General features: G+C 42.4%; 148 protein-coding genes and 1 tRNA gene (1 of these 149 only partly in view). 112 read left to right on the top strand and 37 right to left on the bottom strand.

Translation table 11 applies throughout. The annotated features are described in order from the left end of the window. Both ACFGVS_RS30130 and ACFGVS_RS30135 read left to right on the top strand, forming a co-directional pair. Window positions 1-1,343 carry the final stretch of an MBG domain-containing protein gene (locus tag ACFGVS_RS30130; protein ID WP_439696794.1) on the top strand. 1,390 nt of this gene lie to the left of the window's left edge, so the window shows 1,343 of its 2,733 coding nt (coding positions 1,391-2,733); its start codon lies off the left edge, out of view; it ends in the stop codon at window positions 1,341-1,343. Beyond that, window positions 1,340-2,023: a hypothetical protein gene (locus ACFGVS_RS30135; protein ID WP_439696796.1), complete on the top strand. Its 684-nt coding sequence runs from the start codon at window positions 1,340-1,342 to the stop codon at window positions 2,021-2,023. Before ACFGVS_RS30130 ends, ACFGVS_RS30135 begins: the two co-directional genes overlap by 4 nt. Before the next feature lie 80 nt (window positions 2,024-2,103). On the opposite strand, the gene ACFGVS_RS30140 is transcribed toward ACFGVS_RS30135, so the two are convergent. Then, the gene (locus ACFGVS_RS30140) at window positions 2,104-3,579 is read right to left on the bottom strand and encodes an OmpP1/FadL family transporter (RefSeq protein ID WP_439696797.1); all 1,476 of its coding nucleotides are present in this window, start codon (window positions 3,577-3,579) and stop codon (window positions 2,104-2,106) included. A gap of 18 nt (window positions 3,580-3,597) precedes the next feature. Next, entirely contained in the window at window positions 3,598-4,512 is a 915-nt protein-coding gene (locus ACFGVS_RS30145) for a hypothetical protein (RefSeq protein ID WP_439696799.1), read from the bottom strand. Window positions 4,513-4,612: 100 nt separating this feature from the next. On the opposite strand from ACFGVS_RS30145, the gene proS reads away from it, so the two are divergent. The 3 genes from proS to ACFGVS_RS30160 all read left to right on the top strand — a co-directional run bounded on the left by proS (window position 4,613) and on the right by ACFGVS_RS30160 (window position 8,257). Beyond that, window positions 4,613-6,085 carry a proline--tRNA ligase gene (gene proS, locus ACFGVS_RS30150; protein WP_439696801.1) on the top strand — a complete coding sequence of 491 codons (1,473 nt, stop codon included), beginning with the start codon at window positions 4,613-4,615 and terminating at the stop codon, window positions 6,083-6,085. Between the two features lie 103 nt (window positions 6,086-6,188). Next, complete coding sequence (locus tag ACFGVS_RS30155) at window positions 6,189-7,340, top strand: cystathionine gamma-synthase (protein ID WP_439696802.1); 1,152 nt, start codon at window positions 6,189-6,191, stop codon at window positions 7,338-7,340. Between the two features lie 20 nt (window positions 7,341-7,360). Further along, entirely contained in the window at window positions 7,361-8,257 is an 897-nt protein-coding gene (locus ACFGVS_RS30160) for a TIGR02757 family protein (protein ID WP_439696803.1), read from the top strand. Window positions 8,258-8,325: 68 nt separating this feature from the next. Here ACFGVS_RS30160 and ACFGVS_RS30165 read toward each other — a convergent pair whose 3' ends face one another. Next, window positions 8,326-8,616, bottom strand: coding sequence for a hypothetical protein (locus tag ACFGVS_RS30165; RefSeq protein WP_439696804.1), 291 nt, complete (start codon window positions 8,614-8,616; stop codon window positions 8,326-8,328). Between the two features lie 471 nt (window positions 8,617-9,087). On the opposite strand from ACFGVS_RS30165, the gene ACFGVS_RS30170 reads away from it, so the two are divergent. Further along, entirely contained in the window at window positions 9,088-11,055 is a 1,968-nt protein-coding gene (locus ACFGVS_RS30170; RefSeq protein WP_439696806.1) for a KUP/HAK/KT family potassium transporter, read from the top strand. 114 nt (window positions 11,056-11,169) lie between these two features. Here ACFGVS_RS30170 and ACFGVS_RS30175 read toward each other — a convergent pair whose 3' ends face one another. After that, window positions 11,170-12,228: a nucleoid-associated protein gene (locus ACFGVS_RS30175; RefSeq protein WP_439696807.1), complete on the bottom strand. Its 1,059-nt coding sequence runs from the start codon at window positions 12,226-12,228 to the stop codon at window positions 11,170-11,172. Between the two features lie 157 nt (window positions 12,229-12,385). On the opposite strand from ACFGVS_RS30175, the gene mnmE reads away from it, so the two are divergent. Beyond that, on the top strand, window positions 12,386-13,777 hold the full coding sequence (mnmE, locus tag ACFGVS_RS30180) for a tRNA uridine-5-carboxymethylaminomethyl(34) synthesis GTPase MnmE (RefSeq protein ID WP_439696809.1): 1,392 nt from the start codon (window positions 12,386-12,388) through the stop codon (window positions 13,775-13,777). Between the two features lie 1,052 nt (window positions 13,778-14,829). On the opposite strand, the gene ACFGVS_RS30185 is transcribed toward mnmE, so the two are convergent. Continuing rightward, a complete protein-coding gene (locus ACFGVS_RS30185; protein WP_439696810.1) occupies window positions 14,830-16,527 on the bottom strand; it encodes a cellulase family glycosylhydrolase in 1,698 nt (565 codons plus the stop codon). A 1,110-nt stretch (window positions 16,528-17,637) separates the two neighbouring features. Between ACFGVS_RS30185 and ACFGVS_RS30190 the strand changes: the two genes are divergently transcribed. The 6 genes from ACFGVS_RS30190 to ACFGVS_RS30215 all read left to right on the top strand — a co-directional run bounded on the left by ACFGVS_RS30190 (window position 17,638) and on the right by ACFGVS_RS30215 (window position 32,573). Continuing rightward, complete coding sequence (locus ACFGVS_RS30190; protein WP_439696812.1) at window positions 17,638-21,807, top strand: hybrid sensor histidine kinase/response regulator transcription factor; 4,170 nt, start codon at window positions 17,638-17,640, stop codon at window positions 21,805-21,807. 604 nt (window positions 21,808-22,411) lie between these two features. After that, window positions 22,412-25,573: a SusC/RagA family TonB-linked outer membrane protein gene (locus tag ACFGVS_RS30195; protein ID WP_439696813.1), complete on the top strand. Its 3,162-nt coding sequence runs from the start codon at window positions 22,412-22,414 to the stop codon at window positions 25,571-25,573. A gap of 8 nt (window positions 25,574-25,581) precedes the next feature. Then, window positions 25,582-27,153: a RagB/SusD family nutrient uptake outer membrane protein gene (locus tag ACFGVS_RS30200; protein WP_439696814.1), complete on the top strand. Its 1,572-nt coding sequence runs from the start codon at window positions 25,582-25,584 to the stop codon at window positions 27,151-27,153. A 34-nt stretch (window positions 27,154-27,187) separates the two neighbouring features. After that, window positions 27,188-28,408, top strand: a complete 1,221-nt coding sequence (locus ACFGVS_RS30205; protein ID WP_439696816.1) for a glycan-binding surface protein — start codon at window positions 27,188-27,190, stop codon at window positions 28,406-28,408. Window positions 28,409-28,593: 185 nt separating this feature from the next. Then, a complete protein-coding gene (locus ACFGVS_RS30210) occupies window positions 28,594-30,054 on the top strand; it encodes a cellulase family glycosylhydrolase (protein ID WP_439696818.1) in 1,461 nt (486 codons plus the stop codon). A 362-nt stretch (window positions 30,055-30,416) separates the two neighbouring features. Further along, window positions 30,417-32,573: a glycoside hydrolase family 3 C-terminal domain-containing protein gene (locus ACFGVS_RS30215; protein WP_439696819.1), complete on the top strand. Its 2,157-nt coding sequence runs from the start codon at window positions 30,417-30,419 to the stop codon at window positions 32,571-32,573. A 159-nt stretch (window positions 32,574-32,732) separates the two neighbouring features. Here ACFGVS_RS30215 and ACFGVS_RS30220 read toward each other — a convergent pair whose 3' ends face one another. The 5 genes from ACFGVS_RS30220 to ACFGVS_RS30240 form a co-directional block, all read right to left on the bottom strand. After that, the gene (locus tag ACFGVS_RS30220) at window positions 32,733-33,614 is read right to left on the bottom strand and encodes an alpha/beta hydrolase (RefSeq protein WP_439696821.1); all 882 of its coding nucleotides are present in this window, start codon (window positions 33,612-33,614) and stop codon (window positions 32,733-32,735) included. A gap of 61 nt (window positions 33,615-33,675) precedes the next feature. After that, a complete protein-coding gene (locus tag ACFGVS_RS30225; RefSeq protein ID WP_439696823.1) occupies window positions 33,676-34,806 on the bottom strand; it encodes an alpha/beta hydrolase-fold protein in 1,131 nt (376 codons plus the stop codon). Window positions 34,807-34,843: 37 nt separating this feature from the next. After that, the gene (locus ACFGVS_RS30230; RefSeq protein ID WP_439695308.1) at window positions 34,844-36,004 is read right to left on the bottom strand and encodes an IS4 family transposase; all 1,161 of its coding nucleotides are present in this window, start codon (window positions 36,002-36,004) and stop codon (window positions 34,844-34,846) included. Between the two features lie 190 nt (window positions 36,005-36,194). Then, window positions 36,195-37,757, bottom strand: a complete 1,563-nt coding sequence (locus tag ACFGVS_RS30235) for a glycoside hydrolase family 43 protein (protein WP_439696824.1) — start codon at window positions 37,755-37,757, stop codon at window positions 36,195-36,197. A gap of 254 nt (window positions 37,758-38,011) precedes the next feature. Continuing rightward, entirely contained in the window at window positions 38,012-38,158 is a 147-nt protein-coding gene (locus tag ACFGVS_RS30240) for a hypothetical protein (RefSeq protein WP_439696826.1), read from the bottom strand. 339 nt (window positions 38,159-38,497) lie between these two features. Between ACFGVS_RS30240 and ACFGVS_RS30245 the strand changes: the two genes are divergently transcribed. Beyond that, window positions 38,498-41,560 (top strand): SusC/RagA family TonB-linked outer membrane protein, encoded by a 3,063-nt coding sequence (locus tag ACFGVS_RS30245; RefSeq protein ID WP_439696828.1) that lies wholly within the window; start codon window positions 38,498-38,500, stop codon window positions 41,558-41,560. Between the two features lie 10 nt (window positions 41,561-41,570). Further along, a complete protein-coding gene (locus ACFGVS_RS30250) occupies window positions 41,571-43,493 on the top strand; it encodes a RagB/SusD family nutrient uptake outer membrane protein (RefSeq protein WP_439696829.1) in 1,923 nt (640 codons plus the stop codon). Between the two features lie 252 nt (window positions 43,494-43,745). Here ACFGVS_RS30250 and ACFGVS_RS30255 read toward each other — a convergent pair whose 3' ends face one another. After that, entirely contained in the window at window positions 43,746-47,915 is a 4,170-nt protein-coding gene (locus ACFGVS_RS30255) for a two-component regulator propeller domain-containing protein (RefSeq protein ID WP_439696830.1), read from the bottom strand. Window positions 47,916-48,472: 557 nt separating this feature from the next. Here ACFGVS_RS30255 and ACFGVS_RS30260 point away from each other — a divergent pair. The 4 genes from ACFGVS_RS30260 (at window position 48,473) to ACFGVS_RS30275 (ending at window position 58,189) form a co-directional block, all read left to right on the top strand. Then, window positions 48,473-50,431, top strand: coding sequence for a family 43 glycosylhydrolase (locus ACFGVS_RS30260; protein WP_439696831.1), 1,959 nt, complete (start codon window positions 48,473-48,475; stop codon window positions 50,429-50,431). A gap of 1,038 nt (window positions 50,432-51,469) precedes the next feature. Continuing rightward, window positions 51,470-53,785, top strand: coding sequence for a histidine kinase dimerization/phosphoacceptor domain -containing protein (locus ACFGVS_RS30265; RefSeq protein ID WP_439696832.1), 2,316 nt, complete (start codon window positions 51,470-51,472; stop codon window positions 53,783-53,785). A 233-nt stretch (window positions 53,786-54,018) separates the two neighbouring features. After that, entirely contained in the window at window positions 54,019-56,247 is a 2,229-nt protein-coding gene (locus ACFGVS_RS30270) for a histidine kinase dimerization/phosphoacceptor domain -containing protein (protein ID WP_439696833.1), read from the top strand. Next, window positions 56,240-58,189 carry a sigma 54-interacting transcriptional regulator gene (locus ACFGVS_RS30275; protein WP_439696834.1) on the top strand — a complete coding sequence of 650 codons (1,950 nt, stop codon included), beginning with the start codon at window positions 56,240-56,242 and terminating at the stop codon, window positions 58,187-58,189. The genes ACFGVS_RS30270 and ACFGVS_RS30275 overlap by 8 nt, the downstream gene beginning before the upstream one ends. Window positions 58,190-58,201: 12 nt before the next feature. Here ACFGVS_RS30275 and ACFGVS_RS30280 read toward each other — a convergent pair whose 3' ends face one another. Next, the gene (locus ACFGVS_RS30280) at window positions 58,202-58,882 is read right to left on the bottom strand and encodes a YoaK family protein (RefSeq protein WP_439696835.1); all 681 of its coding nucleotides are present in this window, start codon (window positions 58,880-58,882) and stop codon (window positions 58,202-58,204) included. Between the two features lie 18 nt (window positions 58,883-58,900). Then, a complete protein-coding gene (locus tag ACFGVS_RS30285; RefSeq protein ID WP_439696836.1) occupies window positions 58,901-60,256 on the bottom strand; it encodes an alginate export family protein in 1,356 nt (451 codons plus the stop codon). Between the two features lie 383 nt (window positions 60,257-60,639). Here ACFGVS_RS30285 and ACFGVS_RS30290 point away from each other — a divergent pair, with 383 nt between their 5' ends. From ACFGVS_RS30290 to ACFGVS_RS30350, 13 genes are all read left to right on the top strand, one after another. Beyond that, a complete protein-coding gene (locus tag ACFGVS_RS30290; RefSeq protein ID WP_439696837.1) occupies window positions 60,640-60,921 on the top strand; it encodes a hypothetical protein in 282 nt (93 codons plus the stop codon). Between the two features lie 192 nt (window positions 60,922-61,113). Continuing rightward, complete coding sequence (locus ACFGVS_RS30295; RefSeq protein ID WP_274208879.1) at window positions 61,114-61,380, top strand: SDR family NAD(P)-dependent oxidoreductase; 267 nt, start codon at window positions 61,114-61,116, stop codon at window positions 61,378-61,380. Between the two features lie 13 nt (window positions 61,381-61,393). Further along, window positions 61,394-62,173 carry an alpha/beta hydrolase gene (locus tag ACFGVS_RS30300; RefSeq protein WP_439696838.1) on the top strand — a complete coding sequence of 260 codons (780 nt, stop codon included), beginning with the start codon at window positions 61,394-61,396 and terminating at the stop codon, window positions 62,171-62,173. A 7-nt stretch (window positions 62,174-62,180) separates the two neighbouring features. Next, window positions 62,181-63,944, top strand: coding sequence for an amidohydrolase (locus tag ACFGVS_RS30305; protein WP_439696839.1), 1,764 nt, complete (start codon window positions 62,181-62,183; stop codon window positions 63,942-63,944). A 19-nt stretch (window positions 63,945-63,963) separates the two neighbouring features. Continuing rightward, window positions 63,964-64,959, top strand: a complete 996-nt coding sequence (locus ACFGVS_RS30310) for a hypothetical protein (RefSeq protein ID WP_439696840.1) — start codon at window positions 63,964-63,966, stop codon at window positions 64,957-64,959. Window positions 64,960-64,989: 30 nt separating this feature from the next. Beyond that, window positions 64,990-65,919, top strand: a complete 930-nt coding sequence (locus tag ACFGVS_RS30315) for an alpha/beta fold hydrolase (protein WP_439696841.1) — start codon at window positions 64,990-64,992, stop codon at window positions 65,917-65,919. Window positions 65,920-66,121: 202 nt separating this feature from the next. Then, on the top strand, window positions 66,122-66,916 hold the full coding sequence (locus tag ACFGVS_RS30320; RefSeq protein ID WP_439696842.1) for an SDR family NAD(P)-dependent oxidoreductase: 795 nt from the start codon (window positions 66,122-66,124) through the stop codon (window positions 66,914-66,916). A 630-nt stretch (window positions 66,917-67,546) separates the two neighbouring features. Then, window positions 67,547-68,215 (top strand): BON domain-containing protein, encoded by a 669-nt coding sequence (locus tag ACFGVS_RS30325; protein ID WP_439696843.1) that lies wholly within the window; start codon window positions 67,547-67,549, stop codon window positions 68,213-68,215. A 21-nt stretch (window positions 68,216-68,236) separates the two neighbouring features. Further along, window positions 68,237-68,746, top strand: coding sequence for a nicotinate-nucleotide adenylyltransferase (locus tag ACFGVS_RS30330; RefSeq protein ID WP_090645954.1), 510 nt, complete (start codon window positions 68,237-68,239; stop codon window positions 68,744-68,746). 76 nt (window positions 68,747-68,822) lie between these two features. Further along, window positions 68,823-69,665 (top strand): hypothetical protein, encoded by an 843-nt coding sequence (locus ACFGVS_RS30335; RefSeq protein WP_439696844.1) that lies wholly within the window; start codon window positions 68,823-68,825, stop codon window positions 69,663-69,665. Between the two features lie 39 nt (window positions 69,666-69,704). After that, entirely contained in the window at window positions 69,705-70,541 is an 837-nt protein-coding gene (locus tag ACFGVS_RS30340) for a universal stress protein (RefSeq protein WP_439696845.1), read from the top strand. 12 nt (window positions 70,542-70,553) lie between these two features. Then, on the top strand, window positions 70,554-71,399 hold the full coding sequence (locus ACFGVS_RS30345) for a universal stress protein (RefSeq protein ID WP_090645965.1): 846 nt from the start codon (window positions 70,554-70,556) through the stop codon (window positions 71,397-71,399). Next, window positions 71,396-74,047: a cation-translocating P-type ATPase gene (locus ACFGVS_RS30350; RefSeq protein WP_439696846.1), complete on the top strand. Its 2,652-nt coding sequence runs from the start codon at window positions 71,396-71,398 to the stop codon at window positions 74,045-74,047. The genes ACFGVS_RS30345 and ACFGVS_RS30350 overlap by 4 nt, the downstream gene beginning before the upstream one ends. On the opposite strand, the gene ACFGVS_RS30355 is transcribed toward ACFGVS_RS30350, so the two are convergent. Further along, a complete protein-coding gene (locus tag ACFGVS_RS30355) occupies window positions 74,044-75,114 on the bottom strand; it encodes an AI-2E family transporter (protein ID WP_439696847.1) in 1,071 nt (356 codons plus the stop codon). The genes ACFGVS_RS30350 and ACFGVS_RS30355 overlap by 4 nt on opposite strands. Before the next feature lie 433 nt (window positions 75,115-75,547). On the opposite strand from ACFGVS_RS30355, the gene ACFGVS_RS30360 reads away from it, so the two are divergent. Continuing rightward, window positions 75,548-77,041 (top strand): glycosyl hydrolase family 28 protein, encoded by a 1,494-nt coding sequence (locus tag ACFGVS_RS30360; RefSeq protein WP_439696848.1) that lies wholly within the window; start codon window positions 75,548-75,550, stop codon window positions 77,039-77,041. A 129-nt stretch (window positions 77,042-77,170) separates the two neighbouring features. Here ACFGVS_RS30360 and ACFGVS_RS30365 read toward each other — a convergent pair whose 3' ends face one another. The 3 genes from ACFGVS_RS30365 to ACFGVS_RS30375 form a co-directional block, all read right to left on the bottom strand. Beyond that, window positions 77,171-77,830, bottom strand: coding sequence for a YdeI/OmpD-associated family protein (locus ACFGVS_RS30365; protein WP_439696849.1), 660 nt, complete (start codon window positions 77,828-77,830; stop codon window positions 77,171-77,173). 82 nt (window positions 77,831-77,912) lie between these two features. Then, window positions 77,913-78,449 carry an RNA methyltransferase gene (locus ACFGVS_RS30370; protein ID WP_439699275.1) on the bottom strand — a complete coding sequence of 179 codons (537 nt, stop codon included), beginning with the start codon at window positions 78,447-78,449 and terminating at the stop codon, window positions 77,913-77,915. Between the two features lie 104 nt (window positions 78,450-78,553). Next, the gene (locus ACFGVS_RS30375) at window positions 78,554-79,720 is read right to left on the bottom strand and encodes a galactokinase (RefSeq protein WP_439696850.1); all 1,167 of its coding nucleotides are present in this window, start codon (window positions 79,718-79,720) and stop codon (window positions 78,554-78,556) included. Window positions 79,721-79,923: 203 nt separating this feature from the next. Between ACFGVS_RS30375 and ACFGVS_RS30380 the strand changes: the two genes are divergently transcribed. Next, complete coding sequence (locus ACFGVS_RS30380) at window positions 79,924-80,214, top strand: YciI family protein (protein ID WP_090645992.1); 291 nt, start codon at window positions 79,924-79,926, stop codon at window positions 80,212-80,214. Window positions 80,215-80,317: 103 nt separating this feature from the next. Here the strand turns inward: ACFGVS_RS30380 and ACFGVS_RS30385 are convergent, their stop codons facing one another. Together ACFGVS_RS30385 and ACFGVS_RS30390 are read right to left on the bottom strand one after the other, a co-directional pair. Beyond that, a complete protein-coding gene (locus tag ACFGVS_RS30385) occupies window positions 80,318-80,743 on the bottom strand; it encodes a hypothetical protein (RefSeq protein ID WP_274208863.1) in 426 nt (141 codons plus the stop codon). An 86-nt stretch (window positions 80,744-80,829) separates the two neighbouring features. Continuing rightward, window positions 80,830-81,693, bottom strand: coding sequence for an aldo/keto reductase (locus tag ACFGVS_RS30390; RefSeq protein WP_274208862.1), 864 nt, complete (start codon window positions 81,691-81,693; stop codon window positions 80,830-80,832). A gap of 189 nt (window positions 81,694-81,882) precedes the next feature. On the opposite strand from ACFGVS_RS30390, the gene ACFGVS_RS30395 reads away from it, so the two are divergent. Further along, window positions 81,883-82,314, top strand: coding sequence for a DUF6526 family protein (locus tag ACFGVS_RS30395; RefSeq protein WP_274208861.1), 432 nt, complete (start codon window positions 81,883-81,885; stop codon window positions 82,312-82,314). A gap of 12 nt (window positions 82,315-82,326) precedes the next feature. Here the strand turns inward: ACFGVS_RS30395 and ACFGVS_RS30400 are convergent, their stop codons facing one another. From ACFGVS_RS30400 to ACFGVS_RS30420, 5 genes are all read right to left on the bottom strand, one after another. Beyond that, complete coding sequence (locus ACFGVS_RS30400) at window positions 82,327-82,731, bottom strand: DUF1761 domain-containing protein (RefSeq protein ID WP_274208860.1); 405 nt, start codon at window positions 82,729-82,731, stop codon at window positions 82,327-82,329. Window positions 82,732-83,219: 488 nt separating this feature from the next. Further along, entirely contained in the window at window positions 83,220-85,946 is a 2,727-nt protein-coding gene (locus ACFGVS_RS30405; RefSeq protein WP_439696851.1) for a carboxypeptidase regulatory-like domain-containing protein, read from the bottom strand. A 233-nt stretch (window positions 85,947-86,179) separates the two neighbouring features. Next, entirely contained in the window at window positions 86,180-87,139 is a 960-nt protein-coding gene (locus ACFGVS_RS30410) for a hypothetical protein (RefSeq protein WP_274208858.1), read from the bottom strand. Window positions 87,140-87,285: 146 nt separating this feature from the next. Beyond that, window positions 87,286-89,754 (bottom strand): ABC transporter permease, encoded by a 2,469-nt coding sequence (locus tag ACFGVS_RS30415; RefSeq protein ID WP_439696852.1) that lies wholly within the window; start codon window positions 89,752-89,754, stop codon window positions 87,286-87,288. Window positions 89,755-89,819: 65 nt separating this feature from the next. Further along, complete coding sequence (locus ACFGVS_RS30420) at window positions 89,820-90,761, bottom strand: hypothetical protein (RefSeq protein ID WP_439696853.1); 942 nt, start codon at window positions 90,759-90,761, stop codon at window positions 89,820-89,822. Between the two features lie 117 nt (window positions 90,762-90,878). Between ACFGVS_RS30420 and ACFGVS_RS30425 the strand changes: the two genes are divergently transcribed. Then, complete coding sequence (locus tag ACFGVS_RS30425) at window positions 90,879-91,346, top strand: CYTH domain-containing protein (RefSeq protein ID WP_439696854.1); 468 nt, start codon at window positions 90,879-90,881, stop codon at window positions 91,344-91,346. Between the two features lie 5 nt (window positions 91,347-91,351). Here the strand turns inward: ACFGVS_RS30425 and ACFGVS_RS30430 are convergent, their stop codons facing one another. Then, window positions 91,352-91,645: a DUF3892 domain-containing protein gene (locus tag ACFGVS_RS30430; RefSeq protein WP_090649422.1), complete on the bottom strand. Its 294-nt coding sequence runs from the start codon at window positions 91,643-91,645 to the stop codon at window positions 91,352-91,354. A gap of 624 nt (window positions 91,646-92,269) precedes the next feature. Further along, window positions 92,270-92,488 carry a hypothetical protein gene (locus ACFGVS_RS30435; protein WP_090649425.1) on the bottom strand — a complete coding sequence of 73 codons (219 nt, stop codon included), beginning with the start codon at window positions 92,486-92,488 and terminating at the stop codon, window positions 92,270-92,272. Between the two features lie 406 nt (window positions 92,489-92,894). On the opposite strand from ACFGVS_RS30435, the gene ACFGVS_RS30440 reads away from it, so the two are divergent. The 5 genes from ACFGVS_RS30440 to ACFGVS_RS30460 all read left to right on the top strand — a co-directional run bounded on the left by ACFGVS_RS30440 (window position 92,895) and on the right by ACFGVS_RS30460 (window position 98,245). Continuing rightward, a complete protein-coding gene (locus tag ACFGVS_RS30440) occupies window positions 92,895-93,791 on the top strand; it encodes an NUDIX domain-containing protein (RefSeq protein WP_274208855.1) in 897 nt (298 codons plus the stop codon). Window positions 93,792-93,795: 4 nt separating this feature from the next. Further along, window positions 93,796-95,220, top strand: coding sequence for a nicotinate phosphoribosyltransferase (locus tag ACFGVS_RS30445; RefSeq protein WP_439696855.1), 1,425 nt, complete (start codon window positions 93,796-93,798; stop codon window positions 95,218-95,220). 193 nt (window positions 95,221-95,413) lie between these two features. Continuing rightward, window positions 95,414-96,322 (top strand): ribose-phosphate diphosphokinase, encoded by a 909-nt coding sequence (locus ACFGVS_RS30450; protein ID WP_439696856.1) that lies wholly within the window; start codon window positions 95,414-95,416, stop codon window positions 96,320-96,322. A gap of 206 nt (window positions 96,323-96,528) precedes the next feature. Next, window positions 96,529-97,188, top strand: a complete 660-nt coding sequence (locus ACFGVS_RS30455) for a tRNA1(Val) (adenine(37)-N6)-methyltransferase (protein WP_439696857.1) — start codon at window positions 96,529-96,531, stop codon at window positions 97,186-97,188. A 562-nt stretch (window positions 97,189-97,750) separates the two neighbouring features. After that, window positions 97,751-98,245: a metallophosphoesterase family protein gene (locus tag ACFGVS_RS30460; RefSeq protein WP_439696858.1), complete on the top strand. Its 495-nt coding sequence runs from the start codon at window positions 97,751-97,753 to the stop codon at window positions 98,243-98,245. Window positions 98,246-98,596: 351 nt separating this feature from the next. On the opposite strand, the gene rnhA is transcribed toward ACFGVS_RS30460, so the two are convergent. Together rnhA and ACFGVS_RS30470 are read right to left on the bottom strand one after the other, a co-directional pair. Then, window positions 98,597-99,055: a ribonuclease HI gene (gene rnhA / locus ACFGVS_RS30465; RefSeq protein ID WP_439696859.1), complete on the bottom strand. Its 459-nt coding sequence runs from the start codon at window positions 99,053-99,055 to the stop codon at window positions 98,597-98,599. Window positions 99,056-99,161: 106 nt separating this feature from the next. Then, window positions 99,162-101,255 (bottom strand): heavy metal translocating P-type ATPase, encoded by a 2,094-nt coding sequence (locus ACFGVS_RS30470; protein ID WP_439696860.1) that lies wholly within the window; start codon window positions 101,253-101,255, stop codon window positions 99,162-99,164. A gap of 116 nt (window positions 101,256-101,371) precedes the next feature. On the opposite strand from ACFGVS_RS30470, the gene ACFGVS_RS30475 reads away from it, so the two are divergent. After that, window positions 101,372-101,445, top strand: a tRNA-His gene (locus ACFGVS_RS30475). Between the two features lie 149 nt (window positions 101,446-101,594). Here ACFGVS_RS30475 and ACFGVS_RS30480 read toward each other — a convergent pair. Beyond that, a complete protein-coding gene (locus ACFGVS_RS30480) occupies window positions 101,595-102,083 on the bottom strand; it encodes a hypothetical protein (RefSeq protein ID WP_439696861.1) in 489 nt (162 codons plus the stop codon). Window positions 102,084-102,972: 889 nt separating this feature from the next. Between ACFGVS_RS30480 and ACFGVS_RS30485 the strand changes: the two genes are divergently transcribed. From ACFGVS_RS30485 to ACFGVS_RS30565, 17 genes are all read left to right on the top strand, one after another. Further along, the gene (locus ACFGVS_RS30485; protein ID WP_439696862.1) at window positions 102,973-104,400 is read left to right on the top strand and encodes an alpha-L-fucosidase; all 1,428 of its coding nucleotides are present in this window, start codon (window positions 102,973-102,975) and stop codon (window positions 104,398-104,400) included. A 35-nt stretch (window positions 104,401-104,435) separates the two neighbouring features. Next, on the top strand, window positions 104,436-105,326 hold the full coding sequence (locus ACFGVS_RS30490) for an AraC family transcriptional regulator (RefSeq protein ID WP_090652528.1): 891 nt from the start codon (window positions 104,436-104,438) through the stop codon (window positions 105,324-105,326). Then, complete coding sequence (locus ACFGVS_RS30495) at window positions 105,319-107,487, top strand: alpha-galactosidase (protein WP_439696863.1); 2,169 nt, start codon at window positions 105,319-105,321, stop codon at window positions 107,485-107,487. The genes ACFGVS_RS30490 and ACFGVS_RS30495 overlap by 8 nt, the downstream gene beginning before the upstream one ends. Before the next feature lie 26 nt (window positions 107,488-107,513). Next, window positions 107,514-108,314 (top strand): DUF4350 domain-containing protein, encoded by an 801-nt coding sequence (locus tag ACFGVS_RS30500; RefSeq protein ID WP_439696864.1) that lies wholly within the window; start codon window positions 107,514-107,516, stop codon window positions 108,312-108,314. A 378-nt stretch (window positions 108,315-108,692) separates the two neighbouring features. Then, entirely contained in the window at window positions 108,693-109,256 is a 564-nt protein-coding gene (locus ACFGVS_RS30505; RefSeq protein WP_274208841.1) for an RNA polymerase sigma factor, read from the top strand. A 97-nt stretch (window positions 109,257-109,353) separates the two neighbouring features. Beyond that, the gene (locus ACFGVS_RS30510; RefSeq protein WP_439696865.1) at window positions 109,354-110,241 is read left to right on the top strand and encodes a FecR family protein; all 888 of its coding nucleotides are present in this window, start codon (window positions 109,354-109,356) and stop codon (window positions 110,239-110,241) included. Window positions 110,242-110,406: 165 nt separating this feature from the next. Continuing rightward, window positions 110,407-113,772 carry a SusC/RagA family TonB-linked outer membrane protein gene (locus tag ACFGVS_RS30515; RefSeq protein WP_439696866.1) on the top strand — a complete coding sequence of 1,122 codons (3,366 nt, stop codon included), beginning with the start codon at window positions 110,407-110,409 and terminating at the stop codon, window positions 113,770-113,772. 11 nt (window positions 113,773-113,783) lie between these two features. Further along, window positions 113,784-115,493 carry a RagB/SusD family nutrient uptake outer membrane protein gene (locus ACFGVS_RS30520; protein WP_274208838.1) on the top strand — a complete coding sequence of 570 codons (1,710 nt, stop codon included), beginning with the start codon at window positions 113,784-113,786 and terminating at the stop codon, window positions 115,491-115,493. Between the two features lie 174 nt (window positions 115,494-115,667). After that, window positions 115,668-117,224 (top strand): rhamnogalacturonidase, encoded by a 1,557-nt coding sequence (locus ACFGVS_RS30525; protein ID WP_439696867.1) that lies wholly within the window; start codon window positions 115,668-115,670, stop codon window positions 117,222-117,224. 16 nt (window positions 117,225-117,240) lie between these two features. Beyond that, window positions 117,241-118,524: a PQQ-dependent sugar dehydrogenase gene (locus ACFGVS_RS30530; protein ID WP_439696868.1), complete on the top strand. Its 1,284-nt coding sequence runs from the start codon at window positions 117,241-117,243 to the stop codon at window positions 118,522-118,524. Between the two features lie 8 nt (window positions 118,525-118,532). Continuing rightward, window positions 118,533-118,976 carry a c-type cytochrome gene (locus ACFGVS_RS30535; RefSeq protein WP_439696869.1) on the top strand — a complete coding sequence of 148 codons (444 nt, stop codon included), beginning with the start codon at window positions 118,533-118,535 and terminating at the stop codon, window positions 118,974-118,976. 26 nt (window positions 118,977-119,002) lie between these two features. Continuing rightward, a complete protein-coding gene (locus tag ACFGVS_RS30540; protein WP_439696870.1) occupies window positions 119,003-120,226 on the top strand; it encodes a glycoside hydrolase family 88/105 protein in 1,224 nt (407 codons plus the stop codon). Window positions 120,227-120,228: 2 nt separating this feature from the next. Beyond that, complete coding sequence (locus tag ACFGVS_RS30545; RefSeq protein ID WP_439696871.1) at window positions 120,229-121,830, top strand: glycoside hydrolase family 28 protein; 1,602 nt, start codon at window positions 120,229-120,231, stop codon at window positions 121,828-121,830. A 26-nt stretch (window positions 121,831-121,856) separates the two neighbouring features. After that, window positions 121,857-123,911, top strand: a complete 2,055-nt coding sequence (locus tag ACFGVS_RS30550) for a hypothetical protein (protein WP_439696872.1) — start codon at window positions 121,857-121,859, stop codon at window positions 123,909-123,911. A gap of 28 nt (window positions 123,912-123,939) precedes the next feature. Further along, window positions 123,940-124,785, top strand: a complete 846-nt coding sequence (locus ACFGVS_RS30555; RefSeq protein WP_439696873.1) for an SMP-30/gluconolactonase/LRE family protein — start codon at window positions 123,940-123,942, stop codon at window positions 124,783-124,785. Between the two features lies 1 nt (window position 124,786). Then, window positions 124,787-127,366 (top strand): glycoside hydrolase family 95 protein, encoded by a 2,580-nt coding sequence (locus tag ACFGVS_RS30560; RefSeq protein ID WP_439696874.1) that lies wholly within the window; start codon window positions 124,787-124,789, stop codon window positions 127,364-127,366. Between the two features lies 1 nt (window position 127,367). Continuing rightward, entirely contained in the window at window positions 127,368-129,521 is a 2,154-nt protein-coding gene (locus ACFGVS_RS30565) for a glycoside hydrolase family 31 protein (protein WP_439696875.1), read from the top strand. 287 nt (window positions 129,522-129,808) lie between these two features. On the opposite strand, the gene ACFGVS_RS30570 is transcribed toward ACFGVS_RS30565, so the two are convergent. From ACFGVS_RS30570 to ACFGVS_RS30580, 3 genes are all read right to left on the bottom strand, one after another. Next, window positions 129,809-130,612: a phytanoyl-CoA dioxygenase family protein gene (locus ACFGVS_RS30570; RefSeq protein WP_439696876.1), complete on the bottom strand. Its 804-nt coding sequence runs from the start codon at window positions 130,610-130,612 to the stop codon at window positions 129,809-129,811. A 21-nt stretch (window positions 130,613-130,633) separates the two neighbouring features. After that, entirely contained in the window at window positions 130,634-131,710 is a 1,077-nt protein-coding gene (locus ACFGVS_RS30575) for a GNAT family N-acetyltransferase (RefSeq protein WP_274208827.1), read from the bottom strand. A gap of 627 nt (window positions 131,711-132,337) precedes the next feature. Beyond that, complete coding sequence (locus ACFGVS_RS30580) at window positions 132,338-133,195, bottom strand: glycosyltransferase family 2 protein (RefSeq protein ID WP_439696877.1); 858 nt, start codon at window positions 133,193-133,195, stop codon at window positions 132,338-132,340. A 678-nt stretch (window positions 133,196-133,873) separates the two neighbouring features. Between ACFGVS_RS30580 and glmS the strand changes: the two genes are divergently transcribed. From glmS to ACFGVS_RS30740, 32 genes are all read left to right on the top strand, one after another. Then, complete coding sequence (gene glmS, locus ACFGVS_RS30585) at window positions 133,874-135,712, top strand: glutamine--fructose-6-phosphate transaminase (isomerizing) (protein ID WP_274208826.1); 1,839 nt, start codon at window positions 133,874-133,876, stop codon at window positions 135,710-135,712. A gap of 484 nt (window positions 135,713-136,196) precedes the next feature. After that, window positions 136,197-136,943 (top strand): polysaccharide biosynthesis/export family protein, encoded by a 747-nt coding sequence (locus tag ACFGVS_RS30590; protein ID WP_255369918.1) that lies wholly within the window; start codon window positions 136,197-136,199, stop codon window positions 136,941-136,943. A gap of 18 nt (window positions 136,944-136,961) precedes the next feature. Further along, window positions 136,962-139,289 carry a GumC family protein gene (locus ACFGVS_RS30595; RefSeq protein ID WP_439696878.1) on the top strand — a complete coding sequence of 776 codons (2,328 nt, stop codon included), beginning with the start codon at window positions 136,962-136,964 and terminating at the stop codon, window positions 139,287-139,289. A 285-nt stretch (window positions 139,290-139,574) separates the two neighbouring features. Then, the gene (locus tag ACFGVS_RS30600) at window positions 139,575-140,138 is read left to right on the top strand and encodes a UpxY family transcription antiterminator (protein WP_090652509.1); all 564 of its coding nucleotides are present in this window, start codon (window positions 139,575-139,577) and stop codon (window positions 140,136-140,138) included. Beyond that, on the top strand, window positions 140,128-141,426 hold the full coding sequence (locus ACFGVS_RS30605; RefSeq protein WP_090652508.1) for a nucleotide sugar dehydrogenase: 1,299 nt from the start codon (window positions 140,128-140,130) through the stop codon (window positions 141,424-141,426). Before ACFGVS_RS30600 ends, ACFGVS_RS30605 begins: the two co-directional genes overlap by 11 nt. Window positions 141,427-141,436: 10 nt before the next feature. Further along, window positions 141,437-142,876 (top strand): lipopolysaccharide biosynthesis protein, encoded by a 1,440-nt coding sequence (locus ACFGVS_RS30610; RefSeq protein ID WP_439696879.1) that lies wholly within the window; start codon window positions 141,437-141,439, stop codon window positions 142,874-142,876. Continuing rightward, the gene (locus ACFGVS_RS30615) at window positions 142,873-144,042 is read left to right on the top strand and encodes a DegT/DnrJ/EryC1/StrS family aminotransferase (RefSeq protein WP_274208822.1); all 1,170 of its coding nucleotides are present in this window, start codon (window positions 142,873-142,875) and stop codon (window positions 144,040-144,042) included. Before ACFGVS_RS30610 ends, ACFGVS_RS30615 begins: the two co-directional genes overlap by 4 nt. Continuing rightward, window positions 144,039-144,896 carry a glycosyltransferase family 2 protein gene (locus tag ACFGVS_RS30620; protein ID WP_274208820.1) on the top strand — a complete coding sequence of 286 codons (858 nt, stop codon included), beginning with the start codon at window positions 144,039-144,041 and terminating at the stop codon, window positions 144,894-144,896. The genes ACFGVS_RS30615 and ACFGVS_RS30620 overlap by 4 nt, the downstream gene beginning before the upstream one ends. A gap of 24 nt (window positions 144,897-144,920) precedes the next feature. Beyond that, window positions 144,921-146,063, top strand: coding sequence for a glycosyltransferase (locus ACFGVS_RS30625; protein ID WP_439696880.1), 1,143 nt, complete (start codon window positions 144,921-144,923; stop codon window positions 146,061-146,063). Between the two features lie 51 nt (window positions 146,064-146,114). Beyond that, on the top strand, window positions 146,115-146,876 hold the full coding sequence (locus tag ACFGVS_RS30630; protein WP_439696881.1) for a DUF2334 domain-containing protein: 762 nt from the start codon (window positions 146,115-146,117) through the stop codon (window positions 146,874-146,876). A 67-nt stretch (window positions 146,877-146,943) separates the two neighbouring features. Further along, the gene (locus tag ACFGVS_RS30635) at window positions 146,944-148,188 is read left to right on the top strand and encodes a DegT/DnrJ/EryC1/StrS family aminotransferase (RefSeq protein WP_439696882.1); all 1,245 of its coding nucleotides are present in this window, start codon (window positions 146,944-146,946) and stop codon (window positions 148,186-148,188) included. A 1-nt stretch (window position 148,189) separates the two neighbouring features. After that, a complete protein-coding gene (locus ACFGVS_RS30640; RefSeq protein ID WP_439696883.1) occupies window positions 148,190-148,783 on the top strand; it encodes a sugar transferase in 594 nt (197 codons plus the stop codon). Between the two features lie 13 nt (window positions 148,784-148,796). After that, the gene (locus ACFGVS_RS30645) at window positions 148,797-150,008 is read left to right on the top strand and encodes an O-antigen ligase family protein (RefSeq protein WP_439696884.1); all 1,212 of its coding nucleotides are present in this window, start codon (window positions 148,797-148,799) and stop codon (window positions 150,006-150,008) included. A 35-nt stretch (window positions 150,009-150,043) separates the two neighbouring features. Continuing rightward, entirely contained in the window at window positions 150,044-151,105 is a 1,062-nt protein-coding gene (locus ACFGVS_RS30650; protein ID WP_090652499.1) for a glycosyltransferase, read from the top strand. 32 nt (window positions 151,106-151,137) lie between these two features. Beyond that, a complete protein-coding gene (gene asnB, locus ACFGVS_RS30655; protein ID WP_439696885.1) occupies window positions 151,138-152,979 on the top strand; it encodes an asparagine synthase (glutamine-hydrolyzing) in 1,842 nt (613 codons plus the stop codon). Between the two features lie 15 nt (window positions 152,980-152,994). Beyond that, entirely contained in the window at window positions 152,995-153,726 is a 732-nt protein-coding gene (locus ACFGVS_RS30660) for a hypothetical protein (protein WP_090652497.1), read from the top strand. Then, the gene (locus tag ACFGVS_RS30665) at window positions 153,723-154,631 is read left to right on the top strand and encodes a glucosamine inositolphosphorylceramide transferase family protein (protein ID WP_439696886.1); all 909 of its coding nucleotides are present in this window, start codon (window positions 153,723-153,725) and stop codon (window positions 154,629-154,631) included. The genes ACFGVS_RS30660 and ACFGVS_RS30665 overlap by 4 nt, the downstream gene beginning before the upstream one ends. A gap of 2 nt (window positions 154,632-154,633) precedes the next feature. Next, window positions 154,634-155,707: a glycosyltransferase gene (locus ACFGVS_RS30670; RefSeq protein WP_090652495.1), complete on the top strand. Its 1,074-nt coding sequence runs from the start codon at window positions 154,634-154,636 to the stop codon at window positions 155,705-155,707. A gap of 41 nt (window positions 155,708-155,748) precedes the next feature. Further along, window positions 155,749-156,225, top strand: coding sequence for a hypothetical protein (locus ACFGVS_RS30675; RefSeq protein WP_439696887.1), 477 nt, complete (start codon window positions 155,749-155,751; stop codon window positions 156,223-156,225). 233 nt (window positions 156,226-156,458) lie between these two features. Further along, window positions 156,459-157,541, top strand: a complete 1,083-nt coding sequence (locus tag ACFGVS_RS30680; protein ID WP_439696888.1) for an NAD-dependent epimerase — start codon at window positions 156,459-156,461, stop codon at window positions 157,539-157,541. A gap of 205 nt (window positions 157,542-157,746) precedes the next feature. Then, on the top strand, window positions 157,747-159,180 hold the full coding sequence (locus ACFGVS_RS30685) for a pectate lyase family protein (RefSeq protein ID WP_439696889.1): 1,434 nt from the start codon (window positions 157,747-157,749) through the stop codon (window positions 159,178-159,180). 179 nt (window positions 159,181-159,359) lie between these two features. After that, window positions 159,360-160,514: a glycosyltransferase family 4 protein gene (locus tag ACFGVS_RS30690; protein ID WP_439696890.1), complete on the top strand. Its 1,155-nt coding sequence runs from the start codon at window positions 159,360-159,362 to the stop codon at window positions 160,512-160,514. Between the two features lie 16 nt (window positions 160,515-160,530). Continuing rightward, entirely contained in the window at window positions 160,531-161,334 is an 804-nt protein-coding gene (locus tag ACFGVS_RS30695) for a phytanoyl-CoA dioxygenase family protein (RefSeq protein ID WP_439696891.1), read from the top strand. A 31-nt stretch (window positions 161,335-161,365) separates the two neighbouring features. Continuing rightward, window positions 161,366-162,337, top strand: a complete 972-nt coding sequence (locus tag ACFGVS_RS30700; protein WP_090652489.1) for a hypothetical protein — start codon at window positions 161,366-161,368, stop codon at window positions 162,335-162,337. Beyond that, the gene (locus ACFGVS_RS30705; RefSeq protein ID WP_439696892.1) at window positions 162,334-162,840 is read left to right on the top strand and encodes a GNAT family N-acetyltransferase; all 507 of its coding nucleotides are present in this window, start codon (window positions 162,334-162,336) and stop codon (window positions 162,838-162,840) included. The genes ACFGVS_RS30700 and ACFGVS_RS30705 overlap by 4 nt, the downstream gene beginning before the upstream one ends. A 26-nt stretch (window positions 162,841-162,866) precedes the next feature. Beyond that, complete coding sequence (locus ACFGVS_RS30710; RefSeq protein ID WP_439696893.1) at window positions 162,867-163,904, top strand: GNAT family N-acetyltransferase; 1,038 nt, start codon at window positions 162,867-162,869, stop codon at window positions 163,902-163,904. Between the two features lie 26 nt (window positions 163,905-163,930). Continuing rightward, window positions 163,931-165,886, top strand: a complete 1,956-nt coding sequence (locus ACFGVS_RS30715; RefSeq protein ID WP_439696894.1) for a polysaccharide biosynthesis protein — start codon at window positions 163,931-163,933, stop codon at window positions 165,884-165,886. 151 nt (window positions 165,887-166,037) lie between these two features. Continuing rightward, window positions 166,038-167,513, top strand: coding sequence for a PAS domain-containing protein (locus ACFGVS_RS30720; protein ID WP_090652485.1), 1,476 nt, complete (start codon window positions 166,038-166,040; stop codon window positions 167,511-167,513). Between the two features lie 64 nt (window positions 167,514-167,577). Further along, complete coding sequence (locus ACFGVS_RS30725) at window positions 167,578-167,958, top strand: response regulator (protein ID WP_439696895.1); 381 nt, start codon at window positions 167,578-167,580, stop codon at window positions 167,956-167,958. A 316-nt stretch (window positions 167,959-168,274) separates the two neighbouring features. Continuing rightward, window positions 168,275-168,703, top strand: a complete 429-nt coding sequence (locus ACFGVS_RS30730) for a helix-turn-helix domain-containing protein (protein ID WP_177183913.1) — start codon at window positions 168,275-168,277, stop codon at window positions 168,701-168,703. A gap of 641 nt (window positions 168,704-169,344) precedes the next feature. Then, window positions 169,345-170,565, top strand: a complete 1,221-nt coding sequence (locus ACFGVS_RS30735) for an MBOAT family O-acyltransferase (RefSeq protein ID WP_439696896.1) — start codon at window positions 169,345-169,347, stop codon at window positions 170,563-170,565. Between the two features lie 3 nt (window positions 170,566-170,568). Then, window positions 170,569-171,528: a hypothetical protein gene (locus ACFGVS_RS30740; protein WP_439696897.1), complete on the top strand. Its 960-nt coding sequence runs from the start codon at window positions 170,569-170,571 to the stop codon at window positions 171,526-171,528. Between the two features lie 355 nt (window positions 171,529-171,883). On the opposite strand, the gene ACFGVS_RS30745 is transcribed toward ACFGVS_RS30740, so the two are convergent. Next, entirely contained in the window at window positions 171,884-174,559 is a 2,676-nt protein-coding gene (locus ACFGVS_RS30745; RefSeq protein ID WP_439696898.1) for a DUF7133 domain-containing protein, read from the bottom strand. A gap of 172 nt (window positions 174,560-174,731) precedes the next feature. Here ACFGVS_RS30745 and ACFGVS_RS30750 point away from each other — a divergent pair, with 172 nt between their 5' ends. Together ACFGVS_RS30750 and ACFGVS_RS30755 are read left to right on the top strand one after the other, a co-directional pair. Further along, a complete protein-coding gene (locus ACFGVS_RS30750; protein WP_274208805.1) occupies window positions 174,732-175,112 on the top strand; it encodes an RNA recognition motif domain-containing protein in 381 nt (126 codons plus the stop codon). Between the two features lie 217 nt (window positions 175,113-175,329). Beyond that, window positions 175,330-176,139: a patatin-like phospholipase family protein gene (locus tag ACFGVS_RS30755; protein ID WP_439696899.1), complete on the top strand. Its 810-nt coding sequence runs from the start codon at window positions 175,330-175,332 to the stop codon at window positions 176,137-176,139. A 138-nt stretch (window positions 176,140-176,277) separates the two neighbouring features. Here ACFGVS_RS30755 and ACFGVS_RS30760 read toward each other — a convergent pair whose 3' ends face one another. Both ACFGVS_RS30760 and ACFGVS_RS30765 read right to left on the bottom strand, forming a co-directional pair. After that, window positions 176,278-177,597: an SGNH/GDSL hydrolase family protein gene (locus tag ACFGVS_RS30760; RefSeq protein WP_439696900.1), complete on the bottom strand. Its 1,320-nt coding sequence runs from the start codon at window positions 177,595-177,597 to the stop codon at window positions 176,278-176,280. A 19-nt stretch (window positions 177,598-177,616) separates the two neighbouring features. Then, on the bottom strand, window positions 177,617-178,840 hold the full coding sequence (locus tag ACFGVS_RS30765; RefSeq protein WP_274208802.1) for an OmpP1/FadL family transporter: 1,224 nt from the start codon (window positions 178,838-178,840) through the stop codon (window positions 177,617-177,619). Between the two features lie 234 nt (window positions 178,841-179,074). Between ACFGVS_RS30765 and ACFGVS_RS30770 the strand changes: the two genes are divergently transcribed. From ACFGVS_RS30770 to ACFGVS_RS30845, 16 genes are all read left to right on the top strand, one after another. Beyond that, window positions 179,075-179,962 carry a helix-turn-helix domain-containing protein gene (locus tag ACFGVS_RS30770; RefSeq protein ID WP_090652476.1) on the top strand — a complete coding sequence of 296 codons (888 nt, stop codon included), beginning with the start codon at window positions 179,075-179,077 and terminating at the stop codon, window positions 179,960-179,962. Between the two features lie 411 nt (window positions 179,963-180,373). Further along, on the top strand, window positions 180,374-182,170 hold the full coding sequence (locus ACFGVS_RS30775) for an acyl-CoA dehydrogenase family protein (protein ID WP_090652475.1): 1,797 nt from the start codon (window positions 180,374-180,376) through the stop codon (window positions 182,168-182,170). 326 nt (window positions 182,171-182,496) lie between these two features. Next, window positions 182,497-183,234: an electron transfer flavoprotein subunit beta/FixA family protein gene (locus ACFGVS_RS30780; protein ID WP_439696901.1), complete on the top strand. Its 738-nt coding sequence runs from the start codon at window positions 182,497-182,499 to the stop codon at window positions 183,232-183,234. A 61-nt stretch (window positions 183,235-183,295) separates the two neighbouring features. Then, a complete protein-coding gene (locus ACFGVS_RS30785) occupies window positions 183,296-184,273 on the top strand; it encodes an electron transfer flavoprotein subunit alpha/FixB family protein (protein ID WP_439696902.1) in 978 nt (325 codons plus the stop codon). A gap of 12 nt (window positions 184,274-184,285) precedes the next feature. Continuing rightward, window positions 184,286-184,735, top strand: a complete 450-nt coding sequence (locus tag ACFGVS_RS30790; protein WP_439696903.1) for an acyl-CoA thioesterase — start codon at window positions 184,286-184,288, stop codon at window positions 184,733-184,735. 387 nt (window positions 184,736-185,122) lie between these two features. Next, window positions 185,123-185,392: an acyl-CoA-binding protein gene (locus ACFGVS_RS30795; protein WP_439696904.1), complete on the top strand. Its 270-nt coding sequence runs from the start codon at window positions 185,123-185,125 to the stop codon at window positions 185,390-185,392. 357 nt (window positions 185,393-185,749) lie between these two features. After that, window positions 185,750-186,202, top strand: a complete 453-nt coding sequence (locus ACFGVS_RS30800; RefSeq protein ID WP_439696905.1) for a DUF2147 domain-containing protein — start codon at window positions 185,750-185,752, stop codon at window positions 186,200-186,202. 29 nt (window positions 186,203-186,231) lie between these two features. Beyond that, entirely contained in the window at window positions 186,232-188,613 is a 2,382-nt protein-coding gene (locus tag ACFGVS_RS30805) for a 3-hydroxyacyl-CoA dehydrogenase NAD-binding domain-containing protein (protein WP_439696906.1), read from the top strand. A 28-nt stretch (window positions 188,614-188,641) separates the two neighbouring features. After that, window positions 188,642-189,817, top strand: a complete 1,176-nt coding sequence (locus ACFGVS_RS30810; RefSeq protein WP_439696907.1) for an acetyl-CoA C-acyltransferase — start codon at window positions 188,642-188,644, stop codon at window positions 189,815-189,817. Window positions 189,818-189,848: 31 nt separating this feature from the next. Next, complete coding sequence (locus ACFGVS_RS30815) at window positions 189,849-191,663, top strand: AMP-dependent synthetase/ligase (RefSeq protein WP_439696908.1); 1,815 nt, start codon at window positions 189,849-189,851, stop codon at window positions 191,661-191,663. Window positions 191,664-191,671: 8 nt separating this feature from the next. Then, the gene (locus tag ACFGVS_RS30820; RefSeq protein ID WP_274208792.1) at window positions 191,672-192,448 is read left to right on the top strand and encodes an enoyl-CoA hydratase/isomerase family protein; all 777 of its coding nucleotides are present in this window, start codon (window positions 191,672-191,674) and stop codon (window positions 192,446-192,448) included. A 6-nt stretch (window positions 192,449-192,454) separates the two neighbouring features. After that, window positions 192,455-193,366 carry an SDR family oxidoreductase gene (locus ACFGVS_RS30825; protein ID WP_439699276.1) on the top strand — a complete coding sequence of 304 codons (912 nt, stop codon included), beginning with the start codon at window positions 192,455-192,457 and terminating at the stop codon, window positions 193,364-193,366. 479 nt (window positions 193,367-193,845) lie between these two features. Further along, entirely contained in the window at window positions 193,846-195,051 is a 1,206-nt protein-coding gene (locus ACFGVS_RS30830) for an alginate lyase family protein (protein ID WP_439696909.1), read from the top strand. A 119-nt stretch (window positions 195,052-195,170) separates the two neighbouring features. Then, window positions 195,171-195,296 (top strand): hypothetical protein, encoded by a 126-nt coding sequence (locus ACFGVS_RS30835; RefSeq protein ID WP_439696910.1) that lies wholly within the window; start codon window positions 195,171-195,173, stop codon window positions 195,294-195,296. 114 nt (window positions 195,297-195,410) lie between these two features. Then, window positions 195,411-197,843: a glycoside hydrolase family 2 TIM barrel-domain containing protein gene (locus tag ACFGVS_RS30840; RefSeq protein WP_439696911.1), complete on the top strand. Its 2,433-nt coding sequence runs from the start codon at window positions 195,411-195,413 to the stop codon at window positions 197,841-197,843. A gap of 216 nt (window positions 197,844-198,059) precedes the next feature. Then, window positions 198,060-198,422 (top strand): cupin domain-containing protein, encoded by a 363-nt coding sequence (locus ACFGVS_RS30845; protein WP_439696912.1) that lies wholly within the window; start codon window positions 198,060-198,062, stop codon window positions 198,420-198,422. A 67-nt stretch (window positions 198,423-198,489) separates the two neighbouring features. On the opposite strand, the gene fbp is transcribed toward ACFGVS_RS30845, so the two are convergent. Together fbp and ppsA are read right to left on the bottom strand one after the other, a co-directional pair. Next, entirely contained in the window at window positions 198,490-199,536 is a 1,047-nt protein-coding gene (fbp, locus tag ACFGVS_RS30850) for a class 1 fructose-bisphosphatase (protein WP_439696913.1), read from the bottom strand. Between the two features lie 30 nt (window positions 199,537-199,566). Beyond that, on the bottom strand, window positions 199,567-202,059 hold the full coding sequence (ppsA, locus tag ACFGVS_RS30855) for a phosphoenolpyruvate synthase (RefSeq protein ID WP_439696914.1): 2,493 nt from the start codon (window positions 202,057-202,059) through the stop codon (window positions 199,567-199,569). Window positions 202,060-202,183: 124 nt separating this feature from the next. Between ppsA and ACFGVS_RS30860 the strand changes: the two genes are divergently transcribed. The 3 genes from ACFGVS_RS30860 to ACFGVS_RS30870 all read left to right on the top strand — a co-directional run bounded on the left by ACFGVS_RS30860 (window position 202,184) and on the right by ACFGVS_RS30870 (window position 205,584). After that, window positions 202,184-203,095, top strand: coding sequence for an AraC family transcriptional regulator (locus tag ACFGVS_RS30860; protein WP_439696915.1), 912 nt, complete (start codon window positions 202,184-202,186; stop codon window positions 203,093-203,095). Window positions 203,096-203,295: 200 nt separating this feature from the next. Beyond that, the gene (locus tag ACFGVS_RS30865) at window positions 203,296-204,492 is read left to right on the top strand and encodes a glycoside hydrolase family 88 protein (RefSeq protein ID WP_439699277.1); all 1,197 of its coding nucleotides are present in this window, start codon (window positions 203,296-203,298) and stop codon (window positions 204,490-204,492) included. Window positions 204,493-204,984: 492 nt separating this feature from the next. Continuing rightward, the gene (locus ACFGVS_RS30870; RefSeq protein WP_439696916.1) at window positions 204,985-205,584 is read left to right on the top strand and encodes a porin family protein; all 600 of its coding nucleotides are present in this window, start codon (window positions 204,985-204,987) and stop codon (window positions 205,582-205,584) included. The last annotated feature ends 538 nt before the right edge of the window (window positions 205,585-206,122 follow it).

The raw sequence follows: 206,122 nt of genomic DNA on the forward strand, positions 1-206,122 counted from the left end.
GTTACAGCAGCAGTGATACCGCTGTGGCAACCATTGTTAAAGACAAAATACATATTAAGGGCGCGGGTACAACCACCATAACGGCCAACCAGGATGGGAATGCCAATTATAAGGCCGCCTTGCCTGTTAGCCAGCCCTTAACAGTTAATAAAGCGGTTTTAACGGTTACTGCAGATGATAAAATAAAAACCATACTGAAAGACAATCCGCCTTTAACAGTTAGCTATAAAGGGTTTGTTTATGGGCAGGATACAACTGTACTTGTTACCAGGCCTTCAATCAGTACCACTGCAACCACAAATTCGGCAGCGGGTTCTTACCCTATAACGGCAAAAGGGGCCACTGCAAAAAATTACACATTTAATTACGTGGCCGGCAAGCTGATTGTGGCACCTGTGCCTGTAATTACAGCTACAGGGTCAACAACTATCGTTAAGGGTGGCAGTGTTACGCTGTCGGCTTCCCCATCAACCGGCTATACCTATCAATGGGCGGTTGACGGGAAGGAAATAACCGGAGCCACAACTAATTCCTATATAGCTACCAAAACAGGGGCTTATACAGTTGCCATCACCGCAAATAATTACACTACTTATTCATTATATATCAGCGTTTTATCGCAGCTGCAACTGCCGCCCAATAATTTCAATATCAGCGTTGTAAGTGCAACCTGTAAGGGAAGTAACAATGGGCTCATCCATATAGCGGCATTGCAAAAACTTAAATATACTGCGGCATTAACAGGAAACGGGCTGAGCAAATCTTATCCCTTTACCGATTCATTAACGGTGAACAACCTGTCGCCAGGCGAGTACAGTATTTGTTTTTCGGTTGACGGCGAAATTTTCAGCCAGTGCTTCCAGCTAAAAGTTACCGAACCGAAGGACTTGTCGGTTTACTCCACTGTTGATCCAAAGCTTAATAATTTGAATTTACAGCTGGATGGCGGTACATCGTTCCAAATAGTATTGAATAGCGTAACGTATAATACTACACAAAAGGAAATTAGTCTTCCGCTGTCTGCCGGTTACAATAAACTCAGCATAACAACAGATAACCTATGCCAGGGCGTAATTGAAAAAGTTATTATAGTTGCCGATAAGGTTGTACCATTTCCCAATCCGTTTCAAAATGTGCTTAATGTTAATATTGGTAACCAAACTATTAATAACGTGGGTGTAAACGTGATTAATACCATGAGCGGCAAAACTGTTTTGAATAATAAATACACCAATCAATCGGGCGTAATACAGCTTGATATGTCGGCCCTTCCGAATGGGGTGTATTATCTTAATTTAAACCTGGATAACAATAAATCCGGCTATAAAATTGTAAAAAAATGATGAAGCGTATTTTAAGTGTAGTAGCAATATTGGTTATCCTATCTTGCGGAAAAAAAGCGCCAGCGCCCGCGCCGGGTATAGCAACTTTATCCGCGCCGCTAAAAGATCAGCCCTGCCTTACAGGTACAGTACTATCAGCCACAGAAAGTTCGGTGTCTTTTTCATGGAACGCGTCTTCGAACACAAACCAGTACGATTTAACGATTACAAACCTGCTAACCAAAGCAGCAACAACGCAAACCACATCTGCAACCAGTGCAACGGTAAAACTGCTCCGCAACACTCCTTATTCCTGGTACATCGGTTCCAAATCGAATAAATCTTCGGTTATAACCAAAAGTGATACCTGGAAATTTTACAACGCCGGGCCGGGAGTTGTAACTTATGCACCCTTCCCTGCCGAAATTACAGCACCTGCATTTGGCGCCGTTTTAAGTGCCGGTACAACCAAAGTAAACCTTACGTGGAAAGGAAGCTCGGTAAGTTCAAATATTGTAGCTTACGACGTGTATTTTGGCCCATCGGGTAATCCTGATTTGTTCAGGAACCACATTACGGATACTTTTGTTAATGATGTAACGGTAGGAGCAAATACTACTTATTACTGGCGTGTAGTTACAATAGATGCCAACGGTAATATCTCCGATTCAGGGACATACAATTTCTTTGTTCAGAAATAATATACCGGTTAAAATTTCTGAAAATGCAAACGCCGCCTCATTATAAAAATGAAGGCGGTGTTTGCTATATATTACATTTCTTAAAACGCGTATCCCAATGTCAGGAATGCGTTATTGTTGGTCTTCTTCAAATTGGCTCCGGGGCTGCCTGTACCTATTTCATAGGGGTAAACTGTTTGGTTGTCGCTTAAATGCGCATAAGTGGCATCAACATAATAGCTACCAAAGCGTACACCAATACCACCAGTTACGGTTTTAATATCGCTGCCGTTGGTTTTTAGCGGGCTACCTTGTATGCCATAACCGCCGCGCAGGTAAAACATGCTGTTCAGGCGTGCCTCGGCGCCTATATGCGCGTTTACAGTTGAGCGGTACAGTGCTTTTATGTTGCTGTTATCAAAATCGGCGCTATAGCTGTCGTTGCTGCTGATGTGGGTAGTAGTGTAATCAATATAATCCACATCGCCCGATATGAAGCCGTATTTACCTATAAAAATGGCTGCGCCTCCTGTTAATTTTAAAGGGGTACGCATGTTATAGGATAATGGATACTCCACGGGGCCGTTTTTAAAGCTGCTGTTATTGGCAAAGTTGGTGTTCAGGCCTTCGGAGTACGAGTCGTCAATGGTATAATAGGTAGGTGATGTAAAGGTAAAGCCCAAACGTAAGGCGTTAACAGGTTTATAAATTACCCCCAGCTTAACATTAGCGCCAGAGCCCTTGGTAACCTGGTCTTGTACAAAATTAGAATTAAAGCCAACATTTGTGCCTATATTGTTAACCAGAATATTTGCTGTACCTGTTTCGTTGAACACGTTATAGGAATTGTAACGGATGTCGGAAAAAGATACTCCTAATCCAAAATATAGCTTGTTGCTGTAGTTTGCGCCAAATGCCAGGTTAACTTCCGATTGTCCGCCTGTGCGGATGGTGTTATTTAATTGATTTACAGTTCCAAACGCGTTTCTGCGATATTCGCTGCCGCCGGTGGTGGCATAGCTATCTATCAGGTTTTGTTGATAGGCCCAGTCATCTAATCCGCCTGAGCTCACCTGGCCATTTGAATTGGCAATTCCCGCGTAATAGTCGCCTATGGAGTTGCTGGCGTTTTTACCGCCGTAGGTAATGTTTTCATAAAAATTATTGGTACGGCTGTATGCTGCGCCGTAGTTGATACTTAGCCATCCTTTTGTTTTGTCGCGGCCTTTTGGCGTGCTCAGCCGCTGGTAAATTACAATCGAACCATTGCTGAAATTCAGGTTGCTTTTGCTATCGGTATTAAACTGGCCAAGGTAGGTTGAATTTACTTTCGACCCATCAAACTCCGGCGTAATGCTTGCCTCAGAGTGGGTAAAAAAGCCCAAACCTGCAGGGTTACCGCTGATAGAGCTCAAATCGCCGCCAATAGCGGTACCCGCGTTCCCTATTCCTTTGATGCGCGATGTTGAACCTGTTTGAAAGGTGCTGAAGCGAATAGCATCCTGCGAATATTGCGCAAAACTATCTTTAGTAATTGCTACTATAGCAATCACACTAAGTAAATATTTAATCTTCATAGATTTAAGCTGATAAAATTATGGTCTAACTGGTCTGCCGCCACCACCACCGCCGCCGCTGTTACCGCCGCCGCCCGAGCTTGAAGATGATGGCGATGGGGCTGGAGATGGTGAAGAGCGCTCAACACTTTGGGTTTGTGGCCTGGTATCTTGTTGCCTTACAGGGCGCGAATCGCGCGAGTAACTGGTATTGCTGTTGTTTGAATTGCCGCGGGTAATAGTACCATCGGTTGTTCTGTTTGCGCGTCCGCCTGGTATATAACCAATACCGGTACGCGTAGGCGAGCCTGCACCTACCGGGCGGGCAGTACGGGTAAATGAACTTGGCGTGTAACCACGGCCGCTAAACGGACTGCCGGTACCGCGCACAGGGCGCGGCGTACCTGATGAAGCATAACCCCCACGGCCATAACCGCCGCCGTATCCATAACCGCCGCCATAAAGGCCACCGTATCCATAACCGCCACCGAAACCGCCGTATCCATAACCGTACGGGTAGCCATAGCCTAAACCAAGGCCCCAGCCGCCACCATAACCAAGTCCCCAGCCGCCGTACGCGTACGGCGAGTAGCCATAACCATAAGGACCATAATTAAAGCCTAAGCTAAAACCGCCGTTGTAATAGGGGTTGCTGTAGCCGTAATATAAATTATCATAATAACTAAACGGAGAGTAATAACTGAAACGGTTTATACGCGACGAATAATCATCATAGTAAAAATAATCGTCGTCATCTTCCTGCTGCACCTGTTGGTTATCAGCATCAGTTTGATTGTAAACAGGCTGAACGGCATAAATAGGCTCATCTCCTGCCTTCGCATTCGAAAAGTATACATCGTCGTTACTGGCAGTGGTGGCGAGTTTTTGAGTGGAGCAGGAACTCAGTGCCAGGGCGCTGATGAGAAAAATTCCTATTGCAATATTCCGTTTCATATGCAGGTTTGTAAAAGTTCGGGTTCGAATAAGTTTTAAATTTATAAATTTGGGCGCAATATACAATAATTGCAAAGTCAAAAATTCTATTCCAATCAATATGAGCAAAGGTGTTATCAGTAAAGACGAAGATTATTCGCAATGGTTTAACGACTTAGTAATTAAATCTGACATGGCCGAATATTCGCCGGTTAGGGGCTGCATGATCATTAAACCGTACGGCTATTCTATATGGGAAAAAATACAGGCCGTGCTTGACGGCATGTTTAAAGATACCGGGCATAGCAATGCCTATTTCCCGCTGTTAATACCCAAATCGTTTTTCAGCAAAGAAGCCAGCCACGTTGATGGTTTTGCCAAAGAATGTGCTGTTGTTACCCACTACCGCCTTAAAAACGATGGTAATGGCAATATTATAGTTGATGAGGATGCCAAACTGGAAGAAGAGCTGATCATTCGCCCTACATCAGAAACCATTATCTGGAATACCTATAAAGGCTGGATCCAATCATACCGCGATTTGCCTATTTTGGTTAACCAATGGGCCAACGTAATGCGTTGGGAAATGCGTACCCGTTTGTTTTTACGTACCAGCGAGTTTTTATGGCAGGAGGGTCACACCGCCCATGCTACAGCCGACGAAGCCATAGCCGAAACCGAGCAAATGCTGAATGTATACGCCGATTTTGCCGAAAACTGGATGGCACTGCCCGTTGTAAAAGGTCGTAAAACAGCTAACGAGCGTTTTGCAGGGGCTTTAGATACTTATTGTATTGAGGCTTTAATGCAGGATGGTAAAGCTTTACAGGCAGGTACATCGCACTTTTTAGGGCAGAATTTTGCTAAGGCCTTTGACGTAAAGTTCACCAATAAAGAAAATAAGATAGAACACGTTTGGGCAACCTCATGGGGGGTATCAACCCGCTTGATAGGTGCATTAATTATGGCCCATAGCGACGATGCCGGGCTTGTATTGCCGCCAAAACTGGCGCCTATACAAGTTGTAGTTGTGCCTATTTACAAGCACCAGGAAGAGTTGGATAATATATCGGCTTATGTAGATTCGTTAAAGAAAGAACTGAAGGCCAAAGGTATTTCTGTGAAGTTTGATAACCGCGATACCCACCGCCCGGGGGCAAAATTTGCAGAGTACGAGTTGAAAGGCGTTCCTTTGCGCGTTGCCATTGGCAGCCGCGATATGACAAACGGAACAGTTGAACTGGCCCGCCGCGATACCAAAACCAAGAATACCGTTAACCAGGAAGGATTGGCCCAGCATATTGAGGCCTTGTTAGAAGAAATTCAGAACAATATCTATAAAAAAGCCTTCGATTTCCGCGCCGAAAACATGACCGAGGTTGATACCTACGACGAGTTTAAACGCATGCTGGATGAACAACCAGGCTTTTTAAGCGCCCACTGGGACGGAACACCGGAGACCGAGCAAAAAATAAAAGAGGAAACTAAAGCGACAATCCGTTGCATACCTTTGGATAATAAACAGGAAGAGGGGAAGTGTATCCTTACCGGTAAGCCCTCTACGCAACGAGTTTTGTTTGCCCGGGCATATTAGAAGAGTCCATAGTCGATGGTCGATAGTCCATAGCTATGAAATAATTTAATTTTTACTATGGTCCATAGACTATCGACTATGGACTGTGCTTACAGCACACACCATGAAATTCGCAACTAAAGCAATACACGCAGGGCAGGAGCCCGATCCAACCACCGGTGCTATCATGACGCCGATATACCAGACATCTACCTATTGGCAAAAATCGCCGGGGGATAATAAGGGATATGAATACTCGCGTGGTACCAACCCAACCCGTAAAGCGCTTGAGGGCTGTTTGGCCGCATTGGAAAATGCCGAATTTGGCCTTGCTTTTTCAAGCGGAATGGGCGCCACAGACGCCGTGATGAAATTATTACAGCCCGGCGACGAGGTGATTACCGGGAATGACCTGTATGGAGGCTCGTACCGGATTTTTACAAAAATTTATGCTCACTATGGCATTAAGTTTCATTTTTTGGATCTGTCTGATCCCGAAATTGTTGCTGAGTACACCAACTCATACACCAAACTGGTTTGGATAGAAACGCCTACCAACCCAACTATGCAAATTGTGGATATTGAGGCTATAGGCAAAATAACCAAAGAGAAAAATTTGCTGTTTGTGGTAGATAATACCTTTGCCTCGCCATACCTGCAAAACCCTATCGACCTTGGGGCCGACCTGGTAATGCACTCTGTAACCAAATATATTGGCGGCCACAGCGATGTGGTAATGGGCGCCCTGATGACGAACGACGAGGACCTGTACAAAAGGCTTTGGTTTATTTACAACGCCTGTGGTGCCACACCCGGCCCAATGGACAGTTTCCTGGTGCTCAGGGGGATTAAAACCCTGCACCTGCGCATGAAGGCACATTGTGAAAATGGTCGCCTGGTGGCCGAGTTTCTGAAAACACACCCCAAAGTCGGGAAAATTTATTGGCCGGGCTTTACCGACCATCCAAATCATGAAGTTGCCAAAAAGCAGATGCGCGATTTTGGCGGCATGATATCTATCGTATTGAAAGATGCCGACCTGCAGGAAACTTTCCGTATTGCTTCATCATTTAAAGTATTTGCCCTTGCCGAATCATTAGGCGGTGTAGAGTCCCTGATTAACCACCCTGTAAGCATGACGCACGGTTCTATCCCCAAAGCCGAACGTGAAAAAGCCGGCGTGGTTGATAACCTGCTGCGTTTAAGCGTAGGGGTTGAGGATATTGAAGATTTACTGGAAGACATAAAGCAGGCGCTTAGCCCCCTAACCCCCTAAAGGGGGAACGATAGTTCAGTATGTTAGATCAATTAAAAGCATCCCCTTTAGGGGACGGGAGGGGCTTGGAGGCTTTGCAATCCTTCCTCGACGCTAAAGTTGCCCAGTACAACCGCCCCGAATTTATTGAGAACGACCCTATAGTTATCCCGCATATGTTCAGCAAAAAGCAGGATATCGAGATCATGGGTTTTTGGGCAGCTACCTTGGCCTGGGGGCAGCGGGTTACCATCATCAAAAAGTGTCGGGAACTAATAACCTTGATGGATGGGGCACCCTATGATTTTATCATCAACCACGAAGAGCCCGATCTTAAAAAGCTGCTGAGCTTTAAGCACCGCACTTTTAACGATATCGATACGCTGTATTTCATCAGCTTTTTTAGATATCATTATGAAAATTTTGATTCGCTGGAGGATGCATTTATGCCGAAGCCCCCTAACCCCCTGAAGGGGGAACAAGCGGCTAAATTTCCTAATCAAGGAACTCCCCCTGCAGGGGGCTGGGGGGCCGAAGATCATCTCAATCACTTCCGTTCCTATTTCTTTTCGCTGCCCGATTATCCGCATCGCACAAAAAAGCATGTATCCTCGCCTTCGCAAAAATCAACCTGTAAAAGGCTCAATATGTTTTTGCGCTGGATGGTTCGTAAAGACGACAACGGTGTGGATTTCGGCATCTGGAACCGCATCAAACCTGCCGACCTGATTTGCCCCCTCGATCTGCATGTAGACAGGGTTTCCCGCAAGCTATTACTCATTACCCGAAAACAAACCGAGTGGCAAACCGCGCTTGAACTAACAGAACGCCTTAAACAATTTGATCCGCTTGACCCGGTAAAGTACGATTTCGCCCTGTTTGGGCTGGGCATTGAAGAACGTTGGGGAATAGAGGGCGTACTTCCAAACTTTAGCTAAGTTCTAAGTCTGAAGTCTTAAGCCCTAAGTCCGGATTGTAATTTTGACTTAAGACTTCGGACTTCAGACTAACTTTTCGCCTTTTCAACAACCACTACTGTGGGCTTGGGCTCTTCAACCCGTTCCATACGTACCAGGCGTCCGTCTTTAAAATAATAGTACATGTTTGCTACCACTCTTTGGGCATCAGCTTCAACTACCCGCTTGTAAACAGATCGTCCTTGTGTTGCTTCAAAAAGGCTTAAATTATATTTCTGCGATGCGGTAAATTCTGTTTCGCTCATGCCAATGGTATACTGTTTAACCGCGCAGCTTACTAAAATAACAGACAGGAATAAAATAGCGAATGACTTTTTCATAAGGTAAATGTGACAAGTTTTTGAAATACATTTTGTTTGTAAAAGTATGAGTTATCCTCGCCGAAAAGGTTTACTTAATAAAGCTAAAAGCGTGTTTATTTATTGATAACAAATGTTGTATTCAATACTGCCAGGGTCCTGAAATGGTTTCTTGAGGTCGTATTATATATGAAAAAAATGGCAGATTTGTTATTTGTAAATGGCTATCGTTTTGATAAAACCTATCAAAATGATAGGTTTTTCGATATTTATAAATTCATATATTTTACAGTTAATTATCTGTAATACAGATTTTTAGTTTTTATAATCGCCCTGTAGGCATATGTTTTGAATACGAGGTTTCGTTATTAAAAACAGTTTATGGTGATAGTATTTCTTTGTTGCGGCGGTCGACATTCCATGTGGCTGCAAAAAAAATCCCTGGCAACAGTATTGTCACCTTTTCAATCCCCTAATTTTTTTATTTATTAAATGAACTCACACGTTAAGCACCTCACATTTGCGGGCATGATTGTTACGCTCGGTATCATTTTTGGCGATATCGGTACCTCCCCGCTATATGTATTTCAAACCCTGCTGGTTGAAGGCGGGAAAGTAAATCCGGCCCTGGTTTTAGGCTCCATTTCTTGCATCTTTTGGACGCTTACCTTGCAAACCACCTTTAAATACATTGTGATAACCCTACAGGCCGACAATAAGGGCGAGGGTGGCATTTTCTCTTTGTATGCCCTGGTAAGGCGCTACGGCAAGTGGCTGGCTATCCCGGCTATTATAGGCGCAGGCACCTTGCTTGCTGACGGTATAATTACGCCACCAATATCTGTAACTTCAGCTATTGAAGGATTGAACCTGGTACCTTATTTTTCGGATGTTATCATTCCTGGTAATAACCTTATTTTGATTATAGTAATTGCGATAATTATACTGCTTTTCTTTTTCCAACAGTTTGGCACCAAAGTGGTTGGTTCGGCTTTTGGTCCTATTATGCTAATGTGGTTTTTGATGCTTGGCATTTTAGGCAGCATCCAGGTGATGCATTCTCCTGGTATATTCAAAGCGTTGAATCCTTACTATGGTGCGCGCTTACTAATGGGTCATCCCAAAGGGTTTTGGTTATTGGGCGCGGTGTTTTTGTGTACCACTGGTGCCGAAGCTTTATACTCCGATTTGGGCCATTGTGGTCGCAAAAATATCCAGGTAAGCTGGATATTTGTTAAAACCACGCTGGTTATTAACTACCTTGGTCAGGGTGCATGGGTATTGGCGCAGGCCCCAACCAAGAATTTTACAGGTGTAAATCCTTTCTTCGAGATAGTGCCTCACCAATTCCTGATCCCGAGTATTGCATTGGCAACCATGGCTACTATTATTGCCAGCCAGGCTTTAATCAGCGGGTCGTTTACACTAATCAGCGAGGCGGTGAGCATGAACTTCTGGCCGCGCATTACTATCAAATATCCATCTAACATTCGCGGACAGATTTATATCCCCAGCATCAACTGGATACTTTGTGTGGGTTGTATCCTGGTATCGTTGTATTTTAAAACATCAAGTGCCATGACCGCTGCTTACGGCTTTAGTATCACCATTGCAATGCTAAGTACTACCGTTTTAATGTACTATTTCATGCGCTATGTTAAACACTGGCCGGTGTGGTTGGTCACAATTATTTTGTGCCTGTTTTTAACCGTTGAGTTCTCGTTTTTTGTAGCCAATGCGGTTAAAATAGTTAAAAGGTTATTCTTTGTAGGCTTTGAAGTTGGGTTGATATTTACCATGTATGTTTGGTTCAGGGCGAGGAAGATCAATAACCGTTTCCTGCATTTTGTAGATATTAAAGAAAAATTACCCCTGTTAAATGCACTTAGTGCCGATACTACCGTCAACAAATACGCTACACATCTGATTTATCTAACCAAAGCCAATAACAGCAAACAGATAGAAGAAAAGATTATTTACTCTATCATGAGCCGCCGCCCTAAACGTGCCGATATTTATTGGTTTGTGCACATTGAGCGTACAGATGAGCCCTACACCATGGAGTACAGCGTTGACCATATTGAGCCCGGTAAGGTTATCCGCATTGAGTACCGCTTAGGCTTTAGGATTCAGCCGAGGGTTAACGTGCTGTTCCGCAACGTGGTTGAGGATATGGTGAAACGCAAAGAAATTGATATTACCAGTAAATACCCTTCCCTTAAGGAGTATAATATCCCTGCCGATTTCAGGTTTGTAATTATGGAAAAATTCCTGAGTTATAATAACCTGTTCAGCGTGAGCGAAGGATTTATCCTTAACAGTTACTTCGCCATTAAAAAACTGGCCCAGTCAGAAGCCAAAGCCTTTGGTTTGGATACCAGCGAAACCCGCATTGAAAAAATACCGCTGGTGGTTAAGCCGGTGAGTAATTTGCATTTGAAGAGGGTAGAGGCGGTATAGGTTTTTTGGTGGAGTGGTTGATTGAGTTGATTAGGTGAGTGGTTGATTAAGTTTAAAATGCTGATAATCTGTCAACCACTTAACCCAATCAACCACTCACTTAATCAACCAACCCTACGCCTCTTCCTTAAAATAAACCTTATAAAAGTTCATCGCTTTGTCATCATCAAAGCCTTTTTCGATGAGTTGTTTATCGCCATGGATATAGATGTGGAAGTTTTTATCCAGCTTTAAAACGCTTTTATAGTCGCGGGCTTGTTTTTTTACGGCATTGCCGGATATTTCGAAGGTGTTGCCAATGGGGCTGTCAAACTCCTGTTCGTACTGGTTTTTGAATGTTTTGAACGATTCGATGGCTTCAGGGTTACCTATTACCTCGTTGCCAAATTCGTCCATATCAAAGGTTTCCTTTTCTTTAAAATACTTCATCGACCGGTTGAGCAGGTCAATCTTATCGGCCTTACTCATTTCAAACTGATCGTCGAGTTTTTGGGTAACAAAGTTTTTGTAAATGCCCAGGGTATTGTTGGTTTGGTTAAAACTATCGTTACGGATCTTGAGCTGTAAAAAATCGTCTTTCCAGTATACGGCCGCATCCTGGCCGCCGTTGGTTTTATCAACCACCACTACTTTATAACCGTTTTCTTTCTCGATGTTAAAGATAAGCACCCCTTTATCCAACTTGTTAATGTTGATGGCGTCCTGCTCATAATCAACCTGGAAACCGCCTTTATCGGGGTAAACCTTCAGGTAGGTTTCTTTATTCTCCGATTTAAAAATGCCGATGGTATCCAGTGGGTTACCTTCAATTTGTACGTTGTTAAAGTAAACAACATACAACTCGCCACCTTTAATATTGGGATGGGTGGTAACCTTAAAAAGATGCTTGGCAATTTTTTCTGATGCTTCGTGAAATTTTTCCTGATCCTCAAACACCTGGGTGGCAAAGTTATGCAACTCGTTAAGCGCCAGGTCGCCGCTGCTGTGTGTCAGGTGATAAACTTCGTTAACCTTTTCAAAGGGCTTTAAAAAGTACTGCATCAGCAGGTTGGGGATAATCTCATCCTTCAATTCCAGCGGACTATCCGACAAGGCGTATAACTCATCCTGCAAAGGATTACCAACATGATGTACCGAAATAGTATCGAGCGAAGCTTCAAAAAAAGTTACCATAGTGGCGGCAAAGGTAGTTTTTTTAGTCCATAGACCATGGACGATGGTCCATAGTTAGGTTACAAAATGATGATAGGAAGATTGATCTTAAATTGCGACTTTTGTACTTTGGTCCTTTTACCATGGGCTATTGACCATCGACTATTGACCACCGACTATGAACACTCACCACTCACCACTCACCACTCACCACGAAGATACCATCGTTGCCCTTGCTACCCCAAACGGGATTGGCGCTATTGCGGTTATCCGCCTTTCGGGGCTGGATGCTATTGCCATAGCCAACAGCGTTTGGAAGGGTAAAGATTTAACCAAACAGGCTTCGCATACCATCCACTTTGGCCATATTGTTGACGGCGATTTGGTGCTTGACGAAGTATTGGCATCGTTGTTTGTTGCCCCGCGATCATATACGCGCGAGAATGTTGTCGAGATTAGTTGCCATGCCTCGGGGTATATCATCGAATCAATCATAAAGCTATTCATCAAAAAGGGAGCAAGATCGGCCAAGCCGGGCGAGTTTACCCTCAGGGCATTCCTGAACGGACAACTCGATTTATCGCAGGCCGAGGCGGTTGCCGATTTGATAGCCTCCAACTCCAAAGCATCACAGCAGGTAGCTTTACAGCAATTGCGTGGCGGTTTTAGTACTCAGCTGCAAGCGCTGCGCGAGCAGCTGGTAAATTTTGCATCGCTGATTGAACTGGAACTTGATTTTGCCGAAGAGGATGTTGAGTTTGCCAACCGCGACCAGCTGAAAAACCTCATTCATGAAATAACCAAAATAGTAGGCAGGTTAATCCAGTCATTCGAACTGGGTAATGCCATCAAGAACGGTGTAAATACAGTTATAGCCGGCCGGCCCAACGCGGGTAAGTCGACGCTGCTGAATGCGCTCCTGAACGAGGAAAGGGCCATTGTAAGCCATATTCCTGGTACCACCCGTGATACTATTGAAGAGGTACTGAATATCCAGGGCATCAATTTCCGGTTGATAGATACCGCCGGCATCCGCGAGGCCACTGATGCTATTGAGCAGATAGGGGTACAGCGTACAATGGAAAAAATAAGCCAGTCGGCATTGTTGGTTTACGTGTTTGATGCCGCTGAAATTACTACCGAAGAATTGAACAACGACATTGAAAGCCTGCAAAAGCCAGGAATTTCCATGCTGCTGGTAGCCAATAAAGCCGATTTGCTTACCGATGCCCAGCTAACAGCCCTACCGCATGGCGATAAGCTGACCATCATATCAGCTAAAGAAAAACAACATATCGATGAGTTGAAACAACGCATCTATTCCTCATCCATTAAAGACCAGCTAAGCGGCGATGAAACCATGGTAACCAACATTCGCCACCTGGAGGCACTACAAAAAACCGAGGAGGCCCTTGTACGGGTGCTTGGTGGGATAGACGGGAGTATAACATCCGATTTCCTGTCGATGGATATTAAACAAGCGCTTCATTACCTTGGCGAGATTACCGGTGTAGTTACTACGGATGATCTGCTGGAAAATATATTTAGTAAGTTCTGTATCGGTAAGTAGTCTTTATAACTAATTGTAAATCAGTTAGTTGTAAATTTTTAATAAAAAAGTAGAAATCCTTATTTTATTTTATTAAATACCATATTGTCAGCAGGTTATAAATAAGACCAATCGGTATATTTTTGCGTTTTGTTACCATTAGAAAGTAATTTCGTTGCTTTTTTGGTTCCCAAATCATCTTTTGTTCCTCATTTTTCAGTGTCATGTAAATCGTTGTAACAATCGATAACTAATTAGCATTAAATGACACTAAATGTTATAAAATGCTACAATTTTAGGGAGATACAACGATCGATATTGTAGCGATGAATTGTTGGGGCGGGCAGTACTGTGGTTAATTAAATTGTGGAAATTTAAAATACATGAGTTCAAATTTCACGATCCAAAGAAAACCTGTGCATTGTAAACAACATTCAATGCCAAGACCACTGTCACTCGATTTTGTGGCAAGCTGTGTAATAAACGGTTTAACGCTACAAAACAGAGAAATGAAAAGACTGAAGCGGAAAGTCTGGCCCTTTCTGTTTCAACTGTTGCCCAACAACTACAGTTTAGCGATCAGCTTTCTTTAGTAAATTTTTCAAAACACACACGGGCGTTAATCCAAGCAAGTATAAAGGCGCAATAAAATAAACCAGGATGCTCAATAATTCGGTTCTATCGGTAACGCTATGGTTTGCATCGTGTTGCGTGCTAGCCGGGTTTTGTTATATCTGCCGTTATTAGTTCGCGGTAATTCACGATTATTATTAAAAATTAAAACGTTTAAAGATTTTTATGCAAATTATAGCTGAGTTTTTGATGTTCCTATTATCGCGGAAACGATGGTGGCTTTGGTCTTTATTTGTTTTTGTTTATCCTGAACCTGTTTTTGTTTCTGGCCCAGGTATCGGTGCACTGTTTCAATCCTTATTTCAGACCATTTTGGGGTCAACCGAATTAAGCCGTCAGCATCTAACATTAAAAAAATCTCTAATACCTCATTTAAAACAGAGGCATTAGAGATTTTTGGCGATTGGTAAAATAACTTAATTGATCGCTTTGTATTTATCTTATATTTTCACAAATCCCCATTGTTGATTACGGCCTCCGGAATAGGTCCATTGGTCAAGCGCGCCGCCGTTATTGAGCGAAGATGCTGCAACATCCAATGCCTTTCCGCTATTTGCGTTGATAATTTTATAATATCCGTTGTCGGTTATCTGAATTGACCATTTTTGGTTTGCACCGGCGTTGTAGTCCCATAAATCCACCTGCCCACCATTGCTGGTATTCCAGCCATACATTTCCAAGCATTTTCCGGTGGCATGCATCGGGGTTAACCGATAGTAACCTCCTCCGGCATCTTCTATTTTAAATTGCTGGTTTGCACCGGGTAAATAATCCCATTGGTCGGCCAGTGTTTGATTTGCAGTACCCCAGCCGGCAAACTCCAAAGCTTTAAAACTGTTCCTGTTATAAATCTGGTAAACCTGTCCAACCTGGATGGTTGAGGATGTACCGTTTTGCGCGCCTTGTACTGCAGCGGCTAAACCTTGCTGATCGGCAACTCCGTTAGTTTGCCTGTTAATAATTCTGAATGCATTATTCCCCGTCGAGCCATCATCAAAATAAAATGGGCGCAAGCCGTATTGCAAAGCCTGGTGTGTTATATAATTAATATAGTAAGCCCTGCCGGCCTCATGTAATGTTAATGCATCTCCCGAAAGCGTTTGCAGCCTGCGGATAGCTCCATATTCTCCCAATATAACCGGAATGCCCTTGTCAATGAACTTTGTTTTCATCTTCGGAAACTCTGCAGTGGCATCCGACTCCTCGCCCCAGGTGGCATTTCGTGAAGCATCGGTTGTAGAGTGGTATCCATTACCCCAATAATAAAACATATTACCCCAGTTTGCATCCGCGCTTAAACCGGCAAAATTAAAGGGAGTGTAATAGTGCACTTCAACCATCAGGCGATTGGAGGCCGGATCGGTGGGAAGGGTATTCATTAAAGTATTTGAGTAGTCGATACTTGTAGATGGCCCCTGGATAAGCAGCACCCGGTAGCTATTGTGCCCGCCTGTCGATCTTACTGCGTTTACAAACGTTTGATGATAAGAAAGCAGCACTCCCATCCCTGTAGCATCTGATACGGCGGGTTCGTTGGCGCTCGCAAAAATAACATGTTCGTCAAAACCACGCATTTGAGTAGCAATCTGCTCCCAAAAAGCCTTTTGTTTGGCGTTAACGGCGGCCTGTGCGCTGGTAGTGCAATTGTTCTCCAGCCATCCGCCGTCCCAGTGTATATTTAATATTACGTACAAACCGTCGTTAACGCAGTACTGAACAACCTGCTTCACCCTGTCAAGCCATGTTTGCTGAATTTGAGCCGTGGTTGCGTTAGCAAACTGGTCCCAACTGCAAGGGATACGCACCGCGGTGAAACCACTTCTTTTAACCTGATCAATAAGCGCCTGGGTTACTGTAGGATTGCCCCATGCGGTTTCGCCGCCTGTTGCCTCCAGTGTGTTGCCAATATTCCAACCTAACTGGAACTTTGCAGCAAGCTGAGTTGCCGTACTTGCAACACCGGTTTGATCGGGGGGAAGCGGCGAAATATTATAACTGGGATAGCTGGTGGCGGTCAGCTTTTTGGTGCTCGTTTTAACGAGCGGCATAACATCAGGAGAAACGTTTTTTTGCTTCGTACACCTTGTAAATGCCGGAATTGCGAGAATGCATAAAAAATAACTTAAAGTGTTCTTCATAAAAAAATGGTTAAACTGGGCGGCATATAAATTTGCCGCTATTAATAAATTGGTTAATTGCATCTGAAAGTGTTAAACAGCCAGGTAAAGCAAGGATATATATCGTTTTGCCTTTACGGTTTATATGGATAGTGTTATAAATAGTTGTATTTATAAATACCTTCAGCCAGTAGGGTATTAAAAAAGCTAATAATAAAGCAGTTGACATTCCGCATAAGGCAGAGTTTAACAGTAGTTTCATTTTTCGATAGGATAAAACGGGTCCGAACCGGTTTATTTGTTTAATTGGTTAAATCTTGTTTTTCCGAAGCAGGTAGATAATTAATGAAAACAATACAATCAAAGTCAACAAAACACAGCCGTTGGAATAACAGGTATATTTTATTTAGCAATATTTGAATTGTTAACAGGTTTATTAATTGAGTAGTAAAACTACAGAAGAAATAAATGAATGATGGGGGCACAAAAGTTAGAAAATAGGGCGCTCAATGTTAATTTGTCAAAAAGAATATGGAGTCTGTAAGGATTTTGGCTAAATAGCCACCTTAGCTGAAAGAAAAATGATAAAACGGTATCGAAAATGAGTGTCTATCGTCTTTCGATAACCATATTAGGAAGCCTAATAATACTTAAAGTGAATATTCCTTGAGGCTGAAGATCAGGGTAACTACAACATATTGTTCATTTTTAAAGTGATGGTTAGCAACTGAGACTTTTATCTCCAGGGCAAACACATGTAATTGGGTTAACACAACTTAACACATTTTAGGTAAAATATCTATAAATATTTGATAATTAATGCTTTGTGTTTCAATATGGTTAACACTAAACTGATAGCACAATTTAGGCGCATCCTGATGCTTGTGCCTGTTTTTGGCCAATATAAGTCCCTTCGGCAGTTGGATCATTAACCACAATCAGCCGATAAAAAAAGGTGTCGTTTGATGTTTAATCGTACCGACGACATAAACTCATTCCATTAGCTATTTTGATGCGTTTGCCCTGCTTTTATCTCTTTAAATACGAATTTATCTTACTTTTATACTACCTTAGTATACCGGCTTGTTTAAGGGCCAGGTTCCCGATTTCGAAGATTTCAACTAATTTTTAATGCGCGTAAAACTTTATATTGTCGTTTCAGCATTGTTTTTTGCTTACACCAACAATTTTGCACAAAACAGCCAATACCAGTTTTCGCGGCTCAATATAAGTAACGGACTATCTCACAACCAGGTTAATTGCATATTTAAAGACCCCAAGGGCTTCATGTGGTTCGGTACGGCTTCGGGCCTTAACCGTTATGACGGTTATACTTTTAAAGTATTTAAGCACGATGTAAATAACAAATACTCCATTAATGATGATTATGTAACTAATATTTGTGAAGGGCCTGGCAAAAAATTATGGATAACAACCCGGGCCGGATATTCCTTTTATGACCCCGAAACGGAGCAGTTTAACAATGATGTATGGTCAGTAGTCTATCCTTTCAAACTTCCGGGGTATCCAATAGTTTCCAAAACACTTCATAATGGGAATGGCGACTTCTGGTTTTTATGCCCCGATTCGGGCCTTTACAGGTATAATGAGCTGAAAAAAACTGCCACGCGTTATTATCATCACCAAAATTCCAGCCCATCATTATATTCAAGTTTTGTTACAGACATTGCGCAGGATGCAAGCGACAATATATGGCTTGCTTATGACGACGGCGTAGTAGAGCTATTTGACGTAAAACGTAATGCAATTACGTACCATACCGATATTTTTAAAAAAGCAGCTAATAATAAGGGTAGAAATTACTCAATAACTATTGACAGTGACGGCGATCTTTGGGTATTTAACCCAAATATAGACTCCCGCGCCTATTATTACAGCCCCCGGACGGGACGGTTCCGGCAGATTGCAAAAGAATCGTCAGAGACACCACTTACATCGAACATCATTACAAATATTATCCAGGCCGACGACGGACTCATGTGGATCTCCACTGATCATGGCGGGATAAACATATTGGATAAAAAAAGTGGCAAAATCACTTATTTACTGAACAGGGAAGATGATGCAAAATCATTGGCACAAAATACAGCATCTGTTTACAAGGACAATACAGGCATTATGTGGGCCCGTACGCTTAGGGAAGGAGTAAGTTATTATCATAAAAATATTATCAGGTTCCCGTTATACAGACACTTTGCCTCAGATTCCCGGAGTGTTACTTTTGAAGATGTTAACAAATTTGTTGAGGATAAAAACGGTAACTTATGGATTGGTACCAATGGAGGCGGTTTAATTTATTTTGATCGCAAAACAGGCAAGTTTATCCAGTATAAGCACGATCGGGGAAACCCGAACAGCCTCAGCAGCGATATTATTGTAAGCTTATGTATCGACCACGACCAGCAACTATGGATAGGTACGTATTTTGGCGGGCTGGACCATTTTGACGGAAAAAAATTTATTCACTACAAACATAATGACAAGGTTCCCACAAGCATTGCCGATGACCGGGTGTGGAATATCCTGGAAGATTCATCAAACCGATTATGGATTGGCACTTTTGATAACGGTTTGGAAATTTTTGACCGCTCGAAAAATATATTTTATCATCCGTTCGGCCAAACCGAAATCAGGTGCCCGTATACAGCCGCTTTGTTTGAGGATAAGCGGGGAGACATTTGGGTGGCGGGATATTTTGGGATAGATAAAATATTAAAAAATGGACGTGGTGTTATACATTATAATAAAAAGAACAACGACCCTAACAGTTTGATTGGCGATAACATCAATAGTATCACTCAGGATAGCCGCGGCCTGATGTGGATAGCAACAAGGGACGGACTGAGCATATTGAACCCTGAAACCAACCGTTTTATTTCGCTGACGAAAAAGGAAGGGTTGCCCGACAACCAGGTTTTGAATGTATTGGAGGATAACAGGGGGGCCATGTGGCTAAGTACATCAAAGGGGCTTGGCCGGATAACACTGCAACCTGGCAATGGAACCTATAAGTTTGAATTTGAAAACTTTGATGAAACAGATGGCCTGCAGGGCAGAGAGTTTAGCATAAATGCAGCCTTAAAAACCAATAAAGGGGAATTGGTATTTGGCGGCTCGCATGGCTTTAATATTTTCGACCCACTGAGTATACATCCGAATATAGATGAGCCTAAATTAATTTTCACCGGTTTTCAGCTATTCAACAAAAGTATAGCAGCCAATGAAATAGTTGATGGCCATATCATATTATCTAAAGCCATCTCGGCCACACAAGAGATAACACTGAATCACAGCGAAAATGTGTTTACGATTGAATTTGCCGCCTTAAATTTCTTTAACCCCAATAAAATAATGCACCAGTATATGATGGAAGGTTTTGATAAAGGGTGGCTTACCGCAGACAATGCTACCCGGAAAGCTACCTATACCAACCTTGATGCGGGCAATTATACTTTTAATGTAAGGGCTATTGGCCAGGAGGGAAAATGGAAACCCATACATATAAAATTAAAAATTAAGGTATTGCCCCCGTTCTGGAAATCTACTTTAGCTTACGTCATTTACCTGTTCCTGATAGCCGGAACGCTTCTTTTTATACGCCGGCGCGGAATACAAAAAATAAGAAGGGAATTTATAGCCGAAAAAGAAAAACAGGAAGCAAAGCTGTTAATTGAACAGGAACGGCAGGAGGTTAAGCGTATGCTGGAGCTTGATCAGTTGAAAACTAAATTTTTAACAAATGTAAGCCATGAGTTCAGGACTCCATTATCATTAATTATGGCACCTGTTGATAAAATGCTTATTGATGCCGATAAAGAGCGGGGCGAGCAATTGAATATGATAAGGCGAAACGCTAAAAGGTTGTTAAACCTTGTAAACCAACTGCTTGATTTTCGGAAGATGGAAGTGCAGGAACTGAGGTTACATGCCCGGAGCGGCGATATCGTTAGCTTTATTAAGGAAATGTCTTATTCCTTTTCAGATATTGCCGAAAAAAAACATATCGGGTTTGTATTCGACTCGGAAATTGAAAACCTGGTGATCAATTTTGACCACGATAAAATAGAACGTATCATATTTAACCTGCTTTCCAATGCATTTAAATTTACACCGGAGGGCGGGCACGTGAGCGTATTATTATCAACCAAACAAACACCCGGGCAGCAAATGCTCGAAATAAAGGTTATTGATACAGGTATAGGAATTCCAGCGGATAAAAGGGATAAAATTTTTGAACGTTTTTTTCAAAACGATATTCCCGGATCTATGGTTAACCAGGGTAGCGGTATTGGCCTGTCAATAACAAAGGAATTTGTAAAGCTGCATAATGGTGAAATATATGTAGAAAGCGAACCCGGGCAGGGAAGTTATTTTACCATTTTACTGCCTGTGCACCTAACGGCCGAGGCAGAAGGACAATGGCCCGATGACGGGTTTAACCTGGCAGAACTTTCAGGGACCGACGAACAAGCCTTGCAACAACCCGGGGCTGTTGCTGCTGCTAAAAACCCAACTGTTTTACTGGTTGAAGATAATGAGGACTTCCGGTTTTATTTAAAAGACAACTTAAACGATTTTTTTCATATTGTTGAGGCCGCAAACGGCAAGGAAGGCTGGCAAAAAACGCTGGCCCTGCACCCCAACCTGGTAGTTAGCGATATAAGTATGCCCGAAATGAATGGGATAGACCTTTGCCGCAAAATACGTAACGACAAACGGACATCGCACATACCGGTTGTTTTACTTACCGCTATAACCGGCGAAGAGCAACAGTTAAAGGGCCTCGAAACTGGCGCCAATGATTACCTCACCAAACCTTTCAACTTCGAGATTCTGCTATCTAAACTGAAAAATATACTTGCCATACAGCAAGACATGCGCAAAACCTATCAAAAGCAGCTTGACGCCAAGCCAACAGACGTGGTGCCCGAGTCGTTCGATGAGGCTTTTATTAAAAAAGCCTTATTGATTATCGAAAAAAATATTGATAATGCCGATTTCTCCGTAGAAGAACTCAGTAGCGAATTATGTGTGAGTCGTGTTACACTATATAAAAGGGCGCTCACCTTAACCGGAAAGTCTCCGGTTGAATTGGTCAGGTCTATCCGTTTAAAGCGTGCCGCGCAGTTGCTTGAGAACTCGCAGTTAACCATATCCCAGATATCATACAAGGTAGGCTTTAAAAGCCAGAAGTATTTTGTGCGATCCTTTAAAGCTGAATTCAATTGTCTTCCGTCGGCGTATCAGCAAAAAAGTAGGCAACAGGCTGATAAAGCCTGATAATTGCGGCGCATAGCCCTCAATTTCTCCTCTCTTTTGGCCCATTTTGTTAATCTTCCTGCCGGTATTTTTCTTATTTTTTACCATTAAATCAATATTTTTTATATTAACTACCTGAAAATAAGTTAGTTAAAATGATTTAACATTTGTGCCCCTATTTTTAAACAATCGATTGCGCCACCCCTTGTAGTTTTAACCTATACAAAGCGGCATAAATTCAACATAGCTGCTGCAGGCCTGTCATTATATAATGATGCAGGCACATAACCAATTTTAATAATAACCTGATTAAACTAAGCATTATGCCAAAACGTGTACTTATTAGCGCCTGTTATTTGCCTGCCGGGCAGTTACCAAAAATAGTTCGGGAGCCATCATTAATACCCCACATACATCGGGCAGCGTAGGCTGTTGCAACAATAACGGGCTTTTTACATGAATTATCTTATTTGATCTGAGTGTTAGCAGTGTGCCATTCGGCCATTGCACGCAGGTAATAAATTCAATTTAACAATAAATACGATGGGAGGAAAACAATGCAGGGAAGCTAACCAATAACCAAATAAACAAACCAATTATCAATTAATTATGAACCCCAATTAACATGGAAAAAAATTTACGAAAAAGATTAAGACATGGTGCATTGCTGCTAATGGCGATGCTGTTGCTAAGCCTCACGGGCTATGCGCAAACCATAAAAATTACAGGTAAAATTACCAGCGCCGATAATACCGGACCATTGCCCGGTGTAACCGTTAAAGTAAAGAATGCAGCAACCGGCACTTTATCTGGTGTTGATGGCAGCTATGCCATTAATGCAAAACCCGGCGATGTGCTGGTATTTAGTTTTTTAAGCTTTACTACCCAGCAAATATTTGTAGGCTCATCTTCGGTTATTAACGTAGTGCTTAAACCATCAACCAACGATTTGAACGAGGTTGTGGTAATTGGCTATGGCACCAAAAGGCGAAGCGACCTTACCGGATCTATATCGTCAATTACAGCGGCCGATCTTCTTAAAACCCAGCCAACAACCTTTGATCAGGCCATGCAGGGCAAGGTTGCAGGTGTTGTAATACAGCAGGTATCTGGCCAGCCGGGTGGTGATGTAAACGTGCAGATCCGCGGTTTGGGCGGGTTCTTAGGCGCGCCGCCATTATACGTTATTGATGGTGTGCAAATACCGCCCAACGGCCAGTCGGCTATACCGGGCAACGGTACCAATCCGCTATCCAGCATAAACCCTTCGGATATCGCCTCTATCGATGTGTTAAAAGATGCTTCGGCCACAGCTATTTATGGTTCACAGGCATCCAATGGTGTTATTATTATTACCACAAAAAAGGGAGCCTCCGGGCCGCCGCTTATCAGCTATGATGGTTACCAGGGCTGGCAAAAATTACCCAAGTATTATGATGCAATGGATTTGCGGCAATACGCCACTTTCATGAATGAAAAGAGTGCCATCATCGGTTACGACAAACGGCCGCAATTTGCCAATCCGCAATACCTGGGTGTGGGCACCAATTGGCAAAAAGCCTTGTACCGTACCGCGCCAATGCTAAACCATAATATAGCTATCAGCGGCGGCGATGACAGGACAAAATACTATTTATCGGGCACCTATTTCTCACAGCAAGGGATTGCGCTGGGCTCTGATTTTAAAAGAACTTCGATAAAAGCAAACATCGATAACAAAACCACCAACTGGTTAAAGGTTGGCGTAAACCTGAATATGGCACACGTGGCCGAAAATGTGGCTACTTCCAATACCGGGGTAATTTTGCAGGCCCTTAACCAAACCCCGGATGTAAATGTAGTAAACCCCGATGGCACATGGGGCGGTAATGATCCTAACATTTATGGCGCAACTGGTACCAACCCGTTCGCTATAGCCACTATTGTAAAGGATTTTAAAAGCCGTTACCAATTAATGGGCAACGCCTATGCCGAAATACAATTTACACGCGAACTTACCCTGCGTAATGAAGTCGCCGGAAACTTTGACTTTGCCACCGAGGATTATTTCAATCCATCGTATGTTATGGGTGCTTATTCAAAAACCACCAACAGCGGTACGACAACAAATGCGCAAAATTTTTACAATTCAATCTCCAATTATTTAACCTACCAGTATACGTTTGCAAAAAAATACTATGTTAACGTAGTAGCCGGGCACGAAGCTCAATTGCTTAAAAGCAGCGGTTCTTCTGCTACCCGCACCAATTTTGCAAGTAATAACGTGCAAACCATAAGTAGCGGTGATGCAACAACCGCTACCAATACCGGTGTAAAAGGGCAGGGATCTTTAGAAGCCTATTTTGGCCGGGCCAACTTTACCTATGATGACCGGTATTTGTTAACCGCTACGGTACGTCATGACGGCTCATCAAAATTTGCCAAAGCACACCGGTGGAATACCACTTACTCGGGCGCGCTGGCGTGGAAGATAAACCACGAAAGCTTTCTTAAAGGCGTGAGGGCTATCAATGATCTTAAACTTAGAGTTGGTTATGGCCTGGTAAACAATCAAAATATAGCCGAATATGCCTACGGTTCAACATTAAGCACAATACCCACCGGCTTGTCGGGCAACTCGCAGATAACCAGCACAACGGGTAATCCCGATATCAAGTGGGAAACTACAAGATCATATAATGTTGGCTTGGATGCCTCTGTGTTAAGCGGGCGGATCGGATTTTCTGTCGATGCGTATTACCGTAAAACAAATAACCTGTTGCTAAGCCTTACCATGCCTTATTACTCAGGTACATTCGCTTCGGGCGGATATTCGCCGGGGGCGGTGCAGGCGCCTTATGTAAATATTGGTGCGGTGGGCAACCGGGGATTTGAGTTTACATTGTCGACCCAAAATGTGAAATCGAAAGACTTTAACTGGAACACCAATATTAACTTTTCCAGGAATGTGAACAAAGTACTCGCTTTGGTTGATGGCACCCCCGCAATAAACGGCTCAGTAACCAAAACTGTAGTTGGCCGGTCAATAGGTGAGTTTTACGGTTACCAGGTATTGGGCATTTACAAAAATGCTGCCGACTTTACTAAATATCCTGCGTTATCCCAAAACGGAGGAGGCTCGATACCTATAACTCCCGGATCAGGCGGTGTTTGGGTAGGTGATGTTATTTTTAAGGATATTAATGGCGACGGGATAATTGATGCCCGTGACCAAACCTTTTTAGGATCACCTTTACCTAAATTCCAGTACGGGATCAATAACAGCATTAACTATAAAAATTTCGACCTGAATGTTTTCATGGTTGGTAATTACGGCAATAAAGTTTATAACCAGATAAAGGTAAACGGCGAGAATCCTAATCAAAACTTTGGCTATTTCCCTTCTGTGCTCAACTATGCCAAGATCGGGCTGATTGACCCGACCGGCTCTGCATCGGATATTAACAACGTATATATCACAAACCCATCTACCAATATTATGCGGATAAGCCAGAGCAGTGGTAACGACAATCAGCGTTTTTCTGACAAATACATCGAAAATGGGGCGTTTTTAAAATGTAAAAGTATCGCCTTGGGGTACAGCTTTTCAAACAACATTTTAAATAAGATCAAACTACGGTCATTACGGGTGTATGTTAACGTTACCAACGTTTTCACGGTTACCAAATATACCGGCTATGATCCTGAAATTGGTTCGTGGAACCCATTGGCAGCGGGTATTGATAACGGATATTATGCTCAGCCGCGTGTTTACACAGTTGGTCTTAACGTATCGCTAAATAACTAAAATTTAAGATGATGAAACTCATAAAAATAAATATGGTACTGCTGTTTGTCGTTATGATAAGCAGCTGCAAAAAGGATTACCTTAACCGGCCACCCTTAACCGGTATAACCAAAGATAACTTTTATAAAAGTGGTTCGGATTTAAGACTGGCTACCGCGGCACTTTATGCCCAGCCATGGTCTAACTGGAACAATTTTCCGCTGCTTGGTGTTGGCGATATCATGAGCGGTAATATGCTGCAGCCTTATAACGCCGATCTGGTTCAGTTTACTACCTTTTCTATAACAAGCCAAAACTCCTATATTACCCAGTCGTGGCAGTCTTTTTACGATATAGTTGCCCATTGCAACATTAACATAAAAGCCATTAACACCAGCCTTCCGGATAGTGTGGCTGTAAGCAGTAAAAAAGGTGCGCTTGGCGAATTGAAGTTTATACGCGCCACATCTTATTTCTTTATCGCGCAACTGTGGGGCGCCGCGCCAATTATTGAAGATAATGATAAACTGATAGCAAATCCGCTGGTGCCCCGTCATAAGCTTACCGACGTTTATAAATTCATTATAAATGATTTAAGATATGCTGCAGCTAATTTGCCAAGAGCAGATCAGCCAGGACGCGTAACTACATGGTCGGCACAGGGCTTGTTGGCAAAGGTATATTTAACCAGGGCAGGCTTAGGCCAAAACGGCACCCGCAAACAATCTGACCTTGATAGTGCCGCGTATTATGCCGGCAATGTTTGCAACACCAGTGGCTTAACGTTGTTACCAAGCTATTACAACCTTTTCAGGACCCAGTATAATGATAACCCCGAATCATTATTTGCTTTTCAATGGGCGCCAGGTGTAGGCTATGGGCAAGGTAACGCTATACAGGCTCAATTTGCCCCCAGCGGCAGCCTGGTTACCGGCGGCGGTGGCTGGGGCGGCGCCATTGGCCCAACCCTTGATTTGGCTAACGAGTACAGCATGGATGACTCCGTGCGCCGCAAAGCCACATATATGCTTACCGGCGATAAATATCCTGAGCTTAACGCCGCAAATGGCGGGTATACCGCTACGGGTGTAAATGTTAAAAAACACATTGTTGGTACTGCTGCAGATAATAATTCGCCTACTATGGACCTATGGTCGTCCATCGAGCATAACACCGTTTTACGCCTGGCCGATGTATACCTGGTATATGCCGAAGCCTTGTTAGGCAACAACGGTTCTACTGCTAACCCGCAGGCGCTACAATATTTTAATGCTGTACGCAGCAGGGCCGGGGTAAGCACGGTTACGAGTATTACGCCAGATATGATCTGGAAAGAACGGCGGATTGAACTGGCATTTGAAGGCCAGTACTGGTTTGATTTGGTGCGCCTTTCTTACTATAAACCGCAGGCGGCCATTAATTCTCTTAACGGTCAAAAAAGGCAACAGTTTACCTACAGTCAAGCTACAGGCGTAAAAACGCCGTCGCCTAACGGATTGATCATCACCCCGGCCACAGTTGCAACATTTACGCTGCCTATACCGGCAAATGATCAAACCGCCGATCCCAAGCTGCTGGAGGAACCTGTAGCTTATTATTAACAGTATTCTTGATCATTGATATAATTTAAACATCATGAAAAAATTAATTTATCATATTAAAGGCTGCCTGGTGCTTGCCTTGCTTGCCGCGGTGGTTGTTATGCAGCCGGGCTGTAAAAAGGATGCTTCACCATCAAAAGGCACCCCGGTAATTACCGCTATACGCAATTATGTAGCCCATCCCGGTGATTCGCTTTTAAGCAGCGTAGGCACGGGCCAGTGGGTTGTAATTTCAGGTAAAAATTTAAAAGGTGCGCTCGCTATTAATTTTGACGGGGTAAAAGGCTCTTTTAACGATGCCTGGTTTTCAGATACCAGTGCAATCGTCTTAATCCCGGCGGTTATCGCGTTCCCTTCGGTACCTTCAGATAAGCTGAATACTATTCAGTACGTTACCAACCATGGGCAAACTACGTTTTCGTTCCCTATTGTTGCACCAGCGCCTACAATTACCGGCGTTTCTAATGAAGATGCCAACCCTGGCGACTCGGTTAAAATCAACGGACTAAGCTTTTTCTTTATAAAAAGCGTTACCTATGCCGGGATTAATATTACCAGTTATAAATCATCAAATGATGGTACCAGCATCAGCCTGGCGGTACCTGCAGGTGTTACGCAAACCGGTGGCATTGTAAGTGTTACAACAAAATCAGGTTCGGCTACCTCCGTTTATAAGGTACATGACTTTGTAACAGGCGTGTTGAATAATTATGATAATGTAAATAACTTTTCATGGGGATCGGGCACATCTAACAGCTCAGCCGCGTATCCGGGTAATAATGGCTATTATGGGCTATTGCAATCAACTAATATCAGCGCCGGAGACGGATCCTGGTGGAATGGCGGGCGGTCTATCAATACGAATGGGGCGCAGTGGGTACCTAAAACCAGCTTAAAGGATACAGTGGACCATTATGCTTTAAAGTTTGAAGTATCTGTAACAACGCCATGGTCGGCCGGTGCTATCCAGATTGTTAAAGATTATTCCTGGACATATTCGGCCATTTATCGCCCCTGGAAGAATGCCAACGGTTCAACAATGCAGTTTACTACAAAGGGCTGGCAAACAGTAACCATACCACTATCAGAGTTCAGAACAAATAATGGTACGGGAAACCCACCTGGCAGCCTAACGGATTTACTTGGGGCCGAAGGGGCAGGTGCCATCAATGTTACATTTATTAATGATGGTACAACTACCATCAAAACTTCTGAGATAGCTGTTGACAATATCAGGGTAGTAAGAATAAAATAAGAAGAGAGTTTTAGTTGAATATAAGTGGATGCCTGGGGCCTTTACCGAGAGGTCCCGGCATTTTTTTAGGCCTCATTGGCTCAGCACTTTCTCAGACGGGTGTCGTCCTTATTTGTTTGGTCATAAATAGTCTGAAAAGTGCGCAAAATGTGTGGTTCTGCTAAAAGGGCTTAAATATTATAAAAATGAAAACATTGAATTTTTTAAGAGTATTATTTTTTGTTGCGATTGCTTCTTTTTTTTCCTGTAAAAAGGCGAATAATCCAGCCGCAGAATTAACAGTTAATCAGTCCGTAATTACATTTACGCCCGAAGGCGGAACGCAGGACTTTTCTGTTGCAAGCAATGCCACATGGAACATCAGCAATCCGGGTTCTTCGTGGCTGCAATTGAATACAACATCTGGTAACAGCGGCAGTACTGTCATTCATGTAACAACGCTGTCGCAAAATACCACAGGGCTAACACGCTCCATCGTTTTAGAAGTTAGTTCGTCTAATGGCCAGTCAAGAAGGGTAACGGTGTCGCAGGCAACCACTATCTATCCAACTTATAATACCTCGCCAAAAGCAGCTGACGCAACGGGAATGAGCAGTAATGCTGTTCAGTTGGCCGCTAAAATAAAATTAGGATGGAATATCGGTAATACCCTGGAAGCTTCTGGTGGCGAAACAGGCTGGGGCAATCCGCTTATCACCGAAGATTATGTAAAATTTGTAAAACAGCAGGGCTTTAACGCTATACGCCTTCCATGTGCCTGGAACATGGGCCATCTAAGTAACCAGGCAACTGCACAAATAGACGGCAACTGGCTTAACAGGGTGAAAGAAGTGGTGGGGTATTGCGTAAAAAATGATATGTATGTCTTACTCAATATACATTGGGATGGCGGCTGGCTTGAAAATAACGTTACCAAGGTAAAGCAAGATTCTGTTAACGCTAAACAAAAGGCGCTATGGGAACAAATTGCAACGGCCATGCGCGATTTTGACGAACACCTGATGTTTGCCAGCGCCAATGAGCCGGCTGCAGATGATGCCGCGACAACAGCAATACTTTCTACCTATCATCAAACCTTTATTAACGCAGTCAGATCAACCGGTGGTAAAAACGCCTATCGGGTATTGGTGCTTCAGGGCCCTTCTACCAACATGGAAAAAACAAGTGATTATATGACATCCCTTCCGCAGGACCAGGCGGCAGCCCGGTTGATGGTTGAGGTGCATTATTACTCGCCGTTTCAATTCTGCTGCCTGCTGGACAATGATGCCAGCTGGGGTAAAATGTTTTATTATTGGGGTGCTGGGCACCATTCAACTATCGAGCCTGAACGAAATGCCACCTGGGGCGAAGAAAGTGATGTTGATGCCTCTTTCAATAGAATGAAGACAAAATTTGTCGACAAGGGAATTCCCGTCCTTTTAGGGGAGTATGGCGCCTACAGGCGTGACAATAGTGCACATGTTCCTTTAGATCTGCCAACGCACGAGGGCGCAGTAGATTATTGGAATACCTATGTTACGAAACAAGCGAAATCCAACGGCATGCTGCCATTTTTTTGGGATACAGGCGGCGCTTTAGACAGACGAAATTATACAGTAAAAGATCAGCGTACTATTGTTGCCATCAAGGCAGGCGCCAATTAAATGAATGCCTGTGGCTTTTACCAAAAGGCCCGGGCATTTTTTACACCACACCGGTTTTATTTATCAGCATAACCAATGCAGGCTGGTAGTTTACAATAGAAAGTTTAAGGGAAATTGATAAGAAAAAAATTCCCGACGGTGCAGGGTGGAGCCATCAAATTATTCAAAGCTTACTGCCGGTTCGGGATGGAAAAAATAATCACATGTTAATATAGCAGCAACAGCGCTCTTGGTAATTATCTCCACATTATCTGTAGCAACAATATTCATGGTAAAGCAATATCGCGGGGGTTAAAAGCATCTGCTGTCGAATCACAGCTGCAGATAAATAGCACCGACAAGAAGAAAAGAAATAACATTTTATGAAATATACCATTGCCTGTTTTATGGCATTTTTCGTGGCCGGCGGAGTTTCGGCACAAAACAAAAGCGAGGTTGCACTTAAAGGGAAGATCAACAGCATCGTCAGTAAAATGACACTGAAAGAAAAAATAGACATGCTTCACGGCAACGCGTTATTTTCTTCGGCAGGCGTAAGCCGTTTAGGTATTCCGGAGCTTACCTGCGATGACGGCCCCCTGGGTGTACGTGAAGAAATAAAACGCTTTGACTGGGCATCGGCTAACTGGACAACCGATTCTGCCACGTTTTTACCAAATGGTTCGGCAATTGCAGCCACCTGGAACCCCATAATGGCCAACCGGTACGGTGTGGTTATAGGCGAGGAAGCCAATGCCCGTAAAAAGATTGTAATGCTTGCACCTGCATTCAATATTTGCAGAATGCCCCTATGCGGCCGCACCTATGAATATTATTCGGAAGATCCTTATTTAAACAGCCAATTGGCTGTTCAATCAGTAAAAGGGATTCAAAGCCAGCATGTAGCAGCCTGTATAAAACATTTTGCTGCCAATAACCAGGAACTTAACCGCGATAGCGTAAACACCATAGTTGATGAAAGGGCTTTACGCGAAATTTATTTCCCGGCATTTAAAGCAGCCGTACAGCAGGGTAATGCCTACACCATTATGTCGGCCTACAATAAGCTGAACGGCTATTGGTGTTCCGAGAATGATTTTTTATTAAATAAAGTGCTAAAAAACGAATGGGGCTTTAAAGGATTGGTCATGTCAGATTGGTCCGGGACGCACCATACCGTTGCAGCGGCCAACAATGGGCTGGATATTGAGATGGGATCAAGCGGACCGTATGATCAGTGGTATTTTGCCCAACCCTTATTAAAAGCTGTTAAGGAAGGCAAGGTTTCGTTAAAAACAATTGACGATAAAGTGCGCAGGATTTTGTGGGTAATGTACCATACATCCATGAGTGCCAATCATCCCAAAGGATCTATTGCTACACCGGCGCATGCCAAAGCAGCCTATGATATTGCCTCAGAATCGATCGTTTTGCTAAAAAACGACAAGCATTTATTGCCTTTAAAAGCGGGTAATGTTAAAAGCATTGCTGTCATTGGCGATAATGCCATCCGTACATTTGCTTTGGGCGGGTATGGCGCCGGTGTAAAAGCTAAATATGAGGTTACCGCGTTAGCGGGTATGAAATCAAGGTTCGGCAAAACAGCCAGTATCAGCTTTGCCCAGGGCTATAAAGCAAACTACCTGGCCAGTAATACTGATGAGCAGAATAGTGGCTACGACCAACCCGATCAAAAGCTGATTGATGAGGCGGTAGCACTTGCTAAAAACAGCGATGTTGCCATTTTATGTATCGGCTCCAATCGGGAATATGAAAGTGAAGCCCATGACCGTAAAAGCCTGGAACTGCCTTTTGGGGAACAGGCATTGGTTAACGCGGTTACCGCAGCCAACCCCAATACCATTATTGTAATCATGGCCGGCGCCCCGTATAATATGAATGAAATCAAAAAAAACAACCATGCGGTTGTTTGGTCGTGGTTTAACGGTTCAGAAGCCGGTAATGCACTGGCCGACGTATTAAAAGGTGTTGTAAACCCATCAGGCAAATTGCCATTTACTTTTCCTGTATCGTTAAAAGATTCTCCTGCTTTCGCTTTAAATACTTATCCGGGTAAAGGCGCTACGGCTGATTATAAAGAGGGCATACTGGTTGGATACCGCTGGTACGACACGAAGAAAATTCAACCTGAATTTCCATTTGGCTATGGGCTTTCCTATACTGAATTTTCTGTCAGCAAACTTTCTACAGATAAATCAAGCTATAAAAAGCGTGAAACCATCCACGCAAAATTCACTATCAAAAATACAGGAAGCAGATCCGGGGCCGAAGTTGTGCAGTTATATGTAAGCGATCCGGTTTGTTCTGTTTTACGTCCTGAAAAAGAGCTTAAAGGTTTTAAAAAGATATTTTTAAAGCCCGGTGAAACAAAAACCGTCGAACTGGATGTAAAGGTTGGCGATCTGGCTTTTTATGACGAAACAAAAAAAGGATGGAATGCAGAAGCTGGTGAATACATACTTCAATTAGGTAATTCGTCGCGTAATATCTCAAAAACAGTAAAAATCTTGGTTAAATAAATATTGAATAGGTAAAATCGTTTCTGTTTATTTTGAATGTATTTATATGAACTCCGAAGTATTTGTTAACGGAAAATCGCTTGGTGTTCGCCCGTAGGGTTATTCGTCATTCAGTATGATCTTTCGCTTTTATGTATGCCCGTTTTGATAAGGGTTAGCCTATTTGCTACCGCCCGTAACATCGTTGTTGAATTTTGCTACATCGACTGGTTTGAACAATAGTTGCGAAAACATATACAAATCGTTCTTCCATACCCTAAAATCATGTACACCGGGCTCAATGTAGAAGATATGGGGGACATTGTTTTTAACAAAGTAGTCGTGGGTACGCTGGCTAAATGATATCAAATTGTCATGATCGCCGCATGAAATCCAAAGTAGTTTCAATTTACGTTTGGCCAGTTCGGGGTTAGGAAGCAGTTCTTCGGGCTTACGGGTATTGGGAGCGGAAGAAAACCCGCCGACCCAGGCAAAAATGTCAGGATTTCCCAATCCAAAATTAAGCGACTGCCCACCGCCCATAGACAAACCGGCCAATGCCCGATGCTCCCGATCTTTATAAACGGGGTATTTCTCCTGAATAAAAGGTACCAGATCGTTGAGTAAATCTTTTTCAAAATCAGCGAAAGCCTGTACTTTGTCGGGGGCCATAATATTGCCGGTGGCACGGTCTTCTTTCATTGCCCGGCCATTGGGCAGCACTACAATCATTGGCTCAAGTTTACCATCGGCGTACAGGTTGTCCAGAATTATCTCGGGATGTCCGTTGTTGAGCCATTCAAATTCGTCGCCTCCGATACCGTGTAAAAGGTATAATACAGGGTATTTCTTATTTTTTGTAAAGCCCGGAGGCAGGTAAACTGTAGCCCTGCGCGTTACGCGGACTGTTTTTGAATCATAACTGATGGTATCGATGACACCATGCGATATTCCGGAACGAAACGTGTCGAAGCCGGCGGGCGCCTGTTTAACAGTTGTTTGGGCTTTTGCAATACCTGTGATAAGCAGCAATAAAAAAATAAAGCATTTGTTTTTTTGCATAGCATTTAGGGCTGAAAATAATTATTGATGAGTAAGAATAAAGGCTTGATTTGAGTTTTTGTCAATTAATGTTGAACAGCATCGGCGCCATTTCATGAAGGCTGCGCCGCCATGTCAGAAATTCATGCGCTGTATTTTCAGAAACAAATGATACCGAGTTCATGCCGGCACTTTTTAGCTCGGCTGATGCATTTTTTACGCCATCCGGCTTTTCGCGGCTGCCACAGCTCATAAATATTAGTTTTACCTTTGACTTATCTTTGATTTCGGCCGACGTATAGGTACCACCACTTAGAAGACCGTAATAGGCAAAAAGATCAGGGTTGTTGAGCGTGATCATATGGGTTTCCATACCCCCCATTGATAAGCCCGCCATAGCGCGATGAGCCCCGTCGGCAAAGGTTCGGAAATTGGCATCGATGTAAGGGATTAACTCGTGGGTTAAAACTGTCTGGAATGGTTCAATCTTAAAACTTTTTAAGCTACCGCGGCCAATCTTAACATCATTGGTCATTCCATATGTCATTACAATAATAAAGGGTTTTGTCTTGCCTTCTGCTATAAGGTTGTCCATAATCAGGTTGGCGTGTCCCTGGTTGCACCAGGCCGTTTCATCCTCGCCCCAGCCGTGTTGTAAATACAATACCGGATACCGGCCACTTTTGTTCTTATCGTACCCGGGAGGGGTATAAACAAAAGCCCTGCGTGAGGTGCCTGTACTTGATGAGGGGAACAGAACCTGCTGTACATTACCATGCGGCACATTTTTAAGCGCATAAAAATCCTGATCCTGTGCAGGTATCTCTATTCCGCTTTCCCACCTGGTTGACCCATAGAAGTTCAAAGTGCCGGGGTCATTAAAAACCCCGCCATCTACGGTCAGATGATAATAATGGAACCCTTCATCCATCGGGCCTTCAGTGGTGCCGGTAAAAAATCCGTCGGCATCTTTCAATAGTTTAGTGCCGCCCCGGCCACCCAGACCCAGGCTTACCTTAATACTATCGGCCTGCGGAGCTTTAATACGGAACCGGGCATAACCCTGTGAATTCACCTGGGGGTAATCCTGTCCCGGTTGGTTAAAAAACGAAGGTTTAAAGTCGTCCTTTAAACCCGGCAGCGTGCTTTGTGCGTCACAAATGCCGGCAGTAATCATAATTGCTGCAGCAATAGATAGCGTTTTCAGATTCATATTTTGATATTAGTACTGATGCGTTAAGTTTTTAATGTTAAAATAAGTCATATTGTTCTTTGACATTTTGAATGATTTGATCTTCTGTTAATAACTCTTTCAAAGGAGTTTTATCAAAAGCAGATATCCCCAGAACTTGCATGATCTCGTAAATAGAAAGGGTGCTTTTCAGAGTATGCTTCACACTGGCTACGATTAGGTAAGTACAAATAGCAACCCAAACGTGAATATTCACTGCGTTTTCTGATTGCCCCCACAGAGATTTAATGGTCAGGTTCTGTTTTATCCACTTGAAAAAAGTCTCTATTTGCCACCTGTTACGGTACAGCCTTGCAATTTCCAGGGCGGATACTTCGAAGTTGTTAGTTAGGAACACCAGTTCGGTATCTTTCTCACCATCGTAATATTCCACCAACCTTAGCTGTTCTGGATAAAGTTTTTTAGACTTTGGCCCGTTCAGCACGACAGTTTTGTCCCCTGTGAGCCCTGAGTTCGGATCAATGTTGAAATTTCGCTCAACAATCGCGCAATCCATGACGCTCTTTGCCCTTGTGATAAAGGATGCACCGCAGTTGTGGATATTGTACAAAGCCTTAAAGTCAACATACGCTTTGTCCATTATATATATTGCCCCTGGAACTGGAGTTATTGTATCAAGCGCGTTGCTGTCGTGGTATTTACCATCGGTGATCAGGATAAAAGCAGGTATGTTCCCTCTTAAGTCCAGTAGTGTATGTATCTTGATAGCGCCACGCGAGTACTTGCCAGGAGCCCAAACGAATAGCTTCAGACTCAAAGAAACCGTTGTGGAGTCAAGGGCAAACACTTCATTGCCAATATCCACATTGGCAATTGGTTCATTGGAATACATCGGCCTTACCTTTTCAATCAGGTATTTGCCGAAGTCTTCGAATATCCGGCAATCCCGGTTTTCGTTTGCGCGCGATAACGTGGATTGGTTCACATAATCCCTAATTCCGAGGTGGTACAGTTTGTTCTTGTGCGCTTTTAGGCAAACACAGATATCACGGAGCGAGTTTCGGGAGGTCAATTGACCGAAAAACAGTTGGATGAACTGGTTCCAACAATTGAAATTCCTTGTCCGGAAATCCCCATTATACTTAGAAACGCATTTCTCAAACTCATACCTATCAACCAAATGCAAAAGTTGAGCAAAAACATACTTCCCTGAATTCATAGCCTTTAAAAAAGGCCTAAACTAAAGGTCAAATCAAATCAAAAAATCAAATAACAACTATATTATATTTATATTCAGCTATTTACAACGGTTTATAAAAACTTAACGCATCACCAATATTTTGTAATTAATGGTTTGTTTATGTTGATTACTCCGGCGAAACTTTGGAGCCGCACTTTATTCGAAAGTTTTATTCTTCATTTATCCTGAAAAAGTCAAAATCGACGTATCCTCCGGGTACTTTGGTAGCAAAGTTGAACAGACCAAACCGATATCCCATAAAATGAGGTATCGTATAGGCCATTTGCAGGGTCGACCCAATGGTATTCCACAGTTTACCGTCAATACTGTATGAAAAATTGCCCTTATCCGTTTTTTCCCTGAAGTCGCACATGGCCTTTAGATAGACTACCCGACGGCTTAGTGGTATCCTTGCTACCCGGACTGGCGAATCTGTTTGAGCATTGACCATCACAATAAATTTATTCCCGTCGATTACTTTCACGCCAACCCACCCGTACCTGCGTTGTAGCAAAACAATACCGGCACAATCACCATCTTTCATATGAGAAACATCGATTGCGGTGATGCCGGTGCAGGTGGGGCCGAAAGTGCGCTGTGTAAGCGTATTGCGAGCCAATAGCAAGCTGGTATCAACCCGCCCAGTCGTCAACCGCAGATAGCCCCGACGTTTAGTAAGAGACCACAGTGAATTGACCGGATTGTGATTCCATTGCCAAACCAGCGGCAAAGGCCGATCAGCCGGGGCCCGCGTAAATTCATCAGATGCCACAATGCCGGGTATCGGGTTTTTGGCGGGCGGTAGTTTAACCGTATCGGAGACTTTACCATTTTCGCCTAATACAGGCCATCCGTTCTCCCATTTAACCGGGACGAGATAAGGCACGCGGCCAACGGATCCGTAATCCCTAAACAAGTAGCTATACCAGTCGCCATCAGGCGTGTCAACCAAACCGCCCTGGGCAACGCCCTTATCCTGTAATGCAACTCTGCCTTCATACGGGCCTGTAAGATTATCGGCACGGTGGACTATAACAGTGCGCATGTTTCCCTTTGGCCAGGTGATATTGAATAAATAATATTTTCCGTTGATTTTAAACATTTGCGATCCTTCTGCGCCAAGCCCGGCGCTACCAGAAACTGCGGTAGCATTTTCAATAAGTACCCTGGGGGCAGTGCCCTGTTTGATCCCGCTCAGATCATCACTTAGCTCGGCAAGCATAATCCTGCCGCTGCCGTAAATCATGTAGGCTTTTCCGCTGTCATCAAAAAATAAAGAATGATCATGCAGCGCCGGTTTAAACGATACTACCGTCCATGGGCCTTTTTCAATATCCCTGGTCGAGAAAATATAAGTTTTGCCGGTAGTTTGTGCAAAGGTGCTCACATAAAATATACCGTTGTGATAACGCAGGCTGCTGGCCCATGAGCCCCGGCCGTAAGTGCTTTTGCCATTTGCCAGATTGAGCTCATCAACATCATCCAATATGTTATAGGCGTAGTTTATGATTTTCCAATTGACCAGATCGTTAGATTTCATAATTGGTAATCCCGGGCTCATGTGCATTGTTGTACTGCTCATGTAGTAATTATGCCCCACGCGGATGATTGATTGGTCCGGTACATCTGCAAATACAGTAGGATTTTGCGCAGTTTGCGCCTGGGTGTTTAATAACACCATTGTTAGCATCCATAATAATAATGAGCAGATTCTGGTTAGTCTTTCTTTCATATATTGTATGTCTTTGTTCTATAATTATCAAATTGATCTCAATATAGGAGTGCATTTAAAAAAAGTGTAGTCATCCAAACGATCAGGCTTGGCAACTGAGAGAACCATACAAAGTTCCCGATTCAAAAATTTACTGCATCTCACAAATCACGAAGTTTATATAACAAATGTTCAAAACCGAAGCGAGTTGTATCATATTGCGATTTAAGCAAAATGGAAGATTCGCTGGCACGGCGTTATCCCCATCTGTATGCTTATTGACTATCCCGTTCCTGCAGATCGGCAATAACATCAAATTCATCAGTCACTTTTGTTATCAAACTTTCAAATATCGGGCATATAAATGATGGTTTTCGGCATTGGGTAAACAGGTTTGGTGTATGGTCGCCGTTTTCAGGCATTTGAACAAAAGTATCATGAATTTGACGATTTGTGATACTTGAAAAAACGGAAAGCACTGAACTTCGGCAGCAGCTATGACAACACTCTTGTCGCCATAGACAATTATATAAACCAAAAAAGCATTTTGAATTTTTGATAACGGCGGGGCTTTGCCCGGTATATGTTATTTCTGGTTTCGCAATCGATTGTATCGACCGAATTAAAATCAATGTTATAACCTTTTGATAAATAATATAAATGAAAAATGTGATAAGAGGCCCAGACAAGATCCAGGGCAAATGCTAACCGGGACTAACCAAACCATCGAAGAAAAAATACAAATCTTTTTAACCTGAATTATGAAAAAATCATTACAACATTTCAAAAAAAAGCCACTGCTGTTGCTGCTTCTGATTTTGCTTTCCGGCCTTACAACATTCGGACAGGGCAAAAAAATAAGCGGAACAGTGACTGATGAAAAAAGTCTGCCCTTACCGGGTGCCACTATAAGGGCTAAAGTCGGCAAAGCAACAGCGGTTACAGATGCGGCCGGCAATTTCATCATAACAGTAGCCCCGACTGAGAAAACCCTCATTGTCACTTTTATTGGCTATGCCGACCAGGAAATTCAAATCAACGGCCAATCTCATCTTTCTATCCATCTTACTCAAAGCAATAACAGCCTGAACGACGTGGTAGTTATAGGCTATGGAAACCAGCGGAGGGAAGCAGTTACCGGTTCAGTTGCTTCCATCAGCGGCGAGAAGATACGTGATATTCCCGCACCTAACATTAGCCAGGCTATACAGGGCAGATTACCCGGCGTAGAGGTGTCACAAACGTCTACTAAGCCGGGGGCTACAATGCAAATCCTGATTCGCGGCCAACGATCACTGACTGCCAGCAATGATCCTTTGATCGTCCTTGATGGAATTCCATTTACCGGCTCTATCGGCGATATCAATCCGAGTGATGTTAAAAGCGTAGATATACTTAAAGATGCTTCGGCTACGGCAATTTACGGTTCCAGGGGCGCCAATGGAGTTATCATTGTAACTACAAACAGGGGGCAGATGGGAGGAGCCGCCAAAATAACCTATAACGCGTATTACGGCGAGCAAACTCTTTTCGCCAGATATCCCATGATGACAGGCCCTCAATTTTCAACCTTCCGTAAAGCGGCCGGGTTATATACCAATGCAGTAGATGAAGCTGATAATGTCAATACCGATTGGCAAAAATTATTCTACAGAAAAGGAATGGTTTTCAGCAACGACGTTGGTGTTTCCGGGGGCAGCCAGACAGGAACTTACAATTTCGGGGGAGGCTATTATAAGAACCAGGGCCTTATTCCTACGCAACAATATACCCGTTATTCTATGAGAGGCTCAGTTGACCAGAATGTTGGCAGATATTTCAAAGTAGGTTTCACTACCAATAATAACTATAATATATCCGAAGGAAACCAGGTTAGTGTCGGCACCGTTTTGGGGCTTTCTCCGCTTGCTAATCCTTACAATGCGGATGGCAGTTTAAAAAGAACGGTAAAAACGCCATTGAGCGAAAGTTTCGTTTTGACAAAAGATGTGATCAATAACCTCCATGACAAATGGCTGAATGAAACCAGGAATTATGCTACTTACAACTCTATTTATGGAGAAGTGAAAATTCCATGGGTAGAAGGCCTGAAATACCGGGTTAACATGGGTTTGGATTATGTGCAAAGCAACAATGGAAATTACACCGGAGTGGGTATCGGAAGCGCTACCCCGACAACATCGTCAACGGCCGGCGTAAGTAACTCAGCACAATATCATTGGGCGGTTGAAAATTTATTGACTTATGACCATACGTTTGCTAAAAAGCATAATATAAACGCGGTAGCCTTGTATTCTACAGAGCAAACCAGGTACAATTACTCTACCATGTCGGCCAAAGATATTCCGGCAGACGCCTTCCAGTTTTATAACCTGGGTGCAGCTACAGGCGAAATCACCATTGGCAATGGCAACTACAGCCAAAGCGGCCTGATGTCATACATGGGGCGCGTGATGTATTCTTATGATGACCGATTCCTGCTATCGGCTACCGTTCGTTCAGACGCCTCTTCGCGTTTGGCCCCGGGTCACAAATGGCATACTTATCCAGCCGTTTCAGCCGGTTGGAATATCATGAATGAGTCTTTCAAGAAAAACATTTCGGTTATAGACAATTTGAAACTGCGTGTAGGTTTTGGGCAAACTTCAAATCAAGCGGTAAACGCATACCAGACACTTGGTACCCTGGGCACCCGTCAGTATAATTTTGGCGATACGAATTATGCCACCGGTTATTATGTAACCCAGCTGCCCAGCCCGACATTAGGCTGGGAATATTCAAAAACCTGGAACTACGGATTGGATTTCTCTCTTTTTAAACATCGTTTGTCAGGTACAGTCGAGTATTACGTTACCAACACCAACGACATATTGCTGAGTGTTGGCTTGCCGCCTACTGCCGGGGTTGGCAGTTATACAGCAAACGTTGGGCGTACGCAAAATAAGGGTATTGAATTGAGTTTGAACGGCACAATCATTAACCAAAACGGATTTACCTGGGATATCGGCGTCAACGTATATAGAAACCGGAATAAACTTATAGCGCTTGCATCAGGTCAAACCAGGGATGAAGGAAATGCCTGGTTTGTTGGCCACAATATCAATTCCATTTACGATTATAAGAAAATAGGATTGTGGCAGGCCGGAGATCCTTATCTGAGTACCCTGGAACCAGGCGGTAATGTAGGGATGATCAAGGTATTATATACCGGTACTTATGATGCCAATGGTCAGCCAACACGGGCTATCGGAGCTGCCGATCGCCAGATTATAGACGTTGATCCAAAGTTCGAAGGCGGATTTAATACGCGCGTGGCTTACAAAGGTTTTGATTTCAGTGTAGTTGGCGCCTTTAAAGACGGCGGGATCGTCATCAGTAGCCTTTATGGTTCAGGCGGTTATCTAAACCTGATGACAGGCCGTAACAATAACGTTCAGGTTGATTACTGGACACCGGATAACACGGGAGCGAGATATCCGAAGCCAGGTGGTATCCTTAGCGGCGATAATCCAAAATATGGCAGTACACTGGGTTACTTTGACGCCTCCTATTTAAAAATCCGTGCGATGACCCTTGGCTATGATTTCAGCAAACTGTTATCCAGGAGTGGCCATATGAAATTGCGTACGTATTTCACGGTGCAAAATCCTTTTGTATTCTTTTCGCCTTATCACAAAGAATCGGGGATGGATCCTGAACCTAATTCGTACGGTAACGAAAATGCAGCGGTGCCGCTATCAAATGCACAAAGGCGTTTCCTGACTGTCGGAAGTAACGCGCCTTCGACCACGAATTATGTGCTTGGATTGAATTTGACATTTTAACACTATTAACATGAAAACTTTGAAGATAAAAAGCATCATAAAATCCACGCTGTTGTTGGTCATTTTATCAACAGGATGCAAAAAAGTGCTTAATGAACAACCTCGTTCTTCATTTACACCAGAATATTTTAAAACGGAGCAGGGTGTAAACGGGGGATTGACAGCAATGTATGCCCACTTACGTAACATTTACGGTCAGGCCTATTATTACAATTCAGGCGTTACCGGTACCGACGAAGCCACCTGGGGCCAGAGCGCCGACGGGAACTTTAAAGATATGGATTGTTCGGGCGTAGGTGTCATATCCTCAACCAGTTATCCAACCAGTATTATATGGGGTGAATCCTTCACTGATATTAATACCGCAAGCGGAGTAATCGAAAACGCGAGCACGGTGGGTATTTCCAACGCACTGATTGCCGAGGCTCGTTTTTTTAGAGCCTTTGATTATTTTTTGTTGGTGCAATCCTACGGTGGTGTACCACTGGACCTGGGTTCGGGTATTTTGAAATTTAATATATCCCCATCGAGAACATCTGTACGTAATACGGTGCCTGACGTATATACCAAGGCGATATTCCCCGACTTGCTGCAAGCCATCAATGACCTGCCGGAAACCGGCCGGGTAACCGGCGGATTGACCAAAACAGCGGCCCGGCTTTTCTTGTCGAAAGCATATTTAACTTATGCGTGGTGGCTTCAAAACCCTAACGGCATTCCAACATATCCCGCAAGCACCCGGACAGACCCCGACAAGCATGATGCTGCATGGTATTTTCAAAACGCTTATGATATCGCAACTACCGCTATCGATAACCCCGGGGCTTTTAAACTACAACCAACTTTCTATGATGTGAATGTTGGATCAAACGACCGGAACGGCGAAATGGTGCTATATGCCGACCATACGCAAAGCAGCGAGAAATATAACGGCTCAAGTTTGACTTATGGCAGCGGTGGTGCCCCGGATAACTTTGCCGGCTGGATGATGACCTGGAACTATCCAAACATCATCAGTGGCGGGGTAAATTCCGTTCTGCGTGAAGCAGAGCAACATCTGGGCCGCCCATGGGTACGTATGGCGCCTACTGTTGAAGTGTTTAAAAATACTTTTGCTGACAAAGTAAATGATTCCCGATATGACGGAACGTTTACTACTGTATACCGCGGTAACTGGCAAAAGGGAGGTAATACTGCTCAAACGTTAACCAATGCAAACGGTTTGCCCGTTGCACAGGGTGGCGCTATCCTTACTTTTCTTGATAGCGATGATTCAAACGTCACTTATGCTAAATCGAATGGGAATGTTGGAGCCGGGCTACTGCCGGGAAGATCAGATTGGGTTATCAACCTTGGTGATATAAGCCGGATAATCTACCCGGGGCTGTGGAAACTGGGGCCGTACCGCACAGACAATGGTACAGGTTTAGGCCAGCCCAACGCGGGCAGTACCCGCCCTTACCCAATTGCTAAGTTTTCTGAACTATACCTGATAGCAGCTGAAGCAGCAGTAAAGGGCGCCACTGTTAAGTCAGGAAAGTCGGCCAGAGAACTTATAAACGTATTACGCGCAAGGGCAGGGAAGTGGCGTTACAGTAACAACGGAAACGTGGCGAAGATTGAAGACGATAGCCAGGCCATGACTGCCGCAACGCCAGCCAGCATCGATATTAATTATGTTTTAGCAGAGCGTTCCCGGGAATTCTACGCTGAAGGCGGCCGCTGGTTTGACCTGGTGCGGACTCAAAAATGGGCAGAACTTGCCGCTTCGTATACAATAGCGGGAACAACTTTCGGAGATCACACTCCGGTTAAAGTCACGCGCTCTATTGATGCACATCTTTATCTGCGTCCTATCCCACAGGGGCAAATTGATGCATTGGTTATGAGCGATGCCGATAAGGCTGCATACCAAAATCCGGGCTACAACTAAGTTGCCGAATTGATATTTGACAGAAGAGGCTGTATCATAAATGATGATCAGTCTCTTTTTTATCTGATTTATTCGGGTACCTGATGGAGGCAATTTTCATACAGGCGATTCTCAAACGGTCATTTTGATTTATGATACAACTTCTTCCTCCGATGGTTTATTACGTAAGAAGATGACGTTTCTAAGCAACTGTGCTCAACACGATAGAAACAATATCGCTAATCTCTTTCGCCAGAATTCGAATGCTTAAATTTAGTCCGCGATTTCTGTCAGGAGATTTTTTGAACGTTTTGCCCTGCGCCCGGTTAAAAACTCAGAAGGTGATAAACCATATTTTTTCTTGAAATTCTTGGAAAAGTAGCTGGGCGTTCCAAAACCTGTCATGTAAGCAATTTGCGCCACGTTAAAATCACTGGCTTCCAACAGCGCCCTGGCTTTATCCAACCTGATAGTCCTGATGTATTCTACAGGGCTTAGTCCGGTAATTTCCAGTAGCTTGTAATATAATGATCCCCGGCTCATCCCGACATGACGGCTTAACTCCTCTACCGATAGTTCGGAATCGCTGAGTTGGTCTTCCACCCATTTCATAATGGTGTTCAATAATTTAACATCGGCCGACTCGCAGGCGATCTCTGTGCCTGTGAGCTGAATTTGTTTGGAATAAGTGGCTTTTAATTTTTTGTTCAAAAGCAGTAGGTTGCTGATTTTTGTCTGCAGGATTTGAAAATTGAAGGGTTTGGACATGTAATCATTCGCGCCGGTTTGTAGTCCCTTTAACTGATCTTCCTCACCGGTCATTGCAGTGAGGAGGATGACTGGAATATGCGAAGTCCGTTTGTCACCTTTTATTTTTTTACATAGCTCAATACCATTCATCTCCGGCATGCTGATATCACTCACCACCAGTTCGGGGTGCGTACTAAGGGCTTTTTGCCAGCCCTCCCTGCCATTTACCGATTCTACTATACGATAATGTTGTTTCAAGTGTCCGGCCAGATAAAAACGGAATTCATCGTTATCCTCTACCAGCAGCACAGTTGGCAATTTGTTTGTGTTGGAATCCTCATCAATATGGAATGAATTCGGTATTAAATCCATTGCTACGCTGGTAGCCGGCAAAGCTGCAGGTTCGTTTTGGCTGGCCGGCTCCGGTAATTGCATCACTGGTAAGGTGATAAAAAAAACAGAGCCACCGGTAGGTTTGCCCGATGCGTGAATATGACCGTGATGGAGTTCTACAAATTCCTTAGCAATTGCCAGGCCGATGCCGGTGCCCTGGTTTAAAATCTTACCATTCGGGTCAGCTTGATAAAAACGTTCAAATATTTTATCCAGTTCATTTTCGGCTATACCTACACCTGAATCCGCTACCCGTATCTCTAAAACAGCAGATGCTCCGGTTGGTTCGCTTATGTCCAGGTATAAATCTACCGATCCGCCGCGGGGGGTGAACTTGAAAGCATTAGACAATAAATTAAAAATCACTTTTTCAAGCTTGTCATGATCAAAGAGGGTTTGCCAGTGCTGCTGCTTGGTTGTTACATGGAAGATAATCTGTTTTCTGTCGGCAACATCCACAAAAGATTCGGTGGCCTCCAGTATAAATTGAATAATGTCGTCGGGCATCAGGTTCAATTTCAATTCGTGTTCTTCCATTTTTCGAAAATCCAGTAACTGATTAACCAGGTTTAACAGCCTTTTAACATTTCTGGATACCATTTTTAGGTGAGTCGCATCATCCTCTTTAAAAGAACGTTCGAGCAGCTTTTCAACCGGTGCCAATATCAATGAAATCGGCGTTCTGAATTCATGGCTTAAGTCAGTCAAAAATTTAATTTTTGACTGATCCAACTGATGTAGCCGCTCGGCCTGCAGACGTTCCTGCTCAATTAATTGTTCGGCTTTTAATTTTTCCTGGGTGATTTGAAATTGGCGTTGCAGTTTTCGGATTCCCCGCCGCCGGATAAGCAATAAGACAGAACCTCCTAAAATCACATAAGCCACATAAGCATAAATTGTACGCCAGAAAGGTGGCTGCACCGTCACTTTTATTTCCGATATAGCATTACTCCAGTCCCGTTCATTTTTGGTAGCCATTACCTGGAACACATAGGTGCCCGGGTCAAGGTTGGTGTAATTAGCAACCCTGGCTTTACGCACGTAATTCCATTCCTTTTCAAATCCAAGCAGCCGGTAAGCATACAAATCTTGTTTAGGCGAGGTATAGTCGGTAGCAACGTAGCCGATTGAGAAATTTTGTCCATAACGTAAACGTATCTCGCTGGCAGTAGTGATCTGTTCCGTTATTGGCGCATCCGAACCCGGCGTTACAGGCACATTGCCGATCTTTAATTCGTTGAATAGGACCGGGCCTGGCACCTGCGGAGGTGGGAGTTTTGCGGGGTTGAGATAATTAAATCCGTCCTGCCCACCGAAGAAAAGATCGCCGTCGGGGGTTTTTAAGCCCGACCCGTTGAGGAATGAGCTTGACTGTACGCCGTTTTCGCTTGTGAAGTTTCTGAAGGTTTTTTTCTTTCGGTCAAAAGCACTTATCCCGCGGTCGGTACTCAGCCAAAGTAATCCATGATCATCCTCCTGGATATTCTTAACGAAATTATTTCCGAGTCCATCGTGTTCAGTATAAGAATTAAAGCGCTTGGTTTTCGGGTCAAAGCAACTGATACCCTGGTTGGTCCCTGCCCACAGTGTTCCGTCTCTGGCTACCAGCAAATCAATAACCACATCGTCTGCCAAACCGCTGTTGGCTTTGTTGTAATGCGTAATACTGCCATTACCGGCGTGACAGACAGCAATACCGGTTCCTGACGAAGCAATCCAGATATCACCATCAGGCTGTATGGCCAGCGCATTGATATAACCGTTTAAGGGCAACACCTGGCGAAAGCCGGCGGCAGAATATTTGTCGAAGTTTGTAAAAAGCTGCGTTTTAGGATCATATATGCTAATTCCGTGACCGATAGTGCCCATCCATAACCTCCCATTTGGATCTTCAGTAAAGGTGGTGATGCTATTGTATCCTGGGCCGCGCGCACTGCCGTCAAAAATAAATTGTTTAAATGTCCCGGAAACCGGATCGATCCGGAATAAACCATGATAATGCGTGCCGGCCCACAATTGCCCGCTGATATCTAAATGAAGCGCAGCTATTGTCAGCTCCTGCGACCTGTCTAATTTGCTGCTGATTGGATAAGTTTTAAAAAGACCGCTCACTTTATCAAACAATTGCAGCCCGCCGCCGTCTGTACCGATGAAAATTTTGTCGTTTCGGTAAGCTGCAAATGAGGTAACAAAAGGCGATTTCAACCCGGCAGGATCGAAAGCGTCACTGCGTTTAAGATCAAAGAGCGAAAGTTGCTGATTGTACTTGCTAACACCGCCTCCTAAAGTCCCCACCCAAAAAATGCCTTTGGGGTCATAAAAAAAGCTACGGATATACCTGCTTTTGAGACTAAAGATATCCCTGGGATTTGGACCAACTTTATGAAAATCAGCGGTTGCCTGGTTCAGTATATTGACTCCATCTTCAGTACCCACCCATAGCTTCCCTTCGCGATCCAGCGCCAACGTACACACGGCATTATTGCTGAGAGACCGGCTTCGGCGGGGATCGTGGCGGTAAATCATGAACCGGCCATTTCCCAGCCATTTACTCAAACCATCCAGGGTTGCAAACCATAGATTTCCCTGTTTGTCTTCCATAATTGCTTTAACAGCATTATCGCTAAGGCTGGATGGGACATCGGCCTGATGCTCAAATTTGTGAAATTTACCCTTTGCAGGCTCGTAAAGGAAGAGGCCGCTGTTGGTGCCTGCCCATATCCGGTGCTCCCTGTCTTCATATAAACAAAGAATCACAAAAGTTTCCATATTACTTAGCAGCGGCTTAGGCAGCACAGGCTCCCCAACCTTGCCTGTTTTCAGGTCGAACTTCCGGAGGTCGCCATAGGTTCCAACCCAAAGCTGACCCTTGTGATCTTCTAAAATCGCGCGCGCGGAGATACCCGACAATTCTTTCCAGCTGCCATCTCCCTTGTAGTTTACGAAACGGTCATATTTTTGATCATAATAACATAGCCCCCCACCGCTGGTGCCTATCCATATCCTTCCCTGGCGGCCTTCAAACAGCGTAAGTACTTCATTGGAGGGTAGGCTGTACTGATCGGCAGGTTCGTGCCGGTAGGTGGTAAAAGCACTTCCGTCAAATTTGCCCAGGCCGTTGGTTGTTGCAAACCACATCAGCCCGTTTCTATCTTTGATTATTGCATTGACAGTATTAGATGACAGACCTTCCTGAACGGTGATAGTGGTAAATTTAATTGCATCCTGGGCAGCCGCGCTAAATTGAACTGTAACGGTAAATAACAACACAAAAAAGCAACATTTAATCCATTTCCACATAGGTTCGTTTAATTTATCCCCCTATCAGATGGTTGTGCAATCGATTGTGGGTTAGTATTGATTTTTATAATTTATAAGAATAATTGGCCGCTCTCTAACAAATATAGGGCTCAAATATTTAATTTACCAAGTCAGGGATACATAAATAATGTTATTTCAAGGAATTTAGGGATGTATCGGAAATATTGCGTGCAATCGATTGTAATGTACTATTAATTTTTTTGTGTTATTCGTTATCAAACCTAATAACGATCTCCAATCCCGGTAACAAAAGGCCGCTTTAATCCTTGGATTGGTATTTTACCGGTTACCAATAATATTTACCTTCAATAGCACGGCCGTTAAACATTTGTGGTAGCAATTTAAACATCAGCGACAGGGGGAGACAAGCCCTTTATCCTACATTAGCCGACCGCAATTGTAAACAGAACCGGTAAACTATTAAAAAAATGACGGGCGCTTTTCAACAATGCTCGTCCGTTGGCTGATACCCGGTTGGATGGAGAAGTGACAACATCGCGGAGCAATCAATAAGAATAGGATTTTTAATTAACGATATGATCAATCATTTATACCGCCTGCAGCAATGCCTTGCATTGCTGTTATTTTGTACATCAGCGGCCCACTCACAATCAAAGTCGGTTGCCGACTCGTCCTCCTTTTATCAAACTGTAAGAACCTACGTTAATCCCGTACTGCCCGGTGACCACCCGGACCCTACCTTATTGAAGGTTGGGGATGACTTTTATCATTGCGGTTCTACGTTTCATTTCAATCCCTATCTGCCCATCTACCATTCTAAGGATCTGGTACACTGGCGGGTGATCAGTCGCGTTTTACCGTCTGCTAAAGCGGCCTGGGTAACAGATCGCCCCTCGGCGGGTATCTGGCAGGGGGCGATAACTTATTTCTATGGCTCTTACTGGATCTACTTTTCTGCAAACGGTCAATGGTTTAGTAAGGCGAGCTCGCCTGCAGGTCCCTGGACAGAGCCAGTACAAGTGAAATCAAATGCGGTGACCGGGAACCTGGGTTATGATAATTCTATTTTTGTTGATGACGACGGCAAGCCTTACATGGTAATCAAGAACGGGCAGCGGGTGAACCGCCTGCAGGAATTAGGGCGCGATGGCCAGTTAACCGGCACTGTGATCAATATGGATTGGGTTAATGCTAATCTGCAGTATAGTTGGGCAGAAGGGCCGGTAATGTGCAAGCGCAATGGATTTTACTACTATTTCCCTGCCGGGGATGTGTCCGGTGGCCAGTATGTGTTGAGGGGAACTGCTTTGACCTCCGACTCGACCAGGTGGGAGCGGCTGGGCGATTTCTTCAAATCGGTTACGGATCCTAAAGTCGGGTTTCGCAGGCCAAATCATATTTCGGCTCCTTTTCAATTAGCCGATGGCACCTGGTGGACAATAGGGCAGAGTTACGAAAAATATGAAGGGGATGACTGGTCTGGATTGGGCCGGCAAACAGCCTTGTACCCGGTAACCTGGGAAGGCGACCGGCCCTGGGGGATGGCGCCTACCATCAAGCCTATTATCAAACCTAATCTTCCGCAAGCAGGCATTCCCTGGCGCGCCGTTAAAACCGATTATTTTGACAGCGGTATGCTCAATCTTAACTGGCATTTCTTAACCAGGAAAGCCAGTAACCGTTATTCGCTCAGTGAGCGCAAAGGCTGGCTCCGGTTGAAGCCAGATACCGGCCGTACACACGTGGTGCAAAAGGAAACAGACCATTATTATACAGCAGTAACTCAGGTGGAACTTAGTGCCACAACAGCAACAAGCCAGGCCGGAATTTACCTGACCAACGGTAGCGAAAAAGTGGTTGCCAAATTATTTACGGGTTATGAGCAAGGTAAAAAGATCACTTTCGAGTTAGACACCGCCAGGCGCATCATTTCGAACAGCTTTGGAAATAGGGTATGGCTTAAACTGGAAAGGAATCAGCATTTACTGCGTGCCTGGTGCAGCGGTGATGGTAAAGCCTGGACGCCTGTTGGTATGCCTGTTGATGCCGCCGGCCTGGATAAAACACAGCCCAATTACAATTTCTGGGTAGGGACAAGCGTAGGGTTGTTTGCGGAAGGCCAGCCAGCCGATTTTAATTGTTTTATTTGTAAGGATGGCACATCGGCGATGCCAGCCGTTGGGTACAGCAACTATTACGGTATCATGACCGTGAACTACGCATCTGGTAAAAGTGTAACCAATACTTCGGACTACGGCGGCTGGTTCATGCTTTCGGGTGTCGAACTCGGTAACAGGTCGCCGTCAGCTGTTAGCGTATTGGCTAATGCCAAGGTGAAAGGGAAATTGGAAATTTGGCTTGACGATTTGCAGCACGGAAAGCTGATTGCTAAAATACCCCTCAATAGCAAATTCGGCTGGAGGCACTACCGCAGCGGGCTAAAAGGGCTTACCGGTCAGCACGACGTTTTTGTCAAATTTCCGGTTAAGGTGGCAAGGGGATTGGTAATCAAAAGCATACAATTCTTGAATTAATTGCGGAAGATCGCAATGGTGGAAAGGGGTCCGGTATAACCTGGTACTTAAAACATTTTTTGGCAAGAAAAGAAAAATATTATCGTTAATTATCCTGGCGTTGCCCGCGGGGGATGTTTCTGGTCGGCTATAAACCGAATATATCATCCTTAAAAACTAAAACTGATGAAAGTAGCAATAAGCTTTTTTTAATGGCTTTACTGCTATTGGTCTCCCAAAGCAGTTTTGCGCAGGAGGTAATGAAGAATACCCATAATCGGGCTGCTGCTTGCCGCAAACGAATGTCGTCATCCGAATTGAGTTATCGAATCGTGCTAATGCGATAGCTGCATGTATTTTCTTTGCAACCGCATGAAGGTCTTAGCGGCTTACAGCGCAAATACCTCAATTTCTGGTTTAGCTAATAAATTACTCTTGAGCTTTATAAATTTTTGAAAAACCGCATATTTCATTCAATTCATATACAAAACGGTGTGGGTTTTGCACTGTTACCCACCAATAGGCGAAGCAATATAGGTTATATTTCTGTTTCCATACCACGACCTTAAGTAATATAGGCCGCAAATTTTTTTGGAAGTACAAGCTGTATTTTGTTTTTTATATAAAACTTTTTCCACAATTCTTAAAATGTAAATCACCCTAAAAAAGGTCAAAATTTGTTACTGATTTGTAATTTCCTGATAATTACATTTTAACTACTTTCTGTATCGGCAAGTAAGCCATCAAAAAATAAATTCTATCTGCTTTTAGGTTTCTTAATTACAGTAAATTACCTGGTTTTTGCCGGCTTCTCATTTTGCAAGGATGATTGGATTTTTTCGAAATCATCATTAAGAATATGTTTTTAATTTTTTGTTAATCAATAAGGTATATGAATATGCTGGTATTGATTATCGGTATGCTGTAAATCGATTTTTTAAATCACGAGATATATTTCTTATGACGCCCGGAAACAAAAATGTTTATATTGGTATGTTATTTGGGTAAGCAGGTTCGCCACCAACTCATTAACGACTTAACTTTCAAAAAATAAATTCGATGGGGCATCAGTTACCAGGCCTTGCCAAACAAGAAGGCAGAGAGGCGAATATCCCCAAAAACTGCTGGCTTGTTGTGGCTGTCGATAGCAAATATGTTAAACTCCTGATAGCAATTTTATTGCTTATTGTACCAGAGTTTTGCCCCGCCCAAGAGGTAAAGGAGCAATTGTACACGCAGCCAGCTCACCACCAGGTTGACACATCGCGTATTAAGGCTTTATATCAATTAGGCCTTTACTATTTATCGCATTATAATCAAAAAAATCATTTAGATAGTGCGCAGTTTTATTTGAACAAAGCACTCGTGATGGCTAAAGTAGCATACCGAAGCACAGATGCAAGCAGATATAATTTGCAATTGGGTAATGTGTACCTGGCACGCAATAATATGCCTGTTGCAGAAAAATATTACGCCCTGGTCGCACAGGCACATGAAGCAAAGCTGGAAACTACTAAGCAGGCCCAAACCTGGGTAAAATTCGGTGCAAATGTGTTAAATAAAATGACAGATACAGGTAAAAGAAATTCTGAATCAGCAGCCGAAACTGCCGAATTATATTTTAATCGCGGTATAAAGATACTGCAATCCGTGAGAGATACTGCGGCTCTTATTAAGATGGAGATTTATATAACTATGTCTTATCATGACGGAGGCTATCGTCAGCGTTATAGGAAAAGATTTATAGATATCATTAAAAAATTTGAAAACTCCCGTTTTGCTGAAGTTAATATACTGTATGCAAATTTATCGGTGGTTTACAGGAATGAAGGTAATAATAATATGTCGCTTTTTTATTTGCTGAAAGCGATGAACCGCATGGAACGGTTACGCGATACAGTTAATAAAGATGTGCTATATGGCGAACTGGCACTGATTTATGACGAACTGGGCCAAACAGATCAAAGCATACAATGGTATAAAAAAACATTAGCGTTACGTGAAAATATACCTAACACATCACCGGCGGGTTTATATCGTACGGTTGGTTTTTTGGTGCTTAACCTCAACAAACAGGGGCGCAGTTCCGAAGGGCTCAGCTACATTATAGATCTGGAAAAAAGGCATCCGCCTAAAGATGATAATGTAAAGGGTATGGCCGCCCAGGTAAAAGCCTATTGTTATGATGGGCTTATGCAATATAAGTTAGCCGAGAAATACTTCCTCCTAATGATGGCTTATTACAGAAACTCCGATGTTCCTTACCTTCCGGCCTATGGCATGTACGATATTGCCAATTTTTATGTACAACAAAAAAAATACAGCAAGGCGGCTTATTACCTGAAAGATTTGCACGAGGGGAATTTTAATTTATCCCGAGAAAGGGATATCAATTTGATGCGTTTTAAAATTGATTCTGCTGCTGGGAAAACCTGGTCTGCTATTAAATATTTTCAACAGTATAAACGGTTGAACGATTCGATTTTTAATGCCACAAAAAGCGGGCAAATAGAAGAATTGCAAATAAAATATGCCACCGAGCAGAAAGAGCGCGACCTCGCATTTGTTACCAAAGACCGGCAATTACAGTATGAAAAGGCGAACCACGCCACCAACGCACGCAATATTACATTGATAGGCATAGGTTTGCTTTTAATAGTTATTGGCTTACTTTATAATAGTTATCGCATCAACCAAAAAAAAACTATTGAGATAGATCGTAAGAATAAAGAACTGAACCAATTGGTGAGTGAAAAAGATAGTTTATTGGAAGAAAAAGAATGGCTGATAAAAGAGGTTCACCACCGGGTGAAAAACAACCTGCAAATAGTAATGAGCCTGCTTCAGCGGCAATCGTCGTTTATCAATAATAAAGAGGCGCTGGCAGCTATTCGCAACAGTGAACACCGCATGAATTCTATCGCGCTCATCCACCAAAAGCTTTATCAGTCCAATAGTTATATGCTGATAAAAATGATCGATTATGTTAACGAGTTAGTTACATACTTGCAGGAAAGCTTCGATCTGGGAAGCCGCATAATATTTGAGAAACAAATTGACGATGTTGACTTTGAAGTGAGTATGGCAATTCCTATAGGGCTGATTTTGAATGAGGCTATCACGAATGCAATTAAATATGCTTGTGAGAGTCATCGGCTTTGTTCTGTAAGGATCATGCTTAAACAGACTGACCAAAATGATTATCTGTTGGAAATTGCTGATAATGGAGCGGGCCTGCCGGCACATTTCAATTTAGATGAAATCAATTCTATGGGATTTAATTTAATGCGTGGTTTAACTAAACAGCTCGGAGGAAAGCTGTCAGTAATGAACCAGGATGGTTTGGTGATCAGATCAGTAATTCATAAAATGTAAACGGTTAAAACACAAAACCTGACAACGATATATCGTTGGAGCAACTATATATCGTTGCCCAAAGATGAAAATTTGGGGGTTTTACGCGCTGATAATACCAAATTTGATGCATAAACATAAATATCTTAGCTGATTACTTAAACAACTTCAGCCGAAGTATTGTGGCAGGGTTTCTGAACTTGAAACAGCTAAGATTTAAACTTTATGCAGTTAAATACTATTAAACAACGTAGATGGCCAAGCTTCTGATTTCTTATCTTTTATTAATTCTGACTTGTGCTTTTGCTGAAGCTCAACCGCCAATTTCAAAAAATGCTAACTCCCTGTATCAATTATTGTCAAAAAGTAAACCGGATACGAGTAGGGTCAACTTGCTGATTAAGATTGGACGATTTGACAACGCTCATTCGGCACAACAACCTGCCTTGCCAGATAGTGCTCTTGCGGTTGCCGGTCGCGCCAACACACTTTCAGAAAAGCTTGGGTACACTGAAGGCGTAGGGTTAAGTTACCAAATTATGGCTCAGGCATTTTGCAATAAAAAGAATTTCAAGAAAAGCGATGATTTGATCGCCAAGGCAATCGGTGTGTTTTTAACTCATGAACTTTTTCGTGATGCAGCCGAAGCATATCTTAATAAAGAGGAGTTTTATTTGTCGGCCGGAGGGCATGATTACAAGGTGATGATCCGATATTATGAGCAGGCGCAAACCTTGTTTCATAAAGCAAATGCACTTGAGCGGGAGGGGGCCACCCTTGAGCGGCTGGGCGACTTTTATCAGGTTATCGATGATTTAGACAAATCTTTGGTAAATTTAAATCAGGCATTGATTGTATTCAAACAAGTTAAATACCCTTGTCTCCAATATACGTATGATCTGCTCAATTCAGTAAACATGCGAAAGAGCCGGTATCGGGAAGCGTTAAAATATGGGTTGCTCGCAGAGAGGATAGCACACGCAGTAAATGATACAAGTTTATTATTGTGTACCATTTATACCAGAATAGGAACTACGTATTTTGTAATCAACAAAAGCTATCAATCTGAAATTTACTTTAAGAATGCGCTAAAAATAGCCAGGAAGTATGGTGACCGGCCATCTATCCGGATCGTATTACAAAGCCTGATAGCGGCTTATGCCGCGGAGCACAAATACAAACAGGCACTTGAATTGATAAAACAAATCCGCAAACAATATTTTTCTGCAAACAACGAAGAGATAATACTTGACTATGCCGACTTTATATTGATATATACCGGCTTAACGGACTATCATTTGGCCCAGGTTTATTCCGATAAATTACTTAAGTCAAATTTTCTCTCGTTGGGGAGTTCAACAACGGTATATGCCTTGAATTCCCTAACCGGTTACTTAGTACAAAGTGGTCAATATGAGCGTGCAGCTGAGTATGTTCCGATATTTAGACGTTTAGCAATTCGTCTTGCTATGAAAAGAAAGGAGTATCAAGCTTATTTGATGGGCTTTAAGACAGACTCGGCGAAAGGAAATTATCTGTCGGCGATAAACAATTATCGCCGGTACTTTTTTTTGAAGGATTCTTTGTATGATATCACCAAAACAGGACAACTGGAAGAGTTGAAGATTCAGTATGAGACAGAGCAGAAAGAACAAAGCATTACTATTTTGAAACGAAATACGGTTTTGCAGAAAGATAACCTGGAACGGGCCGATATCATCCGGAACATCACCATCGCTGCATCGATCATCCTTGTCGTTTTTATCTTGTTATTGTATAAAAGCTATCGAGTAAATAAACAGAATAGCGTAGCTATTGATAAAAAGAACCAGACACTTAGCGAACTGTTGACCGAAAAAGAATGGTTGCTCAAAGAGATACACCATCGGGTAAAAAATAACTTGCAGATTGTGACCGGGCTTTTGCAACGGCAATCTGCTTACATTAATAACCATGAGGCATTGGAAGCAATTCAGAATAGCGAAAACAGGATGCATGCGATTGCGCTGATTCATCAAAAACTTTACCAATCGGAAAGTCTTGACCTGATCAGCATGCCAGAATATATCGAGGAAATGATTAGCTATTTAAAAGACAGTTGCTCGCTTCATAACCGCATTGTTTTCGAGAAGCATTTAGAGGCGATCAGTCTCGACGTGGCGCAAGCCGTTCCCCTGGGTCTTATTCTGAATGAAGCCGTCACCAATGCCATCAAATACGCTTATAAAGACAATGAAAGCGGTACCATTTATATTACGCTGGTTAAAAGTGAAGATGATACGAACCAATTGACTATTGCGGATAACGGGCCTGGGTTCCCGGAAAGTTTTGATTACAACGAAGTTGATTCCCTGGGGCTTAACCTGATGCGTGGGCTGTGCAAGCAGTTGGGGGCGACTCTTGAATTTATTAATGAACAGGGCTGTACAATAAATATTATCTTTAAAACTCAATTTTTTAGTAAAACTGCAGATCGTGGATAGAAAGAGTATACTTATCGTCGAGGACGAGTTTATTATTGCGGATGTTTTAGCCAATATTTTAAAACCGGCGGGCTACAAGGTTTGCGGCATCGCAAACAGTGTAAAAGAAGCGCTGGAATTGATTGAGGAGTTCAAGCCGGAATTTGTATTGCTGGATATTTATTTGAAAGGGAAGTTGACAGGTATCGACCTTGCCCATAAGTTAATGGAATTGAACATACCGTTCATTTATATTTCGGCAAATTCTAACCAACAGGTACTTGACTCCGCTAAGATGACCAATCCCTACGGTTTTGTTATCAAACCATTCAGGGATAAAGATGTACTCACGGCGTTGGACATTGCCGTGTACCGTCACGATAATCAGCTGGAGAACGGGTCACGACAAACTGCCCATTTACAAAAAAAAGCCGCAGAAATACTTTCATCGTCACAATCATGGGAATTGAAGATGCTTCAGATGGGCAAATCGGTACAGCCTTATATCCCTTTTGAATTTTTATCATTTGGCCTGGAGCAGAAGGAAAAGGAAGAATTTTATGAGTTAGGCTTTTCCCGGATCGGTTATGATGAATATCAATTGATAGGAGCCAATGAGCTGATGATGATAACCAGTAAAAAACTACATGAGTTAGCGCGGCTGAAAGCCAATGACCTGGTTGTACAAATGGCTACCTGGTACGACGAAATTGAACTGGAGGCGCTGTTCCAAGTACCGTCGCTCAAAAAGCTTTATATGGACAAATATAAACTACGCTCTCACCTGGCGCTACCGGTGGAATTGGGCCACGGGCAAACAGCTCACTATAATTTTTACAGCCGTCGTCCTGATGCTTATCAGGCTGACCATTTGTTATTATGTAGCCGCCTGCTGCCTGTTATCGAAAATTTTACAGCGAAGATGTTGCGCAAGCTGGATAGCCCACTCATATCCGGCAGTGAGAGTTATTCGACTAAACACCCTGCTGCTGTTTCGGCGCAGCCTAATCCTTTTACCGGTATAATTGGGAACAGTCACCTGCTTTTAACTGTTTTCGACCATGTAAGCCAGGTTGCTAAGGCAGATGCTTCCGTACTCATATTAGGTGAAAGCGGTACGGGTAAGGAGAAAATAGCCGAACGAATACACGCTTTGTCTTTGCGAAAAGATAAGCCGTTCATCAGGATCAATTGCGCCGCATTGCCCACGTCACTCATAGATTCGGAGCTATTCGGCCATGAAAAGGGGGCCTTCACCGGAGCCCATGAGCGGAAAATTGGCAGGTTTGAACAGGCTCATACCGGCACCATTTTTTTGGACGAGATTGGCGAGTTGCCTCTGGAATCGCAATCCAAACTCCTACGAGTATTACAGGAAAAGGAGATAGAGCGTATCGGGGGCCGCACGACCATCAAAACGGATGTACGTATCATCGCCGCTACTAATCGGGACCTGACTAAAGAAGTGGCGGAGGGACGTTTTAGGTTGGATCTGTTTTACCGCATCAATGTGTTCCCTATAGTCATGCCTCCACTGCGGGAACGGAAAGAGGATATCGCAGACCTTGCCAATCATTTTTTAGCAATTTATTCCCGAAAGATTGGCAAGACCATTCGTGGCATAGCTCCGCAGGTTATGGATAATATGAAACGGTATCACTGGCCCGGAAACATCCGTGAACTGGAAAACCTGATTGAAAGGAATGTTCTGCTTACCCGGGATGATATGATTACGAGCATGGTGCTACCTAACCTATTGGAGCAGCAACCGCAACCGGTCGTCATTGAGACTGGAGTGTCTACCATGAGCGACGGAGAGCGCGCGCATATCATGGCGGCGCTGAAGAAATGTAACGGGAAGATCTGGGGCGAAGGAGGAGCGGCCAGCTTGCTGAACTTGCCACCCACGACGCTTAACTCAAAAATGAAGAAGTTAGGAATCCGAAAAGATTTTGGAGCTTAGCAGGTTCACGTTTCAGGCTTTAGGTTGTTTCAATAGCTTACTTGCAGCTAACCACATGACCATCAGTAGACCCGGAACCAGTACGGAAACCAGTCCGAACTGTTTGGCCATTACCGCTCCTGACAAACAGCCGACCAAAAAACCGACAATCAGGACGAGCTGCTTTCTGAAGCTGACCCATATTTCATTGTCTGCAGGATTAATAGTCAGACCTCTTATTAAGTCAAGCGAAGCCTGTGTAACGTTTCCGGTCATAACCGTGGTTAAGCCATAGGTAGCTTTATTATACAATTTTCCAAAGGTATTCTGAAAAGCCATGGCTATGACGATAAGTACGACGATAATTTGCACCTGCCAGCCGCCTTCCTGCCCTTGATCTAATAGCGTGGCCGATAATAGCCCGCTGATAATCAGTAGCAGGCTTTCCAGGATGAGCAACAGATACATATTGGCTGATTTTTTGCCTATACGGCCGCCCAGCATTACGGCCAGCACAAAAACAGGAAAGGTGAGCAGCTTTTGCCAGTCATGCGGGTTATTATGCTTAATAAGGTCGTAAGCAAACACAATAAAGTTGCCTGTAACATGGGCCGAAAATAATTCGCCTGCGGCAACAAAAGTAAGCGTATCACAAAACCCGGCTGCAAAGCATAGTAGCAGCGTTGTATTCCTAACCAATTTTTCAGTTTCCATCTTATTAATATTACCGGCTCAAAATTTCAGCGTAATGGTGCTGCCCGCCATTAAAATATCTTTACCGGGCCCGGCTTCTTTCAGGAAGTCGCCGGCGCTAAACCATGTTATTTCCTGCCGTAAATACAGGTACTTGTTTATGGTATATTCCAGCGCGCCCCCAAGCTGGCGGCCTATCTGCTTTGAACTACCTGCTTTACCGCTATAGATGACCTTACCATTTACCGCATAAAGCCCGTCATTACGGTTCATGCGCCAAAATAAATCGTAATCTGCCGAAAATACCAATTTTTTGGTCAGGTTAAACTGAAAGTAGGGGTGAGCATCCAGTAAGTTATAGGGCCCAATCAATGCTGCAAGACCAAAATAAGCGCCTTTGGGAAATAATGGATTGAACGTATTTAACCTGCCGTCGCCATAATTTTTATCCCCGCTGATAGCTTCCGTTTTTAATCCTATTTGTGGCTTTAGCTTGGTTTGATAAAATGTGTGCGAAATATTTGCTGATAGGGTCCAGGCCGAAATAGCGCCAGTTGCAAAATTACCAAACTGATAAAGGCCTTCCAGGTCATATTGCCAGTAAGGTGTAGTTCTCCATATTCGTGTACCTATGGAGTGGCGGGTTTCGGCACCTTTGCCGTCATCAAACGTAGCCGCCTTTTTATGGATGCCGAGGTAATAAATGTCGAAATTTTTGACTACAGGTATTTGGGTAAAGGCCCCGTAAGCGCCCCAAAACTGCGTTCCGTTGTTAAAGCCATCATCAAATATATTTGGTTTGGCAGGCACATAGTACGAGTAAAATACATCGAGTTTGAGATTTTTGCTGCCATACATCAGTTTAGCTGCATCAAATGCCTGCCTGTTATTTGGCGCTTCGCGTACCGCTACCAGGCGCTGCGATCCGTAGGATAATTCCTGCCTGCCAAGTCTAAGCGTTAAGTCTTTAGTCATCACGTCAACAAAGGCCTGGTGCAGGTCAAGCAGGTTTTGATCTACCGGCGACGGTTTTTCTGCCTCGCCGCTGGCCAAACTGCTTTGTAGCTGCACAAACGTACGAAAGTGCTTGCCGGCATGAAAATCCACATGCCCAAGGTACCGGGTTAAAATAAAGCCGTCTTTATCCGCTGGTGCGGCTCCCCAGTCCTGGTTGTCAAAATGAAAATATTGGTAGCGTACCTCGCCACCGAAACTGAGGTAAGCAGCTTTATCTTGAGACACAGACTGAAATTTTAACCGGTTGTACCAATTGGCTGATGTGTCTTTTGCGAGATACGTGTAATTTTCGTCGTATCGCAATTGTTTAAAGGAAGTTTCCTGCGCCAGGCAGGTGCAGGAAACTATACTGAAAAATAGGGCAGCAATGGCTTTCATAGGTGTAAGGATATAGAGCGGTTTGAGCGATGAGTTTAGAAATAGCTAATTTTTGTTATTCATTGTTCGCTAAAGAATCAATAGTGGTGCCTTATTGGTAATTATTTAAAAATCAATTGTTTGTGTTTTGACGCTGTGGAGGTTATCGCTTTATTTCGGAGTCTGTCCGGTTTTTCTACGAAATAGCGTTGTTGCCCAAGGCAATATTGAGTTAGCAGATAACCATTAGATTATCAGGTAATTTAACTACATATCGTTAATAGGGGGCGGAAATTGCGACATGTCGTTTTTTTATTGGCAGTCGTAATGCTACAAGTATTTGATTTTTAGTTATTTACATAGATGGAATAGCGCTTGTCATTGATAAAGGAAATAATTATGACATGAAAAAGCACTCTCTTAAAAAATTGAACTCATCCCTAACCAACTGGGTGATCCGCCTCCATCAAATTGGATACACCGACGATTTTTTACCATTAAAAAGCGGCGAGGTACAATGCGCCCAAAACGGTGAGAACTTTGCCATCAAGGACCTGCGCGTCAGTTTGATTGATTGTAGTTATGACATGCTTACCGGTTCCTATCAATATATCCATACCATTGATACCCAGGTTGGCTATCGTGGGTTGTTAATTACCAACAGAATATTAGGACTAACCAATTAACATATGATGATAGCCGGCAAACCTACTAACGGCAAAATGGATTGTGTTACCTTATTTCGTTGCAAAACTTGGCCATTTTAACGACATACCGCCAATGAGATATATCGGTAGAAAATAAGTTATTGATTTTTAGAGTGTTAGATAAGTGGCTTTTGGATTGCACCAGGTGGTTCATAACAAATATCATAAATTATGAACACGTTAAACCAAAAAATAGCCATCGTCGCCGGCGCGGACAGCGGCATGGGTTATGCTACGGCAAAACTATTTAAAGCAAAAGATGCAACCGTTTTAGTTACCGGCAGAAATTCGTCGACGATTAACAAGGTAGCATCAGCGTTAGCGGTAACCGGTTACAAATCACGCCACCGAGATCTAAACTCCCGTAAATCTTCTTTTATCACCGGTACAAAAATCCCCATCAACGATGGTTTTTTTGTCAACCCGGTAGTGCAATAAATCTGAACCAGTTATGAAAAAAATTAATTCAAAAACCGTGGTATTTATTACCGGCGCCTTTGTAAGTAGTGATTGCTGGGCCGAATGGAAAAGCTATTTTGAAGAACGAGGCTATGAAACATTTGCACCGGCCTGGCCATACAAAGATGCCCCCGCCTGCACATTGCGCCAGCTACACCCTGATGCCGATGTTGCCAGCCAGCGCCTGGATAAGCTGACCTCTTATTTCAGGGACTTTGTGAAGGCACTGCCGGAAAAACCCATCTTGATTGGCCACTCTATGGGCGGCCTTATCACCCAGTTATTGGTGCAAAACGGGCTGGCAGCAGCGGGTATCACCATTCATTCGCTTCAGCCGCAGGGTATATTTACTTTCAGGTTCTCCTTTTATAAAGCCGGCTGGCCCGCGCTGGGTTTTTTTACCGATACCCGCAAAACCTACCTGATGTCTTTCCCCGAATGGCAATATGCTTTCACAAATGGTATGCCTTACGAAGTACAAAAGGATGCTTATTACAAACTATTGGTGCCGGAGTCGAAGCTGCTGGTGCGCGATGCCACAACGGCTGCTGCCAAGGTGGATTTTGCGAAGCCGCATGCACCGCTCCTTTTTCTCTCTGGTAGCCAAGACAATTTCATCCCGGCCTCGCTCAACTATACAAACTATAAAAAATACAGCCATGCCCAGTCTGTGGCCGATTACAAGGAATTCCCCGGGCGAAACCATTTTGTGTTGGGCCAGCCGGGCTGGCAGGAGATAGCAGAATATATTTTAAACTGGTTAACAAAATAATAAGACCATGAAAAAATTACTAACCTTATTGTTCCTGGTAACGTTGCTAACAGCCGCAGCTCAGCAAAAAGCCGACCTGATAGTTTACAACGGAAAAATAGCGACGATGGCCCGTCCGGGCGAATTTAAACAAGCGATTGCTGTGAAAAATGGCTTAATCCTGGCGACAGGCAGCACCCAGGCTATCTTTAAAACCTATAAAAGTAATTCAACTAAGCTGGTTAATGCTGCCGGCAAAACCGTTATTCCGGGACTGAATGACAGTCATATGCATGCAATCAGGGAAGGCCTGAACTTTAATATGGAGCTGCGATGGGATGGCGTTAAAACGCTTAAACGCGCTATGGAAATGCTGAAAGAGCAGGCCGCCAGGACACCGCCCGGGGCCTGGGTGAAAGTGGTTGGCGGCTGGAATGAATTTCAGTTTGCCGAAAAAAGACAGCCTACTATAGACGAGATCAATGCGGCGGTGCCGGATAAGCCCGTATTTATCACTTACTTGTATGGCAAAGCTTTTTTAAATAAAAAAGGCATTGAAGTGTTGGGTTATGATAAAAACACCAGCTATCCCGGCAGTATAGTTGAACTGGACAAGGATGGCAACCCTACGGGGCTTTTGTATGCCAAAGAAACCCCGATGGCTATTTACCGCACGCTGGCACTCACCGGCAAACTTACGCCCGAAGAACGAGTTAACAGTTCTGAACATTTTTACCGCGAGATTAACAGCTTCGGTATCACCAGTGTTGTAGACGCCGCCGGCGGATCACAAAATTATGATGCCGATTACCATGCCTCATTAGCGCTGGCCAAGGCTGGGAAGCTAACTGTACGCACCGCCTATTATTTATTTGCGCAACAAAAAGGTAAGGAATTAGCCGATTACGAAAAATGGATAGGGCAAACTTATCCAAATAAGAATGAACATATCCTTATGGCCAATGGCTATGCGATGGAAGGAGCCGGTGAAAACCTCATCGCCTCGGGTGCCGACTTTGAGAACTTTCTGGAACCGCGCATAATACTGGCCCCGGAAATGGAAAGCGACCTGGAGCCGGTTATCCGGTTATTGGTTAAAAACCGCTGGCCGTTTCGCCTGCATGCCACCTACGGCGAATCCATTGACCGCATGCTGAACGTGTTTGAAAAAGTGAATAAAGACACGCCTTTTAATGGCCTGCGCTGGTTCTTTGACCATGCCGAAACCATCACTGATACTGAACTGGCCCGTGTAAAAGCGTTGGGCGGGGGGATAGCCGTACAGTTCCGCATGTATTATCAGGGCGAACTATATAACAAAATGTACGGACAGCCTAAAACCCAGTTGCCACCCATCAAAAAAATGCTGGCCATGGGCATTCCTGTGGGTATGGGCACCGACGCGCCTCGTATTTCAACCTATAACCCATGGATGGCCTTGCATTGGTTGCTAACCGGTAAAACCATTGGAGGTATGCAATTTTGGCCAAAAGACGAGGTGCTGGATAAGTTCACTGCCCTAAAACTTTATACCTCAGGCAGCGCATGGTGCTCGGGTGAGCAGGACGTTAAAGGCAAACTTGTGAAAGGTATGTATGCCGATATGGTCATTCTTTCTGACGATTATTTTAGCGCAGCTCCAGAAAAGGTAAAGCATATTTCGTCGCTGATAACCATTGTTAACGGCAACATAGTATACGCTGCTGGTAAATATGCCGCGCGATGCCCACCAATACCGCGCGCAATTCCAGATTGGTCGCCAATTAATTATTACGGAGCTTACCAAAGATAAAAACCAAGTTCAAATCAATATGAAAACAACATTTATCAGATTGTTAACGGCCTGCCTGGTGCTCAGCAGCAGCGTTTTTGCCCAAATGCCGCCGGTGGTGCCTATCTGGGACGCCAATAAAGTCACCCTCGGCCTGCACAAAGTGGCAACGGATATTTACGCTATCATCCCGACTACTGCAGAAACAGAAACAACTAAAGGTATTCCTCAGGCTACTACAGGTGGTTTTATCGTCGGAGATAAAGGGGTGCTGCTGATCGAGGTGATGATGACTAAGCGGCTTTACGACCAGGAAGTGAAACTCATCCGATTGGTGACGGATAAGCCCATTATCTATGCGGTTAACACCAGCGATCATGGCGATCATTGTTTCAGTAATTACTTACTTCCTCCTTCTACCCGCATCATTCAAAATGAATTTGCCAGGAATAACCTTTCAAAAAACTATGATGGCATTAAAACATTTATGGTCGGGCTTTTCGGCACCGGCAGGGAAATTGAAAATACTATTTTCCGGACGGCGGATATCGTGATCCCGAAGAACAGTGATCTTAAGGTAGATATGGGCGGTGGCAAGATTGTTGAACTTCTGAACATTAGCCCTGCGCAGTCTCAGGCCGATTTGTTTGTGTGGATGCCCAATCAAAAGATATTCTGGGCCGGTAACCCCTTCATCGCTGAAAGTCCTGCTATCCCCTGGTTATTCGATGGTGTCTTTTTGGAGCCTGTCGTTAACCTCAAAAAAGTATACGACTTTTTACCTGACGATGCCACTATTATTCCCGGCCATGGCCGCATTACCAATAAAGCCGGTATTAAATATACGATTGATTACGTCGAAAAATTAAAAATCGAAGTAGAAGCGGCGGTTGACAAAGGCTTGAGCCTGGAACAAACCAAAACGGCGGTGCCGATGAAAGAGTTCGATAAAGGTTATGTGTTGTTCAATTGGCTGCACTACAATTTCAACCTCCCTAATGCCTATAAAGACATTAGCAATAACAAGAATAAATAATCATAATTCCATATCAAAAACAATAAAACTATGAAAATCAGAACAACAATGAAACAGCTATTGGTTACCCTGCTGTTCTCGGCTTTAATTGCCAATGTTTTCGCGGCGGTTACTCCGGCTAACCCTCCGTCAAATTTTAAGCATCAGTATGCGACCGTAAACAATGTGAAGATCCATTACGTGATTGGCGGAAAGGGTGAGCCTTTGCTGCTGATACACGGCTTTGGCCAAAACTGGTATATATGGAACAGGCTGCTGCCCGAGCTGTCCAAACACTTTACTGTTATCGCACCCGATATGCGCGGCGTTGGTGAATCGGGTAAGCCAGCCGGTGGTTACGATAAAAAGAATATGGCAGTGGATATGCATGAACTGATGAAAAAATTGGGCTATCAGCGTATTAACCTCGCCGGTCATGACATCGGATTGATGGTGGCTTATGCTTATGCAGCCCAGTATCCAGGTGATGTAAAAAAACTGGTTTTGATGGATGCATTGTTACCCGGCATTGAGCCTGTTTGGAGCCAGGTTAAAGCCCAGGCCTGGTGGTTTGGTTTTTTTGCACAGCCGCATGCGGGAGAATTGGTTTCCGGTAAAGTCGGCGTATTTTTTACCGACTTCTGGCCTGTTGTAGGTTTTCAAAAAAACGCTTTTACCAAGGGAGAGACTGCTGAATTTATCAGGGCTTATTCTGTACCCGGCGCTACCACCGGTGCATTCCATTGGTTTGGGTATTTTAACCAGGACGCCAAAGACAATGTTGAATTTGCCAAGAAAAAACTGCCGATGCCTGTGCTGGCTATGGGTTCAGATCATTTTGCCGGAGCATTCCTGGCAACACACATCAGCTTGGTGGCTACTAACGTGCAGGAATCTGTCATCAAAGATTCGGGACACTGGGTTGTGCAGGAAAACACACCGCAGGTTCAAAAAGACCTGCTAGCATTTTTAATGAAGTAATTATTAAGTCCGGGCATCAACAATTGGCCTTATGTAGCTGTTAAACAGGGAGCAGTTATCACAATACGGGCGTATAATAAGAAGGTTCAACCCAATTCAACGATGTTGAGCATGGTAAGGAGCATAGGCCGGGTACATCTGGCTTATGTTTTCTCAAGTAAATAACAATATTAGTTTTATATCGCATTAATTTTTAAATATTATGGATCTGCAGTTACAAAACAAAAAAGCGCTGGTCACTGGCTCTACCGCCGGTATAGGCTATGCCATTGCTCTTCAATTAGCTAAGGAAGGCGCCGAAGTTATTGTCAATGGTCGCACTACAGAACGGGTGGATAAAGCAGTAGCACAAATTAAAACCGAAAGCGCCAATGATAAGGTAAGCGGCATAACTGCTGATTTTAAGAGCCTCGAATCTATTAACAATTTGATTAGTCAATTACCACAGGTAGACATCCTGATTAATAATGTGGCCATCTTTGAACCGAAAGCATTTGTTGACATTACCGACGAAGACTGGCTGCGCTTTTATGAGATTAATGTCATGAGCGGCATCCGTTTATCCCGTGCCTATTTTCCTAAAATGTTAGCTGTCGGCTGGGGAAGGATCATCTTTATTTCAAGCGAATCAGCTGTACAGATCCCGGAAGAAATGATCCATTACGGTATGACCAAAACCGCCCAGTTGGCTATAGCCCGCGGTCTGGCTGAATTGACCAAAGGCACCGAGGTTACAGTTAACTCTGTGTTACCCGGCCCCACCATGTCAGAAGGAGTAGGTGGCTTTATTGAAAACCTGGCGAAGGATCAAAACAAGACCATGGCTGAGGTGGAAGCCGATTTCTTCAAAACGGTACGGCCTACATCTATCATTCAACGGTTTCTTAATACCAGCGAAGTAGCAAACATGGTTACCTACCTGGCCAGTCCGCTGGCCTCGGCAACCAATGGCGCTGCTGTAAGAGCCGAAGGTGGATTGCTAAAGGGCATAGTGTAAGAAAAATCCCGCATTTTTTTCGATCATTTACTAAAGCCGTGGAATAGTTCCATGGCTTTTTTGTCATTCCAACGAGGCGGGTTAGTGTATTAGATATTAAATTTTCAATTTGTTAATTGCTTTGGCTATTCCTCCGGTTGTGCTGCCCGAAAGTTTTAGTCGACTGGTATCAATGCCAGAGGTTTTCCCCTATACGCCTTATACATCACAGATTTATGCAGAGGATTGCACCGGATGTAATCTTTTTGCAGAAGTGTGCCTGGTTATCGTTAATACTGATAACGACAGGAAAACCATTAACCTCGACAAGAAACACAATCTCACTGAAACAAGGGATAATATCAGCCTTTTGGGCAAATCCCGGTAAATGAGTGCTCCTCTGTAAATTTTTCGTCGGTGCGACGAGGACAATTTATCGAATCATTGTTTGAATTTTCTAGAGCAAAGTTCCTGGTGTAGGAAACTGTCCCCGGTTATTCCGGTTCCTGATCAGCCTCGGCAAGTAGGTTCGGTTTTAAAGCACCAACGTGACCAGGATCATACCCGATACTGACCGTCATCATGTTATTTACCACTGGTTTAGTCGTTATTTGACTTTATGATTTACATCTTTTATTAATTATTGAAGTTATGAAAACAGATATTCAAATTCAAAAAGACGTGATGGATGAACTGAAATGGCAGCCATTTTTAAATTCATCAGAAATTGGCGTTGCCGTTAAGAACGGCATAGTGACCCTGTCAGGGAACCTGGATTCCTACGCCAAAAAGTTAGATGCCGAAAGAGCGGCAAAAAAAGTAGCCGGTGTTAAGGCGATAGCCGAAGATATCCGGATTGGCGTATCGCCCGGCGCCGGTAAAACAGATGCGGAGATTGCCGAGGCGGTTTTTAACACCCTTAAATGGCATTCTGCCGTGCCGGAAGAAAAAATTAAAATAAAGGTAGAAGATGGCATCGTAACGCTGGAAGGTGAGCTGGAGTGGGAATATCAGCGGGTGAATGCAAAAACGGCCATTCAATCCCTTTCTGGCGTGCGTTCGGTAATTAACCTGATCACGATTAAACCGAAGTTAAACGCATTTGACATGGAACAAAAAATCATGGCTGCCTTTCGCAGAAACGCCACTGTTGATGCCAGCAAAGTAAACGTTAGCACAATTGGCAACAAGGTTGTTTTGACAGGTAAAGTGCGCTCATTTGCCGAAAGCGAAGATGCGGAAGACGTAGCCTGGGCGGCACCCGGCGTTTATCACGTTGAAAACAAACTGACCGTTGAAGAGCCTGAATATGCATTTTAATTCACCATTAAATTAAAGATCATGAAACGATTTAAAATAGCACTTATACTGGCAACGCTCTTAACCGGCGCTGCCGTGCGGTCATTCGCGCAAGTTATCCTCCCCGAAGTGAAGATCATCGCATCAACTTATAAATACCTGAATGCAACTGATAACCGCGAAATGGCGCAACCTGTGAGGATGCTGGAGTTTAAAGCGGCGGCTTACGATGTAAAAAAGTCGGAATTTTACGACGATGATTATGACGGATATTATATATCTTTTTTTATCCCCGATGGAAAGATTCTGGCTGCCTACGATAAAAATGGCAAGCTGCTTCGTACCGCGGAAAAATTCAAGAACACCAAGCTGCCCGCTGCAGTAAAGGACGCCGTTACCCAACGGTTCCCTAATTGGCATATTTCGGAGGACGTTTACCAGGTTCATTATTTTGACCAGAAAGAGAAAGCAGATAAAACCTTTAAGCTGCTGCTGCAAAACGGCGATAAGCGCATGAAAGTAAAATTGAATGGAGAAGGAAAATTCATTTAACCCTTAACGGAAACCAAACAATCAAACAGCTTTCGTGAACAAAGTTCGCGAAAGCTGCCTCTTAAATATAGAAGATATGAAAAAGATCATGATCGCACTCGGCGCAGAAAAAACAGAGCAGCAAAGTACCGCCTTTGCATGTTACCTGGCACGGCTAACCGGCTCCCGGCTAACAGGAGTTTTTTTGGAAGATTTACCCACAGAAAATGTTCCAGGGGTGAAATTTGCCTACGGCAGCGTGTTTGTGGAAACCATTGACACGGGCAACGTACCTGAAACAGAATTCAAGGGTCGGGCTGTTGCCGAAAATATTAGCGCATTTAAAAGGTACTGCGAAGAACAGGGTGTTGACTGCCAGATACACTGCGATCAGGGTGTTCCTGATGCGGAATTGATAGGCGAGAGCCGATATGCAGACATTATTATTACCCCGCCTGGATTGTTTGCATCCTCGCCGCTTGAGGTGCCTGCCGGTTTAGTAAAGGAGTTGCTGGCGAAGTCTGAATGCCCGGTTATGATCGCTCCGCACCATGCCGAACCGGTCAATAAGATCCTGTTCGCCTATGACGGAAATGCGTCATCGGTATTTGCGATTAAGCAATTCACTTATTTATTCCCCGAATTAAAAGACGCCGAAATCACCGTATTGCAAGCGAACAAGGATGCCGTATTCAGCGAGGATCAGAAAGAAAAACTGTACGAATACCTGAAAGAACATTATCACCGTATCGATTTTAAAGACCTTCGCGGTAAACCAGAAGATGAGCTGTTTGATTATACACTGCGGCAGAGTAGTGCCTGCCTGGTCATGGGTGCCTTTGGCCGCAATTGGTTATCAAGGTTGTTTAAAGCCAGTACGGCCGACCTGCTGATCAAAATCAACAACCTGCCGGTTTTTATTGCCCATCCTGTGGTTTAATAAAATTAAGTAACACACATCTGCATTAATTCCAAAATCATGAAAAAAATAAGCGCAGTATTTGATGGATTAAAATTCGCGGATAGTACGCTGGCTTACGCTATAAAACTGGCCGAAAGCAGCAGGGCGCTTCTCTCCGGGGTATTCCTGGAGTCATTGCTGTATAACAGTTACCGGCTGGATGACCTCATCGGGAGCAGCGGGCTGTCTGAAGTGAAAATTAAACATCTTTTGGAAAAGGATAAAGCTACCCGGGATAAATCGGTCGGAATCTTTGAACAGGCCTGCAAAAAAGCACATATCAGCTATGCCATACATCGCGATCAAGGTTTTTCTTTACAGGAAGTACTTAAAGAAAGTATTTATAGCGACCTGCTGCTAATTAACGTAGAAGAAACGTTCAGCCATGTGCGTGTCCAGCCTCCTACACATTTTATCCGGGAGCTGCTTGCAGCAACGCAATGCCCGGTCTTTATTACACCCCGGGATTACCAGGAGATTGAAAAAGTAGTGCTGCTTTATGATGGCAAGCCGCCGGCTGTATATGCAATAAAGATGTTCAACTATATGATGCCCTGGCTGCGCGGTAAACCAATTGAAGTGGTTTCGGTAGCCGATGACGGCGATGTGGCCGAACTCCCTGATGAAGCTTTGGTTAAGGAATTTATTGCCTGTCATTATCCGGCGGCAAGCTATGCCTTGTTGAACGGTAACCCTGAGGAAGAGCTGACCACCTTTCTTAAAAGCCGTAATAAACATACCCTTGTTGTGTTAGGGGCCTATCAGCGCGGAGGTGTTTCCCGCTGGTTTAAATCCAGTATGGCCGACAAACTTATAAAAGAAATAGAAGCGCCCTTGTTTATAGCTCACCACTAACCCCCAAAACTCATGGAAAAGATACTCGTGACTACCGACCAATCCGCTAATTCAAAAGCGGCAATTCGCTTTGCTATTAAGTTGGCCAAACAACGCCAGGCTGAATTAGTTATTCTGCATGTTTACCATCTTTTAAAACCTTTCAAATGGACAGCGGAAGCCTTTGATCAATATATTGTGCAATTCAGAGAAAAAACGATTGAAGAACTATCCTCATTTATTGCCGAAATTTATAAGGCGATAGAAGAGCCCGAAATCACTTACCAATTGGCCCTGGTATCCAACGTTGATGTGGTGGATGGGATCAGGGATTATGCCAGTAAGCACAGTTGTGACTATGTATGCATCAGTACCCGCGGCGCAGGCACGCTAACTAAAATATTCGGTACACATACCGCCAAACTGATTAGCAGTTCTGCAGTACCCGTTTTGTGCATACCAAGTTCTTATCATTTAAAAGAATTAAAACACATTCTTTATGCATCGGATATGACCGATTACGAAAACGAATTGAAAAAGGTAGTTGATTTTGCGAAGCCCCTTGGGGCCAGCGTAGCCATGATGCATATTTCATACCCCTATGAATTTGCGTTTGATAAGGAACTTGCGGAAGCCACGCTACAAAAAAAAGCATCCTATCCAGTGAGTTTGTTAACCCCCAAAAGAGACATCAACCATGCTTTGCTGGAAGATATGGACCAGGCCATCAAGGCCAGCAAACCATCACTCCTTGTATTATTTACCCATCAGTCAAGGTCAATGTTTGAGAAATTATTCTTTCCATCCAATGCTGAAGAATATTCTTTTTACGGCAAAATTCCCTTACTTACTTTTAATAAAAGCGAAGAAAGTAAATGAAATACCCAATAGATCATCCCTTTTCTTTAACGGCAACGGAGGTGGTCGGGTTGGCTCAAACAAATAGCAATACAGGGATTTCTGAACATGAGGCCACGAAACGCCGTAAAGCCTATGGCCCCAATGCTTACCAAACGCAAAAACTAAAAAGCCGATGGTTGATATTACTGGCCCAATTCAGGAGCCCCATTGTTTATCTTCTGGTTTTTGGCGCAGCCGTTTCGCTGTACTTTAAAGACCGGTTAGAAACCATGTCTATCCTGGCGGTTATCATCATTAATGCCATGATTGGTTTTTTTATGGAAATGCAGGCACGCAGTTCAATGAACGCCCTGAAAAAAATGGAAGTGATACGGGCCAAAGTGATTCGCAACGGCGAAGCCAGGCCGATTCCGGCTGATGAGCTGGTGCCCGGCGACCTGGTTTTGCTTGAGGCTGGAGATATGATCCCTGCAGATGGACGCCTGGTTGCTGTAAGCAGGCTACAATGCGATGAATCCCCGCTAACCGGTGAATCACTTCCGTCTGATAAAACAACAGAACGGCTAAAGGAAGATAGCAGAATTGGTGACCAGCGAAACATGGTTTTTAAGGGCACTTCTGTAATGAACGGAAACGGGAAAATGGTGATTACTGGGATAGGTGCAAATACACAGTTAGGTGTCATTACCGCTTTGGTTGAAAGTTCGGCCGAAACGATTACTCCGCTGGATAAAAAGCTGAACAAGTTAAGCCGGAAACTAATCTGGATTACCCTGACCATGACCGTTATTTTTGCGGTAACAGGGTTTATACAAGGCAAAGCTTTCCTGACTATTATAGAAACCTCCATTGCGCTGGCTGTTGCTGCGATACCTGAGGGCTTGCCAATTGTAGCGACTGTTGCCTTGGCATACGGCATGTTGCTGATGGCCAGGCGAAATGCCATTGTAAAGAAAATATCCGCCGTAGAAACGCTGGGCAGTACCGGGGTGATCCTGACGGACAAGACCGGCACCCTGACCGAAAACAAGATACATGTGGATACGTTTGCGTTTCCGGAGGAAAGTGTTAAAGTTCATATCGAAAATAACCTCCTGAAATTTCCGGGTGGTACTATTAAAGCGAGCGCCGAAAACTTGGATAAACTCTTATTAGCTGGGATTCTGTGCAATAACGCTGATGAAACGACAGGGGATCCCGTGGAAGTGGCATTAATGCAGATAGCTATGGCTACGGGGTTAGATACCGGTGAATTAATTAAACAATACGTACGGATTGGCGAGGTGCCATTTAACTCGGAAATTATGATGATGTGCACCCTGCACCAAACGCCGTCCGGATATTTTGCCGCGGCTAAAGGTTCGGTTGAACGGCTGTTAGAAAAATGCAGCCAAGTACAATCGGGAGCATTTTTCAAGGCTCTTGACAACGAATCCCGTAATGCCATACTTTTAAAATCTGAAAAGATGGCTGCCAGCGGCCTGCGGGTGTTGGCATTTGCCTACCGGCTGGACGATGCACTTACCAGGCATAACTACTTGAATGATCTGATTTATATTGGTATGGCTGGTTTTATTGACCCGCCCCGGATAGACATCAAAGGAGCAATCCTGGCTTGTAGAAATGCAGGCATTAAAGTGGTGATGATTACAGGCGACCATCCGCAAACCGCATTAAACATTGCCCGTAAGGTAGGTTTGATTGATGGTAACAGCAAAGACGTAATCACCGGAAAAGAACTGCCTGAAAATGCTTCCCTGACTAAAGCATGGATACAGCGGGTATTGGGCACTGCTGTTTTTGCACGCACTTCCCCCAGGCAAAAATTGGAAATAGCGGAGGTTTTCCAACAGGCCGGATTTGTAGTTGCCATGACAGGTGATGGTGTAAACGATGCGCCAGCGTTAAAAAAAGCAGATGTAAGTATTGCCATGGGCCAGCGGGGAACACAGGTTGCTAAAGAAACAGCCAGTATCATATTGAAAGACGATTCGTTCACTTCCATCGCCCGGGCAGTGGCACATGGCCGCGAGATATTTCAAAACATACAAAAGTTTGTGGTATACCTGGTGTCCTGTAACCTGAGCGAGATATTTATAGTTACTATTTTAGGTGTTATCACTCCCGCAGCTACCTTATTGCCGCTACAGATCCTTTTCTTAAATATGGTGACCGACATCTTCCCTGCACTTGCACTGGGTTTGGGTACGGGCGATACTACCGTAATGCTGCGGCCCCCGCGCGATCCCCAAAAAGATATCATTACCAACAAAAAATGGCGGGTTATAGCGCTATACGCAGTTGTTGTTGCCTCTACGGTCATCCTTGCGGTTGTTTATGCCAGTAAAGTGCTGCACAGCGATGATAGTACCTGCAATAATGTAGCGTTTATTACTCTTACCTTCGCCCAGTTATTTCATGTGTTCAACATGTCATCGAAAGGTTCCGGCTTTTTGAATAATGAGATCACGAGGAACAAATGGGTATGGATTGCTATTTTGCTCTGCAGCGGCCTTATCCTGATGGTTTATGCTGTGCCTGGCCTGCGGTTGGTTTTAGGGCTTTCTGTACTTCCTTTTAAAGTGTGGCTGACCGCTATATGTGTTAGCCTGTTGCCGTTAGCTATTTTTCAGGTTCATAAAGCTATCCAAAAAATGGTACACTAAATTTGCAGCTCGCTTTTTACCGGCCGTTCGTCGCCCAGTAGTACACCCCATTGCTTATAATTTTCAGTACGGTCAAACATGATTTTTAAAATAGAAAGCACCGGCATTGCCAGGAACATCCCCGACAAGCCCGCCATAACACCGCCAACGATAATACCAACGATAGAAACAAGCGGGTTGATTTTTACCTGCGAACCCACAATACGCGGCATAAGGATATTATTGTCCAGAAATTGTACTGCTGTAATGGCTCCTAATACGATCAGCACATCCAAAAGGCTCTCTGATGAAGCCAGGGTAAGGAGTACGCTCAAAATATTGCCAATTAATGCACCAAGGTAGGGTATAAGGTTTAGAAAAGCGAAAATGATGCCAATGAGTAAGGCGTTGCGGATACCGAAAAGCCACAATGTGCCCCCTAAAAGAACAATGATGTAGGTAATCTGTATCAACAACCCAACCAGGTAGCTTTTAATCATTTTTTCGGTTTGTCGTACAATCTCTTCTACATTTTGGTATTCATCTTTTTTAAACCACATCAGCATGAACTTTAAAAAAAGGTTCCGGTACAGGATGATAAAGTAGATATAAATAGGCAGTAAGCCTATAAATATAATGATGCCCGATAAAGATCCGGCTGCACCACTCAATACGCCGCCCAACGAACTGAATAGTTTTTTGCTCTGCTCATTAATGAATTTAACTTGCTCTGCCGGGGAATAGCCAAATGAACGGCTTATCCAGATACTCAGGTCATCCAGGTGCTTGGCTACGGTACGTTGGATCTGCGGAAAATCATCCAACAAGGCCCCCAGTTGACTTGAGAACAGCCAAATGATTAACACCACTACGATGGTTAATAATAAAATTGGTAAAAAAACAGCTACCACTTCAGGTACCCTTATTTTTTTAAAAAACCGGAATACAGGCAAAAGTACCAAACTGAAAAAAAAAGCCATTAATAAGGGCATGATGATGGTATTCCCAACAACAACGATCGTTCCTAAAACAAACAGACCAATGAGCTCTATGGCCCGTTTCACGGATTCCGGCATTACTTTTACCATGGGGTGCAGTTTTTGCGCTCTTGCGGGGATTAGCCGGTTTACGAGCTTTTCGACTTAATATTTTCTTACCAAATGTCATCATTTGCAGGTGCTATTTTGCCAACTGGCATCAGGTGAAATAATGATCATAATCATTATTTACGGCAAAACCAGCTGGACAGGGCAAATTGGCAACGGGGGCAAATAGATTGGCGTTTTCAAGCTAATAATTGTCATTCAGGCTATTTTATATCGAAACGCATGCAGATAAAGCATTTTTTTCGTTTGGGATAAACATTTATTAAATATACCCCCTGTATTTGACCCCATAACCGCCTTTCTCTCCGTTTTTTTCGGGCGACTTTTATGGCTTCTTCAAAGGCAATAATTATTGACGTAATGGAGGGCTGCCCCGGTGTCAGGTACACGCCGCAAGTTTTAACTTTTATATTTAATGAAAAAAAGAATTATTAAACTGTTTTTATTGTTGCTTTGTATTGTAAGCCATGTAAATGCCCAACTTATTACTTACAAAGCTCCTGTTGGCGCTGCCTTAACTACCGATTTTATAGTAAAAGTAAGGCAAAAGGGAGGTGAATGGAAAACACTGCCTACATATAAGGCTACAGTTACCAATATAGTTAACACCAAAAGTGAACATCAAGCTACCTCTTTTGCATATTTTGATTTTTCGGGTACTGTAGAGGTTGCTGTTACTTACAATAAAGGTGCCGTTGAACAAGCCAGGGTGAGACCATTGGGCTTTGGTATAGTCCCCAGGATACAATTTAACACACTCTCCTTTTTTCTGGATAAGCCCCGTAATCTTTCAGTTGAAATAAATGGGGATATACTTCATAACCTCCAGTTATTCGCAAACCCGGTTGAAACTTTCCATCCGTCACCGGCCGACACCAATATAACCTATTTTGGCCCTGGGATACACCAGGTAGGTGTTCTTAAGGCGCGGTCAAACCAAACCATCTACCTGGCAGGCGGTGCTATTGTACAGGGGCAAATACTTATCAGTAAAGCCGAGAACGTTCGTATTTTGGGACGTGGGATTTTAACTCAGCTGCCCGTGTTTCAGAAGCAAAATGCCGGCAAAGCCGAGCCTTCGGCCGTACAGGGCTCCCGTAACGACCAGTTGACTGTAGCGTTTTCAAAAAACGTTGAAGTGGATGGCATCATCGTTTTGCCACATAAGTATAGTATACTTATCGGCCAGTCGGCAGGTGTGAAGATCAGTAATTTTAAGTCAATCAGCTTTGAAGGCAATGCCGATGGTATTGATGTTTTTTGCAGCTCGGACGTTGCCATCAGCGATATTTTTATGAGAAACTCAGACGATTGCATAGCTATTTACGGTCATAGGTGGAATTATTATGGCAATACCAAAAATATCTCAGTTTCCAATGCTACACTTTGGGCAGATGTTGCCCACCCCATACTGATTGGCACTCATGGCGATACCGACAAGCCGGACACACTTGAAAATATGACTTTTAAGAATATTGACGTCCTGGAACAGCACGAGCACCAGATAGATTACCAGGGTTGTATTGCGCTGAATGCCGGAGACAGTAACCTGTTAAACCAATTGCGATTCGAAAATATAAGGGTCGAAGATTTCAGAGAAGGGCAACTTGTTAATATCAGGGTAATGTTTAATCACTATTACAATACTTCGCCGGGCAGAGGAATACAAAATGTATATTTTAAAAATGTTGATTTCAATGGACATCACTCCAATATTTCGGTCATCGCGGGCTACGATAATGAACGCCGGATAAAAAATGTTGTATTTGAAAATTTAAAGATCAACGGGGTAAGCATAGCAGATGATATGCCAGGGAAGCCAGGTTATTATAAAACAGGGGATATGGCGAATATCCTTATCGGGGAACATACCGATGGCATTCGCTTTATTGCGACTAAGGACAAATAGTTAAATTAAGCCGATATTATCAGACATTCTGCTGCCCGTTCATAGGAAGCTCGGGCAGTAGGTTGGTACATTCAAAAAATGTCAACATAAAAGTTAGTGATGCCCGGAAAATCGAATTAAACAAAAGACCTATTTATCCGCCGGGTTTTTCTTTTTATTTGCCAACATGTCCATCATTTTTAATAAACGTTCGTTCCTGGTTTTTTCCTGTTTGGCGGTCAGTATCCAAAGCACGTACTCTTTTTTATTGCTGTACGATAGCTGTTGGTACCAGGCCATAGCCGCGGGTTGTTGTTCAAGGGTGGTTTTTATATAGTGCGGAAGGGTAATAACTTTGTTGTTAACGTCAATATAAGCGTTATGCTCATTATTACGGATGCCGTCGTTTCTTCCTTCGGATACTTTTACCTTATCGTGGGGGCGGAAACGTAACGCAGTCCAGGTTTCATTTACGGCGGCAGATGCAACCGGGCGCAGACCATAAACGGCAGGTTCGGTCCAGCTGCTCATCATCTCCAGATCGGTGGCGATTTTAGAAGTTTTTTTTGGGTAGATGATCCAGAAAACAGCATCGTCATTTAATACCGGGATAATTACTTTCAGCTCTGATGCCAATTCCTGGCTGTTGATGATAAATAAAAGTATCCCGTTAAAACTGCCGACGGTATTAAAAACAATTTCGGCATCATCGGGTAGCGGCAATAAGCTATCCAGAAAATTAGCAGGTGCGTTATGCAACAACCAGCGTGAATTGGGTTTTATCTGGAGTTTTTTTGTTAAGGCGCTCATTTTTGGTATCAAGTAGTTAGTATCAAGTATCAAGATAAAAGAACTATAGATACAAACTTAAAAGAAAACCATGAACCATCTACTATGAACCAGCTACCAGCTTGGCAAAAAAGTCCCACAGTACAATGCCGGCGGATACTACAATATTAAAAGAGTGTTTAGTGCCAAACTGGGGAATTTCGATACAGGCGTCTATGGATTGCATAACCTCGTCGCTTACGCCGTTTACCTCGTTGCCAAATATGAGGGCGTACTTTTGGGCAGGATCGGGAACGAATTCATTGAGCATGGTGCTGTTTTCGGCTTGCTCAACGGCAATAATCTGGTAGCCCTCGCCGCGCAATTGTTCAACAGCCTGTAACGGTGTTTCGTAATAGGTCCAGTTTACAGACAGGGTGGCGCCGAGTGCGGTTTTTTCAATTTCGCGGTGTGGCGGCTGGGCGGTGATTCCGCAAAGGCAAATTTGTTCAACCGCAAAACCATCTGAAGTACGAAAAATGGAACCGATATTGTGCATGCTACGCACATTATCCAACACTACGGCAACCGGTAACTTAGCCTGTTCCTTAAACTCATCAACCGATGCCCGGTTCAGCTCATCTAACTTTAGTTTACGAATCTCCATAGTGGTTCATTAGTTCATTGGTTCATTAGTTCATTGGTCTTTTATGACGGGCTATTGAACTAATGAACCAGTGGAGCGCAAAAGTATCGATTAATAGCTTAAATAGCCACTTCGTTTAACAAGCCTACTCCATTGCCTATTAATGAGCTGTATACCGATGGCGCGTAACCTATTTTACTGGTGTAGTATTCGGTAACACCTCTGGCGTATTCTTCAAACGCATCGCCTTTTACCAAAGCTATGGCGCAGCCGCCAAAACCTGCCCCTGTCATGCGGGCACCGGCTACGTTGGGGTTGGTTTTACTGTATTCGGCAACGGTATCAAGTTCAATGCCGCTTACCTCGTATAAATCGCGCAATGAATCATGCGAAGCGTACATCAGCCTGCCAAATTCATCAAGGTTATTGCCGGCCAGTGCTTTGGCAGCAAGTTTTACCCGGTCGTTCTCTTCAATAACGTGTTTGGCGCGTTTAAGTACTGTAGGATTGGTAATCAGGTGCTGGTATTTGCCGAAGGTTTCGGCATCAATATCGCATAAGTAATTGATATCCAATTCCTGCTGTAATGCTTTCAAAGCGGTTTGGCATTCTTCTACACGTTCATTGTATTTTGATTCGGCCAGTTTGCGGGGCTTGTTGGTATTGATAATGGCCAGCACATATTCGCCCAGGTTGCTGTCAACTGCTTCGTAATCAAGTGTGTCGCAGTTTAGCATCAGGGCTTTGTTTTTTTCGCCAAAGGCAACTGCAAACTGGTCCATAATGCCGCAGTTTACACCAATAAAGTTATTCTCCACTGACTTAGATAACTTAACCAAATCAAGTTTGCTGTAACCACTATTGAAAATATCATTTAGCGCAAAAGAAGTTACCACCTCGATAGAGGCCGACGATGACAAGCCCGAACCGATGGGTATATCTCCGTAGAAAAGCATGTCGAGGCCTTGTAAATCATGGCCTTCCTGTATAAAGCTGTTGATTACACCGATTGGGAAATTAAACCAGGTTTCGCCAACTTTTTCATATGATGCCTGTAAAGGGGTATCTTGCTGCTCATTGAAATTTAAGCTCCTGAAACGGAAAACACCATCCTCATTAGGCGATGTTAACAGGTAAGTGCCAAAAGTGATGGCGCAGGGCATAACCAGCCCCCCGTTATAATCGATATGTTCGCCGATAAGGTTTACGCGTCCTGGTGAGAAGTAGGCGTTGTCGGCTTCTTTATTAAAGATGTTGATAAATTCCTTGTGCAGATTATTCTTCATTATTCGGTTTATATTACAATTGGAAAACAAATATTGTAAAAATTGTCAAGTTTACATTTATAAAATTAAATTAATTTCAAAAAACATCAAATTTTAGGTAAGAAAATAGAAGTTTCGCCTGGATTTTTAATTTTATAGCTTTACATCTATCAAAAACATAAATTAACCCTATAAGTTAAATTACGACAATCAAATTTTAAACTATGAAACAATACCTGGTTACCGGCTACGATTATACCGACGAAGGTGCCCTTGAACGCCGTATGAATACACGTGCACATCATCTTGATGGGGTGAAAGCGCTTAAAGCCAATGGCAATTTTATTGCTGCCGCGGCCTTTTTAAACGAAGAAGGTAATATGATAGGTTCGGTAATGATGCTGCAATTTGAATCGGAAGAAGAATTAAATGCCTGGAAACTGGCCGAGCCCTATGTTACCCAAAGCGTTTGGGAATCTGTAGATGTGAAACCTATTAAAGTGGCGGTTATTTAGGTAGTATCAAGTAGTAAGTATCAAGTAGTAAGACTGCTGCAACGCGCAGCTAATTTAAATAGCTTCATCTGAACGTGAAAATCTTGATACTTACTACTAAGAACTATTCCCTTCCAACTCTCCAACGGACCATTTGCCAATAGCCTTCGGCATCTTTGGTGTAAAATGCGGTATAGCCAATGCCCATCATATTAAAATCAAAGGCAAACTCGGTTACGGTGGGGTCATCAGGTAAAAAATTAGGAAGTACGCTATCGGCAACTAAAGCTATTTGTTCGCTTAATTCGTCTTTATCGTTTTTAACAACTTTAATTTCGGTGCTTTTTATATAATCTTCCAGGTTTTTAAACTGGTAATTGGGCGTTGGGGCAAATTCATCCTTAAGCTTGCGGGCGGCATTGAATGCGTCTGCAAGGCTTTGCTGTTTATAAGCTTCCATGGCTTTTAGTAAATCGGGAGCTGATATTTCGGACACGCCATCGGCGCCGGTGGTGTAAAAGCTGTTTAGTATTTCTTCTTTAGTTTTCATGTGCAGGGTATCACTTTAATACAAAACAAAAGGATGCGGTAAAATTAACCACATCCTGTCGCTTTTAGCCTTAAATAGCAAATTAATTACAATTGGCCAAGACTGTTCAGCACGTCCATATCGTCTTCTGATAGTTGAATATCGGCTGTTTTCATATTTTCTTCCAGGTGTTTAACGCTCGAGGTACCCGGTATCAGCAGTATATTTGGCGAATGGTGCAGCAACCAGCTTAAGGCAATTTGATGGATGGTGGCACCATGTTTACCGGCCACGCGTTTTAGTACCTCTTCGCCTTTTACGTTACCGCCGCCAAGCGGGAACCAGGGGATAAATGCAATGTTATGCTCGCGGGTATATTCGAGTTCCGCTTCCCATTTGCGGTTATCAACGCTGTACATATTTTGTACCGATACAACTTCGAAAAACTGTTGTGCCAGTTTTATATCCTGCACACTCACTTCAGATAAGCCGATATGTTTAATTTTGCCATCCTGTTGTGCCTTTTGCAATACCTCAAATGATTTTTCGGCCGGCACTTTCGGGTCAATGCGATGCAATTGGTACAGGTCAATCCTTTGCAGTTTAAGGCGTTTAAGGCTTCCTTCAAGGGCCTGGTTTAAATGCGCGGGCGACGAATCAATTGGCCATTCGTTTGGGCCGGTACGTAACAAGCCCCCTTTTGTTCCAATAACCAGGTCGGCGGGGTAGGGTACAAGCGCTTCGGCAATCAACTCCTCTGACACAAAAGGGCCATAGCTATCGGCAGTATCAATAAAATTTACGCCCAGTTCAACAGCGCGTTTCAACACACGAATGCACTCTTTTTTATCGTTGGGCGGCCCCCAAATACCCTGGCCGGTAATGCGCATGGCGCCATATCCCAGGCGGTTTATTTTGAAATCGCCGCCTAAAATGAAAGTTTTTTCAAATGAACTTGTTGTTGTAGCCATATTGTTAATATTGATTATAAGTTGAACTCAAATACTGCGGTATTGTTTGGTTTAGTATCAAGTAGCGAGTATCAAGTATCAAGATTTTGATTGTAGATTTGTTTATGCTTATTTAGCAGATGAGGTCTTGATACTTGATACTAATTTCTTGCTACTAAAAAGCTATCTTTCCATAAAAAATCAACCTTCATGACCGATCAGAATTTTACCAATCACAGGCGTTTGGCGCCAGGTTATCATTATGTATTGACCCTTTTACTTTTAGTCGGAATTATATCAGCCATGGTAAATGTAGTATTGCAATGGGGCACCAGCGGACTAATGACCTCGCTACTGATATTGCTGCTGTTTATCTGTTTGCTTTTTGTTTTTATTATGATGCGCACTTTTCCGTTAAAAGCGCAAGATAGGGCCATACGTGCCGAAGAAAGCCTGCGTTACTTTATACTTACGCGCCAGCCATTAAGCAGAAACCTTAGTATAGGCCAGATAGCCGCGCTGCGTTTTGCAGCCGATGAGGAAATGGTGCCGCTTGTTGAAAAAACACTGGCAGATAACCTTAAACCCGACGAGATTAAAAAAGCCATCCAAACCTGGCGGGCCGATCATCATAGGGTATAGAGTTTTCTCCCCTTATCTCCAGGCCCCCAGAATAGCGCCCATCAGCGTTAGGGATACCAAACTGTATCCGCCATTAATAAATATCAGGCGCCAGCTTTTAAGTTCAAAAAGGCTCATGGTGGCAATGGCGCTAAATGTCCAGATGCCGGCAAGTGCGCCAGCTGTTGTACCCCAGGCCAGGTCGGTTTTTGCATCGGCTAAAAAGGCAGCAAGGTTTGCCGCCATAATAAGCGAAAAAATGGCGGTCATTCCGAATATTTTGAGCTTATTGCCGGCTTTTAAGTCGGCCTCATCAAGTTTGTTATCGGCCACCCAGGCTTTGGCAAACAGTACAGGCGAATACCAGATACCGCCTACTAAAAATGAGGAGAGAGCGGCCACCACAACGGCAGCCCAGTTGATTAATTTAGGATCCATGATGATAAGTTTATGTGTAATTAAAGTTATCTGTTTTTGGATCAAAGAACAAAGTATTTTTGTGGAATAAAAAGGATTAATCAGGCGTGTGGGGGAAACAAAATTGGGCGTCCAGTTTGTCAGTCCTGATATCTATGGGCATTGTTGAAGCACGTTATCTACATCGTGTTGTGAAATCCAGACTTAGTTTTAAAAACTTCAAGTCTTTCGCCGTCATATCAATCCTCGTTCACAGCTTCGGGATTTTACTACTACCCATGAGGTGTTCCGTTTTACATAACCATCGGCTTTGAATGCTGGCTAAGACTCACCCGGCCGATGCTGCGCTGGGCCACCCTCTCTCCGGCTGACGCCGCAAAGAGGGTTAACTCCAATTTTCTATTTCGCCCCTCTCTCCGGCTGACGCTGCAAAGAGGGTTAACTCCAATTTTCTATTGCAACAGACGCAGCCTCGTCGGGGTGAGTCCACTCGCTGCCTTGCAAAAAAGCTACTTCACATTAAAATGTATTACCTGCCTGCCTAAATTGCCATCACCATCAAGACCTTCAATAATGGCCCGATACGAGCCGCGAGCATCACTGTTGTAAAAGTTAAAGGTGGCAACGCCGTTTTTATCGGTAATTACTTTAGGGTTCCAGTAAATGGTGTTCCTGAGATCGAGCCCTATTACGCTGCTTTTGCCAACTTCGTATTTAGGTACGTAAAAATCTTTGGCCTTACTATAACCTTGTACGGCAAACGTAATTACGTTTTGTTTGGGTATCAAAGCCATTAATTGCGACAGGGAAATTTTTTGAGTTTTGATCACCTTTTTGTGGATGATCATCACCCCTTTTGTTCCGTTTATACGGTTTATGCCGCTCAAGCCATCGTTCAAAAATATCTCTACAGATTCTACATCGTCGCCACTCATTGATGCAAGGTTGGTAACATCAATCTGGGCGCTGTTAATATAAATTTGTACCGGTGTTGTTTTTTTTCCCTGGTTGTAATCGCGGGTTACATAAAAGTTATTATCGGCATAAGTTAAGCCAAGCGCCATGGTGCTTAAGCAATTGATCAAAATAGGGCAGCCTTTCAGTTGCTCCGGCTTTATTTCATGATCGGCTTGCGGGCTTAAGCCGGAAAATGTGCCATAATCATTATGGCTGGCTTTTTTAACAACGGTTTTGGCCTTAATTACTACCTCTTTAAGTATTCTTGAGTTTTGGTATTGTTTGTGGCTGTTTTCCAGGTACGGGCGTATAACGCTATCGATATTCACAATTTCATCGGCTACATTGGGGTTTTTATTTACCTTTTGATATAGCTCTCCGTTAACGTTTATTACCATGTTGCGGCCGTTGGGGTTGTTGCGGGCACTCAGGGTAATTTTTGAGGTATCCCTCACCATTACGTCCGAAAACTTGAAGTTGCCCGCCATATCGGTAAGGGTTTCGGCCGAAAAATTATTATCGGGTACAATCAGGCGGATGCTGCCCTTACTAACCGGCAGCCCGGTATTGGTGCGTAATATACCCGATACTTCGATTCCCTGCTCGGGCGCAGTGTATATGGGCGGGTTTTTATCGGCCAGTATATCCTCATAATTAAAGCGGGTATAACCCTGGGTAAGCATCAGTATATCAAGATTATCTGACTTTTCCTGGTCGGGTTTATTAAAGTAATAGTTAGGCTTTTCGATATATCCCTTAAGGTCGGATGTAAGCAGAATATAGCTTAAAATGGTTTGCTCGTTATTTTCGTTAGATGGGATGGTGGCATCGTCTAAAACAGCCACCGAAAAACTGCCCACAACCGGGGTTGTTTTGTTAACTGCCGTTACCGACATTTTTACGTTTTGACGTACCGTATACGATGGCTTATCAGTTTTCAAATTTAGGCTCAGCTGATCGTTATGTTGAATAAACACCAATCGCTGGCACAACGCGTAGCCGCCCGACGAAAATAACGTGATTTGCAATATACCAGTTGGGAATTTTGATTTTGGAATAGCTGCCGAGTAGCTTTGATCTTTTAACACAGTAGATGCCGCGTAATATATCACGCCGCCGCTTTGTGCTACCAGGTAAAAGCTTTTGTTTTGTTTGCGTTGCAAAAATACATCGTTGGCTGCAATTTTTATATTAAGGTTATCGGGGTCGCTATTATTTACCATAAGGCCTATGCCCATATTTTGCACCCGGGGCAGTTTATAGGTAGCCGAAGAGCCATTGGGAAAAGTTACGTTGGCTGTGTATGTTTTGCCGCTTTCGGGCGTCATGCCAAATATGCCCATGCCCAGGTGGGCCGATGTAAATGTGGCTACTTCGGCTCCGGCATCGTCGGTTATTGTACCCTTAATATCGACGCCTAACCCTTTGGCGTTAATGGCTTTAAACGCCACCTTGGTACGTACGCCGTTGGTAAGCTGGCCGCTCTCGGGAAAAAACTGTACGTCAAAACTAGTTATCGATCCTGTTAGCGGGAAGGTGTTGGTTACAAAATTGCGGTCGCCCATGTCAATAGCAGTTACCAACGACCCAGATGTAAGCGTTGGGGCGTCGTTTTCTGGCAGTTCAACCAATAAGTTGCCTTTGGCATCGGTAGTGCCTTTGCCTTTGGCTATAGGATCGCCGTTGCGCACCAATTGCCAGCTTACTTTTTTATCGGCATAAGGCGCACTTGTAGGGTCTTTATAAACAATATTGGCGTTTAGCTTAATCATACCGCCCTTTTTGCCCGAGCTTTTGTAACTGATAAAGGTATTTACCTTGTTATCAAGCGCATTGCCGATGTTAATGGTGCGGTCGTAAAAATAATCGGCGTCAAAATTACGCATCCAGTTGGTGTATGCCCTTATTCGGTAGGCGCCTTGTTTAATGGTTTCGCCATCCAGTGTAATGTTGCCGTTGGCAAAGCCGCTTTTTAGGGGTAGCCTGAGGCCTGCAATTACCGAATCCTGGCTGTTTAGCAAATCAACATAAACAATGCCGCTTAAGGCCGAAGGCTGGTGTTTCTCCACCGTTACATAGGCTTTAAGCCATATGGTATCGCCGGCGGCGTAATAAGGCTTATCCAGGTGCAGGTAAACTTTTTCTATCGGAAAAGCCGTAGCGTACTTGGCGGTTTTTTCAATAACGGTATTAATAGGGATGCTATCCTGCTGGGCCATTGCGGCTAAACTAAAACATAAGAACAGCGATGCTACGAGTAAAAATTTTCTTGATATCATTAATATAAAGCGGCTAACGGGGCTAATATAAACATTTAGGGCTGTTGCATACGGGGTGCATACGGCATTTAACATTTTTTTACAAACTGGCAGGATTTGAACTATGTTTTACAATGAACGCTTAAAAATACGCTGCATTGTTTCGCGCTGCGAAAGTTAAAGCCATTTGATAGCATAGCACAGAAAATAACATGATTGTTACTTTTTTAATAAAAAATGGCAGCAGAGCAACCCTAATTTGCAGGTGCCGTTTTGCCTTCAACATGTACAGATACCATGCTGGAATGTATAATACCCAGGGTTGAGCCCGGTTTTATATTAAGATAAAACTTAAAATAACTATCCATAATACCATTGGCCATCCTGTTATAGGCCGCGGTAAATTCGGGCCCGCTGATATCAAGGTCGATAAGGGGCTTGCCGTAATGCATGCCGCCCTTATCATCAATATACATGGTAAATGAATAGTAAAAATCTTTGTAAGCCTTGTTGATCACGATATCGTAAGTAGGGTCGAGGTAATCGTCGGACGGGTCGAAATTGTTTTCGATGGTGGGTTTTGTAGTGCGTCGGCTAACCGTTACCTGCGGGCTTTTGCTGGTAATTAGGGCCGGTTGCCTTGCCGAAAACTGTTTTTTATAATCGGCATTTGCTTTTACCGCTAATGAGCGGATAAACAAAGTATCCTGCCGGCTGGGGTGCCTTAGTGTGGATGTATCGGTATGCAATACGTTTTTTACATAATTATCGGCATAAAAGGTCATGTACACTTTAGTGCCCTTAATGTCAAGCGAATCGCCTTTTTGTTTGATAATTTCAAGGATAAGGCTGTCTTTGGTCATTTTTTGCACCTTTAGCCAGGAGCGGGCAGCATTGAAAATAGAATCGTACCCGCGCGTTAGGGGAAAGTTGATAAAAGCTTTTTTGGTAGGGCTATAAATACTTACCGAATCGTCTGATACAAACTTAAGCTTCCATTGCGGCTCCAGCTGGTAGCCATATTCGTTAAAAGACAGTCCGTTTTTCTGCCTGCGTTTTACTTCAGAATAGTTGATGCCGTTATAAGGCTTAAAATCTATTAATTCTTTTTTTTTATTACCGGGGCCGCCACTGCAGCCGGTTTGTATAATGGAGATGATAGTAAGCAGTATAAAACCAGCCAGTTTTATTGTTTTTATATTGATAGATAGCATACGCCTTAAAGATATATATAATTCAATAAACTGCTAAAAGGGACTTTTAGATTTTGAAACTTTGGGATTTCGGATGAAATAGTTCTTCCCATCTATCTCAAAATGGTTTACCAATGAATGAATTCATTCCTGAACTGACGAATTAACTACTCGCTTTTAAGACTTTTTATGGGATTGGCTATTGCTGCTTTAACGGTTTGAAAACTTGATGTTATGATGGCTACAACAAGCATCCCGCCGCCACTCGCGGCAAATATCCACCAGCTAATGGGAGTACGGTCGGCAAAGCTTTGCATCCATTTATTCATGGCCAGCCAGGCTATTGGTGTTACCACAACAAATGCAACCAATATCAGCAGCGCCAACTCCCTCGATAGCAAAACTACCATCTGGCTAACCGAAGCGCCTATAACCTTGCGGATACCAATTTCTTTGGTGCGCTGGTTTGTGGTATAAATGGTGAGGCCCAAAAGGCCAAGGCAGCTAATGATGATAGATAATGCGGTTGCCCAGCTAAGTAGTGTAGAGGTGCGTTGCTCGCTTTCATAAAATCCGGCTATATTTTCATCAAAAAAATGGTAGTCAAAATCCTGTTCGGGGTAGCTTTGTTTCCATAAGCTGTTCATGGCTGCTATAGCTTTTTCCCAGTCACCGGGTGCGGTTTGTGGGTTTAGGGCAATGTGAAAAATGCGGTTAAAATACTGTCCGGGTTGTATAAGCAATATAACCGGTTTGATGGCATCGTGTAGTGATGATTGATGGAAATCAGAAAGTACGCCAACTACCTGACGGTGCTTGCCATGAAAGGATATAGCTTTTCCAATTGCATCTGCCGGGTTTTTAAAGCCAATGGCTTTGGCATAAGTTTCATTGATGAGCATGCCGCTCAATGTATCCCGTTGTTCCAGTATTCGGCCTTTTAATAGTTTTAAGTGATATATTTTGGTGTAGTTTTCATCTCCAAACTTAGGTAATACATCGGTTTTAATTTCTTTTTTACCATCGTTGTAGGTGGCCTGCTCCATATCTGTATAGTTGGATGCAGGTGCATCTATACCCATGCTTAGCTGTTTAACCTGTGGAATTGCCATTAATTTATTCCTGAAAAAGTACTGAACCTGCATCGACCTGTTTTGCCATGGTGTTTCAATAATCAGGATAGCATCTTTTTTGTACCCCAGGTTTTTATTTAGCGCATAGTACACCTGTTTGCTCACCAACACTGTTGACATTACAAAAAACTGGGCTATAACAAACTGGGTAACGGTTAGTGTCTTACGTAAAACAGAGTTCCGGTTTTGCGAGTTATCGTTACCCGATTGATTTTTAAGTACCTGTAGCGTTTTGTATCCAGACAGTACTTTGGCCGGGTAAAAGCCTGCAAGCAAGCTTACTATTATAGTTAGCCCCAGCAAAAACAAGGTAATGCCCGGATTGGCAAAATTAGCCTTAAGGCCCGGCGGTGTAAAGGCAGCGAATGCCTTTAACAAAACCGGGGTAAGCGCGGCTGATATTATAACCGCCATTAGTGTGATGCAAAAGGTTTCTAACATAAACTGGCATACCAGTTGTTTACGGCTGCTACCCAATGTTTTGCGGATGCCTATTTCTTTGGCCCTTTGGGTAGCTTGCGCTGTTGTCAGGTTGATGAAATTGATGCAACCCAACAGTAGTAACATGATGGCGATTACTATTAAACCATATAAAGCTGGCTTATTGGCTGTTGGCCGGTTGTAAAATATACCGTACCGGCTGTCAAAATGCATATCGGCAAGTGGCTGTAAGTGTAACTGGTAAGATGAACGATTGAATTGCTGATCGGTAGCAGTATGTGCTTTTAATATGGAATTTAGTTGTTTTTCAACCGATATAGGATCTGCATCAACTGTCGTTTTTATAAAATATTGGTCCCAGGCTAAATTTGTATTGGGGTACCAATCGGTAAATTTATATTGCAGGGTTTTGACTGCCTTAAAGGTGTTATAAGAAATAAAATCATGAAAGGCAAGATCGGTGTTGCCGAGAGGTTGCTCAACAATGCCGGTAACCACAGAAGTTTGCTGGTCATAGTGCCTGTCGTAAATAATTGTTTTACCCACCACGTCGGCAGGCGAAAGGTTGGGAAAATATAGTTTGGCCCGGGCCGCGGTTAATACCACCTGGTTAATACCGGTTAAAGCCGTTTTGGCCGAGCCTGCAAGCCAGTGATAGTTGAACATGTTAAAATAACGTTCATCGGCATAAATCATATCGTCCTGCTCTTTGTAACGTGTGCCAGCGGTTTGGCTGTTGGGGATTACCACATCAAGGTGCGCTATGGTTTCAAAGGGGGCCGCGGTTTCTACCCCGTTTGCTTCTTTTTTTGCAGCATCGGCCAACGGTATAGGCGATGCGCTGCTGTACGATAAATTACCATTCAATGTATAACTGGTTACAACGCGATAAATGCGGTTGCCATCATGATGGAATTTATCAAAAGTAAAATCAAAATGTACTACAAGGTAAATAACCAGCGCCGCGCTAATACCTACAGATAAGCCAACGATATTAATAAGCGTAAAAAGTTTATGACGCCAGAAATTCCGGATAGCTGATTTGAGGTAAGTTTTTATCATGGCTGTTAACTGATTATAGGTTTGATGGTTAACGCTAAATTAAAGGGTTTATTGGACGTCTGTCATTAAATTCCCGTTATTCCCTGCACATGAATGTTAATTTCGCTGGCATGCAGCATGTTCAATGTTTTGCCTGGTGTAACTTTCAGGTAATGTTTTAAATAGCTGTTCATGACGGCGGTAGACTGCCGTATATAGTTGTCTTTTAAGGATTGGCCAAGAAAGGGGATGAGCGGTTGATTATAATGCATTTGCCCATCCGAATCAATATACACGCTGAATGAATAGTAAAAATCAGCATGAGCCTTACTTATCGCGACATCAAAGGTTGGGTGCATATAGTCATCAGACGTATCAAAGTGATTAAGCAGATCGCCCTCGGCAACCCATTTTTTCACCTTAACCCGAGGGCTTGTACTGCTTAAAAAAGCAGGCTGCCGGGCTGCAAATGCTTTGGTGTAGTCTTTATTAGCCGCATCGGATAACGCCCTGATGAAGACCGAATCCTTGCGGTTTGGTCTTTTTAACACCGCGGTATCGGTGTGCAAGGTGTTTTTAATGTAATCATCGGCATAAAAGGTCATGTACAATTTTTCCCCGCGAGTATCAACGGTATCGCCATACGAGTTAATCATTTCCAGTTTCAGGCTATCCCGGTTCATTGCTTTTACTTTAAGCCAGGTACGGGCGGTATTAAAAATGGAGTCGTAGCCACGTGTTAACGGAAAGTTGATGAATTTTCCCTTAGTAGGGCTATAGATGCTTGCCGAATCGTTGGATACAAAGTTGATACGCCATTGAGGCTCCATCTGGTAACCATAGTCTGTAAACGAAAGGCCGTTTGCTGTAAGTCGCGAAATTTCTGAATAAGCCACTCCCCATACCGGTTTAAACGATATCAGGTCTTTTTCGCCGTTATGTTTAACAACAGGAGGGTGTTTACAGGCAAGGTTAAAGAATATTAAAAGTGTCAGGAGTAATACAGGTAGCTTCGTTTGGGTTATCATCAGGTAAAGGATTTTAGTTAAATATAGGTTATTGATTTAATAAAACAATATTTGCATAGCCGGTAATTTTAAAACTAACCATCAGCCGGGCCGTTAAATAGTAAAAGCAAGAAACAAATGGGAGTTGAAATAGAGCGAAAATTTTTAGTTGATCATGATCAATGGTTACAAATGCCAAAGCCAATAGGCACGTACTTTAGGCAAGGTTATCTTTTAAGCGAGCCTGGTAAAACTATCAGGGTGCGCGTAACGCCCGATGAAGGCTTTATTACTATAAAAGGCGGTACTACCGGCTTAAGCAGGTTAGAGTACGAGTATGCAATCCCTGCCATAGATGGGGAAGAGCTGTTGGATAATTTTGCAATATCCGAACTGAAAAAACGCAGATATAGGATTGATGTTGCCGGCAAGGTGTGGGAAGTTGACGAATTTTTGGGCGATAACAAAGGCTTGCTGGTTGCCGAAATTGAACTGGAAAGCGAAGACGAAAAGTTTATATTGCCGCCCTGGGTTACCACCGAAGTTACCGGCGACGCCAGGTATTACAATTCGAATTTATCGGTAATGCCATTTTGCAGGTGGTAGCAAAATCAGGCCGATTCGGGCAGGCCCAGTAAAATATCCGTTTCAGATTCGTCGCTAACGGTTTTTACATATTTATTGCCTTTGGGGCAAAGTGCCGGTATTAGGCAGGTTTTATTGCCGCGTTCGTCAATAATATAAGCTTCACCGTCCTCGTTCTTTATCCAATCGTAAAGTTTTGCCCGTTCGGTTATCCCTTTAACATTTATCCGTTCGTTAATCCACTCCAGCGAATCTATTGCCACGTATGGGTTTTCATGTGGCGTTACATCAGTTTTAATACAAAGAATACGTACAGCCATAGCTAAAATGCTTTAAATAATCAGGTGCGATAAAATTAAAGCAAAAATAAAAGCGATGAAATAGGTGTTTTCACCCATTTGGGCGTACGTAGTTTTACTTATGGGTAATGTCTGCCAGGCACCATTACAGGCGCTAAGTTCAGGGTATTGGGAACAAAAAAAGCAGGGGACCGTGCGATTTGTTCCTTGGGGAAGGGCAATGCCATTAATTTAAGAGGTTTTTCGCGCAAAGATCGCTAAGGCGCAAAGTAATTTGCTTATTTTATTTTTAGCGTCCTGGCAGAACGCCTATGACATCCTGAATAGCAAAATCCGCAGATTCTGAAGTGGGAATTACGTTTATCGCATGGCGGCGATTCGACTCACCCCGACGAGGCTACGCCCGTCTGCCCCTCTCTCCGCTTCGCGCATAGAGGGGCAAAAAAATAAAAAATGAGCTTCACCCTCTTTGCGGCACAGCCGGAGAGAGGGTCGGCCAGCGTAGCGTAGCCGGGGTGAGTTGTAGCCAGCGTTTAAGCCAATGTTTGTGTAAGCCCAACGCGTCATGGGTAACAAAATATCCTTAAAATACAAAAGCCCTGGTTAAGTATAACTTAAGCAGGGCTTTTGCGGTTAATAAAAATATTAAGCCCAGCCAGTACCTTTTTTAGCGTTACCATTGGCAATATGCTCTTCGGCAGTGGCTTTGCCCATGATTGCAGCCATTTTGTTACCTGCACCATCTGTACCGGTAGCAATATACCTTCCAGATTTAATGTCGATCACCGGATCAACCATTGGTACATTCTTAGTTTTGGTTTTCACTGAATACGCGGTAATACCGCTTCCTTTTTCTGTTGCCATGATAAGTTCTTTTTGTTTAATTTAAGTTAACCCGATTAACGCCGAATTGTTTTCGGCATACTCACAATTGGTTTTACAGTGTAAACATGCATTAAAATTTTTTAATTCAAAATATTTGACATAAATAATTTGTTAACACATTTAGGGCATTGTTAATAAAAAAATGTAAAGGGGCGCGTTAACGACGTTAAGTTGAGGATATTTGCCGGTTAAGCGCCTCCCGTACCTTCCCAAGTAGGGTAGGGCTTTAAAAAATAGTATAGTATAATACCTCCAACCGGGGGAAACCTTACCGGGCTGCCAGATAACTTGCAGGGCCTGATTACATAAAATATATAAAAAAAGCCAAAATAATTTGCGTATTTGAAACACATATTTATATTTGCGTATAATTAACGCAAATAAGATGAAAATAGCCGTAATTATTGCCCGCTTCCAAACGCCGTACCTGCACGATGGACATAAAAACCTGGTAGATACCGTAAGTAAGGATTATGCTAAATTGATTATCCTGCTTGGGGTAAGCCCGGTAATGGGCAGCCGGAAAAACCCGTATGATTACCATACCCGCGAAAAAATGATTAAAAGGGAATACCCTGATGTGATTGTACTGCCGGTGAGCGATCATCCGAGCGACAAGGTGTGGTCTGATAATCTTGATAACTTGCTCAAAAGTGTTTTCCCTAATGGTAATTTCACGCTGTTTGGCAGCCGGGATAGCTTTATCCCTTACTACCAGGGCCATTTTGAAACCGTGGAACTACCCGCTCACGGCGATTACAATGCTACCGAATTGCGTAAACAATACGCCGATAAGGTTTTCGACTCCAATGATTTTCGCGCGGGCATCCTGTACGCTTACTATAACCAATACACCAAAGTATACCCAACGGTTGATGTGGCCATGTTTAGGAACAATAAAACCGAACTGTTATTAGGGAAAAAGGCCAACAGCCCTAAATGGCGCTTTATAGGCGGCTTTGCCGACCCGGAAGACGATAGCTACGAAGCCGCCGCCAAACGCGAACTCACCGAAGAATGTGGAAAAGTGGAGGTGGGCAACATGACCTACGAAACCAGCCACCGTGTAAACGACTGGCGCTACCGCAACGAAGCCGATAAAATTATTACCTTGTTGTTTAGTTGTGACCATATATCAGGCGAGCCGGTAGCTAACGACGATATTGTAGATGTAGCCTGGTTTAAAATTGAAAACCTTACACCAATGATAAGCAACGGCCTGATTAATGATGAGCATGCCAAAATGTTAAAATTGATCATCACTAAATACCTTAACAATTAACACCATGAAACGCGAAAACTTAGTACTGCTGGCCGATGGCTACAAGTACGCCCACCATAAATTATATTATCCTGGCACCACCCAAATTTACAGCTACCTGGAAAGCAGGGGAGGGATGTTTAATGAAACCATTTTTTTCGGCCTGCAATATTTTTTGAAAGAATACCTGCAAGGCCCTGCATTTACCCAACATGATTTGGACGAAGCCGATGGCTTTTTAAAACAGGTGTTTGGCAGGGACGATGTGTTTGATAAAAGCAAGTTCCAGTACATACTGGATAAATACAACGGCAGATTGCCCGTAAAGATAAAAGCTGTAGCCGAAGGGACCGCAGTACCTACCGGCAACGTACTGATGACCATTGAAAATACCGACCCGGAATGTTACTGGCTCACCAATTTTTTAGAAACCCTGCTGATGCAGGTTTGGTACCCATGTACCGTAGCTACATTAAGCAACCAGATAAAAAGGGTAGTGGTTAGATATTACCAGGAGACCGCCACACCCGGCGCAGAGGCCGGTATAGACTTTGTGCTGAACGATTTTGGTTTCCGCGGCGTAAGCAGTGTGGAGAGTGCTAAGATTGGCGGAGCCGCCCATTTGCTTAATTTTAGAGGCAGCGATAACCTGGCCGGTTCTGTAATGGCCATTAATTATTATAATGCCCAAAATGTTTATGGCTTAAGCATCCCTGCTACCGAACATAGCATTTGTACATTATTGGGCAGGGAAGGAGAGCTGGAGGTTTTCAGGCACGTATTAAAAACTTTCCCCACCGGGATTATTGCCTGCGTATCTGACAGTTACAATATATTTAAGGCCTGTAGCGAATACTGGGGGACGGAGCTGCGCGACGAGATATTGAACCGTGATGGCACCCTGGTGATCCGCCCGGATAGCGGCGACCCGGTGATGACCTTGTTAGAGATTTTCAATATCCTGTTTGATAAATTTGGCTTTACCATCAATGCCAAAGGTTACAAAGTACTGCCCTCACAGGTAAGGGTAATACAAGGTGATGGCGTAAACTATACCGAAATAGGTAATATTTATAAAGCTTTAAAAGAAAACGGCATCAGCGCCGAGAACCTGGTACTGGGCATGGGAGGCGCTTTGCTTCAAAAAGTTGACCGCGATACCCAGAAATTCGCCCTGAAATGCAGCTGCGCCATTGTAAACGGGCAGGAAGTTAGGGTGGAGAAAAGCCCGACCGAAATGGATGCCGATGGCAACATTACCTCCAGCTTTAAAAAGAGTAAAGCTGGCAGGTTAAAGCTGATTAAGGTAGACGGAACATTTAAAACAGTTAATGAAGATGACCTGCCCGCAGCAGAAGACCTGTTGCAAACCGTTTTTAAGAACGGGGAATTGATAAATACTGTTAGTTTTGAGCAGGTAAAGGCAAATGTAAATGCCAACAAGGGTTAGAAAGTTCGGTTTAAGGGAGCAAGGGGGCGTGCGATTCCTTCCTTGGGGAAGGGAAGGTAGGGGTTTCTCCAACCATAAGGCAAGAGTAAAAGCATAAAGTAGAAACCCCTCCCTCCACCCTCCCATGGGAGGGAATCGCACTGGGCCATCACTTTTTGACCTTACAGAATACCTGTGCCATTAAAATATTAACATGAAAAAGCTACTGTTCGCGATAAAAGATTATGAATACCTGGCCCAAAAGGTAATGGCCTGCGGAACATTTGAAAAGGGACAAATTGAGGTAAGCACCTTTACCGATGGCGAACGTTACCAGCGCATCCTGTCGCCAATTGAAAACCGCGATATTATCCTTATAGGCGGTACGGTAACCGACGAAGCAACGCTTGAATTGTATGATCTGGCATCGTCACTGGTGAGCTACGGGGCCAATTCATTAACCTTAGTAATCCCATATTTTGGCTACTCCACCATGGAACGTGCCGTACTAAGCGGCGAGATTGTAACCGCCAAAACCCGCGCACGGCTCATCTCTGCCATTCCCAAATCAAACAGGGGCAACAAAGTGGTGTTGTTTGATCTGCATTCCGAAGGGATCCAGTATTATTTTGAACATGATCTGTACCCGGTACACGTTTACTGTAAAGACCTGGTGATAAAAGCAGCCCTGAAATACGGAGGCGATAATTTTGTAATGGCCAGTACCGATGCCGGCCGCGCCAAATGGGTAGAATCGTTAGCTAACGACATGGGCGTAAACGCTGCCTTCATACTTAAACGTCGCCTAAAAGGCGACCATACCGAAGTAAGCGCCATCAACGCCGATGTTGCCGGCAAAACTGTAATTATTTATGACGACATGATCCGCTCCGGGGGCAGCATCATCAACGCCGCCCAAACCTATAAAAATGCCGGTGCAGGCGATATTTACGTAATAACCACCCATGGTTTATTTATCAACAACGGCATAGAAAAATTAAAAAACAGCGGCCTCATCAAAAAACTCATCAGCTCAGATTCGCACATGAATATGCAGGCCATCAGCAATGATGATTTTGTGGAGGTAAACAGTTTGGCGGAGTTGATTTGTTCGGTGATTTGAGATAAGAATGTATAGTCCTCTCATCCTGAACGCAGTGAAGGATCTATTTGCCACCATGTATCGTCAATTGCAAAGTTCGCGAAAGATGCTTCGTATCTCAGCATGACAGAGCGGCAAGACGAATTGTCTCTTCATCCATATTATATCATAAATTCGCACCAATGTTCCACTTCAAACAATTCAGCGTCGACCAAACTGGTTGCGCCATGAAGATTAATACTGATGGTGTTTTGCTTGGCGCGTTGGCAGCCGCCGATGACCCGATGTCGATATTAGATATCGGTAGCGGAACAGGCGTTATAGCCCTGATGCTGGCCCAGCGCTTTGCCACCGCGCAAATTGATGCTGTTGAGATTGATGAAAGCGCGGCGAAGACTGCCGAAAGTAATTTTAAAAACTCCCCTTTTGCGGATAGGCTCAGGATTTATGCTTCGGGGTTTAAATTTTTTTTTGAGGAACATCCCGGCAGGAAATATGACCTGATTGTTTCCAATCCGCCCTTTTACATCAATTCCCTGTTATCGCCCGGCGCGAAAAAGAACCAGGCCAAACATGCTGGCGAAGGATTTTTTGAGGAATTGATTCAAACTGTTTCTAAACAGCTTAACGGAAATGGGGTTTGTTGGTTGGTGTTACCACAGGATACGGCAGATATAGTAAAGGCCCTGGCCACAAAATACGGATTGTACTTGCAAAAAGATATCAAAATCAGGTCTTTTGAAAATGATGAGCCTCACCGTGAAATTGTGGTGCTGGGTTTCCAGGAAATTTCGACAGAAATAGCTACTTTAACCATTTATAATGATGTAAACGTTTATTCTGAAGAATATAAACTTATACTACAACCTTATTTTTTAGCCTTTTAGCATGAGAAACCTATCAATAATCTTAACAATTTTGTTAATTGTACCATTTTTAGGCTGCTTATTTATAGCTTACCAAAGCTATTCCATGACAACGAGGCTTTCGTTCTCTCATCAAAGTGATAAAAGACTTTTGATACAGTTGGTCTGGCCTGCATTTACTTATGTGTTTTTTGGGGTTGTGGCAATCATATTGCACAAAATGGAAAAGTATCTTGAGAATAGTGTTATGTGTACCACTTTGATTGCTTCTTTTATTGTATCGTACGCAATGAGTATGATTATCAACTTGGTGTTTTTATGGTCAAAATAAACCTGACATCTTCCGCTGCGTTAGCATAGCGTAATTTCAGGGTAATGCTTGCAGAAGCCTTTGACTTCGGTGCAGCTGAAAGCTGCCGCGAGTTTAGCGCAGCGTAACTCGTGGTTAGTCATTATGTAAGCTTCCAGCTCACGGAATTTAGCTGAAAGCTGAAATTATGATACACACGGGCTTGCAGCCCGTGTGAGCTATTATTTTTAATCTTAACTCTTGATTCTTGACTCTTGCATCTATCTTTACCCCATGACCCGAATTGGCCTGATATCCGACACCCACAGCTACCTTGATGAAGCAGTTTTTAAACATTTTGAAAACTGTGACGAGATTTGGCATGCCGGCGATTTTGGTACCATCGAATTGGCCGATCAGTTGGCGGCTTTTAAGCCCTTAAAAGGCGTTTATGGTAATATAGATGGCAAGGATGTAAGAATAGTTTACCCCGAACACCTGCGTTTTAACTGCGAGGAGGTGGATGTATGGATGACGCATATAGGTGGTTACCCGGGCAGGTATAGCCAGCATATTAAGGCCGAAATTTATACTAACCCGCCCAAACTATTCATCACCGGCCATTCGCACATTTTAAAAGTGATACCCGACAAAAAGCTACACCTGCTGCACCTTAACCCCGGCGCGGCCGGTAAACAAGGCTGGCACAAAGTACGCACCCTGATGCGTTTTAATATCGATGGCGAAAAGATTCAGGATTTGCAGGTGATAGAGCTGGCGGGAAGGTAGGGGGGCGTTGATAGTTCATGGTTCATAGCTTTTCGTGTTAAAGTAAAACAATCATCTCAACCCGAAATTGCTACTAATGACTAATGACTAATGACTAATGACTAATGACTAATGACTAATTATATATTAATTGATTTAACATACATTACAGTTTACCACCCCGTACCAGGGCGTACCACCCCGTACCATGGCGTACCACCCCGTACCAGGGTGTACCACCCCGTACCAGGTCGTACCATCCCATACCGGTACACACACTTTATTGGCTATACACAGTACCTAAAAACGGGAAAATTACCTGTTTTCAATCGTAAAAGGCTGTTAACTCTATGTGTACGCTTTATACAGAAACTACTTCGCGTTTTCCACCTCAAAAACAGAGTCGATAAGAAGCGGGGCACGCTTACCGGCAGCGACAGCCAGTTGGTCGCAACGCTCATTTTCGGGGTGCCCGTTATGGCCGCGTACCCAGGTAAATTTTACCTGGTGCAGTTTGCTTACATCAAGATAGCGCATCCACAGGTCTTTGTTTTTTTTGCCGGCAAAACCCTTGGCAACCCAACCATTAACCCAGCGTTTTTCGATAGAGTCGATCACATATTTGGAGTCGGAAAAGATCATAACCTGTTGATTAGGTGTTTTTAACGCCTCCAGGCCTTTAATAACGGCCATTAGCTCCATCCGGTTATTGGTAGTTTTACGAAAACCTTCGGATAGCTCCTTATAATGTTGCCCCGAGCGCAATATCACCCCATATCCTCCTGGTCCCGGGTTACCACTTGATGCACCGTCTGTAAAAATCTCGATCATGATGTTGGTCCATGGACGATAGTAAATGGTCCATGGGCAAAAATAGCAAAGTTTGATGTTTAGATGAACTAAATAGGAAAATGAGAATGCTATGGACTATGGTCTATCAGCCATCGACGTTCTTCACCTTCAGTCTCAACGAATTACCAATTACCACCACGTCAGAAAAAGCCATGGCAAAGGCGCCAACCATGGGGTTTAAAAAACCGAATGCCGCCACCGGTATGGCTATAATGTTATAGGCAAAAGCCCAAAAGAGGTTTTGTTTAATGGTAAGCAGGGTGTGCTTACTAATCTGCAAAAATTTAACAACTGAATGTAAATCAGTATTTAACAGCACCACACTTGCCGATTGGATAGCTACCTGGCTGGCATCGTTCATTGATACGCCCACATCAGCCCGGGTGAGGGCAGGGGCGTCATTGATGCCATCGCCAATCATTATGGTTTTACCCTTTTGTTTGTATATGTCAATTACCTTCAGCTTTTCATCGGGAAGTCTTTCGGAGTGAACTTCAGTAATACCTATCTGGCTGGCAACTTTCAAACAGCGGTTTTTTTTATCTCCGCTTAAAAGTACAGGTACAATTCCCATTTTTTTAAGTTTCGTTATCAGTAGGGCTGTTTCGGGCTTAATCTCGTCGTCTATGGCAACCTGGGCCAGTAATTGCTGGTTTTTATAAAGCGAAAGGTTAAAATGATCTTCGGTGTTTTGTTTGGCAGTGCCTAAAAAGTAATGATTACCCTGTACATCTTCGGCACGCATTCCTAACCCCTTTTCTTCCTGAACAGATTTTAAGATCACTTTTTGCTGCGGTAGTTTTTTTAAACCGTCGACCAATGATTTGGCAATAGGGTGGTTTGAACGTTCTTCAATAGCGGTGATTATGCCCCGGATTAATTCCAGGTCCGTACCGGCTCCTGCTTTGATCTCGTTAATGCTGAATTTCCCTGTGGTCAGTGTGCCTGTTTTATCAAAAACTACGTATTTGGTATTTGCAACAGCTTCAACCGTATCGCCCCCTTTAATCAGGATGCCATTTTTTGCAGCCCGCCCCAGGCCAACCATAACAGCTGTGGGGGTAGCCAAACCCATAGCACATGGGCATGAAATAACCAGTACGGCAATGGCATTCATTAATGATTTTTGCAAGCCAGCGTCGCCTACAAAATAGGTTAACGTAAATGTGATCAATGATATTAATATAACTGCAGGTACAAATATTGATGCTGCCTTATCGCCCAATTTCTGAACAGGGGGCTTGGCCGCCTGTGCTTTTTTCATCAGGTCGATAATCTGCGACAGGACGGTATTGGATCCAACTTTGGTGGCCAGCATATGGAAGTTCCCATTAACTACTATAGTGCCGCCAATTACTTTATCATATTTATCTTTTTCAACCGGTATGCTTTCGCCGGTAAGCATGGCTTCGTCAACAGAGGCGTTGCCTGAAAGAATCTCGCCATCAACGGGCACCTTGTCGCCCTGGTTTACCACCAGGGTATCCCCCGGGCGAACATCTTTGGCGCTAATTATTTCAATAGCTCCATTCACCATCCTGTTGGCATTTACCTGCTGAAATTTTATCAGATCTTTTACTGCCGACGTAGTTTGCGTAACCGAACGTTTTTCTAAAACGTTACCCAATAACACCAATGTGATGATTGTAGCGCAGGTTTCATAAAACTGGTATCGCCCGCCTAAAGCCTGAATAGTACCAGCAAGGCTATAAACAAATGCCGATGTGGAACCAATAAATATAAGTACATCCATATTAGGCACACCAGCTTTAACCGAGTTCCAGGCACTTTTTCCAAAATGCAGGCAGCCCACAATAAAAACAGGCAGGCATAAAAGTAGCTGTACCATGGGCCGATGTAGAAAATGCCATGGCAGCAGCATATGCAATAAAAGTGGCGCTGTAAAGATGGCGCAGAAGATAAATTTGTTCTCTACCAGTTCATAAAACGGCGGCGAATGCTGGTTGAGATCGTCAATTACTTTAAATCCTAAATTTTCTATGCCTTTTATTACATCGGGCAGTTTGGAATCGTCATCGGTTGAAAATTTTACTTCCTCGCCGGCAAAGTCAACCAATATATTATGTAACCCTTTTTTTTCAAGGAGTTTATGAATAGACATGGCGCAATTATTACAATGCATCCCGGTCACATTCAGTTCAATTAATTGCTCAGCCATAATGACAAATTTAGCCATTAATTAAAATTGTTCTAAATAAATGCGGTAAGCTGAATGTAATTTTAAAAAGAGTTTGCAAATAGGCCGAAGATTTCTATTTTTGCACTCTCCAAACGGTAGATGTAGCTCAGTTGGTTAGAGCATCGGTTTGTGGTACCGAGGGTCGTGGGTTCGAGCCCCATCATTTACCCGAAAGCCTCTCATGAAAATGGGAGGCTTTTTTTGTACCATTATCTATGCTTTTTTATCTATGTTTCGGTAATAGGACATACATCATACTGAAGACATAAGGGGACTGTCAATCTTATAAAACAATAAGTTCGTTGCCTTCGGCGCCTGTTAAAGGTACTTTCTCCCTATAAGTGTGCATTTTTTCGTAACATTCCAAAAAGCAAATCCGGGTCTTCCGGATGGGATCGACCAGTATACAATTTTACGACTTTGGGTTGCCAAGCCGAACTCGGCAACATATCCGTCTGTCTTGATTCCTTTTTCCGCTCCTTTTATCTCTATCGAATTAAAGCCATAATGCCCGTCAAAGTCTGCATAAAAAACGGACTCAAGATCAGATTCGCCGATCCTTATGAATCTACGAGTCGTATTCAATACGAATACGGCATTGCCACAATCAAGCAGGAATACAGGTTTTTCAAGCTCATCTAAACTTGCTTGCCGAAGAAGTGCCTGTTGGAGCCCTTCAGGTATAAGATCAAAAAAAGTAAAAGTTTCAGACCCGGTAAAGAAGTTCCTATCCTTACCATGATAGGAAAGGAACCAATGCTGCATCAAAGCAGATATTTGATCAGGTGTTTTAAAAAACTTATCCATGTGGATTTCCGAGATGGGCTAACGGTCTCAAAAATAAAAAAAGCAGCCCAATTTTCGTAAAGCTGCTTCATAGCCCGCTGGGGAAAAGATAGGGCGGTAAGCTGGCGGGCACGGAGGTAGCGACTTCTGCTCAAGGCAATTCCGACTCGCTTACCACCGATGCCCCGAATAGCGACACGATCGGAACAATCCAAACCTGCGCCTCGAAAATAATTCATCGCCTTACAGCTTTGATGAGATCTAAATCAGAGTTAGATTTATTGGCTTTAAATAATTTTGGAAAAATCTCCAATTTCAACCAAATTCACAAAATGGTTCGAATTATGAACCGTTATCCACCCTTCACGGGTTAAGAGATTTTTAGAGGTCTTTTGTCTCTTTTTTCGTAATAGCTTGTTTTTCATGGTATCAACGAGAAACGGCATGAGCGCCCGTCGAGACAGGTGTCACAATCCGCCCCCAACTGGTTTTATCAACAGGATGAGGATGTACGTGCTAAAAGCGTAATCGCGTTATGGGTACTTTATTTCTGGAACATTGGCTCAGGTCTTATTAAGCAATTGGTGCGCTGGATAGTAATTCTCTTTTATCAGATCAGATGCAAATCTCCGTTGCGGTTGTCTTTATGCTTGTCGCGCTGCCACCTACTGTCACCTACCCATCCCGTTAAAAAAAGGAGTATAAGCACTTGGTTTAATCTTTTATTTCCCGCTGCGCAAGGTCTGGCGTTACTACAACGTTTGCGTAGATTATTATATGTCAATATAGTACCAGTCATTATTACGATTGTATGGTAACATAAGAGCAGTGCAACACATGCTTATTAACCATTCAGCATAATCGCAATCATTATAAACCAAGGCGGTTAATCCGTCAAAAATTAACCAATATGAAAAAACCTTTTATAGCCTGTTTGCTATTACTATTTTTTACGCACGCTGTTTTTGCCCAGAAAGAGCTTACCCGCGACGAACGTATGAAATGGTGGCGTGAAGCCCGTTTCGGAATGTTTATTCATTGGGGCGATTATGCTGGATTGGCGGGTATGTATAAGGGGCATGAAGTAGGGCGTGGCGGAGAATGGATTATGAACAGGGCCAAAATTCCGGTAGCCGAATACCAACAGTTTGCCCAAAAGTTTAATCCCGTAAAATATAACCCCGAAGCCTGGGTGAAGCTGGCCAAAGAAGCCGGAATGAAATATATTGTAATAACGGCAAAACATCATGATGGTTTTGCAATGTTTAAATCAAACGCCAGTAAATGGAATATTGCCGATGCTACACCTTATGGTAAAGATGTTTTAAAACCATTGGCTGCAGCTTGCCGCAAATATGGTATTAAACTGGGCTTTTATTATTCACAGGCCCAGGACTGGAATAATCCCGGCGGTGCAGCGGCACGTAAAGTAAGCAGCGAAGGCTGGGCTAATCCCGATTCGGCAAAGATTGATGCCTATACTAAAGAAAACAGCGGCCATTGGGATCCTGTTCAAACCTCGAGCACCATGGCGCAATATATTGATAAAGTAGCCGTACCGCAGGTAAAAGAGCTGCTTACCAACTATGGCGATGTTGCGGTAATTTGGTGGGATACACCAACAGCCATGACCGACGAGTTTGCGCAAAAACTTCAGGACGTATTAAAGTTACAACCCAATATCATAACCAACGACCGGCTTAAACGCCCCAATTTTGCCGGCGATTATAAAACCCCAGAACAAAAAATTCCAAACCTTAGCGAACTTGATGGAAAGGATTGGGAAACCTGCATGACCATGAACGGTACCTGGGGTTATAAAAGTTATGATCATAAATGGAAAACGCCCGAAACACTAATCCATAACCTGATTGACATAGCCTCAAAAGGAGGGAATTACCTGTTAAATGTTGGCCCTACTGCCGAAGGTGAGTTTCCGCAGGAAAGTATCACTACTTTAAAAAAGATGGGAGAATGGATGAAGGTAAACGGCGAAGCTATTTACGCTACCAAGGCAAGCCCTTTACAACCACTGAGCTGGGGGCGCTGCACATCGAAGCCTGAAGGTAAAAATACTATCCTGTATTTTTCTGTATTTAACTGGCCTGCCGATGGGAAACTAACCATTCCCGGGTTAAAAAATGAAATTATTGGCGCCAAAATGCTTGACGGCGGCAGCACTTTAAAAACAGGTTTAAGTAACGACGGCATAACTATAAATGTAGCCGATAGAGCCACAGATAACATTGCCACAGTAATTAAGGTGGAAGTAAAAGGACCTATAGATACACAGGCAGCCAGGCCGGCTGAAAAAATGAAAACAGGTGCGCTGGATTAATAAACCGAACTATCGTTAACAGTAAATCAACATAAATGAGACCACAATTGCTAAAAGTATCATCCGGTCCTGCGCGGTCCTTCAGTGTACGACAGGACCTGGTTCCTTCTATTAATAGTAAATGGCACTACCATCCCGAAGTAGAGTTGATCCACTTTGAAAAAGGTAGTGGAACTCAGTTTATAGGCGATAACATACGGCAGTTTAACACCGGCGATATTGTTTTGGTAGGATCGTACCTGCCGCACTACTGGCGTTTTGATGATATCTATTTTTCACGGGATGAAAAAGCCGAGGTTGATATAAGGGTGGCCCATTTTTGCGAAAATTTTTGGGGGAATGATTTTTTGCAACTGCCGGAGAACAAAAACATAAAAACCGTGCTTGAAAAAGCCAGGCGTGGAATACAAATTACCGGTAAAGTAAAAAAACAGGTTGCCGAAATTATGCAGAAGCTGCTGGCTGCCGAAGGTGCAAAACGAATACTGTTATTGATAGAGGTATTGAATACAATTGCCGAAGGCGACCACACCGATTGTTTATCGTCAATTGGTTTTAGCCCGAATGTGGAGGAATCTCGTAATGATGGCATTAATATAATTTATGAGTATTCGCTGGCAAATTTCAAAAACAAAATACACATGGATGAGCTTGCCGAACTGGCCGGGGTTAGTCCTAACTCATTTTGTCGTTATTTTAAAGCGCGCACACAAAAAACATATTCTAAGTTTTTGCTGGAGATTAAAGTTGGGCATGCCTGTAAGTTACTGATAGAAAATAGGTTGCCATTAAAGCAATTATGTTATGAAAGCGGATTCAACAATTTTGCAAACTTCCATAAATACTTTAAGCAAATTACCGGCAAAAGCCCTTTAAACTATCAAAGAGAGTTTATCCAGGTAAAATCAAAAGTTTCATATGAGTAAATTAGTACTGTTTATTTACCTGGCTTTTTTTTGCGGGGGTACTGTTTTAAAAGCACAAAGCAACAAGCAAATAATTATTGCCACAAAAAATGTAAATTTGGTATTTACGGTCGGGGCCAATAACAGGGTATACCAGGCATGCCTGGGGAAACGGTTTTTAAATCAGGCAGATAATAGCTTAATTCCTAATAATAAACATGAGGCTTATATTGCCGGTGGGATGGAAGACCTGCTACAACCCGCCATCCGCTTAATTCACAGCGATGGTAACCCATCGCTCGAACTAAGGTATGTAAGCCACACAACAAAAAATTCAGACGAAAATATTTCAGAAACCAACATATTACTGCAGGATCCCAAATATTCGGTGCAGGTAATACTGCACTACCAGGCTTTTAGTAGCGAGGATATCATAAAATCATGGACTGAAATTAAAAATGATGAAAAAGGCGAAATAAACGTAGAAAACTATGCCTCATCTATGCTGCATTTTGAGGCTAAAGATTATTGGCTTACACAATTTCATGGCGATTGGGCTTCTGAAATGAAAATGCAGGAAAGCAAGCTTACAAGCGGCGTAAAAGAGATTGACAGTAAATTAGGCACCCGTGCCGATATGTATCAAACCCCGGTGTTTTTCCTCGCGCTAAATAAACCGGCAGATGAAACAACAGGGGAGCTACTTGCAGGCACATTAGCCTGGACAGGCAATTTTCAATTCCATTTTGAAATAGACGAACGTAACGCCTTACAGGTAATATCGGGCATTAACCCTTATGCATCAGCCTATAAGCTAAAAAAGGGCGAAACCTTTACAACCCCGGCATTTATTTTCACCTATTCAACTACAGGAAAGGGGCAGGCGAGCCGGAATTTACATCAATGGGCACGTAATTATGGTGTACTGGATGGTAATAAACCGCGCCTCACCTTATTAAATAACTGGGAGGCCACACATGTTAATTTTAATGAAAAAGAACTGGTGGGCTTGTTTGATGATGCCACAAAACTGGGTGTCGACCTGTTTTTGCTTGATGATGGATGGTTCGGAAATAAATACCCACGTGATAACGACAAAGCGGGATTAGGAGATTGGCAGGAGAACAAGGCAAAACTACCAAACGGGATAGGCTATTTGGTTAAACAAGCTGAAGCTAAAGGGTTAAAATTTGGCATCTGGCTTGAGCCGGAAATGGTAAATCCTAAAAGCGAATTATATGAGCAGCATCCGGATTGGATTTTAAAATTACCCAACCGAGATGAAAATTATCAACGTAACCAGTTGGTGTTAGATCTTACAAACCCTAAAGTAGCCGATTATGTATACCATACGGTGGTTGATATGCTAACAAAAAATCCCGGCCTGGCTTATATTAAATGGGATTGTAACCGGAGTATGAGTAATACCTGGTCGCCGTATTTAAAGGATAGGCAGTCGGCATTGTTTGTCGACTATACTTTAAGCCTTTATAAAATCTTAGATCGTATAAGGCAAAAATATCCGCATTTACCTATTATGCTTTGTTCGGGAGGCGGGGGCCGTACCGACTATGGGGCTTTAAAATACTTCACCGAGTTTTGGCCAAGTGATGATACCGATCCTTTAGAGCGCGTGTATATACAATGGGGATATAGTAATTTTTTCCCGGCCTTAACTATCTCAAGTCATGTTACATCCTGGGGAAAACAATCTATCAAATTCCGTACGGATGTTGCTATGATGGGTAAACTTGGCTATGATATTAAGGTGAGTAAAATGACAGATGATGAATTGCAGTTTAGTAAACAGGCGGATAAAAACTATAACCGCTTAAGTAATACCATTTGGTTTGGCGATCTATACCGTATTATTTCTCCCTACGATGAAAACCGAATGGTGGCCATGTATGTAAATGCAGAAAAATCAAAGGCGGTTTTGTTTAATTACAACCTTAACACCAGGTATAAAGAAGTATTTAACAGGGTACGATTACAGGGCCTGGATAGTCAAAAAAAATATAAAGTGGAAGAAACAAACCTTATGCCCGGTGCCAAATCAAATCTTGCGGAAAACGGACGTGTTTTTAGCGGCGATTATTTGATGACCATGGGGCTTAATTTAACCCCGGGGAAATTAATACCGTTAACCAGTATGGTAATAGAGATAAATGCAGAGAATTAATAAAAGACAATTAATATAAACTATTGATGGAATTTAAACAATACACAATAATAGCATTGCTTGCAGGATTAATTATACCTGCAGCAAAGGCTCAAACTAAAGCGGTTACCCTTGATTGTTTTTTTAATAATGAATATCGTAAAAATGCATCGGGTACAATGGAGCGTTTTCATTATACCTGGGAGGATACCAAAAGTTCGGGATATTCAATATGGGGGAATATTTTTAAACAAAATGGTGCAAGCCTGAAAAGCCTTATGGCCGAACCAACTGCAGAAAGTTTAAAAGGCACTGATATTTATATTATTGTTGACCCTGATACGAAGAAAGAAACGGCCAATCCTAATTATATTGAATCGAGGCATATTAAAGTGATAACTGATTGGGTCAAAAAAGGCGGTGTGCTGGTAATGCTTGCAAATGACAGTGCTAATGCCGAACTACCTCATTTAAACAACCTGGCAGGAAAATTCGGGATCCATTTTAACGATGATTTATACAAGCACGTTATTGACAAGCAATTTGAAATGGGAGCAATAGCTATTTCGCCGGGTAACCCTATATTTAAAACAGCCCGCAAGGTTTATTTAAAAGATATAGCAACCATAAAACTATCATTAAATGCCCAACCTGCGCTTACAGATAGCGGTAAAGTAATTGTGGCCACAGAGCGGTATGGCAAGGGGATAGTGTTTGCAGTTGGCGACCCATGGATATATAATGAATACACTAACGGAAGACTGACATCTTCGATGGGGTTCGAAAATGATAAGGCGGCCGAGGATATAACTCAATGGCTTTTGTCGCAAATACCCAAAAAGGAATAACTCATTACATTAAAACTTTCGTTTATAGAACGGTAAAGCGCACTAAGTAAATGTTTTAACGATGGTGTTAATGAAAATTTTCAATTGATTTTGATCGAATATTTTGCGCTGATTTAATTTTTATATACTTTTAGATGACGGCCTGCCGATGCGTCGAAAAAATTATAAACCAGTTAAATTTATTTCAATAATTTACATACTAAAGCCTGCAAATTAACTTTAGTGTAATCAACCGGATAGCAATATAGATGAATAAATTGCTAAATTAATTGCATAAACAAGCCGTAATTATAATTTAATTGCAGTACCAATTATAAAAACCAATTATTAATAATACAAAGTTGCCAAAAGCAGACTGTATTATTTGATACATAAGAAATGCTGTCTGAAGTAGAATTAATAACATTAATTAAGCAGGGAGATATCCGGGCCTTTGACGAGTTTTATAAAAGAAACTGGCGGGGCTTATACCAGGCTGCTTATCGTTCAACGGGTTCATCTGATGATGCCAAGGACCTTGTTCAAACGGTTTTTATCAGTTTATGGAAATGCAGGTTTACCCTTTGCCCCGAGCAATATAATTCATCGTATCTCTTAAGGGCCTTAAAGAATAATATCATTAATTTTCACAAAAAGGATGCGATCAGAAAGAGGGGAGTGGATGAACTAATGCAATTAAGTGGCGGCAACGAATTTACCAACGAAGACGATTTAATTGCCAAAGAACTCTCCAATACAATTGAAGGCCGCATTAAAGAGCTACCTGGTAAAATGCAACAGGTGTTTGTGTTGTCCCGTCAGCAAAACTTATCCATCAGCGAAATATCTGAGATGCTTGATATAGCCCCGCGTACTGTAAAAAACCAGATATCTAACGCGCTTAAAATATTACGCACAGGATTGGATGTGTTCCTTGTGATAACTTTTCTTTTTATAAAATAAATCTGGTACCAAAACCAGTTGCGCTTGTATTATAAGTGCCAATGCATAAACTGCCTTGTAAGCAGATATTTAAAAAACCAAATACACTTTTACAATAATGATAAAATGGCTGAAGCCTGGTCATAAGCCTATTGGCGGTGAAGCACATCTGCATGATGAGGCAACTATGCAGGCGATAGAAAAGCAGATGTTAAATGCTATTCATAAAGAAATTTATGGTAAGTGGTATTTTATAAAAACAACGTCGGGTAAATATGCCGTTGCAGCATCGTTTGTACTTTTATGCTGCTCGATAGCATTGGGCCTTAAACTCTCCTTAAAAAATAAAATCAATTTTGTTACGGTTGCTGCGGCAAATGGGCATATCAATATTGTTGACTTACCCGACGGGTCAAAGGTGTGGTTAAACTCGGGCTCCACTATCCGTTATCCCGACAAGTTTGACAAAACCCGCGAAATTCAGTTGATTAACGGCGAAGCTTTTTTCGACATAAAACACGACGAACATAGTCCTTTTATTGTTCATTATGGCAGTTTGCATGCGCGTGTTTTAGGAACGGCCTTTAATATCAAATACTTTAAAAAACTTAGTGATGTAAGGGTAACCGTAACAAGGGGACTCGTAGAGGTTGGAAAAAATCGTGAAAGTTTTGGCGTGCTTGCTCGTGATAATGAAGTTTCCTATGATCAGCTAAGCAATCAGCACATCATTCGCAAAGTTGATTCACGGAAGATAGCCGCCTGGACAACAAACGAGGTTAATTTATATGATGTTTCTTTTGCCGAACTGATGCTCAGGCTCGAAAATGTCTATAACATTCACATCGCCTACGATCATGCAAAACTGAACGCACTACCAACAACCATTCATTTTTCAAATAATGATAACCTGCAACAGGTGCTCGAAATTATTAAAACAATACATCGCGTAAACTATACGATAAAGGGAAAGGAGGTTTCTTTAGAAAAAATACCTAACAAATAGTAAATAAAAAATGCCAATGTCTATGAGCAAAGCTTAGCAGACATTGGCACTGAGTTAATGTAAGTTATTGGCAGGTTCCAAGCTAAACCAATGATTTACATAGTTTTTTAAGACAAAAACTTTGTAAATATGATAAAAAAATTGACTAAATTTTTTACTTTTTTCATGAAAGTATCAATAACTGTAATAGTATGCTCGCTGGTGTGTTGCCAGTTACTGCTTGCTAAGACAGCAAAGAGCCAGATTTCGGCCACGCTTGTCAAAATTTCTTTTGGCAAGGAAAGTCTGCAGAGCTCCATCAGTAAGCTCGAAAAACAAACGGGCATCAAATTTTCCTACAACCCCGAAGATTTGAAGGGTTATTCGGTTAAACCTAATAAGTTCAAAGAGGAAAAACTGAGCAATATCCTTAACTATCTGTTTTCTAAAACACAGCTTACGTTTAAAGAAATTAGTGACGGTATTGTAATTTACGACAAAACAGCAACACTAAAAACGAGCTTGTTTACCGATAAATCTTCAGGACCGGATATAAAAACCGAATCGGCCGATATTACGGTTACGGGCACGGTGTCAGATTTAAACGGCCCCCTACCGGGTGTATCAGTTGTGATTGAAGGCAGTACCAAAGGTGTTATCACCAATACCAACGGAGCTTATTCGCTAAGAGCTGCTCCGGAGGCAGCGTTGATATTTTCTTCTATCGGTTATAAAACACAAAAAATCAATATTAACAACCAAACCGTTATTAATGTAACTATGGTAAGCGATTTGAGGTCGTTGAGCGATGTTATAGTGGTTGGTTATGGTGTTCAGAAAAAGTCGGACATAACAGGTTCAATAGTCTCTGTTAATGAACAGGCGCTTCGCGATATTCCGGCCGCAAATATAGGCCAGGCGTTACAGGGGCAGGCCGCAGGTGTTGATATTCAAAAAAGCGCCGGTAACAGCCATCCGGGAGCTACGCCATCAATCTTAATCAGGGGCACCAGGTCAATAAACGCCTCAAATTCACCACTGATTGTAGTTGATGGCCTTCCTTTTAACGGAAGCCTTAATGATATTAATCCGGATGATATAGTATCGTTAGAGGTATTGAAGGATGCTTCCTCCACCGCTATTTATGGTTCAAGGGGTGCTAACGGTGTTTTATTGGTTTCTACCCGCCGGGGTAAAAAAGGCGGTACTTCAATAACCTACAGTGGTTACGCCGGTTTTAACAAGCCAATGGGGCATTATAATGTAATGAATGGCACTCAATTTGAAGACCTTAAAAAATGGGGCCTCATCAACGGGAACCCCGGCAAATATTCGGGCTTGGATGATCCGGCCTTTTTAACCGATGGCTCTTTTGCCCCGCAGGAAGTAGCCTCAATTAAAAGCGGACGCAGTACAGATTGGCAAGACCTGATTTATAAAACCGGTTTTGTTACCGACCACCAGTTAGGCGTTTCCGGTGGTAACGATTTAACACAATATGCTATATCTGGCGGGTATTATAACGAAACCGGTATATATTTTGGCCAGTCATTCGTGCGGTACTCTATCAAATTAAGCATTGATCAGCAATTGGGTAAAAACGTTAAAATAGGCTTAAGCAGTTTAAACACCTTAAGCTATACCAATGGCGAAAATGCTAACCCACTTGGCCAGGCGCTCAGGGCAAGCCCGCTTTCTACCCCATATGATGATGCTACCGGTAAATTAGTAGGGTTTACAGCAGGCAGCGCCAACCAGGTTTGGAACCCGCTTGCTAACTTTGTTCCAGGTGCTGTTGCCGAAACACGCAAACGGTTTGGAACATTTACCACTGCTTATGCCGAGATTAACCTGGCGCCGGGCTTAAAATACAGGTTTAACGGTGGTGCCGAAATACGGCCCGATATATACGGAAATTACTACGCCAGCGCAACCACCAATAACCTGGGCGGTGCATCTACAGCAAATAACCAAAGTACTTACAGCTACAACTATACGCTTGAAAATATTTTAACTTACGACAAAACAATTGCTCAAAAGCACCATATCAATTTTACTGGTCTGTACAGTTTGCAGGAAAGTCAATCGCAATCTAACTCATTCAGTTATAATAATATTCTGTCAGATGGTATTCAGTATTTTAACCCGCAGTATGGCGCTAATTTGAGCGGATCCGGCTCGTACTCAAAATGGGATATTATATCCTACATGGCAAGGGTAAATTATGGCTTTGCCAATAAATACCTGCTTACATTAACCATGCGTTCAGATGGTTCATCGCGCCTGGCGCCTGGTAACAAGTATCATGTGTTCCCATCGGCCGCTGCCGCGTGGAATATTACTCAGGAGCCTATGTTTAAAGATTCGCATGTGTTATCAAATCTTAAATTGCGGGTAAGCTATGGTACGGTTGGTAATACAGCAATTAACCCATACCAAACATTGGGTGCGCTAACGTCGGTTAACTATAACTTTGGCTCTACCAACCTCACCGGGGCCTATCCAACAAACGTACCAAATCCCAATCTTACCTGGGAGTATACATCTACATTAAACGCCGGTGTTGATTTCGGTTTTCTTGACGGACGGATAACAGGTGCCGTTGATGCTTATCATCAATATACCAGGTCGTTGTTGCTTCCCTTGTCTTTACCGCCAACATCCGGTATCCCCAACAGCATTTTAACCAATGTTGGCCAAACGCAAAACAAGGGTATCGAAATAAGCGTAAGCAGTGTTAATATACAGGGTAACGGCAGAAACAGCTTTAGCTGGACTACCAGTGCCAACATTACCTTCAACCGCGGAACAGTAACCAAATTAGCAAGCGGTGTTACGCAGGACATAGCGAACAACCTTTTCGTAGGTCAGTCTATTAATGCCATCTTCGACTATAAAAAAGTGGGAATCTGGCAAAATACGGCCGCCGATACGGCGCAGGCAAAAAGCCTTGGGCTTACCACAACAGGTACCGGTTCTGTTATAGGCACCATTAGGGTAGAAGATGTAAATAAGGATGGAAAGATTAGTGCAAGCGACAGGATAGTGCTTGGATCAGATCAGCCAAAATACACAGGTGGATTTACCAACCGTATAGCCTACAAGGGTTTTGATTTTACCGTAGTTGGAGTTTACAGGGTAGGCGGTTTAATAACCTCCCGGTTATTTCAAAGCGGCGGTTTTGTTAATACCTTTCAGGGCAATTATAATAACCTGAATGAAGATTACTGGACCCCAACCAATCATCAAAATTTTTATCCAAAACCAAACTCTGCATCAACCAATACACCTTACTCATCGTTACTGAGCTACTTTGATGGTACTTTCCTTAAAATAAGGAGCGCTACACTGGGTTATTATATGCCCGAATCAATAACAAAGCGTATTAAGGCAAAGTCATTAAGAATATATGCAACGGCGCAAAATCCATTTATACTTTTTTCGCCGTATCGCAATACTTTTCACGGTCTTGACCCCGAAACGGCTGGAAGCTTAGCCATTGATACTCCTCCCACAAAGTCATTTATATTCGGTATTAACATGACACTTTAAATTAAAATAAGATGAAAAGGATATCTATATATTTATACAGCTGTTTATTTTTAGGTCTGATTGTTACCTCGTGTAAAAAAACATTGGTAGAAGCTCCTAAATCAACCTTAACCCCAGCTTTTTTTACAACAACACAGGGTTTCATGTCGGGGCTTACGGCAGCCTATGCCGGTTTTAGGACCATTTGGGGACCTGATACCTATTTTGAAATGACCGTGCCCGGTACCGACGAATTTATTGCCGGTAACGATGGCAATAACGGCCTGGTTAAATACAACAGTAACTTCAATACCGCCGATGGAATAGTAGCCGGCATCTGGAAAAACTGTTACACCTATATCAATACCTGTAACGGGCTAATTGATAATGCTCCGGCCGGGCTGGATGATGCAACAAAAGCAAGTTTAATTGGCGAGGCTAAGTTTCTGCGCGCCAACTATTACTTTATATTAGTTCAGTTTTGGGGCGATGTTACTTTAAACAAAAGTTTTCAGGCAACCCCAACAACTTCTGCCACGCGCGCGCCGATGGCCGATGTATATGCTTTTATAATTCAGGATCTTAAAGATGCCATAGCTGCTTTGCCTGTGGGGCCGTTAACCAATGGCGTACAGCCGGGCAGGGCTACCAAAGCAGCTGCAGAGCATATGCTTGCAAAAGTTTACTTAACAAGGGCGGGCTCATCGGTCAAACAAGCTGATGATTATAAAAACGCCTATACCAACGCTATTGATTTAATTACCAATATTGCTCCTGGTGCCGGCATTAAGCTGCAACAGGATTTTGGAAAAGTATTTGCCGAAGGCAATGAAAGCAACAGCGAAATATTATGGACAGTACAGCACACTACAACACTGGCCTACAATGGTTCGCCAACTCAAAATAATAGCGGCCCCGATAATTTACTGTGCCATTTATTTGCGCCAAAATATGAAGTGCAGCCAGGTATGCAGCGCAGCACCCTTTATGGCCGCCCTTATATACGTGCTGTACCTACCCATTGGCTTACCGATACTGTGTTTAAAGAAAGGATAAACGACCAGCGGTATAATAAAACATTTCAAACCATGTGGTTGTGTAACAATGCTGCATCTATACCAAACTGGCCCAATCCTTTACCGGCAGGCGCTCCGGCAGGCGCACAACCGGGTGCACCTAAATTTACTGTAGGCGATACAGCTATATGGATGCCAGGCTACGCCATGACCTCCAGTCAAATTGCAGGTTACCGTTACCAGGTTATTCCGCCCAGCAAATACAGTATTGCCCTGTCGCCGGCCATGATCAAATATTTTGATACCAAACGGCCCGATCAAAATTCACCATCCAGCAGGCCTATCATCATATACAGGCTGGCCGAAACCTATTTAATTGCCGCCGAGGCGTTATATATGGATGGCCGGGCGGCTGATGCGGTACCGTATATCAATGCGGTGCGCGAAAGAGCTGCTTACCCATCGGGCAATGCGGCTGCAATGGATATCACTGCTGATAAAATCACACTGGATTTTATTTTGGATGAGCGCTCAAGAGAGCTATGCGGCGAACTGGTACGCTGGCTTGACCTGGCCCGCACAGGTAAGTTACTGGAAAGGGTAAAGCTGCATAACACCGATGGTAAAAGTAACATTAAGCCATTTCACGTGCTGCGCCCAATTCCGCAAACACAAATTGATGCCACTATTACCGGCACCCCTTATCCTCAAAACCCTGGTTGGTAAGTTAGTGTCTTGTCATACTTAAATTGTCGGTTAGTCTTAAGTCGAAAGTCTTAAGTTCTGAGTAAGAAACAAGCAAAATACGACTTGAGACTACCGACTAAAAACTGGTGACTTAATACAGGGTTCACTTAACATCTATTTATAACAAACAGAACGCAATAATTAAAACTATATATGAAAAAGCATAACCCGGCTCCTGGTATTCTTTTTACTTTTCTTTTGTTTTTTTATGGCCTTACAGCTTTTGCCGGCGTTTATCCGGCACCCGAAACATCACCCTATAACGTAAAACTCTACGGGGTAAAAGGGGATGGTAAAACCATTGATACCAAAGGGATTAATAAAGCAATAGATGCAGCGGCAACAGCTGGTGGGGGCACTGTTTACTTTCCGGCAGGCAATTACTTATGCGGATCTATCCATCTTCAAAGCAATATCTCTTTATATATTGATCAGGGGGCCACTATCATTGCGGCCCCCATTACCGATGAATCCGGTTATGATTTACCCGAGGATAAGATCGACAACAAATACCAGGATTTTGGGCACAGGCATTGGCATAACAGTTTGATATGGGGCGAAAACCTGCATGATATTTCCATATTAGGTCCTGGCACCCTTTGGGGAAAAGACCTGGTACGGAGTAATAAAGGAGAGGACGACAAGCGCCCGAACAAAACAATCAGCCTTTATTTATGCCGCAATGTAATCATTAAAGACATATCCATATTGCATGGCGGCTGGTTTGGCATCCTGGCTACCGGGATAGATAACTTTACTATTGATAATGTGAAGATGGATACCAACCGCGACGGGATGGATATTGACTGTTGCCGTAATGTGCGTATTTCTAACTGCAGCGTTAACTCTCCCTATGATGATGGTATATGTTTGAAAAGCACCTTTGGCCTTGGCTTTGCCCGCGCTACAGAAAACGTTACCATTACCAACTGCCAGGTAAGCGGTTATGATGAAGGTTCGTTTTTAGACGGCACTTTTAAACGGAACGAAAAGAAATACTCCGATGGTAATCCTACAGGCCGTATAAAAATGGGCACCGAATCAAATGGCGGATTTAAGAATGTCACTATTTCAAATTGCGTATTTGATTATTGCCGTGGCTTGGCTCTTGAAACTGTTGATGGCGCGCTTTTAGAAGATGTTACCATTACTAACATTACTATGCGCGATATTGTAAACGCACCCATTTTTGTTCGCCTTGGGGCACGTATGCGCGGACCCGAAGGTACACCTGTTGGCGCACTCAGACGGGTTATCATCAGTAATGTGGTATGTTATAATGCTGATAATAAGCATGGCGCAATCATAAGCGGAATCCCCGGCCATGATATTGAAGACTTACGGTTAAGCAATATCCGGATCTATTATAAAGGCGGCGGTACTAAAGAGCAATCAACACGTGAAGTGCCCGGTTTAGAAAAAGAATATCCCGAACCATACCGTTTTGGTACAATGCCATCCTATGGTTTCTTTATCCGCAATGTTAAAGATCTGAAAATGAACGATGTGGAGGTAAGTTATATTGATGAGGATCTTCGCCCGGCATTTATACTTGACCATGTAACCGGTGCCGATTTTCAGCATATTAAAGCGCAGAAAGCGGCCAATTCACCAGCATTTGTTTTAAATGAAGTAAAAGATTTTAACATATACAACAGCCTGCCGGTAGCAAACACCAGGATGGCGGATGTGAATAAAAAGGAACTTTAATAAAATAAATAATTGCATGAAAAGTAAACTATCCAGGTCAATAATAATACTTACGGCGCTTGTAGTAAGCGTAACACTTTATGCCCAAAAACCGGCAGCCGATGTAATACCCGATGCCGATAATGCCGGTTTAAAATTGCCCGCCGGATTTGGCGCCTTAAAAGTTGCCGAGACCGGTGCCAAGGCAAGGCATTTGGTGGTTACGCCACAAGGCGATATTTATGTAAAGCTTGCAAAGGTTAACAAAGAAGGTAAAGGTATTTTAGTATTTCATGAAGCTGTAAATGGCAAGGCCGAACTCAAATCGGGCTTTGGTACTTACGGTGGTACCGAAGTTTATTTAAAAAACGGTTACCTGTATGCTTCATCCAATACCGAGGTATTCAGGTATAAGGTGAATGATAAAAATGAAGTTATTAACCCCGATCAGCCCGAAAAAATAATTACCGGTTTAAAGGCGGGCCGCCAGCACGAAACCAAATCGTTTGCATTGGATAACGATGACAACATTTATGTAAACATAGGCGCCTGGTTTAATTCATGCCAGGAAAAAGACCGCGGGTTACATTCACCCGGTATACCGGGCTGCCCTATTTTGGATTCGATGGGAGGGGTGTGGCAGTTTAAAGCCGACAAATTAAACCAAACCTATGGAGATGGTGTGCGATATGCAACCGGGCTAAGAAATATGGTTGGTATGGACTGGAACCAGCAGGACAACCAGCTTTTTGTAATGCAGCATGGCAGGGATAACCTCAACAGCTCGTGGCCCGAACTATATACCACCAAACAATCTGCCGAGCTACCGGCCGAATGTTTATATGCCCTTAAAAAGGGTGATAATGCAGGCTGGCCGTTTATGTACTATGACCAGATTCAGCATAAAAAAATACTAGCCCCTGAGTATGGCGGCGATGGAAAAAAAGAAGCCGATGCTAAATTTCTTGATCCGGCTGCCGCCTATCCTGGCCATATGGCGCCCAATGGTTTGCTGTTTTATACCGGCAATCAATTTCCGGCGAAGTATAAAAACGGCGCTTTTATAGCATTTCATGGCTCATGGAACAGGGCTCCCGAACCACAGGCCGGATACTTCGTAGTTTTTCAGCCATTTAAAAATGGAAAGCCCGACGGCGATTGGGAAGTATTTGCAGATGGTTTTTCGGGTTCACCCGAAAAAACCGCCGCTGGTCGTGCCGATCATCGCCCCTGCGGGCTTGCCCAGGGTGCCGATGGTTCTTTGTATGTTACTGATGATTCAAAAGGTACCATATACCGCATTATCTACACTAAAAAGTAATTGCTGCAATGAGAAAATATTTAATGATTATCATCTTCATTTTTAGCTGCTATCAGTTAATGGCCCAGGTTAAAACTCCGGCGAAAGCCAGGGTTAGGCCCCGGCCGAGCTTCGCTAATCCGGTGGTTGACGGCAAAAGTGTATATGTAAAATATTGTTTGACCTGCCACCAGGCCGATGGGGGCGGGGTACCCAACATGAATCCGCCGTTAACTAAAACATCTTATGTGCTGGGCGATAAAACCCGCCTGATTAAGGTTGTGCTTAACGGATTTTCAGAAAACGTTGATATTGATGGTGAATCATACTCCAACGTAATGCCGGCACATGATTTTTTGAAAGACCAGGAAATTGCTGCCGTGTTAACCTATGTCAGGAAAAATTTTACCAATAAAGCGGGTGCAATAAGTACGGCACAGGTAAAAGCTGTAAGAGCCGCTAATAAAAAATAAATCCTTTTTAAAACAGATACCTCAATATGATGAAATCATTTTTATACTTATTACTAATGGTTTGCCCGGCGATAGCATTTGGGCAGGATACCAACACCGAAGCAGTTGTTCGCAAGGTTGCCGACAATATAGTTCAGAACACCTCATTTAAATTTATCAATTCCAGTACCAAAGAAAAATACGATTCTACAAAAGGATTGGCATCATCGGCTGACATTAAAGCGGATAGCAAATACAATAAGTGGGCTTATGTAAACGGTGTTTTAGCCATTGGCATGGTGCAAACTGCCGATGTGCTTAAGGATAAAAAGTACTCGGAATATTCGCAGCACAACTTTGAATTCATTTTTGATAACCTTAACTATTTTGAAGCCCTTTACAAAGCTAAAACAACCCCGAGGGTAGAATATGGTTCGGTATTCAATATCACCAACCTCGACGCTTGTGGAGCAATGTCTGCCGGGTTGTTTGATGTAAATGCGCTGGCACAAAGAAAAGATTACCAGGCCTATTTAGAAAGGTCCGCAGCTTATATTTTAACTAAACAGATGCGTTTGTCTGATGGCACGCTTGCCCGCCCGCAGCCTCGTTTTGGTACCCTTTGGGCCGATGATATGTTTATGAGCATCCCGTTTTTAGCACGTATGGGCAAGCTTACAGGCGACAGCAAATATTTTGATGACGCGATAAAACAGGTAGAGAATTTTAATAAATATCTTTATGATTCTGCTACCGGCCTTTTCTTTCATAATTATTATTCTGACGATCAAACCAATGGCGTAGGTCACTGGGGCCGCAGCAATGGCTGGATAGCCATGGCACAGGTTGAGTTGTTAAACAATTTGCCGGCAAACCATCCCAAACGCCCCGAGCTGATCAAATTGCTGTTGAGGCAAATTGTAGGTTACTCCCGCTACCAGGATCAAACCGGTTTATGGCACCAGTTATTGGATAAACCCGATTCATACCTGGAAACATCAGTTACAGCTATGTATACATATGCCGTAGCACGTGCAGTAAACCAGGGCTGGATCAATGAAAAATATTTAGCAATAGCCCGCGAAGGATGGGATGGGTTAAAAACCAAAATTACGGCCGCCGGAGAATTGCAGGATGTTTGTATCGGTACCAACATGGATACCGATATTAAATTTTACTACACCAGGCCAACCGAGCTAAACGATACACATGGTTTAGGAGCCTTATTATTGGCCGGAACCGAAATGCTTAAAGCAGAAAGGAAAAAATAACCATGTACAAGCTAACCAGGCTATTGTTGGGTATTATCCTTACAGCAGCATGTAATTTAAGTTTGTTTGCGGCCAATGTGGATATCTCTGCTTACGGTGCTGTAGGCGATGGTACAACATTAAATACCGCGGCTATTCAAAAAGCAATTGACGCTTGTTATAAAAGCGGTGGTGGTAAAGTTATTATTCCTTCGGGAGTGTTTTTAACAGGCACAATCGCACTGAATGATAATATTACCCTGCAGCTAAACAAAGGCGCTGTTTTATTAGGCAGCACCGATGTTAACGATTATAAAAATCTTGATCCGTTTGTGGATGGGCTTGGCATAAGTGTTGGTTGGGCGCTGGTTGTAGCAGTTGATAAAAAAAATATAGGCATAGCGGGCGAGGGTACCATTGATGGCCAGGGATCAAAACTCAAAGCGCAGCAAATATTAACTGATACACGCGCCGAGTCGCAACGCTGGGGCAGGCGTCCATTTTTATTGCGTATTGTGCGCTGCCAAAACGTTGCTTTAAATGGTGTTACCCTAAATTACGCCGCAGCCTGGACATCTCATTACTTTCAATGCAAACAGGTAAGCATTAAAAATGTAAAAATTGTAAGCAGGGGCGTAGCGCACAATGATGGCATGGATATAGATGGCTGCCAGGATGTTACTATTAAAAATTGTGATGTGGAAAGCGGCGATGACGCTTTGTGTTTTAAAACAACATCAAGCAAAATGGCCTGTAAAGACATTGTTGTTTCGGGCCTGCGGTTAAAAAGCGGCCAGGGAGCTATCAAGATCGGAACTGAATCCATGGCGGCATTTGAGAACATCAACATATCGCAATGTTATATTTACGATACAGCCAATGGCGGTATAAAGCTACTTTCGGTTGATGGTGCAAATATCAGGAACATTCAAATCAGCGATATTACCATGGTTGAGGTAAAAACGCCAATACTCATTCGTTTAGGTGCCAGGTTAAGTGTATTCCGTAAAGATCAGGATAGTCAGCAACCTATAGGGACGCTCGAAAACGTAACCATCAAAAATGTAAAAGCAAAAGCGGCAGATAACACACAGCTGATGCCGCCATCGGGTATCCTTATAACGGGTATCCCAGGGCATAACATTAAAAACCTGGTATTAGAAAACATAGAGATAAACCTTGCAGGCGGCGGAAGTAACGAAAATGCCCGGCAGGTTGTGCCCGAGGCCATTGATAAATATCCCGAAGTAAAAACATTTGGTCCACTGGTACCGGCCTACGGTGTTTGGGCCAGGCATGTAGATGGACTAAAGGTAAGCAATGTAAAATTTACGCTAAGCCATAATGATCTTCGGCCAGCCATTATCTGTGAAGATGGGGAAAACATAGCGCTTAATTCCTGCATCATTCCCGAAACTACCGGAGGCCAGGCTATAATAAGGTTAGAGAATGTTGCCGGGGCGCGCATAAATAATACCACGGTAGCCGGGTCTGCAGATTCATTTGTACGTGTTGAAGGCAATGCAAGCCGTGATATACATATCCTGGAAAATAAAATCCCCGGCATACAAAAAAAGGTTGAGCTATCTGCCGATCTGAAAGCCGGAACAGTTGTTTTGGATTAGAATAACACATTGATGATCAATATAAAATGAAGGCAAATATTTGCAAAGTGTTTTTAGGCTTAGTTTTTCTACTGCCCTGCAGGCTTTATGCCCAGCAGAGCGCTTTACCAAAACAAACCGACCGTTGGGCCATACAACCAGATGGAAGTATCAAATGGACCATTAACGGCAGGTTACCGCATACAGATCATATAGAAATGTCGGGAGAGAAAGTATCTGTTTGGGTTCAGTATGGGTTAGATAGCGCTGGCAGATCGTCTATTTTGCGAACGGTGGTGTTCCCAACATTCAGGATGCTGCCCGATGGCACCCGTACCCATATTGATTATACTTTCCCGGATAGCGGGCTGCCCCGGTTTTACATTAATAACCGGCAGTTAAAAACTGATTTGGCCAGCGGGAAAAAATCGGGCGATCTTTCCTATAATATCAAAAGCATCAGCCACAAAGGCATTATGCGGATTGAGGCGACAACGAGCAATCCGGCGCTGGTAAAAATTGAACGGAGTATTTTCCCCTCGGTAGATAAACCTATGGCTATTGAAAAGTTTGTGTTTACTAATATTACCGATAAACCGGTCACCATTTCCATGGAGTATTTGCGGCATGAGGTCAGGACGGATAGTCTTAAAAGTAAAGTAAGGCCCCATTCCATTATAATGGGATCTGCGAATAGTGGCAGCCGTATAGTGCAAGCCGGTGAGCATACAACTTTCGCGGTTTATTATTTGGCAACAGATTTTCCTGGTCAGCCTATTACGGTTAACGCAGATGCGGAAGAAAAAGCCCGTGAAAACCGTGTAAATACAATTTTATCACCGCTGCAATTAAAAACACCCGATACTTTATTAAATACTGCGTTCTCCTTTGCCAAAATCAGGGGGACAGAGAGTATTTACAAAACCAAAGCAGGCTACCTGCATGGGCCGGGCGGGCTGGCATACTATGCTGCGATCTGGGCAAATGACCAGGCCGAGTATATTAGTCCCTTCTTCGCGTTTTCGGGAGATAGTATCGGCAACCTGTCGGCCATGACTTGCTACCGCTTATTTGCCAGGTATATGAACCCGGAGTACAAACCCATACCCAGCTCCATAGTTGCCGAAGGCGACGCCGTATGGAAAGGCGCGGGTGACCGTGGCGACCAGTCTATGATTGCCTATGGCGCTTCGCGGTATGCATTAACCTATGGCCGCCCAGATTCTGCAAAAGTATTGTGGCCGCTCATTACCTGGTGCCTGGAATATAGTCACCGGAAACTAAACGACCGGGGCGTGGTTACTTCAGATCATGATGAGTTGGAAGGTCGCTTTCCATCTGGTAAAGCCAACCTGTCAACCAATAGCCTTTATTATGATGCGTTGATATCGGCGGCTTACCTTGGCAAACAATTGCGTCAGCCAAAAGCACAAACAGACGAATATTTAAAACAAGCGGCAACGCTTAAAAGTAATATCGAAAAATACTTCGGGACAACCATAGAAGGCTTTAAAACCTACAAATACTACGAAACCAATGATGTACTGCGTGCCTGGATCTGCCTGCCCCTTACCATGGGTATTTTAGATAGGAGCGAAGGAACCATCCAAGCCCTGTTTTCGCCCCGCTTATGGACGGCTGATGGATTGGCTACCGAGGCAGGCAAAGAAACTTTTTGGGACCGCTCAACCCTGTATGCACTTCGCGGTGTATTGCAGGCTGGTAAAACAGAAAAAGCAATGGAATACCTGCGCTATTATTCGCGCAGGCGACTATTGGGAGAGCATGTGCCCTACCCGGTAGAAGCCTATCCCGAAGGAAACCAAAGACATTTATCTGCCGAGAGCGGACTTTATTGCAGAATATTCACCGAAGGCTTATTTGGTATGCGGCCAACAGGCTTTAATAGCTTCAATTGCACACCAAGGCTGCCAAATGGCTGGAATGAAATGGCATTGAATAACATCCATTCCTTCGGGCACGTGTTCAACCTTAAAATATCGAGGTTGAATAAGGAGAAGTTAAATATTACCATAACCGAGGGTAGCAAAACCATCAAATACAAAGTAAATGACGGGGGTACACAAGCGGTCACTTTATAAGTATCAATACCAAACAAATAATATAACTATGAAGAGCAAACTTTTTAAATACATATTGCCTGTTTTAATGGTAGTTACTGTTTATGACAGTAATGCCCAAACACATCAACTGAAAAAGCTTTGGGAAACGGATACAGTTATAAGGGTTCCCGAATCAGTTTTGCCGGATTTAAAAAAAGGTATATTATATGTGTCAGAGATAGATGGAAACCCTAACGCGGTTGATGGTAAAGGAGGTGTAGCCAAAATTACGGTTGATGGAAAAGTTACTAATCTTGATTTTACAACCGGTTTAAATGCACCTAAAGGATTGGGGCGGTTTGGTAATGAGTTGTACGCCGCAGATCTGTCGGAGGTGGTAGTTATTGATATTAATACGGGTAAGGTTAAAAATAAGATTGCTATTGATAGTGCCAAAGCTTTAAATGATATTACTGTTAATGATAAAGGCGTTGTTTATGTATCAGATAGTAAAACAAAAAAAATACACCGTATTGAAAACGGTCATGCAAGCACGTTTTTAACAAACGTAAGCGGTGTAAACGGGCTTAAAGCTATCGGTACCGATCTTTATATATTGGGTGGCCAAAAATTTATGAAAGCAGATAGCCAGGGTAATTTAACACAAATAACCATGCTAAGCTGCGGAGGCGATGGCCTTGAACCTGTTGGTAACGGCGATTTCCTGATCACCTGCTGGTCGGGACATATATTTTATGTAACTGCCGATGGTAAAATAGAAACCCTGCTTGATACACAGGAGCAAAAGATAAATACTGCCGACCTGGCTTACGATACAGTGAAACACATTTTGTATGTGCCTACCTTTTGGGCTAAAAAGGTAATAGCCTTTAAGTTAACAACAGTTAAATAATATGAGGTTTTGTAAAATACGTTTTCCAAAAATATATTTGGTTGTTGCAGGTTTGGTAAGTACTCAACTTGCAACGGCGCAAACACACAACACCGATGCCTATTTAAAACTGTGGTATACCAAACCGGCTGTTGCCTGGGAAGAGGCCTTGCCCCTGGGTAATGCCACCACCGGAGCTATGGTGTTTGGCGGTGTTAACCACGAGCATTACCAGCTTAACGACCATAACCTGTGGTCGGGCTACCCCGAAGCCGGGAACAATCCTCAGGCATCAGCGCATTTGCCCGAAGTACGAAAGGCTGTGTTTGATAACGATTTTGAAAAAGCGGCAGAGATATGGAAAAAGTATTTACAAGGGCCATACACAGCCAGGTATCTGCCCCTGGGCGATCTGCTGCTTAACTTTAACCTGAAAGACAGTATACATTACTACCGCGACCTGAACTTAAATAACGCGGTTTCGAACTTGCGGTTTGAGGCTGACGGCGTGCATTATCAACGGGAAACATTTATAAGCTACCCGGATAAAGTAATGGTGGTACGCATCACCGCGGATAAAAAAGGCGCTATTAATTTCACAGCCAATTTGCAAAGCAAGCTGCACTTCGGCATCGAAATGGATGGTAGCAATAAGCTGATTTTAAAGGGTAAAGCCCCGAGTTATGTGGCCAACCGGGAATCCGAACCACGGCAGATAATTTATGACGAGCCTAAAGGGGAGGGCATGAGTTTCCAGATCAACCTCAAAATAAAAAATAATGGCGGGCGGGTGATAGCCGATAGCAACGCATTACAGGTTACAGGCGCCAACCAGGTTATACTTTATTTAACCGAGGCAACCAGCTTTAACGGTTTTAATAAATCGCCGGGGCTGCAGGGTAAAGACCCGGCCATTGAGGCCAATGCCAGCATGTTTGCCGCATTGCAAAAAACGTACGAACAGCTCAAACAAAGGCACATTGCGGATTATCAACGCCTTTTTAAACGGGTCGACTTTAATTTGGGTACAGATGCCGGTATGGTAAAGCAACCTACGGACGAACGGCTCAGAAGTTTCAGTGTAGCTAATCCCGATAAGCAATTACAAACCCTGTATTACCAGTTTGGGCGTTATTTGCTGATTGCCAGCTCAAGACCCGGCAGTGCGCCCGCCAACCTCCAGGGCATCTGGAACGACCAGGTGATACCGCCATGGGGCAGTAATTATACTACCAACATCAATACCGAAATGAATTACTGGCTGGCCGAAAACACCAACCTTTCGGAGTGCCACCAACCCTTATTTGATTTTCTGAAAGAGCTTGCCGTGAACGGCGCAATTACAGCCAAAGTAAATTATAACATTAATGAAGGCTGGGTACAGCATCATAACAGCGATATCTGGGCTAAAACATCAACCGTTGGTAATTTTGACCACGACCCCAGGAGCGCGGTGCGCTGGACAGCCTGGCCAATGGGCGGCGCCTGGATGAGTCTTCATTTATATGATCATTACCTTTTTACCGGCAACAAGCTTTTTTTGAGCAAAACCGCATACCCTATTATTAAAGGCGCTGCACAGTTTATGTTGCACTGGCTGGTAACCGATCCTAAAACAGGTTACCTGGTAACAAATCCTTCTACCTCGCCCGAAAATACCATTAAAATCAGTGGTAAGGAATACCAGGTAAGTATGGCTTCTACTATGGATATGTCTATCATCCGCGAGTTGTTCCAGGATTGTATAAGCAGCGCGGAGATATTGGGTACCGATAAAATGTTTGCAGCTCAGGTAAAAGCCGCTTATGATAAGCTTTATCCATTTCATATAGGTAAACATGGCCAGATACAGGAGTGGTTCCAGGATTGGGACGATACCACGGATACACACCGGCATATATCGCATTTGTTTAGTTTGTTTCCAGGCAGGCAGATCTCTGTGTTTAATACGCCCCAGTTGGCTGCCGCGGCAAAACAATCAATGATTTACAGGGGCGATGTAAGCACAGGCTGGTCAATGGCCTGGAAAGTGAACTGGTGGTCGAGGATGCATGATGGCAACCATGCCTATAAAATATTGGGCGCAGCATTTAACTATATGGACCCATTGCAAAAAAAAGGACAAATGAGCGGCGGTGGCACTTATCCCAATTTGTTTGACGCCCATCCGCCCTTCCAGATCGACGGAAATTTTGGAGGTACGGCCGGTATGACCGAAATGCTGTTGCAAAGCCAGGATGGTGAAATAGAATTGTTACCCGCCCTGCCCGATGCCTGGGCCGATGGCAGCATTAAAGGCATCAAAGCCCGCGGAAACTTTGAGGTAGCGATTGACTGGAAAAAGGGAAAGTTGAGTAAAGCGCTGATCAAGTCAATTGTTGGGGGCAATTGCCGCTTACGAACCCCGATACCTGTAAAAGTGGTTGAGGTAGGCAGCAAAGCGGCTACAGGTATCAACAAAAATATTTTAGATACGCCGCCGGTAACACCGGTTTACCAGCAGGCAGATGACGCCAAACTGCCGGATGTATCCTTTAATAAAGGTTATATAATTGATTTTGCTACAGAAAAAGGTAAAACCTATACCATTATACCTAACTAACATGATAAAAAATTTGAAATGCTTTTTGCTGATTTGTTTGTTTGGGAGTTTCGCGGCAGAGCTTCATGCGCAATCCATTGCCTGGACGGAAATAGAACCCGGAATATGGAAAGGCATTATAGGTAAGCCCGAAGAATTTGACTTACTGAAAGTGGCCGGGGTACAACCTTATCATGCCGGTTTAGCGCAAATGCCAAGGGCCGCCTTCCCCTTACCGCAGCAGGAAATTACAGGTAGTGTACAGGGTGGTAAAACTTACCTGCGCTTTCCGTTGGAAAAAAAAGAGCAGTTGTTTGGTTTCGGTTTAAATTTCCAAACTGTATTTCAGCGCGGCAAAGTGCTTACGCTGCATGTTGACAATTATGCAGGTAAGGATAATGGGCGCACCCATGCACCCACACCTTTTTATGTATCATCAAATGGTTATGGTGTGTTTATCAACTCGGCCAGGTATATCGACGTATATGCCGGTACAGCAGTAAGGCGCGACAGTAAAGTACCTCCCGAAGTAAAAGACAGGAATCTTGATAAAACATGGAGCTCGCATCCATATTCAGATGGTGTGGAAATGCTGGTGCCCGCTTCCGGGGTAGAGATATATGTATTTGCTGGTCCAACTACTTTAGATGCCGTACGGCGTTATAATTTGCTAAACGGCGGCGGTTGTTTACCACCACGCTGGGGCCTGGGCTTTACACAGCGTATGCAGCGTTTAACCGATGCGCAGGGTGTTGCAGCCGAAGCAAAGGCATTTGAGGAAAAGGGCTATCCGCTTGATTTTATCGGGCTTGAGCCAGGCTGGCAAAGTAAATCATACCCCTGTACTTTTGAGTGGGATGCAAGCCGGTTTCCTGATCCTAAAGGTTTTATACAGGATATGCTGAAAAAGAATATAAGGCTCAATTTATGGACTAATCCTTATGTATCGCCAGAGGCACCTGTTTATAAAAGTATTTTACCTTACAGTGGTTCGCATACGGTTTGGAACGGCATAGTACCCGATATAAGTATGCCCGAAGCACGTAAGATCTTTTTTGGCGAACTGGAAAAAGGCAAAATAGATATTGGCATCAGCGGCTATAAAATGGATGAGGTTGATGGCGGGGATAATTATTTATGGCCCGACGTAGCAACTTTCCCGTCAGGCCACGATGCCGAACAAATGCGCCAGACGTATGGCTTGATGATGCAACGCTACACCAGCCAAATTTACCATGAACGTAATCAACGTACATTTGGCCTGGTTCGTGCCTCAAATGGCGGTGGTTCATCGTTCCCTTATGTTATCTATAACGACTATTACGATCACCGCGATTTTATAACCGCATTGGTAAACAGTGGTTTTGCAGGTGTGTTATGGACGCCCGAGGTACGTTCTTCCAAAACCGGCGAGGAATGGTTGCGCCGGTTTCAGTCGAATGTTTTTTCGCCTATGGCGATGATTAATGCCTGGGCCAGCGGTACCAAGCCATGGTCGTTCCCGGAGGTTGCGGAGCAGGTAAAAACAATGGCCAACCTGCGCATGCAGATGATGCCTTACTGGTATAGCGAATTTGCCAAATATCACTTTGAAGGCATCCCGCCTTTCCGGGCCATGTACCTGGAAGATGGCTTTGTTGGAGGGGAAGCTAAAAATGAAAACAAAAAAGTAAACCTGGAGGAAAATCCTTATGAAGAGGCCATAACCAAAGAGGTTAAAGACCAGTATATGGCCGGCGAATATTTGCTGGTAGCACCAATATTTGCCGGGCAAACCAGCAGAAAAGTGATCTTGCCAAAGGGTAAATGGTACGATTTTTACACAGGGAAGTACGCAGGTGACGGAGAAGTCATCAATGTTACACCGGGCCTGGATAAAATACCGGTTTATGTAAAGGACGGCGGTATTATCCCCATGATGCCCGTAATGCTGCACGCGCCCAAAGTAGGGCAGAAGGTTGACCTGGAGCTGAGGTATTATGGCAGCAAACCGGGTACTTATTCTTTATATGACGATGACGGAGAAACGTATGATTATGAAAAGGGTAATTACACCTTCCGGAAGATCATGGTGAGTAAAGTAAACGGGAAATTAAAAGGCACAATTACCCCGGCATTAAACGGGAAACCAGATAATGTTGGTAAGGTAACTTTCAAAGCAATGACGGAGCTATAGCTTTGGTATCAAGCCCCCATTTTTTATAAAGGTTATTGGTAACTGTTTCTTTTAGAAAATATCGACCGCAACTATATTTCGCATTTCATCACCGGATTGTGATTTCATTAGCACATTATAGGAAATACATATTCAGCTATAATTCTTGTTCAGGATTGACAATTACAACGACATCTTAAATAGTGGAGTGTAATTTTCTATGAATCCATTTTTTATAACATTGTGCTTCAAACGCCCATCCGATTATATTGGTTTTGAAGTTGGGTTACTTATAAGAAAACTATCAATTAACCCTGACCTGGTTGGTACATTCTCTTTTCTACAGGTTGATAATATTCATCCAGGTTTTCTGGTGTTCGTGCGTTATAACCTAAAACCTGTCGCAAACTTTCATTTAATCCTTCACCAAATGTGTAGCCTAATGCCCGGGGGTAATCCAATTGCTGTTTAAAAAATGGCCGCGTAAAAGCCATGGTAAGCGTACGCCTTTGTCCATTGGTATGGTTTTTTCCGCTGGCGTGCCACAGGTTGGAGTCAAATAAAATAATACTTCCTTTTTTTACAATCGCACGGTCAGAGTTTTTGTAAAAAAAGTCGGCTTCGGGTTTTTCTTTAGAATGGTGCGAGCCCGAAAGAAAATGAGTTGCTCCGTTTTCGAGGGTAAAATCATCCAGGATAACCATCATCTGAATCATTAGCTTAAAATTGCCGGTATAACTTCGAATATCCCGATGAATGTTTTGAACATAGGGGTTGTCGCCTTTTAAATTAATTACTGCGCCCAGGGAATTGAGGATATAGTTGCCGTCTAAAAAATGCCTTATTTGGCTGTCACAATATTTTTGATCCAGAAATTTTAGGGAGAATGCATCTTTTTCAACAAGATGATGTAATGTGCCGTTCATGACTGCCGCAATACCATTTTTTACCTGGATTTTTCTTCGCTCATCATAAGCATTAACTAACGAATTGGCAATCTCATCAACAAAATCCACATCCAACGCGTCTTCGTAAACAATCCAGCCGCAGTCAGCCATAATGGTGTCAAAAGTTGTCAGATCGGCTTCAGAATAATTAAATTTATTTTTCATAATATTTATTTTATCGAGGAATTAAATAATGGTTGTATTGATAATTGGGACTACTGTCTCTGCTTTAGGAGCCGGGCGGCGATACAACGGAAAATATGCCGACCCTGAACCGGCTTCCGACGAATTTTTTGCTACAAGGGCGTTATATGCTTCATGGTCGTTAACATAACACCATATCCGGTCGGTTATTTGTAAATCCGAAAAATACCTTTTGAATTCAAATAACGAATCTTCTTTTCCGCCTACTCCGCCACCCAGGTGAAAGATTTTTTTGCCAAGCCTGCGCCCAATCATACTTATCTCGTCGGTAAGTAATTTACTTGGCGATTCTTTTAAATAATCGGGCGACGTGGCTGAAAGATGATTTCTGATGATGTTTTCTGAAAGCAATAAAACCGCGCCGCAAATGAGTTCTGTGCCGTCATATATCAGGATAAGCTTGTTTTCATAGCCTTCCATGTTAATAATGTCAGAAAAGTATTTTTCGTCGAAGTAATAATTTGGCGAGGCATTTACCCGATCCATATTTTTATAGTACATATCTATAAAATATTTCACATCGTCGGGGCTGTTATTATCTTTTATGATATAGCCTTTTTCGCGCATTTTTCTTATTTGCCGGGAAAGTCTTTTTTCGTATTTATTTCTCTGATCCTCAATGGATATCGACAGATCGATGTATAAGGTTGTACCATTGCTTTTTAAGCCGCCAATGCTGTCAAGTACGTAATCCTGATTCAGGAAAGGATGAAGTCGGGTGAATATGCAAATCGCATTTTCACGTCTCATAAAATCAGTAAAAGCCTGCTTGAAAGCCGGGATTATGCTCGCCGGTACGGTGCGCAAATCGACATTTGACACCGGCCCGCCATAACCATAAACAGAAGTCATATCAAAAAAAAGAGAATTTTCTATCTTCCTTTTTATTACCGGGAGAGCAATAAAAAGATGGCCCTGTTCATAAACAAAAAGAAGTTGCTCGCCTTCTTTGTTTAAAGAGTGGTAGTGCCAGCTATGGAAAACATCGTGAGTATATGCGCGATGTATATAGGCATCCCAGCCATCTTTATCCCGGATGGTAAATTGTTTGTAACCCATAATGATTTTAGTTAGAAAAAAAGAATTAATAGAAATGTAGTGCAGGTAAACTCAACTAAATAGTTAACGGCGATAAGCTGTTATTTAATAATAGCCCACGGAATAAGCTTATGGCGTGGGGAAGATATGAGCATAAAGGGATACCTTGTTTTATTGCCTGATCCTGGTTAAATGATGGAGTTACTCAAGTGACTTGTATTGGCCAACACCAGGCACAAATATTTGGAGGCGCTTAAATTGCGCAATCGGCTTAGTGTTAACCATGATAAAATATAAAACATTGATTATTAAATACTTGTAAATGTTTTATTTGAAATGTGTTAAGTTATGTTAACCCAATTAGATGCGTTTGCCCTGAAATGTAGGGTGTCGAGAAGGGGATTCTTCACCTTTAGTATATTTTTTGTGATTTAGCAACCCTCTGGTACCCGGGCCAATATAGGCTTGATTGAAAAATGTTAAATTCAGTTGACCTGTTGTTATTAAGGCAATAGGCCCCGGGTAATGCTTAAAGCCGGGCCTGTGGCATTAATTGTACTTAACTCTGTGAAGCAGTACGGATAAGGTGTATAGGCTTTTGGTAATTGGGATTTACCATTCCTATTAAGCCAATAGTGTATTTGTGGATTAAATAAGAAATTTTACTGTATTGTATATTTTTTGAAAACGGTGTCTCTTCAATTCAAATAACAGATACCTGTTAATATACAACAACAACAACTTTGCCCGTTGAATGCCATTATAGCTAAAATGTTTTATAATCAGGTTAAAATCGCTGATTACCATTTCCATCCTTGCCTCTGTTTTAATCATGCTCCAAATACCGCCAACATGATTACGGTAGCAACTCATTACCTCGGGCATTACATATATTTTACCGCCTGTAACAGAAGTTGAAAATATTTTAAAGAATTTGTCGGCTGCAAAACAACTAAAATACCAGGGTTGATGAAACAACTGGTTAATTTTTTTTAAGTTACGGTAAACCACAGTTGCAGTTTTTGTTTCAACCTGCTTGCCTGTGAGTAAATCATGATAGGTGTGTATTAGTGGTACCGGTTTTGGCGCAACGTATAAAGTATTTCCGTCGGTGTCAATTACGCGCGTGTAATGGCAGCAAATAATATATTCGGGGTTTTGCTCTAAAAAATCCACTTGTTTTTGTAGTTTCAGTGGGTTTGTCCAGTAGTCATCACCATCACAAAGGGCAATGTATTTTCCGGTACAAGCATCCAGCGTATCAATCATGTTTTGATGAGCACCAACATTTTTAATTGCAGTAACTATCTTTATTTTGCCAGGATATTTTTTTTTAAACGATTGCAATATGGCCGCGGTGTTATCAGTAGAGCAATCATTGCCCACTACAATCTCAAACGGGAAATTTGTCTGCTGCATTAAAAAGCTTTCAATTGTTTGAGTAATAAATTTATCCTGATTGTAAGTTGTGCAGGCGACACTTAGCATGAAATTCTCTTTAATCATTTTTGTATTTTTTAATCGGTATTGAAATAGGCCCAGGTACGTGTTGTTTTTGTTTTAAAATTGTATCAGAACAGAATTATAATAGTGGGAGTAAGGTTCTTTTACAATAAACATCATGATAAATTAATGCTGGCAATAGCATTCGCAATGCCGGTTACATGAGCCGGATATTATAAAGAAACCATCATTGAGAAACTGAGCGGTATATGTTTGTTATAATCGTTTTTGCATCTGAACAACAAACACGCGCTCATTTTGGGTTTTGATTTAACAAATGTATTCAATAGATTTTCAATTTTTTATGCGCGTGTTTATTTGAAAATAAATTGTAAAGGATAGTCAACTCTTTCACACAAATGGTGAAATTATTTCCATTTGTGTAAAAGGGTATTAGTTAGGTTGACGCTTAAATAGTTATGACAAAGTTTTATGCTGTCGTCATCGGTATTGGCACTGCTTATCTATTAAATCCGGTAGTTGCCATGGCTTTCTAATTAACGCAAACTGCATAGGTAATGTAAATTTTAACGATAAAGTATTTTACACCTTTTGTGTAATTTTTCATATAATTTACAATCGGTGTTCAATTCTTTTGTTTTGTAATATGCTGTTATACAATTAAATAAATTTGAGTTTGTAAATAATTACTTAAGGGATATAAAAATAAAACTCAAAATTATGTGTGGAATAGTAGCTTATATAGGATTTCGTGACGCCTGGCCAATTGTAATAAATGGCCTTAAAAGATTGGAATATCGTGGGTATGATAGCACCGGTATCGCCATTATAAATCAGGTAGGTTTTAGTATTTATAAAAAGATTGGCAAAGTGTCGTCGCTTGAAGCTTTTACTGAAGCTGAAGATAAAAGCGGACACGTAGCCATTGGCCACACCCGCTGGGCTACCCATGGTGCGCCGTCTGATGTTAACTCTCATCCCCACACGTCGAATGATAACAGGTTGCACATTATTCATAATGGTATCATCGAAAATTATGCCACGCTCAAAGAAGAGCTGATTAACCGCGGGCATCATTTTAAAAGTGAAACGGATACTGAGGTGCTGATTCACCTGATTGAAGAAATTCAAAATATTGAACAAACTGATCTGATGGAGGCTGTTCGTTTGGCTTTGAATACCGTAATAGGTGCTTATGCCATTGTGATTTTGGACCGGGAAAATCCCGGGCAATTAGTTGCCGCGCGAAAGGGTAGCCCCCTGGTTATTGGGGTTGGCAAAGGCGAATATTTTATCGCGTCGGACGCAACACCGATTATTGCATATACAAAAAACGTTATCTATTTAAAAGATAATGAAATAGCGCTCATAAAGCGTGACGAACTATTGGTTAAGCAACTTGATAATGTTGTCCAGACACCATTGATACAAGAGCTTGAAATGAAGTTGGAGTCTCTTGAAAAAGGGGGCTTTGAACATTTTATGTTAAAGGAAATATTTGAGCAGCCACGCTCTGTAACAGATTGTATGCGGGGACGCATATTTCCGAAAATTGGCAGAGTGGAGTTGGGAGGCCTAAAAGAATATGCTGATAAGCTGAAAAATATTGACCGGATAATTATTGTTGCCTGCGGTACTTCCTGGCATGCAGGTTTGGCGGGGGAGTACCTGATTGAAGAATATGGGCGTGTTTCTGTTGAGGTAGAATATGCTTCGGAATTTAGATACCGAAACCCGATAATAACTGAAAGGGACGTTGTATTGGCAATCTCTCAATCCGGTGAAACTGCAGATACTATGGCAGCGATAGAAATTGCGAAAGAAAAAGGTGCCACAATTTTAGGTATCTGCAATGTTGTTGGCGCTTCTATACCCCGAATTACCCACGCCGGAGTTTATACGCACGCGGGGCCCGAAATTGGAGTAGCCTCAACAAAAGCTTTTACGGCGCAAGTTACCGTACTTACAATATTGGCTTTGTATATAGCTCAACAAAAAGGTACTATCTCGTCGTCAAAACTTATTTATTTGTTATCTGAACTTGAAACAATTCCCGACAAAATTCAAACGCTTCTTCAGGATAATGATTTGATAAAAAATATAGCGTTGAAAATTAAAGATGCATCTAATTGCCTGTTCCTTGGCCGTGGCAGCGGCTTCCCGGTGGCGTTGGAGGGAGCATTAAAGCTCAAGGAGATCTCCTATATCCACGCCGAGGGATACCCGGCGGCAGAGATGAAACATGGCCCTATAGCGTTGATTGACGAAGCTATGCCAGTGGTATTCATCGCTACTCAAAACTCATCATATGACAAGGTTATAAGTAATATCCAGGAGGTTAAAGCCCGAAAAGGGATTGTAATTGCTATTGTTACCCAGGGCGATGTGACGGTGAAAAACATGGCAGATTATTGTATAGAGATACCTGGCGCAGATGAAGCGTTTTTGCCACTATTGGCAACTATACCCTTGCAACTGCTGGCATACCATACCGCCGTGCTCAGGGGCTGTAATGTTGACCAGCCACGTAACCTTGCCAAATCAGTTACAGTAGAGTAAGATTATGATGAGCTGATATCAATGCTATTTTAAGACGATAGCATAGGTTCACAACCCAATATACTAAGATAAACATAGCAGGTGTAAGCCTGCTTTTTTTATGTGATACTGTTACTGCGAACAATACTCTTCATACGCCTTAAAACGCAAATTTGATAACGACAGCGTTTTTAGCGATCGGTTATTTAACAAACTGGTAAAAAAAAGACGAATTATTATAAAATCAGCAGCGGTTAGCATCTGAAACTATATAGCGCAGCGGTAATAAATAGCTCAAAAATGATAATTTTTTACAACGGGTTTACACGGCCTGCACATGACCACGACTTTTGTTTTACATGTTTTGTAAACTAAACCGGCCAGGTTTACAATTTATTTTCAATCATTAAAAATGCTATGTTGTTGAACCTCAATCGGGTAATTTTAGTTTATCAAACAGGAACAAATCATAAGCCTTTTGATAAACTAAAAGATGATAAGAATAATGATAATTAGCTGTATTGTGTCATTGATGATGTTATCTGGCTGTGCAGCCCGCCGTGATCTGGTTTACTTTAGTAATATGGCCGAGACTGCTACAGTAAATAAATCGCAGGATCAACAGGTGTTGATTAAAAGGGGCGATGTTGTAAATATTACGCTTAACAGCCTAAGCCCGGAATCGAATAATCTGTTTTATGGTAATAAAAATATGGGAACAAACCCCAGGCCAGGCTCCGAAGGCTACAAAGTAGATAAAAATGGCAATATTCAACTTCCGTTGATTGGTGAGATTAAAATTGGAGGCCTTAGCGTTGAAGATGCCCAAACAGCAATAGCGACGCAGTTAATGCAACATGTGAAATCGCCGGTTGTGGATTTAAGGTTGAGTAATTTCAAAATTACAGTTATCGGCGAAGTTAACAAACCAGCAACCTTCATTATTAACGACGAACAGGTAAATGTACTTGAAGCACTGGGCCTTGCCGGCGACATGACCGTTTATGGGAGGCGCGAAAACGTTTTGATCATCAGAAATGAAGACGGAAATAAAACCATGACAAGGTTGAACCTGAACAAACTCGAGTCGATGAAGTCGCCGTATTTCAACCTGAAGCAAAATGATATAGTTTATATAGAGCCCGACCGGTCAAAAGCAGTTGAGTATAGTCAAAATACACGCCTGATGCCCCTGATAATCGCTTCTATATCTGCTGTAGCAGTATTAGCAGCTGTACTTTTAAAAAGATAATTGATACCCCTTTTCATAATGTTAAAAAAAGCCGACATGGACATTAACGCTAAACCAAAACAAACCTTGCCAGGAGGTGACTTCAAGACTAAAGCAATGCCATACTTAAAAAATTGGTACGCTTTTCTGGCAGGCCTGTTTGTTTGTTTGATGGTTGCCTGGGGGTATCTTCATTATGTTACACCCAGGTATAAAATAACAAGTACGTTACTTATTCCCGACGATAAAAAAGGAGACGGCATACTCAAGGCAACAGCGTTTAGTGATTTGAACATGTTTCAGGAAGCAAAAACAGTAGATAATGAAATTGAAGTTTTGCGCTCAAAAGATTTGATTTATAATGTTTTTGAACGACTGAATCTTGAAGTTTCTTATTTTGATGAAGCTGCTTTTAAAACCAAAGAATATTATGGTGATGACCGCCCTTTTATTGTAACGGTAGTTAAATTGAGTAATGGGGCGTATTTGAAAAAACTTCACCTTCAAAATTACTCCGGAGATAAGTTTTTATTAACCGTCGAAAAGAAGAGTTGGTTATATCGTTACGGACAAGTTGTGAATCATAAGGATTATGCATTCAAAGTTGAAAAAGGGCCTGGTTTTGCTACTACAGATAAACAGGTTACCATCAGGTTTAATAATTTAAAAACCCTGGCTGCCTTGTACAGTGCCGGATTATTGCAGGTAAACCCGGTAATTAAAGAATCTAACACGCTATTATTGAGCATTAATGATGCCGTGCCAGAGCGCGGAGTGGCAATTCTTAACAATATTATTAGTACTTATAATGATGAAACTGTTAAGAAAAAGAATATAACAGCACTTAATACCATTTTATTTATCGATAAACGGCTCAAGACAATGGAGGATGATCTGTCAGCTGCCGAAAAAGACATCGAAACCTATAAACAACAAAGCGGAGCATCTGAAATTAATGCCGGTAATCAGGTCAATCTGACAAAGTCGGCAGAATATAACCAGTTACTTGAAGAATCTAATGTTCAACTTGGCATTGTAAAATCGATGGAATTTTATCTAAACCAATCCGGTAATCAATTTAACGCGGTTCCAAGCACTATGGGATTGAAAGACCCGGTTTTGAATTCACTTGTAAGCAGATTCAACGACCTTCAGTTGGAAAGGAACCGGATGTTAAACACCGCCAACCTCAGCAATCCGTTGGTGCAGGATTTGAGCCGCCAGATAGCAAGTTTGCGTACCAACATAAAGGAGAATTTAACAAATATTAAAAAAGGGTTTATGATAGGGCATACGCTTCTTAAGCAAAACTCGGCCCAATATGATTCGCGGATCCAGTCGGTACCCGCCATTGAAAGAGGGTTATTGCAGCGCAGTCGCGAGCAAGGCGTAAAAACAAACCTATATCAATATTTATTGCAAAAGCGCGAGGAAACGGCCTTATCTCTTTCGGCAACTATTCCGTCATCACAAATTGTCGACAGACCGGCGTATGATCCTGTTCCTGAATTTCCAAAGGAGCAATTAACATATTTGCTTGGCGGAGTAATTGGCTTGTTAATTCCCGGGTTTTCAATTTTTTTCAGGCAAAAATTTAATGCAAAAGTTACAACTACAGCCAATTTATTAGAAATACCAGGAGTTAGGGTACTTGGCGAACTAAGCCATAATCAAGAACTTGCGGGCGCAATTGCTGTACATAAAGGGCGTACAACCGTCATTTCTGAATTGTTCAGATACATCCGTAGTAATATAGGTATTTTAAACCAGGGCCTGCCGCAAAAAACAATATTGGTTACATCTACCATGAAGGGCGAGGGCAAAACGTTCTTCAGCGTTAACCTTGGAATTACGCTCGCTTTATTAAGTAAACGAGTACTCATCATTGAATTTGATTTGCGAAGACCAGATCTCCTGAAAAGCCTGAACCTGGCGCAAACAAAGGGGGTGGCCGATTATATAGAAGGTGATATAGATTCTTTGTATGAATACATTCAGCCTGTTGGCGAATCGGATAACCTGTTTGTTTTGGGTTGCGGTACATTGTCTGAAAGGCCATCGGAGTTATTGATGGACGCACGGGTTGAGCAGTTGTTCGACTGGTGCAAAGCCCAATTTGATTATATAATTGTTGATACTTCGCCGGTGGGCGCAGTTTCAGATGCGCTAAGTCTGGCCAGCTTTGCCGACTTAAGTATTTACCTGGTGCGTTATAACTATACCAGCACCCAACAATTAGACATACTGAAGGATATTTATGATAACGGGAAATTGAAAAATATTATGGTTGTCTTAAACGATGCAAAAAAGCAAAATCGTAATGCCTATGCGTACGGGGGCTATGGTTACGTTCCGTACGGCGTATAGTAATTATTCTTTACGTAATAATCTGTCCGCTAATAATCTTTTGTAGCATAATTTAAAAAATAGGCCCTGTAAGTGGATTGGCGAAGCTATATAAAGTAGTGAGCCAGCCAGGAACAGTGTTTTTCAAAAGCAACCCCAAGCTAAATAGGGCTGCATTTTCAGTTTGCTTGCTTTAAGCCCTTTGCTTAAACGCACATATCAAAAAACAAATAGCCGCATCATGTAAGTGAGATGGCGAAGCCGTAGCCAATCCTTAAATACTGCCTTTTACAAATAAATACCAACATGCAATCTTCATTAAATACCTCGAAAGTGTCGATATCAAATTTGCGCGAAAAAAAATGGCTTGTAATTTATACCAGGCCCCGCTGGGAAAAAAAGGTTGACAAATTGTTAAAGCAGCAAGGCGTCGAATCATATTGCCCTGTCAGGGAAGTTGTTAACCAATGGGCTGATAGGAAAAAAGAGGTAAGCCTGCCCTTGTTTAGTTCGTACGTGTTTGTAAGGGTTGATCTTTTTGAACAGGCCAAAGTACTGTACGTTTTAGGCGTAATGGGCTATGTGTATTATATGGGCAGACCAGCTGTGGTGAGAGATAATATTATCGACCAAATAAAGTACAACCTTGACAATTACAAAGACTTAGAGATGATAAGCCTGGAAGGATTAGCGATAGGCGATGTTGTGAAAATAAAGGCCGGTGTGCTTACCAATCAAACAGGCAAAGTGGTTGAAATTAAAGGCAAGCACGTATTAATGGTGTTTGACAGTATTAACTGTGCTTTGGTAACCCGTGTTCTTATGCAAAATTTAACTATACAAAATTCAAATCAAAACCATGAAAATTGAACAGTACCAACCAAAAATTGGAATTATAGGCCTTGGGTATGTGGGCTTGCCCCTGGCCGTTGAGTTCGCAAAAAAGTATAAAGTATTTGGTTTCGATATAAATTTAGCCAGAATTAACCAGCTGAAAACCGGTATCGATCATACTTTAGAAATTAGCGAAGATGAATTGAATGCAGTGATAACGCCGGTGTGTACAACACAAACAGGGTTGTTTTTTACAGACGATATCGAAAAATTACGACCATGTACAAGATACATTGTAACAGTGCCAACACCCGTTGATAAGAACAATCGCCCCGATCTGACACCTTTAATAAACGCCAGCATGTTGATTGGGAAAGTACTTAAAAAAGGTGATATTGTGATTTATGAGTCGACGGTTTACCCAGGTGTTACCGAAGACGAATGCATGCCCATATTAGAGAAAGTATCTGGATTACGTTATAATGTCGATTTTTTTGCAGGCTACTCCCCCGAGCGAATTAATCCGGGAGATAAGTATCACACGGTAGCAAATATCCGGAAGATCACTTCTGGCTCAACGGCCGAAACTGCAGACATCGTAGATAAACTTTACAATTCGGTTATTACAGCTGGTACCTTTAAGGCCGATTCGATAAAAGTGGCCGAGGCCGCAAAGGTAATTGAAAATGCCCAGCGCGACATCAACATAGCTTTCGTAAATGAGCTTGCCATGATTTTTAATAAACTTGGGATTGATACAAATAAGGTATTAGAGGCCGCCAGTACAAAATGGAATTTTTTAAATTTCAGACCAGGTTTGGTTGGCGGGCATTGTATCGGGGTCGATCCATATTACCTTGCTCAAAAGGCCCAGGAAGCTGGGTATCACCCTGAGATTATTTTAGCCGGACGCCGCATAAACGATTCAATGGGCGCTTACGTTGCCGATCAGTTTATAAAGCAAATAACGCGCAAAGGAACATCGCTGATAGATGCCGAAGTGCTGGTACTTGGCTTTACTTTTAAAGAAAACTGCCCCGATGTAAGAAACACCCGGGTAATAGATATTGTTAAGCGGTTGGAAGAATATAAGATAAAGGTGCATGTTCATGACCCTTGGGCTAACGCCGAGCAGGCAAACCGGATTTATGGCATAACCTGCGAAAACGGCGAATCGAAAGAAAGAAAATACGACGGTATTTTACTCGCGGTTGCTCATAATGAGTTTAAAGACCTCAATTTAGCCAGCCTTTGTAAACCTCACACTGTGCTGTATGATCTGAAAGCTTTTTTACCGGATGGCCTGGTAAACGCACGCCTGTAATATCACTCAGATGAATTATAAAGAAAAAACCGTATCGGGCATTCTATGGTCCTTATGGCAGCAGGTGAGTTCAAAAATTGTTGGGTTCCTGATCTCCTTATTTCTGGCCCGTATGCTTGATCCCGCTCAGTTTGGCCTGATAGCCATGTTGGCAATTTTTATAGCAATTGGTAATTCGCTGTTAGATAGCGGCTTAACGGCTTCGCTGATACGCACCCCGGATGCAGATGAGCGCGATTTTTCGACAATTTTTTATTTTAACCTGTTGGGCAGTTGTTTTTTATATGGTGTATTGTTTTTTGCCGCCCCGTTCATTGCCAATTTTTATAAACAGCCGCTTTTAACAGCCATTGTACGTGTATACGGACTTATTTTAATTATCAATGCCTTTTTTGGTGTTCAAAGTACTTTACTGGTAAAAGATATGAAGTTTAAACTGCAAACAAACATTCAGATTCCGGCAGCCATTGGGGGAGGGCTTTTGGGCATCCTGCTTGCAAGGTTAGGTTATGGGGTATGGAGCCTGGTTTGGATGGGATTATGTACATCTTTTTTATCAACAGCAATGCATTGGATCTATTCGCCGTGGCGGCCGGCTTTATTGTTTGACAAGGAGTGTTTCAAAAAACATTTCTCGTTTGGTTATAAAATGACTTTATCTGGTTTATTAGATACTGTTTATCAAAACCTTTACTTAATAATTATTGGCAAATATTTTTCTGCAAGCCTGCTTGGTTTTTATTGGCGTGCAGATACCATTAGTCAGCTGCCTATAAGTAATATTTCTACTGCAGTTAATAAGGTTGCTTACCCAATGTTTGCACAAATAGCCCATGATCCGGTGCGTTTAAAAGATGTTTATAAAAAGCTAATGCAACAGGTTGTGTTTTGGAACGCACCGGCGCTAATATTTCTGAGTTTAATTGCTAAGCCGCTTTTTCATATTTTATTAACAGATAAGTGGTTACCCGCTGTACCTTTTTTTAAGATATTATGCCTTTGCGGTATTATGTACCCACTTCATGTATATAATCTGAATATTTTAAAAGTATTGGGTAAAAGCGCTCTGTTTTTTAAGTTGGAGGTGCTAAAAAAAATATTAAGCGTTACCGGAATTTTGCTTTTCATCCCCTTTGGGATATACGGGCTGTTGTATTTCCAGCTGTTTTTTAACCTTATTGCTTATTACATCAATTCAGTTTATAGTGGCAGGCTAATAGCCTACCCGGTAAGGGAACAAATTGAGGATATTTTTCCCATTTTGGCTATAGCCGGTACGTTAGGTTTTACTTGTTACTTTCTCGATATGTTGCTAACCAGCCTTTATACCCCCGCAATTATGCAAATTGGCATTGTTTTCATAATTTATTTTGGTGTTTATTTTGGTGCAGGCTTATTAGTGAAACTTTCGGCGATTAAAGATTTTAACAAACTAATTCTTAAAAAATGATACCTGTAACCAAGCCGTTTCTGCCTACAGAAACAGAATTCTGCGATTATGTGAAAAGTATTTGGGAACGCCAGTGGCTAACAAATAATGGGCCGTTAGTAAATACGCTTGAACTGAAGCTTAAAGAATACCTGGGTGTTAATCATTTGTTATATGTTGCAAACGGTACAATTGCGTTACAGCTTGCAATTAAAGCATTGTCATTACATGGCGAGATTATTACAACGCCATTTTCTTTTGTGGCAACAACAAGCGCAATTGTTTGGCAAGAATGCACGCCCGTTTTTGTTGATATTGATCCGGAAACCTATAATATCGATCCCGCTAAAATTGAAGCTGCAATTACCTCAAAAACAACAGCAATATTGGCTACGCATGTTTTTGGTAACCCTTGCGATATTGCGGCTATACAGGACATTGCCGACAGGTATGGTTTAAAAGTTATTTACGATGCAGCACATTGCTTTGGTACCTTGTATAAAAACCGGTCGGTATTCGAATATGGCGATATCAGCACAACCAGTTTTCATTCAACAAAGTTATTTCATACCATAGAAGGGGGCGCAGTATTTACCCAGGATCCGGAAATTCTAAGAAAATTGGCGTTGATGCGCAATTTCGGTTTTTCTGGAGTTGATTGCTTTTCAGAACAAGGCATCAATGCAAAAAACTGCGAATTTCATGCAGCTATGGGCCTTTGTAATTTACGCTATGCCGATGAGATATTGAAAAAAAGAAGGTATTTAACCGAGCAATATATGCTGCGGTTAACTAACCTGGATGTTCAATTTCAAAAAGTTGAAAATGCCGACGATTATAATTACGCGTATTTCCCGGTTTTGTTTAGTTCGGAGGAGCTAATGTTGGAGAGCAAGGCCAAACTTGAATTGGCGCAAATATACAGTCGTAGGTATTTTTTTCCTTCTTTATCAAGTTTACCGTATGTAAACAGTTCGGAAATGCCGATTTGCGACAGTATAGCGTCCCGCATTTTGTGTCTTCCTTTATATCATACTTTAGGATTGTCAGATTTGGATCTGATTTGCCGTTTGTTACTACGAACTCAAAATTTTACCGAGGGAAGCCAACCGAGGCCAGATCGCTTTGGTAAGCTGGTAACGGATAAAATTGAATGGGAATTAAATGTAAAAAACGGCAAAATATGAATGGAACTGAAATTACAGTTAGTATTTGCTGTATTACGTATAATCACGAAAAATTTATTGCGCAGGCTATCGATAATTTCGTGATGCAGCAAACAAATTTCAAATTCGAAATAATTATTGGCGACGATTGTTCTACTGATAATACATTGCTCATTATCAATCAGTTTTCGGTTAAATACCCGGGGAAGATCAAGGTGCTTACATCTCCTGAAAACATAGGTTTTCACCGTAATTTTATTAGGTGTGTTGAAGCGTGTAAAGGTACATATATAGCACTTTGCGAGGGCGACGATTATTGGACAGATAACTATAAGTTGCAAAAACAGGTAGATTTTTTAAAATCTAATCCTGGCTATATTATGTGTTGCCATTATACCCGTGTTATTACTGCCGATAACCAAACAATATATGCACACCCTAAGCCGGTGCCACTAACGCATACCTATTATGATTTGCTTGCCGGCAAACAAGATGAAACAAAAACAGCGACGGTACTTTACCGTAACCTGCCAATAGTACATAGCTTATTTTTAAGTAAGTTGTTTTTTAATTGTTATGCCGGCGATAAGATTTTTAAACTTTATGCCACCTTTCATACGGGTAAAAAAGTATATGTAATGCCCGAAGTAATGAGTTGTTACCGTAACCACCAAGGCGGAATTTGGAGCATGATAAACGCTAATACAAGGATGAAAAGGATGATAAGCGACTTTGATTTAATTATAAGGAATTTTTCCTATCCAACGTTACTGAGAAGAAAACTACTTGGTTTGTATATTAAAAGGTATTTGTTTTTTGAACTGAGTAATCTGCAAATAAAAAGGGCCTACAACACTGTTAAATACTTGCTTTAATTCATCCGGGAAAAACAAACCTTCATGAAAATAAAACCCGATTTACAAGTAAAACCCCGCTTGTTTTTTATTATTCCTACCCTGATGGGCGGCGGAGCCGAAAGAGTATTAATATCATTAGCAAACCATTTTAATAAGCTAAATTTTAAATCAATAATCGTTTCGCTAAATCAGGATGTTCCAGCTTATGCTATTGACAAAGATGTAAAAGTAGTTCAAATATTAAGCCGAAGACGGCATAGCCTGGGATACCGGTTGTACTATTTTTTAAAAACCTTTTATGTGCTGATTAAATTGTTGAGAGCCGAAAAACCTGTTTGTGCTATATCGTTTATAACATCGGCCAATATATGGGCGGGCATAACCTGCTATTTTACCAATACCCCGTATATCGTATCCGAACGAACATCGCCAAACCGGAGTGTAAATCAGTTTGGTTATCTGCATAAGAAGCTTGCCGCATTAATATATCGCAAATCGGCATCCGTGGTTGTTAGCGCAAAGGGTGTAGGAGACTGCCTGTTAGGGATAACAGCTTTTAAACATCTGGATAATATAAACAGGATAATGAACGCAGTAACAACCTTTGATAGGATAGCTACGAGTAAGGTACACGTTCGGAAATTTATATTGGGCGTTGGACGATTAGCCTTTGTTAAAGGTTTTGACATGCTGATTGCCGCGTTCGGCCTCGCCAATCTTGACGATACTGATTTATTAATAATAGGCGAAGGCGAAGAAAGATCAAATCTTCTTTGCCAGATCCATCGCCTCGGACTACAGGAAAAAGTATTGCTTCCCGGATCAAAAACTAACCTGCAGGATTATTATAGCCAGTCCGAAATGTTTGTGTTGCCTTCCCGTAATGAAGGCTATCCTAATGCATTGGTCGAGGCAATGAGTTTAGGTTGTCCTTGTATAGCGGTAAACTGTGACTTTGGGCCTGCGGAGATTATCAGAGATGGCGATAACGGTATTTTAGTAGCTAAAGAGTCGATTGTTGAGTTGGCGGATGCGATAGTTTGTCTACACAACGATAATGGCCTCAGGGAACGGATAGGGGGAGCAGCACAAAATATTTGTGAAAGCAACAGTGCACAAAAAATTTTAGGCGAGTGGGCGGGTTTAATAAACAAGCATGTTAGGTATGCGCCTAATGAACCCTGAACTTAAAACATGATGCCGGCAAATTTTTCATTCGAATTTAATCTTAATCATATGTTACAATATTTAATCCGTTTGGACGATTTGTGTCCAACTAATGATATAGATAAATGGCAGCGTTTTTTTAGGTTGTTTGACAAGTATAAAATTAAACCAATAATTGCTGTAATACCTGATAACAAGGACCCCAAACTAAAAAGCCGCGGAAAATTCAATTCAAATTATTGGCCGATGGTACGCGGGCTTCAAAGTAAAGGGTATATTATGGGGATGCACGGATATAATCACTGTTACGTAAATCGAAACTCTGGAATCCTAAAAATGAATAAGCGATCAGAATTCGCAGGCTTACCATCACAGATACAAGAGCAGAAGATTAAAGCTGCCGCTGCAATATTTCGTCGTGAAAAGGTTCGCCCTTCATTGTTTATAGCACCGGCACATACATTTGACAGGAACACACTTGTGGCGCTGGAGAAGTATACCGATATTAAGGTAATAAGTGATGGGCTATTAAAATCGCCCTACGTCCGGTTCGGGTTTAACTGGATCCCTGTACAACTATCTGAAGTTGAACCCAAAACAGAAAACACCTGGACTTTTAACTATCACCCCGAAACCTGCACTGATAGTGCCTTTGATGAACTCGAAGACTTTATTGTAAAGTATCATAAGCACTTTGTTTCGCTTGACGATTTATCATTTGTAAACTATGGTTGGGTAGATTTCATAAAAGAGAAGTTCTGCATATACAAACGCCTGATTCGGGGTTACATAAGTTTTCTGCTTGTTGAGGCCGAAAAAATCCCAACCTAACCCGCAGAGGGCAGAAACCTGAACATTTTTCTGAAATTAATTTATTCACTCCATTTCTATCTCTTATATGAAAATTCCGTTTTCACCTCCTTTTATCGACCAATCTGTTATAAAAGAGGTTATTGATGCACTTGTTTCTAAATGGATAACTACCGGCCCTAAGGTAGCCGAACTTGAAAACGAGATAGTGAATTTAACAACAGCTAAAGCGGCTGTGTGTGTAAATTCATGGACGTCGGGCGCTATATTGATGTTAAAATGGTTTGGCGTAAAAGAGGGAGATGAGGTTATTGTACCCGCTTATACTTACTGCGCTACTGCTTTATGCGTGCTGCATTGCGGGGCAACTCCCGTAATGGTTGATGTTGATAACGATTGTTGTATATCTGCACAAGCCGTTTTGAAAGCCATTACCAGCAAAACAAAAGCGATTATTGCAGTTGACGTTGCCGGTTGGCCATGCGATTACGGGGCTTTAAATGAGATTATTGGCAGGCCCGAAATTGTAAACTTATTTGAGCCGACAAATGATAAGCAAACGACACTGGGCAGAATACTGCTAATTGCCGACGCTGCGCATTCCCTGGGAGCTACGATACATGGAGTTGCAGCCTCAAGGGAAGCCGATATTGCTATTTTCTCATTTCATGCCGTTAAAAATATAACAACAGCAGAGGGGGGGGCCATATGCTTGAATTTGCCGGCAACCTTCAATATTGAAAATGAGTATAGGTATTTGAAAATGTTTACCCTGAATGGGCAAACTAAAGATGCATTCACTAAATCGAACGGTGGGGGGTGGAAGTATGATATATTATTCCAGGGCCTTAAAATCAACATGCCCGATGTGTGCGCCGCAATTGGCCTGGCCCAAATAAAAATATATTCGCAATTATTGCTTCCTTTAAGAAAGTTGATTGCAATAAAATATTTCAAAAGCTTTAGGCAAATGAACTGGTTTATGGCGCCCTCACTTATTGATGGGAACCGCGAGTCTTCGTATCATCTTTACTCTTTAAGAATCAGGGGAATATCTGAGTCGCAGCGAGACCAGATTATAGAAGATATTACGGAGCAAGGCGTAAGTGTTAACGTTCATTTTATACCATTACCTATGTTAACTTTATTTAAATCATTAGGTTACAACATTGCAGACTACCCAGTAGCTTACGCTCAGTACGCAAATGAAATTTCACTCCCCATTTACCCCCAATTATCTAATACAGAAGTGGACTTTATAATACAAACTGTAAAAAGTGCTGTAAACAAGCAAATTAGCCAATTGAAAACTTCCTCAATAACAGATTTTTGAAATGATTTTAAAAAGAATTTTCGATTTGATTTTTGCTTCGATTTTATTGATAACCTTAACCCCGTTATTAATTATAATAGCTATGGCTGTTAAATTCAATTCAAAAGGAAGCGTATTTTACGTACAGCGCAGAATCGGCAAAAATGGTTCAGATTTTAACCTCTTTAAATTCAGAACCATGTATGAGTTTTCAGATAGGGCGGGCTTGTTAACCATTGGGTACGCCGATTTTAGGATTACCACCGTGGGTCATTGGCTTCGCAAATATAAGCTGGATGAACTGCCACAATTGATAAATATTATTATTGGCGATATGAGTTTTGTTGGCCCCAGGCCAGAAGTAAGTAAGTACGTTGCAATTTACAGCGTTCAGCAATTAAGGGTGCTTAGTGTAAAGCCAGGTTTAACCGACTGGGCTTCTATAAAATACTTTAATGAGAATGAGCTTTTGGCAACTGCCGAAGACCCCGAAGGGCTTTATGTAAATACAATTTTGCCGTCAAAAATATTTCAAAACCTTGAATATATTGACAATCGAAATTTCCTGATGGACATCAGAATTATATTAAGCACCCTTAAAAGATTACTTAAATAAGCTGCGATCTTTTATGGAACTTAAAAAGCTTTTGGTTTATTGTTTTGTCATTTTCTATCTATATGTCCTTGCATTTGGCATATTCATGACAGAGACAGTGAAAATACCCGCGCCTGCTGTATTTGGTTTGCCCCTTATTTTTTTTGCAGGGCAACCTGCAACACGGTTTTTATACTATAAAGAGATGCTTTTTTTTATCACTGCCTTGTTTTTATACAATATAGTGGGAATGAATGATTATCGCTCTTTTTTTGCCACCTTAATTACAATTTTTATATGTGCGCTATATTTTAATTATTTTGTCGGCTCCAGCAGAAGCAGGTTCGTTGCATCGATAGTATTGTTTTTTTTACTGTTGATGGTGTCAATGATCATCATGATACTTGACCACAACTATGCATCGATTATTGATCCTATAAGGATTGCAATGCTTGATGAACAGGTTAAACAAAGCCCTTCAGGACTGTCAATAACTCAGTTTACTTTTGGTTACCAGGTTGCGGCTTTTACCACAATGATTTTGGTGGCAGCATTTACTTTTAAGCAAAATTTACTTATTAAATTAGTTGTGCTGTGTTGTTGTTTGGTTTGTGTTTATCTTGGTATGAACAGGTCGGCATTTATAAGTTTTTGTGCAGCAACAGCAACATTTTTGATTATTTACTACCGATACAAGGCTGTTTTTTTGCTCATAATTACCATTCTGGTATGTTTTGCAGCTTATACATACATGTTAAAAGACAATTTCGACAATAAGAATAACATATTATCAAAAAATACTGCAAAGGAAGCAAATGATTTTAATCGCGCAGATCTGGCAGCAGAAAATCTTAAAATAGTAGCAAATTATCCCTTTGGGCTAATATTTTATGGAAAAACCTGGGATGAAGTTACATATCGAAATCCTTCTTTCCCTTTTGGTTTGTCATCGCACAACGCTTATTTGATGTTTGTTACCTTATTGGGGCCATTTTTAGGTTTGGGATTATTAGGGGCAATTTATTATCGTATACTTTCCCTTTTTTGGAATACAGTTAAAAATATTCATAAAAAAAATCAGCCTCTATATCTGGCTTTATTTTTCTCTTTTTTTGCTATTTCAATAAATGCACTATCGCATAATGGTTGGCTGTTAAGCGTAGATGGGCCAACAATATTTTTGTATTTCGCAATACTTCAATACAACGTTACATCAGATACCGGTAACGATATTTTACTTGCCTGATAGAAAATCACCTTAAATTTTAACACGGCCCCTGTATGAGAAAGAAAATTTTCCTGGTAGTTGGTTCCCTTGGAGCCGGCGGTTCTGAACGCGTTTATTGGCTGCTTTCCCAGTATTTTAACAACGAAAAGTATGATGTATCGGTTGTTTATTTGAGCGGTCATCATCAATGTTTTTCTGCTGATATAAAAGGGATCCGTTTTATCAACTTGAATACCATTAAGGCGTCGAAGTCATTTTTTAAGCTATTAAAATTGCTTCGAGATGAAAAGCCAGATGCTGTTTTTTCAACAACCGACCATATAAACATTTTGATCGCAATGGTGGGTTGCTTTGTAAAGGTACCTAACTTAATAGCCAGGGCCTCAAATAACCCCTTTCAAATGCGTCAGTACTATGATTTTAAAGCCAGGTTTTATAATTTTTTCACCAGGTTTTTGTTTTTTCGTTTCGATTTTATTGTATGCCAATCGGAGGAGATGCTTCGCGAAATGGCTGTGTGTTACAACATTCCCGTTAAAAAATTAACTGTAATTCATAACCCGATTCTTCCATCACATTTGCTCAAAAATGGCCGTAGCATATCGGGATTAAAACGCCTGGTGGTTGTAAGCCGGTTAAGAAAAGAAAAAGGACTGCTTCGCTTGCTTGAAATTGTTAAAGACCTCCCAACAAATTATGTGTTAACAATAGTTGGTGACGGGCCTTTAATGAAAGAGCTAAAAACACTTGTTTGCCAAAACAATCTTTGCAACCGGGTAACTTTTACTGGCGAAATAAGCAACGTTGCGCTGCAAATTGCCAGGAACGACCTGTTGGTTTTGAGCTCTTTTACTGAGGGCTTTCCAAACGTAGTGCTCGAATCGCTCTCAGTTGGAGTTCCTGTAGTTACTTTCCGTGTTGGAGGTATTAGCAAATTAATAAGGGAGGGCTTTAATGGATTTGTTGCTGAGCAAAACGACTTAGTGAATTTAAAAAGACATATTATCCGTGCCTGCAATCAAACCTGGCATCATGAAGAGATAAAAGCCGATATCTATAATCGCTTTGCCCTTGATAAAATTGGTAAATCATACGAAATGCTTATACTAAACTAAGCTTATTTACCTTATAACCTAATCATTTATATATGTGTGGAATTTATGGGGCAACTACCCAATACCCAGACGAGGTAATTGTTGCCAAACTACAAAGGGTGGGTTTTCGCGGTCCGGATTACTCTGCTTTTGAACGTGTTGGCCCGGTTGTTTTAGGCCATAACCGTCTCGCAATTGTAGATTTGGACCACAGGTCAAACCAGCCCTTTAGCTACAGGCATATTAAAGTTGTATTTAATGGCGAAATATATAATTACAAGGATTTAAAAGTAAAGCTACAAAATTTAGGCCACCAGTTTTTTACCAATTCGGATACCGAGGTACTGGCCGCTGCCTATCTTGAGTACAGTGAGCGTTGTGTTTATCAGTTTATTGGCATGTTTGCCTTCGTAATTTACGATACGCTTTCTGGTAAGTTGTTTGGAGCAAGGGACCGTTTGGGTAAAAAACCCTTTTATTATACACACAGAGGCCTTGATTTTGAATTTGGAAGCCAGCCGTCGCAAATTTGCATAGGCAGAAATACCCGCCTGGATGAAGAGGCAGTTAAGGAGTATCTGATATGGGGCTATGTGCCGGAACCCAAATCGGCATGGAAACAGATAAAGAAGCTTGAAGCAGGACATTCTTTTACTTTCACAACAGGTACTGGTACGTTTAAGATGAATAAATATTGGGATCTTGATCTCAATTTTGTAAACAAATATGAAGGTTCCTATTTTGATGCCAGGTCCTCGCTCAAGAGTCTTTTAACCAGTGCAGTAGACATCAGGATGCAGGCAGATGTTAATGTTGGTGTTTTTCTTTCCGGAGGAATAGATTCTTCATTAATAACGGCACTTGCGGTACAGCATAACAAACAAGTAAAAACCTTTTGCATAAAATTTAACGAAAAGGGGTTTGACGAGAGCATATTCGCAAAAAAAATTGCCAATTATTTACAAACAGACCATCATGAAATTGAATGCAGCAGTGGGGAAGGTATTGAGTTAATTAAAAACTTTGGCGAATATTACGATGAACCATTTGCAGATTCAAGTGCAATACCAACGTTATTGTTGAGCAAATACACTAAAAAATACGTTACCGTTGCTTTAAGCGGAGATGGGGGCGACGAAAGCTTTATGGGGTATAGCCGGTATAAGTGGTTTAATATGGTTAACCATTTATTTAGCTGCCCGCTTTCGGTGCGAAAGCAGTTAGCCCGGGTTATAAGTTTATCGCCAAACTATCGTCACCAATTGATTGCCTTGGGGCTTTGTAGTTCAAAAATTAGCTCATTATATGGTTTGATGCTCGGTGGCTTAGAATATTCCTGGCTTGACCACCCTGAAAAGGGATTGGAAGTGCCATTTATGGATATCTGGTCAATGAAATCTCTTAGCATTTTGCAACAAATGTCGGCTTTCGACACTAAGACCTATTTGAATGGCGATATCAATACAAAAGTAGATCGTGCGTCAATGGCGTTTGCAATTGAAGCGCGCGCCCCATTAATGGATCATAGGGTAGTTACTTTCGCGCAAAATCTGCCCGATGACTATAAGTTTAAGTACGGACATCAAAAAAGGATTTTAAAGGATATTTTATATCAACATGTCCCCCCCGAATTTTTTAACAGATCAAAGTCAGGTTTTACTGTACCACTACAGTGGTGGTTTAGAAACGAGCTAAAAGATTATGTAATGGATCACCTCACGTTAAACGAGCTCAAAAATATTCCGGGGGTTAACGCTCCAAAGGCATTGGCAATGGTCAATCAACACATGGATGGCAAGTGGAATCGGTTTCCACAGATATGGAAGTTGTTAGTTTTTACGCAATGGTTAAAAAGCCAAACAGCCTCCAAGTCTTTTAAATATCAACCGGTTTAAAAAAGATATATTTTCATGGTACAAGTTAAAAGTTCCTTAATTAGGGTTATACCGTACAACGTAATATGGTTTGCCCACAAGCCCAACTTTTGGAATTGTTTGTGTAGCTCTTATAAACAAAGTTCATATAGCGGCTTTATCCCGGGATATTTAAAAGAATCATTTTATACCAAAATAATTGATCTAAGGGTTTCAAAAGAAACTTTTGAAGCTGGCTTTGAACAGAATACAACATACGAAATAAGACGTGCCATTAAAGATGGCGTTATTACCGTGATGGAAACAGGTTTAAGGCGTTTCATAGAATTCTATAATTCCTTTGCCGAAACAAAACAGCTTAAAAAACTAACAAAAGATTTTTATAAATATCAATCGTCCCTGGTAATTACAAAAGCAATTTATAATGGACAGGATGTTGTAATGCACGCCTACCTACGCGATAATACATTGAAAAGGGTACGGCTGTTACACTCTGCGTCGCTTTTCAGAAACGAATCAGACAAGCAATCAAGAGCGGTTATCGGCCGCGCCAACAGGCTATTACACTTTAAAGACATGTGTTTTTTTAAACAGCAAGGTTTTGAGAGCTACGATCTCGGCGGCTACGCTTATCAAACTTCGGATGAGTCGCTCGCTAAGATTAATCAATTCAAAGACAGCTTTGGAGGCACCCTGGTTCTTGAAAACGACTACTTACCAATATTGGTTGTTGTTTACTCATTTATAAAAAAAATAGTAAGGGTATGAAAATAACCGAAACGATAAGCAAATTTTTGGATAAAATATTTTTATACGATAGGTGGAATATTGGTTATCTACGCCAAACTCCAGAAAATTTGATTCTTACGCAAAAACTCAATGGGGATGTTAACTGGCTTACTGAGGATACTGTTGATTATGCGGCAGATCCTTTTGTAATACAGGTAAACAGTAAAACACATCTTTATTATGAAGAGCTGAATTTTTGGAAAGGCAAGGGCGAAATCATGATGACGGACGATATGCTTTTTAAAAGCAAAAAAAAGGTCAAAGGCATCGTTAACGATGCTATACATTTGTCATATCCTTACTTGTTTACAGTTCAGAATCAACTTTATTGCATCCCTGAAACGGCAACGGCCAGGCAAGTTGCTTTATACCAGATTGACGAAAAAGACCCCTGCAGGTTTAAAAAAATAAGATTATTGTTAGAGGGGGAGGCTTTTGTTGATAGTTCAATAGTTTATTTCAAAAATAAATACTGGCTGTTTAGCAGTATGTCCCGTAAGCCCGGAAAACTTTATATTTTTCATGCCGATGGCCTGGATGCTCCTTTTAAACCACATAGCCTAAACCCAATAAATGTTGCTTTTAATGTTAACCGATCAGCCGGCAGGTTGTTTATAGTTGACCAAAGACTCTACATGCCCACTCAAAACCCCGAAAAATGTTATGGCGGGTCGGTAATGATAAATGAAATAACCAATATAAGCGAAACAGAATTTCAATATCAAACAGCGTTTGAATTACTGCCGCAGCCGCCATATGATAAGGGGTTGCATACTATAAATTTTGCGGGCGGCTTAATGGTTATTGATGGAAAACGAAAAGTATTCAGTGCCCTGGGACCGTTAAAAAAAATTATCGGAAAAATAAGGAACCTCAAATTTTGACAATGGAACCCAATACATACAAGTTAGTTTTTGTGTCCATGTCTGACCAGGCAAACGGGGCAGAAAATATTTTGCTAATGTGCGCAGCAACCAGTAAAGCCCCCCTTATATTTTTAAAAAAAGTAGCTAAAGGAGGCCTTAAAATTCCTTTCGGATTAAACGTTACGTACGTTACAAAAAACAGCCTAATTATTGGCTTTCTGGGTGTTATAAAGGCATTAAAAGCATTCAGAACAGGTCATGTAATTGTTAGCACACACCCTTATTTAAATGCTTATCTGGGTTTGTTGAAGCGTATAGGATTTTTAAAATCAAAAGTAATTGTAAGAGAGTGCACTTCTGTTTTTACACGGTTCAGCGGCCTTAAAAAGTGGAGTTATCAACTATCTTATCGTTTAGGATACCCTGCTGTTGATTTGGTTGTTTGCCAAACAAAACAAATGCGCTGTGATTTTATAAAAAATGTTTCGTTTGTTATTCCCGAATCGCTAATAGTACAGCCAAATCCGCTTGATATAAAGCAAAATATTGTTAATGCAAAGGCTGCATTAAATGACGCAGATGCCGAAACTGAATTTATTTGTGCGGCCGGGCGATTGATTCCCGAAAAAGGCTTTTTAATATTAATAGCTGCTTTCAATATATTGAAGGCAGAATTCCCCGGCTTGAAATTGCTGATTTTTGGCGATGGCCCTCAAAGGAGCCTTCTCGAAAAATTAATTGCCCAATACCAATTGAGCGGGCGCGTAATTTTGAAGGGGTGGGTTGAAAACCCAATGCCATATTTTAAACTTTCCAGGGCGTGTGTTGTGTCATCTATCAAAGAAGGTTTTCCTAACGTTTTGCTGCAAATGATGAGCCTGAATCCCAAAGTTGTATGCACCAAATGTGCCGGCGGGATTGAGGATATAGAGGGTGTTTTTAAGGCCGATATAAACAGCGAAAGCGAACTCACAAATGCAATCAGAACAGCATTGAATTCAACAGCTCATTACCAGGAGCAAAATCAGCATTATTTAGATGGCAGAAGCCCACAGGTTTTTATCCATTCCATAATGACGTCCCTTATAAAATAGATTTCTTTAAAGTAACAAATATTCATCTTAATTAAACGATCATGAAACCACAAATCAAACCTTTTTTGAAAGTATTAGTCCTGTTTGCGCTGGCAATAGGTAATACATTATTTGGCGGCTGCAAAAAAGCAGCTTTATCACCATCATCTGTCTTACATGATACGGTAAGGTTAGTACACGACTCTATCATATACGTTAAAGATACCTCGAATACGGTAACGGATACAGCTGCTTTAATACCAATAAGTTTAATAGGTTTGAGATCCGACTCGGGGTATTGCTATAAAATTGGATATCACCTTCCGGTTATCGGCGATTCAAATGACAAACCAAACACTTCAACATTGCGCCTTTTTGAAAATGGTGTCGAATTATCTCCTGCACATTCTAACCACAAGTCTATTAGGGTGTATGGGCTCGGACAGTTTAGTCACTGGGGCGATGAACTATATTTCTCAACTTCAGATAACACCAGCCCACTCAATAACGGCAGAAAATATAGCTATAAGGTGAAATAAGCTGGCAATATTTTATACTATACGGTATTTGCAAATGCAAAAAAGCATTTCGTGATCGCAACACCAAGCATCTTCTTCATATTATATTTTATTGGGTTTTATTATAGCAACTACAATAAAATCCAATAAAATCAGGACCTGAATCGACTCTGGTCGGAAAGCCTAACGTCCATAAAATCTGCCAGGCACCTGGTTCAACAGCAAGCATTCTTCCAAAACTTAAACTCATACTCATGAAAATTTTAATTACCGGTACAGCTGGTTTTATTGGCTATCATTTGGCCCAAAAAATGCTCGAAAGAGGGGACACCGTGGTTGGTGTAGATAATTTAAACGATTATTACGATGTAAAGCTTAAATATGCCCGGCTTGAAAATACCGGTATTTATACAGCAAACATTGAGTATGGCAAACCGATTAAAAGCATAAAACATCCAAACTACACGTTTATAAAAGCAGATTTGATGGATCGCGAGCTATTGGAGGACGTCTTTAAAGTTGGCGAATTTGATACTGTATGCAACCTTGCCGCGCAGGCAGGCGTTCGTTATAGTTTAACAAACCCCGAAGTTTATATCGATTCAAATATTAAAGGGTTTCTTAACATCCTGGAATGTTGCCGGCATTTTAAAATAGGGCACCTGGTTTATGCAAGCTCGTCAAGCGTTTACGGGTTGAACAAAAATATGCCGTTCAGTGAACATGACATTGCCGATCACCCGGTGTCGTTATATGCTGCATCAAAAAAAGCAAATGAAATGATGGCACATACCTATAGCCATTTGTTTGGTTTAAAAACAACCGGATTGCGTTTTTTTACAGTTTATGGTCCGTGGGGAAGGCCCGATATGGCGTTATTTATTTTTACAAAGGCTATATTGGCAGGCGAACCAATTGAGGTTTTTAACAATGGTAATATGAAACGTGATTTTACTTACATTGATGATATTGTTGAAGGTATAGCCCATGTAGTTGATGGGCCGGCCAAAGCAAATCCTACCTGGGATGCCTGCCATCCCGATCCTGCCACATCAGCAGCTCCATTCAGGGTTTTCAACATAGGCCGGGGGGCGCCTGTTAAGCTGCTTGATTTTGTAAGTGAGATTGAAAACCAGGTTGGTATTAAGGCGGTAAAGATACTAAAGCCCATGCAAGACGGCGATGTAGGCGAAACCTGTGCCGATGTTTCCAATTTGGATGAAGTTTTAAAATATAAGCCTCAGGTTTCCGTTTCGGTAGGAGTGGCCCGTTTTATTTCCTGGTATAAACAGTTTTACGAAGTTGAAATTGGTGCCCGGTCAGAGATATTGTCCTGAAAAAAAACAATTTTGTCATATTAATGTCACGAAGTGTGCAATTTATACACTTTCTTTACAATTAAATTTCACACTTTTTTATAGCCTCAGGTTGTAATAAACCCCCTTTTTGTACTTTTAATTAACCCAGTCTATTCATCGCGGAAAATTTTTAATCGTAATTTTTCAAACACAGTCTCGTTTGAAAAGCCAAAATTAAAAACGCATGAAAAAAACACAAAAACTCTTCAACAAAGTGGCTGTATTCAGCTTGGTACTAAGTACAATTATTTTTTTTGGCAGTTGTAAACGAACGCAGGATACTCCTGATAATTTGTCGCAAGGCCAGTTCGCAACAAGTTCGGCTTCATTTGCTACAACAACTACAGGGACAAGTTATACCGTAGATTTAACCGGTATTAAGTCGGATGGTGGGTATGCCTATAAAACTACTTACCCGTTAAGTAGCTCCGGCGATTCAAATACGGCACCTACGGTATCAACACTAAGATTGTTCGAAAATGGGGTTGAATTAAGTCCCGCGCACTCGTTACATGACGATATACGTAACCTTGGTAAAGGGCGTTTTAGCCATTGGGGCACCAGTTTATATTTCTCGGCGTCTGATAATACAAACCCGGCAACAAATGGGCGTAAGTACACTTACACTTTTGACGGATCTGCAAGTGGCACAACAACAACTATTACTACCCCAACAACAACAACCACTACTACCACTGGTTCGGCAACTAAAACAGGCGTAACATCGGCATTAATGGGTTATGCAATGTATAACGGCACAACAACAGGAGGCGCCGGAGGTACCACCGTAACAGTATCAACACTGGCGGCTTTAAAAACAGCACTATCGGGCAGTGCTCCTAAAATAGTATACGTAAGTGGTACAATTGCAGGCTCGGGTGATGATCCGGTGTATGTGTCATCCAACAAATCAATTATCGGTCAGCCAGGAGCAAAAATAACAGGTATATCACTGTACATGTTTACAGTTAACAATATAATTGTTCAAAATATAACCTTTAAAAATTATGTAACAGATGCCGCTTTGATGATCAAGTTTTCAACTACGCATGTTTGGGTTGATCATTGCGATTTTTCTACCGATCGTAACCACGGCTGGGATTATTGGGGGAAAGACATAGCGATAACAAGGGCCTCAGATTTTGTTACAGTTTCCTGGAGCCGGTTTCACGATACAAATTTGTCGCTCCTGATAAGTGGTGGTATTGCCGGGCATGAATCAGATATTGGTCATTTGCATGTTACGCTGCACCACAATTTTTGGTATAATGTTAGCGAACGGGAGCCTGATATGAACTATGGCCGTGTGCATGTATTCAATAACTATCACTTGAATAACAGTAGCTATAGTTTGGGTGCAAGGGCTAACGGAATTATCCGTACAGATAACGAATATTTCTCAGGCTGCCATAAACCAATAAGTACCAACCTTGCCGGCGACCCTCCGGGATACTTTAGCGGGGTAAGCACTAATATTTATTCAAATTGTGGTGCAAACGATATAACAACACCACTATCTACCTGGATACCTGAATACACTTACAGTTCGGTGCTTGATGTGGCAGCAAATGTGCCTGCCATAGTTCAAAATGGGGCCGGCGCAATACTATCTAATTAATATTTTTTGTTAACCTAATTATAAAAAGTCCGGGCTACTAAAAAGTAGTCCGGGCTTTATTAATAGTTTTTCTGTACTACCAATTAAGTCATATGTATTAAAGTTTTACTCAGTACCTAAAAAGTTGGCTTTAAAAAGTTAACACTAATATCCAATCTAAACCCCATCACACCATTTTTATGATAGTTACCAGGCAAAAAATACTGATAGCCTGCGATTCGGCTAAATCATTAATCGATTTTAGAGGAAAACTCATCGAAGATTTAGCTAAACAACATCAGGTATATGTTTTTACGCCGACGTTACCGCCGGCAATGCGCAAAAAACTTAATGTGCTTAACGTGATTATTCACGAGAATAAGTTAAAAGGCAGTACCGTTGCTATCATCGAAGATGTAAAATATGCCATCGCGCTTTATAAACTCATTAAACGCGTGCGGCCCGATATTTTTTTCCCCTATACGCTAAAACCTGTTGTTTATGGTACTTTAGCGGCAAAACTAAACCATGTAAAACTAATAACGCCAATGCTATCAGGGCTTGGGTATAGTTTTGTGCCTGGCAGCCAAAAGTCGCTGGTGAGTCGCATGGCGCAACAAATGCTCAAATTTAGCCTAAGGGCAAGTCCGTCATTAAGAATCATTTTTCAAAATAAGGACGACTATCAAACACTAATCAGCAAGAAAATATTAACACCTAAACACCGGGCTTTTGTAGTTAACGGTTCAGGGGTTGATTTGAGCCATTACCGGCGCTCATTGCCGGATACCAGTGCCATTAGTTTCCTGATGATTTCGCGGCTTATAAATGCTAAGGGCATTTATGAATATTATGAAGCGGCCCGAATCACCCGTTTGGCGTATCCCGAAGTGAAATTCAAGCTTATAGGCTCGTCTGATAAAAATATTGATTCAATTAACGCCGACCTTCTATTCAAAATTCAATATGGCGATACCGTAGAATATATTGGGGAAGTTGATGACGTAAGGCCTTATATTTCAGAAGCCTCTGTTGTTGTTCTTCCGTCCTATTACGGCGAGGGTATCCCACGTTGTTTGCTGGAAGCTATGGCTACCGGGCGGGCAATTATCACCTGCGATTCTGTTGGCTGCCGCGAAACTGTCATCTCTGGCGCTGCTTCAAATGGTTTTTTGGTGCCTGTTAAAAATGTTGCCGAGCTGATCTTTAAAATTCAACATTATATTCAGCATCCCGGAGATATTGTTGAACATGGATTAAATGGATTGGCGCTGGCTAAAGAAAAATTTGATGTGAAACTTATTAATGCTTGCATGATGGAAATTATGCAGCTAAAAACAAGATCATTAACATAAAACGGATTAAACAGATATGAAAAATAGATTTAAGTATAGCGAGAAGGAACTTAGCACTTTTCCGGAATCTATGCGCCAATATGGTTGGGTAGTGTATGAAAATGCGATTGATAACTTTTTTTTGGACGTAATAAATGCCGACCTTGAAGTAGCATACAAAGTTAGAAGAGCTATCCAGGAAAAAAATAATATAAGTGCCAACATGCAGGGTACACTGCATCACTTGTTAGAGAGAAATAATTTTAGTATTCCTTTTCTTCAAAAAATGTATTGTGATGATGAAATAGCACAATTTTTAGGGGGCAAATACATATTAAACGGTATTAACGCAGTGATACACTCCAAACATGCGCACCCTTACCTGAGCAACATGCATCGCGATACGCGAACTTTTGTATCTGATGCCAAGTTGTTGCTACAAATGATTGTTACACTGGATGATTTTACTGAAGCTAATGGCGCTACGCATTTTCTTTCAGGTTCGCACAAATCGGCGTTGCAGCCTAACGAAAATTATTTTTTTGACACTGCAGACAGAGCTATTGTACCCAAGGGTAGTATAATATTGTTTGATTCAAACATTTGGCATGCAGCCGGCGAAAATACTACAAATGATGTACGCCGGGCATTAACTTTAGGGTTTACCCGCCCGTGTTTTAAACAGCAAATGGATTACCCAAGATTATTAGGTTACGACTTTGTTGCGCAGCTTAATCCCGGCTTACGCCAGGTAATAGGTTATAATGCCCGGGTACCCGAAAGTCTGGAAGAGTACTATCAGCCCTCGCACCTAAGAATGTATCAACGGGATCAGGGCTAAACAGCCTTTAAATCGCAACTAATTTACGGCTATGCAAAATAATAGAGCCGCTTTAAAATCCATCGGTGGATATTTAGAGCTGGAATTGCCTGTGGGAAATGAATTTTATCCAAACCTGATTCATTTAAACACCGGACGGAATGCCCTTGAGTATATTTTAAGGCAAAAAGGATATACTAAAATATATATCCCATATTTTACGTGCGATGTTTTACTTGAGCCCATCGATAAACTGGGCATCAGATACCAATTTTATTCAATTGACAAAAATCTTGATCCGATAATTAATTTCGATATCGAACATGATGCTTGTTTTTTGTACACCAACTACTTCGGGTTAAAACAAGAGACTGTTACAGCATTAAGCTACAAAATTAGTAACCTGATAATTGATAACTCACAGGCTTTTTTCTCGGAGCCGTTGCCCAAAATAGATACCTTCTATTCGTGCCGCAAATTTTTTGGTGTTTCGGACGGGGCATATTTGCAAATTAAAAGAAAGCTGGCAAAGAAACTACCCATAGATAAATCCATTCACCGGTTTTCCTACCTTATTAAAAGTATTGATTGTGGAATAGAGGAAGGTTATGAAGCTTTTAAAGAAAGTAATAAGGATTTGGAAAACAACGAGATAAGATCAATGTCTGCGGTTACTAAAAAAATACTTTCGGGTATTGATTATGATGCCTGTGCGAAGATAAGAGAGCGGAATTTTCATTTTTTACATAAGCACCTGCATGAGTATAATTTGTTGAAATTTGAAGTCCCCGAGGATTGCGCGCCCATGGTTTACCCATTTTTGTGTAACGACAAATACTTGAAGGTGCATTTAATTCAAAAAAAAATATACGTAGCTACTTATTGGCCAAACGTTTTTAAATGGACTAAAAAAAGTATGTATGAAAATTACCTTGCCCGCTGCTTGGTTCCGTTACCAATAGATCAGCGCTATAATTTGCAGGATATGTATTATATGTTAAACACCTTACGCGTTTTTTTATGACAATATCAATATACATACGGCCATTGGTTGTAGAAGATGCACTGGTTTCTTACGCCTGGCGCAACGATCCGTTAATTTGGATTTACACAGGCTACAAACCAGTTAATTACATTACTGCAGTGATTGAAACCGCCTGGCTGCAGGGCGAATTACTTAAAGAAAATCAGGCACGATTTGCAATTTGCGTTAAAGAACTTAATACCTATATAGGTAACGTTCAGTTGTTAGATTTAACCGCTCATGATGCCGAACTGCATCTTTTTATCGGCAACAGGCTTTACTGGGGTAAGGGTGTTGGTTACCAGGCCACTATGAAAATTCTAAATTATGGCTTCCTGATAAAAGAACTGGACCTTATCTATCTTAAGGTTCACCCCTCAAATATATCGGCCATAACAGTATATGAAAAGGCTGGCTTTGAAATTAAGGGTAAACAAGATGACCTTATTTGTATGAATATTACCAAAAGTAAGTTCATAGCTGCACAAAACTGTAAGAATTAACATACAACAATAGGACCATACCAATTATGACAAAAGTACTAACCATTCTTAATAAGGAAGAGTGGACAAACTACATTCGGGGGGCGGCCGAATATGATTTTTATCATACCTGGCATTATCACACTATCGAAAATTCACTTGAAAGTAAATCCCGGCCGCTTTTGTTTGTATACCAGCAGGGCGATGACTATATCGTATTCCCGTTAATTGAACGTAATATACCTGGAACGGATTTTTTTGACCTTACTTGTGTTTATGGATTCTCGGGCCCGGTTTCGAACAAAAAGATGGAAAACCTTGAGGACAGCTTTATTGAGAATTTTAGGGGTGCATTTATTTCCTTTCTTTCCGGCAGCAATTACATTTCGCTATTTATTCGAATGCATCCCTTTTACAAGCAGCAAAAGCTGCTTGATAAATTTGGAGGGGTACATTCAAATGGCAAAACGGTAGTGATTGATTTGTTTAAAAGCATTGACGACCAGCGTGAGGATTACCGGCAAAGCACTATGGATGCCATTAAACATGCCTGGAAAAAGGGGTTCAGGGTAGTAGAAGAAAAGGGCCCAAAGGCCCTGGAGATTTTTGCCGGTATTTATAGGGAGAGCATGAAAAGGGTAGGAGCAGCCGATTCTTATTTATTCAATGATCAATATTTTAACAACATATGCAATACAAATGAATATGATGCACGGGTGCTAATGGTTTATGACGGTGCCACTGTTATGTCAAGCACCATTATAACTTTTACCAACGATATTATACAGGCTCATTTGGTTGGCACGCGGGCCGAATATCTGCACGAAAGCCCCACAAAGTTTCTGGTTGACGAAATTACGCTCATTGGCAGGCGCGAGGGGATGAGATATTATAATTTGGGTGGTGGCCTTGGCTACAAACACGATAAACTTTTTGAATGGAAAGCCGCATTTTCGAAATTACATTTTGAATTTAACACCTGGCGTTATATTGCAAACCCTGCCGTTTATCAAAATTTACTTGCTCAAAAAGGAATTAACAATAACCCGGAAATAGATTTTTTCCCACTCTATCGCTACGCATAATTTTTTTACCTAAACAACTAACTGCTATGATATACCTCAGGAATTTATTGTTTCAGGACAAATTTCATTCAAGGTGGCTAATACTATTAACCGATCTTGGTATTGTCCTCATATCCTTATGCTTGTCGTTTTCGGTAAAAGGTAAACTCGATCTGGAACAGAACAACCTTTACTATATAGCATTTTATTGCAGTAACGCCGTGTTTATCTTTTTAGTAATGCGGGTACACACGCATATTATAAGGCATTCAAACACCCGCGACATGCTGCGCATTCTTACAGCTGTTTTTGTAAGCACTGTTGCCTTCGTGATAATTTATCATTTGGTGTTCGCAACATATCTTAACATAAATTTGCAAGGCTTAGGGGATGTTTTGTTTATCAATTTTTTTATCTCCTCATCGCTGCTGATGGGCATGCGTATTGTTATCAAAGACGTTTTTAAATACTTTGATGAACCCGGGTATAAAATAGAAAAAGAAAATGTTTTGATATATGGTTCGGGTACATCTTCTATCCTGATAAAGAATACTTTGGAAGGCCAGCGGGGGTTTATGATAAATGTTCAGGGCTTTATCGACACAGGCGACGACAAAGTTTATAAGTGCCTTGAGCAAAAGCGGGTTTATCCTATTACAGCTATTACCAGGTTGAAGAATAAATACGGTATCAAAAAAATGTTCATAACGTCTGAAGATATACAAACCGAAGGTAAAAGAACGGCAATAGCAAAGTGTGTTGAATTAGGTATCAAGGTAATTACAGTTCCGCCATCAAATGAATGGATAAACGGCCAACCTAATTTAAAGCAGTTTAAGGATCTGAAAATTGAAGATTTGCTTGAACGTAAGCCCATTAAACTCTCGTGTAAGCATATTTTTGATGATATACAGGGTAAAAGAGTTTTAGTAACAGGCGCAGCAGGTTCAATAGGATCTGAACTGGTAAGGCAAATTTTAGGATATGAACCCGAATTTGTGGTGTTGTGCGACCAGGCCGAAACCCCATTGCACGAAATTCAATTAGAGATTGAAGAGGGAATACATGCCGACAAAGCGCGTATTTTTATTGCCAATATCCAAAACGAAACCCGTATTAAAAGCTTGTTTGAATTGTACAGGCCGCAAATTGTTTTCCACGCGGCGGCTTACAAGCATGTGCCCATGATGGAAAATAATCCCACAGAAGCGGTGCTGACAAATATAGGAGGTACTAAGAACTTAGCCGATATATCGGTCTTGTTTGGTGTAGAAAAGTTTGTGATGATATCGACAGATAAGGCAGTAAGGCCAACTAATGTTATGGGTGCTTCAAAACGCATTGCCGAAATGTATATTCAATCGTTAAACAGCAAAACATTTGACAACCGTTTTTTTTGTAGCGATTTATGTAATGGAGTGCTAAATCAAACTAAATTTATTACGACGCGTTTTGGCAACGTAATGGGGTCAAACGGATCGGTAATACCACGGTTCAAAGCACAAATTGAAAAAGGGGGACCGGTTACCGTAACCCATCCCGAAATTACGCGGTATTTTATGACTATACCCGAAGCTGTGCAACTTGTAATTGAAGCCGCGATAATGGGCAATGGTGGCGAAATATTTTTATTTGATATGGGACTGCCTGTTAAAATTGCCGATCTGGCTGCCAACATGATAAAATTAGTGGGAATGGTGCCTGGCGAAGACATAAAAATTGTTTATACCGGCCTAAGGCCCGGCGAGAAGCTTTACGAGGAACTGCTAAACATTGAAGAGGAAGTTATACCCACTTACAACAAGGATATAAAAATTTCAAAAACCATCCCTGTAAAATACGCTGATGTTAATAAGGTTGTAAATGAACTACTTGAACTTAATTTATGCAGGGATATTGATTTAATGGTAGCCAAAATGAAAAATATTCTGCCCGACTTTATTAGCAATAATTCGCGATATGAAAAATTGGATGCCCGGATACCAGTGAGCATACGGTGCTAAAGCCCCAAAAAAATGACATGTATCATATTTTTACAACTTTTATATCTCTTTAAGACAATAACTTAATTTGTTATTTGCACTTTTGATAACCTGATTTTTTTTCATGAATTAATGGGTTTATGAAAATTGCTACATTTATATTCTTGCACAAATGCCGCTTTTAGTTAAACTGTCTCTAATTGAAATTATCACCGGGATATTAAAGCACAGCGATGCGATGCTTGGGTATTGGGATAAAAACCTTATCTGCCGGTTTGCAAATGATGCTTACAGAAACTGGTTTGGTATTGAACCAGATGCAATGATAAATAAAATGTATTTGTGGGAGTTACTGGGACAATCACTATATCAAAATAACTTAAAGTATATAGACGGCGCTTTAAACGGACATGTGCAGGTTTTTGAACGGTTTTTGCAGGATCGTAGCGGGCAAATGATGAATACACGTGCCACTTATACACCAAATTTTGTAGAAGGGCAGGTTGATGGCTTTTTTGTACAGGTTGTAATACTAAACCCAATGGAAAAGAAGATAGTTGATAACGAACATTTACCGCAGAAAAAGGCCTTTCTGAATCCAACCGATCATAATCTTGATGAGGTTATTCAAACCCTGAGATCCTGGATTTTTACGGGGTTTCCGAGTATAGCTGCGCTTGCAAAAAAACATTTTATATCCGAATCAAAGCTGAAACGGGATTTTAAAGAAAAATACAACGATACTATTTTTTCATACTATCGCATGCTTCAAATGGAGTTTGCCGAGCGCTACATTGCCGAAAAAAGGTACAATAAATCGCAAATGGCATCTTTATTAAATTTTTCAAACCCTTCTAATTTTTCAAAATGTTACCAAAAATATTTAAAAGATAAATCTTCAAATCATCATTCCGCAGGCCCCCAGGTTATAAATTACAAGGCTTTTATCGAGCAAGAGCCAATAGCCATTGCCATGTTTGATATAGATATGCATTTTATAGCTGCATCATTGAAATGGATTGAAGATTATGATTTGCAAGATAAAGATATTACCGGATGTAATTTATATGAGCTATTGCCTGAGTTTCCGTCACAATTTCAAGACCTGCTACCCACCTGCCTCAAGGGCGAGATTTATTTTGATGATGGCATCGTCGAAAAAAAGGATGGAACCTTATCATGGATGCACTGGGATATCAGACCCTGGTATGATGATTCAAAGGAAGTAGGCGGGTTTATGATTATGACGCAAAACTACGTGCCTTTTAGGCTTAGCATCAATGAAAATAAAGAAGTTTTAGAAATACTTAATAAAACACAGAAGATAGCGCGTATAGGCGCCTGGAGCCGGAATTTTAAAGATAATACAACTGTTTGGAGCAAGGTATTAAAGGAAATGCTTGAGGTACCGGCTGATTTTACGCCCGATCTTGAAACTGCCATTAGCTTTTATAAAGAGGGCGAGAATCGTGACAGGGCAGCCATCGGTTTAAAAAATGCCATGTTAAACGCAAAACCTTTTGGCGGCGATTTTGAAATGATTACGGCCAAAGGACACCTGCTGAAGGTGAAAGTAGCCGGTTATCCGGAGTTTAAAGATGGCAAATGCGAGAAACTATCGGGTATTCTTATAGATATAACTTTCTAAAATAATGCCGCCAATTTCCCCAAAGCTGGCATAACATTTTTTTATTATCAAAACCAGGTTGTTTATGAACAATATTTTGCTCATTGAGGATAATGATGTGACCAGAAAAAATATCGCTGATCTTCTTTCGGTTGAAGGATATACAATTTTAGAGGCCAGTGACGGTTTTAGTGCGATTGGTTACCTGGAAGAGTATTTGCCTGATTTGGTTATATGCGAAATTATTATGCCAGGTATGAATGGGTTTGATGTTTACAAAACAATGTTTAGCTATTTGTACACAAACAAAATTCCATTTATTCAATTTACGGCAAAATCAGGTGATGCTGAGCATCATTTTAAAATAATTAATGTAAAAAACTGCACCTTCCAGGCCGGCAATGATCGTGATTTAATAAGTTTTATAACAACCCGTTTCTCCGGATTTGGCATAAAAATTGAATGATTTCAGCTACGGAATAACGATATTTGCTTATTATGAAATTTTATGTAATTGGCTGTAATTTAAAGTTAAATATCTCTTTTCCAGACCTTTTGTAGTTATTAATTGGACTTTAAAAGGTTGGTTTATTGTTCTAATGTCTCTAAATTTAATAAAAAAAATCAATTGTAAAGACCAACCAATATTTTCAATTGAACGCCTAAATTATTATTAAAAAAATCAATTAGCACTCGCCCCTGGTGCTGTTATTCATGTTCAACAAATTTTATTTGATGTACAAAATTCTTATAATATAATTTTCACCTAAACGATGTATTTTATGATCAGCACTAAAGATTACTCGGTAAATGACTATTTCGATAATGGTGGCACCACAATCGAGGCAACGGTGTGCAATGATTTGCACTATGGACAAATAGTTGAACGTATTGTGAGGAGAGATCATATGGGAATTAGTGAAATTGCGCGCAAACTAAATGTTAGTCGTCGTACATTATATAATTGGTTTGAAACAAAAAAATTAAGTTTGGATGTTATCTGCCAGATTGGTTTTGTGATAGACCACGATTTTTCAAAGGAGTTTCCAGATGCCTTTGCCAGGAAAATCAATTCTGTAAATGCAGATAGTGGTTTTGAGCGCCTGGTAGGTAAAGAGCAACCACGCGATGCCACCTATTATTGGATGGATAAATATATTAAGCTGCTTGAAAAATTTAACGAGGTGTTGAGCCACGAAGGTAAAAATTGAATATTCAATCAGCTCGTTATTATAAATAAAAAACTACTCTTTAATAAAAGAAGCATTTTTGGGCACATACTTAAAAACTATTAAGTATGTGCGGCTTTATTGAATTTTTGTTCGTGACGTTATTTACGAACAAAAAGGATGCGTTTAGGGATTTAAGCGTTAAGAAGGCCAAATGCAATAAAAACCAAGCAATTAGTAAACCGGCAAATCAGCAATAGCAATACATGGTATTATCGCTATCCAATTGAATTTTTCATCTGGAGTAATTTAATATTGCCGGTTACTTTAACTACTTAAGCCAAAGCCTCAATCAAAAATTCAGGGGCTTGTTAAACCTGCTTTTCAATCTTGAGCACACGTTTAATTGAGTTTTACAATTCCTTATCATCTAAAATATCAATTCTTGTTTTATGCTTTTTAACTCCATTGGCTTTGCAATTTTTTTACCCGTTGTATTTGGCCTCTATTGGTTATTATTTAACAAAAGTTTAAGAACGCAAAACTTGTTACTGCTTTTTGCCAGTTACTTTTTTTATGCCTGCTGGGATTGGCGTTTTCTCTTCCTATTAATCTTTTCAACCCTATTAGACTATTTTACCGGGCTTAAAATGGCGGGTTCTGATAGTAACAGAAGAAAAAAAATGTGGTTCTGGCTTAGTGTAATAATAAACCTGGGCTTTCTGTGTGTTTTTAAATACTATAATTTTTTTGCTTCGTCATTTGCACAGTTTTCTGCAAACATTGGCTTGCACGTAAGCCCCTGGACTTTAAAGGTAATTTTACCGGTTGGTATCTCTTTTTATACCTTCCATGGATTATCCTATGTAATAGATATTTATAAAAATAGGATACAGGCCGAAAGAAACTTTGTTGACTATTCGCTATTCGTCAGTTTCTTTCCGCTGTTGGTGGCCGGGCCCATTGAAAGGGCAACACATTTGCTGCCGCAAATAAAAACAAAACGTTCATTTGATTATTACAAAGCGGCGGATGGCTTACGCCAGATATTATGGGGTTTATTTAAAAAAATAGTTATAGCAGATCAGTGCGCAGAGTATGCAAATATGATTTTTGCAAATTCCTCCGCTTATACCGGTAGTACCTTGGTATTGGGCGCTTTGTTTTTTTCATTCCAAATTTATTGCGATTTCTCCGGTTACTCAGATATAGCCCTCGGCGTAGCAAGATTGTTAGGGATTGAACTGCTAAGGAATTTTGCCTTCCCGTATTTTTCAAGAGACGTAGCGGAGTTTTGGAGAAGATGGCATATCTCACTGTCAACCTGGTTTCGCGATTATTTGTACGTGCCTTTGGGCGGTAGTAAGGGAGGCACCTGGATGAAAATAAGGAATACCTTTATCATTTTTTTAATAAGTGGTTTTTGGCACGGCGCCAATTGGACATTTATTGTTTGGGGCTTTTTAAATGCTTTATTCATAATGCCCTCAATCATCTTAAAAACAAACAGAAATAACCTGGAAATTGTGGCCAAAGGTAAACTTTTACCCACCGTTGCAGAGTTAGCTCATATCGTTTTAACTTTCATGATGGTGGTATTTGCCTGGATATTTTTTAGAGCAAATAGCGTAACACATGCACTAAGCTATATTTCAAAAATATTTTCTGCCTCTCTGTTTTCGGGCTTCAATCTTGATGTTAACCGAAGCCAGTTATTTGAAACCATTTTGCTGGTAATACTGTTCCTGGTAGTTGAATGGCTCGGCCGCGAAAATCCCTACGCAATTTCGGCATTGCCTAAATTGCAAAAACGCTCCTACAGGATGGCTTTTTACTACCTTTTAGTCTTTTTGATTTTCCTTTTTACCGGCAAAGAACAACAATTTATTTACTTTCAATTTTAAGCAATGAAGCTTTTTCTGAAAAATACTTTGCTTTTTATTTTTACCAGTTTAACGCTGTTATGTGGTATAGTTGCTATACCAGCCTGCCTGGTCAATAGATTTTCGGATTTTAAGATTAATAAAAAAAATAAAATTGTATTGTTTGGCCATTCGCATCCCGAATGCGCTTTTAATGATTCTTTGATAACCGGTTTAAAAAACCTGTCGCACTCGGCAGAGCCCTATTTTTATACCTATCAAAAAGTTAAAAAAGTAATAACTCAAAATCCCCAAATTGAAACGGTATTGATTGAGTTTTCAAACAATCAGATTGATGAAAAAATGAACGGCTGGACCTGGGATTATAAATACATGTCTAATATGTTCCCGTTATACTCATCATTTATGGATGCCTCAGATATCAAAGTTTTATTTAAACATGATCGTGGAGTTTTTTTCAATTGTATATCTATATCCGCCAGGCAAAACTTGTTCAAAGCAATAACTTTTAATTATAATTTTGCAGATAGGATGGGAGGGTATTTGAAATTGGACCGGTCCCAAACATTAAGCAAGGGCGATAGCTTGACCCATGAATTAGATAAAGCCCGCTTTTTGAAATCAAGGTTGTCATATATTAACCTGATATACCTGAGGAAAATTATTGATTATTGTAAACAACGAAAGAAAAAATTGTTTTTGGTTAGGAGCCCACAATACAAATATTACGAATACCGGCACAATGAAAAAATTTATCTGGATATTAAAAATAGATATTTTAGCGACGTTAAACTTATCGATTTTAATAATTTTCCGTTACGGGATGATGAATTTGCCGATCCCGGCCATTTAAATTTAAAAGGGGCTTTCAGGTTTTCAAATTACGTTAACAAACAAATTGAAGCAGGTATCCTGGTTTCCGGTAGCAATTCCATTATGGCTAACGCGCTGGCGGTTAATGCTTCTGCCGGTGTGTTAAGATGAGTTTGGTGCTGAATGATACACCGTACCATCCAAATATTTCCGTTCTTAATTGTTATTCCGTTGACCGAAGTTAACGGCAATGATTTCTTACACGATACATAACTCTAAATCAAATTTAGGAGCCTCTTAAGCAGTACTGATGAGCAATTTTATGATTATTGTTTTTATTTAATGTGACATTTAATTTTGTTTGTCCCTCATATAACGTGATAACCATATATAAACCTGGTTGAAATTTCTACTATGGTCCACCCGAAAGCCGCTCATAAACATGAGCGGCTTTTTTGCGTTAAAAGGGTTGTAATAACACCAATCACATGTCGAACAATCACCCTGGCACTTGTTGGCAACAGGCTTAGTTTTTTTGTTGTGAAAGAAAAGTGACGAGGGATGCAAACTCATCATAAGATAAAGCATTGGCCAAACCGGTTGGCATCATGGATGTTTTCAATTCTTTTCGGCTCAAAATGTCGGCAGTGTTAATTGTAAAAACTTCACCCGCAATATTCCTCATCACGATTTTCCGGGCCGATTCTTCGGTAATGAAACCCATATAGCTTTTGTTTCCTTTTGCAGATATCATGACTGTAGCAAAACCCTGTGAGATGGATGCATTCGGTTTAAGAACCGATTCTGCAATTTGTTGCCGTGTCATGATAGAGCCTATCTGCCCCATGAACGGACCCTTCGGCTTTTCGGCCCTGGTTAAACTGTGGCATGCTATACAGCCCTGGCGGGCAAAAAGAACCTTTCCCTTAAAAGGGTCGCCCTTTATTTTGGCAAGCATCAGCATAATATCCTCGATAGAGGATTTCCCAATCTGACCTTTCTTGTTAACGATTTTTGCAAGGTCTACCTTTACTTCTTTCGTGGCTACACTTTTTTCTTCGCCGCCAAACGCCGCAATCCCCATTTGATGGCGGGCGTTTAAATCTGCAAAAAACTGTTTTCCTTTCGGGCCCGATTTTGTCCATTCAGTTTTTAAAAACCGCTCGATCCGGGTTGAGCCATCCCAGCTTACACCCTTATAAATTGGCCCGTGCGAATCCGGTCTTGTGCCCCACCACCAGGAAGCATCATAATCAGCTTCTTTTTTGTACAGGCGTGAAAGGGTTACCAGTATTTGCTTTTTTGTTTTTTCATCCTTAACTGTTGAGTACGACGCTATTAAACCATCAACCGCTTTGGTATCATACATATACCTTAAAGCCCATAGCGCCAGGGTGGCATGTGCGGTACCAACAGCCTTAACACAATCATCAACCGCGTTTAAATTAACAAGCGCCCTTACTGTTAAATGCGCCGGAATAATTGCAGAATTAGGTTTGGCATGTGGGCCTTCCTCATTCTTGCCGGGTGCCACAAAACTTGCAGGAACAGGCGTAGCTAACAATGGCTGTGCTGCTACCAGGTTGTCAAGTCGGCCCAATCCTACAATAGCCGCTGCCCTTACGCGTTCAGAAGGATCTTTCAGGCCGGCTAAAAAGGGCTCCAAAGGTATTGGTTTTATGCTCCGTTTCCTGTCGGCCATTGCCCTTAAGGCAAATTCCTTTAATCCGCTATCGCCCGATAATTGTACCAATGCTGACACCCCTTTTTCACGGGTTGCCTGGGCATACGTGAACAAACCTGCTACACGGGCATATAATGGCAGGGTAGCATCAGTAGCAATAGCCAGCGAGAGCCTCCCGGCCTCGTCAGCAGGCCGGGTAATTAATTCCTGGGAGGCATTTAGCCTTGTAACCGCACTTGCCGATTTCAGGTAAGCGGCCAACTCGCTTGTTGAAGCAGCTTTAAGGTCGGGAAAAGCTTTGTAGCTCCAATTATTGGGTATCGCCCTTACCACGTAACCTTTGGCCGGATCGCCCGAGTAACCTGCACCATCCCATGCCGAAAGATAGAGCCGCCCCGAACCATCTACATCCAGGTCTGTAATTTGCGGCAACGATATAAATTCCTCTTCTTTTTGCTGAAAACTGGCACCATCGGCTGTTAGCCGGTTGATATACAATTCACTTCGCCCCCAGTCGGCGGTCATGGGCACATGATTGTATTTTTCCGGCCAGGTTGGTTCGTCCATAAATAAAGAACCGGTACCCGATCCTCCACCCAAATCAACAAGGGCTGGCAATATCTCATCGGTAAAATGCTGAAATAATACAGGGTAGCCATACTCGGCCGATTGAATATGGTGAGAAAAGCGGATGTTCCACCCGCCGCCATCGTTGGTATTATCCCTTGTAAAAATATTCATATAAGGGTCAATGGCCACGTCATAAATGTTACGGGTTCCGTGCGTGTAAATTTCCATCTCGGTTCCATCTGGCCGTACCCGTACAATACCACCGCCCAGCATTGTCAGTTTTTTGCCGCTGCGGTCAATGGCATCATGAAAGCCAAAGTCGCCTACAGCAATATAAATCCATCCGTCAATACCCATCCGGATACCGTTGGTGGCATGGTCTGTACCCCGTTCGGCCAGCATGTGCGCATTGCTTATATGCTCAATAAGCGGTTTGGGTGGCCCATCGGCAATGCCATCCCGGTCTTTATCTTCAAAAACTTCCAGGTTCATTCCGGTTGCTTTACCTGTTTCTTTACTAAAAACGGTATGCATAACAAAAACCTGGTCGCCCATTACCAGTATCCCCCGCGGATCGTCCACTTCGGCAAAATCGGTATGCTTATCCGGCTTGCCGTCGTTATCGCTATCAACCAGCCTCAAAATTTTTCCTTTGCCGGGGGTTTTACCTAATGAGCCAATCATATCTATACCAACAAATACCTCGCCGGTAGGCGCCGTCGCGATACAGGCAGGACTTGGCGTAAGGTCGGGCCCAGCAAATGTGTTCACGGTTAAACCGGCCGGCCAATGTAAAGAATCCGGTTGCGGGCCACCGGCAGCCGTTTTTTGATGAGGCAACGCAGGCTTAGGCCGCCCTTGTTCTTGTTGAAAAATGGTACCGGTTAAGTAGCCGGACATAGCTAAAAAAGCAAAAACAAATAAAAAACTGAAGGAAACTTTTAACATAGGTTTATAAATGATTTGAAATAAGCAGGTTATTCAAAAGATAAAGCTATGTGTTTAGTTGAAGAATAGTTATAATTATTTTTAATTTGTTTTGTGTGGCTTATCCAAATTTCCTAAGCCGGAACGGCCAGGTGGTGCTACATGGGGGGTAACAGTAACCTCCTAAATAAATATGCAAAAGCCGCGCTACTTTAACATTTTATCGATTATCTTTAACCCTATGGCTAAATTATTTGTGGTAGGCTTTTCACGCGAAATGGACGAGATCAGCTTATTAGAACTCTTTACAACTTATTGCACAGTAGGAACGCTCACAATTGTCCGTGACCAGGATACGAATGAAAGTAGATGTTTTGGATTTGTAACAGTGCTTGATCCCGCTGGTGCAAAAAGAGCAATTGAAGCGCTGGACGGTATCGTTATTGACGGCCGGACGATAAGTGTAAGACTCACCGGGAACGAAACGTCACAAAAACAAGAACCCGCAAGGCCGTTTTCCAGGAAACCCGATCAGGGTTCAAAAACTCAACGGGCTAAACGGCCCAGGCGCTAACCGATGATAACATTTTTCCCAAAGCTACATAATCCTTAATATGTTCAAAATTCCGTTTTAGACGGTTTTGTTATCGTGCATAGTATTTTGCCGGTCAGTTTAAAACATATTAAAATATGATTTGACGAATTTTTTAACCTTATTTGAATTAAAGTAAAATGCGAATTGGGGCCCTCAGATACCTTTGGCACTGATGAAGGCACGTAAAAAAAATATAATGGATCCACGTATCGATCAGTATAAGGAAAAAAAAATTGGATTGGCACTTTCAGGTGGCGGCGTAAGAGGTGTATCTCACTTAGGGGTGTTACAAGCGCTTACCGATCAAGGCATTAAATTCTCGCATATATCCGGCACAAGCGCCGGGGCAATAGCCGCAGCTTTTTTTGCCGAGGGATATGCCCCGCAAGAAATATTACGCATGTTAAAAGAAAATAGCCTGCTTAAATTGCTGCGCCCTGCTTTTGGCAGTCATGGTTTAATTTCGATTTTAAAGGCCCGTTTTTTGATATCTAAATTTATTCCGCATAATTCTTTTCAAAATCTCAAAACCCATGTTACAATCTCGGCCGTCGATCTGGGTGAAGCAAAATTGGTTTATTTTACCGATGGCGAGCTGGATACGGCAATTTTGGCGTCGTGCTGCCTGCCGGGTATTTTTGCGCCTATTACAATTAACAACCATATGTATGTAGATGGAGGGATACTCAATAACTTTCCGGTTGAGCCATTGGTGGGCAATTGCGACCTGATCATTGGCTCGTCCTGTAATCATTTACCGGTGGTTAGCAGCATTAAGTCATTCGGCAACCTGGTTGATAGGGCCGCTATGATAACCATCAATTCAAGCCTCAGTGCGCGGAAAATGCTGTGCGATATAGTTATTGAACCACATAATTTAGGTGGCTACGGTATTTTTGACACTGATGCGATGGACGAAATTTATATGATAGGCTACGAAGAAGGATTAAAAGCTATTAATGGCAACGAAAAATTGAAAGAGTTAATCCTGGGACAAAAAAAGTAAAAACAGGATAAGCTACCCGTATATGAGTAGCTTATCCTGTTTTTGCATAAGTAATGGTGGTTTATCGAACGCCTATTAGATGTTCCCCAGCTGGCAAACTGTAAATTGCGTACTGCCGACCGAAAACCGCCAACTGTATCAAGGGAATTTCACCCCGTTATAATCAGATATGTTTACCCGCGGGATAGACGAATTGTATTTGTCATTAATGGCTTTGATAAATTCATCGGCTACTATAGCGTAACCGCGTGGTGTAAGGTGTACCCCGTCCAGCGAAAACAGGCCACCGCTTATATAATTGGAATTAACACTTACGCCATCTACAACCAGTCCGTTCTGTTTTATATTCCGCAAAAAAGTGTAGGCGTCAAAAATAGCCAGGCCTTTTGCTGCGGCTATCGTTTTTATTGTATTGTTGTATGATGTAACATAGTCTTCGGTAAGGGCAATTTCTTTTTCATCAAGCACATATTGGTTGTCTATGGGCGTATAAGGGGTTAAGCCATAAGGCAGGTTGCCAAAAGGCGTTGCAACCGGTTGGCCAATTTTACTTGTAGGGAAGGTGAGTACAATAAGGTCACTGGCTGTTGCCGCGCGTGGTGCATATGTACTACCCGAAACCAGTGCTTTAATATACAGGGCCTGCACTGCGGGATTCGCTTTTTGAACTCCGGCCAGTATTGCCGATACGGTGATGGTATTAAAATAGGGTATCGAAGTTACATCGGGTATAGTGGCAACTACGCCTTTTTGGCCTTTGGAGGTTAGGGTAGTTATCAATACATTATACAAATAAGCAAAGGTATTCTTATCTGTCAGTACATCTCCGGCACCGCCCGATGTTGCATAACTTAAAGCATCATTGTTACCCAGCCAGTTTGAGAAAAAGGTAAATGGTTTCGCCGTAACAAAATCAAGATAGGTGGTCGAGTTTGTTGGCGGGTTTCCGGGTAGCAGGCGTTCAAAATATCCGTTAAGGTTGCCATAAGGTGCATAGGTGATGTGCAACAGTTTAATACCCGGTACACCGTAGTTATTAATATCGCCCGAGTATTTGGTATATAAAATAACATTGCCAAAACCAGGAATAGTTACCTGGCCACGGATACCCAGGTTTGAGGTAACCGCTGTGGTTATTGGTGTACCGTCGGCGTTAAACCCGGTTAATGATAAATAGCCCGATCCGTTTGCCTGCGCGGTGCTAAACAATGGCTGGGTAAACGTTCCGCCACCCACAGCCTGCATTTGTTTACCAATAATGCTGGGGTAGGATACCTGTTGCCCTGCAAGGTATAAGCCACCATCGGCATAGCCTGCTGTAAGCGAATTGCCCACCGATATGTACCTCGAGAAATCGGCCGAGCCGGCAACCGGTTTTGGTGTATGGATCTCGGGCTTGCAGGCGCCTAATAAAAGTAACCCTGCAATAATATAAATATGCTGTTTAAGTGTTTTCATGTATTAATTTCTTTAAGAATTACCAGTGATAAGCCAATGAGATACCAGGAATGTATACATCTGTTTTAAATGTTCCCGATAGCTGCGATTCGATATTGGTTTGGGTACGCTGCATCAGGTGTTCATACTCAAAGGAGATATCTATATCAAGGTGTTTGGCCAATGTATAACCTAAGCCCATTGTACCATAAACGCGGTTAGCATCAGGCGCTTCGGGTGTTACATAACCGTCTGCAACAGCGGTGCTGGCATAGCCTCCGCCAAAACGCAGGGCAAGCTTATCGGTAGCTTTGTATTGTGCACCGCCGCGCAGGCTAACAGCCTGCTGGTAATTCCTGGCCGAGTGTGTATCCTGTAAAGCTGCTGTATTGGTTTTATAATCAAACGATAATGTTTTATAAGCATCCCAGTTAACCAGGTTAACATCAAGCGCCAGTATCCATTTACTGCAAGGGTAAAAACCGAAGCCGATAGAATTAGTTGCCGGTAATGGAATAGTTGAAGTAAATGTATTTGGCTGCGGGAAACTGCTTTGGATTGAGGTAGGTACTTTAAAAATGGCATTACCACTGGAAATGGTGGTATTTACCCGCGAACGGTGGGTTATCCCGACGGTTATGCCCGATTCTGTTTTAATGTAGATGCCGGCATTCCATCCGTAACCTTTTCCGCTACCTTTTAATTCGGCCTGGCCGGGTTCGCCGGAGCTGTTTGCCAGGGGTATGGCGCGGGTAAGGTCAACGCTGCCATGGTTATAAACAAAACCGCCGCCAATACTAAGGAAGTCGGCCAGTTTAATGCTTAGCGTAGGCTGAAAATAAATAGCTTTCAAATTAAGGCTCTCCAGCACGTATTTGCCCTGCCAGGTGTTACCCCAATCGGTTAAACCGCCAAAGGGTGTATAAACACCAAGCCCTAATTTCCAAAAAGACGATTTGGGGCCCCAAACCGCGTAAAACTCGAACGGGGTTGCAATCTTATTGGAGGTTCTGTTTTGCGTTGATGTGCCGGCCGGGTTAAAATCAGATTTGAAAAATAACGGGCTTATGCCGCCCTGTATGTAGTTTTCTGGCAGCATGGCTACTGCACCCGGGTTAAAAAATACAGAAGCGCCATCCTGTAAGGTTCCCACCCCGGTATGGCCCATACCTATTTGCTTTTGTCCCTCCAGGTTTACCTGGAAACCCTGGGAAAAAGCCATCAGCGGCGATACAATAAGCATCAATAGTAATACTTTTCTCATAAAAATATAATTGGTTTATAATAGGCAATTGTATGTGGATTACAATTGGCAACTATCGGGAATAAAATTAGTTTGGATTGAAAAGAAAAAAAGGGCTATAATGCGGAGATATTAGTCAAAAAGTCGGGATAACGCTTATATTTAAGTTTATGGGCAAAAAATACTTTAAAACCTTCGGCGTTTCGGGAGCTTTTGAAAAATAGAAGAATTAAATAAATATAATTAAATATACACATGAGTAGTAAGGTTGGACAATTAAGCTTATCAAAATTTGCCGATCTATACGCCGACAAGCTGGCCGGTGCTGATTTTTTTGTTGTTGACGAAAAACAGCTATTGAGTTTGAGCGAGTATCCGTACCGTTCGGATGGTTATATTATAGGTATTTGTACAAGGGGTACCGCCAAAGTAGAAGTTAATCTGCAGGTTTATGATGCCAGGCCCGATGCCATGCTTTTGGCGACCCCCTTTCATGTTTTACGAATTTATAACAGCAGCGATGATTTTTTGTGCCGTTTTGTTGTTTTTAGCAAAGCCTTTTTAACAGAAAATAGCGTCAACAGCCATTTTTTGGAGTCGTTCAGTTATTTTAAAAGTGCATCTATCCCGGTAATTTATCCCGATAAAGCAGATGCCAGGATGATACTGGAGATTTACTTATTGATACAAAAAAAATTAGACCGTGAGGGACATCCCTACAATGTGGAAATTTCCAGGAGTATTTTGATGACCCTGCTTTATGAAATACAGGCCATTTACGAAAAGCAGCACATCATCATAAAAGGCAAGCAAACCCGGAAACAGGAACTGAACGTACTTTTCCAGGAACTGGTTTTTCATCACTATAAAGAACATCGTAATGTGCAGTATTATGCCGATGCACTGTATGTATCCCCCAAACATTTAACAGAAACCGTTAAAGAAGTTACCGGCAGAACCGCCGGCGAATGGATAGATGACGCGGTAATACTGGAGGCCAAAGTATTATTAAGAAACCACGATGTAAGCATAGCCCGTGTAGCCGAGGATATCCATTTCCCCGATCAATCCTCCTTTGGCAAATACTTCAAAAAACATGCAGGCATGTCGCCGTCTGATTATAGGGCAGTGTCGGGGCATTGAGTGGGTGGTTGATTGGGTTGGATTGAGTTGATTGGGTGAGTGGTTGGTTAAGTTATTGGGTTGATTCAAATCAAATTCAGGAAAATCTGTTTGATCCGGTTCAGAACAACTCAACAGCAATGTAGCTTAATTCTGATCGTCTCTTAACTATTCCAACCTAATCAACTCAATCCAACCCAATCAACCACTCACCCAATCAACCCCAATCCGACTTTTTGACTAATATCTCCGCATTGCAGCCCTTTCTTTAGTTTATCATCGCTGCTAATTTTACTCCTGATTATAAAACCAATTGCTGCCCTTTAAACCGGGGCGCATGTTACATGCTGATAATTACTGATATAACATAGTGATTAATATAATCCGCTAAATTTTAAAACGGGACAAAACACAACCATTAAATACTTATTTATGAATGCCACTGAACCAATGAAAGCCATAAAAGGAGGGGAGTTTCTGATCCGGGAGACTTCTGCAGACAGCATTTTTATTCCCGAAGAATGGAATGAAGAGCAGTTGATGATTGCCGAAACATGTACCAATTTTCTTGCCCAGCAGGTAACACCCAACCTGCAGCGTATTGACGAGCAGGAGGAAGGACTGATGCGTCATTTAATGGACGAGGCCGGCGCGCTTGGGTTATTAGGCATATCGGTACCCGAAGAATACGGCGGCTTTGGTAAAGATTTTAAAACATCAATGCTGGTCACCGAAAAACTGGGGGCCGGGCATTCGTTTTCAGTAGCGTTTTCGGCACATACAGGTATTGGCACCATGCCGATACTGTATTATGGTACCGAAGCGCAAAAACAAAAATATGTTCCTAAACTGGCAAGCGGCGAGTGGAAAGGCGCTTATTGCCTAACCGAACCAGCCGCAGGCTCAGATGCCAACTCGGGCAAAACAAAGGCGAAGCTGTCTGCTGATGGTAAACATTATCTCATCACAGGTCAAAAAATGTGGATCACCAATGCGGGCTTCGCCGATGTATTTACCGTTTTTGCCAAAATAGATGATGATGAAAACCTGAGCGCCTTTATTGTCGAAAAAGATTTTGAAGGGCTTTCGCTGAATACCGAAGAACACAAAATGGGTATTAAAGGGAGCTCGACCCGCCAGGTGTTTTTTAACGATTGCAAAGTACCGGTTGAGAACCTGCTTTCCGAACGTCAGAATGGATTCAAGATAGCTGTTAATATATTAAATCTCGGCCGTATCAAATTAGGCGGTGGTACGGTAGGGGCAAGCAAGGATGTGATAACTGCATCAGTGCGTTACGCCAATGAACGCGAACAGTTTGGCCGCCAGATTTCAAAGTACGGGGCCATAAGATACAAACTGGCCCAACAGGCTATCCGCACTTATGCTTCAGAATCGGCTGTTTACAGGGCCTGTCAGAACATGGAGGAAGCGACCGAAATGCTAATGGCATCGGGGCTTGATGAAACCAAAGCTAAATTAAAAGGAACTGAGCAATATGCTATAGAAGCGGCAATCCTTAAAGTTCATGCATCCGAAGTTTTGGATTATGTAACCGACGAGGGCGTACAGATTTACGGCGGGATGGGATACAGCGCCGAGGCACCAATGGACAGAGCGTATCGCGATTCGAGGATTAACCGGATCTTCGAGGGAACTAACGAAATTAATCGCTTGTTAACGGTTGATATGATGCTTAAACGCGCCATGAAGGGCGAACTTGACCTGATGGGGCCAGCCCAAAAAGTAGCAGGTGAACTGGTAAGCATCCCCGATTTTGGTGCAGCCGAAGATGACGGCCTGTTTGCTAAAGAAAAGAAATACATAGCCAATTTTAAAAAGGCCATATTAATGGTAGCAGGTGCCGCCGTGCAAAAACTGATGACACAATTGGGTAAAGAGCAGGAAGTGCTTATGAACCTGGCCGATATGCTGATAGAGCTTTATGTGAGCGAATCGTTGCAACTGCGGGTAGAAAAGCTGGTTGGTTTAAGGGGTGAAGAAGCTTGTAAAGAACAGTTGGATATCATGCGCGTATATATTAATGATGCTGCAGAACATCTTGCAAAAGCCGGCCGGGAAGCATTAAACTCGTTTGCCGAAGGCGATGAAAGAAGAATGATGCTGATGGGACTTAAGCGCTTCACCAAAACCGAAGATTTTAATACCACCCAGGCACGCAGGAACGTTGCCGCAAAACTGATAGCCGAAAATAAATATTGTTTTTAAGCCGGGGAAAGCCTTACGAAGTGTTAGAAACTTCGTGAGGCCGGGATTCTGAGGGAGGAACGACGTCTATCGCATGTCGGCGACGACTCACCCCGACATCGCTACGCTTGTCACCCCTCTCTCCGCTTCGCGCATAGAGGGGGCAAATAAAAAAAAATGAGCTTCACCCTCTTTGCGGCTTTAGCCGGAGAGAGGGTCGGCCAGCGCAGCGTAGCCGGGGTGAGTCTTAACCAGCGTTCAACCGAATGTTCGTGTAAATCCCAACACGCACGGGCAGCCCGCTCCCCATTATAAACAACATCAACCTAAAAAATAAAAATCTAATAATGAAAGTATTAGTTTGTATAAGCCAGGTACCCGATACCAGTACTAAAATTGTATTAAAAAATAACAGTACCGCCATCAGCAGCGATGGTGTTACCTACATAATTAACCCTTACGATGAATGGTATGCCCTCATCCGGGCAATTGAACTAAAAGAAACCGGTATAGCTACTGAGGTTCACCTTGTAACTGTTGGTTCTGCCAATGTCGAGCCGGTGATCCGGAAAGCCCTGGCATTGGGTGGAGATGAGGCCGTCCGCATTGATGCCGATAGCAATGATTCTTATGAAACCGCCGGTTATATAGCAGAGTATGCTGCCGGGGGCGGATATGATCTTATTTTATGCGGCAAAGAATCTATCGATTACAATAACGGTACTACAGGCGCCATGCTGGCCGGATTGCTGGATATCAATTACATTGGTTTTGCAACGGGGATACAAGTGGAAGGCAATACGGTAACCCGTGAAATAGAAGGCGGCGAGGAAACTGACGCCTGTAACTTACCCGTGGTAATATCCTGCCAAAAAGGAGTTGCCGAGGCCCGCATACCCAATATGCGTGGTATAATGGCTGCGCGTACGCGTCCGTTAAAGGTTATTGTGCCCACTAAAATAGCACCGCTTACCCAAATATTAGCTTATGAATTACCACCAGCCAAAGCCGGGATTAAACTGTTAAGTCCCGATAATATGGACGAACTGGTAGCATTGCTGCATACCGAGGCCAAAGTAATCTGATAGCTTATTTTTTTGCCCGCTACTTGTGCCGGGCATTTCTCAAACCAAAAAACTAAAAAAAATGTCTGTAATTGTATTGATAGAACATACTGGGGGAACCATTAAAAAGAAAAATTTTGAGGCGCTACAATATGCCGCGCACATAGCTAAGCAAACGGGTACCACGGTAACCGCCCTTGTTTTAGGCTCCGTTGCCGCTGTCGAAATGGAAAGTCTTGGCGAATATGGTGCTCAAAAAGTTTTGCATGTTACCGATAGCCGTTTAGACGAACTGCATGCGCGGGCGTATGCCAGTGCATTGATAGCCGCAGCGCAAAAGGAAGGCAGTAAAATAATTGTAACGCTTCATGATATCGGTGGCAGGATGGTTGCCCCGCGGGTGGCCGTGAAATTAGGGGCCGGCCTGGTGGCGGGTGCATTGTCGTATCCCGATACCGAAAAAGGATTTGTGATCAAAAAAGCCGTATTCTCGGGCAAGGCTTTCGCCTATGTGAATATTTTAAGCGATATAAAGGTAATTATGCTGATGCCGAATACTTTCCCGGCAGCCAAAATTGAAGGGAAGGCAGTTGTAGAGCAATTGGATGTAAGCTTTGGCGAAGAAGATTTCGGTGTAAAAGTGAAAGCTGTAAATAAAGTAACCGGCGAGGTGGCGCTTGCTGATGCCGAACTGGTTGTCTCCGGCGGGCGCGGCATGAAAGGGCCCGAAAACTGGGGAATACTGGAAGAACTGGCAAAAGAACTGGGTGCTGCCACAGCCTGCTCGCGCCCGGTGGCCGATTCGCACTGGCGGCCACATCACGAGCATGTTGGCCAAACAGGCGGTACAGTTCGCCCTAATTTATATATAGCAGTAGGGATATCAGGCGCTATACAACACCTGGCGGGCGTTAACGGTTCAAAAACCATTGTAGTGATTAACAAAGATCCCGAGGCTCCTTTTTTTAAGGCAGCGAATTACGGTGTTGTAGGCGATGCCATGGAGATTTTACCAAGGCTGACGGCAGCCGTCAGGAAGTTTAAGCAACAGCATAAATAAAACAATAGGGTTATGGAATTTTTTTATGAAGGCCAGGTACTATGGTCGCAAATAGATTCAAACCAGCACATGCGGCATTCTGCTTATGCCGATTTTGCAGCACAGGCACGTATAACCATGCTGGAAAACCTGGGTTTAAAACTCCCCAAACTTTACGAATATAAAATAGGGCCCGTACTGTTCCGGGAAGAATTGATTTACCTGCGCGAGATTGGGATTAATGACCTGATCCGGGTAAGCTGCGAACTTATAAGCTCGCGGCCCGACGGCTCCCGCTGGGCAATCAGGCACGAGTTATACCGGGGCGATGGCGTTAAAGCCGCTATAATAAATGCCGAAGGCGCCTGGATAGATATGGAAAAACGCAGGCTTGCCATATTACCCGCAGAACTAAGCCAGATGTTTATGAATGCACCCCGGAGTAGTGATTATATTGAAGAACGTAATACTGCTGGTGATTAAAGTAACATCGATTTGGACGATAATCAGTTTCTAAAGATATATGTCGATGTATCTGGGCTTGTTCAACACGAATCAGAGGCGTGGCCTCGGCCAATTTTGTAGCCACGGGTTTTAACCCGTGGAAAAAAGCAAAGAAAATGATAGAGAGCTGTAGGCTCGATCCATATGAGCAATGTGTATATATCGTCTAAACAAAATGAAAGCACCTGAATTTAAACCAAAATATGGGCCGTGCCTACGGCACTCTTGTGGTTTTTTGGCCAATCATCCCCGGGTTGAAACCCGGGGCTACAATATGTTTCGGGCCGATGGCCCTTAGGAAGCGTTATTTACAAGCTAATTGAAATAGAATAACCAACACAAAATGTCATAAATCCAAATTTTACCATGACTGATTTAAAAGATGCCTTTGAAAAAGCGGTTGCCGAAAGCAAACAACTGCCATCGAAACCAGATAACGAAACACTACTAAGCTTATATAGCCTATACAAACAGGCAACAGAAGGCGATATTAATACTCAAAATACTCCGGGTATGTTTGATTTTGTGGCCAAAGCAAAATATGACGCCTGGCTAAAACAGAAGGGTATGGCAGGCGATGTTGCAATGCAACTATATATTGATTTGGTAGCAACCCTGAAAGGCGGACAGTCTTGAGTTGGAAATCTTAAGTCAAAAATAATACTTTCGGCTTAGGACTTCAGACTTAGAACTTCCGACTTAATATTATTTAGTAGCGCAATTATCGAACAAAAGAGGTTAACTTTAATTTCCGAAATATTGACAAATGTTTCCGTCGTTTTAACCTTTGTTAAGCGTAGCATAAGCTGATATTTGTTATTATAAACCATCCCGTTAATTAACGGGGCTAAATTATTTTAATCATTTTATAATTCTACCTGTTTCTTATTGAGAGACGGCTTTCGATGCCGGGATTACTATTTGTAAATCTGAAAATCATGGATATGCCTCAAAAAAAGAGATGGTTTTTTTGTAAAAATAATACCTGAAACAATGTCTGTATCAAAAAAACAACCTATCCGTTTTGCACTAATCCTGCTAAGTCTGCTCTTGGTAAGCGTTTGCGTAAAAGCGCAGGCAGACAGAATTGAGGGCATGTGGTATAACGATGTAAAAAGCGCTAAAATCCAGATCACAAAAGAAAGCAATGGTAAGTTTTATGGCAAGGTGGTGTGGCTTAAAGAACCCCTTAAAAACGGCAAACCAAAAGTCGACGAAATGAACGTTGACGAAAAATTGCGCACAAGGCCCCGGTTGGGCTTACCTGTTTTGGCCGATTTTGAAAAAGATGGCGACGACAAGTATACAGGCGGTACCATTTACGATCCGCTAAATGGGAAAACGTACTCCTGCAAAATAACTTATAAGGGCAAAACCTTAGATATCCGCGGCTACATCGGCATTTCGCTGTTTGGGCGTACTACAACCTGGTCGCGGGCCGAATAAATTTAGAATTTAATAAACAAGCTTTACTGATGGATGCTAAACGAATTATAAAAAAAGTTGCAGTACTGGGGTCGGGAGTGATGGGCAGCCGTATAGCTTGCCATTTCGCAAATACCGGCGTACAGGTGCTGTTGCTTGATATTGTACCTAAAGATGCCCCGCCGGGCGATAAAAAAGCCAGGAATAAAATTGTTAATGATGCGCTGGATTTTGCCTTAAAATCCAATCCATCGCCCATTTACCTAAAATCATTTGCCAAACGCATCACTACCGGGAATTTTACCGACGATATGCCCAAAATTGCCGACTGCGATTGGGTTATCGAGGTAGTTGTTGAGCGCCTTGATATTAAACGCCAGGTATTTGAAACGGTAGAAAAATACAGGAAACCCGGCACGCTCATCACATCAAACACATCCGGCATCCCCATACATTTGATGGCCGAAGGTAGGAGCGATGACTTCAAAAAGCATTTTTGCGGCAGCCACTTTTTTAACCCGCCCCGGTATTTAAAATTATTGGAGATCATCCCCATAAAAGAAACATCATCAGATGTGGTTAACTTTTTGATGGACTATGGCAGCAAGTACCTTGGCAAAACCACCGTTTTGGCTAAAGATACCCCGGCATTTATAGGTAACCGCATTGGGGTGTTCAGCATTATGAGCGTATTGCAATATGTAGAGAAAACCGGCATGACGGTTGAAGAGGTTGACAAGCTAACCGGGCCGGTAATAGGTCATCCTAAATCGGCAACCTTCCGCACTAATGATGTGGTGGGCTTAGATACCATGGTACACGTTGCCAACGGCCTTTATCAAAACGCCCCGGATGATGAAGCAAGAGAACTGTTTAAGGTGCCATCATTTGTAGATGGCATGGTGAAAAACAACTGGCTGGGCAGTAAAACAGGCCAGGGTTTTTATAAAAAAGAAAAAGTTGACGGCGTAAACCAGTTTTACGCGCTCGATTTAAAAACGCTGGAATATAAGCCTTCTCAAAAAGTGAAATTCGCCTCGCTGGAAACTACTAAGGCAGTTGACAGTCTTCCGGCCCGGCTGAAAATATTAATCGCTGCAAAAGATAAAGCCGGTGATTTTTACCGGGCAACGTTTTACGAGTTATTTGCTTACGCCGGCAATCGTATTCCCGAAATAGCCGACGAGCTTTATAAAATAGATGCAGCCACAAAGGCCGGCTTTGGCTGGGAAATGGGCCCTTTTGAAAAATGGGACGCGCTGGGTGTTGAAGATACCGTAAAAGCCATGGAAGCAGCCGGCAATAAACCTGCCCAATGGGTATATGATATGCTTGCCGCCGGTGCAAAAAGCTTCTACAAAATTGAGAACGGTAAACGCTTGTATTACGATATTCCGGCCAAGGATTATAAAACAATTCCGGGAACCGAAGGACTTATTTTGCTGGATACCATTCGCGCTACAAATACCGTATGGAAAAACAGTGGAACTACCATTACCGATATTGGCGATGGTATATTGAACCTGGAGTTTCATACTAAAATGAATACCATAGGCGGCGAGGTAATAGAAGGCATTAACAAAGCCATTACCCTTGCCGAAACCAGCTATAAAGGCCTGGTAATATCAAACGAGGGAGCCAATTTTAGCGCCGGGGCAAATGTAGGTATGATATTTATGATGGCGGTTGAACAGGAGTTTGATGAACTGAACATTGTAGTGAAAACCTTCCAAAATACCATGATGCGGATCCGTTACTCATCCATCCCGGTTGTGATAGCCCCTCACCAGATGGCTTTAGGAGGTGGCTGCGAAATGTGTTTGCATGCCGACAAAGTGGTAGCCCATGCCGAATTGTATATGGGCCTGGTTGAATTTGGCGTTGGTTTGATACCGGGTGGCGGTGGAACAAAAGAATTTGCCCTCCGGCTTTCAGACGAGTTACAGGAAGGCGATGTTGAGCTGAATAATTTCCGCGACAGGTTTTTAACCGTTGGCCAGGCAAAAGTATCCACATCGGCTTATGAGGCTTTTGAATTCGGGTACCTTAAAAAGGGAAGGGATGTGGTAGTGGTATCGCGCGACAGGTTGCTTGTCGAAGCAAAGCAGCAATGCCTGCAGATGGCAAATGAAGGATATGTGCAGCCTATCCCGCGCAGCGATATCAGGGTATTGGGCAAGCAGGCCCTCGGCCTTGGGTATGTGGGTGCCAATACGATGTATAGCGGCAACTACATCAGCGAACATGACGTAAAAATATCTCAGAAGCTGGCCTATGTGCTTTCGGGAGGTGATCTGTCTCAACCCTCGATAGTAAGCGAAGAGTATTTGCTGAACCTGGAGCGCGAAGCCTTTATTTCGCTTTGCGCCGAAAAGAAAACGCTTGAGCGGATCCAATCTATTTTAACAGGCGGAAAAGTGTTAAGGAACTAAGTTTTAATAAGTATAAAATCTCGATAAAATGAACGCATACATAGTGGCAGCCAGCCGCAGCGCTGTTGGAAAAGCTACCCGGGGTGGATTTAGGTTTACCCGGCCGGATACGCTTGCCGCAGATGTTATCAGGCAGTTAATGGCATCGGTGCCTAATGTTGATAAGGAGCAGATTGACGATGTAATTGTGGGCAATGCCACCCCCGAAGCCGAGCAGGGCTTAAATGTAGCCAGGCTCATCTCGTTAATGGCATTGGATACCGATAAAGTACCCGGCATGACGGTAAATCGCTACTGCTCATCCGGCCTGGAAACTATTGCGATAGCTTCGGCAAAGATACACAGCGGCATTGCCGATTGTATTATTGCCGGCGGTGTAGAAAGTATGAGCCTGATTCCGATGGGGGGCTGGCGTATTGTGCCAAATGCCGATGTTGCCCTGGCGCATCCTGATTATTATTGGGGGATGGGCCTTACAGCCGAAGCTGTGGCAAAAGAATATCATGTTAGCCGCGAAGAGCAGGATCAGTTTGCTTATAACTCCCACCAAAAAGCTATCAATGCCATCAAATCGGGCAAATTTAAAGATGAAATAACCCCGGTAAATATTGTGGAAACCTATGTTGACGAAAGCGGGAAAAAAAAGAAAAGGGAGTTTAAGGTAGATGTGGATGAAGGGCCGCGTGCAGATACATCCATTGATGCATTGGCCAAGCTAAAACCCGTATTTGATGCCAAAGGGATGGTTACAGCCGGCAACTCATCGCAAACAAGCGATGGTGCAGCCTTTGTAATGGTGGTGAGCGAACGGTTTTTAAAAGCCAATAATCTTAAACCTATTGCAAGGCTGGTTAATTATGCTGTTGCGGGTGTACCGCCGCGCATTATGGGGATAGGGCCATTGGTAGCTATACCCAAAGTGTTAAAAATGGCCGGGATGAAACAGCAGGATATTGACCTCATAGAATTGAATGAGGCATTTGCATCACAGTCATTAGCTATTATTAAAGGGCTGGAGCTTGATCCCGACATCGTTAATGTAAATGGCGGTGCCATAGCATTGGGCCATCCGCTTGGTTGTACAGGTGCCAAGCTTTCGGTTCAGCTTTTTAATGAATTAAAAAGGCGTGAAAAAAAATATGGTATAGTTACCATGTGTGTAGGCACCGGGCAAGGCGCAGCGGGTGTATTTGAATTACTGTAAAGGGCAACCTTTATTTAAATATTGTTGCAATATGGAACGCGCGACAAGACTATTTGATTGCATGGATACCCAGGCCAAGGCGCCGGGGGCAAATTTTCTAAATGCAAAAGAGAACGGTGCCTGGAAGGCATACAGCACAAAACAGGCGCACGATTTAATTTACCAATTGTCCATTGCTTTATTGAATCTGGGCGTTTCGGCTGGTGATGGCACCACGGAAGGGCGCGATAAAATAGGGCTGATAAGCAACGGCCGGCCCGAATGGGTGATAACCGACCTGGCAGTGCAGCAAACAGGTGCCGTGCTGGTTCCGTTATACCCTAATACGGGCACTAAAGATATTGAACAGATATTAAATGAGGCCGAAGTTAAATACGTATTTGTAAGCAGTAAAGATTTATGCGATAAGGTTAAAGAGGTATATTTAAATATACCATCATTAAAAGGCATTTATACTTTTGATGATATAGATGGCTGCATGCATTGGGGCACATTACTTAAACCTTTAAAGGAAGATGACCTGCAAAAAATAAGGCAAGTCAGTGATCAGATTACCGAAAATGATATCGCGACCATCATTTATACGTCCGGTACTACCGGCCGCCCAAAAGGGGTAATGCTTACCCATAAAAATATCATGAGCAATGCGGCAGCATCCGGCGAAGTGCTTGCCCGGATCCCATTGAAAGAAAAATGTGTTTTGAGTTTTTTGCCACTCAACCACATTTTCGAAAAGATGTGTACCTATGTTTATCTCTTCAACGGTTTTTCTATTTACTACGCCGAAAATATGGATACCATTGGCGCAAATTTGAAAGAGGTAAAGCCTTCTCTTTTTACAGCTGTTCCGCGTTTGCTCGAAAAAGTGTTTGAAAAAATCATGGTCGAGGGCCAGAAACTAACCGGTATTAAAAGGAAGATCTTCTTTTGGTCGGTAAAACTGGCCGAGGCATATGAGATTAATGGCAACAGCGAGTGGTATAAAATTAAGCTTGCCATAGCCGATAAACTGGTATTCAGCAAGTGGCGTAATGCTATAGGTGGAAATATAAAAGCGATAGTGGTTGGCAGTTCGGCCTGTCCTATTAAACTGGAGCGGATTTTTACTGCGGCCAATATCGTTATTTTAGAAGGCTACGGGCTTACCGAGACTTCGCCGGTAATTGCTGTTAACCGGTATGAAAAAAGCGGCAGAAAATTTGGGACCGTTGGCCCCTTGCTTGACGGTGTGCAGGCCAGGATAGCAGCCGATGGCGAAATCCTTTGCAAAGGGCCTAACGTTATGGCCGGATATTATAAAAATCCGGAGCTTACCGCTGAGGTGATAGAAGACGGCTGGTTCCACACCGGCGATATTGGCGAACTGGATAAGGATTCCTTCCTGAAGATAACCGATCGCAAAAAAGAGATCTTTAAAACATCCGGCGGCAAATATGTTGCGCCGCTACCCATCGAAAATAAAATGAAAGAAAACTATTTTATTGAACAGATGATGGTGTGTGGCTCGGAGAGAAAATTTGTTTCGGCATTGATTGTACCTTCTTATACGCATTTAAAACCCTGGTGCAAGCAACACGAGATCTCGTTTTCATCCAACGGGGAACTAATTAAAGATACCAGGGTGATTGAACTGTACCAATCAATTATCAATAAATACAATCCCGAGTTTAACCATGTTGAACAGGTAAAAAAAATAACCTTGCTTCCGGATGAATGGTCGATAGATAGCGGCGAGCTTACACCAACCGGGAAAATGAAACGGAAGGTGATAGCCGAAAAGTACAAAGCCCAGATAGATAAAATGTATCTCAGCGAAGTGAGTGATAACCCAACCCTTGTAAATTGATTTAGCAGATGAGCACATTTCAAACAACCATACAGGATAAACTTGTTGTAATTACACTTGACAGGGGGCGTTCAAATCCTATCAATCATCAGATGGTTAAAGAACTGACTGATTGTATCCACAAACTCGAGAATGATGACAATGTGGGCGGCGTGATTTTAACCGGTAAGGAAGGCTTTTTTTCATCCGGTATTGATTTGATAGAGGCTTATGATTACGATCAGGAACAAAGCCGCGGATTTTGGATCGACTTTTTAGTGTTGCAAAATACGCTAACAGCTTTCAGGAAGCCAATGGTTGCTGCCATAAGCGGTCATAGCCCGGCCGGAGGCTGCATATTAGCTATTTGCTGCGACTACCGGGTAATGGCTGCAGGAAAATTTGTCATCGGGTTAAATGAAATTCCTGTGGGCATTATTGTTCCTGATAGTGTTTTTAATTTGTATTCATTCTGGCTTGGCCGGCGCAAAGCCTATCAATATTTACTGGAGGGCAAGTTGCTCCAGGTAGATGAAGCATTGGAAGCGGGTTTGATTGATGAAATTAGTGCACCGGATAGCTTGATGAATGCTGCAATAAAGAAGATAACTGTTTATATGAAACTGAACCCCGTTACCTGGAGTGAAAGTAAGCTGAATTTGCGTAAGCAGTTGATAAGTAAATTAAAGACCGATCAAACCCGTACTTTAAATAAGATGCTGGAGCAATGGTGGGCACCTGCAACCAGGCAGGGCCTGCAAATGATGATCCAGAATTTAAAAGCAAAAAGTGCACCCGCAAACTAATTGATGATGACAGATCCTTCAACTCCCGATAATTCTAAAAGCCCTAATCCCGCAATTGCCGGTGGTATGTTAAGGGATGATGCTTTGAAAGGTAAAACCATCATCATAACAGGAGGCGGCACCGGTTTGGGTAAGGCTATGGGCACTTATTTTTTGCAATTGGGCGCCAACCTGGTTATCACCAGCCGCAAACTGGATGTACTGCAGCAATCGGCTGCCGAAATGGAATCAGCAACTCATGGCAAGGTATTGCCAATAGCCTGCGATGTACGAAAGTATGACGAAGTTGAAAAGATGTTGCAACAGGCCATTACAACTTTTGGCAGGGTAGATGTATTGCTGAACAACGCGGCGGGTAATTTTATTTCGCCTACCGAACGCTTGTCGGCAAACGCGTTCTCGGCCATCATCGATATCGTGTTAAAAGGCTCGGCCAATTGCTCATTGGCTTTGGGCAAATATTGGATCAGCGAAAAAATACCGGGTAACATACTGAATATTATTACCACCTATGCTTTTACAGGTTCGGCTTATGTGGTGCCCTCGGCCTGTGCCAAGGGTGGCGTGCTGGCCATGACCAGGTCGTTAGCCGTTGAGTGGGGCCGGCATGGCATCAGAACAAACGCCATTGCGCCCGGTCCGTTTCCAACCAAAGGAGCCTGGGAACGTTTACTCCCGGGGGACATGGCTCAGAAATTTGATTTTAAAAACCGGGTACCCCTTAAACGTGTAGGTGAGCACCAGGAGCTGGCCAACCTGGCCGCTTTCCTTGTGTCCGATTTTTCGGCTTATATCAATGGCGAGGTAATTACCATAGATGGCGGCGAATGGCTGCAAGGCGCCGGCCAGTTCAGCGCACTCGAAATGATACCTGCCGAAATGTGGGACGATATTGAGAAGTCTACCCGCTCGGCATAGTTACCTTTCGGCAACACTAATAATTTAAGCCAAAGCCTGGTTTGCTTAACCGGCAGCGCCACACCTCTTACGAAATCGCTTTCAAAAGGAGGCACCTGCGGAGCCCGATTTTCGGATTTTCTTGTGCTATAAACACCTGACTCCTCCGGAGTCAATCATAAACCAACCACTTCCAACTCCAGCCGAGTTACATGTTTATAGCGAAAAAATATCTCGTTTTTGGCTCCGTAGGAGCATCCTGTTTTTTCTTAATTTCAAAAGAGATGCCACACCCGTGCATATATAATGTCTGTAACATGATAGCGCGTTCTTGAAAAACCAGGGCCTCCCCACTAAATTTCAGGCAAACAGCTTATTATAAAACGTATCTCCATCGTTTTCGTAAATAAATACTCCCCAACTAAATTTTTGAATGGTTTTTATGCGGATGTTTGATTTAATCCCATTTGCCAATAAACTGAAAAACTTAATTTATTGATATGCCTAAGAAATTGTTTTCCGCGCGATACCTCATCGTTGTTTTAATTATGGCAGGTGTTAATGCCTCCGCTCAAAACAAAAAGGTAAGCGGGTTCCTGCTACAGAATGAACAGCAATTATCCGTCTTTAAAAAACAATACCAGGCCGGTGATACAACAATCAGCAACCAAATTAAATCGCTGTTAGCCGATGCTGATAAAGAATTAGCGGCGGGCCCGTATTCGGTAACTTTCCGTAAAACCAGGGTTGCGCCAAGCGGTAATCCGCATGATTATGTTAGCCAGGCCCCTTACTGGTGGGCTGACCCATCCAAACCCGATGGCAAGCCCTACATCCGCAAAGATGGCGAACGTAACCCCGAAATATACCTGCTGCATGACGATTCGCAACTAAATGATTTATGCCGGGCGGTTAAAAAACTGGGGTTTGCCTACTATTTTACTGGCGATGAGCAGTATGCCCAAAAAGCAGCGGGCTTAATGCGTACCTGGTTTATTGATACCGCCACAAAAATGGCCCCCAACTTTAACTATGCCCAATATATTCCTGGCATTAATGATGGCCGTGGTATAGGTATAATTGAAAGCCGTGCGCTGGCTGTTATTCCGGATGCCCTTGCCATGATGCAGGGTAGCAAAAGCATAACAGCCAATCTTAAAACAGGTGTAAAGCATTGGTTTGCCGAATATTTGACATGGCTGCAAAATAGCAAAAACGGGAATGAAGAAAGGCAGGCACGCAACAACCACGGCACTTTTTACGATGTGCAGGTAGTTGATTTCGCCCTTTTCACCGAAAACGACAAGTTGGCAAAGGAAGTTCTCCAAAACCGGACTATCGCCAGGATAGATACACAATTTACAGCCGAGGGCCGCCAGCCATTAGAACTGGAGCGTACGCGGTCATGGAGTTATTCGAACATGAACCTGACCGGCTGGAGCATGCTGGCTACACTTGCAGACCGGGTGGATATTGATTTATGGCATACTGAAAAGCAGGGGAGGGGAATTAAAAAATGCATTGAATGGATAATGCCGTATTTATTGAAACAAAAAGATTGGCCCTTCAAACAAATAGAACCGATTAGTTACGGGGAGACTTTAACCATTTGCAGCCTTGCCGAGGAAAAATACCCGGGGATTGATTTTAAAAAGGTTTTTAAAATGTATCCTCGTCCAAGGCCTTGGGGAGATGAACATCATTAAGTTTAATAGCTGCAACCAAGGCAAACAGATCTAAATAGTTAACGACGATAAGCTGTTATTTAATAATAGCAAACAGAATAAGCTTATGGCGTGGGGAAGATATAGCATCAAACAATACCTTGTTTGTATTGCCTGGTCCTGGTAAAATGATCAAGGTGCCGAAGGGACATGTATTGGCCGGCAACAGGCACCAATATTTGGATGAGCCTAAATCGCGCGATGAGTTTAGTGTTAACCATGATTAAAAATAATATATTGATTATCAGGTAATTGTAAACTATTTATCTGAAATGTGTTAAGTTATGTTAACCCAATTAGATGCGTTTGCCATGTAGCGGAACGCTCATTAATATATGAGGATGAAAAGAATTATACTGTTTGTTGGCATTTTATTGATAAACCTGGTTACAAACGCCCAGCAAAAAATAAGGCTGAATAATAACTGGGAATTTTTAAAGCAGGATATAGGCAGCATATGGGAAACCGTACGGCCGCTGACTAAAGACGGGCCGGACAATTACCCCCTATGGCAAAAGGTAACTTTGCCCCACTGTTTTAACGCCCGTGACGCTGTTGACCCAACGGGAAATTACTACCAGGGGCCAGGCTGGTACCGCAGCCGGTTAAACATTAACAATCCATATAAAAACGGGCGCACGCTGTTGTTTTTTGAAGGGGCAGGCCAAAAAACCGATGTGTATGTTTACTCCACAAAAGTTGGCGCTCATGCTGGCGGTTACGATGAATGGTTTGTTGATATTACACAAGCGGTTGAAGATTTTAAAAAAACAGATGCCTTCGCTAAACAATTTAAAGGAACTATACCCATCGAAATACGTTGTGATAACTCGCGCGATGTGGAAAGTATCCCCTCGCAACTATCTGATTTTGATGTTTTTGGCGGTATTTACCGATATCTCGATTTGGTTTATCAACCCGCTCTGGGCATCGATAACTTATTTGCGAGCGTGGTATTAGATAAACAATATAAAACCGGTACAATCGATGTTCAGGCTACATTTTACAATCCCGATCAGGTAAAAAAAGCGATCGGGAATATTAAAATAACCGATGCCTTGGGTAAAACGGTTGCAGAAACTGTTTACAACATTGATGTTGATAATGATGGTGCTGTTCCTGTTGGCAAATTCAAAGTTAATAATCCGCATTTATGGTCGCCCAATGATCCCTACTTGTACGAGATCACGATAGATGCTGGTGGATATACGCGAAAGGAAAAAATAGGTTTCCGCGATTTCTTATTTGCCGATAATGGCCCGTTTTACTTAAATGGCAAGCGGCTGTTACTTCGCGGCACGCACAGGCATGAGGATCAATCGGGTGTGGCGGCAGCTATGACCGACAGCATGATGTACCGGGAAATGCGGATGATAAAAGAGATGGGAGCCAATTTTATCCGGCTTGGGCATTATCAGCAATCGCGTATTATTTTAAATTTATGCGACAGCCTGGGTTTATTGGTATGGGAAGAAGAGCCCTGGTGCCGCGGCGGATTGGGTGGAAATAAATATAAGGAGCAGAGCCGCCGTATGCTAACTAACATGATCCACCAGCATTACAATCACCCCTCGATAATTTTATGGGGACTGGGTAACGAAAATGATTGGCCCGGCGACTTCCCGGAGTTTGATAAGACTAAAATAAGGGCATTTATGAGCGAACAAAATGATTTGTCGCATCGGCTCGACCCATCCCGCAAAACTGTTATTCGCCGCTGCGATTTCTGCAAAGACATTCCGGATGTTTATTCACCCACCATATGGGCCGGCTGGTATAAGGGAAAATATACAGAGTATAGAAAATATAGTGAAGATGAGTTTAAGAATGTAAAGCATTTTTTCCATGCAGAATGGGGCGGCGACAGCCACTCGGGCCGCAATTCCGAGCTTGCAGACAAGGCTCTGGAAAACATCAGGAATAGCGCCGGAATAATTGATACTACGCTCTTCAATAAATCAGCCGAACTTTTAAAAAACGCTGATTGGAGCGAGAATGCCACCTGTAACCTGTTCGATTGGACATTGAAAGAGCAGGATACTATGCCCTGGCTAAGCGGATCGGCGTTTTGGGCGTTTAAAGATTTCTCCACCCCGATAAGATTTGATAACCCGCTGCCTTACATGAACCAGAAGGGCGTGGTTGAAAGTGATTTGACAAAAAAGGAAATTTATTATTTGGTTCAGTCCTATTGGGCAGATAAGCCTATGGCGCATATCTACGGGCATAACTGGCCGGTTAGGTGGGGCGATGATGGTGAATTAAAAATGGTAAAAGCCTATTCAAACTGCAACGAGGCAGAACTATTTGTAAATGGCAAAAGTTATGGCATCAAAAAGCGTAACAGCCAGGACTTTCCAGCGGCCGGTTTAAGGTGGATGGTTCAATTTAAGAAAGGCAGAAATGAGCTTATACTCAAAGCCCGAAAGGGGCGCATTACCATTACTGATACGGTATCACAAGTATATCAAACCGAAAAATGGGGCAAACCAGCTAAACTAAAGCTGGAAAAAATTGCTGAAAGAGATGGTTCGGTCACCGTACAGGCAACGTTGTTGGATAGCAAGGGCGTATTATGTTTAGATGCGGTTAACTGGGTCAGTTTTTCGTTAACCGGGGATGGTACCTTGCTGGATGATTTGGGTACTTCAAAAGGATCGACAAAATTGCAGGCTATTAATGGCCGGGCTGTTATTAGCATAAAAACCAATAAAGGCAATAGCGTTGTTAGTGTACAATCGCCGGGGCTGCAAACTGTGTTTTTAAGCCTTTAAATAACAGCGTATATGGTGTGTTGTTAAAATTCGTTTAATGGATGCTCTCAGCCGTTTTACTCCTTAAAAACCAGGATGATTACCTATAAACAGTTTTTTTAATTTTTGGCGCCTAACTAAATCGTTTGCGTAGAAATATTAAGGCTTATGTGTGAAGTTTAGGGGATTTGAGTGTAATATTGATTTTTACAGCTATCTGCCATTAAAATATTTACCATGATACAAAGTAATCTTTTTCAATATAATGAAGCAACCGATTGGAAAACCGTTGGGGATGGCGTACAACGGCAGGTGTTTGGTTACGACGACAAAGTTATGCTGGTTAAGGTAAAGTTTGAAAAAGGCGGCTGTGGCGTGTTACACAATCATGCGCATTCGCAGGTTAGCTATGTGGAGAGCGGCGTATTTGAAATGACCATAGATGGCACAAAAAAAATAATACGCAAGGGCGATGGTTATTACATCCCTCCGTATTCTGTGCACGGCTGTGTTTGCCTCGAGGCCGGTATGCTTATTGACGCCTTTGGCCCATGCCGATGGGAGTTTGTTGACCACGATCATCAGCGATACACACTATAAGCAACTTATAGTAGTATTTACGGCATTAAACAAGGTAGGGGGCGATGCCCCCTTAATCCATTTTTTTTTAAACATCAAGCGCGAAGCCATTGAGTACTTCCAGCGCCTCCCGGTGAAACACCCGCATAAATTCCTCGGCCTTTTCAACCATTAATCGCGACCCGATAAAGATGGGAGAGCGCTGATGCAATTCATAAACATCCAGGTCGAGTATGCGGGTTGTGCCGTCAGATGCTTTTCCGCCAGCCTGTTCCATGATGAAAGCCATGGGGTTGCACTCGTATACCAACCGCAATTTTCCTTTAGGAGATGCTGATGTATAAGGATAAATGAATATACCGCCTTTGATAAGATTCCGGTGCAGGTCGGCCACCATCGAGCCCGTATAACGCGATGTATATGGCCGGAATGTATTTTTATCCTCCTCCTGGCAGTATTTGATATACTTTTTAACACCCTGCGGAAAGTGGATGTAATTACCTTCGTTTATTGAATAAATGGTCCCGCTTTCGGGGATTGTTAAATTGGGATGCGACAGGCAAAACTCGCCGATTGATGGGTCGAGGGTAAATCCGTTAACACCTTTTCCGGTTGTATACACCAGCATGGTAGATGAGCCGTATATAATATAACCGGCGGCCACCTGGCTGGTGCCCTTTTGTAAAATGTCTTCCACTGTTGCCGCTCCGGAAACCGAAGTCCTGCGGTAAATTGAAAATATAGTCCCAATCCCCACATTGACATCAATATTCGAAGAGCCGTCCAGGGGATCTATTGCGACAACATATTTGGCGTTCTTTGAAATTTCCGAATCAATATTAATGTGTTCGTCGTTTTCTTCAGATACTATCATACAACATTCGCCACCGCTTCGTAGCGCGGCTATAAATTGTTCATTGGCATAAACATCCAGTTTCTTTTGGCTCTCGCCCTGCACATTTACCGTACCCGAATCGCCAAGTATGGAGGCAAGCCCCGCTTTATTAATTTCGCGGTTCACAATTTTTGCGGCAATGGCAAGGTCTCTTAATAATCTCGATAATTCTCCTTTTGCATAAGGGAAATCTTTTTGTTTTTCGATAATAAACTGGCCTAAGGTCTTAATTTCATTCATGGTAAATGGGATAATGGTAGTGTTTGAAAATTAAAATAAACTATTCGCTGTTAAATTCTGTAATTCGATGAGTTGTTGTGGTAAGGTGATCTGTTTAAGCTTTATCTCTTGCTCAATCTGGCCAATAGCCTTAACTGTTTTCATAAAAGAATCAGGGGTTACCGAAATAGAATCTATACCTTCTTCAACCAAAAACTGGGCAAAGTCCGAAAAATCGGATGGCCCTTGCCCGCAAATGCCCACTTTTACGTTCAGCTTTTTAGCAATGCTGATCAAATGGGATATCATCATTTTTACCGCCTCATTTCGTTCGTTATATAAACCCGCTACTAATGATGAATCCCTGTCGAGCCCTAAAACAAGTTGCGTCAGGTCGTTTGATCCAATCGAAAACCCGTCAATATGTTGGGCAAATTGGGCGGCCAGTATCACGTTAGATGGAACTTCGGCCATTAAATAAGCCTCCAGCTTGTTTTCGCCCCGTTTTAGGCCAAACTCGCCCATCGTATTATAAACCATTAACAGTTCATCAACCGTGCGGCAAAAGGGGATCATGACTACCACATTGTCAAGGCCCATTACCTCCCTTACCTTTTTAATGGCTTTACACTCCATTCCAAAAGCTTGTTTGTATGCTGTAGAATAATACCGTGATGCCCCTCTCCAGCCAATCATCGGGTTTTCTTCAACGGGTTCAAAATACTTACCTCCCGGCATATTGAAATACTCGTTGGTTTTAAAATCCGAAAACCTTACGATAACTTTATTAGGGTAAAATGCCGCTGCTATTTTGGCAATGCCGTAGGATAGTTTTTCGATAAAGAAATCCTCACCGCTTGCGTACCCTTTTGTTATCCCGGCAATGTGCTCTGTTAATGCTGCATCGTTTAACTCGGTGTGCTTAAGCAGGGCAAGGGGATGAACTTTGATATAATTGTTAATGATAAATTCTTCCCTGGCAAGGCCCACCCCCTTATTGGGGTAGCAAGCGTATTGAAAAGCCATCTCTGGCGAAGCCACATTCATCATTACCGGGGTTGTTATTTCCGGCAAGTCAGCCAGGTTTTGTTCGATTTTTTTAAAAAAGACTAAGCCGTTATAAATGATGCCGGCCTCGCCTTCGGCGCATGATGCTGTTATTAGCTGACCTGTTTTCAATATATCGGTCGCATTTTCGCAACATACTATAGCCGGTACGCCCAACTCGCGCGCTACAATTGCAGCATGGCACGTTCTGCCGCCTTTATTGGTAATAATAGCAGCGGCCTTTTTCATCACGGGTTCCCAGTCGGGATCGGTCATGTCGGTAACCATGATATCCCCAGGCAGAAAATTAATCTCGTGAATATTTTGTTTTTCAAGGCCGTTAAGTAAATGCACCCGGCCCGAAGCTATTTTGTCGCCAACGGCAATGCCTTTAAGCAACACCTTTTCATGGCGCATTTCATCATCTATTTTAAATTCAATAACAATGCCCGCGGTTTTCCTTGAATGTATGGTTTCTGGCCTGGCCTGTACTATAAAAAGTTCCCCGGAGTTTCCGTCAACAGCCCATTCCACATCCATAGGGCACCACCGCCCTTTAAGCGCCGAATAATAATCTTCGATGATCACCACCCATTTGGCCAACTGTAAAATCTGGTCATCGCTGAGGCAAAATTGTGTACTGTCATTAGATGATGTTTCTACCACCCGCACTCTTTCCTGTATGGTATCGCCATAAATCATTTTTTGGTGCTTGGTGCCTAATTTTTTTTCGATAATTGCGCGGAAGCTTTCTTTTAATAAGGGCTTGAATACAATATATTCATCCGGGTTTATCGCCCCCTGCACTATCATCTCACCAAGGCCGTATGATCCGTTAATTACCACTGCATCTTTAAATCCGCTTTCGGTATCCAATGAAAAAGCAACACCGGAAACACCAAGATCAGAACGAACCATTTTTTGAACGCATACAGAAAGGCCAATCTGAAAATGATCGTATCCGAATACCTTTCTGTAGCTGATTGCCCTATCGGTAAACAGAGAGGCAAAACAATCTTTTACAGCCGCCAGGAGACTTTCGGCCCCGCTGATGTTTAAAAAAGTATCCTGCTGACCGGCAAAGGAGGCATCCGGAAGGTCTTCGGCAGTAGCAGACGACCGAACTGCTACATCTACATTATTTTGATTGTATTGCTGGCTCAGCTTTTTATATCCTTCAATTATCTGGGATTCCAGAACAGGTGGAAATTCGCCGCTGCATATAAGGCTACGAATACTGGCACCGCATTGCATCAACGCTTCCAGGTCGTCTATATTAGTTTCATCAACAATCTGCTTTATAATTTCATCAAGTTTATTTGATGAAATAAAATGATAGTAAGCAGCAGCTGTGATAATAAATCCATCGGGAATATTAATGCCAAAGCCGCCAAGGTTTTGCAGCATTTCGCCAAGCGAGGCGTTTTTGCCACCTACAATGTCAATATCATCAATTGACGCTTCAGTTAGTTTGAGGATAAATTTTTCTGTTTTCATAAACAATTGCGTTTGCTCAAAATTATCCTGCTAAAATTTAGCTTAATTTGTAAATGTTAATCATAACTGATACTATATTAACCAATAATTGTTGTTGGTTTTATAAAATGGTTAGAACTGTACAATGGAAACGCATTTTTATTCATTTTTTAAGCAGCAAAAAAAATCGTTAAGCATAACGGAGGCTAACCGGTATCATGCCTTAAATGATTTTCATTATCATGTAGAAACCGAACTTATTTATATTATTGAAGGTGAGGGAACCCTATTGCTGGGCGATAAATTAATACGGGTATCACGCGATACGTTAATATTAATTGGCAAAAACACACCGCACATGTTTAAGTTTGATACCTTCACTTACCAGGATGATTTGATGCAGCGAGGGAAAATTCCGTTGCAGGTGCAGTTACTAACACTGCATTTTGACCCCCATATTTGGGGCGATGCTTTTATGAAACTCCCCGAAAACGAAACAATGAGCAACCTCTTTACTGAAGCTGCAAAAGGATTGCATATTGAAGGCGGGGAGAAAAAAAGTGTTAGTGAATTAATGTCAAAGTTATTGAGTGCCCCGGTATATGAGCATTTTTCAATTCTAATGAATCTTTTCAATACGATAGCTCTGGGGAAGGAACACCAATTTCTGACAGAAACCCCTGACGCGGATACTTTAAATAAAACTGACGAAAAGCGGCTATCTAAGATATATATATACACGTTAAACAATTTTACAAGGGCAATTAAGCTAAAGGATGTTGCAGATATTGTTTACATGTGTCCGAACGCTTTTTGCCGTTATTTTAAACTGCGCACCAACAAAAGTTATTTTGAATTTTTAATTGAAATCAGGATTGATTATGCATGCAGGTTATTGCGCGAAAAGGATTATAGCACAGCTGTAATATGTTATAACTCCGGTTTCGGAAACCTCTCAAATTTCAACAGGCACTTTAAAGCACTCACCGGAAAAACTCCCTTAGAGTACCGCAAAAATCCGGGCAGCTCCCGGGCATCTTTTTCCTACGCCCAATAAAAAACGTTTGCATGGTGTAAAAGATGTGCGGTTCTTATCGAAAATTTATGCTGTCGAAAACGTTGTCGTAAAATAATGACGCCTAACGTGGTACCAAACGCAATTGCGCATGTATTAACAACTGTAGCGCTATTTGTTTGAAAAACGCTGATGAAAAAATTCAGAAGGCCAATTAATAATACCCCATATATAACTAAATGATGAATAAGAAATATACAATTGTATGCCTTTTAGGTGCGTTTTTGCAACTAAATGTTTTTGCTCAAAAAAGCGTGTCAAAAGGTTTTGCCTTGGCTCAAAAGCAAACCGAGGTTATGCTATCCTCAATTGATCAGGCCGAAAATTCCGGCAATGTAGGGGTAACGCCACGTTCGTTAACGGCTAATGGCGATTTAGCGTTGGTACCCTCTAAAGATTGGTGCAGTGGTTTTTTTCCTGGCGAGCTTTGGTTCCTGTATCAATATTCAGGTCAGGAGAAATGGTTAAAACTGGCCAAAACATTTACCGCGTTTATTGAAGACCAAAAAACTAACGGAGGTACCCATGATATGGGTTTTAAAATTTATACCAGCGTGGGTAACGGTTACCGCCTCACCAAAGATCCGCACTACCGGGATGTAATTATCGAAGGCGCAAAAACGCTTTCAACCCGGTTTAATCCAAAAGTGGGCTGTATTAAATCATGGGATAACAGGATATGGAAGTTTCCGGTTATTATTGATAACATGATGAACCTTGAACTTCTTTTTGAAGCCACAAAGCTTTCGGGCGATTCATCGTTTTATAAAATCGCTGTCACTCATGCCAATACCACAATGAAAAATCATTTCAGGGCAAACTATAGTTCCTATCATGTGGTAAGTTATGATCCCGAAACCGGCGAAGTGCTTAAAAAACAAACCCACCAGGGCTATGCCGATGAATCGGCATGGTCACGCGGGCAAAGCTGGGCCCTGTACGGCTATACGATGTGCTATCGCGAAACCGGAGATAAAACTTACCTGCGCCAGGCAGAAAATGTTGCCAAATTTATTTTAGATAATCCTGCTTTGCCGCAGGATCTTGTGCCCTATTGGGACTATAATGCCCCCAACATACCAAATGAACAGCGCGATGCGTCGGCCGCCGCAGTAATGGCTTCAGCATTGTATGAGCTAAGTACTTATAGTATCAATGGGAAATTGTACCGGGGGAAAGCCGATTTAATAGTTAAAAACTTAACCGATCATTACACAGCAGGGCCTGGTACAAGCAAAGGTTTTATTTTGCTGCACAGCACAGGATCAAGGCCAGCTAATACCGAAGTAGATGTGCCCTTAAGCTACGCCGATTATTATTACCTGGAAGCCCTGTTAAGACAAAAGCACCTGGCCGACAAAAAACCGGTGGTAGATTGATCTTAATAACTTCTACAAGTTTGCTGCTTGTAAACGTGATTCTTGTGTGGCAACCCGACAGTGAGAATGGGGACAGTGGTTGCCCTGTTGGATAAAATAGATTGAAGTTAGAAAGAACCGGTAATTTACTGGAACACTTGTATAGTAGCCTGCTCAAAGGGGACAGGATCCCCTTTGAGGATTTTGTCCCCTTTTTTCGTTATTGTCTTTTTGGATAGATTTTCATGGAAGTTTTTTTGCCGCTCTTTATCGAATGCGAATTGCATTGAAGTTTTCTTGGTAATTGTGCGCTCTCCCCTCAACTGTTACGTATCATCCTGCAAAAAAATATAACAGCACTTTTTAACTGACCCTATTATATCCCGCCTCCGGCCCAACTTTGCCCGCTTCGGTTACATTTTACTGTAATACCGCTGGTTTACCCCGCATCTTTGATCTCAATGAATCGGTCAGCCAGCTGACGGCACAAAAAATAACACAAAAAAGAAAATTATGAAAAAGCTATTATTAATGCTTGTTGTTTTGGTTGCAGTATCAACCAAAGGTTTTAGTCAGACAACTCCCGAGAATCAAAGTTTCGGTCAAAAACTAATGAAGAAGTTGGAATTCGGTATTACCGCCGGGGGGAACTATAGTAATTTTACCGGCGCCACTTTTGCCACAGACCCGCTCCCTGGCTTCCACGCCGGGCTTACTGTTGCTTATAAATTCACTGACAACTTTATGGTGCAGGAGGAATTTTTATACTCGCTGCAAGGTGCCAAAGTTAAGGCAGGCATACTGGGGACGCAGGATATAAAACTTTCCTATGCATCTGTTCCAATCCTTTTTAAATACCGTACCGATGGTGGTTTCTTTGTTGAGGCAGGCCCCCAGGCAAGCTTCAAGGTAAAAGAAGATCTTGGCGGTATAACCGACTCTAAATTTGCTAAAAAGGTTGATTTTGGTATGGCGGGTGGCCTTGGTTATCAATCTAAAATTGGTTTGGGCATTGGTGCAAGGTATGTTTATGGTATGCAAAAAGTTCAGGAAACACCGTCTCCCGTTTTGGGCGACTTTAAGAATAACAGTATTCAGGCCAGTGTTTTCTAGTTTTTTAACGGTATCTACCTCAAATCAATATATAATAATGAAAGTCCCGGTTGCATAGCGCACCGGGATTTTATTTTTAGGTTCAGATGAATCATAAAGATTCTTTGCCTCCGGTGTAAAGGCGTTTTGATGCTGGTGAGAGTATAGGACTGCGATATTTTAATTTACACGACACGTCATTTATCTCATTTCTGCTACAATCTGTTGTTGATTGATGGCAAATGCAATTTTTTCCTCGTTGATAATTAACATGTTATACACGGTTGTCAAGTAAATATTAAAAACAGTTTGCAGGAATGTTAAAAGCGCGTACCTTTGCAGCCCGCAAATAAGGAAGCGGGAAAGTTCTTAGAAAGGTTACTGAAGGGTTTTTTGAAGCAGGAATAGGGGAGAGGGAATAAAAACGAGGCTCAAAAAAAACTTCAGATAAAATTTCGGAAAGCAAAAAAGTTTACTACTTTTGCACCCCGCCACCGAGGGAGAAAAGAGAGAGGGGTAGGCGGACAAAACGGAGGAGATTCTTTGAAGATCGAGAGAT

It is taken from the genome of Mucilaginibacter sediminis (genome assembly GCF_051903035.1).
GTDB lineage: Bacteria > Bacteroidota > Bacteroidia > Sphingobacteriales > Sphingobacteriaceae > Mucilaginibacter.

Bases quoted from the DNA above. Each gene is read 5' to 3' on its own strand.
- ACFGVS_RS30135 (WP_439696796.1), top strand. From the start codon at position 1,340: ATGATGAAGCGTATTTTAAGTGTAGTAGCAATATTGGTTATCCTATCT.
- ACFGVS_RS30140 (WP_439696797.1), bottom strand. From the start codon at position 3,579: ATGAAGATTAAATATTTACTTAGTGTGATTGCTATAGTAGCAATTACT.
- ACFGVS_RS30145 (WP_439696799.1), bottom strand. From the start codon at position 4,512: ATGAAACGGAATATTGCAATAGGAATTTTTCTCATCAGCGCCCTGGCA.
- proS (WP_439696801.1), top strand. From the start codon at position 4,613: ATGAGCAAAGGTGTTATCAGTAAAGACGAAGATTATTCGCAATGGTTT.
- ACFGVS_RS30155 (WP_439696802.1), top strand. From the start codon at position 6,189: ATGAAATTCGCAACTAAAGCAATACACGCAGGGCAGGAGCCCGATCCA.
- ACFGVS_RS30160 (WP_439696803.1), top strand. From the start codon at position 7,361: ATGTTAGATCAATTAAAAGCATCCCCTTTAGGGGACGGGAGGGGCTTG.
- ACFGVS_RS30165 (WP_439696804.1), bottom strand. From the start codon at position 8,616: ATGAAAAAGTCATTCGCTATTTTATTCCTGTCTGTTATTTTAGTAAGC.
- ACFGVS_RS30170 (WP_439696806.1), top strand. From the start codon at position 9,088: ATGAACTCACACGTTAAGCACCTCACATTTGCGGGCATGATTGTTACG.
- ACFGVS_RS30175 (WP_439696807.1), bottom strand. From the start codon at position 12,228: ATGGTAACTTTTTTTGAAGCTTCGCTCGATACTATTTCGGTACATCAT.
- mnmE (WP_439696809.1), top strand. From the start codon at position 12,386: ATGAACACTCACCACTCACCACTCACCACTCACCACGAAGATACCATC.
- ACFGVS_RS30185 (WP_439696810.1), bottom strand. From the start codon at position 16,527: ATGAAGAACACTTTAAGTTATTTTTTATGCATTCTCGCAATTCCGGCA.
- ACFGVS_RS30190 (WP_439696812.1), top strand. From the start codon at position 17,638: ATGCGCGTAAAACTTTATATTGTCGTTTCAGCATTGTTTTTTGCTTAC.
- ACFGVS_RS30195 (WP_439696813.1), top strand. From the start codon at position 22,412: ATGGAAAAAAATTTACGAAAAAGATTAAGACATGGTGCATTGCTGCTA.
- ACFGVS_RS30200 (WP_439696814.1), top strand. From the start codon at position 25,582: ATGATGAAACTCATAAAAATAAATATGGTACTGCTGTTTGTCGTTATG.
- ACFGVS_RS30205 (WP_439696816.1), top strand. From the start codon at position 27,188: ATGAAAAAATTAATTTATCATATTAAAGGCTGCCTGGTGCTTGCCTTG.
- ACFGVS_RS30210 (WP_439696818.1), top strand. From the start codon at position 28,594: ATGAAAACATTGAATTTTTTAAGAGTATTATTTTTTGTTGCGATTGCT.
- ACFGVS_RS30215 (WP_439696819.1), top strand. From the start codon at position 30,417: ATGAAATATACCATTGCCTGTTTTATGGCATTTTTCGTGGCCGGCGGA.
- ACFGVS_RS30220 (WP_439696821.1), bottom strand. From the start codon at position 33,614: ATGCAAAAAAACAAATGCTTTATTTTTTTATTGCTGCTTATCACAGGT.
- ACFGVS_RS30225 (WP_439696823.1), bottom strand. From the start codon at position 34,806: ATGAATCTGAAAACGCTATCTATTGCTGCAGCAATTATGATTACTGCC.
- ACFGVS_RS30230 (WP_439695308.1), bottom strand. From the start codon at position 36,004: ATGAATTCAGGGAAGTATGTTTTTGCTCAACTTTTGCATTTGGTTGAT.
- ACFGVS_RS30235 (WP_439696824.1), bottom strand. From the start codon at position 37,757: ATGAAAGAAAGACTAACCAGAATCTGCTCATTATTATTATGGATGCTA.
- ACFGVS_RS30240 (WP_439696826.1), bottom strand. From the start codon at position 38,158: ATGCCTGAAAACGGCGACCATACACCAAACCTGTTTACCCAATGCCGA.
- ACFGVS_RS30245 (WP_439696828.1), top strand. From the start codon at position 38,498: ATGAAAAAATCATTACAACATTTCAAAAAAAAGCCACTGCTGTTGCTG.
- ACFGVS_RS30250 (WP_439696829.1), top strand. From the start codon at position 41,571: ATGAAAACTTTGAAGATAAAAAGCATCATAAAATCCACGCTGTTGTTG.
- ACFGVS_RS30255 (WP_439696830.1), bottom strand. From the start codon at position 47,915: ATGTGGAAATGGATTAAATGTTGCTTTTTTGTGTTGTTATTTACCGTT.
- ACFGVS_RS30260 (WP_439696831.1), top strand. From the start codon at position 48,473: ATGATCAATCATTTATACCGCCTGCAGCAATGCCTTGCATTGCTGTTA.
- ACFGVS_RS30265 (WP_439696832.1), top strand. From the start codon at position 51,470: ATGGGGCATCAGTTACCAGGCCTTGCCAAACAAGAAGGCAGAGAGGCG.
- ACFGVS_RS30270 (WP_439696833.1), top strand. From the start codon at position 54,019: ATGGCCAAGCTTCTGATTTCTTATCTTTTATTAATTCTGACTTGTGCT.
- ACFGVS_RS30280 (WP_439696835.1), bottom strand. From the start codon at position 58,882: ATGGAAACTGAAAAATTGGTTAGGAATACAACGCTGCTACTATGCTTT.
- ACFGVS_RS30285 (WP_439696836.1), bottom strand. From the start codon at position 60,256: ATGAAAGCCATTGCTGCCCTATTTTTCAGTATAGTTTCCTGCACCTGC.
- ACFGVS_RS30290 (WP_439696837.1), top strand. From the start codon at position 60,640: ATGAAAAAGCACTCTCTTAAAAAATTGAACTCATCCCTAACCAACTGG.
- ACFGVS_RS30295 (WP_274208879.1), top strand. From the start codon at position 61,114: ATGAACACGTTAAACCAAAAAATAGCCATCGTCGCCGGCGCGGACAGC.
- ACFGVS_RS30300 (WP_439696838.1), top strand. From the start codon at position 61,394: ATGAAAAAAATTAATTCAAAAACCGTGGTATTTATTACCGGCGCCTTT.
- ACFGVS_RS30305 (WP_439696839.1), top strand. From the start codon at position 62,181: ATGAAAAAATTACTAACCTTATTGTTCCTGGTAACGTTGCTAACAGCC.
- ACFGVS_RS30310 (WP_439696840.1), top strand. From the start codon at position 63,964: ATGAAAACAACATTTATCAGATTGTTAACGGCCTGCCTGGTGCTCAGC.
- ACFGVS_RS30315 (WP_439696841.1), top strand. From the start codon at position 64,990: ATGAAAATCAGAACAACAATGAAACAGCTATTGGTTACCCTGCTGTTC.
- ACFGVS_RS30320 (WP_439696842.1), top strand. From the start codon at position 66,122: ATGGATCTGCAGTTACAAAACAAAAAAGCGCTGGTCACTGGCTCTACC.
- ACFGVS_RS30325 (WP_439696843.1), top strand. From the start codon at position 67,547: ATGAAAACAGATATTCAAATTCAAAAAGACGTGATGGATGAACTGAAA.
- ACFGVS_RS30330 (WP_090645954.1), top strand. From the start codon at position 68,237: ATGAAACGATTTAAAATAGCACTTATACTGGCAACGCTCTTAACCGGC.
- ACFGVS_RS30335 (WP_439696844.1), top strand. From the start codon at position 68,823: ATGAAAAAGATCATGATCGCACTCGGCGCAGAAAAAACAGAGCAGCAA.
- ACFGVS_RS30340 (WP_439696845.1), top strand. From the start codon at position 69,705: ATGAAAAAAATAAGCGCAGTATTTGATGGATTAAAATTCGCGGATAGT.
- ACFGVS_RS30345 (WP_090645965.1), top strand. From the start codon at position 70,554: ATGGAAAAGATACTCGTGACTACCGACCAATCCGCTAATTCAAAAGCG.
- ACFGVS_RS30350 (WP_439696846.1), top strand. From the start codon at position 71,396: ATGAAATACCCAATAGATCATCCCTTTTCTTTAACGGCAACGGAGGTG.
- ACFGVS_RS30355 (WP_439696847.1), bottom strand. From the start codon at position 75,114: ATGGTAAAAGTAATGCCGGAATCCGTGAAACGGGCCATAGAGCTCATT.
- ACFGVS_RS30360 (WP_439696848.1), top strand. From the start codon at position 75,548: ATGAAAAAAAGAATTATTAAACTGTTTTTATTGTTGCTTTGTATTGTA.
- ACFGVS_RS30365 (WP_439696849.1), bottom strand. From the start codon at position 77,830: ATGAGCGCCTTAACAAAAAAACTCCAGATAAAACCCAATTCACGCTGG.
- ACFGVS_RS30375 (WP_439696850.1), bottom strand. From the start codon at position 79,720: ATGAAGAATAATCTGCACAAGGAATTTATCAACATCTTTAATAAAGAA.
- ACFGVS_RS30380 (WP_090645992.1), top strand. From the start codon at position 79,924: ATGAAACAATACCTGGTTACCGGCTACGATTATACCGACGAAGGTGCC.
- ACFGVS_RS30385 (WP_274208863.1), bottom strand. From the start codon at position 80,743: ATGAAAACTAAAGAAGAAATACTAAACAGCTTTTACACCACCGGCGCC.
- ACFGVS_RS30390 (WP_274208862.1), bottom strand. From the start codon at position 81,693: ATGGCTACAACAACAAGTTCATTTGAAAAAACTTTCATTTTAGGCGGC.
- ACFGVS_RS30395 (WP_274208861.1), top strand. From the start codon at position 81,883: ATGACCGATCAGAATTTTACCAATCACAGGCGTTTGGCGCCAGGTTAT.
- ACFGVS_RS30400 (WP_274208860.1), bottom strand. From the start codon at position 82,731: ATGGATCCTAAATTAATCAACTGGGCTGCCGTTGTGGTGGCCGCTCTC.
- ACFGVS_RS30405 (WP_439696851.1), bottom strand. From the start codon at position 85,946: ATGATATCAAGAAAATTTTTACTCGTAGCATCGCTGTTCTTATGTTTT.
- ACFGVS_RS30410 (WP_274208858.1), bottom strand. From the start codon at position 87,139: ATGCTATCTATCAATATAAAAACAATAAAACTGGCTGGTTTTATACTG.
- ACFGVS_RS30415 (WP_439696852.1), bottom strand. From the start codon at position 89,754: ATGATAAAAACTTACCTCAAATCAGCTATCCGGAATTTCTGGCGTCAT.
- ACFGVS_RS30420 (WP_439696853.1), bottom strand. From the start codon at position 90,761: ATGATAACCCAAACGAAGCTACCTGTATTACTCCTGACACTTTTAATA.
- ACFGVS_RS30425 (WP_439696854.1), top strand. From the start codon at position 90,879: ATGGGAGTTGAAATAGAGCGAAAATTTTTAGTTGATCATGATCAATGG.
- ACFGVS_RS30430 (WP_090649422.1), bottom strand. From the start codon at position 91,645: ATGGCTGTACGTATTCTTTGTATTAAAACTGATGTAACGCCACATGAA.
- ACFGVS_RS30435 (WP_090649425.1), bottom strand. From the start codon at position 92,488: ATGGCAACAGAAAAAGGAAGCGGTATTACCGCGTATTCAGTGAAAACC.
- ACFGVS_RS30440 (WP_274208855.1), top strand. From the start codon at position 92,895: ATGAAAATAGCCGTAATTATTGCCCGCTTCCAAACGCCGTACCTGCAC.
- ACFGVS_RS30445 (WP_439696855.1), top strand. From the start codon at position 93,796: ATGAAACGCGAAAACTTAGTACTGCTGGCCGATGGCTACAAGTACGCC.
- ACFGVS_RS30450 (WP_439696856.1), top strand. From the start codon at position 95,414: ATGAAAAAGCTACTGTTCGCGATAAAAGATTATGAATACCTGGCCCAA.
- ACFGVS_RS30455 (WP_439696857.1), top strand. From the start codon at position 96,529: ATGAAGATTAATACTGATGGTGTTTTGCTTGGCGCGTTGGCAGCCGCC.
- ACFGVS_RS30460 (WP_439696858.1), top strand. From the start codon at position 97,751: ATGACCCGAATTGGCCTGATATCCGACACCCACAGCTACCTTGATGAA.
- rnhA (WP_439696859.1), bottom strand. From the start codon at position 99,055: ATGATCGAGATTTTTACAGACGGTGCATCAAGTGGTAACCCGGGACCA.
- ACFGVS_RS30470 (WP_439696860.1), bottom strand. From the start codon at position 101,255: ATGGCTGAGCAATTAATTGAACTGAATGTGACCGGGATGCATTGTAAT.
- ACFGVS_RS30480 (WP_439696861.1), bottom strand. From the start codon at position 102,083: ATGGATAAGTTTTTTAAAACACCTGATCAAATATCTGCTTTGATGCAG.
- ACFGVS_RS30485 (WP_439696862.1), top strand. From the start codon at position 102,973: ATGAAAAAACCTTTTATAGCCTGTTTGCTATTACTATTTTTTACGCAC.
- ACFGVS_RS30490 (WP_090652528.1), top strand. From the start codon at position 104,436: ATGAGACCACAATTGCTAAAAGTATCATCCGGTCCTGCGCGGTCCTTC.
- ACFGVS_RS30495 (WP_439696863.1), top strand. From the start codon at position 105,319: ATGAGTAAATTAGTACTGTTTATTTACCTGGCTTTTTTTTGCGGGGGT.
- ACFGVS_RS30500 (WP_439696864.1), top strand. From the start codon at position 107,514: ATGGAATTTAAACAATACACAATAATAGCATTGCTTGCAGGATTAATT.
- ACFGVS_RS30505 (WP_274208841.1), top strand. From the start codon at position 108,693: ATGCTGTCTGAAGTAGAATTAATAACATTAATTAAGCAGGGAGATATC.
- ACFGVS_RS30510 (WP_439696865.1), top strand. From the start codon at position 109,354: ATGATAAAATGGCTGAAGCCTGGTCATAAGCCTATTGGCGGTGAAGCA.
- ACFGVS_RS30515 (WP_439696866.1), top strand. From the start codon at position 110,407: ATGAAAGTATCAATAACTGTAATAGTATGCTCGCTGGTGTGTTGCCAG.
- ACFGVS_RS30520 (WP_274208838.1), top strand. From the start codon at position 113,784: ATGAAAAGGATATCTATATATTTATACAGCTGTTTATTTTTAGGTCTG.
- ACFGVS_RS30525 (WP_439696867.1), top strand. From the start codon at position 115,668: ATGAAAAAGCATAACCCGGCTCCTGGTATTCTTTTTACTTTTCTTTTG.
- ACFGVS_RS30530 (WP_439696868.1), top strand. From the start codon at position 117,241: ATGAAAAGTAAACTATCCAGGTCAATAATAATACTTACGGCGCTTGTA.
- ACFGVS_RS30535 (WP_439696869.1), top strand. From the start codon at position 118,533: ATGAGAAAATATTTAATGATTATCATCTTCATTTTTAGCTGCTATCAG.
- ACFGVS_RS30540 (WP_439696870.1), top strand. From the start codon at position 119,003: ATGATGAAATCATTTTTATACTTATTACTAATGGTTTGCCCGGCGATA.
- ACFGVS_RS30545 (WP_439696871.1), top strand. From the start codon at position 120,229: ATGTACAAGCTAACCAGGCTATTGTTGGGTATTATCCTTACAGCAGCA.
- ACFGVS_RS30550 (WP_439696872.1), top strand. From the start codon at position 121,857: ATGAAGGCAAATATTTGCAAAGTGTTTTTAGGCTTAGTTTTTCTACTG.
- ACFGVS_RS30555 (WP_439696873.1), top strand. From the start codon at position 123,940: ATGAAGAGCAAACTTTTTAAATACATATTGCCTGTTTTAATGGTAGTT.
- ACFGVS_RS30560 (WP_439696874.1), top strand. From the start codon at position 124,787: ATGAGGTTTTGTAAAATACGTTTTCCAAAAATATATTTGGTTGTTGCA.
- ACFGVS_RS30565 (WP_439696875.1), top strand. From the start codon at position 127,368: ATGATAAAAAATTTGAAATGCTTTTTGCTGATTTGTTTGTTTGGGAGT.
- ACFGVS_RS30570 (WP_439696876.1), bottom strand. From the start codon at position 130,612: ATGAAAAATAAATTTAATTATTCTGAAGCCGATCTGACAACTTTTGAC.
- ACFGVS_RS30575 (WP_274208827.1), bottom strand. From the start codon at position 131,710: ATGGGTTACAAACAATTTACCATCCGGGATAAAGATGGCTGGGATGCC.
- ACFGVS_RS30580 (WP_439696877.1), bottom strand. From the start codon at position 133,195: ATGATTAAAGAGAATTTCATGCTAAGTGTCGCCTGCACAACTTACAAT.
- glmS (WP_274208826.1), top strand. From the start codon at position 133,874: ATGTGTGGAATAGTAGCTTATATAGGATTTCGTGACGCCTGGCCAATT.
- ACFGVS_RS30590 (WP_255369918.1), top strand. From the start codon at position 136,197: ATGATAATTAGCTGTATTGTGTCATTGATGATGTTATCTGGCTGTGCA.
- ACFGVS_RS30595 (WP_439696878.1), top strand. From the start codon at position 136,962: ATGTTAAAAAAAGCCGACATGGACATTAACGCTAAACCAAAACAAACC.
- ACFGVS_RS30600 (WP_090652509.1), top strand. From the start codon at position 139,575: ATGCAATCTTCATTAAATACCTCGAAAGTGTCGATATCAAATTTGCGC.
- ACFGVS_RS30605 (WP_090652508.1), top strand. From the start codon at position 140,128: ATGAAAATTGAACAGTACCAACCAAAAATTGGAATTATAGGCCTTGGG.
- ACFGVS_RS30610 (WP_439696879.1), top strand. From the start codon at position 141,437: ATGAATTATAAAGAAAAAACCGTATCGGGCATTCTATGGTCCTTATGG.
- ACFGVS_RS30615 (WP_274208822.1), top strand. From the start codon at position 142,873: ATGATACCTGTAACCAAGCCGTTTCTGCCTACAGAAACAGAATTCTGC.
- ACFGVS_RS30620 (WP_274208820.1), top strand. From the start codon at position 144,039: ATGAATGGAACTGAAATTACAGTTAGTATTTGCTGTATTACGTATAAT.
- ACFGVS_RS30625 (WP_439696880.1), top strand. From the start codon at position 144,921: ATGAAAATAAAACCCGATTTACAAGTAAAACCCCGCTTGTTTTTTATT.
- ACFGVS_RS30630 (WP_439696881.1), top strand. From the start codon at position 146,115: ATGTTACAATATTTAATCCGTTTGGACGATTTGTGTCCAACTAATGAT.
- ACFGVS_RS30635 (WP_439696882.1), top strand. From the start codon at position 146,944: ATGAAAATTCCGTTTTCACCTCCTTTTATCGACCAATCTGTTATAAAA.
- ACFGVS_RS30640 (WP_439696883.1), top strand. From the start codon at position 148,190: ATGATTTTAAAAAGAATTTTCGATTTGATTTTTGCTTCGATTTTATTG.
- ACFGVS_RS30645 (WP_439696884.1), top strand. From the start codon at position 148,797: ATGGAACTTAAAAAGCTTTTGGTTTATTGTTTTGTCATTTTCTATCTA.
- ACFGVS_RS30650 (WP_090652499.1), top strand. From the start codon at position 150,044: ATGAGAAAGAAAATTTTCCTGGTAGTTGGTTCCCTTGGAGCCGGCGGT.
- asnB (WP_439696885.1), top strand. From the start codon at position 151,138: ATGTGTGGAATTTATGGGGCAACTACCCAATACCCAGACGAGGTAATT.
- ACFGVS_RS30660 (WP_090652497.1), top strand. From the start codon at position 152,995: ATGGTACAAGTTAAAAGTTCCTTAATTAGGGTTATACCGTACAACGTA.
- ACFGVS_RS30665 (WP_439696886.1), top strand. From the start codon at position 153,723: ATGAAAATAACCGAAACGATAAGCAAATTTTTGGATAAAATATTTTTA.
- ACFGVS_RS30670 (WP_090652495.1), top strand. From the start codon at position 154,634: ATGGAACCCAATACATACAAGTTAGTTTTTGTGTCCATGTCTGACCAG.
- ACFGVS_RS30675 (WP_439696887.1), top strand. From the start codon at position 155,749: ATGAAACCACAAATCAAACCTTTTTTGAAAGTATTAGTCCTGTTTGCG.
- ACFGVS_RS30680 (WP_439696888.1), top strand. From the start codon at position 156,459: ATGAAAATTTTAATTACCGGTACAGCTGGTTTTATTGGCTATCATTTG.
- ACFGVS_RS30685 (WP_439696889.1), top strand. From the start codon at position 157,747: ATGAAAAAAACACAAAAACTCTTCAACAAAGTGGCTGTATTCAGCTTG.
- ACFGVS_RS30690 (WP_439696890.1), top strand. From the start codon at position 159,360: ATGATAGTTACCAGGCAAAAAATACTGATAGCCTGCGATTCGGCTAAA.
- ACFGVS_RS30695 (WP_439696891.1), top strand. From the start codon at position 160,531: ATGAAAAATAGATTTAAGTATAGCGAGAAGGAACTTAGCACTTTTCCG.
- ACFGVS_RS30700 (WP_090652489.1), top strand. From the start codon at position 161,366: ATGCAAAATAATAGAGCCGCTTTAAAATCCATCGGTGGATATTTAGAG.
- ACFGVS_RS30705 (WP_439696892.1), top strand. From the start codon at position 162,334: ATGACAATATCAATATACATACGGCCATTGGTTGTAGAAGATGCACTG.
- ACFGVS_RS30710 (WP_439696893.1), top strand. From the start codon at position 162,867: ATGACAAAAGTACTAACCATTCTTAATAAGGAAGAGTGGACAAACTAC.
- ACFGVS_RS30715 (WP_439696894.1), top strand. From the start codon at position 163,931: ATGATATACCTCAGGAATTTATTGTTTCAGGACAAATTTCATTCAAGG.
- ACFGVS_RS30720 (WP_090652485.1), top strand. From the start codon at position 166,038: ATGCCGCTTTTAGTTAAACTGTCTCTAATTGAAATTATCACCGGGATA.
- ACFGVS_RS30725 (WP_439696895.1), top strand. From the start codon at position 167,578: ATGAACAATATTTTGCTCATTGAGGATAATGATGTGACCAGAAAAAAT.
- ACFGVS_RS30730 (WP_177183913.1), top strand. From the start codon at position 168,275: ATGATCAGCACTAAAGATTACTCGGTAAATGACTATTTCGATAATGGT.
- ACFGVS_RS30735 (WP_439696896.1), top strand. From the start codon at position 169,345: ATGTGGTTCTGGCTTAGTGTAATAATAAACCTGGGCTTTCTGTGTGTT.
- ACFGVS_RS30740 (WP_439696897.1), top strand. From the start codon at position 170,569: ATGAAGCTTTTTCTGAAAAATACTTTGCTTTTTATTTTTACCAGTTTA.
- ACFGVS_RS30745 (WP_439696898.1), bottom strand. From the start codon at position 174,559: ATGTTAAAAGTTTCCTTCAGTTTTTTATTTGTTTTTGCTTTTTTAGCT.
- ACFGVS_RS30750 (WP_274208805.1), top strand. From the start codon at position 174,732: ATGCAAAAGCCGCGCTACTTTAACATTTTATCGATTATCTTTAACCCT.
- ACFGVS_RS30755 (WP_439696899.1), top strand. From the start codon at position 175,330: ATGGATCCACGTATCGATCAGTATAAGGAAAAAAAAATTGGATTGGCA.
- ACFGVS_RS30760 (WP_439696900.1), bottom strand. From the start codon at position 177,597: ATGAAAACACTTAAACAGCATATTTATATTATTGCAGGGTTACTTTTA.
- ACFGVS_RS30765 (WP_274208802.1), bottom strand. From the start codon at position 178,840: ATGAGAAAAGTATTACTATTGATGCTTATTGTATCGCCGCTGATGGCT.
- ACFGVS_RS30770 (WP_090652476.1), top strand. From the start codon at position 179,075: ATGAGTAGTAAGGTTGGACAATTAAGCTTATCAAAATTTGCCGATCTA.
- ACFGVS_RS30775 (WP_090652475.1), top strand. From the start codon at position 180,374: ATGAATGCCACTGAACCAATGAAAGCCATAAAAGGAGGGGAGTTTCTG.
- ACFGVS_RS30780 (WP_439696901.1), top strand. From the start codon at position 182,497: ATGAAAGTATTAGTTTGTATAAGCCAGGTACCCGATACCAGTACTAAA.
- ACFGVS_RS30785 (WP_439696902.1), top strand. From the start codon at position 183,296: ATGTCTGTAATTGTATTGATAGAACATACTGGGGGAACCATTAAAAAG.
- ACFGVS_RS30790 (WP_439696903.1), top strand. From the start codon at position 184,286: ATGGAATTTTTTTATGAAGGCCAGGTACTATGGTCGCAAATAGATTCA.
- ACFGVS_RS30795 (WP_439696904.1), top strand. From the start codon at position 185,123: ATGACTGATTTAAAAGATGCCTTTGAAAAAGCGGTTGCCGAAAGCAAA.
- ACFGVS_RS30800 (WP_439696905.1), top strand. From the start codon at position 185,750: ATGTCTGTATCAAAAAAACAACCTATCCGTTTTGCACTAATCCTGCTA.
- ACFGVS_RS30805 (WP_439696906.1), top strand. From the start codon at position 186,232: ATGGATGCTAAACGAATTATAAAAAAAGTTGCAGTACTGGGGTCGGGA.
- ACFGVS_RS30810 (WP_439696907.1), top strand. From the start codon at position 188,642: ATGAACGCATACATAGTGGCAGCCAGCCGCAGCGCTGTTGGAAAAGCT.
- ACFGVS_RS30815 (WP_439696908.1), top strand. From the start codon at position 189,849: ATGGAACGCGCGACAAGACTATTTGATTGCATGGATACCCAGGCCAAG.
- ACFGVS_RS30820 (WP_274208792.1), top strand. From the start codon at position 191,672: ATGAGCACATTTCAAACAACCATACAGGATAAACTTGTTGTAATTACA.
- ACFGVS_RS30825 (WP_439699276.1), top strand. From the start codon at position 192,455: ATGACAGATCCTTCAACTCCCGATAATTCTAAAAGCCCTAATCCCGCA.
- ACFGVS_RS30830 (WP_439696909.1), top strand. From the start codon at position 193,846: ATGCCTAAGAAATTGTTTTCCGCGCGATACCTCATCGTTGTTTTAATT.
- ACFGVS_RS30840 (WP_439696911.1), top strand. From the start codon at position 195,411: ATGAAAAGAATTATACTGTTTGTTGGCATTTTATTGATAAACCTGGTT.
- ACFGVS_RS30845 (WP_439696912.1), top strand. From the start codon at position 198,060: ATGATACAAAGTAATCTTTTTCAATATAATGAAGCAACCGATTGGAAA.
- fbp (WP_439696913.1), bottom strand. From the start codon at position 199,536: ATGAATGAAATTAAGACCTTAGGCCAGTTTATTATCGAAAAACAAAAA.
- ppsA (WP_439696914.1), bottom strand. From the start codon at position 202,059: ATGAAAACAGAAAAATTTATCCTCAAACTAACTGAAGCGTCAATTGAT.
- ACFGVS_RS30860 (WP_439696915.1), top strand. From the start codon at position 202,184: ATGGAAACGCATTTTTATTCATTTTTTAAGCAGCAAAAAAAATCGTTA.
- ACFGVS_RS30865 (WP_439699277.1), top strand. From the start codon at position 203,296: ATGAATAAGAAATATACAATTGTATGCCTTTTAGGTGCGTTTTTGCAA.
- ACFGVS_RS30870 (WP_439696916.1), top strand. From the start codon at position 204,985: ATGAAAAAGCTATTATTAATGCTTGTTGTTTTGGTTGCAGTATCAACC.